216 protein-coding genes, 3 tRNA genes, 1 pseudogene and 1 CRISPR repeat array (2 of these 221 only partly in view) are annotated in these 229,687 nt (G+C 59.9%); of the genes and pseudogenes, 132 read left to right on the forward strand and 88 right to left on the reverse strand.

Annotation, left to right across the window (positions count from 1 at the left end):
- Nucleotides 1-112, forward strand: partial view of a sodium-dependent transporter gene (locus tag DET50_RS00275; protein ID WP_113860910.1) — the 3' portion only. 1,271 nt of this gene lie to the left of the window's left edge; only the last 112 of its 1,383 coding nucleotides appear in the window; the start codon falls outside the window, past its left edge; its stop codon occupies nt 110-112.
- A gap of 46 nt (nt 113-158) precedes the next feature.
- Here the strand turns inward: DET50_RS00275 and paaX are convergent, their stop codons facing one another.
- Nucleotides 159-1,133: a phenylacetic acid degradation operon negative regulatory protein PaaX gene (gene paaX, locus DET50_RS00280; RefSeq protein ID WP_113860911.1), complete on the reverse strand. Its 975-nt coding sequence runs from the start codon at nt 1,131-1,133 to the stop codon at nt 159-161.
- 410 nt (nt 1,134-1,543) lie between these two features.
- Here paaX and DET50_RS00285 point away from each other — a divergent pair, with 410 nt between their 5' ends.
- The 6 genes and pseudogenes from DET50_RS00285 (at nt 1,544) to DET50_RS19550 (ending at nt 6,797) form a co-directional block, all read left to right on the forward strand.
- Nucleotides 1,544-2,698, forward strand: coding sequence for an ABC transporter substrate-binding protein (locus DET50_RS00285; protein ID WP_113860912.1), 1,155 nt, complete (start codon nt 1,544-1,546; stop codon nt 2,696-2,698).
- A 76-nt stretch (nt 2,699-2,774) separates the two neighbouring features.
- Nucleotides 2,775-3,650, forward strand: a complete 876-nt coding sequence (locus DET50_RS00290; RefSeq protein ID WP_113860913.1) for a branched-chain amino acid ABC transporter permease — start codon at nt 2,775-2,777, stop codon at nt 3,648-3,650.
- A gap of 2 nt (nt 3,651-3,652) precedes the next feature.
- Nucleotides 3,653-4,660, forward strand: coding sequence for a branched-chain amino acid ABC transporter permease (locus tag DET50_RS00295; RefSeq protein ID WP_113860914.1), 1,008 nt, complete (start codon nt 3,653-3,655; stop codon nt 4,658-4,660).
- Nucleotides 4,657-5,415 carry an ABC transporter ATP-binding protein gene (locus DET50_RS00300; protein WP_113860915.1) on the forward strand — a complete coding sequence of 253 codons (759 nt, stop codon included), beginning with the start codon at nt 4,657-4,659 and terminating at the stop codon, nt 5,413-5,415. The genes DET50_RS00295 and DET50_RS00300 overlap by 4 nt, the downstream gene beginning before the upstream one ends.
- Before the next feature lie 38 nt (nt 5,416-5,453).
- Nucleotides 5,454-5,882: pseudogene (locus DET50_RS19545) on the forward strand (hemerythrin domain-containing protein); the annotation flags it as partial.
- A gap of 210 nt (nt 5,883-6,092) precedes the next feature.
- Nucleotides 6,093-6,797 carry an ABC transporter ATP-binding protein gene (locus DET50_RS19550; protein WP_258546028.1) on the forward strand — a complete coding sequence of 235 codons (705 nt, stop codon included), beginning with the start codon at nt 6,093-6,095 and terminating at the stop codon, nt 6,795-6,797.
- Nucleotides 6,798-6,912: 115 nt separating this feature from the next.
- Here DET50_RS19550 and paaZ read toward each other — a convergent pair whose 3' ends face one another.
- The 11 genes from paaZ to paaG all read right to left on the reverse strand — a co-directional run bounded on the left by paaZ (nt 6,913) and on the right by paaG (nt 18,436).
- Nucleotides 6,913-8,958: a phenylacetic acid degradation bifunctional protein PaaZ gene (paaZ, locus tag DET50_RS00310; protein ID WP_113860917.1), complete on the reverse strand. Its 2,046-nt coding sequence runs from the start codon at nt 8,956-8,958 to the stop codon at nt 6,913-6,915.
- 87 nt (nt 8,959-9,045) lie between these two features.
- Nucleotides 9,046-10,125: a 1,2-phenylacetyl-CoA epoxidase subunit PaaE gene (gene paaE, locus DET50_RS00315; RefSeq protein ID WP_113860918.1), complete on the reverse strand. Its 1,080-nt coding sequence runs from the start codon at nt 10,123-10,125 to the stop codon at nt 9,046-9,048.
- Between the two features lie 13 nt (nt 10,126-10,138).
- A complete protein-coding gene (gene paaD, locus DET50_RS00320; RefSeq protein WP_113860919.1) occupies nt 10,139-10,708 on the reverse strand; it encodes a 1,2-phenylacetyl-CoA epoxidase subunit PaaD in 570 nt (189 codons plus the stop codon).
- Nucleotides 10,692-11,456, reverse strand: a complete 765-nt coding sequence (gene paaC / locus DET50_RS00325; protein ID WP_113860920.1) for a 1,2-phenylacetyl-CoA epoxidase subunit PaaC — start codon at nt 11,454-11,456, stop codon at nt 10,692-10,694. Before paaC ends, paaD begins: the two co-directional genes overlap by 17 nt.
- Before the next feature lie 11 nt (nt 11,457-11,467).
- Nucleotides 11,468-11,749 (reverse strand): 1,2-phenylacetyl-CoA epoxidase subunit PaaB, encoded by a 282-nt coding sequence (paaB, locus tag DET50_RS00330; protein ID WP_113860921.1) that lies wholly within the window; start codon nt 11,747-11,749, stop codon nt 11,468-11,470.
- Nucleotides 11,750-11,766: 17 nt separating this feature from the next.
- A complete protein-coding gene (gene paaA, locus DET50_RS00335; protein ID WP_092005198.1) occupies nt 11,767-12,759 on the reverse strand; it encodes a 1,2-phenylacetyl-CoA epoxidase subunit PaaA in 993 nt (330 codons plus the stop codon).
- A 294-nt stretch (nt 12,760-13,053) separates the two neighbouring features.
- Complete coding sequence (gene paaK, locus DET50_RS00340) at nt 13,054-14,361, reverse strand: phenylacetate--CoA ligase PaaK (protein ID WP_113860922.1); 1,308 nt, start codon at nt 14,359-14,361, stop codon at nt 13,054-13,056.
- 57 nt (nt 14,362-14,418) lie between these two features.
- Nucleotides 14,419-15,666 (reverse strand): 3-oxoadipyl-CoA thiolase, encoded by a 1,248-nt coding sequence (gene pcaF / locus DET50_RS00345; RefSeq protein ID WP_181799897.1) that lies wholly within the window; start codon nt 15,664-15,666, stop codon nt 14,419-14,421.
- Complete coding sequence (paaI, locus tag DET50_RS00350; RefSeq protein ID WP_113860923.1) at nt 15,663-16,124, reverse strand: hydroxyphenylacetyl-CoA thioesterase PaaI; 462 nt, start codon at nt 16,122-16,124, stop codon at nt 15,663-15,665. The genes pcaF and paaI overlap by 4 nt, the downstream gene beginning before the upstream one ends.
- Nucleotides 16,121-17,641 (reverse strand): 3-hydroxyacyl-CoA dehydrogenase PaaH, encoded by a 1,521-nt coding sequence (paaH, locus tag DET50_RS00355; protein WP_113860924.1) that lies wholly within the window; start codon nt 17,639-17,641, stop codon nt 16,121-16,123. The genes paaI and paaH overlap by 4 nt, the downstream gene beginning before the upstream one ends.
- A gap of 3 nt (nt 17,642-17,644) precedes the next feature.
- Nucleotides 17,645-18,436 (reverse strand): 2-(1,2-epoxy-1,2-dihydrophenyl)acetyl-CoA isomerase PaaG, encoded by a 792-nt coding sequence (paaG, locus tag DET50_RS00360; protein WP_113860925.1) that lies wholly within the window; start codon nt 18,434-18,436, stop codon nt 17,645-17,647.
- 571 nt (nt 18,437-19,007) lie between these two features.
- Between paaG and DET50_RS00365 the strand changes: the two genes are divergently transcribed.
- Entirely contained in the window at nt 19,008-19,601 is a 594-nt protein-coding gene (locus DET50_RS00365) for a phenylacetic acid degradation protein PaaY (protein ID WP_113860926.1), read from the forward strand.
- A gap of 47 nt (nt 19,602-19,648) precedes the next feature.
- Here the strand turns inward: DET50_RS00365 and DET50_RS00370 are convergent, their stop codons facing one another.
- The 3 genes from DET50_RS00370 to DET50_RS00380 form a co-directional block, all read right to left on the reverse strand.
- Nucleotides 19,649-20,548 carry a haloalkane dehalogenase gene (locus tag DET50_RS00370; RefSeq protein ID WP_113860927.1) on the reverse strand — a complete coding sequence of 300 codons (900 nt, stop codon included), beginning with the start codon at nt 20,546-20,548 and terminating at the stop codon, nt 19,649-19,651.
- Between the two features lie 122 nt (nt 20,549-20,670).
- Nucleotides 20,671-20,919: a hypothetical protein gene (locus DET50_RS00375; protein ID WP_113860928.1), complete on the reverse strand. Its 249-nt coding sequence runs from the start codon at nt 20,917-20,919 to the stop codon at nt 20,671-20,673.
- Nucleotides 20,920-20,996: 77 nt separating this feature from the next.
- The gene (locus DET50_RS00380; RefSeq protein WP_181799898.1) at nt 20,997-21,350 is read right to left on the reverse strand and encodes a hypothetical protein; all 354 of its coding nucleotides are present in this window, start codon (nt 21,348-21,350) and stop codon (nt 20,997-20,999) included.
- A gap of 147 nt (nt 21,351-21,497) precedes the next feature.
- Here DET50_RS00380 and DET50_RS00385 point away from each other — a divergent pair, with 147 nt between their 5' ends.
- Together DET50_RS00385 and DET50_RS00390 are read left to right on the forward strand one after the other, a co-directional pair.
- Complete coding sequence (locus DET50_RS00385; protein ID WP_113860930.1) at nt 21,498-22,619, forward strand: AI-2E family transporter; 1,122 nt, start codon at nt 21,498-21,500, stop codon at nt 22,617-22,619.
- Between the two features lie 99 nt (nt 22,620-22,718).
- Complete coding sequence (locus tag DET50_RS00390) at nt 22,719-23,132, forward strand: peptidoglycan-binding domain-containing protein (protein ID WP_113861239.1); 414 nt, start codon at nt 22,719-22,721, stop codon at nt 23,130-23,132.
- A gap of 77 nt (nt 23,133-23,209) precedes the next feature.
- Here the strand turns inward: DET50_RS00390 and ilvD are convergent, their stop codons facing one another.
- Nucleotides 23,210-25,045, reverse strand: coding sequence for a dihydroxy-acid dehydratase (gene ilvD / locus DET50_RS00395; protein WP_113860931.1), 1,836 nt, complete (start codon nt 25,043-25,045; stop codon nt 23,210-23,212).
- A 161-nt stretch (nt 25,046-25,206) separates the two neighbouring features.
- Here ilvD and DET50_RS00400 point away from each other — a divergent pair, with 161 nt between their 5' ends.
- A complete protein-coding gene (locus DET50_RS00400) occupies nt 25,207-26,463 on the forward strand; it encodes an HDOD domain-containing protein (RefSeq protein ID WP_113860932.1) in 1,257 nt (418 codons plus the stop codon).
- An 11-nt stretch (nt 26,464-26,474) separates the two neighbouring features.
- On the forward strand, nt 26,475-27,053 hold the full coding sequence (locus DET50_RS00405) for an LON peptidase substrate-binding domain-containing protein (RefSeq protein ID WP_113861240.1): 579 nt from the start codon (nt 26,475-26,477) through the stop codon (nt 27,051-27,053).
- Here DET50_RS00405 and DET50_RS00410 read toward each other — a convergent pair.
- From DET50_RS00410 to DET50_RS00420, 3 genes are read right to left on the reverse strand one after another with little or no spacing between them, the layout of a single operon-like run.
- Nucleotides 27,010-28,512: a bifunctional DedA family/phosphatase PAP2 family protein gene (locus DET50_RS00410; protein WP_113860933.1), complete on the reverse strand. Its 1,503-nt coding sequence runs from the start codon at nt 28,510-28,512 to the stop codon at nt 27,010-27,012. The genes DET50_RS00405 and DET50_RS00410 overlap by 44 nt on opposite strands.
- Nucleotides 28,509-29,507: a GGDEF domain-containing protein gene (locus tag DET50_RS00415; protein WP_113860934.1), complete on the reverse strand. Its 999-nt coding sequence runs from the start codon at nt 29,505-29,507 to the stop codon at nt 28,509-28,511. Before DET50_RS00415 ends, DET50_RS00410 begins: the two co-directional genes overlap by 4 nt.
- Entirely contained in the window at nt 29,504-30,517 is a 1,014-nt protein-coding gene (locus DET50_RS00420; protein ID WP_113860935.1) for a GGDEF domain-containing protein, read from the reverse strand. Before DET50_RS00420 ends, DET50_RS00415 begins: the two co-directional genes overlap by 4 nt.
- Before the next feature lie 146 nt (nt 30,518-30,663).
- Between DET50_RS00420 and DET50_RS00425 the strand changes: the two genes are divergently transcribed.
- From DET50_RS00425 to lipB, 10 genes are all read left to right on the forward strand, one after another.
- Complete coding sequence (locus DET50_RS00425; RefSeq protein WP_113860936.1) at nt 30,664-31,920, forward strand: glutamate-5-semialdehyde dehydrogenase; 1,257 nt, start codon at nt 30,664-30,666, stop codon at nt 31,918-31,920.
- A gap of 5 nt (nt 31,921-31,925) precedes the next feature.
- Nucleotides 31,926-32,576 (forward strand): nicotinate-nucleotide adenylyltransferase, encoded by a 651-nt coding sequence (nadD, locus tag DET50_RS00430; RefSeq protein WP_113860937.1) that lies wholly within the window; start codon nt 31,926-31,928, stop codon nt 32,574-32,576.
- A gap of 70 nt (nt 32,577-32,646) precedes the next feature.
- On the forward strand, nt 32,647-32,997 hold the full coding sequence (gene rsfS, locus DET50_RS00435; RefSeq protein WP_113860938.1) for a ribosome silencing factor: 351 nt from the start codon (nt 32,647-32,649) through the stop codon (nt 32,995-32,997).
- A 2-nt stretch (nt 32,998-32,999) separates the two neighbouring features.
- Entirely contained in the window at nt 33,000-33,470 is a 471-nt protein-coding gene (gene rlmH, locus DET50_RS00440; protein WP_113860939.1) for a 23S rRNA (pseudouridine(1915)-N(3))-methyltransferase RlmH, read from the forward strand.
- A 9-nt stretch (nt 33,471-33,479) separates the two neighbouring features.
- Nucleotides 33,480-35,372, forward strand: coding sequence for a penicillin-binding protein 2 (gene mrdA, locus DET50_RS00445; protein ID WP_113860940.1), 1,893 nt, complete (start codon nt 33,480-33,482; stop codon nt 35,370-35,372).
- The gene (gene rodA, locus DET50_RS00450) at nt 35,372-36,514 is read left to right on the forward strand and encodes a rod shape-determining protein RodA (protein ID WP_113860941.1); all 1,143 of its coding nucleotides are present in this window, start codon (nt 35,372-35,374) and stop codon (nt 36,512-36,514) included. Before mrdA ends, rodA begins: the two co-directional genes overlap by 1 nt.
- A gap of 153 nt (nt 36,515-36,667) precedes the next feature.
- Nucleotides 36,668-37,516 carry a septal ring lytic transglycosylase RlpA family protein gene (locus DET50_RS00455; protein ID WP_181799899.1) on the forward strand — a complete coding sequence of 283 codons (849 nt, stop codon included), beginning with the start codon at nt 36,668-36,670 and terminating at the stop codon, nt 37,514-37,516.
- A 43-nt stretch (nt 37,517-37,559) separates the two neighbouring features.
- Complete coding sequence (locus DET50_RS00460; RefSeq protein WP_113860943.1) at nt 37,560-38,726, forward strand: D-alanyl-D-alanine carboxypeptidase family protein; 1,167 nt, start codon at nt 37,560-37,562, stop codon at nt 38,724-38,726.
- A gap of 31 nt (nt 38,727-38,757) precedes the next feature.
- Nucleotides 38,758-39,027 carry an HP0495 family protein gene (locus DET50_RS00465; protein ID WP_113860944.1) on the forward strand — a complete coding sequence of 90 codons (270 nt, stop codon included), beginning with the start codon at nt 38,758-38,760 and terminating at the stop codon, nt 39,025-39,027.
- A gap of 5 nt (nt 39,028-39,032) precedes the next feature.
- Nucleotides 39,033-39,671, forward strand: a complete 639-nt coding sequence (gene lipB, locus DET50_RS00470) for a lipoyl(octanoyl) transferase LipB (protein ID WP_113860945.1) — start codon at nt 39,033-39,035, stop codon at nt 39,669-39,671.
- A 6-nt stretch (nt 39,672-39,677) separates the two neighbouring features.
- Here lipB and DET50_RS00475 read toward each other — a convergent pair whose 3' ends face one another.
- Nucleotides 39,678-40,760: a GGDEF domain-containing protein gene (locus DET50_RS00475; RefSeq protein WP_113860946.1), complete on the reverse strand. Its 1,083-nt coding sequence runs from the start codon at nt 40,758-40,760 to the stop codon at nt 39,678-39,680.
- Nucleotides 40,761-41,009: 249 nt separating this feature from the next.
- On the opposite strand from DET50_RS00475, the gene DET50_RS00480 reads away from it, so the two are divergent.
- A complete protein-coding gene (locus DET50_RS00480; RefSeq protein WP_113860947.1) occupies nt 41,010-42,461 on the forward strand; it encodes an ABC1 kinase family protein in 1,452 nt (483 codons plus the stop codon).
- Here DET50_RS00480 and DET50_RS00485 read toward each other — a convergent pair.
- Nucleotides 42,395-42,844, reverse strand: coding sequence for a YqaA family protein (locus DET50_RS00485; RefSeq protein ID WP_113860948.1), 450 nt, complete (start codon nt 42,842-42,844; stop codon nt 42,395-42,397). The genes DET50_RS00480 and DET50_RS00485 overlap by 67 nt on opposite strands.
- Before the next feature lie 168 nt (nt 42,845-43,012).
- Between DET50_RS00485 and DET50_RS00490 the strand changes: the two genes are divergently transcribed.
- Nucleotides 43,013-43,267 (forward strand): GrxA family glutaredoxin, encoded by a 255-nt coding sequence (locus DET50_RS00490; protein WP_113860949.1) that lies wholly within the window; start codon nt 43,013-43,015, stop codon nt 43,265-43,267.
- Nucleotides 43,268-43,334: 67 nt separating this feature from the next.
- Here the strand turns inward: DET50_RS00490 and DET50_RS00495 are convergent, their stop codons facing one another.
- Nucleotides 43,335-44,597: a 6-phosphofructokinase gene (locus DET50_RS00495; RefSeq protein WP_113860950.1), complete on the reverse strand. Its 1,263-nt coding sequence runs from the start codon at nt 44,595-44,597 to the stop codon at nt 43,335-43,337.
- 155 nt (nt 44,598-44,752) lie between these two features.
- Here DET50_RS00495 and mpl point away from each other — a divergent pair, with 155 nt between their 5' ends.
- The 4 genes from mpl (at nt 44,753) to DET50_RS00515 (ending at nt 50,142) form a co-directional block, all read left to right on the forward strand.
- The gene (gene mpl / locus DET50_RS00500) at nt 44,753-46,147 is read left to right on the forward strand and encodes a UDP-N-acetylmuramate:L-alanyl-gamma-D-glutamyl-meso-diaminopimelate ligase (protein WP_113860951.1); all 1,395 of its coding nucleotides are present in this window, start codon (nt 44,753-44,755) and stop codon (nt 46,145-46,147) included.
- A 36-nt stretch (nt 46,148-46,183) separates the two neighbouring features.
- Nucleotides 46,184-46,831 (forward strand): flavin prenyltransferase UbiX, encoded by a 648-nt coding sequence (locus tag DET50_RS00505; protein ID WP_113860952.1) that lies wholly within the window; start codon nt 46,184-46,186, stop codon nt 46,829-46,831.
- 123 nt (nt 46,832-46,954) lie between these two features.
- Complete coding sequence (locus DET50_RS00510; RefSeq protein WP_113860953.1) at nt 46,955-48,094, forward strand: acyl-CoA dehydrogenase family protein; 1,140 nt, start codon at nt 46,955-46,957, stop codon at nt 48,092-48,094.
- 140 nt (nt 48,095-48,234) lie between these two features.
- Nucleotides 48,235-50,142: a hypothetical protein gene (locus DET50_RS00515; RefSeq protein ID WP_113860954.1), complete on the forward strand. Its 1,908-nt coding sequence runs from the start codon at nt 48,235-48,237 to the stop codon at nt 50,140-50,142.
- A gap of 143 nt (nt 50,143-50,285) precedes the next feature.
- Here the strand turns inward: DET50_RS00515 and DET50_RS00520 are convergent.
- Nucleotides 50,286-50,372 (reverse strand) — tRNA-Leu (locus tag DET50_RS00520).
- A 262-nt stretch (nt 50,373-50,634) separates the two neighbouring features.
- Here DET50_RS00520 and rnr point away from each other — a divergent pair.
- From rnr to alr, 8 genes are all read left to right on the forward strand, one after another.
- Nucleotides 50,635-53,151, forward strand: a complete 2,517-nt coding sequence (rnr, locus tag DET50_RS00525; protein WP_113860955.1) for a ribonuclease R — start codon at nt 50,635-50,637, stop codon at nt 53,149-53,151.
- A gap of 36 nt (nt 53,152-53,187) precedes the next feature.
- On the forward strand, nt 53,188-53,925 hold the full coding sequence (gene rlmB / locus DET50_RS00530) for a 23S rRNA (guanosine(2251)-2'-O)-methyltransferase RlmB (protein WP_113860956.1): 738 nt from the start codon (nt 53,188-53,190) through the stop codon (nt 53,923-53,925).
- Nucleotides 53,926-54,171: 246 nt separating this feature from the next.
- Nucleotides 54,172-54,588: a 30S ribosomal protein S6 gene (gene rpsF / locus DET50_RS00535; protein ID WP_092005090.1), complete on the forward strand. Its 417-nt coding sequence runs from the start codon at nt 54,172-54,174 to the stop codon at nt 54,586-54,588.
- A 25-nt stretch (nt 54,589-54,613) separates the two neighbouring features.
- Nucleotides 54,614-54,844 carry a 30S ribosomal protein S18 gene (rpsR, locus tag DET50_RS00540; RefSeq protein WP_008937282.1) on the forward strand — a complete coding sequence of 77 codons (231 nt, stop codon included), beginning with the start codon at nt 54,614-54,616 and terminating at the stop codon, nt 54,842-54,844.
- 25 nt (nt 54,845-54,869) lie between these two features.
- The gene (locus tag DET50_RS00545; protein ID WP_092005087.1) at nt 54,870-55,736 is read left to right on the forward strand and encodes a hypothetical protein; all 867 of its coding nucleotides are present in this window, start codon (nt 54,870-54,872) and stop codon (nt 55,734-55,736) included.
- 20 nt (nt 55,737-55,756) lie between these two features.
- Entirely contained in the window at nt 55,757-56,203 is a 447-nt protein-coding gene (gene rplI, locus DET50_RS00550) for a 50S ribosomal protein L9 (protein WP_092005084.1), read from the forward strand.
- Nucleotides 56,204-56,341: 138 nt separating this feature from the next.
- The gene (gene dnaB / locus DET50_RS00555) at nt 56,342-57,748 is read left to right on the forward strand and encodes a replicative DNA helicase (protein WP_113860957.1); all 1,407 of its coding nucleotides are present in this window, start codon (nt 56,342-56,344) and stop codon (nt 57,746-57,748) included.
- On the forward strand, nt 57,748-58,824 hold the full coding sequence (alr, locus tag DET50_RS00560) for an alanine racemase (RefSeq protein WP_113860958.1): 1,077 nt from the start codon (nt 57,748-57,750) through the stop codon (nt 58,822-58,824). The genes dnaB and alr overlap by 1 nt, the downstream gene beginning before the upstream one ends.
- Nucleotides 58,825-58,838: 14 nt before the next feature.
- On the opposite strand, the gene DET50_RS00565 is transcribed toward alr, so the two are convergent.
- Entirely contained in the window at nt 58,839-59,195 is a 357-nt protein-coding gene (locus tag DET50_RS00565; protein ID WP_113860959.1) for a hypothetical protein, read from the reverse strand.
- 162 nt (nt 59,196-59,357) lie between these two features.
- Between DET50_RS00565 and DET50_RS00570 the strand changes: the two genes are divergently transcribed.
- Complete coding sequence (locus DET50_RS00570; protein WP_113860960.1) at nt 59,358-60,233, forward strand: sugar nucleotide-binding protein; 876 nt, start codon at nt 59,358-59,360, stop codon at nt 60,231-60,233.
- Between the two features lie 86 nt (nt 60,234-60,319).
- Here DET50_RS00570 and fnr read toward each other — a convergent pair whose 3' ends face one another.
- The 3 genes from fnr to ylqF form a co-directional block, all read right to left on the reverse strand.
- Nucleotides 60,320-61,069: a fumarate/nitrate reduction transcriptional regulator Fnr gene (gene fnr, locus DET50_RS00575; protein ID WP_113860961.1), complete on the reverse strand. Its 750-nt coding sequence runs from the start codon at nt 61,067-61,069 to the stop codon at nt 60,320-60,322.
- Between the two features lie 135 nt (nt 61,070-61,204).
- A complete protein-coding gene (fabB, locus tag DET50_RS00580) occupies nt 61,205-62,413 on the reverse strand; it encodes a beta-ketoacyl-ACP synthase I (RefSeq protein ID WP_113860962.1) in 1,209 nt (402 codons plus the stop codon).
- A gap of 119 nt (nt 62,414-62,532) precedes the next feature.
- A complete protein-coding gene (ylqF, locus tag DET50_RS00585; protein ID WP_113860963.1) occupies nt 62,533-63,420 on the reverse strand; it encodes a ribosome biogenesis GTPase YlqF in 888 nt (295 codons plus the stop codon).
- 242 nt (nt 63,421-63,662) lie between these two features.
- Between ylqF and DET50_RS00590 the strand changes: the two genes are divergently transcribed.
- Entirely contained in the window at nt 63,663-64,130 is a 468-nt protein-coding gene (locus tag DET50_RS00590) for a Spy/CpxP family protein refolding chaperone (RefSeq protein WP_181799900.1), read from the forward strand.
- A 105-nt stretch (nt 64,131-64,235) separates the two neighbouring features.
- On the opposite strand, the gene lipA is transcribed toward DET50_RS00590, so the two are convergent.
- Both lipA and DET50_RS00600 read right to left on the reverse strand, forming a co-directional pair.
- The gene (gene lipA, locus DET50_RS00595; RefSeq protein WP_113860964.1) at nt 64,236-65,285 is read right to left on the reverse strand and encodes a lipoyl synthase; all 1,050 of its coding nucleotides are present in this window, start codon (nt 65,283-65,285) and stop codon (nt 64,236-64,238) included.
- 131 nt (nt 65,286-65,416) lie between these two features.
- Complete coding sequence (locus tag DET50_RS00600; RefSeq protein ID WP_113860965.1) at nt 65,417-66,694, reverse strand: O-acetylhomoserine aminocarboxypropyltransferase/cysteine synthase family protein; 1,278 nt, start codon at nt 66,692-66,694, stop codon at nt 65,417-65,419.
- 153 nt (nt 66,695-66,847) lie between these two features.
- On the opposite strand from DET50_RS00600, the gene DET50_RS00605 reads away from it, so the two are divergent.
- Complete coding sequence (locus DET50_RS00605; protein ID WP_113860966.1) at nt 66,848-67,228, forward strand: hypothetical protein; 381 nt, start codon at nt 66,848-66,850, stop codon at nt 67,226-67,228.
- Nucleotides 67,229-67,274: 46 nt separating this feature from the next.
- Here the strand turns inward: DET50_RS00605 and DET50_RS00610 are convergent, their stop codons facing one another.
- The 5 genes from DET50_RS00610 to DET50_RS00630 form a co-directional block, all read right to left on the reverse strand.
- Nucleotides 67,275-68,489, reverse strand: coding sequence for a serine hydrolase domain-containing protein (locus DET50_RS00610; protein WP_113860967.1), 1,215 nt, complete (start codon nt 68,487-68,489; stop codon nt 67,275-67,277).
- Between the two features lie 71 nt (nt 68,490-68,560).
- Nucleotides 68,561-68,743, reverse strand: a complete 183-nt coding sequence (locus DET50_RS00615; RefSeq protein ID WP_113860968.1) for a hypothetical protein — start codon at nt 68,741-68,743, stop codon at nt 68,561-68,563.
- 87 nt (nt 68,744-68,830) lie between these two features.
- The gene (locus DET50_RS00620) at nt 68,831-69,028 is read right to left on the reverse strand and encodes a hypothetical protein (protein ID WP_113860969.1); all 198 of its coding nucleotides are present in this window, start codon (nt 69,026-69,028) and stop codon (nt 68,831-68,833) included.
- A gap of 142 nt (nt 69,029-69,170) precedes the next feature.
- A complete protein-coding gene (locus tag DET50_RS00625; RefSeq protein WP_181799901.1) occupies nt 69,171-69,530 on the reverse strand; it encodes a roadblock/LC7 domain-containing protein in 360 nt (119 codons plus the stop codon).
- Between the two features lie 141 nt (nt 69,531-69,671).
- A tRNA-Met gene (locus DET50_RS00630) sits at nt 69,672-69,748 on the reverse strand.
- Between the two features lie 243 nt (nt 69,749-69,991).
- Here DET50_RS00630 and DET50_RS00635 point away from each other — a divergent pair.
- The gene (locus DET50_RS00635; protein WP_113860971.1) at nt 69,992-71,575 is read left to right on the forward strand and encodes a metallophosphoesterase family protein; all 1,584 of its coding nucleotides are present in this window, start codon (nt 69,992-69,994) and stop codon (nt 71,573-71,575) included.
- A 50-nt stretch (nt 71,576-71,625) separates the two neighbouring features.
- Here the strand turns inward: DET50_RS00635 and DET50_RS00640 are convergent, their stop codons facing one another.
- From DET50_RS00640 to DET50_RS00700, 13 genes are all read right to left on the reverse strand, one after another.
- Nucleotides 71,626-72,033: a hypothetical protein gene (locus DET50_RS00640; protein WP_113860972.1), complete on the reverse strand. Its 408-nt coding sequence runs from the start codon at nt 72,031-72,033 to the stop codon at nt 71,626-71,628.
- A gap of 23 nt (nt 72,034-72,056) precedes the next feature.
- Nucleotides 72,057-72,446 (reverse strand): roadblock/LC7 domain-containing protein, encoded by a 390-nt coding sequence (locus DET50_RS00645; RefSeq protein ID WP_113860973.1) that lies wholly within the window; start codon nt 72,444-72,446, stop codon nt 72,057-72,059.
- Nucleotides 72,447-72,462: 16 nt separating this feature from the next.
- The gene (locus tag DET50_RS00650) at nt 72,463-72,993 is read right to left on the reverse strand and encodes a GTP-binding protein (RefSeq protein WP_113860974.1); all 531 of its coding nucleotides are present in this window, start codon (nt 72,991-72,993) and stop codon (nt 72,463-72,465) included.
- A 10-nt stretch (nt 72,994-73,003) separates the two neighbouring features.
- Entirely contained in the window at nt 73,004-73,969 is a 966-nt protein-coding gene (locus tag DET50_RS00655) for a hypothetical protein (RefSeq protein WP_113860975.1), read from the reverse strand.
- A gap of 158 nt (nt 73,970-74,127) precedes the next feature.
- Nucleotides 74,128-74,487, reverse strand: a complete 360-nt coding sequence (locus DET50_RS00660; protein ID WP_113860976.1) for a roadblock/LC7 domain-containing protein — start codon at nt 74,485-74,487, stop codon at nt 74,128-74,130.
- Between the two features lie 330 nt (nt 74,488-74,817).
- Nucleotides 74,818-75,909: a redox-regulated ATPase YchF gene (gene ychF / locus DET50_RS00665; RefSeq protein ID WP_092005036.1), complete on the reverse strand. Its 1,092-nt coding sequence runs from the start codon at nt 75,907-75,909 to the stop codon at nt 74,818-74,820.
- An 84-nt stretch (nt 75,910-75,993) separates the two neighbouring features.
- On the reverse strand, nt 75,994-76,584 hold the full coding sequence (gene pth, locus DET50_RS00670; RefSeq protein ID WP_113860977.1) for an aminoacyl-tRNA hydrolase: 591 nt from the start codon (nt 76,582-76,584) through the stop codon (nt 75,994-75,996).
- 22 nt (nt 76,585-76,606) lie between these two features.
- On the reverse strand, nt 76,607-77,248 hold the full coding sequence (locus DET50_RS00675) for a 50S ribosomal protein L25/general stress protein Ctc (RefSeq protein WP_113860978.1): 642 nt from the start codon (nt 77,246-77,248) through the stop codon (nt 76,607-76,609).
- 167 nt (nt 77,249-77,415) lie between these two features.
- Nucleotides 77,416-78,366 (reverse strand): ribose-phosphate diphosphokinase, encoded by a 951-nt coding sequence (locus DET50_RS00680; protein WP_113860979.1) that lies wholly within the window; start codon nt 78,364-78,366, stop codon nt 77,416-77,418.
- Nucleotides 78,367-78,418: 52 nt separating this feature from the next.
- Nucleotides 78,419-78,493 (reverse strand) — tRNA-Gln (locus DET50_RS00685).
- 19 nt (nt 78,494-78,512) lie between these two features.
- Nucleotides 78,513-79,376 carry a 4-(cytidine 5'-diphospho)-2-C-methyl-D-erythritol kinase gene (ispE, locus tag DET50_RS00690; protein ID WP_113860980.1) on the reverse strand — a complete coding sequence of 288 codons (864 nt, stop codon included), beginning with the start codon at nt 79,374-79,376 and terminating at the stop codon, nt 78,513-78,515.
- A complete protein-coding gene (lolB, locus tag DET50_RS00695) occupies nt 79,373-80,014 on the reverse strand; it encodes a lipoprotein insertase outer membrane protein LolB (protein WP_113860981.1) in 642 nt (213 codons plus the stop codon). The genes ispE and lolB overlap by 4 nt, the downstream gene beginning before the upstream one ends.
- Complete coding sequence (locus DET50_RS00700; protein ID WP_113860982.1) at nt 80,014-81,765, reverse strand: tetratricopeptide repeat protein; 1,752 nt, start codon at nt 81,763-81,765, stop codon at nt 80,014-80,016. Before DET50_RS00700 ends, lolB begins: the two co-directional genes overlap by 1 nt.
- Before the next feature lie 221 nt (nt 81,766-81,986).
- On the opposite strand from DET50_RS00700, the gene hemA reads away from it, so the two are divergent.
- From hemA to DET50_RS00720, 4 genes are read left to right on the forward strand one after another with little or no spacing between them, the layout of a single operon-like run.
- Nucleotides 81,987-83,276: a glutamyl-tRNA reductase gene (gene hemA / locus DET50_RS00705; RefSeq protein ID WP_113860983.1), complete on the forward strand. Its 1,290-nt coding sequence runs from the start codon at nt 81,987-81,989 to the stop codon at nt 83,274-83,276.
- A complete protein-coding gene (gene prfA, locus DET50_RS00710; protein WP_113860984.1) occupies nt 83,273-84,361 on the forward strand; it encodes a peptide chain release factor 1 in 1,089 nt (362 codons plus the stop codon). The genes hemA and prfA overlap by 4 nt, the downstream gene beginning before the upstream one ends.
- The gene (gene prmC, locus DET50_RS00715; RefSeq protein WP_113860985.1) at nt 84,351-85,214 is read left to right on the forward strand and encodes a peptide chain release factor N(5)-glutamine methyltransferase; all 864 of its coding nucleotides are present in this window, start codon (nt 84,351-84,353) and stop codon (nt 85,212-85,214) included. Before prfA ends, prmC begins: the two co-directional genes overlap by 11 nt.
- A gap of 18 nt (nt 85,215-85,232) precedes the next feature.
- Nucleotides 85,233-85,979: a molybdopterin-synthase adenylyltransferase MoeB gene (locus tag DET50_RS00720; protein WP_113860986.1), complete on the forward strand. Its 747-nt coding sequence runs from the start codon at nt 85,233-85,235 to the stop codon at nt 85,977-85,979.
- Nucleotides 85,980-86,117: 138 nt separating this feature from the next.
- Here DET50_RS00720 and phrB read toward each other — a convergent pair whose 3' ends face one another.
- Entirely contained in the window at nt 86,118-87,521 is a 1,404-nt protein-coding gene (gene phrB / locus DET50_RS00725; protein ID WP_113860987.1) for a deoxyribodipyrimidine photo-lyase, read from the reverse strand.
- Nucleotides 87,522-87,666: 145 nt separating this feature from the next.
- Between phrB and DET50_RS00730 the strand changes: the two genes are divergently transcribed.
- From DET50_RS00730 to DET50_RS00815, 18 genes are all read left to right on the forward strand, one after another.
- Nucleotides 87,667-88,164, forward strand: coding sequence for an ATP-dependent zinc protease family protein (locus DET50_RS00730; RefSeq protein WP_113860988.1), 498 nt, complete (start codon nt 87,667-87,669; stop codon nt 88,162-88,164).
- Entirely contained in the window at nt 88,161-89,066 is a 906-nt protein-coding gene (rimK, locus tag DET50_RS00735) for a 30S ribosomal protein S6--L-glutamate ligase (RefSeq protein ID WP_113860989.1), read from the forward strand. The genes DET50_RS00730 and rimK overlap by 4 nt, the downstream gene beginning before the upstream one ends.
- A 12-nt stretch (nt 89,067-89,078) precedes the next feature.
- Nucleotides 89,079-90,143 (forward strand): succinylglutamate desuccinylase/aspartoacylase family protein, encoded by a 1,065-nt coding sequence (locus DET50_RS00740; RefSeq protein WP_113861242.1) that lies wholly within the window; start codon nt 89,079-89,081, stop codon nt 90,141-90,143.
- 20 nt (nt 90,144-90,163) lie between these two features.
- Nucleotides 90,164-90,589 (forward strand): secondary thiamine-phosphate synthase enzyme YjbQ, encoded by a 426-nt coding sequence (locus DET50_RS00745; protein WP_113860990.1) that lies wholly within the window; start codon nt 90,164-90,166, stop codon nt 90,587-90,589.
- Nucleotides 90,590-90,669: 80 nt separating this feature from the next.
- Nucleotides 90,670-91,629: a helix-turn-helix transcriptional regulator gene (locus DET50_RS00750; protein ID WP_113860991.1), complete on the forward strand. Its 960-nt coding sequence runs from the start codon at nt 90,670-90,672 to the stop codon at nt 91,627-91,629.
- 168 nt (nt 91,630-91,797) lie between these two features.
- A complete protein-coding gene (gene cas3, locus DET50_RS00755) occupies nt 91,798-93,993 on the forward strand; it encodes a CRISPR-associated helicase Cas3' (RefSeq protein WP_258546013.1) in 2,196 nt (731 codons plus the stop codon).
- Between the two features lie 8 nt (nt 93,994-94,001).
- A complete protein-coding gene (cas5c, locus tag DET50_RS00760; RefSeq protein ID WP_113860993.1) occupies nt 94,002-94,661 on the forward strand; it encodes a type I-C CRISPR-associated protein Cas5c in 660 nt (219 codons plus the stop codon).
- Nucleotides 94,658-96,445 (forward strand): type I-C CRISPR-associated protein Cas8c/Csd1, encoded by a 1,788-nt coding sequence (cas8c, locus tag DET50_RS00765; RefSeq protein WP_113860994.1) that lies wholly within the window; start codon nt 94,658-94,660, stop codon nt 96,443-96,445. The genes cas5c and cas8c overlap by 4 nt, the downstream gene beginning before the upstream one ends.
- Nucleotides 96,442-97,314 (forward strand): type I-C CRISPR-associated protein Cas7/Csd2, encoded by an 873-nt coding sequence (gene cas7c, locus DET50_RS00770; protein ID WP_113860995.1) that lies wholly within the window; start codon nt 96,442-96,444, stop codon nt 97,312-97,314. Before cas8c ends, cas7c begins: the two co-directional genes overlap by 4 nt.
- A gap of 52 nt (nt 97,315-97,366) precedes the next feature.
- The gene (locus tag DET50_RS19760) at nt 97,367-97,654 is read left to right on the forward strand and encodes a DUF4258 domain-containing protein (RefSeq protein WP_113860996.1); all 288 of its coding nucleotides are present in this window, start codon (nt 97,367-97,369) and stop codon (nt 97,652-97,654) included.
- Nucleotides 97,655-97,879, forward strand: coding sequence for a type II toxin-antitoxin system MqsA family antitoxin (locus tag DET50_RS00780; protein ID WP_113860997.1), 225 nt, complete (start codon nt 97,655-97,657; stop codon nt 97,877-97,879).
- Between the two features lie 14 nt (nt 97,880-97,893).
- The gene (gene cas4 / locus DET50_RS00785; RefSeq protein WP_113860998.1) at nt 97,894-98,520 is read left to right on the forward strand and encodes a CRISPR-associated protein Cas4; all 627 of its coding nucleotides are present in this window, start codon (nt 97,894-97,896) and stop codon (nt 98,518-98,520) included.
- A complete protein-coding gene (gene cas1c / locus DET50_RS00790; RefSeq protein WP_113860999.1) occupies nt 98,517-99,536 on the forward strand; it encodes a type I-C CRISPR-associated endonuclease Cas1c in 1,020 nt (339 codons plus the stop codon). Before cas4 ends, cas1c begins: the two co-directional genes overlap by 4 nt.
- A gap of 12 nt (nt 99,537-99,548) precedes the next feature.
- Nucleotides 99,549-99,842, forward strand: a complete 294-nt coding sequence (gene cas2, locus DET50_RS00795; protein ID WP_113861000.1) for a CRISPR-associated endonuclease Cas2 — start codon at nt 99,549-99,551, stop codon at nt 99,840-99,842.
- 178 nt (nt 99,843-100,020) lie between these two features.
- A CRISPR array of direct repeats spans nt 100,021-101,176; the repeat unit is 32 nt; unit sequence GTCGCGCCCCTCGCGGGCGCGTGGATTGAAAC.
- A gap of 354 nt (nt 101,177-101,530) precedes the next feature.
- A complete protein-coding gene (locus DET50_RS00800) occupies nt 101,531-102,508 on the forward strand; it encodes a TAXI family TRAP transporter solute-binding subunit (protein ID WP_113861001.1) in 978 nt (325 codons plus the stop codon).
- An 86-nt stretch (nt 102,509-102,594) separates the two neighbouring features.
- A complete protein-coding gene (locus DET50_RS00805; RefSeq protein ID WP_113861002.1) occupies nt 102,595-104,781 on the forward strand; it encodes a TRAP transporter permease in 2,187 nt (728 codons plus the stop codon).
- Nucleotides 104,782-104,874: 93 nt separating this feature from the next.
- Nucleotides 104,875-106,689: a sensor histidine kinase gene (locus DET50_RS00810; RefSeq protein ID WP_113861003.1), complete on the forward strand. Its 1,815-nt coding sequence runs from the start codon at nt 104,875-104,877 to the stop codon at nt 106,687-106,689.
- A complete protein-coding gene (locus DET50_RS00815) occupies nt 106,686-108,038 on the forward strand; it encodes a sigma-54-dependent transcriptional regulator (RefSeq protein ID WP_113861004.1) in 1,353 nt (450 codons plus the stop codon). The genes DET50_RS00810 and DET50_RS00815 overlap by 4 nt, the downstream gene beginning before the upstream one ends.
- Nucleotides 108,039-108,059: 21 nt before the next feature.
- Here the strand turns inward: DET50_RS00815 and DET50_RS00820 are convergent, their stop codons facing one another.
- The 4 genes from DET50_RS00820 to DET50_RS00835 all read right to left on the reverse strand — a co-directional run bounded on the left by DET50_RS00820 (nt 108,060) and on the right by DET50_RS00835 (nt 112,834).
- Nucleotides 108,060-109,991, reverse strand: a complete 1,932-nt coding sequence (locus DET50_RS00820; protein WP_113861005.1) for a CocE/NonD family hydrolase — start codon at nt 109,989-109,991, stop codon at nt 108,060-108,062.
- A gap of 132 nt (nt 109,992-110,123) precedes the next feature.
- Nucleotides 110,124-111,479, reverse strand: coding sequence for a PhoH family protein (locus tag DET50_RS00825; RefSeq protein WP_092004976.1), 1,356 nt, complete (start codon nt 111,477-111,479; stop codon nt 110,124-110,126).
- 54 nt (nt 111,480-111,533) lie between these two features.
- The gene (locus tag DET50_RS00830; RefSeq protein WP_113861006.1) at nt 111,534-112,025 is read right to left on the reverse strand and encodes a CBS domain-containing protein; all 492 of its coding nucleotides are present in this window, start codon (nt 112,023-112,025) and stop codon (nt 111,534-111,536) included.
- A 71-nt stretch (nt 112,026-112,096) separates the two neighbouring features.
- A complete protein-coding gene (locus DET50_RS00835; protein ID WP_113861007.1) occupies nt 112,097-112,834 on the reverse strand; it encodes an START domain-containing protein in 738 nt (245 codons plus the stop codon).
- Nucleotides 112,835-112,972: 138 nt separating this feature from the next.
- Here DET50_RS00835 and DET50_RS00840 point away from each other — a divergent pair, with 138 nt between their 5' ends.
- Nucleotides 112,973-113,980: a DUF2804 domain-containing protein gene (locus DET50_RS00840; RefSeq protein WP_113861243.1), complete on the forward strand. Its 1,008-nt coding sequence runs from the start codon at nt 112,973-112,975 to the stop codon at nt 113,978-113,980.
- Nucleotides 113,981-113,990: 10 nt separating this feature from the next.
- Here the strand turns inward: DET50_RS00840 and minE are convergent, their stop codons facing one another.
- From minE to DET50_RS00865, 5 genes are all read right to left on the reverse strand, one after another.
- Nucleotides 113,991-114,242 (reverse strand): cell division topological specificity factor MinE, encoded by a 252-nt coding sequence (gene minE, locus DET50_RS00845; protein ID WP_092004968.1) that lies wholly within the window; start codon nt 114,240-114,242, stop codon nt 113,991-113,993.
- 3 nt (nt 114,243-114,245) lie between these two features.
- Nucleotides 114,246-115,058 carry a septum site-determining protein MinD gene (gene minD / locus DET50_RS00850; RefSeq protein ID WP_092004965.1) on the reverse strand — a complete coding sequence of 271 codons (813 nt, stop codon included), beginning with the start codon at nt 115,056-115,058 and terminating at the stop codon, nt 114,246-114,248.
- 65 nt (nt 115,059-115,123) lie between these two features.
- Nucleotides 115,124-115,870: a septum site-determining protein MinC gene (minC, locus tag DET50_RS00855; RefSeq protein WP_092004962.1), complete on the reverse strand. Its 747-nt coding sequence runs from the start codon at nt 115,868-115,870 to the stop codon at nt 115,124-115,126.
- Nucleotides 115,867-116,247, reverse strand: a complete 381-nt coding sequence (locus DET50_RS00860; RefSeq protein ID WP_113861008.1) for a HopJ type III effector protein — start codon at nt 116,245-116,247, stop codon at nt 115,867-115,869. The genes minC and DET50_RS00860 overlap by 4 nt, the downstream gene beginning before the upstream one ends.
- Entirely contained in the window at nt 116,247-116,525 is a 279-nt protein-coding gene (locus DET50_RS00865) for a DUF1244 domain-containing protein (protein WP_092004956.1), read from the reverse strand. The genes DET50_RS00860 and DET50_RS00865 overlap by 1 nt, the downstream gene beginning before the upstream one ends.
- A 115-nt stretch (nt 116,526-116,640) precedes the next feature.
- Between DET50_RS00865 and dinB the strand changes: the two genes are divergently transcribed.
- Nucleotides 116,641-117,705: a DNA polymerase IV gene (gene dinB, locus DET50_RS00870; RefSeq protein ID WP_113861009.1), complete on the forward strand. Its 1,065-nt coding sequence runs from the start codon at nt 116,641-116,643 to the stop codon at nt 117,703-117,705.
- On the opposite strand, the gene DET50_RS00875 is transcribed toward dinB, so the two are convergent.
- Nucleotides 117,706-118,278: a phosphatase PAP2 family protein gene (locus tag DET50_RS00875; protein WP_113861010.1), complete on the reverse strand. Its 573-nt coding sequence runs from the start codon at nt 118,276-118,278 to the stop codon at nt 117,706-117,708.
- Complete coding sequence (locus tag DET50_RS00880) at nt 118,244-119,464, reverse strand: glycosyltransferase family 4 protein (RefSeq protein WP_113861011.1); 1,221 nt, start codon at nt 119,462-119,464, stop codon at nt 118,244-118,246. The genes DET50_RS00875 and DET50_RS00880 overlap by 35 nt, the downstream gene beginning before the upstream one ends.
- A 114-nt stretch (nt 119,465-119,578) precedes the next feature.
- Between DET50_RS00880 and DET50_RS00885 the strand changes: the two genes are divergently transcribed.
- From DET50_RS00885 to DET50_RS00900, 4 genes are all read left to right on the forward strand, one after another.
- Nucleotides 119,579-120,616 (forward strand): NADP(H)-dependent aldo-keto reductase, encoded by a 1,038-nt coding sequence (locus DET50_RS00885; RefSeq protein ID WP_113861012.1) that lies wholly within the window; start codon nt 119,579-119,581, stop codon nt 120,614-120,616.
- 228 nt (nt 120,617-120,844) lie between these two features.
- The gene (locus DET50_RS00890; protein ID WP_113861013.1) at nt 120,845-121,171 is read left to right on the forward strand and encodes a hypothetical protein; all 327 of its coding nucleotides are present in this window, start codon (nt 120,845-120,847) and stop codon (nt 121,169-121,171) included.
- A gap of 174 nt (nt 121,172-121,345) precedes the next feature.
- A complete protein-coding gene (locus DET50_RS00895; protein WP_113861014.1) occupies nt 121,346-123,553 on the forward strand; it encodes an acetyl-CoA hydrolase/transferase C-terminal domain-containing protein in 2,208 nt (735 codons plus the stop codon).
- Nucleotides 123,553-124,023: an FKBP-type peptidyl-prolyl cis-trans isomerase gene (locus DET50_RS00900; RefSeq protein ID WP_092004936.1), complete on the forward strand. Its 471-nt coding sequence runs from the start codon at nt 123,553-123,555 to the stop codon at nt 124,021-124,023. The genes DET50_RS00895 and DET50_RS00900 overlap by 1 nt, the downstream gene beginning before the upstream one ends.
- Here DET50_RS00900 and DET50_RS00905 read toward each other — a convergent pair.
- Nucleotides 123,983-124,801, reverse strand: coding sequence for a lysophospholipid acyltransferase family protein (locus DET50_RS00905; protein WP_258546014.1), 819 nt, complete (start codon nt 124,799-124,801; stop codon nt 123,983-123,985). The two genes, DET50_RS00900 and DET50_RS00905, sit on opposite strands and share 41 nt — an antisense overlap.
- 19 nt (nt 124,802-124,820) lie before the next feature.
- Entirely contained in the window at nt 124,821-125,582 is a 762-nt protein-coding gene (locus tag DET50_RS00910; protein WP_113861015.1) for a GNAT family N-acetyltransferase, read from the reverse strand.
- A gap of 237 nt (nt 125,583-125,819) precedes the next feature.
- Here DET50_RS00910 and DET50_RS00915 point away from each other — a divergent pair, with 237 nt between their 5' ends.
- The 3 genes from DET50_RS00915 to glpK all read left to right on the forward strand — a co-directional run bounded on the left by DET50_RS00915 (nt 125,820) and on the right by glpK (nt 129,941).
- Complete coding sequence (locus DET50_RS00915; RefSeq protein WP_113861016.1) at nt 125,820-126,557, forward strand: response regulator; 738 nt, start codon at nt 125,820-125,822, stop codon at nt 126,555-126,557.
- 67 nt (nt 126,558-126,624) lie between these two features.
- Nucleotides 126,625-128,199: an ATP-binding protein gene (locus DET50_RS00920; RefSeq protein ID WP_113861017.1), complete on the forward strand. Its 1,575-nt coding sequence runs from the start codon at nt 126,625-126,627 to the stop codon at nt 128,197-128,199.
- A gap of 260 nt (nt 128,200-128,459) precedes the next feature.
- The gene (gene glpK / locus DET50_RS00925; RefSeq protein ID WP_113861018.1) at nt 128,460-129,941 is read left to right on the forward strand and encodes a glycerol kinase GlpK; all 1,482 of its coding nucleotides are present in this window, start codon (nt 128,460-128,462) and stop codon (nt 129,939-129,941) included.
- 6 nt (nt 129,942-129,947) lie between these two features.
- Here the strand turns inward: glpK and DET50_RS00930 are convergent, their stop codons facing one another.
- Together DET50_RS00930 and argF are read right to left on the reverse strand one after the other, a co-directional pair.
- Nucleotides 129,948-131,021: an ABC transporter ATP-binding protein gene (locus DET50_RS00930; RefSeq protein WP_113861019.1), complete on the reverse strand. Its 1,074-nt coding sequence runs from the start codon at nt 131,019-131,021 to the stop codon at nt 129,948-129,950.
- A gap of 3 nt (nt 131,022-131,024) precedes the next feature.
- The gene (gene argF / locus DET50_RS00935; RefSeq protein WP_113861020.1) at nt 131,025-131,939 is read right to left on the reverse strand and encodes an ornithine carbamoyltransferase; all 915 of its coding nucleotides are present in this window, start codon (nt 131,937-131,939) and stop codon (nt 131,025-131,027) included.
- Between the two features lie 225 nt (nt 131,940-132,164).
- Here argF and grxD point away from each other — a divergent pair, with 225 nt between their 5' ends.
- Complete coding sequence (grxD, locus tag DET50_RS00940; RefSeq protein WP_113861021.1) at nt 132,165-132,491, forward strand: Grx4 family monothiol glutaredoxin; 327 nt, start codon at nt 132,165-132,167, stop codon at nt 132,489-132,491.
- Nucleotides 132,492-132,507: 16 nt separating this feature from the next.
- Here grxD and DET50_RS00945 read toward each other — a convergent pair whose 3' ends face one another.
- The 4 genes from DET50_RS00945 to DET50_RS00960 all read right to left on the reverse strand — a co-directional run bounded on the left by DET50_RS00945 (nt 132,508) and on the right by DET50_RS00960 (nt 137,870).
- Nucleotides 132,508-133,305: a TonB family protein gene (locus tag DET50_RS00945; protein ID WP_113861022.1), complete on the reverse strand. Its 798-nt coding sequence runs from the start codon at nt 133,303-133,305 to the stop codon at nt 132,508-132,510.
- Between the two features lie 11 nt (nt 133,306-133,316).
- Nucleotides 133,317-135,551, reverse strand: a complete 2,235-nt coding sequence (locus DET50_RS00950) for a DUF1631 domain-containing protein (RefSeq protein WP_113861023.1) — start codon at nt 135,549-135,551, stop codon at nt 133,317-133,319.
- A 137-nt stretch (nt 135,552-135,688) separates the two neighbouring features.
- Nucleotides 135,689-136,978, reverse strand: coding sequence for an HlyC/CorC family transporter (locus DET50_RS00955; RefSeq protein WP_113861024.1), 1,290 nt, complete (start codon nt 136,976-136,978; stop codon nt 135,689-135,691).
- Between the two features lie 85 nt (nt 136,979-137,063).
- A complete protein-coding gene (locus DET50_RS00960; RefSeq protein ID WP_113861025.1) occupies nt 137,064-137,870 on the reverse strand; it encodes a cytochrome C assembly family protein in 807 nt (268 codons plus the stop codon).
- A gap of 181 nt (nt 137,871-138,051) precedes the next feature.
- Here DET50_RS00960 and ffh point away from each other — a divergent pair, with 181 nt between their 5' ends.
- The 13 genes from ffh to ung all read left to right on the forward strand — a co-directional run bounded on the left by ffh (nt 138,052) and on the right by ung (nt 151,706).
- Complete coding sequence (gene ffh / locus DET50_RS00965; RefSeq protein WP_092004897.1) at nt 138,052-139,437, forward strand: signal recognition particle protein; 1,386 nt, start codon at nt 138,052-138,054, stop codon at nt 139,435-139,437.
- A 163-nt stretch (nt 139,438-139,600) separates the two neighbouring features.
- Entirely contained in the window at nt 139,601-139,840 is a 240-nt protein-coding gene (rpsP, locus tag DET50_RS00970; protein WP_069184097.1) for a 30S ribosomal protein S16, read from the forward strand.
- Nucleotides 139,841-139,867: 27 nt separating this feature from the next.
- Nucleotides 139,868-140,395 carry a ribosome maturation factor RimM gene (gene rimM, locus DET50_RS00975; protein ID WP_113861026.1) on the forward strand — a complete coding sequence of 176 codons (528 nt, stop codon included), beginning with the start codon at nt 139,868-139,870 and terminating at the stop codon, nt 140,393-140,395.
- Nucleotides 140,396-140,398: 3 nt separating this feature from the next.
- Entirely contained in the window at nt 140,399-141,145 is a 747-nt protein-coding gene (gene trmD, locus DET50_RS00980) for a tRNA (guanosine(37)-N1)-methyltransferase TrmD (RefSeq protein WP_113861027.1), read from the forward strand.
- 37 nt (nt 141,146-141,182) lie between these two features.
- A complete protein-coding gene (rplS, locus tag DET50_RS00985) occupies nt 141,183-141,539 on the forward strand; it encodes a 50S ribosomal protein L19 (RefSeq protein ID WP_092004888.1) in 357 nt (118 codons plus the stop codon).
- A 75-nt stretch (nt 141,540-141,614) separates the two neighbouring features.
- Nucleotides 141,615-142,517 (forward strand): site-specific tyrosine recombinase XerD, encoded by a 903-nt coding sequence (gene xerD / locus DET50_RS00990; protein ID WP_113861028.1) that lies wholly within the window; start codon nt 141,615-141,617, stop codon nt 142,515-142,517.
- A gap of 124 nt (nt 142,518-142,641) precedes the next feature.
- Nucleotides 142,642-143,385 (forward strand): thioredoxin fold domain-containing protein, encoded by a 744-nt coding sequence (locus DET50_RS00995; RefSeq protein WP_113861029.1) that lies wholly within the window; start codon nt 142,642-142,644, stop codon nt 143,383-143,385.
- A 143-nt stretch (nt 143,386-143,528) separates the two neighbouring features.
- On the forward strand, nt 143,529-144,830 hold the full coding sequence (locus DET50_RS01000; protein ID WP_092004879.1) for a homoserine dehydrogenase: 1,302 nt from the start codon (nt 143,529-143,531) through the stop codon (nt 144,828-144,830).
- A gap of 11 nt (nt 144,831-144,841) precedes the next feature.
- On the forward strand, nt 144,842-146,242 hold the full coding sequence (gene thrC, locus DET50_RS01005) for a threonine synthase (protein ID WP_113861030.1): 1,401 nt from the start codon (nt 144,842-144,844) through the stop codon (nt 146,240-146,242).
- A gap of 6 nt (nt 146,243-146,248) precedes the next feature.
- Nucleotides 146,249-147,979, forward strand: coding sequence for a single-stranded-DNA-specific exonuclease RecJ (gene recJ, locus DET50_RS01010; RefSeq protein WP_113861031.1), 1,731 nt, complete (start codon nt 146,249-146,251; stop codon nt 147,977-147,979).
- A gap of 142 nt (nt 147,980-148,121) precedes the next feature.
- Nucleotides 148,122-149,217 (forward strand): peptide chain release factor 2 gene (prfB, locus tag DET50_RS01015; protein ID WP_113861032.1). Its coding sequence is split into 2 segments (ribosomal slippage): nt 148,122-148,193 and nt 148,195-149,217, totalling 1,095 coding nucleotides; the frame shifts between segments, so codons are not numbered across the junction.
- 59 nt (nt 149,218-149,276) lie between these two features.
- Nucleotides 149,277-150,818, forward strand: a complete 1,542-nt coding sequence (gene lysS / locus DET50_RS01020) for a lysine--tRNA ligase (RefSeq protein WP_113861033.1) — start codon at nt 149,277-149,279, stop codon at nt 150,816-150,818.
- A 141-nt stretch (nt 150,819-150,959) separates the two neighbouring features.
- A complete protein-coding gene (gene ung / locus DET50_RS01025) occupies nt 150,960-151,706 on the forward strand; it encodes a uracil-DNA glycosylase (protein ID WP_113861034.1) in 747 nt (248 codons plus the stop codon).
- Here the strand turns inward: ung and ygfZ are convergent.
- The 4 genes from ygfZ to nadB are packed head-to-tail and all read right to left on the reverse strand — an operon-like array spanning nt 151,695 to nt 155,070.
- The gene (ygfZ, locus tag DET50_RS01030) at nt 151,695-152,690 is read right to left on the reverse strand and encodes a CAF17-like 4Fe-4S cluster assembly/insertion protein YgfZ (RefSeq protein ID WP_113861035.1); all 996 of its coding nucleotides are present in this window, start codon (nt 152,688-152,690) and stop codon (nt 151,695-151,697) included. The two genes, ung and ygfZ, sit on opposite strands and share 12 nt — an antisense overlap.
- Before the next feature lie 19 nt (nt 152,691-152,709).
- Complete coding sequence (locus DET50_RS01035; RefSeq protein WP_113861036.1) at nt 152,710-153,171, reverse strand: hypothetical protein; 462 nt, start codon at nt 153,169-153,171, stop codon at nt 152,710-152,712.
- Nucleotides 153,155-153,427: an FAD assembly factor SdhE gene (locus tag DET50_RS01040; protein ID WP_113861037.1), complete on the reverse strand. Its 273-nt coding sequence runs from the start codon at nt 153,425-153,427 to the stop codon at nt 153,155-153,157. The genes DET50_RS01035 and DET50_RS01040 overlap by 17 nt, the downstream gene beginning before the upstream one ends.
- Nucleotides 153,428-153,462: 35 nt before the next feature.
- Nucleotides 153,463-155,070: an L-aspartate oxidase gene (gene nadB, locus DET50_RS01045; protein ID WP_181799902.1), complete on the reverse strand. Its 1,608-nt coding sequence runs from the start codon at nt 155,068-155,070 to the stop codon at nt 153,463-153,465.
- Between the two features lie 133 nt (nt 155,071-155,203).
- Between nadB and rpoE the strand changes: the two genes are divergently transcribed.
- The 13 genes from rpoE (at nt 155,204) to pdxJ (ending at nt 168,596) form a co-directional block, all read left to right on the forward strand.
- Nucleotides 155,204-155,893 (forward strand): RNA polymerase sigma factor RpoE, encoded by a 690-nt coding sequence (rpoE, locus tag DET50_RS01050; RefSeq protein ID WP_113861039.1) that lies wholly within the window; start codon nt 155,204-155,206, stop codon nt 155,891-155,893.
- A gap of 11 nt (nt 155,894-155,904) precedes the next feature.
- Entirely contained in the window at nt 155,905-156,474 is a 570-nt protein-coding gene (locus DET50_RS01055; RefSeq protein WP_113861040.1) for an RseA family anti-sigma factor, read from the forward strand.
- A gap of 21 nt (nt 156,475-156,495) precedes the next feature.
- On the forward strand, nt 156,496-157,524 hold the full coding sequence (locus DET50_RS01060) for a MucB/RseB C-terminal domain-containing protein (RefSeq protein ID WP_113861245.1): 1,029 nt from the start codon (nt 156,496-156,498) through the stop codon (nt 157,522-157,524).
- On the forward strand, nt 157,521-157,967 hold the full coding sequence (locus DET50_RS01065) for a SoxR reducing system RseC family protein (RefSeq protein ID WP_113861041.1): 447 nt from the start codon (nt 157,521-157,523) through the stop codon (nt 157,965-157,967). Before DET50_RS01060 ends, DET50_RS01065 begins: the two co-directional genes overlap by 4 nt.
- Before the next feature lie 80 nt (nt 157,968-158,047).
- The gene (locus tag DET50_RS01070; RefSeq protein ID WP_113861042.1) at nt 158,048-159,526 is read left to right on the forward strand and encodes a DegQ family serine endoprotease; all 1,479 of its coding nucleotides are present in this window, start codon (nt 158,048-158,050) and stop codon (nt 159,524-159,526) included.
- Nucleotides 159,527-159,653: 127 nt separating this feature from the next.
- A complete protein-coding gene (locus DET50_RS01075; protein ID WP_113861043.1) occupies nt 159,654-162,380 on the forward strand; it encodes a bifunctional diguanylate cyclase/phosphodiesterase in 2,727 nt (908 codons plus the stop codon).
- A 106-nt stretch (nt 162,381-162,486) separates the two neighbouring features.
- Nucleotides 162,487-164,289 (forward strand): translation elongation factor 4, encoded by a 1,803-nt coding sequence (gene lepA / locus DET50_RS01080; RefSeq protein WP_113861044.1) that lies wholly within the window; start codon nt 162,487-162,489, stop codon nt 164,287-164,289.
- A gap of 14 nt (nt 164,290-164,303) precedes the next feature.
- Nucleotides 164,304-165,110 carry a signal peptidase I gene (lepB, locus tag DET50_RS01085; RefSeq protein WP_113861045.1) on the forward strand — a complete coding sequence of 269 codons (807 nt, stop codon included), beginning with the start codon at nt 164,304-164,306 and terminating at the stop codon, nt 165,108-165,110.
- Between the two features lie 27 nt (nt 165,111-165,137).
- Nucleotides 165,138-165,527 (forward strand): DUF4845 domain-containing protein, encoded by a 390-nt coding sequence (locus tag DET50_RS01090; RefSeq protein ID WP_113861046.1) that lies wholly within the window; start codon nt 165,138-165,140, stop codon nt 165,525-165,527.
- On the forward strand, nt 165,524-166,213 hold the full coding sequence (rnc, locus tag DET50_RS01095; protein WP_092004827.1) for a ribonuclease III: 690 nt from the start codon (nt 165,524-165,526) through the stop codon (nt 166,211-166,213). The genes DET50_RS01090 and rnc overlap by 4 nt, the downstream gene beginning before the upstream one ends.
- The gene (gene era, locus DET50_RS01100; RefSeq protein WP_113861047.1) at nt 166,213-167,130 is read left to right on the forward strand and encodes a GTPase Era; all 918 of its coding nucleotides are present in this window, start codon (nt 166,213-166,215) and stop codon (nt 167,128-167,130) included. Before rnc ends, era begins: the two co-directional genes overlap by 1 nt.
- Before the next feature lie 7 nt (nt 167,131-167,137).
- Nucleotides 167,138-167,866 (forward strand): DNA repair protein RecO, encoded by a 729-nt coding sequence (gene recO / locus DET50_RS01105; RefSeq protein ID WP_113861048.1) that lies wholly within the window; start codon nt 167,138-167,140, stop codon nt 167,864-167,866.
- Nucleotides 167,856-168,596: a pyridoxine 5'-phosphate synthase gene (gene pdxJ, locus DET50_RS01110; RefSeq protein ID WP_113861049.1), complete on the forward strand. Its 741-nt coding sequence runs from the start codon at nt 167,856-167,858 to the stop codon at nt 168,594-168,596. The genes recO and pdxJ overlap by 11 nt, the downstream gene beginning before the upstream one ends.
- Nucleotides 168,597-168,605: 9 nt before the next feature.
- Here the strand turns inward: pdxJ and DET50_RS01115 are convergent, their stop codons facing one another.
- Nucleotides 168,606-171,479, reverse strand: coding sequence for an ATP-binding protein (locus DET50_RS01115; protein ID WP_113861050.1), 2,874 nt, complete (start codon nt 171,477-171,479; stop codon nt 168,606-168,608).
- 221 nt (nt 171,480-171,700) lie between these two features.
- Here DET50_RS01115 and cysM point away from each other — a divergent pair, with 221 nt between their 5' ends.
- From cysM to DET50_RS01140, 5 genes are all read left to right on the forward strand, one after another.
- Nucleotides 171,701-172,594, forward strand: coding sequence for a cysteine synthase CysM (cysM, locus tag DET50_RS01120; RefSeq protein WP_113861051.1), 894 nt, complete (start codon nt 171,701-171,703; stop codon nt 172,592-172,594).
- A gap of 23 nt (nt 172,595-172,617) precedes the next feature.
- Nucleotides 172,618-173,967 (forward strand): 23S rRNA (uracil(1939)-C(5))-methyltransferase RlmD, encoded by a 1,350-nt coding sequence (gene rlmD, locus DET50_RS01125; RefSeq protein ID WP_113861052.1) that lies wholly within the window; start codon nt 172,618-172,620, stop codon nt 173,965-173,967.
- 58 nt (nt 173,968-174,025) lie between these two features.
- Entirely contained in the window at nt 174,026-176,263 is a 2,238-nt protein-coding gene (relA, locus tag DET50_RS01130; RefSeq protein ID WP_113861053.1) for a GTP diphosphokinase, read from the forward strand.
- Nucleotides 176,260-177,111, forward strand: a complete 852-nt coding sequence (mazG, locus tag DET50_RS01135) for a nucleoside triphosphate pyrophosphohydrolase (RefSeq protein WP_113861054.1) — start codon at nt 176,260-176,262, stop codon at nt 177,109-177,111. The genes relA and mazG overlap by 4 nt, the downstream gene beginning before the upstream one ends.
- Before the next feature lie 136 nt (nt 177,112-177,247).
- The gene (locus tag DET50_RS01140; RefSeq protein ID WP_092004802.1) at nt 177,248-177,592 is read left to right on the forward strand and encodes a pilin assembly protein; all 345 of its coding nucleotides are present in this window, start codon (nt 177,248-177,250) and stop codon (nt 177,590-177,592) included.
- Between the two features lie 77 nt (nt 177,593-177,669).
- On the opposite strand, the gene DET50_RS01145 is transcribed toward DET50_RS01140, so the two are convergent.
- On the reverse strand, nt 177,670-177,903 hold the full coding sequence (locus tag DET50_RS01145; RefSeq protein ID WP_113861055.1) for a hypothetical protein: 234 nt from the start codon (nt 177,901-177,903) through the stop codon (nt 177,670-177,672).
- A 103-nt stretch (nt 177,904-178,006) separates the two neighbouring features.
- On the opposite strand from DET50_RS01145, the gene ppc reads away from it, so the two are divergent.
- The 5 genes from ppc (at nt 178,007) to DET50_RS01170 (ending at nt 184,479) form a co-directional block, all read left to right on the forward strand.
- Entirely contained in the window at nt 178,007-180,652 is a 2,646-nt protein-coding gene (gene ppc, locus DET50_RS01150) for a phosphoenolpyruvate carboxylase (protein ID WP_113861056.1), read from the forward strand.
- Nucleotides 180,653-180,697: 45 nt separating this feature from the next.
- Nucleotides 180,698-182,068 (forward strand): HDOD domain-containing protein, encoded by a 1,371-nt coding sequence (locus DET50_RS01155; RefSeq protein ID WP_113861057.1) that lies wholly within the window; start codon nt 180,698-180,700, stop codon nt 182,066-182,068.
- Between the two features lie 206 nt (nt 182,069-182,274).
- The gene (gene adk, locus DET50_RS01160) at nt 182,275-182,928 is read left to right on the forward strand and encodes an adenylate kinase (RefSeq protein WP_113861058.1); all 654 of its coding nucleotides are present in this window, start codon (nt 182,275-182,277) and stop codon (nt 182,926-182,928) included.
- 30 nt (nt 182,929-182,958) lie between these two features.
- A complete protein-coding gene (gene tsaB / locus DET50_RS01165; RefSeq protein WP_113861059.1) occupies nt 182,959-183,657 on the forward strand; it encodes a tRNA (adenosine(37)-N6)-threonylcarbamoyltransferase complex dimerization subunit type 1 TsaB in 699 nt (232 codons plus the stop codon).
- A 45-nt stretch (nt 183,658-183,702) separates the two neighbouring features.
- Nucleotides 183,703-184,479: a class I SAM-dependent methyltransferase gene (locus DET50_RS01170; RefSeq protein WP_404932709.1), complete on the forward strand. Its 777-nt coding sequence runs from the start codon at nt 183,703-183,705 to the stop codon at nt 184,477-184,479.
- 5 nt (nt 184,480-184,484) lie between these two features.
- Here the strand turns inward: DET50_RS01170 and plsB are convergent, their stop codons facing one another.
- A complete protein-coding gene (gene plsB / locus DET50_RS01175) occupies nt 184,485-186,956 on the reverse strand; it encodes a glycerol-3-phosphate 1-O-acyltransferase PlsB (RefSeq protein ID WP_113861061.1) in 2,472 nt (823 codons plus the stop codon).
- A 140-nt stretch (nt 186,957-187,096) separates the two neighbouring features.
- On the opposite strand from plsB, the gene nudC reads away from it, so the two are divergent.
- Together nudC and murI are read left to right on the forward strand one after the other, a co-directional pair.
- Nucleotides 187,097-187,924 carry an NAD(+) diphosphatase gene (gene nudC / locus DET50_RS01180; RefSeq protein ID WP_113861246.1) on the forward strand — a complete coding sequence of 276 codons (828 nt, stop codon included), beginning with the start codon at nt 187,097-187,099 and terminating at the stop codon, nt 187,922-187,924.
- Complete coding sequence (murI, locus tag DET50_RS01185) at nt 187,917-188,774, forward strand: glutamate racemase (RefSeq protein ID WP_113861062.1); 858 nt, start codon at nt 187,917-187,919, stop codon at nt 188,772-188,774. Before nudC ends, murI begins: the two co-directional genes overlap by 8 nt.
- Here murI and DET50_RS01190 read toward each other — a convergent pair.
- The 4 genes from DET50_RS01190 to DET50_RS01205 all read right to left on the reverse strand — a co-directional run bounded on the left by DET50_RS01190 (nt 188,752) and on the right by DET50_RS01205 (nt 194,864).
- Nucleotides 188,752-189,759 (reverse strand): DUF2156 domain-containing protein, encoded by a 1,008-nt coding sequence (locus tag DET50_RS01190; RefSeq protein WP_113861063.1) that lies wholly within the window; start codon nt 189,757-189,759, stop codon nt 188,752-188,754. The genes murI and DET50_RS01190 overlap by 23 nt on opposite strands.
- 42 nt (nt 189,760-189,801) lie before the next feature.
- The gene (locus tag DET50_RS01195; RefSeq protein ID WP_113861064.1) at nt 189,802-190,455 is read right to left on the reverse strand and encodes a class I SAM-dependent methyltransferase; all 654 of its coding nucleotides are present in this window, start codon (nt 190,453-190,455) and stop codon (nt 189,802-189,804) included.
- 231 nt (nt 190,456-190,686) lie between these two features.
- Complete coding sequence (locus DET50_RS01200; RefSeq protein ID WP_113861065.1) at nt 190,687-192,861, reverse strand: EAL domain-containing response regulator; 2,175 nt, start codon at nt 192,859-192,861, stop codon at nt 190,687-190,689.
- Entirely contained in the window at nt 192,858-194,864 is a 2,007-nt protein-coding gene (locus DET50_RS01205; RefSeq protein ID WP_113861066.1) for an HDOD domain-containing protein, read from the reverse strand. The genes DET50_RS01200 and DET50_RS01205 overlap by 4 nt, the downstream gene beginning before the upstream one ends.
- A gap of 207 nt (nt 194,865-195,071) precedes the next feature.
- Between DET50_RS01205 and DET50_RS01210 the strand changes: the two genes are divergently transcribed.
- From DET50_RS01210 to DET50_RS01225, 4 genes are all read left to right on the forward strand, one after another.
- Nucleotides 195,072-196,385, forward strand: coding sequence for a MinD/ParA family ATP-binding protein (locus DET50_RS01210; protein WP_113861067.1), 1,314 nt, complete (start codon nt 195,072-195,074; stop codon nt 196,383-196,385).
- 234 nt (nt 196,386-196,619) lie between these two features.
- Nucleotides 196,620-198,161: a fatty acyl-CoA reductase gene (locus tag DET50_RS01215; RefSeq protein ID WP_113861068.1), complete on the forward strand. Its 1,542-nt coding sequence runs from the start codon at nt 196,620-196,622 to the stop codon at nt 198,159-198,161.
- Between the two features lie 300 nt (nt 198,162-198,461).
- A complete protein-coding gene (acs, locus tag DET50_RS01220; protein ID WP_113861069.1) occupies nt 198,462-200,411 on the forward strand; it encodes an acetate--CoA ligase in 1,950 nt (649 codons plus the stop codon).
- A 39-nt stretch (nt 200,412-200,450) separates the two neighbouring features.
- Nucleotides 200,451-201,116, forward strand: a complete 666-nt coding sequence (locus DET50_RS01225) for a LuxR C-terminal-related transcriptional regulator (protein ID WP_113861070.1) — start codon at nt 200,451-200,453, stop codon at nt 201,114-201,116.
- A 114-nt stretch (nt 201,117-201,230) separates the two neighbouring features.
- Here the strand turns inward: DET50_RS01225 and DET50_RS01230 are convergent, their stop codons facing one another.
- Nucleotides 201,231-202,214, reverse strand: coding sequence for a D-2-hydroxyacid dehydrogenase (locus DET50_RS01230; protein WP_113861071.1), 984 nt, complete (start codon nt 202,212-202,214; stop codon nt 201,231-201,233).
- A gap of 394 nt (nt 202,215-202,608) precedes the next feature.
- On the opposite strand from DET50_RS01230, the gene DET50_RS01235 reads away from it, so the two are divergent.
- The 3 genes from DET50_RS01235 to DET50_RS01245 all read left to right on the forward strand — a co-directional run bounded on the left by DET50_RS01235 (nt 202,609) and on the right by DET50_RS01245 (nt 204,701).
- Nucleotides 202,609-203,835, forward strand: coding sequence for a pyridoxal phosphate-dependent aminotransferase (locus DET50_RS01235; RefSeq protein WP_113861072.1), 1,227 nt, complete (start codon nt 202,609-202,611; stop codon nt 203,833-203,835).
- 9 nt (nt 203,836-203,844) lie between these two features.
- Nucleotides 203,845-204,036, forward strand: a complete 192-nt coding sequence (locus DET50_RS01240; RefSeq protein WP_092004739.1) for a CPXCG motif-containing cysteine-rich protein — start codon at nt 203,845-203,847, stop codon at nt 204,034-204,036.
- 92 nt (nt 204,037-204,128) lie between these two features.
- Entirely contained in the window at nt 204,129-204,701 is a 573-nt protein-coding gene (locus DET50_RS01245; RefSeq protein ID WP_113861073.1) for a YceB family lipoprotein, read from the forward strand.
- A 191-nt stretch (nt 204,702-204,892) separates the two neighbouring features.
- On the opposite strand, the gene DET50_RS01250 is transcribed toward DET50_RS01245, so the two are convergent.
- Together DET50_RS01250 and DET50_RS01255 are read right to left on the reverse strand one after the other, a co-directional pair.
- Nucleotides 204,893-206,152, reverse strand: a complete 1,260-nt coding sequence (locus tag DET50_RS01250; RefSeq protein WP_113861074.1) for an aspartate aminotransferase family protein — start codon at nt 206,150-206,152, stop codon at nt 204,893-204,895.
- A gap of 44 nt (nt 206,153-206,196) precedes the next feature.
- Nucleotides 206,197-207,351 carry an isocitrate/isopropylmalate dehydrogenase family protein gene (locus tag DET50_RS01255; RefSeq protein WP_113861075.1) on the reverse strand — a complete coding sequence of 385 codons (1,155 nt, stop codon included), beginning with the start codon at nt 207,349-207,351 and terminating at the stop codon, nt 206,197-206,199.
- Between the two features lie 193 nt (nt 207,352-207,544).
- Between DET50_RS01255 and DET50_RS01260 the strand changes: the two genes are divergently transcribed.
- Together DET50_RS01260 and DET50_RS01265 are read left to right on the forward strand one after the other, a co-directional pair.
- Nucleotides 207,545-208,309 (forward strand): EAL domain-containing protein, encoded by a 765-nt coding sequence (locus tag DET50_RS01260; protein ID WP_181799903.1) that lies wholly within the window; start codon nt 207,545-207,547, stop codon nt 208,307-208,309.
- A 34-nt stretch (nt 208,310-208,343) separates the two neighbouring features.
- Nucleotides 208,344-208,700, forward strand: coding sequence for a hypothetical protein (locus tag DET50_RS01265; protein WP_181799904.1), 357 nt, complete (start codon nt 208,344-208,346; stop codon nt 208,698-208,700).
- A gap of 60 nt (nt 208,701-208,760) precedes the next feature.
- Here DET50_RS01265 and DET50_RS01270 read toward each other — a convergent pair whose 3' ends face one another.
- Entirely contained in the window at nt 208,761-209,654 is an 894-nt protein-coding gene (locus DET50_RS01270; RefSeq protein ID WP_113861076.1) for a LysR family transcriptional regulator, read from the reverse strand.
- Between the two features lie 140 nt (nt 209,655-209,794).
- On the opposite strand from DET50_RS01270, the gene DET50_RS01275 reads away from it, so the two are divergent.
- The 5 genes from DET50_RS01275 (at nt 209,795) to DET50_RS01295 (ending at nt 214,742) form a co-directional block, all read left to right on the forward strand.
- The gene (locus tag DET50_RS01275) at nt 209,795-211,015 is read left to right on the forward strand and encodes an acyl-CoA dehydrogenase family protein (RefSeq protein WP_113861077.1); all 1,221 of its coding nucleotides are present in this window, start codon (nt 209,795-209,797) and stop codon (nt 211,013-211,015) included.
- A gap of 333 nt (nt 211,016-211,348) precedes the next feature.
- A complete protein-coding gene (locus tag DET50_RS01280; protein WP_113861078.1) occupies nt 211,349-212,170 on the forward strand; it encodes an SDR family oxidoreductase in 822 nt (273 codons plus the stop codon).
- Nucleotides 212,171-212,200: 30 nt separating this feature from the next.
- Nucleotides 212,201-213,265, forward strand: coding sequence for a phosphotransferase family protein (locus DET50_RS01285; protein WP_113861079.1), 1,065 nt, complete (start codon nt 212,201-212,203; stop codon nt 213,263-213,265).
- Nucleotides 213,265-213,954, forward strand: coding sequence for a histidine phosphatase family protein (locus DET50_RS01290; RefSeq protein ID WP_113861080.1), 690 nt, complete (start codon nt 213,265-213,267; stop codon nt 213,952-213,954). The genes DET50_RS01285 and DET50_RS01290 overlap by 1 nt, the downstream gene beginning before the upstream one ends.
- Nucleotides 213,955-213,971: 17 nt before the next feature.
- Nucleotides 213,972-214,742: an SDR family oxidoreductase gene (locus DET50_RS01295; RefSeq protein WP_113861081.1), complete on the forward strand. Its 771-nt coding sequence runs from the start codon at nt 213,972-213,974 to the stop codon at nt 214,740-214,742.
- A 116-nt stretch (nt 214,743-214,858) separates the two neighbouring features.
- Here DET50_RS01295 and DET50_RS01300 read toward each other — a convergent pair whose 3' ends face one another.
- Nucleotides 214,859-215,734 (reverse strand): DUF6279 family lipoprotein, encoded by an 876-nt coding sequence (locus DET50_RS01300; RefSeq protein WP_258546016.1) that lies wholly within the window; start codon nt 215,732-215,734, stop codon nt 214,859-214,861.
- A gap of 142 nt (nt 215,735-215,876) precedes the next feature.
- Between DET50_RS01300 and DET50_RS01305 the strand changes: the two genes are divergently transcribed.
- A complete protein-coding gene (locus tag DET50_RS01305; RefSeq protein WP_113861082.1) occupies nt 215,877-216,125 on the forward strand; it encodes a DUF2798 domain-containing protein in 249 nt (82 codons plus the stop codon).
- A gap of 152 nt (nt 216,126-216,277) precedes the next feature.
- Nucleotides 216,278-217,744, forward strand: coding sequence for a DUF4397 domain-containing protein (locus DET50_RS01310; RefSeq protein ID WP_113861083.1), 1,467 nt, complete (start codon nt 216,278-216,280; stop codon nt 217,742-217,744).
- Nucleotides 217,745-217,796: 52 nt separating this feature from the next.
- Here DET50_RS01310 and dacB read toward each other — a convergent pair whose 3' ends face one another.
- Nucleotides 217,797-219,275 (reverse strand): D-alanyl-D-alanine carboxypeptidase/D-alanyl-D-alanine endopeptidase, encoded by a 1,479-nt coding sequence (gene dacB, locus DET50_RS01315; protein WP_258546017.1) that lies wholly within the window; start codon nt 219,273-219,275, stop codon nt 217,797-217,799.
- 402 nt (nt 219,276-219,677) lie between these two features.
- Here dacB and DET50_RS01320 point away from each other — a divergent pair, with 402 nt between their 5' ends.
- The 4 genes from DET50_RS01320 to DET50_RS01335 are packed head-to-tail and all read left to right on the forward strand — an operon-like array spanning nt 219,678 to nt 222,634.
- Entirely contained in the window at nt 219,678-220,154 is a 477-nt protein-coding gene (locus DET50_RS01320; protein WP_113861085.1) for a hypothetical protein, read from the forward strand.
- A 35-nt stretch (nt 220,155-220,189) separates the two neighbouring features.
- The gene (locus tag DET50_RS01325) at nt 220,190-220,960 is read left to right on the forward strand and encodes a glutathione S-transferase N-terminal domain-containing protein (RefSeq protein ID WP_113861086.1); all 771 of its coding nucleotides are present in this window, start codon (nt 220,190-220,192) and stop codon (nt 220,958-220,960) included.
- A gap of 37 nt (nt 220,961-220,997) precedes the next feature.
- Complete coding sequence (locus DET50_RS01330; protein ID WP_113861087.1) at nt 220,998-221,930, forward strand: aldo/keto reductase; 933 nt, start codon at nt 220,998-221,000, stop codon at nt 221,928-221,930.
- On the forward strand, nt 221,927-222,634 hold the full coding sequence (locus tag DET50_RS01335) for a hypothetical protein (RefSeq protein ID WP_113861088.1): 708 nt from the start codon (nt 221,927-221,929) through the stop codon (nt 222,632-222,634). Before DET50_RS01330 ends, DET50_RS01335 begins: the two co-directional genes overlap by 4 nt.
- On the opposite strand, the gene dkgB is transcribed toward DET50_RS01335, so the two are convergent.
- Nucleotides 222,564-223,373 (reverse strand): 2,5-didehydrogluconate reductase DkgB, encoded by an 810-nt coding sequence (dkgB, locus tag DET50_RS01340; RefSeq protein WP_113861089.1) that lies wholly within the window; start codon nt 223,371-223,373, stop codon nt 222,564-222,566. The genes DET50_RS01335 and dkgB overlap by 71 nt on opposite strands.
- A gap of 124 nt (nt 223,374-223,497) precedes the next feature.
- Here dkgB and DET50_RS01345 point away from each other — a divergent pair, with 124 nt between their 5' ends.
- Nucleotides 223,498-223,911 (forward strand): GFA family protein, encoded by a 414-nt coding sequence (locus DET50_RS01345; RefSeq protein ID WP_113861090.1) that lies wholly within the window; start codon nt 223,498-223,500, stop codon nt 223,909-223,911.
- Nucleotides 223,912-223,914: 3 nt separating this feature from the next.
- Here DET50_RS01345 and DET50_RS01350 read toward each other — a convergent pair whose 3' ends face one another.
- Nucleotides 223,915-225,036 carry a PQQ-dependent sugar dehydrogenase gene (locus DET50_RS01350; RefSeq protein WP_113861091.1) on the reverse strand — a complete coding sequence of 374 codons (1,122 nt, stop codon included), beginning with the start codon at nt 225,034-225,036 and terminating at the stop codon, nt 223,915-223,917.
- Between the two features lie 223 nt (nt 225,037-225,259).
- Here DET50_RS01350 and DET50_RS01355 point away from each other — a divergent pair, with 223 nt between their 5' ends.
- Nucleotides 225,260-227,440: a TonB-dependent siderophore receptor gene (locus tag DET50_RS01355; protein WP_113861092.1), complete on the forward strand. Its 2,181-nt coding sequence runs from the start codon at nt 225,260-225,262 to the stop codon at nt 227,438-227,440.
- 119 nt (nt 227,441-227,559) lie between these two features.
- On the opposite strand, the gene DET50_RS01360 is transcribed toward DET50_RS01355, so the two are convergent.
- Nucleotides 227,560-228,381, reverse strand: coding sequence for a (2Fe-2S)-binding protein (locus DET50_RS01360; protein ID WP_113861093.1), 822 nt, complete (start codon nt 228,379-228,381; stop codon nt 227,560-227,562).
- Nucleotides 228,368-229,687: the 3' portion of a Fe(3+)-hydroxamate ABC transporter permease FhuB gene (gene fhuB, locus DET50_RS01365; protein ID WP_113861094.1), read on the reverse strand. It continues 711 nt past the right edge of the window; only the last 1,320 of its 2,031 coding nucleotides appear in the window; the start codon falls outside the window, past its right edge; it ends in the stop codon at nt 228,368-228,370. The genes DET50_RS01360 and fhuB overlap by 14 nt, the downstream gene beginning before the upstream one ends.

Consider the following 229,687-nt stretch of genomic DNA (forward strand, 5'->3'; position numbering starts at 1 on the left):
TCTGATGGAAGATATCGGTTTGCGGGGCGGTGTCTACCGGAGCTTCATGATTGTGCTGCGGTACCTGACACCGGCCGGTATTCTGGTGGTGTTCCTCTACAACCTCATTTGATCTGAAAGATGGGGCGCTCTGACGGCGCCCCGACTCGCCGAAAGGCTCACACCGGTTCGCCGACCGCTGTGAGCCTTTCTTCGTTCTCGTCACTGGTATCCTGCAGGCCGCCGAACCGGCGGTAGAACTTGTCGTTCGGTCCGGGCAGCGGACCGGAGGCATTCTCCAGGGTCTCATCCAGCCACTTTTCAGCGCGCGCGTAGATGTGACGGTACAGGTTCCGGCACAGCTGCTTGGCGCTGCGACCTTCCCAGTCTCCTGGCAGCAATTCCTCGGGCAGCAACGGATCCCGCAGCAGGATCTTCCGGTACTCGTGGATTAGCAGGATGCGCAGGGTGAGACACTCGGCAGGGGTCAGGTCATCCTCGCTCTGCAGTTCCCGCCAGACCGGACGGAATTGCGACAGGAAACGCCGGTAGCGCCCGCCCAGCTCGTCCAGGTTCCAGCTTTCACGAACCTGTAACCGCAGGGCCTTGGAGCTCTTCTGCTCCATGGGTACGGTTTCCATGACGATGGTGTCTTCCAGGGCGCCCCATTCCTGGAGCAGCGGCAGCAGTTCGTTGCGGGTGAAGCGCGGGTGCTCCATCACGCCCGGTGCCATGCTGCCGAAGCTCAGCCATTTCAGTTCTTCCCGGACTTTTTGTTTCAGGTCGGGCGCCAGCTGGTTGAGGTAAACCAGGCACCAGCTGCCACTCCATTCCCGGGTCGAGAGGCTGTAGACGTGCTGGAAAGCCTGCTCGAACCGGCGCAGACCGGGGCCGGTCAGGCTGTAGTAGCTGCAGCGTCCGACCTTTTCTGTCTGCAACCAGGATTCCTGCACCAGCCGGTATACCGAGGTGCGGACCAGCCGCTGGCTGATGCCCATGGGTTCCACCAGCTTCATCAGGCTGCCCAGCCACACGGTCCCTCCCCGGGGAACGATGGCGTCACCGTAAATGGTGATGATCAGCGAGCCGGCGCGAAGCGGTCGTTTCTTCTGGAAGTTGAGGACGAGCTGCTCAAGCTGGTTTTTTGCAGACATAGGCTTCTTGTCGGTTATCGGTTATCAAATATCAGGAATTACGAATCTGATACGTATTATGCGGTTCCTGTGTGTCACGTAAAGCATTCAGTACTGTGTCGCCTGACTGGCGCCTTGGACCATGGTCGGCTTTACTGTGAGAACCTGTCAGGTAGTCAACCAAATCGGTTGACACGGATATTATGATACAATAATGTCCATTGATATTCGTCAACGGTATCGAATTTTGCCATTGATGGAGATCAGGGAGCTGATTGATCAGGGATGAGCACACAAATATAAAGCTGACAACGGGTCGAAGGGTGACTGAAATGACACAGAAGTCAGAGCCAGGCTCTCGATCGTTGTTTTACTTCTGAGCAATGGATGGGGGGCAAGCAAGCCCCGCACAATTCGGGAGAACAAAAACAATGCTTAAGACAATTCTGCGTCGCACGGGAAAATTTGCGGCTATCGCAGCCGCCGGTCTGGTCATGAGTGCCCAGGCTGCAGAGCCGATCAAGATCGGATCGTTCCTGTCAGTAACCGGCCCCGCCTCCTTCCTGGGGGATCCGGAACTGAAAACTCTGGAAATGTACGTTGAGAAGATCAACGAAGAAGGTGGCGTTCTGGGACGCCAGCTGGAGCTGATCCACTACGATGACGTGGGTAATGCTTCCAACGCCCGTAACTTTGCCAGCCGCCTGATCCGTTCCGATCGTGTCGACATCATCGTCGGCGGTAGCACCACCGGTGCCACCATGGCGGCCGTGCCCCTGGTAGAGCAGGCCAAGATCCCCTTTATCTCTCTGGCAGGTGCGGTGGTTATCACCACTCCGGTCAAGGAATGGGTTTTCAAGACTCCCCAGTCTGACCGCATGGCGGCCGAGCGTATCCTCGCGGATATGAAGGATCGCGGTATCACCAAGATCGGTCTGATCTCCGGAACCGGCGGTTTTGGTTCTTCCGGCCGTACCCAGACCCTCGAGGTTGCTGAAAAGATGGGTATCGAGGTTCTGGCTGACGAGACCTACAGCGGCTCCGATACCGATATGACCGCCCAGCTCACCAACATCCGTAATACCGATGGTGTCGAGGCGGTGCTTAACTTCGGCTTCGGTCAGGGACCGGCCATCGTCACCCGCAACTATGATCAGCTGGGAATCGAGCTGCCGTTCTATCAGTCCCACGGGGTGGCCTCCGACAGCTTCCTCGAGCTGGCAGGTGATGCCGCCGAAGGTCTCCGTCTGCCTGCGTCCCCCCTGCTGGTACCGGACTCTCTTCCGGAAGACGATCCCCAGAAAGACGTGGTCCAGAGCTACAAGGCCGAGTATGAGGCCCGCTGGGATTCCAAGGTCTCCACTTTCGGTGCCTACGCCTATGACGGCCTGATGCTGGCAGTCCAGGCCATCGAAGCCGCCGGCTCCACCGACAAGGAAGCCGTGCGCGAAGCACTGGAGAACATCCAGGGCTATGTGGGCGTGACCGGTGTCTACAACATGTCCCCAGAAGATCACAATGGCCTTGAAGCCGACTCCTTCCGCATGCTGGAAGTGCAGAACGGCGACTGGAAGCTCGTTAACTGATCGATCCATCAAGCAGTAAACCGTCTTCCCGTCCCGTTTCTGGGCGGGAAGACGCTGTCCGACCGGAACCACGGCTATGTTTGCAGAATTCCTCCAGTATCTCTTTACCGGGATCACTATCGGTGCCACTTATGCCCTGATAGCCCTCGGATTTACCCTCATTTATAACGCCAGCCACGTCATCAACTTTGCCCAGGGCGAGTTCCTGATGATTGGCGGCATGGCGACAGTGTCTCTGACGGCGATGGGCGTGCCCATGGTGCTCGCGATTATCCTGGCCGTGTTGCTTGCCGGTGTTCTCGGTATCCTGCTTCAGCGCTTTGCCATTGCGCCTGCGAAACAGGCGGATGTGGTCACGCTGATCATCATTACCATCGGTGCCTCCATTTTCATTCGTGGTCTTGCCCAGCTGGTCTGGGGCAAGGAATACCACGTCATGCAGAATTTCAGCAGCGACGAACCGATTCGCATCTTTGGCGCTGTGCTCAATAGCCAGAGTCTCTGGGTCCTGGGTATCGGTGCGATCCTTGTGGTCGGGCTGGTTCTGTTCTTTACCCGTACGCTGATAGGTAAGGCCATCCTCGCCACTTCGATGAACAAGGAAGCCGCGCGTCTGGTGGGTATCCGTACCCAGCTGGTGCTGATGCTGGCATTCCTCGTGTCCGCAGTGCTCGGCTCCGTCGCCGGGATAGTGGTGGCACCCATAACCTTCACCTCCTATGACATTGGCATCATGCTTGGCCTCAAAGGCTTTGTCGCTGCCGCCATCGGTGGGCTGGGCAGCGGCATCGGCGCCGTGGTCGGTGGCCTGTTGCTGGGTGTGGTCGAGGCCATGGCTGCCGGCTACATCTCGTCTGATTACAAGGACGCAGTTGCGTTCTCCATGATTCTCGTCGTGCTGTTCTTCATGCCGCGCGGGTTGTTTGGCGCCAAGGTCGTGGAGAGGGTGTAACCATGTTGAACAGATTCATGCAAATGCGGCTGCGGGACCTGGTGATCCTTGCGGTTATCCTGTTTGCCCTGCCGTTGTTCCTGAACAATCCGTTCCATTATGACCTGGCCACCCAGATGGCGATCATCGCCGCTACCGTGGTCGGTTTGAACCTGCTGGTCGGTTTTGCCGGTCAGATCAGCCTTGGGCATGCGGGCTTCTTCGGCCTTGGCGCCTATTTCACCGGCATCATGACCAGTAATTACGGCTGGTCATCGGTGCCCGCGCTGGTGGTCGGCGCAATCCTGGTGGGTATCGTGGCCTGGATTGTGGGCCGGCCGATCCTGCGCCTGAAAGGGCACTACCTGTCCATGGCGACCCTGGCGGTCGGTTTCATCATCGCAATCATCCTCAACAACGAAAGGGCGCTCACTGGTGGCCCGGATGGTATGCCGGTGCCGGCGTTCACCGTATTTGGCTGGGAGCTGAGCCCGTTTGGCAGCTACAACCTGCTCGGAATGGAGCTCAATGGTAGTGAAGCCTGGTACCTGTTTGCTGCGGTGGTATTGCTGGTTGCGGTCTGGCTTGCCCAGAACCTGATTGACTCGCCCATCGGCCGGGCGCTGCGCTCGGTGCACGGGTCGGAAGTGGCCGCCCGGGTGGTGGGTGTCGATACCGCCCGTTACAAGAGCCTGGTATTCGTGGTTTCAGCGATCTATGCCAGTGCCATGGGCAGCCTGTACGCCCATTTCCAGGGCTTCATCACCCCCGCGGTAGCAGGGTTCGATTTCTCCATCCTGTTTATCACCATGGTGGTGCTCGGCGGCATGGGCTCCACCATGGGCGTGATTCTTGGTGCGGTAGTGCTCAAGCTCCTGCCCCAGGTGCTGGCGGATTTCCAGGAGCTGGAAACCGTCATGTTCGGTGCGATCCTGATGCTCACCATGATCTTCATGCCCAAGGGCCTTTTGCCCACTATCCAGACAGCGGTTGGTAAGCGGATGAAGAAAAAGGCGGGAGGTCAGGCATGAGCGCACTGATAGAAGTAAAAGGCCTGGACAAGGCGTTCGGTGGCGTACATGCGGTGGAAGGTGTGTCCTTCTCGGTGGAAGCCGGTCAGGTATATTCGGTGATCGGTCCCAACGGTGCCGGTAAAACCACCCTGTTCAACCTGATTTCCGGTCTCTATACCCCGACCAAAGGCGAAATCCGTCTCAAGGGCGAGAGTACCGCGAAACTCGAGCCGAACGAGCTGGCGGAGCGCGGTATGTGTCGTACCTTCCAGCAGATGCAGATCTGCATGAACATGTCGGCGATCGAGAACGTGATGCTGGGGCGGCACCTGAAGCTCCGCAGTAACCTGTTCACCACGCTCTTCCGGTTGCCCGCCCTGCTTCGGGATGAGAAATCCTGCCGTGAACGGGCCGCGGAACTGATGGAGTTCGTCGGCTGTGGCGAGTACCTCGATACCGATGCCTCGGCGATGTCCTATGGCGCCCTCAAGCGGCTGGAGATTGCCCGTGCCCTGGCGGCAGATCCCAAGGTCATCCTGCTGGATGAGCCGGCCGCCGGCCTCAACGCCGTTGAAACTGCGGCGCTGGAAAAACTGATCCGGAAGATTGCCGACCAGGGCACGACCGTCATGCTGGTCGAGCATGACATGAAGCTGGTCATGGGGATTTCCGACCGACTGCTGGTACTCAACTACGGCCGTGTGTTGGCGGAAGGTACACCTGAAGAAATCCGCAACAATCCGGACGTCATCGCTGCCTACCTGGGCGGCTGAGCAAGGAGACATTTCAAATGAGCGAGCAACAGACCGAAATGACGCCTGCCCAGTCCCGCAGCGAGCAGGCAGTACGCATTATTGTTCACGAGCATCAGGCGCTCTGGCGCATCCTGGACCTGCTGGACCAGCTGCTCAGTGACATGAACATCAATGAACAACGGCCGGATGAGCGCCTGTTCACCAAGATTTTCGATTACATCGAGCACTTTTCCGAACGGGTGCATTCCACGCCGACGGACATCGAGCTGTACAAGCGCCTGGGCGCCAAGCACCCGGAGTCGCTGCCGCTGCTGGAGAAGCTTTCCAAGGGGTATCTGGTCGGTCACGAAAAGCTGATGGAGCTTCGCCAGCTGCTGACCGCCTGCATGGAAAACTGGCCGCAAGGCCGGGAAGAGTTCAGTCACGCCCTGGCCCGGTTCACCGAAGCCCTGCGCAAGCACATCCGCAAGGAAGAAGGGGTGGTGATTCCCCGTGCCCGCAAGGTGCTGTCCGATGAGGACTGGGAGCAGATTATCGAAGCGAGGGATATCGAGAACGATCCCCTGTTCGGCGAACGGGTCCGGGAAGAATTCCGGGAACTGCGCCACGAGATCATCAGCTATACCCCGGAGCGCTTCGGCGGTCTTGGCCTGAAGCATGCCGAGCAGGTCAGCGCGCCCCACGCCAGGGAGGAAATGCTGGCGATCAAGGGCCTGGCCACCTCTTACGGCCAGATCGAGGTGTTGCATGACATCGATATCCGCATCAACAGTGGCGAGATCGTGTCACTGGTCGGCGCCAACGGGGCCGGTAAGTCCACACTGCTGATGAGCATCTCAGGCCTGCAGCCGATGGATCGTGGCAGCATGGTGTACCAGGGCAAGGATCTGGCAAAGGTTCAGGCCGACCAGCGGGTGGCCGAGGGCATAGTCCAGGTTCCGGAAGGGCGTCAGGTGTTCAAGGACCTCTCGGTGCACGACAATCTGCTGCTGGGGGCCTATACCCGTGGCCGCGGCCAGGAAGTGGAAGATGACCTGGAGCGCATGTACACCAAGTTCCCGATCCTGCGCCAGAAGCGCCACAACCTCGCCGGGGAGCTCTCCGGTGGTCAGCAGCAGATGCTGGCCATGGGACGAGCCCTGATGGCGAGGCCGAAGCTCTTGCTGCTGGACGAGCCGAGCATGGGCCTGGCGCCGCTGATCATCGAGGAGATCTTCGATATCATCAAGGAGCTGAAGGAAGAGGGCATTACCATCTTCCTGGTGGAGCAGAACGCATCCCAGGCACTGGCGCTGGCCGACCGTGGTTACGTGCTGGAAACCGGCAAGGTGGTCATCGAAGGTACTGGCCGGGAGCTGCTCAGCAACGAGAAGGTCCGGGAGGCCTACCTGGGCATGTAACACTTCCGCCGGGCGGAAACAGAAAAGGGGACAGGCTTTTGGCCTGTCCCCTTTTTGTTTGCCTCCGGCCTGCCGTTCGGGTCCAACGGGTGGCAGGCCGGATACGCCCCCGGTATTACTGGGGACGTTTGGCAACCAGTGTCAGGATGTCGTAGCTCGCAACCAGTTCGTCGTTCTGGTTGGTAACCTGGACATCCCAGACCACCACACCCTGGGGATGTCCGTCCGGAGAGGTCCGACCCTGATCGATCTTGCGCTTGCAGGTCAGGCGGGCCCGGATGGTGTCGCCAGGAGCGACCGGCTCGATGAAGCGCAGGGTGTCCAGACCGTAGTTAGCCAGTACCGGACCTTCGCCGGGATCGACGAACAGGCCCGCTGCGGCGGACAGCACGAAGTAGCCGTGGGCAATGCGCTTGCCGAACTGCGAGTCCCGAGCGGCAATCTCATCAAAGTGCATGTAGAAGTGATCGCCGGACAGGCAGCCGAAGTTCACGATGTCCGCCTCGGTGACCGTGCGACGGTGAGTCAGCAGTGACTCGTTGATCTGCAGGTCTTCGAAATGGCGACGGAACGGGTGCACTTCGGTTTCGATCACGTCAGCGCCCCGCACGTATTCGCGGGTAACGGCGGCCAGCATGGTCGGGGAGCCCTGGATGGAGGTCCGCTGCAGGTAGTGATGGACCGCGCGGATGCCGCCCAGCTCCTCACCGCCACCGGCACGACCCGGGCCACCATGCTTGAGCATGGGCAGGGGAGAACCGTGGCCGGTGGATTCCTTCGCGGCTTCGGCATCCAGCAGGTGCAGGCGGCCGTGGAAGGCGGCGAGCATCGGGGCGATTCGGCCGGCAATGGCCGGATCGCGGGTGGTCAGGGTAGTGACCAGTGAGCCCCGGCCCTTGGAGCAGAGCTCGACCGCGTCCTCGATGGTGTCGTAGGGAATCACGGTGGCGACCGGACCAAACGCCTCGATATCATGGGCGCCGCAGCCGTTTTCCGGGTTCCGGCACAGCAGCAGATGCGGCTCGATAAAGGCGCCCTTCTCGGTACCTTCACCGGTCGGCTGGAAGCTGCCGTCGCCACCGACAACCAGCTCACTGGTCTTGAGCAGTTCCTGGATGTTGGCCTTGACGTCTTCCAGCTGGTCGAGGGAAGCCAGGGCGCCGATGCGCACGCCTTCCACAGACGGATCACCAACGGTTACTTTCGACAGCCGCTCTTTGAGCTTCTCGCACACCGCGTCGACACGGTCTTTCGGTACCAGGACCCGGCGGATAGCGGTACACTTCTGACCGGCCTTGGCGGTCATTTCACGACCGACCTCCCTCACGAATACATCAAAGTCTTCGTGCTCGGGGGTCACATCCGGAGCCAGGATCGCACTGTTCAGCGAGTCGGCTTCGGCGTTGAACGGAATCGAGCGGTTGATGATGTTCGGATGGTTGCGCAGCTTGCGCGCTGTTGCCGCAGAGCCGGTGAAAGTAACCACATCCTGTTCTTCCAGATGATCGAACAGGTCGCCGGTGCTGCCGATGATCAGCTGCAGGGCGCCGTCAGGCAGAGCCCCGGATTCCTGCATCAGACGAACGGCCAGTTCGGTGACGTAGCAGGTCGAGGTAGCCGGCTTCACGATGCATGGCATACCTGCCAGGAACGTGGGCGCGAACTTTTCCAGCATGCCCCACACCGGGAAGTTGTAGGCGTCAATGTGCAGCGCCACGCCACCGCGGGGCACCAGGATATGGGTGCCGGCGAAGTGGTTGTTCTTGCCCAGGGGCATCACCGGGCCTTCGTGTACGACGTTGCCGGACGGCAGTTCGCGGCGGCCCATGCTGGCGTAGGAGAACAGGGTGCCAAAACCGCCATCGATATCGATGCCGTTATCGCCCTTAGTGGAACCGGTGTGCATGGACAGGGCATACAGCTCTTTCTTGTGCTCCTGCAGGTACAGGGCCATGGCCTTCAGGGCCAGGGCGCGTTCCTGGAAATCCATGGCCATCAGGTTCTTGCCACCGACTTTGCGGCCATATTCTGCGGCTTTCTTGAAGTCGATGGTGTCGTCGTGGGTATGGGCGACGATCTCGCCATTGATGGCACTGGGCAGCGCCTTGGCGGGCTTTTCACCGACCCACTGGCCGGCAATGAAACTTTTCAGGACTGACATGGGAAACTCCATTCGTTTCTGAAACACGAAGGCAAGTCCCGTTTACCCGGGACTTGCCTCGTTCGTAGCTTGGAGGTGGTGCAGCAACTACATCTCGTCGTAGTCGAGAACCACCTTGTCGCTGATCGGATAGCACTGGCAGGAAAGCACGTAGCCGGCTTCGACCTCGTAATCCTCCAGGGCGAAGTTCTGGTCCATTTCCACTTCACCTTCCACGACCTTGGCGCGGCAGGTGGAGCAGACGCCGGCCTTGCACGAGTAGGGCAGGTCTGCGCCTTCTTCGTTACCGGCATCCAGGATGCTCTTGGTGTCGCGAACCAGCGGGAAGGTCAGGGAGCGGCCGTCGGCAATCACGGTCACTTCACTGATGGACTGCGGGTCCACGTGGGACGGATCCCGGTCTTTCCTGGACTGGGGCACACCACCGGCCGGCGTGAACAGCTCATAGTGAACCTTGCTCTTGTCCAGGCCATGGCGAACCAGCGAGTCGCGGACGGTCTCGGTCATCGCCTGGGGACCACAGATGAAGGCTGCGGTGAGTGCCTTGGCATCGATCCAGTGATCGAACAGGGCATCGCACTTGTCGTGGTCGATCCGGCCGTTGTACAGGTCGATATCCTGTTCTTCCCGGGTGAAGATGTACACCAAATTCAGGCGGGACATGTACTCGTTCTTCAGGTCCTGCAGCTCGTCCCGGAACATGGTGTTGCTGGTGGCCTTGTTGCCGTAGAACAGCGTGACCTCGCTCTTGGGCTCGGTTTCCAGGGTGGTCTTCACGATCGACAGGATCGGCGTGATACCACTGCCGGCTGCGACGGCCAGGTAGTTGCCTTCGCGCTTGGGATCCAGGTCGACGGAGAAGTGGCCCTGGGGAGGCATCACTTCCAGGGTCTCGCCGGGCTTGAGCTGTTCGTTGGCAAAGGTGGAGAAACGGCCGCCGGGAATCTTCTTGACCGCAATGCGCAACTCATGGTCGTTGACGCTGTTGCAGATGGAGTAGGAACGCCGTACTTCCTCGCCGTCCAGTTTGGTTCTCACAACCAGGTGCTGGCCCTGCTTGTAGGAGAACTTGTCGGCCAGGTCTTCCGGTACGTCAAAAGACAGGGTTACCGCGTTTCTTGTTTCAGGTCTGACCTCTTTGAGGGCCAGTGAATAGAATTTGTTCATGGTCGTCTTGGCTCTAGATGCATTTGAAATAGTCGAAAGGCTCGAGACAGTCCTTGCAGCGATAGAGCGCTTTGCAGGCGGTGGATCCGAACTCGCTGACCCGCTCTGTGTGGGTGCTGCCGCAATGGGGACAGGTGATCACTTCGGATTCGCCCAGCAGGCTTCGCTTGCTGGCGCTGCCCTGGGGTGGCGCAATTCCGAAAGCCCGAAGCTTCTCTCGGCCTTCGTCTGTAATCCAATCGGTGGTCCAGGCCGGGGTCAGCACCTGTTTGATCCGGGGATTGCGGAAGCCCGCAGCGCGCAGGGCTTCCTCAATCAGTTCCTCGATCAATTCGGTCGCAGGGCAGCCGGAGTAGGTCGGCGTGACATCGACGGAAAGTTCCTTCCCGTCCCAGTGCACGGCCCGGACAATGCCGAGCTCGACGACGCTTACTGCCGGGACTTCGGGATCCTTGACCTCGTCAAGGATGGCCCAGATGTCCGCCTCAGTCAGTTGATCGGTGCGGGCGTCTGCCGGTACCCGATCACTGGCAATCAGCTTGTCTACCGCTGACCGCGGGTCTGTATCACCATGTTGTGGCATCGGGATAGGCCCTCTGCAGAAACTGCATTTCTGCCAGAATGAAACCGAGATGTTCGGTGTGTTCGCCGCGCTTGCCGCCCAGGTACATCCAGGCATCATCAGGCTGCGGCGTCAGGGTGGCTTCCTGGAGCACTTCCTTGACCAGTCCGCGCCAGTCTTCCTTCAGCTGCTCGGGATCCGGACCGATTCCTGCCTCCGCCATCAGGCGATCGGTTTCGTCCGGCGTGATCAGCTCACCGGTGAAGCGCCAGAGGATGTCCACGGCATCCTGCATACGACGGTGGCTTTCCTCGGTACCGTCGCCCAGGCGCTTGACCCACTCGGACGAGCGACGCAGGTGGTAGGTCACCTCTTTCAGTGCCTTGGCGGCGATGCCGGCAACCCGCTCGTCACTGGCATTGACCAGGCTCTTCAGGGTGAAGTAGTGCCAGGCGTCATAAAAGAACTGGCGACCCATGGTGACCGCGTAGTCTTCGTTCGGCTGTTCGGTCAGCAGCAGGTTGCGGTAGTCATGGGCGTCGCGACGGAACGCGAGTTTGTCGGCATCCCGCCCGTCATCGATCAGCTCGGCGGCGTACTCGTACCAGTTCCGGGCCTGACCGACGAGGTCCAGGGCGACGTTCATCAGCGCCATTTCCTCTTCCAGGGCCGGGGCCTTGCCGCACAGCTCACACAGGCGCTGGCCCAGGATCATGTCGGAGTCCGCCAGGCGCAACAGGTATTCCGTGAGTGCTTCTTTCTGAGTCATGAAACCGCTCCTTACATGTGTCCGACTTCGTCGGGCAGCTTGTAGAAAGATGCGTGTCGGTAAACCTTGTCTTCCGACGGGTCGAACAGCACCTCTTTCTCATCGGAGGCAGAGGCCGTGATCGCGTCGGACGGAACCACCCAGATGCTGACGCCTTCGTTGCGGCGTGTGTACAGGTCACGGGCGTTTTCCATGGCCATTTCCGCATCGGCGGCGTGGACGCTACCGACGTGCTTGTGGTTCAGACCGTGCTTGCTGCGTACGAACACTTCGTAAAGGCTCCATTCAGCCATGATTCTTTCCTCCGGTATCAGGCGGCTTCAGCGCGCTGTTTTTGTTTTTTGGCGTAGGCGACAGCGGCTTCACGGACCCAGGCGCCTTCGTCAATTGCATTCTTGCGAGTCTTGATGCGCTCGCGGTTGCAGGGACCGTTGCCCTTGAGAACGTCGTAGAACTCCTGCCAGTTGATTTCACCGAAATCGTAATGGCCGGTTTCTTCATTCCACTTCAGGTCCGGGTCTGGTGCGGTGCAGCCCAGGTACTCGAGCTGAGGTACGGTCTGGTCGATGAACATCTGGCGCAGTTCGTCGTTGCTCTTGCGCTTGATCTTCCAGGCCATGGACTGCTGGGAGTTCGGGGATTCGTCGTCATGCGGGCCGAACATCATCAGCGCCGGCCACCACAGGCGGTTGATGGCGTCCTGCACCATCTGCTTCTGCTCCTCGGTGCCCTCGCGCATCATGTCCAGCAGGATCTGGTAACCCTGGCGCTGGTGGAAGCTCTCTTCCTTACAGATGCGGATCATGGCCCGGGAGTAGGGGCCATAGGAGGTGCGCTGCAGCACCACCTGGTTGACGATGGCAGCGCCATCCACCAGCCAGCCAACGGCACCCATGTCGGCCCAGTTCAGGGTCGGGTAGTTGAAGATACTGGAGTACTTGGCCTTGCCCTGGTGCAGCTTCTCGATTTCCTCATCGCGGTCGGCGCCGAGGGTTTCCATGGCGCTGTACAGGTACAGGCCGTGGCCGGCCTCGTCCTGGATCTTGGCCATCAGCTGCAGTTTGCGCTTGAGGGTCGGGGCGCGGGTCACCCAGTTGCCTTCCGGAAGCATACCAACCACTTCGGAGTGGGCGTGCTGGGAAATCTGGCGGACGAGGGTCTTGCGGTAACCCTCCGGCATCCAGTTCTTCGGTTCGATCTTCACTTCGGCGTCGATCTTTTCCTGGAATGCGCGCTCTTCGGGCGACATTTCATCCAGGCTCTTGACGCGCTTGGCTCCGGTTTCAACGAGCTGGGCGTACATACAATACCTCCGGTTCGGCTTGTTGTTCTGTGAGCAGTGATGCTCGCTTCATGTTTCTCTGATTTTAGTCAATATTAAATGATACTGAATAAAAATCAAGGAACGATTTTGTGTGTCATGTCAGGTTAAAAGGTTACGCAATGGCTTTTTAAGCAGTTGATAGTTAGGCTAAAAAAAGTGATACGTGATGAAAAACTATCGAGATCTATTGTGAGAGAGTTAAATTAAATCCCGATAATCCGGATGGAAAGGGCCCCGGCCGGTCGTCAGGACCGGTCGGGGCGCTACCGGAGTTTACTTCCGGCGGTCGATAACCCGCTTGGCCTTGCCCTCGGAGCGGGCCAGACGGTTGGGTTCGACAACCTCTACACGGGTGCTGATGCCGATGTAGGACTTGATATGGTGCGCGAGCTCCTTGGCGGCCTTGGCACGTACCTCGTCACCCATGCCGGCTTCCGGCTTGAGTTCGGCACGGATGTCCACGCAATCCAGGTTGCCCTCCTTGTAGACTTCGATCTCGTAGTGCGGCGCCAGCGTCTCGCACTTGAGCACTTGCTCCTCGATCTGGCTCGGGAACACGTTCACACCACGGATGATCAGCATGTCATCGCTGCGACCGGTTATCTTGTCGATACGACGCATCGGGCGGGCTGTTCCCGGCAGCAGACGGGTCAGGTCGCGGGTGCGGTAACGCAGGATCGGCAGAGCCACCTTGGTGAGTGAGGTGAAGACCAGTTCGCCATACTCGCCGTCCGGAAGCACCTCACCGGTGTTCGGATCGATGATTTCCGGATAGAAGTGATCTTCCCAGATGGTCGGGCCGTCCTTGGTCTCGATGCATTCCATGCCCACACCCGGCCCCATGACTTCGGACAGGCCGTAGATATCGAGGGCCTGGATGCCCAGGCGCTCTTCCAGCTCTGTGCGCATGCTGTTGGTCCAGGGCTCGGCACCGAAGATGCCCAGACGCAGGGGCAGCTTGCGCGGATCGATGCCCTGGCGGTCCATCTCGTCGGCGATGTTCAGCATGTAGGACGGGGTCACCATGATGATGTCCGGCTGGAAGTCCTTGATCAGCTGGACCTGCTTCTCGGTCTGGCCGCCGGACATGGGGATGACTGTACAACCCAGACGCTCGGCACCGTAATGGGCACCCAGGCCGCCGGTGAACAGGCCGTAACCATAGGAAACGTGAACCTTGTCACCGCGATAGCCGCCGCCGGCGCGGATGCTCCGGGCCACGATGTCAGCCCAGGTGTTGATGTCACTCTGGGTGTAACCGACAACGGTCGGCTGGCCGGTAGTACCACTGGATGCGTGCACCCGGACCACGTCAGACATCGGCGTGGCGAACATGCCGAACGGGTAGTTGTCGCGCAGGTCCGACTTGGTGGTGAACGGAATCTTGGCCAGATCTTCCAGGGAGTTGATGTCCATGGGCTTCAGGCCGATGTCATCAAATGCCTTCCGGTAGAACGGAACATTGGTATAGGCATGGACCACACTCCAGCGCAGGCGCTGGAGCTGTTCATGACGGAGCTCGTCGATGCTGGCGGTTTCCATGCGATCGAGTTTGCCGATTTTCTGCAGAGGTAAGGTCATAATCGAATCCTGCTTGTTCTTGTGCCTTGAGTCAGCGTGTCATTGGTGATGATGGTGTTACTGGGCGCTATCAGTGCGCTCGATGATCAATGCGATACCCTGGCCAACACCGATGCACATGGTGCACAGGGCGTAACGGGCTTTCTTGCCGGCCTTGTGGCGGCGCTCCAGCTCGTTCAGGGCGGTGGTCACCAGGCGTGCCCCACTCATGCCGAGGGGGTGACCCAGCGCGATGGCGCCGCCGTTGGGGTTCACATGCTCGGCGTCGTCCGGCAGGCCGAGATCCCGGGTAACGGCCAGGGCCTGGGCGGCAAAGGCTTCATTCAGTTCGATCACGTCCATGTCGGCCAGTTCCAGGCCGGCGGTCTTGAGGACCTTGCGGGTGGCCGGTGCCGGGCCAAAGCCCATGATCCGCGGCTCAACGCCGGCGGTGGCCATGGCAACGATCCGGGCCCGCGGCTTGAGGCCGTATTCTTTCAGGGCATCCGCGCCGGCCATCAGCAGGGCGCAGGCGCCGTCGTTGACACCGGAGGCGTTGCCAGCGGTGACCGTGCCGTTCTCGCGGAACGGAGTCGGCAGCTTGGCCAGCTTTTCCAGGCTGGTTTCCCGCGGATGCTCGTCGGTATCAACCACCAGCGGATCCTGCTTGCGCCGGGGGATGGTGACCGGCGTGATCTCATCGGCAAAGACGCCAGCGGCCTGGGCGGCAGCGGTGCGCTGCTGGCTGCGCAGGGCGAAGGCGTCCTGGTCTTCCCGGGAGATGTTGAATTGCTCGGCCACGTTCTCGGCGGTCTCCGGCATGGAGTCGATGCCGTACTGTTTTTTCAGCACAGGGTTGACGAAGCGCCAGCCGATGGTGGTGTCGAAGATTTCCGCCTTGCGGCTGAAGGGGCTGTCGGCCTTGCCCATCACGAAGGGTGCACGGGACATGGATTCGACGCCGCCGGCAATCATCAGCCGGGTTTCACCGGTCCGGATGGCGCGGGCGGCGCTGCCCACTGCATCCATGCCGGAACCACACAGACGGTTGATGGTGCTGCCCGGTACGTCCACCGGCAGCCCGGCCAGCAGCAGGGACATGCGGGCGACGTCCCGGTTGTCCTCGCCGGCCTGGTTGGCGCAGCCGTAGAGCACGTCGTCCACTCTGGACCAGTCCAGGTCCGGGTGCCGCTCGACCAGGGCCTTGATCGGAATCGCACCGAGGTCATCAGCCCGGACCGGGGAAAGCGCGCCGCCGTATCGACCGATGGGGGTACGGATGGCGTCGACGATGTAAGCGTCCAGCAGGCGATTGTCAGTGCTCATGAATTGTCCTCCGAATTGCGGACGGTGCCGCGAACTTCATAGGAGCGGCCGCGGAACAGTGCCACGGTACGGCCGTCCTGGTTGGTCAGGGTAATGTCGTAAATGCCGGTACGGCCGCCACGGGAACGCTCTTCCGCGGTGGCGGTCAGCAGGTCGCCCTCTCTGGCGCCGGACATATAGTCAATGCTGCAGCCGGAAGCCACGGTGGCCCGGTCATAGCTGTTGCAGGCAAACGCAAAGGCGGAATCCGCCAGGGTGAACAGGTAACCGCCGTGGCAGGAGCCGTGGCCCTGGATCATGTCGGGGCCGACAGTCATGGTCAGGATGGCCTTGCCGGGGGCTACGGATTCGATTTTCATGCCCAGTTTCTGGCTGGCACGGTCCCTGGCGAACATGGACTCGGCGCATTCTTCGGCCAGTTTTTGTGGATCGGGTTTCTGTTGATCGATAGCGCTCATGCGTAAAACCCCTTGTTGGCAAAACAGTTCTTTCTCAGCAGCAGCGACGGCCGGTAGCGATCCTCGCCGTAGCTGTTCTGGATGTTGGTCAGCACGGTGAAGGTGCGGCCGGCCCCGAGGCGGTCACTCCAGCTCAGGGGACCTTCCGGGTAATTCAGGCCGGCTTTCATGGCCAGATCAATATCGTCCACCGTGGCGACTCCGTGCAGGTGGGCATCGGCACCCTCGTTCGCCAGCATGGCGACGGTGCGCATGATCACCAGGCCCGGACGATCAGCAATGCGGCTGACCTCAAGGCCGGCCTTCTGCAGCAGGGCGCAGGCGTCGTCGATGGCTTGCCCGGAGGCCTGGTCCGCCGTCGCAATCGCCAGGCGGGAGGCCTGGGCGTAGTCGAAGGCAAGGTCGAAGAGTACCAGATTGGCGCAGCCTTCCTCGGCGGCCCGCTCGGTGGCCATACGGCCGTCAGTCAGGGCCAGTACGGCCTGGCCAAAACGCAGCTGGCCGTTGCCGGCCCGCTCAATAATCTTCAGACCCGCATCACGGAGGCGGTCCACCAGGGCCGACGCAGGGCCCAGGCTGCCTTCGACGATAACCACAGATTCATTGCTCTGGCGCGGAGCTTCGGTCTGCGGTTCGGGGCGTTCGGCCCCCTCCTGGTAACTATAGAAGCCCTGGCCACTCTTGCGACCAAGACGGCCCGCGGAGACCAGCTCCTGCTGAACCAGTGACGGCAGGAAGCGGGTGTCCTGGTAGTAGGCGTTGAACACCGAGTTGGTCACCGCGTAGTTGACGTCATGGCCGATCAGGTCGGTGAGCTCGAAGGCGCCCATGCGGAAGTTGCCGGCCTCGCGTATCAGGGCGTCAAGGGTGGCCGGGTCCGCAGCCTGCTCCTGGACCAGACGCAGACTCTCGGCGTAGAACGGCCGGGCGACCCGGTTGACGATGAAGCCGGGGGTGGAGGTTGCATAGACCGGTTTCTTGCCCCAGTTGGCGGCGGTGTCGTACACCGTCTCGGCAACGGCCTTGTCAGTGGCCAGGCCCAGCACCACTTCCACCAGCGCCATCAGCGGAGCAGGGTTGAAGAAGTGCATGCCCACCAGGCGGCCTGGATGCTTCATGCCAGCACCCAGGGAGGTGACGGAAATGGAGGAGGTGTTGGTGGCGAGGATGGCGTCCTCGCGGCACAAGGCCTCGAGGTCTGCCAGCAGGCCACGTTTGATGTCGAGGTTCTCCACGATCGCCTCGATCACCAGCCCGCTCTCGGCCACTTCCGAGAGATCGGCCACCGGCTGGATGCGGTCGAGGAGGGCGTCCAGGTCCTGCTGGTCCATCTTGCCCTTGTCCACACGGCGTTGCAGCACCTTGGCAATGCCAGCGCGTCCGGCCTCGGCGGCCCCTTCGCGCTGGTCATGCAGGAATACATGGTGCCCTGCCTGGGCCGCTACCTGGGCTATGCCGGCGCCCATGGCGCCGGCGCCGATGACTGCAACCTTGGTTTGGGTATCCAGTGCCGGCATGGTTTATTTCCCCTTGAAAGACGGTGTGCGTTTTTCCATGAAAGCGGCCACGCCCTCGCGGTAGTCTTCGGTGCGACCGGCTTCCCGCTGCAGATCCCGTTCGAGGTTGATCTGTTCTTCAAAGGTGTTGTTGACGCTGGCGTGCAGGGCCTGCTTGATGAGTGCCAGGCCCTTGGTGGGTTGGGTGGCGAAGTGGCGGGCCAGTTTCATGGTTTCTTCCATCAGCTGGTCGTCGTCCACGCACTGCCAGATCATGCCCCAGTCTTCCGCCTTCTCGGCGCCGATCTTGCCGCCCAACAGGGCCATGCCCTTGGCGCGCGCCATGCCTGCCACCCGGGGCAGGGTCCAGGTGCCACCGGAGTCCGGCACCAGGCCCAGCTTGCAGAAAGCCTGGACGAAGCTGGCGGAGCGGGCTGCCAGGGTAATGTCGCAGGCCAGGGCGATGTTGGCACCGGCCCCGGCGGCCACGCCGTTCACCGCGCACAGCACGGGCATGGGCAGATCGCGCAGGCTGCGCATCATCGGGTTGTAATAGTTTTCCAGGGAAGCGCCAAGATCCGGCATCTCCTGACCCGGGGATACGCTGCGGTCAGAGAGATCCTGGCCAGCACAGAAACCCCGGCCGGAACCGGTGATCACCAGCACCCGAACGGTCTCGTCCTTGCGAATGGTGTCGATGGCATCCCGCATGCGCTCGTGCATCTCGACATTGAAGCTGTTGAGGTTGTCAGGTCGGTTCAGGGTAAGCAGGGCGACGCCCTGATCGATTTCAAGAAGGATGCTCGGCTGGGTCATGGTGTTGTCCCGTTGTTGGTAGCAAGAAAGGGTTAGAGACGCTCAGCGTCCCGTGACAGGAATGGCGAAGGTCCCCCGGAGCACGCGACGGGTGTCCGGGCGGAGGGTTGCAGCGGCGGTATCGGTCATTTTCGTTACCGCCCCTGCGGGCGCGATGTGCAGGTTGTTTGGCATAAGCAATCCGGTGTGACTTTGTTTTTGTCTCAGGTGCCGGCCTCGCCGGTCAGATTCCGGGCGCTGCATGCCCTGGTTGATCTGGTCTGTCAGGGCCGAATGCGTGAATGAGTATATCTCAGAATTGATACCCGTCAAGGATCCATGGTATCGACTTCTGTATCACTTTGGCATTCTGGGGAGGCGTTGCCTGTTTATCTTGATGAAAATAAAGAAAAATAAATTCCAGTGTTGAGCTTTTTATAGCTGTTCAGAAGGCAATTGATCGTTGTTAAGCCTGCCGGGGGCATGAAATTCCACACAAAAACGGATAATGTGATACGGAAAATGAATCACAACAATCGTTTTGGGTTCCATAAGGCTTCGTGCCGGTCCCCCCTGCCAACAGGAGAAAGTTATGCCCGTATACAGCATTGAAGGTGTTGTCCCGGTTGTCCACCCCACCGCTTATGTTCACCCGAGCGCCGTGCTGATTGGAGACGTCTGGATCGGGCCGGACTGCTACGTCGGGCCGGCTGCCTGTCTGCGGGGTGACTTCGGGCGTGTTGTCCTCAAGGAAGGCTCCAACATCCAGGACACCTGTGTAATGCACGCCTTCCCGGGAATGGACACGGTGATCGAGAAGAACGGCCACGTCGGCCATGGCGCGATCCTGCATGGGTGCATCGTGGGTGAGGATGCCATGGTCGGAATGAATGCGGTGGTGATGGACGAGGCCCATATTGCGCCCCGCTCGATTGTTGGCGCCGGCGCCCTGGTCAAGGCCAAGTTCCAGTGCGAGCCTGCGTCCCTGATTGTCGGTTCGCCCGCCAAGGTACTGCGCACGCTCAGTGACAAGGAAGTGGCGTGGAAGAAGAAGGGTACCGAGGAGTATCAGCGACTGACCCGGCGCTCACTGGCCAGCCTGGTGGAGTGTCAGCCTCTGGAAAAGGGCGAGCCGGATCGTCCCCGGGTTGATGCCGGGCAGTACCAGCCCAAGCACCAGTCCTGAAGGTTTGAGCTCCGGGAGTTCCGGAGCCAGGCAGCGGAAATGGCGGCTCAGGCCGCCATTTCCGATTTCAGGGCATCGGTAATGGTGCGTGCGAAGTCCTCGGGGGAGTCTTCCTGCAGGAAGTGGCCGCCCCGCAGGGTGATGTGGGGTTGGCCGTGGGCGCCGGGAATCCGCCGCTGCATGTAGCGGTCTTCCCCCCGGGTTATGGGGTCGCCGCTGCTGAAGCAGGTAATGAACGGTTTGCGCCATTTCTCCAGTACCTTCCAGGCCTCCCGGTTGGCTTGCCCGGCCGGATCGTGCCGGGATACCGGAACCAGTTTCGGGAAGGCGCGGGCGCCGGCCTTGTATTCCGTTGACGGGAAGGGCGCCTCGTAGGCCGCCTGCTCGGCCCTGCTCAGGGTTCGTTCGGTGCCCAGCTGGACGATGCGTCCCACCGGCAGCCACGGGCTGTGGCTGACAAAGGCTTTCCACAGGGAGAACATTGCCGGTGCCCGGGTTTCGCCGGTGGGCAGCATCCCGTTACCCACGATGATGCACCGGAACCGTTGGGGATGTTCGGCCGCCAGGCGAAGTCCCAGCAGTGATCCCCAGTTCTGGCACACCAGGGTGATGTCCCGCAGATTCAGCTTTTCGATCCAGCTACTCAACCAGGTCATGTGGCGTTCGTAGCTGTAGTCGGCCATTGCTGCCGGTTTGTCCGATTTGCCGAAACCGATCAGATCCGGGGCCAGTGCCCGGTGACCCGCGGCGGCAATGATCGGAATCATGTGCCGGTAAAGGTAGGACCAGGATGGCTCGCCATGCAGCATCAGTACGGGTGAAGCACCGCGGGGGCCTTCATCGACGTAGTGCATCCTCAGATTGGCCTCTACGTCGAGATAATTGGGGGAAAAAGGGTAATCCGGAAGCCCCTGGAAGCGGGTTTCGTCGGTTCTCAGAATACGCATGCCATCGACTGTCCTGACTGATAGGTTGCGCAATTGCCGTTATGACAATCCTCGCAAGTCAGGATAAATCAGATGGCTGTTTCATGTGTTTGAGTTGCGTAACAGTGCGTTGCCCGTTTGCTTCAGCAGGCGAGGTCGAGCAGGCGGTCCGGATTTTCAATTGCTGCCATGGCATCATCACAGCAGTTCACCGCACCGCAATCGTCCGCTGAGCACAGGGCGAGGACGCGGCACTCGATGTCTTGCTGATTTTCGCCTTCGTTTCGGAACATGCGCGCCCGGGAAAGAATGGATCGGCAATGACCGCAAAGCAGGGTTGGTACCGCGCTGCCTTCGGCAAGAATGGCGTTGTAATGGGTATGTTCAGTCATAAATATCCTCCTGATAGTTTCAGACTAGGGCCAGAGTATGACAATACAGAGTCGGCCTTTCGCTGAGATTTCCATCTCTATACGGATCCTTTATCCGGATCGACCACCGGCCGCCGGTTGGAGCGTTTGTCTTCCCAGTCAAGCTCCTTGGGGTCGTACCAGCCAATGGCGTCGAGCACCTTCTGGCGAGTACGCGGGGACAGGGTGGGCCAGAGTTCCTGGAAATCGTCCAGACCCTGTTCCCGTTGCTTCTGTTGTTTGCTCTGCAGCCGATTGATGATTCTGGGGAGCTGCAGAGCCTCCCCGAGCTGGCCGGGTACCAGCACCTCCTGTCCCATCACCTTGCGGCGATGGGTCCTTGCCGCCAGCACGCGCTGAAGTTCCGCCGCGGCGTCAAGTGCGGTTTCGGTGGTAAAGGTTTCCAGTTCCAATAACGTGACTCGTTTGTCGGTTAATCCGTAACCGACCACTATAACCTGAAGCAGGCTACAGTGGCCATGTCATCGTGGTAGGCTATCGGGCCGGAGTGGCTGCACAGACCCGCGGTTACCGTTCACAGCTTGGGGAAGATCTGATCTATGTACGCAAAACTTGAAACACGGACTTTTCTGGCCTTACTGGTCGGGGTTTCCCTGGCGTTCGTATTTCTGATGAAGCCCTTCTTCGGCCCGATTTTCTGGGCAGTGGCGATTGCGCTCATTTTCCATCCGGTCCAGAACCTGCTGGTCCGCTGGCTGGGCGAACGGCCAAATATCAATGCCTTGATTACCCTGGTGATCTGCATGGTAATTGTGGTGATTCCGGTGCTGGTGCTGGTGACGTCCCTGGTGGCCCAGGGGGTGGAGCTCTATCAGCAAATCCAGCGCGGCGAAATCCGTCCGGGCGAGTATATAGACCAGGTCAACCAGTCCTTCCCGGCGATCCAGGCATTCCTGGCGCAGTTTGATATCAGCTTTACCGAGTTGCGGGACCGGGCCGTCAGCCTGTTCGTCGGCGGCAGCCAGTTCCTGGCCAAACAGGCTTTGGGGATTGGCCAGAATACCTTCCAGTTTTTCATGGGGCTGGCCCTCATGGTGTACCTGGCGTTCTTCCTGTTACGGGATGGCCACCAACTGGTAGAACTGATCATCCGGGCGTTGCCCCTGGGCGATGAGCGTGAGCGGCTGCTGTTTGCCAAGTTTGCCGAGGTGACCCGGGCCACGGTCAAGGGCAACCTGTTGATCGCGATCATCCAGGGGGCTCTGGGGGGGCTGATCTTCTGGATTCTGGGAATTACCGGTGCGCTGCTGTGGGGTGTGGTCATGGCCATCGTCTCGTTGTTGCCGGCGGTCGGCGCGGCGCTGGTCTGGGTGCCGGCGGCGATCTACCTGGCGGCGGTCGGGGATGTTGTCCCGGCCCTGGTCCTGACCGTATTCGGTGTGGTGGTGATCGGTCTTGCCGACAACCTGCTGCGGCCGCTCCTGGTGGGCCGTGACACCAAACTGCCGGATTACGTAGTGCTGCTGTCGACCCTCGGTGGCATTGTCATGTTCGGCATCAACGGCTTTGTCATGGGCCCTCTGGTTGCGGCGCTGTTCATGGCGTTCTGGGGAATTTTCATTCGGGAATTCGGGCACGAGGCGCAAACGGTCCGTCACCCGGGTACCGGGCCGGAACCTCAAGATGAGAACCGCGGCAACCGGCATGGCGGCAAACTGTGATAGGGTATTCATTGTTTGCCCCAGCTTGTGGAGATAGGCACCACACAACAAGAAAAGACCGATGCCGGCGAGGCATCAGGAGTAAGGCAGGTGAGTACCATGAAGAAAACGACCCGTTCTTTCGGTCGCCTTCTGGCTGCAGCCGGTGTGGCGGTTACGCTGGGCCTGACGCCCTTGGCCCATGCAGATGACACCGTGGCAGTGAAAAATGCCCTGTACGGTGCCGGTTATGACATCACGAACGTCAGCTCGGGTATGGATGACAAGACCCGTGCCGCGTTGACCCAATTCCAGAAAGATCATGGCCTCGAGGCTACTGGTGCCCTGAACGAGGAAACCCGTAAGGCTCTGGGTATGATCACCGTGCAGGTCGCTGCGGCGCCGGCGCAGAGTAGTGGATCGCAGGGTACGGAAGAATCGGCATCGAGCGCCGCGTCTGCCGAGCCAGCGAAGGAATCCAGGGAAAAGGATGCGATCGAGGAAGACGAGGACGGTGGCTGGTCACTCTGGTAGTGTCGCCGGTTCGCCGCTTACAAAAAAGCCCGCCGGGATGATACCCCGCGGGCTTTTTGCTGGCTGTCCGGAAGAGGTCAGTCGAGTTTCGACAAATCCCGGACCGCACCCTTGTCGGCACTGGTGGCCAGCAGGGCATAGGCCTTGAGGGCCGCCGAGACCTTGCGGTCGCGCGGCAGCTCCGGCTTCCAGCCCTTGGCGTCCCGGGCTTCCCGGCGCCGGTCCAGCTCCTGTTGGTCGAGCTGGACATTGATAGAGCGGTTGGGAATGTCGATCAGGATGGTGTCGCCGTTCTCGATCAGGCCAATTTCACCGCCGGCTGCCGCTTCCGGGGAGGCGTGGCCGATGGAGAGCCCCGAGGTGCCGCCGGAGAAACGGCCATCCGTGAGCAGGGCGCAGTCCTTGCCCAGACCCTTGGACTTCAGGTAGCTGGTGGGGTAGAGCATTTCCTGCATGCCGGGTCCTCCGCGGGGACCTTCGTACCGGATGATCACCACTTCGCCGGGTTTCACTTCGTCACCGAGGATGCCGGCGACGGCCGAGTCCTGGCTCTCGAACACCCGAGCCTTGCCTTCGAACACGTAGATGCTTTCATCGACACCGGCGGTTTTCACCACGCAGCCGTCCCGGGCGATGTTGCCGTAAAGCACCGCCAGGCCGCCTTCAGTGGAGTAGGCGTTGGCCACCGAGCGGATGCAGCCGTTCTCCCGGTCGCCGTCCAGGCTCGGCCAGCGGGTGCTCTGGCTGAAGGCTGTCTGGGTGGGAATGCCCGCCGGCCCGGCCTTGTAGAACTCCACCACTTCCGGGGTCGGGGAGCGCATGATGTCCCAGGTTTCCAGGGCCTCTTTCATGGTCTTGCTGTGAACGGTGGGCAGGTCGGTGTTGATCAGGTTGCCGCGCTCCAGTTCACCCAGGATGCCCATGATGCCGCCGGCACGGTGGACGTCTTCCATGTGGTATTTCGGGGAGTTGGGCGCCACCTTGCACAGCTGGGGAACATGGCGGGAGAGCCGGTCGATATCGGCCATGTCGAAGTTCACCCCGCCTTCCTGGGCCGCGGCCAGCAGGTGCAGGATGGTGTTGGTGGACCCGCCCATGGCGATATCCATGGTCATGGCGTTCTCGAAGGCGGCCTGGGACCCGATGCTACGGGGCAGCACGCTGGCGTCGTTCTCCTCGTAGAAGCGACGGGCATTCTCGACGATCTGGCGCCCGGCGTTGAGGAACAACTGTTCGCGGTCAGCATGAGTGGCCAGCAGTGAGCCGTTGCCAGGCAAAGCAAGGCCGATGGCCTCGGTCAGGCAGTTCATGGAGTTGGCGGTGAACATGCCGGAGCAGGAGCCACAGGTCGGGCAGGCACTGCGCTCATATTCTTCCACCTGCTCGTCGCTGGCGTTCGGATCCGCGGCAATGACCATGGCGTCAACCAGGTCCAGCTTGTGCTCGGACAGCTTGGTCTTACCTGCCTCCATGGGGCCGCCGGAAACAAAGATGGTCGGGATGTTCAGGCGCATGGCGGCCATCAGCATGCCCGGGGTGATCTTGTCGCAGTTGGAAATGCACACCAGGGCGTCGGCACAGTGGGCGTTGACCATGTACTCCACGGAATCGGCAATGATCTCCCGCGACGGCAGGGAATAGAGCATGCCGTCGTGGCCCATGGCGATGCCGTCGTCCACGGCAATGGTGTTGAATTCCTTGGCCACACCGCCGGCAGATTCAATTTCGCGGCACACCAGCTGCCCCAGGTCTTTCAGGTGCACATGGCCGGGTACGAACTGGGTGAACGAGTTGGCAACCGCGATGATTGGTTTGCCGAAATCCTCGTTTTTCATACCGGTAGCGCGCCAGAGGGCGCGGGCACCGGCCATGTTGCGACCGGCTGTGGAGGTCCGCGAACGATACTGAGGCATGTGTTCTGGTCTCTCTCTTGTTTCCTGACAAATTCCGTAAAAAACAGAGGATACCAGATTCGGCCCGGCGCGCATGGTTGTTTTTGCCCCGGCTGGTGACTATAAACAAGACAAGAACCGGAAGATTCCTGCGTTCTGCTGAGCGGAGAAGGAGTTCGTCTATGGCTGGCCGGGAACGCCTGCCTCTGGGTCGCCTGAAAAGTTTCCATCCCCTGAACCGACTGACCGCCGACCAGCTGGTCTTGCTGGTTAACCGGGCTGAGCGTCGTTGCCACAACCCGGGTGAGACCGTGATCGAGCAGGGCGTGCAGGATGGCCTGGATTTTTTTCTCGTCAGCGGCGCCGTGGAACTGCACGCCAAGGATGGTCGCAAATCGGTCATCGAAGCGGAGACGGAGAAAGCGCTCAATCCCATTGCCCGGCTCCAGCCGCGCATGTACGAGGTGGTTGCCATCAGGCCCAGTGAATTCCTGGTGATCGAGCAGGACATACTCAACGACTTCTTGAATTCGGCTCCGGTAAACCAGGTGGAAATGGAATCGTCAGGGGACTGGGTTGCCTCGGGCAGTGCCGAGCATCGGCTGCGGATGGAATTCAATTCGGAGCTCCGGTCGAACCATATCCGTTTGCCCAGCGTGCCGGATATGGCCTGGAAAGTGCGACGCTTTGCAGCCCGGGAAGGGCTTTCGGAAACAAAGCTGGCCATGGCCGTGGCCGCTGATCCGGCCATGGCTGCCAAGCTGGTGCGGGCGTGCAATAGTCCGGTTTATCGGGGCCTGGGCGGTGTCCACAGTGTTTGCGAGGCAGTCGCCAGGCTGGGGATGCGTATCACCCGTCAACTGGTGTCCGAGTTTGCCCTGAGGGACGTTTTCCGAAGCCGGCAGATCAGTCTTCAGAGAGAAATGGTCAGGCTCTGCCGGCAATCCCGGGAAGTGGCTGCATTGTGCTGGCTGCTGGCCGATCGGGTCGAAGGTCTCGATCCGGATGAGGCGGAGCTGGCGGGGCTGCTCCATGATATCGGAACGGTTCCCGTGCTGGTTCTGGCCGAGCACCACCCCGGCCTGTGGTCCAGTGAGGCCAGGTTGAGGTCTGTCATCAGGCAGTTGCGGTCAGAATTCGGCGCCTGTTTGCTGGAAAGCTGGGCCTGTCCGCCGGGGCTGGTGGAGGCGGTGCGCCACGGCGAAGACTGGCAATTTGAGTGTCCCGAGCAGACTCCGCAGTTGGTGGATGTGGTGATCGCTGCCCGGTTGCATTACAGGATCGGCTCAAGCCAGAATGGCGAGCTTCCCGCCCTGGACCAGGTGCCTGCCCTCGGAAGGCTGGCCGGGCCGGAACCCGGTGCCTCCCGTAGCCAGGAGCTTCTTGCCGAAGCCAGGGCGAGGGTAGAGCAAACGCAAACTTTGCTGTCGACTCGATGACCAAACCAATCATGCATGTCCCCCTCTTTCCCCTGAATTCCATTGTCCTGCCCCGGGGACGCATTCCGCTTCAGCTGTTCGAACCGCGCTACATCGATATGCTGAGCCGATGCCTCAAGGAGGATCGGGGCTTTGTCGTGGTGTTACTGAGGGATGGTGAGGAGACCAGTCCGGTTGCGCGCTTCTATGACATCGGGACCTATGTCCGGATCATCGATTTCCAGCAGCTCGAGAGCGGGTTGCTGGGTATCACCGTTGAGGGTGAGAGCAAGGTATCCGTGGTCCGGAGCTGGCAGCAGGATGACGGCCTGAATGTGGGCGATGTGGAGTGCCTGCTGGAGGAGACATGGAGTGAGGTGCCCGAGCGTTATATCGAGCTGCCCTCCGTGTTGCAGGCTTTGTCGAGGCACCCGGTCATCCGCGATCTCGCCATGGAAGTGGACTACGAAGACGCACGGGATGTGGGCTGGCGCCTGACGGAACTCCTGCCCCTGGACAAACAGGAAAAGCAGCGGCTGGTGGAGCTCCAGGACCCCCTGGAACGGCTCAGCCGCCTGCAGGGGTTGCTGGAGGCGCTGGAAGAGGGCTAGCCTGCTCGGTGACCGGCTCCCGGGAATACTCCTCGACAGCTTCGGGCCAGCGGTCGTACAGATAGCCGACAGTAAAAAGCCCCCACAGCAGCAGGGCCGCGAGAGTAGAGCCATCGGTGTGGATGGGTACCCGGTCAAAGCGGCTGTAGCTGGCCCGTACCAGGCCTGTGATTGCCAGCCCCAGCAGGACTCCTCCGATGACATCCGTAAACCAGTGTACTCCGAGGTACAGACGGCTGATGGCCACTGGCAACAGCGGCAGTGAGAGCAACACGTATGCCTGCCAGCGTCTCCGGTGCCGGGTTTCTCCGGCTACAAAGCCGGCGAGCACGGTGACAAACACGGTGATGCCCGCGCTGTGGCCGCTGGGGAAGGCTCCGGAGGATGGTGGCTGGAGCACCTGGTCTGGACGCGGGATGCCCAGGGTCGATTTAAGCAGCCACACCAGAAAAACCGTCATGGCGGCGGCGAGCAGAATGTGTAGGGCGGCGGCGTAGTACCCCCGGAAACCGAGCACCAGGAGCGCCAGTACAGAGGCGGTGACCAGGACCGCCGGGTCACCGATCAGGGTGACAGCAATGGCGGGGCCATCGAGAAGCGGTTGTCGCAGCTGCTGGAACCAGTGGAGGGCCATCTGGTTAAACGGCTCCAATACCCCGTGTATCGTCAGCTGGCCCCAGATCAACAGTAGTCCGAAGGCGGTCACCGCCATCAGAACAGAGGCCAGCGGAAACTCTCCCTCCCGGGCTGGACGATCGTTGGTATAGAGGCGCCAGAACCGGTGCGACAGTTCATACTGCTGCATCCGCTGCTCGAACCAGCGGTAGACCCGGCTGCCTTCACCCAGTCCCATCTGAAACCGGATCATGATCAGGTACACCACGAACAGGGCGGCCAGACTGACCCCCATGACGGCGTAGAAATGGGCGGGAGGTCGCAGTTCACTCTGCAGGGCATTGCCGACGACAAAGCCGGGCAGAATGTAGACGGGAGCCCAGGCAATGGCCGAGGCGATGTTGAACCCCAGGAACCGGCGCCAGGGCATCCACAGCGCACCGGCGATCAGGGGAATGACAGGGCGGATGGGGCCGATAAAGCGGCCGAGCACCACGCTCTTGCCCCCATGCCGATGGAAAAAAGCCTCGCCCTTGTTAATCAGTCCCGGGTACCGACTCAGGGGCCAGATCGAGGTAAGCCGGCCCTGCAACTGTCGCCCCAGGGCAAAGCTCACACTGTCACCGGTGACGGCGCCCAGTCCGGCCCATACCAGGGCTTCGGTCAAGGGCATGCCGGATTTCCCCGCCAGGGCGGCAACCGCAAACAGGATCGCAACCCCGGGCACGATGATGCCCGCGATCGCGAGGGACTCGATGAATGCGGTCAGGAACAGGGCTGCGGCCAACAGCCCGGGATTGGCTGATAGCCATGCCGTCAGCTCTGTCAGCCAGGCGGTGCTCATGCCTCGATGGTCTCTCCCGGGCTGAACCAGGCGGAATCAGCGCCACGTTTGCGGGCCTCTTCAAGCGCCTGTCGGGCGCGTTTGCGCAGCGTATCGGTACGGGTATCGCTGTTGCCCCGGGTCGAGCAGCCTAGGCTGACCGTCGCCTTGCCGACCTCCGGCCACTGGTGCTCGGCAATGTTCCGCCGGATCCGCTCCGCAATCACCCGCACGCCTTCCTCCGGTGTGAATGGCAGCACCAGGAAAAATTCCGCGTTGTCCAGTGTGTACAGGGTGTCGCCAGCGCGGATCACGCCAAACAGATGCTGGGTCATATCGCGGAATACCGACTGGATCGCGTCTTCGCCATGCAGGTCTCTGGCTTCATCCGCATAGTCCAGGCCAAGATGGATAACCGAAAGCGGGTGGCCGGTGGCGATTGCGCGACTGATCTCTTTCTGCAGGGTTTCGTCCAGGAAGCGGGCATTATGGGCCCCGGTGACAGGGTCTGTAATTGCCAGATCCTCAGCGGACTGGGCCATGTGGCCGTAGTGCCAGGTGTAGAGGGCCGCCACGGTGAGCAGGATCAGCAGGCCCGTGGTAATCGCCATGGCATCACTGGCCGGATGCTTGAGGAACAGGATGATTCCGAGCGGTACCAGCAGAAGCACGGACAATCCCAGGCCCTGGCGCAGGGGCAGAATAAGCAGGTTCAGGACCAGCAGGGGCATCGCCCAGTGACTGATACCCGGCCCGTTCATGGTGATCAGCGCGGCCACCAGTCCGCTGTTCAGTCCGGACAGGATGATCAGGTGCCCCGGAGCGGCGAGCTGGTGCCGGCGCTTGATAATGGTGTAGATGAGTCCGGCAGTAGTGAGAATGGCCATGCCGGAAGCCAGGTAGAACAGGTCGTAGAAGCCGTAGCGCAGGTTCTGGCCTGCCAGGCTGGCAATGAACACGGTGGCCAGCACGTAGCCGGCGCTGTGGGTCCAGGTTCTCAGGCGGGTTTCGGTCATGACGCCGGCCGCTCCTGCCCGGCCATGCCGTGGTTCTGCTGTGACCAGACGCTGTACACCTGGGTCCGGTTGCCGCCCTGTTGCTGGGCGCGCCGCAGTGCATGGGCCGCACTCTGCTGCAGGCTGTCGGCGTCATCGCCGATATTGAGCCCGGCAATGCCGGTACTCACGGTCAGGCGCATTCCGTGCGACTCGAGTAGCGTCTGCAGTCCGGCACGGATGGTTTCGGCCCGGTCGAGGGCATTATTGGTGCCGATTCCGGGCAGGATAACCAGGAACTGCAGGTCCGCTACCCGGTAATAGGTGTCGAAATCGCGCAACTGGGAATGCAGATAGCGGCCGATCCGGGGCAGGATCGAGCGAATGTCCTCGTCCCGTTCCTTGTCGCTCAGGTGTGTGTCCAGCCCGATCATGATCACGGACATATCTGTGCCTTCCCGCTCACTGCGCTGGATCTCCTTGTGCAGGTCCGCAGACAGGTACTCCCGGCTGGCGGCCTGGGTCAGCTCATCGGTGCGACGTAACGGCGCAAGCTGGCGGCTCTTGTATTCACGGAGAAACACCAGCAGGCCCGACAGCAGCAGCGTGAGCAGAAAGGCGCTGATCATCTGGTGCCGGTCGGGCAGGCCGGTTGCCCACCAGACGCCGGCCATGGCCAGGATGGTCACCGCCAGGGCCAGGATCATGGCGGTGGCGGGCGGGAACAGCGCGAAGGCGACCAGGGGAACGGCGTAGAGCCAGTGAGTCATGGCCCAGGGGCCCACCACGAATCCGGACAGCAGCAAAAGTGCGAGTACCAGAAAAAACAGCCTTTGTATCAGGGGCCAGGGCCGCTTTGCCCGGGCCGGATGAAAGGTGCGACCGCTGATGACAATGCCGGCACCCGCAGCGGCAATCGCCGCCATCAGGGGCTGGCCGAGCAGGGCACTCAGCAGCGCAATGGCCAGAAATGCCACGAATCCGGCTCGTGACAACCTGGTCAGCAGGAATTTATCGGCCGTCTGGGCCATGGTGTGTCCTTCCTCTCCCGGCGCATCCATTGAGTATGAAGCATAGCGCAGCGGTATAATAATGGTTTGGGATGCGTACTTGAAACGGGAAAGGTAAAGTTAGGCCCTTATTCCTGAATTTGACTGACAAGGTACAAGGACACGGGATGGATATAGCAGCATACATGGCCGAGGTCGGCCAGCAGGCGCGAGCGGCTGCCACACAGGTGGCCCGGTCAACTACGGCCACGCGCAACCAGGCTTTGCTGGCCACGGCGGAGGCCCTTGATGCCGCTCGCAACGAACTGGCGGTTGCCAACAGCAAGGATCTGGAGAAGGGGCGCGAGAATGGCCTCGATGCCGCCATGCTGGACCGCCTGGAACTGACCCCCCAGCGCATTGACGCCATGATCGAGGGGTTGAAGCAGGTTGCCTCGCTGCCGGACCCGATCGGTGAAATTACCGGTATGACCTATCGTCCGTCGGGCATCCAGGTCGGCAAGATGCGGGTGCCCCTGGGGGTAATCGGTATCATCTATGAATCCCGTCCCAACGTGACTGTGGAAGCCGCGAGCCTGTGCCTGAAATCGGGTAATGCCACGATCCTGCGTGGCGGGTCCGAGGCCATTCACTCCAATCAGGCCATCGCCGCCTGTCTCGCCAAGGGCCTTGCCGCGGCGGGGTTGCCCGAGACCGCGGTGCAGGTGGTCAAGACCACGGACCGTGCCGCGGTCGGTGAGTTGATTACCATGCCCCGCTACGTCGATGTCATCGTGCCCCGTGGCGGCAAGGGACTGATTGAGCGGATCAGCCGGGATGCCCGGGTGCCGGTCATCAAACACCTTGATGGCGTGTGTCATGTCTATATCGACAGCCATGCCGATCCCGAGAAGGCGCTGAAAGTGGCGGTCAACGCCAAGACCCAGCGCTATGGCACCTGCAACACCATGGAGACCCTGCTGGTGGACCGGGAAGTAGCGGCGGATATCCTGCCCCTGCTGGCGTCAGCATTCGAGGAAAAGGGTGTGGAGCTGCGGGGCTGTCCGGAAACCCGCGAGATCGTCCCGGCGGCGGGTGAAGCCACTGAGGAGGATTGGGAAGAAGAATACCTGGCGCCGATCCTGGCGGTTCGCGTGGTGGACGGTCTTGATGGCGCTATCGAGCACATCAATCGCTACAGCTCCCAGCATACCGACAGCATCATCACGGAAAACTACACCCGGGCCCGCCGGTTCATCACCGAAGTGGACTCCAGTTCCGTGATGGTCAATGCCTCCACCCGGTTTGCCGACGGTTTCGAGTATGGTCTGGGTGCGGAGATCGGCATCTCCACCGATAAGATCCACGCCCGCGGTCCCGTGGGACTGGAGGGGCTGACCTCCCAGAAATACGTGGTGTTCGGCGACGGTCATATCCGGACCTGATGCCCATGCACGTTATTTACGGTGGCACCTTCGACCCGATCCACCATGGCCACTTGCGGCTGGCGATCGAGCTGTGTGATCGCCTCGAGGTCGATCGCGTCAGTCTGGTGCCGTGTCACATCCCGCCGCACCGGGGTGATACCGGAGCCACCGCGTCCCAGCGGCTGAAACTTCTGGAGCTGGCGGTGCAGGGCGAGTCCCGGTTGCACATTGACGACCGGGAATTGCGCCGCGCGGGTGCCTCCTACACCGCCGATACCCTGCGCCAGTTGCGACGGGAGTTGGGGGCGGATCATCCACTGGTAATGGTGGTCGGCACCGATGCCTTTGCCGGCTTTGATCGCTGGCGGGAGTGGGAGACCATACCGGAACTGGCGCATATCGTGGTGGTGCGCCGCCCCGGCCCGGCGCTGGATCCGGAAGGGGTGCCTGCCAGGCTGCTGGCGAAGAGGAAAGTGGAGGGTATCGAAGGCCTCCGGAGCGCGCCAGCTGGAGGTGTCCTGGAACTGGATCCGCCGCTGCTGGACATCTCGGCAACCGGGATCCGGGAACGGATTGCCGCTGGCCGGTCGCCTCGCTATTTGATCCCGGATTCGGTCTGGCAAGAAATCCTCAACCAGGGGCTTTACGGTGCCTGCCCTGACGGGAACTTTTAGTGCTACAATCGCGTCTGAGTATGACTATTCGGGCGGCCAATCCGGCTAAAGCCCGTACAACAGGGTAATTATGCAGGCTGAAGAACTGAAAGATCTGGTTGTAAAAGCACTTGAAGAGGTAAAAGCGCAGGACATCAGTGTGATTGATGTGCGTGACCGTACCAGCGTCACGGATTTCATGGTGCTGGCGTCCGGTACGTCAAACCGTCATGTGAAGTCCCTTGCTGATTCGGTGGTTGTTGAAGCCAAGGAGCAGGGCGTGCGCGCCAGTAATGTCGAGGGCGCCACTGCCAGTGACTGGATCCTGGTAGACCTCGGCGATGTTGTGGTTCATGTCATGATGCCCGCTACCCGCGAGTTCTATGATCTGGAGCGGTTCTGGCGCGACGCACCGGATCTGGGTGTCGCGGGCAGCGAATAACCATGCGGCTACGTCTGATCTGTGTGGGGCAGAAGATGCCCGACTGGGTCAGTGCCGGGTATAACGATTACGCCCGCCGGATGCCGCCTGAGCTTCCCGTTGAGCTGGTCGAAATCCCCATGGCACACCGGGGCAAGAACCCTGATATTCCCAGGCTGATGCAAAAGGAAAGCGACGCGATTCTCTCGGCAACCGGTCCGCGGGACCGGGTTGTCGCCCTGGAAGTCGACGGTCGCCCCTGGTCCACCGAAAAGCTCGCCAGTCAGCTTGAAAACTGGCAGCAGGACGGCCGTGACGTCAGTTTTCTGGTTGGTGGCCCCGACGGTCTGGCGGACGCCTGTCGGCAGAGGGCAGACCAGCAGTGGTCGCTGTCGCCTCTGACCCTTCCTCACCCGCTGGTTCGAATCCTGCTGGCCGAACAGCTTTACCGGGCCTGGTCGATCACCCGCAATCATCCGTATCACCGGGCCTAGGGGGCCGCTATGCCGTGGGGTGAATTCAAGGATACCGCCGCCGAACGCCGGTTGTTCCAGCGCCGCACCGTGGTCATGCTGGTGTTTGTCATCCTGATGCTCGGTGGCCTGTTGGGCCGCATGTATCAGCTGCAAGTGGTCGAGCACGAGATCTACACCACGATTTCCGACAAGAACCGGGTGCAGGTGCAGTCCGTACCTCCGCCCCGCGGGTTGATCTATGATCGTAACGGTGACCTGTTGGCCGAAAACCGCCCCGTGTTCAGTGTCACCCTCGTGCCCGAGCGCGTGGATGGCATGGATGAGACGCTCAACCGGCTGGGCGGCATCCTGGATATCTCTGAGCAGGATCTCGAGCGTTTCCACCGGCGCCTGCAGGAGCCCCGGCGCCCATTCCAGGAAATTCCCCTCCGATACGATCTGACAGAGCAGGAAATTGCCAGGCTCGCGGTCCATCGCCATGAGCTGCCGGGTGTTGAAGTTGAGGCAGAGCTGGTTCGATATTACCCCCACAGTGAACTCACGGCCCATGTACTGGGCTACGTTGGCCGCATCAACCGGGAAGAATTGCAGCGAATCGATCCGGTCAATTACGCGGGCACCAACTACATCGGCAAATCCGGGGTCGAGCGCTTCTACGAACAAACCCTTCACGGCACTGTCGGTTACCAGCACGTTGAAACCAATGCCCGTGGCCGCACTCTGCGAGTGCTTGAACGCGAAAACCCGGTGCCGGGGGAGGATCTGAAACTGCATCTGGATCTGCGCCTTCAGCAGCGGGCGCACGAGCTTCTGGATGGCCGCCGTGGCGCGGTGATCGCTATTGAGCCCAAGACCGGCGGGATCCTGGCCCTTGCGAGTGTGCCGGGGTTCGATACCAACAAGTTTGTCACCGGCATCAGTGTGGATGATTACCGTGCACTGAGTCAGAGTAAGGAGAAACCCCTGTTCAACCGGGCTCTGCGTGGGCAGTACCCACCGGGTTCCACCCTCAAGCCCATGCTGGCCATTGCTGCACTGGATAGCGGTGCCGTCACCCGTGACCACACCATCTGGGATCCGGGTTATTTCCGCCTGAATGACGGTGGACGGCTGTGGCGAGACTGGAAACGGACCGGACACGGCTGGGTGGATCTCAAGGACGCCGTTGCCGAGTCCTGCGATGTCTATTTCTATGAGGCGGCCATCGAGATGGGAGTGGACACCATGGCGGGCTACCTGTCCAGCTTCGGTTTCGGCGAGGACGCCGCCCTTGATGTGTCCGGTGCACTCAGTGGATTGCTGCCGTCCAGGGAGTGGAAACGGGCCATGCACAACCAGCCCTGGTATCCGGGCGACTCGGTCAACCTGGGGATCGGCCAGGGGTTCATGTTGGCAACGCCGCTGCAGCTGGCCACGGCGACCGCGCTCATTGCCAACCGGGGTACCTGGATTGAGCCGCGCCTGTTGAAAGACGTCATCGGTGATGACGAGGTTGACGATGTCCTTCCCGCCGAAACCCATGAGCCGCTCAAACTGAAAAATCCGGACGATTGGGAGTATGTGGTCGAGAGCATGGCTGAGGTCATGCACGGTGTGAAAGGAACGGCTCGCCGGGCAGGCAGCGACGCGCCCTACCGGATGGCGGGCAAGACCGGTACCGCGCAGGTGTTCAGCCTGGCGGAAGATGAGGAATACGATGCCGAGGAAATCCGGGAGCGTCTGAGGGACCACGCCTTGTTTGTTGGTTTTGCCCCGGTTGAAGATCCGGAAATTGTGGTATCGGTCATCGTCGAGAATGGCGGCAGCGGCAGCGGCACGGCGGCTCCGGTCGCACGGGCGCTGTTCGATGCATGGCTACTGGAATTTTCCGAAGGCAGTGACAGTGGGCTGGTGAGCCAGGCAACAGGGGGCGCACAATAATGGCTTTGAAGGACCTGGTGGACCCGGCCGCATCCAGCCCGTTCGCGCGCTCCCGTGGCATTTGGTCGGCCCTGCATCTGGACCCCATCCTGCTGTTTCTGCTGTTGATCCTGGTCTCCGGTGGCCTGTTTGTTCTCTACAGCGGTGCCGACCGCAACATCGAGGTGGTCAAGGCCCAGGGTATTCGCCTCGGAATCGCGTTTGTGGTGATGCTGGTGTTTGCTCAGCTCGATCCGGCCGTTTTTCGCCGCTGGGCGCCCTGGCTTTATGCCGCCGGTCTCGTCGCTCTGGCTGCGGTTCTCGTGATGGGGGTTGGTGCCAAGGGTGCCCAGCGCTGGCTGGCGCTGCCCGGTTTACCGCGCTTTCAGCCTTCTGAAATCATGAAACTCGTGGTTCCCATGATGGCCGCGTGGTACCTGTCACGGCACTTTTTGCCGCCGCGCCTGTCACAGGTTGCCGTGGGGCTGGCCATCGTACTGGTCCCCATGGTGATGATCATCCAGCAGCCGGATCTGGGCACGTCCCTGCTGGTGGGAATGGCAGGCTTGTTTGTGGTCTTCTTTGCCGGCATGAGCTGGAAGCTGATTGCTGCTTTCGTGGCCATGGTCTCGGTATCCGCGCCACTCATGTGGTTCTTCGTGATGCGGGAATATCAGAAGCAGCGGGTGTTGACCCTGCTGGATCCGCAGAGTGACCCGCTGGGCGCTGGCTGGAACATTATCCAGTCCAAGACCGCCATCGGCTCAGGGGGTCTTGACGGCAAGGGGTGGCTTCAGGGAACCCAGTCCCACCTGGAATTCCTGCCGGAGAGCCACACCGATTTCATCGTCGCCGTGCTGGCCGAGGAGTTCGGCTTTGTCGGCATGCTGGCGTTGCTGCTGGTCTATTTCCTGATCATCCTGCGCTGCCTGTATGTTGCGGCCACTGCCCAGGACTCGTTCAGCCGGTTGTTGGCCGGAGCCTTGACCATGACCTTCTTTATCTACATCTTCGTGAATGTGGGGATGGTCAGTGGATTGTTGCCGGTGGTGGGTGTGCCTCTGCCCCTGGTTAGCTATGGTGGCACTTCGAGCGTGACACTGATGGCAGCCTTTGGGGTACTGATGTCTATCCATACCCACCGCAGGATGATCAGTGCCTGATCAACCATGGCAAGCGGGTAATGGTGATTCGGTAAGAGAACCCGCTACAATGATTGAAAGCCGCCGGGTTTTAACCAGGCGAGAATAGCGAAAGAGGATTTCCGGATTGTGAAGTCGAGGTATACGTTTACAGGGTGTCTAGCCGCGCTCGCTATGCTGGTGCTTACTGGCTGTGCCTCGTCACCCGAAACCGACCATTCCTCCCGCTATACACTGAGCCAGGACCGGGCTCCGGCGGGTGATTTCGATGTCTCCGGCCTGAGCGATGCACGCCCTCGGTATGAGGCTCCCCGCGCAGCCGGTAACAAATCTCCGTACACGGTCTGGGGAAAAAGTTACCGGGTTCTCGAGAGCAATGAGGGTTACGTCGCCACCGGTACCGCCAGCTGGTATGGCGAGAAGTTTCACGGTCACAAGACTTCCAACGGTGAAACCTTCGACATGTACCAAATGTCCGCGGCCCACAAGTCCCTGCGGATCCCGGGCTACGCCCGGATCACCAACCTGGAGAACGGCCGGTCGGTGATTGTCCGGGTTAATGACCGGGGGCCGTTCCACGGTGATCGCCTGATCGACCTGTCCTACGCCGCGGCCAAGAAACTTGGTTATCAATCCAGGGGCACGGCGCGGGTCGAGGTGGCAGCCATTACGGTCAGGGCGGATGGCTCCATGACGCTGGCGGGCGAGCCATTTGTGCCCGGCGACGGGCGCGCACCGGGAGCCTCCGCTACAGTGGCAGATAACGCAGTGGGCACCGGATCCCGCGGCCTCTACGTGCAGCTGGGATCCTTCAGCAGCCGGGACCCTGCAGAGGCCCTGCTGGGACAGGTCCGGTCGGTGCTTGAGAACCCGATGCGGGTTCGTGCCATCGATACCCAATCCGGCCGCTTTCACCGGGTACAGGTTGGACCTTTCGAGGACGAAGAAGCCGCCCGTCGTACCCAGAGCCTTTTGGAGGCACGGGGTTTTTCGCAGTCCATCCTGTTGACTGATTCACACTGATAATTCCGAAAACCAGAAATACACCTGACGAATGAATGGACCCATGGCCTTAACAACCGTTTTACGTTCCCTCTCTGTCATCCTTGTCCTTGCGTTGGCCCTGGCTGGCAAGGTAATGGCGCAATCAGTGCTGATTCCTTCACCTCCGCAGATCGCGGGTAGTTCCTATGTGTTGATGGACCCGAAGAGCGGGAGCATCATCATGGAGGAGAATAGTCACGAGCGGCTGCCTCCTGCCAGTCTGACCAAAATGATGACCGCCTACATCGTAGAGAGGGAACTGGATGAGGGCCGGATTTCCATGAGCGACATGGTCCCCATCAGTGTCAAGGCATGGAAAACGGAAGGCTCCAGAACCTTCGTGAAGGAAGGTACCGAAGTCTCTGTGGAAGATCTGCTCAAGGGTGTCATTATCCAGTCTGGTAACGATGCCTCTGTGGCCCTTGCCGAGTTTGTTGCCGGCAGTGAGGGGGCGTTCGTCGATATCATGAACCAGCAGGCCCAGCTGCTGGGTATGAAGGACACCAGTTTTGCCAACGCCACCGGTTTGCCGTCGGAGAATCATTACTCCACGGCTTACGATCTGGCATTGCTGGCGCGCGCCATCATCAATGACTACCCGGAAAACTATCCGCTGTATGCCGAGAAGCACTTCACCTACAACAACATCCGTCAGCCCAACCGGAACAGCCTGCTGTGGCGGGATGACAGCGTGGATGGCCTGAAAACCGGCCATACCGAAGCGGCCGGTTACTGCCTGGTAGCGTCCGCCAAACGTGAGGACACCCGTTTTATCGCGGTGGTGATGGGAACCAGCAGTAGCCAGGCCCGGGCCCAGGAAGTGCAGAAGATGCTCAATTACGGCTTCCGTTACTACGAGAGCGAACGCCTGTTCCGATCGGGCCAGGAGCTCATGGAGGCCCGCATCTGGGGTGGCCAGGCGGATCAGGTATCGGTGGGGCTGACCGAGGATGTGTTCGTAACCATTCCCCGGGGATCCCGCGACCAGCTGGAATCCACCGTAGACCTTGATTCTGTGATTAAAGCACCCATCAATGTCGGAGACGAGCTGGGTCGGGTCAAGGTAAGCCTGAACGGCACGGTGCTGGTGGATGAGCCGGTACTTGCCCTGACCGAGGTTCCGGAAGGCGGGTTGTTCAAACGCCTCTGGGATGCGATCAAGCTCTTTTTCGTTCAGTTGTTTCAGTAAGGGTGATGTCAGTACCCGGGAGTAATGCGGCATGAGTGAGCCGAAAGCACCAAAAATCGAATTTCCCTGCGATTACGTGATCAAGGTAATCGGTAATGCCGCACCTGATTTCACCGATTTTGTCGTGGAAGTGGTGGAGTGCCACGCGCCCGGGATTACCGAGGCGGACATTTCCGTGACTGACAGCAGCAAGGGGCGCTTCTCCTCGGTCCAGCTGAAAATAGTCGCCACGGGTGAGGAGCAGCTCAAGGCACTGTTCGAAGATCTGAAGGCCAGCGGCCGGGTTCACATGGTGCTCTGACGGCCATGCCAGAACTCATTGTCCGTTCCCTCGGGGAGCAGCCCTACCTGGAGACCTGGGAGGCCATGAAGAAGTTCACGGCGGACCGGGATGGCAACACCGTGGACGAGCTCTGGTGCCTGGAGCACCCCAGGGTGTTCACCCAGGGGCAGGCGGGCAAGGCCGAGCACGTGCTGTTGCCTGGTGATATTCCCGTCATCAAGGTGGACCGGGGTGGTCAGGTGACTTACCACGGACCCGGTCAGCTGGTGATCTATCTGATGATTGACCTGCCGCGCAGGAAAATCGGAGTCCGGGGCCTGGTGGATCAGATCGAGCAGGGCATCGTCCGCACCCTGGCGGACCTGGGGGTCGAAGCGGCACCGCGCCCCGACGCCCCCGGCGTTTACGTGGGCGATGCCAAGATCGCTTCCCTCGGCTTGAGGGTTCGCCGGGGATGCTCCTTCCATGGCCTGGCCTTGAATGTAGATATGGACATGGAGCCCTTCAGCCGCATCAATCCCTGTGGTTATGCTGGCATGCCCATGTGCCAGGTCCGGGATTTTGTGCCCGGAGCCACGGTGGCCGACCTCGAGCAGCGTCTGGTTGACCATCTGGTTGCCGGCCTCGGTTACCAGCAGGTGCAGCACCAAAGAGGCTGGTGACCGGCGTCAGGTGGTAGCGGCACAGGCCTGGTTACGGCCGGCACTCTTTGCCCCATAGAGCGCTTCATCGGCCCTCTGCAGCAGGCGGTCAATGGACTCCGACCCGGCGATGGTGGCCGTGCCGACACTGATGGTGGCTCCAAGCGGGCGGCCATCCACCTCAACCGAGCCCGCCTCGACAGCAGCACGGATACGCTGGGCCGTCTGCAGGGCCTCGTCCGGCCCAGTCTCCGGTAACAGGACCAGGTATTCCTCACCGCCCCACCGGGCTACGGTATCGACTTTCCGGCATTGTTCCCGCAGGGTGCGGGCGACCATCCTGATAAGCACGTCTCCGGCGTGATGGCCGTAATGGTCATTGATGCCCTTGAACAGGTCGATGTCCATCAGCATGACCGAGAACGGCCGTTGGGTGCGCAGGTAGCGCTGGTACTCGGTCTCCAGTTGGTCCAGGCCTTCCCGACGGTTTGCCAGGCCGGTCAGGGCGTCGTGTTTGGCGGCGAATTCAAACTCCGATGCCATTCTGAGCAGGCGCAGCTTGCTGCGTCGCCGGCTCTGGTCAAGGATGTAACAGGTGACCATCTCGAAACCGAGTACGATAACCATCGAGATCCGGAAGCTGGTGCTGTAGGGCGGCTCGAAAACGAGGTCACCGGCAGGACTGAACAGGAACACGAGCGCGGCCAGGCCGCCGGCGCAGGCGATAACACCCACCCGGGTCCGGCTGATATAGAAAATGACTGGCGGATAGGCAAACAGCCAGATAATGGCGGAGCCATCCTCCACCGCCTGGACCACCAGAAAAGTGAACAGGGCCGTGATCAGGCCGATAAATCCGCGGCGGTGAAGGGTCTGGTGCCGGATCCCGAGATAGACCAGGGAATTCAGTGCCAGCAGCGCTGCGAAGGTGACCAGCAGCGGTGCCGTGAACGGACTTTCCGCGGTGCTGGCGGCCCTGCCGGCGAAAAACAGCAGGATGGGCACCGCCGCCGAGGTGAGCCAGTTGATCAGAACCGGGACCGGGATTTCGCCTTTCACGCGAAACTGGGACAGTTCGGTATCCGGTGTTTTGGCAGCCGTTTGCTTCATTTTCAGTCTTGTTTTTGTGTTTTACCGAGCCTGATACTGCCTGACATACTAGACCGGATTGGCTATCAGCACTGTAGTAAAACGTAAACAGGTACAGCAGGGACATTTAAACCGGAATTCGCAGGCCGGCATTGGCCGGCAGGCCCGGAATAACGGGTCGAATCGGTGAGGATAGGTTGCCACCGTATCCGTATAATGGAGTGAACAGCTGGCAGACAGCGCAAATTTTCCGACACCCACAGGTTGTCCATGTCATCCAAGCGTCCAGGAGCAAAAGTTTCTCGCATCAAGACCGGCAGCTTCGAGCGCAGGCTGAGCCTGACCCGGGCCGGGCTGACGGCAGGTACCCGCATGGCCTCCCACATGGCTACCAACTGGTTCAGCAGCAAGGACAAGCGTGATGAGCGGCACCGGGCCATGCTGTCCAATCAGGCCCGGTTTCTGGTGGATGAACTGGGGCGCCTGAAAGGCAGTGTGGTGAAAATCGGTCAGGTGATGGCGCTCTACGGTGAGCACTTCCTGCCCGAAGAAGTCACCGAGGCCCTGCACACCCTGGAGGACCAGACCACCTCCCTGGAGTGGCCGGCGATCGAGCGGGTGCTCAATGAGGAACTGGGCAGCGACCGTTTGGCGGAACTGGACGTGGATCCCGAACCTATCGGTGCCGCTTCGCTGGGTCAGGTGCACCGTGCTGTCCGGCGCAGCGACGGTCTGGAGCTGGTGCTGAAAGTCCAGTATCCGGGCGTTGCCGATGCCGTCGACAGCGACCTGAATGCGGTTGCGCAGCTGCTGAAAGTGGCTCGGCTGGTCAGCTTCGGGCCGGAATTCAATGACTGGCTCGAGGAAGTCAGGGAGATGATGCACCGGGAGGTGGATTATCGCCTGGAAGCCCGCACCACGGAGAAATTCCGGACCATGCTGGCGTCCGATCCCCGGTTTATCGTGCCCAGGGTATTGCAGGAATACTCCACGGCCCACGTGATCGCCTCGACCTATGAGCATGGCCACTCGGTGGGATCCCGGGAGGTTCGTGAGCTGTCGCTGGAGCGGCGTAGCGCCCTTGGCGAGGCGGCCCTGGAGCTGTTTTTCCGGGAGCTGTTCGTCTGGGGGGAGATCCAGACCGATCCCAACTTCGGCAATTATCGCATCCGCATTGCCGGTGAAGAGGGGGAAGATCCGGGCTATGACCGTATCGTCCTGCTGGACTTTGGCGCGGTGCAGTCGTATTCCGACGAATTCCTCGCTCCGGTCATCCAGATGATCCGGGCGTCCTACGAGCAGGACCTCGAAGCGGTGATCGATGGTGGTATCAAGCTCCGTTTCATGAGTCTGGACTGGCCCCGGGAAGTGCTGGAAAAATTCGGCAAGGTCTGTATGTCGGTGCTCGAGCCACTGGCGAAAGACCAGTTCGAATGGCCGGATTACGCGGTCAACAGTCACGGGCAGTATCGGTGGAAACAGAGTGACCTGCCGTCCCGGGTTGCCCGCCAGGCGGCCCGTTCAGCGATTAGTCGGTACTTCCGGGTGCCGCCCAAGGAGTTTGTGTTCCTGAACCGGAAACTGATCGGCGTCTATACGTTCATTGCCGTGCTGCATTCCGAGTTCAATGGCGAACCCCTGTTGCGCAAGTATCTTTATGGAGACGGTGAGGGGGGAGACGCGCCCGATGCCTCGGCCACCAGCCAGAGCACGAAGGCGTAGCGCGCGCCCTTGCCGATGGCCACCAGGACGACAAAGTTCAGCCAGGGGACCCGCATGATGCCGCCCACAAGGGTGAGCGCGTCACCCCCCAGTGGCAGCCACCCCAGCAGCAGCGACCACTGGCCGTAGCGGTTAAACCGGTTCCGGGCCTTGTGCAGCTGAAGTTCGCTGACCGGAAACCAACGTTTGTGCTTGAAGCGGTCCACCTGACGCCCGATGATGCCGTTGACCACCGAGCCCAGGGTGTTGCCTGCGGTGGCCCAGAGCCATAGCCACCACCAGGAATAACCCTGGGTCACCAGGGTGCCCAGCAGCACCTCGGAGTAGGCCGGCAACAGTGTCGCTGCGGCAAAGGCTGTCAGAAAAAGCGTCAGATAAACCAAATCGTCTCCCCGTCTTGATCGAATTCAACGCCGGTTGCCGGTCCTGTCGGTATGGTTACGTACTATGGTTGCCATGCAAACCATCAATTTTTATTCTCTCTTGCCTTGCCAGTATGCTATCGGCAGGTTTTTCTCATTCCGGTTTTTGACACCGTTGCAGGAGGTTCTATGGAGCAGGTCACGATTTATGGCCGTTCGAGTTGTGGGTTTTGTATTCGGGCAAAGGACCTGTGCGAATCCATGCAGGTGCCGTACACCTGGATCGACATGATGGAAAAGGGTATTTCCAAGGCTGACATCGCCGACAAGATCGGCAAGCCGGTACACACTGTGCCACAGATTTTTGTCGGCCAGCAGCATATTGGCGGGTTTGATGAGTTCTACGCCTATGTGCGTGAGCACGAGGCAGCATCGGCACGCTAGTACCGTGCTCCAGGCATAAAAAAACCGCCCGGGTTCAACCCCGGGCGGTTTTTTTGTTCGCTGGTGATCAGATCTTGAACTCGGTCTTGAGTTTCTTCTCGACCAGCTGATTCTTCAGCTTCGCCACTTTCGGCAGACCGTTCTCGAACGGCGGGAAGCTTTCACCGTTAATCAGGGGTTCCAGGTAGTCACGGCAGTCCTGGGTAATGCCGAAGCCGTCATCGGTGATGTAGTGGATCGGCATTTTCTTTTCCTGGTTTGCCACCTCGCTGAGATTGGCTTCGCCGATCTTCCATTGATAGGGCTTGGCCTGCTCGCGAACGATAGTGGGCATCAGTGCCTGCTTGCCGGCAATCGCCATTTCCACCGCGGCCTTGCCAACCGCATAGGCCTGTTCGACATCTGTGGCAGAAGCGATGTGGCGCGCACTGCGCTGGAGGTAATCGGCAACCGCCCAGTGGTACTTGTGACCGAGGGCCTGTTTGACCATATTGGCCAGGGCCGGGGCCACGCCGCCAAGCTGGGTATGGCCAAAGGCATCCTTGGCGCCGGCGTCGGCCAGGAAGCGGCCGTCTTCGTACTGGGCACCCTCTGAGGCGACCACCACGCAATAACCATAGTCCTTCACGCACTGATCCACACGGGCCAGGAAGGCTTCCCGGTCGAACGGGATCTCCGGGAACAGGATGATGTGCGGCGGCTCCCCTTCACCCTGACCGGCCAGGCCTCCGGAAGCAGCGATCCAGCCGGCGTGGCGGCCCATCACTTCAAGGATGAACACCTTGGTAGAGCTTTCGCACATGGACTTGATGTCCAGGCTGGCTTCCAGAGTCGAGGTGGCGATGTATTTGGCAACCGAGCCAAAGCCGGGGCAGCAGTCGGTGAAAGGCAGGTCGTTGTCCACGGTCTTGGGCACGCCGATACAGGTAATGGGGTAGCCCATCTTGTCGGCGATCTGGGAGACCTTGTAGGCGGTGTCCTGGGAGTCGCCGCCACCGTTATAAAAGAAATAGCCGATGTCGTGGGCGCGGAATACCTCGATCAGGCGCTCGTACTCGGCCCGGTTTTCGGAAATGTTCTTGAGCTTGTGGCGACAGGAGCCGAAGGCGCCGCCCGGGGTGTGGATGAGGGCCTGGATCGCCTCGTCGCTCTCGAGGCTGGTATCAATCAGTTCTTCCCTGAGCGCCCCGATAATGCCGTTGCGGCCGGCAAATACCTTGCCGATCTTGTCCGGATGCTTGCGGGCGGTCTGGATGACGCCACAGGCGCTGGCATTAATGACGGCGGTGACGCCGCCGGATTGGGCGTAAAAAGCGTTCTTGATAGCCATCTCGGGCTGAAGCCTCCTGCTGGTTCGACAATGGCGCAGATGATACGCCAAACGCCCGGGATTTTCATGAGCAGGATTGCGGATAGCGCGGACCTTGACGCCTTGCGGTGTATAGGGGAGGCTTTGCAGGTTTCAACGGAGAGGTCGAACGCCGAATGCATATTCATATTCTCGGAATCTGTGGCACCTTCATGGGTAGCCTGGCTGTGCTGGCGCGTGAGCTTGGCCACACGGTCACCGGCTCGGATCAGGGCGTTTACCCGCCCATGAGCACCCAGCTGGAAAGCCAGGGCATCAGCCTGATGGAGGGTTACAGCGCTGATCACCTGAGCCCGAGGCCGGACCTGGTGCTGATCGGCAATGCCATGTCCCGGGGGAATCCCGAGGTCGAGGCGGTACTGAACCTCAACATCGATTACATGTCCGGCCCCGAGTGGCTGGCCCGGGAAGTGCTGCGTCACCGCTGGGTCATGGCAGTCGCCGGTACCCACGGCAAGACCACCACCACGTCAATGCTGCTGTGGATTCTCGAGCAGGCCGGCTTCGAACCCGGATACCTGGTGGGCGGTGTGCCCCTGGATTTTCCGGTCTCTGCCCGGCTGGGAAACAGTGATTTCTTCGTGATCGAGGCCGACGAATACGACAGCGCTTTCTTCGACAAACGCTCGAAGTTCATTCATTACCGGCCGCATACGCTCATCCTCAACAACCTGGAATTCGACCACGCTGATATCTTCGATAACGTCGAGGCCATCGAGCGTCAGTTCCATCACCTGGTGCGCACCGTGCCCTCGAAGGGGCTGATCGTTCGACCGGCGGTGGATCCGCATCTGGACAACGCTCTGGCCATGGGCTGCTGGAGCCCGGTTCAGGATACCGCCATCGGCAGCGAGGTCACCCGAACAGCGGACTGGCGAGCGGAGTTACTGTCGGAGGACGGCAGCCGGTTCATGGTGATTCATCACGAGCAGCCGGTCGCCACCCTGAAATGGGATCAGACCGGCATGCACAATGTCCGCAATGCCCTGGCCGCCATCGCCGCTGCCCGGCACGTGGGCGTCACCCCGGACCATGCCGTTGCCGCATTGTGCCGGTTCTCAGGGGTCAAGCGCCGGATGGAACTGCTGGCGGATGTTGGTGGGGTAAGGGTCTACGACGATTTTGCCCATCATCCCACCGCCATTGCCACCACCCTCGAGGGTTTACGTAACCGGGTGGGTGACGAGCCGATCCTGGCGCTGATCGAGCCCCGTTCCAACACCATGAAACAGGGGGTACACCGGGATAACCTGCTGGCCAGTGCGGAGCTGGCAGACCGGGTCCTGTGGGCTAATCTGAATGACATGGACTGGCTGCAGGAGCTGGTCGGTGCCTGGCAGGCCGATAACGAGGGTAACGGGTTGCATCGGGTTGAGTCCTCGGTTGAGACGCTGATCGGCCGCGTACTGGACGACCTGCCGAGCCCCTGCCACATTGTCATCATGAGTAATGGCGGTTTTGGCGGCATCCACGGCAAACTGGTGGCCGAACTCGAACGTATCCATGGCTGATCTTCCCGACCTGACAACCCCTGGGGAAAAGCACGAATGACCACGTCCACTCCGGCACAGCGAACCGTAAACCTGGCAATTACCGGCGCCTCCGGCGCCCAGTACGCGTTGCGTCTGCTGCAATGCCTGGTGGCGGCCGGGTGCCGTGTGCATGTCATGGTCAGCCGGGCTGCGCAGGTGGTCATCGCCACCGAGACGGACCTGAAGCTGCCGGGGTCGCCTCCGGCCATGCAGGAATGCCTGACGGAATATTCCGGCGCGCAGCCTGGCCAGGTTCTGGTCTTTGGCCGTGAGGACTGGTTTGCGCCGCCGGCCTCCGGCTCCGGCGAGAAGGCACCTTTGGTGATCTGCCCCTGCAGCACCGGAACCCTCTCTGCTCTGGCCACGGGTGCGAGCAATAACCTGATCGAGCGGGCCGGGGATGTCGCCCTCAAGGAACGGCGCAAGCTGATTCTGGTGCCCCGGGAGGCACCCTATTCGGAAGTGCACCTGGAGAACATGCTGCGCCTGACCCGCATGGGCGCGGTGGTCATGCCGGCCAGCCCCGGCTTCTATCATAAGCCCCAATGTATCGAGGATCTGGTGGATTTTGTGGTTGCCCGCCTGCTGGACCACCTGGACCTGCCGCAGGATCTGATGCCCCGATGGGGCGAAGCCCGGGTCGACGCCAAACAGCCCCGCTGAAGCGCCTCCCGGCCGATGGTTTTGGTCAGCGCGATTGATGGTTTTCATCATTGAGCGAAACCGGCCAGCGGCCGAGACTTGGTGAACGACAATCACAACACACGTCATTCACCGAGGTTCACCATGATTCCACGTACCGTTTTCGACGCCGACCTGGAAGGCTTCCGCGACTCCGTTCGCAAGTTCCTGGAGCAGGAGGCTGCGCCCTATCACGATCAGTGGGAGAAGGACGGCCAGGTCAGTCGTGAGCTTTGGCAAAAGGCCGGGGAACTGGGGTTCCTGTGCCCGACCATGCCGGAAGAGTACGGTGGTGTGGGGGCGGATTTCCGTTACAGCGCCGTTGTCATTGAGGAGATCTCCCGTGCCGGCCTGTCCGGTATCGGCTGGGGTCTGCACTCGGACATTGTGGCCCCCTACATCCTGAACTACGGCGCGGAGGAGCAGAAGCAGAAGTATCTGCCCAAACTGGTCTCCGGTGAGATGATCGGCGCCATCGCCATGACCGAGCCCGGTGCCGGTTCCGACCTGCAGGGGGTTAAAACCACCGCCATCAAAAACGGCGATCACTATACCCTGAACGGCTCCAAGACCTTCATCACGAACGGCCAGTTGGCGGACCTGGTGATTGTGGTGGCCAAGACCGATCCGAAGGAGGGGGCCAAGGGCACCAGCCTGTTACTGGTTGAGACTGCCTGGGAAGGTTTCGAGAAGGGGCAGAACCTGAACAAGGTGGGCATGAAGGCGCAGGATACCTCCGAACTGTTCTTTCAGGACGTCAAAGTACCGGCAGAAAACCTGCTGGGTTCCATGGAAGGGCAGGGCTTCTTCCAGCTGATGCAGGAGCTGCCCGCAGAACGCTTGCAGGTGGCCCTGGCCGCGGTGGCGGCAGCGGAAGCGGCCTGGCAGTGGACCCTGGATTACGTCAAGGAGCGCAAGGCCTTCGGCAAGCCGGTGATCGCCTTCCAGAACACCCGCTTCAAGCTGGCGGAGCTGAAGGCCGAGATCACCGCAGCCCGGGTATTTACCGACCGCTGCCTGGAACTACACCTGGAGAAGAAGCTGGATATCCCCACGGCGGCCATGCTCAAGCAGCACACCACGGATCTCCAGTGCAAGGTCATGGACGAATGCGTCCAGCTCCACGGTGGCTACGGTTACATGTGGGAATACCCGATTGCCCGAGCCTGGGCCGATTCCCGCGTGCAGCGCATCTATGCCGGCACCAACGAAATCATGAAGGAAATTGTTGCCCGCTCATTCTGACGGTGCCCGGCCTCGCCGGCTGTTTGCTGGCGAGGCCCTCTGTTACCTATCTTTACAAATTGCCAAGCCTGTCAAGGTCTCCCCCGGCAACATCCCCTAAAGTAGCGGCACACCTCTGATAACAAGAACCGGTTGCCGCGATGACACGCCTGGAATGCTTACCCATTGCACTGCTGACGCTGATTCTGGCCGGATGTGGCCAGGAGTCGGATTCCCCGCCTGTGGATGGTCGGGATTTCGATGGCGTGTCCTATTCCGAGCCGGCTCCCTATTCCGGGAAGGTGATCGACGGTTACCTGACCCATGCCCGGGTATGGCTGGATATGGATGGCGACAGCCAGTACACCCCCGGCCCGCTGGAGATCGAGCTCGAGAACGGCAATATTGCGGTGCTCGAATCCGGTGAGCCCACGACCGTGAGCGGGCAGGGCGGTGAGTTTTCCCTTGATGTGACGGAGCTGGATCTGGAGCCGGAGGTCGGTCCTGACCTGGATCCCGGGGATTACCCGCTTTACGCAGTCGCCTTACCCGGAAAAACCCTGGAGCAGACCTGGCGCGGCGATGTGCCGGTGACCCGGGCATTCATTATGTCCGCGGCACCCGGGGTACGGAATATCACGCCGCTCACCACGCTGGCCCGTTACCGCAGCCTGTTTGGCCTGGGTTCCTACCTGCAGACCCCCGAAGACCTCGCCGGCAGTCTGGCCGGTCTCAACCTGGTGGCGGATTATGTGCTATCGGGTGACGAGCGTGCCCATGCCTATGCCCGCGCGCTGGCGAGGTTCATGGCCAGCCAGATTCCGGATGAGTACAACGCGGCCTTGGCAAAGGCCGGCAGTGATGGCACAGAGCGCTACCTGAGCAAGCAGGCGGCCTACCTGCTGGGAATCTCTCTGGTGCAGAACGCCCCATCGGTGATTGCCGTGGTAAATGAGGCCGCCGGAGGTGATTACGCTAATGTCGATGTGAGTTCTCTGTCCTTGCCGGAGGTGCCGCTGGAGTACAGTGACCCCGTCCTGCTGACCCACCAACGTATTCTGGCCCAGCCCGAAAATGACCAGAACCTGCCGGTCAGTACCTCGAGTTTGATGGTGTCCTCCGAGCTTTTCTTCGATTATTCCGAGGCGGGGCAGTTGTTGTCGGTATCGGCTGAGGGATGCCTGGAGCCGTCCATGCCGGAGCTTGCCCGGCTGATCGAGGTGAATGGTCGCATGTACCAGCTGGGCAGCCAGTGGCGGCCCTCGGTGTCACTCTCGCCCCAGAGCCGGATTGCCTATGAAGCGGAAGGTATTGACGAGCGCCTGATCTTCGATTGGGAAAACCGGCGGATCTATTTCGAGACGTCGACCACCTGCCATGAACATGAAGGTATATCGGCGGGCTCCACGGAGCTTGCCGGTAACCCGGAGGTGGCCTATCACTGGCAGCAGACTGAGGGGGCCGTCGGGGAGCTGGTGGCGGAGATTCCCCGGTCGGATGGCTCGATTCTGGTGCGCAGGCTCGAGCCGCAGCCTGAGCCTGAGTTGGCTCCCGATGATTTCGGTGGTTTCACTTTGGTCGAGAATGGTTCACGGATTGCATCACTGGAGCTTGGCGGAACCGAGGCTGCATGCGCCGACCTGCCGGCCACTGATACGGAGGTCATTGCCCTGGATCATGTTGTTACCGATCAAATTGGCTATGCGTTTACCGGCTACGAGCCGCAGCCCGCGAATTTTGTGAATCTGGCGCTGGAATACGATACTCGGGACCTGGATGGCGAGGGAGCGGGGGCTCCGGTCAGCCGATTGCTGCGTTATGGATTCCTTGATCCGGATCTCTCTGGTCTAGCCAATGTGGATGCAGGGTCGGGTTTCCAGTGGGCCATGTATTACCAGACGACCTTTGATCCAGCCAATCCCGACCTGATCCGGGAGGCCTACCTCGCCAGCTATAACGGTGCTCGGGAATGCAAAAGGGAATTCGAGGAGACGCCTTCTTCCGCATACGCCAAAGTGGAGTACAGCTATCAGGCGCTGTCGGAATACTTGCTGGGGCTGCTTGATTGAAAAGGATGGATGTCGGGCTTGTGAGCCGGAGCGCAGACAGGTCCGTGCGCAAAACACAAAAAATCCAGGCGCAACAAAGTTGTGCTGGCTGGCTTTAATTACTGAGTCTCGGGAATTTCTATGCCATTTCCTGGGGAAGGAAATGGTGCCGAGGAGAGGACTTGAACCTCCACGGGGTTGCCCCCACTAGCACCTGAAGCTAGCGTGTCTACCAATTTCACCACCTCGGCAGGTGACTACAACTCTTGGCTATTGTACTGAATTCTGTTTTGAATTCAAGCCGTTGGTTGCTGGTTTCGGCTTGTCGCCTCAACCGATGGCGCGTACTTTAATGATTCCCCCTGAGGCTGTCAAACATTTTTTCCAAAAAAGTTTCGGTGGTATTTATGCCTATCAAATGCCCCCTTGTTAGGCAGCATCGCCGCACCAACGTTATACTGCAACGAAATACTAATTCCGCCGCGCCTGTGCGGCTTTAAAACAAGGATCCGAATGGTTTCCAGGAAGAAAGACAAAGGTGATCCTCACGCCGACCGTGAGGCCCAGAAATACGATAACCCTATCCAGAGCCGGGAATTCATCCTCAAGCATTTGAAGGACCGGGGGGCGCCGGCCACCCACGAGACCCTGTGTGAGGAGTTGGGGCAAACCTCGCCGGAAGGCATCGAGGCCTTACGCCGCCGGCTGATTGCCATGTGTCGCGACGGCCAGATGATCTGTAACCGTCGTGGTGCCTATCTGCCCATCGAAGAGGCGGATCTGGTCACCGGCAAGGTGACCGGCCATAAGGACGGCTTCGGTTTCCTGATTCCCGATGATGGTGGCTCCGACCTGTTCCTCACCGCCCGGCAGATGCGTCAGGTGTTCCATGGCGACCGGGTTGCCGCCCGTGTGGACCGTGTCGATGACCGCGGCCGCCGTGAGGGCAAGATTGTCGAGGTGCTAGAGCGTAACACCAGCCAGATTGTCGGCCGGTTTTTCCGGGAGAGCGGCATCAGTTTCGTGGTGCCGGAGAATGCCCGCATCAATCATGAGATCCTGGTGCCGGAGGAGCACGTTGGTGAGGCCTATCAAGGCCAGTACGTCGTAGTGGAGATCCTGCGTCATCCGACCGTCCGTACCCAGCCATTAGGCAAGGTGATTGAAATTCTCGGCGAACACATGGCGCCGGGCATGGAAATCGACGTGGCCATCCGCTCCTACGAGATTCCCCACAGCTGGCCGCCCGCCGTTGGTGAGCAGGCTGCTGCAATTCCTGCGGAAGTGGAAGAGAAGGACAAGCAGAACCGGGTGGATATCCGGCATCTGCCGCTGGTGACCATTGATGGCGAGGACGCCCGGGACTTTGATGATGCCATCTATTGTGAGCCGCGCCCCCGCGGAGGCTTCCGCCTGCTGGTGGCGATCGCCGACGTATCCCATTACGTCCGTCCGGGTACGCCGCTGGATGAAGAGGCGCTGAACCGGGGTAACTCCGTGTATTTTCCGGATCACGTGGTTCCCATGCTTCCGGAGAAGTTGTCCAACGGCCTGTGTTCCCTGAATCCGGGCGTGGATCGCTTGTGCATGGTTGCGGACATGACGCTCAGTGCCAACGGTCGCATCAGTGGTTACAGTTTTTATCAGGCGGTGATGCACAGTCACGCCCGGCTGACCTACAACAAGGTCAGTGACATTCTGGAGCGTCCGGATTCCGAGCCCGGCTACCGGTTGAGCCAGCAATACTCCGAAGTGTTGCCGCAGCTCTATGACCTCTACGAGCTCTATAAGCTGCTGCGCTGGGCTCGTACCGAGCGGGGTGCGATCGACTTCGAGACTACCGAAACCCGGATTATCTTCGATGCCAATCGCAAGATCGAGGAAATCGTTCCGGTCCACCGCAACGATGCCCACAAGATTGTTGAAGAGTGCATGCTGTGTGCCAACGTGGCGACAGCGCGCTTTCTCAAGAAGCACAGTACTCCGGCCCTGTACCGGGTGCATGAAGGTCCGTCGGAAGAACGACTGGCTGCACTCCGGCTGTTCCTGGGCGAGCTCGGGTTACAGCTGCGCGGTGGCGACAAGCCGACATCCTCGGACTATCAGGAACTGTTGTCCCAGATTGCCGATCGCCCGGATGCCGATGTGATCCAGACCGTGATGCTGCGCTCCCTCAGCCAGGCGGTATACAGCCCGGAGGAAAGCGGTCACTTCGGTCTGGGCTTTGCCAGCTACGCCCACTTCACCTCACCGATCCGGCGTTACCCGGACCTGATTGTGCACAGGGCCATCAAGTCCCGGATCCACAATCCCGAGGTCAAGAAGGATGTGGTCACGCCTCCGGTCACCGATCCGGAACTGGCGGAATATCCCTACGATTATGCCCGTCTGGAACAGCTGGGCGAGCATACCTCCATGACCGAGCGGCGCGCTGATGATGCCACCCGGGATGTCATGGCCTGGCTCAAGTGCGAGTTCCTCAAGGATCACGTGGGCGAGGAGTACAACGGCGTGATTTCCGCGGTGGTGCCCTTCGGCTTCTTTGTGGCCCTGGAAGACATCTACATCGAGGGGCTGGTGCATGTCTCCACCCTCAGTGGCGACTACTTCCATCACGATTCCGCCAAGCATCGCCTGATCGGTGAACGCACGGCAGTGAGCTTCCGTCTGGGCGATGATGTCCGGGTGCGCGTGACGCGGGTGGATCTGGAGGATCGCAAGATCGATCTGGAGCTGGTTAGTCAGCCCCGGCGCCGCAAGGCGGACCGGGAAGCGCTGGATATCTCCCGTCGCGAGGAACGCGGTAAAGGGAAAGGCAGGGGCAAGGGTAAGGACCGTGGTGCCGGAGGCAGAAAAGCCTCCCGGGGCCGGAGTAAGGGCAAGCCCGAGTCGGCCGCGACTGCCAAGGGCAAGCCAGGCAGCGCCAAGCAGAAGCTGGTTGCCGAAGCGGCGCGCGAAGCCGGGAAGAAATCCGGCAAGTCCGGAGCGGCCGGATCCGGCAAGAAACCCCGGCGCAGAACCCGGAAGTGAGTTCTGAACAGTAACCCGTAAACAGGATCAGAATCAGTGTCCCAGGAATTTGTCTTCGGGTGGCACGCGGTTGAGGCTGTCCTCAAGCGCGAGCCGGAAAGATTGCAGCAGGTCTGGATCCAGACCGGGCGCCAGGACAAGCGTGTCAGGTCCATCACCGATGCGCTCGATAGTCTCGGCGTGCGCTGGCAGGTGGTGCATCGCCGTGAGCTCGATGAACGGGTCTCCGGTGTTCACCAGGGTGTGGTCGCAGCCGTGTCGGAAAGCCGGGAATGGACCGAGGGCGACCTGCTGGCCCAGCTGGAAAAAAGCGACAAGCCGCCGTTTCTGCTCGTGCTCGACGGCGTGACCGATCCCCATAACCTGGGGGCCTGCATGCGGACCGCGGATGCGGTGGGCATTCAGGCGGTCATTGTCCCCAAGGATAAGTCCGCGTCCCTGACCCCGGTTGCCCGCAAGGTTGCCTGTGGCGCGGCTGAAACCGTGCCGTTCGTGCGCGTGACCAATCTGGCGCGTTTTCTGCGATCCCTGCAGGAGCAGGGCGTCTGGCTGATCGGCACTGCTGGCGAGGCCAAAGCCACGCTCTACCAGGCGGATTTCAAGGGGCCGGTGGCCCTGGTGATGGGTGCCGAAGGCAAGGGTATGCGGCGCCTGACCAAAGAACACTGTGACCAGTTGATCAACATTCCCATGCTGGGGCATGTGGACAGCCTGAATGTTTCTGTCGCCACCGGCGTGTGTCTGTACGAGGCGCTGCGCCAGCGCCTTGGTTAACCCTTGCACAGAAGGCGCTGGGCGCCTAGAATACGTGACCCCTTTTTTAAGGGGTGGTTTTTTATTGCCTGAACAAACGGGCGGTAAGGCCACGCTTTTGATCAAGCCTTTCGTTGCAAAGCCTTATTGATAAAGCAAAAAGAAACCGGCAGCCCGAGGCTGTCACCTCCTTGCTTTCATGCTCAACAGGGCGGCAATACGCCGCGCGGTTGAAAAAGGAAGCTGTTTAAACCGTAGGGAGAACTCATGCGTCACTACGAAATCGTATTCATGGTACATCCGGATCAGAGCGAGCAGGTGCCCGCGATGATCGAGCGTTATACCGGCGTCATCACCGAAGATGGCGGCAAGGTACATCGCCTGGAAGATTGGGGCCGTCGTCACCTGGCTTACCCGATCAACAAGATCCACAAGGCTCACTACGTCCTGATGAACGTCGAGTGTTCCCAGGCCGCTATGGACGAGCTGACTCACAACTTCCGGTTCAACGATGCCATCATCCGTGACCTGATCCTGCGTCGCGATGAAGCCGTGACCGATATGTCTCCGATGAAAGCCGCCGAGTCCCGTGAGGACCGTCGTTCAGGTGGCGAAGACCGTCCGCGTCGTTCGGCCGATTCTGACAGCCGTCAGAAGTCCGAGTCCCAGGACGAAGAAGAGTAATTAACCGGAGTTGAGGAGTTAAGTTATGGCTCGTTTTTTCAGACGTCGTAAGTTCTGCCGCTTCACGGCAGAAGGTGTTAAAGAGATCGATTACAAAGATCTGGACACCCTGAAAGGCTACATCACTGAAACCGGCAAGATCGTGCCCAGCCGCATCACCGGCACCAAAGCACGTTATCAGCGTCAGCTGGCTACCGCTATCAAGCGTGCCCGCTACCTGGCACTGCTGCCGTATACGGACAGCCACGACCACTAAGAACAGATAGACAGGATTTGGGGCCATGCGTGCACTAGCACAGTTTGTAATGCGCGGTCCCCTGCAGGCCGGCGGGGTTGCAGCAGTTACCACTGCGATACCTCTGCTGTTCTGGATAGGCGCAGCGGTAGTCGGCCTGGTGATTCTCAGGCTGGGTATCGGGCAGGGGCTGAGTATCGGTCTCTGGGCATTGCTTCCGGCGCTTGGCTGGAGCTGGTTCGGGCAGGACCCGACGGCTCTGGCGGTATTGCTCCAGACAATGCTGATGGCGTACATCCTCAGAACCACGCTGTCCTGGGAAAGAGCCCTCCTTGGAGGGAGCTTTCTGGCGATTGTCACGGGCCTGATGTTGCCCGTGCTCTATCCCGGCTTGCTGGACGACCTCGTTCAGGCCGGGGTGGAATTTTACGAACAGTACAACGCCGAAGTGGCCCGCACCCTCGGGAGCGATCTCGAGAAGGTGATCCGGGACACGATGAACGCCAGCATGGCGGGTACCTATCTGGCAACTGCCGTAGGTATGACGATGCTGGCGAGGGCATGGCAGGCCGGGCTTTATAACCCCGGTGGTTTCCGGAAGGAATTCCATGCCCTTCGGCTGTCGCCAGTGGTGGCAGTGTTGTGTGCGGTGACCATGCTGATTGGTCCCCTCCTGGGCCTGAACTCGATGTTGCTGGCCTGGGCTGCGGGCACACCCCTGTTCCTGGCGAGTATCGCCCTGGTTCATGGCGTTGTTGGTCGTAAACAGCTGAGCGGGAACTGGCTGGCGATGTTTTACATCGCGCTGTTGCTGCTGGGCCCAAGTCTGATGATTCTGTTAGTGGTTATGGCTTTTGTGGATAGCTGGCTGGATATCCGGGGGCGTATCAAACCTGCCGGGCCGGCTGAATAAAGCACGAAGAGGTTAACGAGATGGAAGTTATTCTGCTCGAGAAAGTTGCAAACCTTGGCTCCCTGGGTGACAAGGTAAAGGTAAAGGCCGGTTACGGTCGTAATTTCCTGCTTCCTTATGGCAAGGCTGTACCTGCCACTGAAGCAAACCTGAAGGCATTCGAAGAGCGTCGTGCCGAGCTTGAGAAGGCCGCTGCCGAGAAGCTGGCTGCTGCCCAGGCGCGTGCCGAGGCACTGGAGGGTGCTTCTTTCACCATCAGCTCCAAAGCCGGTGAAGAAGGCAAGCTGTTCGGTTCTATCGGTGTGCGCGACATTGCTGACGCGATCACTGCCGGTGGCACCGAAGTAGAGAAGAGCGAAGTGCGTCTGCCGGAAGGTCCGATCCGCGTGACCGGCGAGTACGACATCGAGCTTCAGCTGCACTCTGACGTTGAAGTCACCGTCAAGCTGGCGGTAGTTGCGGACTGATCCGCAGCAGGTCAATGTAAGGTCGGGGCAACCCGGCCGAGCTTGATTGAACGGGCCCGAACCGGAGACGGTTTCGGGCCCGTTTGTTTCTGGTATTCTTATCAGTTCCTGAGCTTACCCCAATCCTGAAGCGTTCTTATGGCCAAGCCCAATCTGAAACCTGCCAGTACCGACCTGGAAACCAGCCGCATCAAGGTGCCACCGCATTCGGTGGAAGCCGAGCAGGCCGTCCTCGGTGGCCTGATGCTCGATAACCGCCGGTTCGACGAAATCGCCGAGGTCATTTCGGCCGCGGATTTCTATCGTCAGGATCATCGTCTGATCTTCGGCGCTGTCGAGCGCCTGGCCAGTGAAAGCGAACCGCTGGATGTGGTGACCCTGGCCGAGTTTCTGGAGCGAGCCGGCGACATTGAGGACGCCGGCGGTTTGTCCTACCTGGCCGAGCTGGCGGAAAAGACCCCCGGCGCTGCCAACATTCGGGCCTATGCCGAGATCGTTCGCGAGCGCTCGATCCTGCGACAGCTGGTGGAAGTGTCCGGCCAGATCTCCGATTCCGCCTTCAATCCCCTGGGACGCACCAGTAACGAGATCCTGGACGAGGCCGAGCGGAATGTCTTCCGGATTGCCGAATCCCGTAACAAGGAAGGCTCCGGCCCCAAAGCCATCAACCCGATCCTGACCCAGACCCTGAGCCGGATCGAGGAGCTGTTCGAGTCCGGTGAACAGACCACCGGCCTGACCACCGGTTTCCGGGACCTGGACGAAAAGACCTCGGGTATGCAGCCGGCAGACCTGATCATCGTGGCGGGCCGCCCCTCCATGGGTAAGACCACCTTCGCCATGAACATTGTCGAGAACGCCCTGATCAGCACCGGCACGCCGGTCCTGGTATTCAGTATGGAGATGCCGGCGGACGCTCTGGCCATGCGTATGATCTCTTCCCTCGGCCGGATCGACCAGACCAAGGTCCGGGGCGGCAAGCTCGAGGAAGACGACTGGCCCCGGCTGACCTCCGCCGTGAGCCTGCTCAAGGACAAGCCCCTGTATATTGATGACACCCCCGGTCTGAGCCCCACGGAAATGCGTTCTCGTGCCCGCCGTATCGCGCGTGAGAATGACGGCAAGCTGGGCCTGATCATGGTGGATTACCTTCAGCTGATGCGGGTGCCGGGAAATACCGAGGGGCGGACGGCAGAGATCTCGGAGATCTCCCGGTCCCTGAAAGGGATCGCCAAGGAGCTGAGCTGCCCGGTGGTGGCCCTTTCGCAGCTGAACCGGAGCCTGGAACAACGGCCCAACAAGCGGCCGGTGAACTCGGACCTGCGGGAATCCGGTGCGATCGAGCAGGATGCCGACGTCATCATGTTCGTGTATCGGGACGAGGTCTACAACGAGGATACGCCGGACAAGGGGATCGCCGAAATCATCATTGGTAAGCAGCGGAACGGTCCCATCGGCACCGTGCGCCTGGCCTTTATCGGCAAGTACACCAAGTTCGAGGACCTCGCCCACGGCGATTACAGCGATTACGGTGACGACTACTGATGCCCCGCAGCACCATCGCCCGAATCGATTTACAGGCGCTCCGGGACAATTTTGCCCTGGCGCAGAAACTGGCCGGAAGCGCCCGGGCCATGGCCGTGGTCAAGGCCGATGGCTACGGCCACGGTATCCGGCCGGTGGCGCTGGCGCTGGCGGAAATGGCGTCCAAGTACGCCGTGGCCTGCCTGGAAGAGGCGCTGGCCATCCGTGATGCGGGCCTCCGGCAACCGGTGGTCCTGCTGCAGGGTGTGCACGAAGAAGACGATCTCTCAGGTTGCCTCGCGCACGGGTTCGAGCCGGTATTGCACAGCCAGGCCCAGTTGAAGTGGCTGGAGTGTTGCGGTGACCGCCCGGACTTCTGGCTCAAGGTGAACAGTGGCATGAATCGCCTGGGCTTCAGGCCGGCGGAGCTACCCGATGTGATGGCGGCGATCGATGCCATGGGAGCCCGCCCCCGACTGCTGGGGTTTGTCACCCATTTCGCCTGCGCCGACGACCCCTCAAGCACCCGGACGGCCGAGCAGACCGAGTGTTTCGTTGAGGGCACGGCAGCCTGGCCGGAGCTGATGCGCAGCGTGGGCAACTCCGCGGCGCACTTTCTTCCTGGCCAGCCTCTGTTTGACTGGAGCCGGCCCGGCATCATGCTTTACGGCGGCTCTCCGTCTGTCGGCAAGATCGGTCCGGAGCTGGGTCTGAAGCCGGTGATGACCCTGGAAGCACCCCTGATCAGTACGCGGATCGTGAAGGCAGGTGAGGCCGTGGGCTATGGCTCCGCCTGGGTGGCCGAACAGGACACGACCATGGGCATGGTGGCCATCGGCTATGGCGACGGTTATCCGCGACATGCCGGCACCGACACCCCCGCAGCGGTGGGTGGCCAGCGCATCCGGCTGATTGGCAGGGTCTCGATGGATATGCTGGCGGTGGATCTCACCAACGCGCCGGATGCCCGGCCCGGCGACAGGGTGGAGTTGTGGGGCGAGACGGTGGGCGTGGATGAGGTTGCAACCTGCGCCGGCACCATCTCCTATGAGCTGATGACAGGAATTACCGCCCGGGTACCGCGGGAATACCGGTAACGCCCGGCCGCAGCTCAGCCTGCTTCCGGTTCGTGAATGATTTCCTCGATGAAATCGAGGATGGCAGCAAGGCTGCGGTCGTCGAGCTTTTTCAGCACCTTGTGGACCACCATCTTGCTGCCCTTGAGCATACTGCTGATGCCCATTTTCGCCATGCCCAGCATCACGCTGCTGGCCTTGAGGCGGCGTAGGGGTTCCAGGAAGAAAAAGTCCAGGCCTTCCTCGGTCAGTTCGACGATCAGCTCGTAGAGCTTGTCGATTGCTTCTTTATCGGCCTTGCCGCGCTCGCGGAGTTCACCCACGGTGTACAATGCACGGGTCCGGAGTTCGTCCGGTATCGGCGCGACAATATGGCTCTGTTGTTTCAGCATGTGGCTTCCCGTTGTTGTATGCTCTTGAAAGAGATAGCAAAGATATTAGACGCTGGCGTGTCAGGCCGAGTGTTATTCTAAGAGGCCCGGCCAACAAACCATTGGCCTTATCGTTTCGGGCCGTCCGTCACCCAAGTGAAAACCTGGAGGCATTGATTCCTCGTGCACGTACTTGTTGTCCATGACTACGGCCCCCTCGGGAAGGTTCTGCTGGAGCGCCTGCGGGAAACCCACCTGCAGATCAGTCCGTTGCTGGTCAGTGACGCCGCCAGTGCCGATCTCAATGCCCTGGATAACTGGATTCCCGAAGACACCGACCTGATCGTCAACGCCCTGTGGCTGGCCGACCCGGAGGTGGCGCAGAAGGACCCTGAGGACACTCACAAGGCAGCGTTCTCGTTGCCGGTGGCTATGGCCGAGTATGCCCGGGAGCACGGTATGGCCCTTTTCCAGCTGTCATCCTGCTATGTCTTCGACGGCCGCAAGCAGAGTGGGTACATCACCTCCAATCCGGGCCAGCCCATGAACGAGCTGGGCAACTGGCAGTGGGAGTGCGAGCAGGCGTTACGGTCACTGCTTCCAAGGCACATCATTCTCCGCACCGGCTGGAGCCTGGCCCGCTTCATCCGGAAGGTTCAGGCGAGTACGGCCGCGGGCGAGACCCTCTCGCTGCCGGGACGGTGTCGGGGGCAGCCGGTTGCCGTCAAGGACCTGGCGCGGGTCATGACTGCGGTCATCCTGCAGCTGGACTGTGGTGCCGAGGTATGGGGCACCTACCAGTACGCCGGTGCCGAGGAAATCAATCTCTATGAGCTCGGGCTGGCGATTGCCGGTCTGCCCGGCATTCCCGAAGGGATACGGGTGGTCGATGAGGTTCCGGACTGGGGCCACCTGGAGCCGGTGAACACCACGATGATCTGTACCAAGATCCGCAATACCTTTGGCGTCAAGCAGCAACCCTGGCGATCCGGGCTGGTGGAGGAGCTGGCGATGCTGAAGAAGCGGGAAGGGAAGGAGACGACGGAGGCAGCCGGGTAGGTTGAAGATAGCGTCGATGAAAATGGGGTCAGAAGAAAGCTTTCTTCTGACCCCGTCTTAGGTCTTCGGACCCTTAGTTAACCGTCTTACTGGCAACCCTGGCGGGAAAACTCCCGGGTGACAGTCTGCAGGGCTTCCACGTCCAGTAGCTCCACTTCCCGGCCACGGGCGCGGATCAGGCCCTGGTTCTGGAAGCGGGTAAATACACGGCTGACAGTCTCTACCGCCAGGCCCAGGAAGTTGGCAATGTCGTTCCTGGCCATCGGCAGGCTGAAATTGGTCGGTGACAGCCGGCGGCGTTGGAAGCGGCTGGAAAGGGACAGCAGCAGGGCGGCAATGCGCTCCTCCGCGGTGTTCTTGCTCAGCAGCATGGCCAGCTGATGGCTGTTCTGGATCTCCTGGCTCATCAGGTGGTACATGTGGTGCTGCAGCTCCGGCATCTTGCCGGTCAGCTCTTCCAGCTTCTCGATCGGGAACTCGCAGACACTGGTTCGCTCCAGGGCCTTGGCCGTGCAGGCGTAGGTTTCGCCGCTCATGCTGTCCAGCCCCACCAGCTCACCGGGCATGAAGAAGCCTGTGACCTGTTCCTCGCCACCTTCGGTAATGATGGAGGTCTTGATGGAGCCGCTCTTTACTGCAAAGCAGGAGCGGAACGGAGTGCTCTGATCAAAGATGTGCTCACCGCGATTGAAGATCCGTCCCTGCTGGACGATGTCTTCCAGGCGCTCGAGGTCGTTTTCTTCAATAGCCAGGGGCAGGCAAAGGTTGCTCAGACTGCACTGGTGACACGAGGCTTTGAGGGGCGAGTTCTTACGAATGGGGATTGCTTGCGCCATAGCGGATGAACCGTCCAAATTGATCCATATCAATCTCGTACCTTAATACGTATAGCGCCTTTTGCCAATGATCAATCGCATTGCGGGCCAGAAATTTACCAGCGGTGGCGGCTCTTGACCGCCACCGCTGGTGGGTCAGATCTTCTCGAAAATCAGGGAAGCGTTGGTGCCGCCGAAGCCGAAACTGTTCGACATCACGCAATCCAGCGCCATATCGCGGGCCTCGGGGCCCACAATAGGCAGATCCCGGACTTTTTCATCGGCATCGAGCAGGTTCTTGGTGCCGGCTGCAAAACCGTGCTGCAGCATCAGCAGGGAGTAGATGGCTTCCTGGACGCCGGCAGCACCGAGTGAGTGCCCGGACAGGGATTTGGTGGAGGAGATGGCCGGGATATCGCTGCCAAAGGTGTTTTTCACCGCGCCCATCTCGGCCACGTCGCCCACCGGGGTGCTGGTGCCGTGGGCATTGATGTACTGGACCTTGCCGCGGATGGTGGCCATGGCCTGCTCCATGCAGCGTTTGGCGCCCTCGCCAGAGGGGGCTACCATGTCGTAACCGTCGGAGGTGGCACCGTATCCGGTCAGCTCGGCGATGATGTTGGCTCCGCGTTTCTTCGCATGCTCGTATTCCTCGAGCACCACCATGCCGCCGCCACCGGCGATGACGAAGCCGTCACGTCCGCTGTCGAACGGGCGCGAAGCGGTTTCCGGTGCGTCGTTATACTTGGTGGAGAGTGCACCCATGGCGTCAAACATCATGGTGAGGCTCCAGTCTTCCTCTTCACCGCCACCGGCGAAGACGATGTCCTGTTTGCCGGACTGGATCTGTTCCATGCCATGGCCAATGCAATGGGCGCTGGTGGCGCAGGCCGAGGACATTGAGTAGTTCACGCCTCGGATCTTGTAAGCGGTGGCCAGGCATGCAGAGACGGTGCTGGTCATGATCCGGGGCACCATGTAGGGCCCGATCCGCTTCACTCCGCGCTCACGCATGGTGTCCGTGGCTTCCACCTGGCTGGAGCAGGAAGCCCCACCGGACCCGGCGATCAGGCCGGTGCGGTCATTGGAGATATGTTCTTCGCTCAGGCCGGCCTGGGCAATGGCCTGTTCCATCGCCAGGTAGCTGTACATGGCAGCAGGGCCCATGAACCGGCGTACCTTGCGATCGATCACGGAGGTGTCTACATCAATAGAGCCGGAAACCTGGCTGCGGAACCCCTTGTCCTTGTAGGTTTCATTGAAACGAATGCCGGACTTGCCGTTTTGCAGGCTGTCCAGGACTTCTTCCAGGGAGTTTCCCAGACAGGAAACGATACCCATACCAGTGACGACGACGCGTCTCATGCTCTTCCTCCTTCAGTGGCTGCCGAACAGCGAGCCCGCAAAACATTGACAATATTTGACAGTGTAGGCGGTTTGCAGCCCGGGTCATATTTGACCTTGGTAAGGGGGCGCCCAACTTTTCATTTTCTAGCTGCCTTGCGAGCCTCCTCCTCGGCAGCAGCCCGGGCTTCCTGTTCAACCATTTCCGGCGTTTCCAGGGAGATCCGGCCCAGGGTGCCGGAGCGGAACTCGTTCAGCAGCACCTCGGCCACCTTGTGCAGGTCCGGTATGCCACCACGGGCGAAGAACCGTCGTTTCCCGGCAATGGCGTCCATCAGGCCGAGTCCGTCCGCCGGTAATTCGGCAAGACCATAGCGGGCACGGACGAGTTCCGGATAGGCCTCAAGCAGGTAATCGGCCTCGAACAGGGCAACATCCTCAAAATCCAGTACGGCACTGCGAATGGCGCCGGTGATGGCCAGACGGTAGCCGCAGGCTTCCGGTGACAGCTTGGGCCAGAGAAAGCCCGGAGTGTCATAGAGCAGGATGTTCCCCGGTAGTTTGATGGCCTGCTGGGCCCGGGTGACCGCTGGCTCGTTGCCGGTTTTCGCCACCGGCCGGCCGGCCAGGGTATTGATGATGGTGGATTTGCCGACATTGGGTATCCCCAGGATCATCAGCCTCAGTGCGCTTTTCTGGCGGTCGTGGTCCGGGGTCATTTCCTGGGCAAGTTTGAGGATGTCCAGTGCCTCACCGCGCTGGTTGTGGGTCAGGGTAATGGCCCGGACGCCACGCTCTTTTTCCAGCCAGCCCTGCCACCGCCTGGTGATCTCCGGGTCCGCCAGGTCCCGTTTGTTCAGGACCTTGATCAGCGGTGTATCGCCACGCAGGGACGGGACCAGCGGATTTTCGCTGCTGAAAGGAATGCGCGCATCAAGGACCTCGATGATCAGGTCCATCTGGGGCATTACCTTCTTGATCTCCTTGCGGGCTTTATGCATGTGCCCGGGAAACCAGTTAATCGCCATCTTATGTACTCCGGCAGTGTTCAGTGGGCGCCATTATGAAGGGGAATGGATAAAGTTTCACATTTCATTGAATTCCCGTGTGTGGCGGGCTGACGGGCCATGGGGGCCGGTGTGTGTATAAAAAGAGGGGATATCGGGATGAAATCTCCGGTCCGGATGTTTTAGGGTGTATCACCTGAATCGTGAAATTACTGACTTTTGGTGGCTTTCTGCTAGTGGCCACCCTCATTAAGGAGATGTTTATGAAGCTCGCAAAAATGCTGGGAACCGCCCTTGTTGCACTGACTCTCTCTGCCCCCTCCTTCGCACAGCAGGCGGCCGGTGGTCAGCCAGACCAGGTTGACCAGCTGGCGCAGATGGTCGGCCTGTCCGATGACCAGCAGACAGAAATTCGTGCCATTCTCGAAGAGATGCAGGGCAAGATCGGCAAGTTGCGCCAGGAAGCCCAGCAAATCCAGCAGCAGATGCAGGCGGAGATCAAGGCGGACTATGACGAATCAGCGATCCGTGACAATGCCGAGAAGCTGGGCGACCTGACCGGTGAGATCGCCGCACTCTCTACCCTGATGCAGGCCAAGGTGGACAGTGTGTTCACCCAGGAGCAGCGTGACGAGCTGGACAAGCGCATGCAGCAGATGCAACAGCAGATGCAGCAGCGGCGCCAGATGATGCAGCAACAGCAGAAGCAACAGCAACAGCAGGGTCAGTAAGCCCTGACTGGAAACCCGGATTCCGGAAATCCCGGAACCGGGTTCTGATCATAAAAAAATCCCCCGCCGGTCTTTGCCGTGCGGGGGATTTTTTTGCTGGGGCTTTTAGTCGACTGCCTTCACCGGGATCTGCATGGCGTTGTCCTGCTTGGGGACCTCCGGCACGGCCAGGCCCAGGTTGTTCTTGTCGAACACCTTGTCGGCGCGGTAGCTGGAGCGCACCATCGGGCCGGAAGGCACTTCCATGAAGCCTTTCTCCAGGCCGATTTCACGGTAGCGGTTGAACTCCTCGGGAGTGACGTAACGCTCCACCGGCAGATGGTTCGGGGTCGGGCGCAGGTACTGGCCCAGGGTTAGGATGTCGACCCCGATTGCACGCAGGTCGTCCATGGTCTCGAGAATTTCTTCTTCGGTCTCGCCCAGGCCCAGCATCAGGCTGGTCTTGGTGAGAACATCGGGCCGGTGCTTCTTGGCATGGGCCAGCACGCTCAGGGTTTTCTCATAGCCGGCCCGCGGATCGCGCACCCGGCTGGTCAGACGCTTGACCGTTTCCACGTTCTGGGCGAACACGTCCAGCCCCGAATCCACGACCTTTTCCACGTCGCTCATCACCGCGTCAAAATCCGGGGTAAGGGCTTCCACGGCCACTTCCGGGGTGCGCTTCTTGATGGCGGCCACGCAGGCCGCGTAGTGGGCGGCGCCGCCATCGTCCAGGTCGTCCCGGTCGACGGAGGTCAGCACGATATAGCGCAGGCCCATCAGTTCCACCGACTTGGCAGTGTTCTCGGGTTCGTCCGGGTCCAGCCAGCCTTTGGGGTTGCCGGTATCCACCGCGCAGAACTTGCAGGCACGGGTGCACACCGAGCCCATCACCATGATGGTGGCGGTGCCATTGGTCCAGCACTCGCCGATGTTCGGGCAATGGGATTCCTGGCACACGGTACTCAGCCGATGCTCGCTGACATTGCGGCGCACCGAATCATAGCGCTCGCCGCCGGGCATGCGTGCCCGCAACCACTTGGGCTTGCGCTCCACCGGCTTTTCTTCCGTGCTTGCGGAGGCGGTGCGTTTGACGCCGTCCTTGATGGCTGAGAATCCATGCTCGCTGCGGAATTTGGTACCACTGGTGACGCGGGGCTTTGCGCTTTCGCTCATTGACCGGAAACTCTCATATGAAAGGTATGGAGAACTCTAAAGGTTAAAGCGAGGAAGGCGTAGTTACAAGGCGGGTACGGGCAATCACGGGGTGTTCGGGCACGACATTGGTCGTACCCGGATGAGATAAATCAAGCCTGTGATTTTTCCAGGGCCTGAGTGATGTCGGCAATGATGTCATCGGCGTGTTCAATGCCAATGGACAGGCGCACCAGGTCCTCGCTGACACCCGCGCTCTTAAGTTCCTCGGGGTTCAGCTGGCGGTGCGTGGTGGTGGCCGGGTGACAGGCCAGGGACTTGGCATCGCCGATGTTCACCAGGCGCAGGATCATGTCCAGGGCGTCGATGAATTTCGCGCCGGCGTCACGGCCACCCTTGATGCCGAAGCTAAGGATGCCGGAAGCCTTGCCGTCGCAGATCTTGTCGCAGGTGGCCTTGTAGGGGCTGTTGGCCAGGCCGGCATAGTTCACCCATTCCACGGAGGGATGATCCTGCAGGAACTGTGCGACTTTCTCGGCATTCTCGCAGTGGCGTTCCATGCGCAGCGCCAGGGTTTCCAGGCCCTGCATGATCAGGAAGGCATTGAAAGGCGACAGCGCCGATCCGGTATTGCGCAGCGGTACCACCCGGCAGCGACCGATAAAGGCCGCTTCGCCGAGTGCTTCGGTGTAGACCACGCCGTGGTAGGAAGGATCCGGCTCGTTCATCATGGGGAACTTGGCGGCACTGGCTTTCCAGTCAAACTTCCCGGAATCCACCACCACACCGGCAACCGTAGTGCCGTGGCCGCCAATGTACTTGGTCAGGGAGTGGATCACGATGTCGGCGCCGTGCTCGAACGGACGGCACAGGAACGGGGTCGCTACGGTGTTATCCACGATCAGCGGAATACCGTGCTTGTGGGCAATCTCGGCCCACTTCTGGATATCCACCACGTTGCCCGCCGGGTTGCCGATGGATTCGCAGAACAGGGCGCGGGTCTGGTCGTCGATGGCATTTTCGACGGCCGCGAAATCGTCGTGGGCTACCATCTTGCACTCGATGCCCTGGTTGGGCAGGGAGTGGGCGAACAGGTTGTAGGTGCCGCCATAGAGCTGGCTGGTGCTGACGATGTTGTTGCCTACCTTGCAGATAGTTTGCAGGGCGTAGGTGATTGCCGCCATGCCGGATGCCACGGCGAGGGCGCCAATACCGCCTTCGAGGGCTGCCATCCGCTCTTCGAGCACCGCATTGGTGGGGTTCATGATGCGGGTGTAGATGTTGCCCTGTACCTTCAGGTCAAATAGGTCGGCACCGTGTTGGGTATCATCGAAGGTGTAGGAGGTGGTCTGGTAGATCGGCGTGGTGGCCGCCTTGGTGGTCGGGTCGCTCTTGAAGCCTGCGTGAAGGGCGAGAGTTTCCGGTTTCATCGCAACATTCCTTGCTGGTGAGTTTTTGTTGATCGGATCAGGACACTGAGTATGCCACAGGGAATGGAACCGGAGCACAGTCCCAAACGTCATATTGTTATAAGAAGCATGTGTTTTGATGCATAACTCACCTACCTGGATAAGGAAGATTCCATGAAACTGACACTGATTCGCTCCACCGTTGTGGCCTCCGGTCTCCTGCTGGGCGGCAGCCTGGTTTCGCCATCGGTTCTGGCGCAATCCGAAGCGGCTGACAATGGCCAGCAGGCGGAAGAGATGCTCAAGAAGGGCAAGGGTAAATCGGACGAGGCCAAGGGCAAGGGCCAGGAAAAGGCCGACGAGATGCGAGAGCGTTCCGAGGAGGAGATGGAGGAGCGTGAGCGCGCTGAAGAGGGCGCTGAGCGGGCCCAGGGCGAAGGCGGTAACCGTGACAACGAAAACCGCCAGGCAGATCCCGCCTCCAAGGGCAGCGAGCAGGGCCAGGCCAAGAAACAGGAGAAGTCAAAGGCCTGGTGGAACTTCTGGAGTGACTGAGTTACCGATTACCGTATGAATCAAGCCCGCACATCCGCGGGCTTTTCTATACCAGTGCCCCGTTCACCATGGCCCGGAGTTCCTGGCGAACCGGATAGGATGAGGACGGTATGAGCTGGGTCATGAAGATCACTACCATATCCTCCTTCGGGTCCACGAAGAAGTTGGTGCTGGCCAGTCCGCCCCAGCCGAATTCTCCCTCCGAGCCGTTGGTCAGGGACTTCGCCACATCTGTCTTCACCGAGAATCCGAGCCCGAACCCGCTGCCCTCATAGGGTGTTTCGCTGAACGCACCAATGGACAGTGCCGGCAGGTCCCGTTTACCCGGCAGGTGGTTCCGGCGCATGAATTCCAGGGTCTTGCGGCCAATGATCCTCTGGCCACGGTACTCGCCACCCTGGCAAAGTGCCTGGGCAAAACTGTGATAGTCATCGATGGTAGAGACCAGTCCGCCACCTCCGGAAAGAAATCTGGGCGGCTTACTGAATCTGGAGCGATCCGGGTCGTCCTGGAGTTTCATGGTGTCACCGGGCTGGTGCAGGTAGCAGGCGGCAAAGCGGTCAAGCTGATCCGGCCGGACCTGGAAGCCGGTGTCCGTCATGCCCAGTGGCGCGAAAATATGTTCGCGGAAGTAGTCGTCCAGGGGTTTGTCTGCCAGCAGCTGGACCAGGTAACCCACCACATCGGTTGAAACCGAGTAATTCCATGCGGTGCCGGGCGAAAACTCCAGCGGCAGCTCGGCCAGCCGGTCCACCAGTTTGTCCAGGGTCAGAATCGAACTTCCGTCCAGCTTGAGCTGACGGTAGGCAGCATCGACATTCGTCCGTTCGAGGAAACCATAGGTCAGGCCGGACATGTGCGTCAGCAGATCCCGGATGGTCATGGCGGTCGCCGCAGGCTCGGTTTCGAACTCCGGATAGGTTCCACCTTTATAGACGCGCAGATTGCGCCAGGAGGGGATGTACTTGTGCACCGGGTCATCCAGGAGGAACCGGCCCTGTTCGTACAGCTGCATCATCGCAATGGAGGTGACCGGCTTGGTCATGGAATAGATCCGGAACAGGGTATCCCGTCGGGCCGGCCTGTTGCGCTCGACATCCATCAGACCCTGGGCGTTCACCCAGACAATCTGGCCATGTCGCGCCACCAGGGTCACGGCGCATGGCAGTTTTCCCGGACGAATGTATTGGTCCTCAAGGTGACGGCTGATTCGCTCCAGACGCTCGAGCGACAGCCCGGCGACGACATCAGATTCCCGCATGGACAGATCCTGTGGCTAAAAGCGAAAGCTTAATTTATTCCCGGGGACGGGAGAAGGGCAGGGTAAGAGGGTCAGGTGCGCCAGCGGCGGTCCTGGCGGCGGCTACCCAGGTTCATGGACAGGAAGATGATCGTGTATGCCACCAGGATCGAGGCGCAAATAAACAGCGCCTGAGCCGGCCTTTCGGCAATGATCATCACAGCCGGGAAGGTAATGGCCAGAACCACAGCAAGTTCCAGGAAGATCTTTTTCATGTCGCTACAGGGATACACTGGTGAAAAGGCAGGCGATTGTACCCTGAGGACCGCCATAGACCATTGAGACTTTGGAATGAGAAGGAATCAGTCCTCTTCCTCGCTCCTTTGTCTGTCCTGGTCCCGAAAGTAATCCTGGATGGACCCGGAGAAGAAGATGGCCACATACACAAGGAAGAGTCCGACGGAGATCGCCAGCATCTTCAGGTCAAAGCCGGAAAACACCAGGGCGGAGACGAGGATCAGGATTGTGAGAAAGGCCACCTCTGCGGGAGATGTCTTCATGCGGGCCAGGTGCTCCCATCGGCATGTTGGACTTGCTCTGCCGATGATAGGGCAATTGGGCGCAGGAGATTGTCAAAGGTTGTTTAAGGGATGTGCAATTATGCAAAAATCGCCAGACGGCGAAACCGGATTCCCGGGCCTGTCAAAGAAGGTCGTAGATTTTTCTGACGTATTTCCAGGTCAAAATCTGTACTGTCCCGGCATTCAGGTTAACCGACGACAGGCAGGCAAGATACCCTTTGTCAAAGATTGGAAAAACTGTCACCCCGCCGGACTTTGAGCGGATATAGACTTCCTCGACACCTTCGTAATCGAGCTGAGTTATGATCTTTTCACAAATAACTTTAAGTTCAAGGAAAAGAGCTCCAAACAGTTCTGGATCCTTGGCATCTCCATGATGGGCGATAACCAATCCGTCGGAAGAAACCATCATGCTGAATTTGATCTCTTTCGAGGCTTCGCAGAGGCTTGTTAACTGTTTTTGGATCTCAGCGACAGACACTTTTGGGGTTCCTGTGAGAGTAATTTGGCGGGAGGGCTAATTCCAGAAAGTCTTACATTACTCTGTGCTTATTGTCTAACTGCTTTGGGTGGGCAAATAAAAAAGGGTTGCGAGTGTGATCGCAACCCTTTTTGGGAATACTGGTAGCAAGGGGCGGAGTCGAACCGCCGACCCCAGCATTATGAGTGCTGTGCTCTAACCAACTGAGCTACCTTGCCATTGCTTCATCGATGGAAGCGGCGCGTATGATATGGGCGAGGGGCTAAGCTGTCAAGCGTGAGTCATCCGATTCTGTCAGATGATTTCAGGTACGTGACTCATGAAATGCCAAAAGCGCTGTAAAAACATGATGATAGGTGTTATGAGGTGGTCAGCAGCGGACTTTTTCATTGGCTTTACAACTCGACATAGTAGAGTCCTGGAGGGCATGATGAAAACCCGTAACCGATGCCTCTCTGATTATGCTTGAAGAGCTGAAACTCGCCGACATTGCAGTTATTGGAAGGTCCGACGACTCGGAGCCTGACTGCTCTGCCGAGATGATCAAGGACATTATCCAATCGGGGTTTCAGGCCCTGGGACACGGGGAAAGGTTTACCGGAAAGCCGGGCACGCTGATCTTCGAACGGAACAACAGAATCGTAAAGATTCACGCCGGGGTGAATCTGGCGGAGCCTCAAGCCAGACAAAGGGGAGACTTCAGCCGCAAAAACGAGCGGAAGTTAGGGATATATCATCCGTCCAAAACTTGGTTTGTCGCCAAATACAGGAATCGGTGCTGGATAGGGAATATCACGAAAACGCTCCACCCTCTGCATATGTCACTGTTGCAGGCTGATTCATCAAGTGCGCTGAAGTTGCTGGATCAGTACTTCTCGATCTACATCCGGTTTATGAAGGAGCACGAGCGTGTGCTGGACCCGGGGCTTTCGAACTTCGGTGCTGATGAAAATGGCCACGTTTTTTACCTTGATGACGATATCTATGGTTGGGATGGATTCTCGGGGCTGTCGCAGGCGATCGGTGTCTGGTTTCGACAGTTCGTTGGTTTTCCGGAAACTTTCTTTTCGGCACTGGGAGCAAGCCTGGGCAAGTGGCTCCGCTCTTACTATCCGGACTCCGAATGGCTCGACATTATTGCCGAGCAGGTCCGGGGCGTCTTTACGGCTAACGAGGAGCAGTCAACGCGGCGCATTCATTTTCTGGCGGGGTTTGCCCAGGCAACAAGAGCTCAGCCCGCTGGTGAGCAAGAGACACACCCGGTATACGTCATCCCGGCAGAAGCTCCGCACCTGCTGGACAAGGGGAAAGGCCTCGTTGGGATCATTGCGGATATCCACGCCAATCTTCCGGCCTTGGAGAAAACACTGGAAGAGCTGCAGCGAAGGTCCGTTTCCAGCGTACTCGTTTTGGGTGATCTCGTCGGATATGGTCCACACCCATCCGAGTGCATCGAGCTCCTCCGTACAGGTGACTTCCACATCATCCGGGGTAATCACGATCACGCGACTGCCATAGGCAAAGCCGGCCAGGGCTTTTCATCGGTTTCCAGTTGGGTGATTGACTGGACTGTAAGCCGGCTGTCACAGGCGGAGCGCCAATGGCTTGGCGGTCTGCCTCTCTATCTTGACGGAGAGGGCTGGCTCGCTGTTCATGGCGCGCCTCAGGACCCGACGTTCATGAATGGCTATGTCTATCGTATGACCTATGAGGACAATATTAAGAATATGAGGGAGCGCGGCATTCGGTACTGCTTTCACGGACATACCCACATTGCCGGTGTTTACTATGCCAGGAAGACGTTGACAGGGCATTCGGTGTCCAGCCGTTATTCCCTGGCGTCGGTTGATCAGGGCTTGGTGTGTCCAGGCTCTGTGGGCCAACCGAGGGGCGGGCAGACCGGTCTGGAGTTTGCGATTCTCGATACTGAAACGTTCGGGATCGAATTTATCAACCTTGACTATGATGTTTCAAAGGTGATTGAGGACATGAACCGGGAAGGGTTTCCTGCCCAGCTGGGCAGCCGGTTGCTCCAGGGCAGGTAGCAGACACTCCTGGCCCGGGCACAGCCCGGGCCAGGAGTAGACAGCTTTGTTCAGGGGCAAAGAGGCGATACCTTCGGCAGGGCGCCTCGGAGTGCCGCCCAACCCATGCCAAGGTTTGCCTTCTTGCCGGTGATCAATACCATCAGTGCGTTGGGCTTGCCAGGCACAATTGACATGAAATGGTAGGTCTTTTCTGTTGTCATCTGGACTTCCTGCACCAACCGGTGAACCTCGGTCCCACGTTGTGACGCGATCAGTTTTTCGACCGTGTTAACGGTTTTACCCCTGAACATATCCACGGCTGCTGCGGCTACGGCATCCAGATAACTCTGGGTGAAGTAGGGGACATTATGTGCCACGGTCAGAAGCAATCCGGATTCCAGATCCACAATTGCGGCGCCCAGTGCATCACCCACTTCATTGACCATGTTTTGGCAGATTTCGTTGAGGTTTGACATTAGTACCTTCTCTTTTTACTTGGTTACCGTATATGCGCAGCCAGTTTTTCGGCTGCATTTCTGCTGACGCTGTGCAACATCCCAAGATTGACTCTGGTTGTTGCGATGACACTCAGGACGAGCCTGTCCTTCAGCTTCAGAGTGAGTATGTAGCCGTCGCTGTTTTCGACGATGACATACCGGCATTGCTGCTGTTGTGCTTCCGCAGCAATGGTTTCTCCGAGGGCCAGGATAGAGCTCATCATGGCTGAGAGCTTGGAGGCGGGCATGTCTTTCCTGAAGTTCTTCGCCACGTCATGGCCATCTACAGTGGAAATCAAAATCCCGTATATGGCATCGCTACTGCTCAACATCTGGGCGAATATTTCCTGGCAGAATGCTTCACTTTTTTCTGAAAACTTGTACTGGGTCATGGTGTTGAATCTTTTCCTAGTGGGAAAACTCGAGCGTTGAGATCAGAGCGTCGATCAGGAGTGCAACGTCTTCCCGTTCTCTGATGTCGACCTCAAACATCGGAAAGGTGCGGCCAGTGGACTCCAGGCACTCATAGAAAGCGCCCATTTCCGGCGGGTTAGCCCCACCCGTCCTGGTGATGCCCACCACAACGCCTGTCTTTTCAATGAAATCTGAAAAGTTTTCCAGATACATATTCAGATCGTCGAGAGGTTCTGGTCGGGAACAGTCCAGGAGGATGATCAGGCCGAGACCGCCCTCAACCAGGATTTTCCACATGAACTCAAAGCGTTTCTGTCCAGGGGTTCCGTAAAGAAAGACCTTTTGACCGTCACCGAGTGTGATTTCGCCGAAATCCATGGCGACGGTCGTTTCCTCTTTGACAGAGGAAAGATCATCGGTCGTCCGCGTATCCGTGCGAACAGGCGGCGTTTCACTGATGGCCGCAATCGCTGTTGTTTTGCCTGCTCCCGGGGGGCCGGTAATTATCAGTTTGACTTCAGACACAGGTTAAACCTCATTTCGGCTTTCTTTTCAGGCGGTCGCGTATCTTGTCGAACAGGCCTTTGGTGTGTTCTGTTTTAATCGGCTGTTGGCCATGGTTATCCAGGTTGAAGGCCCGAACTGACAGTACCCCGGAGAGGTAGGCGCCATTCACAAACCCAATCGCTTCTTCAGATGAAACATTGGTTTCTGACAGCGCTTCCTCGATAGTCGCGCCAGACTTACGGCTCAACAAGGCGCTCAGGGCCATGGCAGTCGGCATGGTGCGTGGGATATCAGAGGGAGGCCAGCGCAGCAGCTTGAATCGGCTCTTGCTATGAAGGGTTTTGATCAGTTCGCCCTCTGACAGGAAAATTCCCAGCTTCCACTTGAGCGAGGGAGCGTCCTGCCACGATGGCTCGAAGCTCTCCTGGAAGCCGGATGTAGCGCTCAGGGTAATGCTTTTCTCGGAACTGCGAAGTAGCTCGTCCAAGGCGGCATCGCCAGTGACCTTATATCGATCGTTGGCAAGGTCGATAATGCACTCGCAATTATTGGCAGTGACTCTCAGAAAACGAGACTCCGGCCCGTTCAGTAGATCCAGTGTTCCGGAATCCCGGCTGGACGAAATCCCGGCTTGTGCCGGAGTTTCGTTGTTGGCGGCTGACGGCTTTGCATCGTTTTTGGGGGCGAGTCCAGCCTCTACGGAATTGAAAACAGCGATGAGGTCCGCCGCGCGCAGTGGTTTTTTTATCCTGAAGCGAGTCTTTCCGGCGCTTGCGCCAGCCGAATACTCAATGGCAACCGCATGCTGCGCTTCGATCTCGTCAATAATAGCCGCCGAGTTTTTAAGGTTATCGGTATCGATGATGATAGCGTCGCAGTTGTCGCTCTCAGCGTACTCCCACGTGTCGCTTGTCCTGGACATCATCAGATCCACCAAGGACTTCAGGACCAACAGGTCTTTTTCTGTCAATCCTTTGCTGGAGAGTGTCTTCAAGGTATTCCTCCAGAAGTGCAGAGTCGGGCGAGAGCGGTCGGGTCAGAGTACATACCGGCTCGCCGGGTTGCGCTCAAAGCCTTTGAAAGGCGGGCTTTGAACGCTCACGCTGAAGTCGCCTCGCGGGCTGTTCGTGCTTGGGATCTGGCTTTCTGGCTCTAGAGTGAGGAGAGATCCAGAGATTTCTCCACGTTCTTGGTAAGCATCCGGGCCATGCCGAGATTTCCGCTTGCCTTATCCAGGACGACATACAGGAAAACGGCATCGTTGCTTTTGAGGAGTCGTATAAGGTGATACTGGTCATCAAGCGTTATCAGGATATCTTCAATGCTCCCGGAGATGCCCAGTGCAGACATGGTCTTACGCTTGGCCCTGACAACTTCCGTGTTGCCTGCTGCTGCGGTATCGAGGTCAAAATTGTTGCCTCCCTCTGTGCCAAGTACCAGGCCGGATTGACTATCCACCAGGCAGCCACCGACAAAACCTTCGATCTCTCTAAGTCCTGAAATATCTGCCATTTTTTTCTCCCTATTTTAGGTAATAACGATATGTCGTAATTGACTTAGAGGTTAGGGCGGAAGTTGATCTGCATCAATGCTCCAGTCGTAAGAAAGTGTTGGGAAGCTGTAACTATAGGTTTTATTGGAATTGAGACGTAGGTCACAAGTTAGTGGGGCCAAGGGCGTCGCTAGTTCGGCAGCGCAGACGGGACGGGCTGAGGTAATTTTCTGATTTATTGAAGGTTTCGCAGACCTTTCGGGCAGGTGCTGTCAGGGGATGGGATAGAAAGAAGGGGAAAGGGTGTCGGGGCCTGTCGCTGGGTGACAAGGCCCGACTATCGCAAGAAGTTACACGTTGAAACGGAAGTGGATAACATCACCGTCCTGCACGATGTAGTCCTTGCCTTCCAGACGCCATTTGCCGGCATCCTTCGCACCCTGTTCGCCATTGTACTGCACGAAATCGTCGTAGCTCACCACTTCGGCACGGATGAAGCCACGTTCGAAGTCGGTGTGGATGACAGCGGCGGCCTGGGGAGCGGTGGCACCGATCTTGACCGTCCAGGCGCGGACTTCCTTCACCCCGGCGGTGAAGTAGGTTTGCAAGCCCAGAAGCGAGTAGCCGGCGCGGATCACCCGATCTAGGCCGGGTTCTTCCATACCCATTTCCTCCAGGAACATCGCTTTCTCGTCATCCTCCAGCTCGGAGATTTCCGCTTCCAGCTTGTTGCAGATCGGCACCACGACCGCATTCTCGGCAGCGGCGATTTCCCTGACGGTGTCCAGGTGCGGATTGTTCTCGAAGCCGTCCTCGTTGACGTTGGCGATGTACATGGTTGGCTTGACGGTCAGCAGGCACAGCTCGCGGATCAGGGCCATCTGGTCCTTATCCAGGTTCATGCTGCGCACCGGCTTGCCCTCATTCAGCACCGGCAGGAGCTTTTCGAACATCTCGAGCTGGGCCTTGGCCTCTTTATCGCCGCTCTTGGCCACACGCTGTACCCGTTTGATGGCTTTCTCCACGGTATCCAGATCGGCCAGTGCCAGTTCGGTATTGATGACTTCGATATCGGACGCGGGATCGACCTTGTTGGCCACGTGGATGACGTTGCCGTCCTCGAAGCAGCGGACCACGTGGGCGATGGCGTCGGTCTGGCGGATGTTGGCCAGGAACTGGTTGCCCAGGCCCTCACCCTTGGAAGCGCCTTCGACCAGGCCGGCGATGTCCACGAACTCCATGGCCGTGGGCACAACACGCTCGGGCTTCACAATCTCGGCCAGCTTGTTCAGGCGCGGGTCCGGCATGGGGACCACGCCGGCATTCGGCTCAATGGTGCAGAACGGGAAGTTTTCGGCGCCGATACCGGATTTGGTCAACGCGTTGAACAGGGTGGATTTGCCGACGTTGGGAAGGCCGACGATGCCGCAGTTAAATCCCATGGAATGCCTCTGCTGGTACTGAAAAATTTGTGGCGGATTATACCGGTGTATCGGTATGGGTGCGAGTAAGGGGTTGTGCCTTGATCAGGGGCCGGGTTTGAAGCTGTGCAGCCGGTTCATGGCTGCTGCCAGTTTGCCGTTGGCGGCATCCGGGAGTACGCGCATGATCTCATCAAACACGGCGTTGAGCTGTTCGGTTTCCTGCTTGCCCAGCCGGCCGAGCACATAGCCGGTCACCTTGCGGCTGTCGCCGGGGTGGCCGATGCCGAGACGAAGGCGCTGAAAGCTGTTGGTGCCCAGGTGGGCAATGGTGTCGCGCAGGCCGTTGTGACCACCGTGGCCGCCACCTTTCTTGAGTTTGGCGGTACCGGGGGGCAGGTCGAGCTCATCGTGGGCGACCAGGATCTTTTCGGGGGGAATCTTGAAGAAGTCCGCCAATGCCTTTATCGCAAGGCCGCTGCGGTTCATGAACGTGGAGGGGTTCAGCAAATGCAGGTCAAGTCCCTGCCACTGAATGCGGGCGTAGAGCCCGTGGTATTTTCTTTCGGGGCGGAGCGTCTGGCCCGCATCGCGGGCCAGCGCTTCGACGAACAGGGCGCCGGCGTTGTGGCGGGTATTCTCGTAGTCGGGACCAGGATTACCCAGTCCGACCACCATGACAATATCCTGTGCCATTCGCCGTTGCCCCCCGGAGTGATTACTCCTCGCCGCCTTCTTCGCCTTCTTCACCTTCCTCGGCTTCGTCAACCTTGGCGCCGCGCGGCTTGTGGATAGCCACAACCGGCAGGTCGTGATCTTCGCCCTGCAACAGAGCGGCGATCTTGACACCTTCCGGCAGTTTCAGGTCGCTCAGGTGAACTACCTGGTCCATCTCGACAGTAGTCATGTCGACTTCGATGAACTCGGGCAGGTTCTGCGGCAGACAGATCACTTCCACTTCGTTGATCTGGTGGTTAGCAACGCCGCCATGCAGTTTGATTGCCGGAGCGGTTTCTTCGTTAACGAAGTGCAGCGGCACGTTAACGTGGATCTCGTGGTCCTTGTCGACGCGCAGGAAGTCGGCGTGGGTCAGGATAGGCTTGTACGGATGACGCTGCAGGTCCTTCAGGATCACGCTCTCTTTCTTGCCGTTCAGTTCAACGGTCAGAACGTGAGAGAAGAACGCTTCGTTTTCCAGGGCCTTTTTCAGCTCGTTGTGCCAGATGGCAACCGGAGTAGCGTCTTTTCCGCCACCGTAGATGATGGCCGGGATTTTACGCTCCTCGCGACGCAGGCGGCGGCTCGCACCTTTCCCCTGGTCGTCACGAGGAAATGCTTCAATTACGAATTCCTGAGACATGGTTCTTACCTCAATCGTCACCTGAACGGCCCGCGACCAGGCTCGGAACAGATGATGTTTCTGATGAAGCCGGGGTTTTCCCCGACTGACGAAAAGAGTCGGGAGCCCGTTGGGGCTCCCGACCCGAAAACTGCCTTTTTAGCCTGAGCTTATGGCACCTGGCCGGCTCAGACGTTCTCGAACATGGCGCTGATGGACTCTTCGTTGCTCACGCGTCGAATGGACTCGGCGAGCAGCCCTGCCATGGGGAGGACGCGGATTCTATCACAATTCTGGACTTTGTCATCCACCGGAATGGTGTCGCATACCACCAGTTCATCCAGCTGGGAGGCATTGATGTTGTCAATGGCCGGTCCGGACAGAACGGGGTGGGTGATGTAGGCAATAACCTTGGCTGCACCATGTTCTTTCAGGGCGTTGGCCGCCTTGCACAGGGTGCCGGCAGTGTCGATGATGTCGTCAACGAGGATGCAGGTCTTGTCTTTCACATCACCGATGATGTGCATGACCTGGGAGACGTTCGCCTTCGGACGACGCTTGTCGATGATTGCCAGATCTGCATCATCCAGGCGCTTGGCCACGGCACGGGCGCGAACCACGCCGCCCACGTCCGGGGACACCACGACAAAATTTTCGAAACGTTGCTTCTCGATGTCCTCGAGCATCACCGGGGTGGCGTAAATGTTGTCCACCGGGATGTCGAAGAACCCCTGAATCTGGTCTGCGTGCAGGTCCACGGTCAGAACACGATCCACGCCGATGCTGGAGATCATGTCGGCAACGACCTTGGCGCTGATGGCTACCCGGCTGGAGCGGACACGGCGATCCTGGCGAGCGTAGCCGTAATACGGGATAACCGCGGTGATACGTGTGGCAGAGGCGCGACGCAGGGCGTCAGCCATCACGATCAGTTCCATCAGATTATCGTTGGTGGGGTAGCAGGTGGGCTGGATGATGAAAACATCATGGCCCCGGACATTCTCATTGATCTCGACGGTGGTTTCCCCGTCGCTGAAACGGCCTACAGTGGCCTGACCCATGGGAATGTGAAGTTTCTTGGCAATATCCTGGGCAAGAGCCGGATTGGCATTGCCAGCGAAGATCATCAGTTTGGACACGACAGCATCCTTCTCAGTATCGGCGTTTGATTCAGAAGAAGCGGGAGAAAGGTGGCTGGGGTGGCAGGATTCGAACCTGCGCATGACGGGATCAAAACCCGTTGCCTTACCACTTGGCGACACCCCAGTATCGTGCTTTTTTGGCATCATTTTAGCTCTGTCAGCTTTTGGTGAAGAGGCGATATGTTCACCCCTTTAGCTACGAACCCCGTGATGCCGGAGGGTTTGCTTTCCCAGATAATCCGGGCTGCGGATTCTGTCGGGAAACGTCCAAAAATGCAAGCCCCGGTTCCGGTTAATCTTGCAGGTCCGAATTGTGAAAGCCATTCCAGGCTCTGGTTAACCTCCGGATACAGTTTACGAACTACATCCTCACAGTCGTTTCGGTACCTCGAGGCGTCTCCCTCAAAAGCGGGCGCTATTTTGATTTTTGGGGTGTCCCTTGTCAACCCTTCTTCGGAAAAAATCTTTCCGGTGTTGATGTCGCAAGCCGGCTTGAGCACAACGAACCAGTCCTCCGGCGGACTCACCGGTGTGAGCTTTTCACCCACACCTTCGCCAAAGGCGGCATGGCCCCGGACGAATACCGGTACATCGGCTCCAAGGTCCAGGCCGATCTCTGCCAGTTCATCCAGGCTGAGATTCATCTGCCACAGATAATTGAGCCCCAGCAGGGTGGTGGCGGCGTTCGAACTGCCGCCGCCGAGCCCGCCGCCCATGGGCAGGCGCTTGACCAGACTGATGGTGACTCCGGGCAGGGTGGTCCTGGCGCGGGCCGCCAGGGCCCGGGCGGCCCGGATAATGAGGTTGTCCTCATCCGCGACCCCTGGCACCGGTTCTGCCAGGCGAGCGCCAGGCTGGTCGGGCGTCAGGGTGAAGGTGATGTCATCACCGTAGTCCAGGAACTGAAACAGGGTCTGGAGCTCGTGGTAGCCGTCAGGCCGGCGACCGACAATATGCAGGAAAAGGTTGAGCTTGGCCGGCGAGGGCAGGGTAATCGAAGTGTTCATTGCTCTTTCCCGAGATCGCGCCATTGGCCGATCACCATCCGGACCCGCTTCTCGCCTTTGAGTGCGGTAATCCGGGCGGGCAGTTCGGGATAGCCGGCCAGGAAGTCCTGCCAGCGATCGTAACGGATTTCCCAGCCGGCCTGGTGGATGATGGCCAGCTGGTTCTGTTCGTCGAACAGGAGCCGGAAATCGCCGCCCGGTGCAGGCAGGCCGCGGATCCACCACACCAGGTTGTCGATGGGGAGCTGCCAGCCGGTGGCGGCCTCGACCAGTTCCTCCGGTTCACTGGAGCGGTAACTGTCGCCGTTGGGCAGGGTGAGCTCGATGAATCCGGGAACCCCTTTCAGCGAGGTGCTGCCCATGCCCAGGAAGGAGGAAGAGAGAGCCAGGTCGTAGGCTTCGCCATCCTGGATCCAGCGGTTGATCAGGGCCGTGCCGCTGTCCGCGGGTTGGCGAACTGCCAGTTTGCCGGAAAGTTCCCATTGGTCGAACTGGCTCAGCTGGCGGGTTCTTTCGGCCCAGCCGGGGGGGGGCTGGTCGGTCATGCCCTCCGGTAAGGGTTCCAGTTGAATGGTGGTGCAGGCTTGCAGCAGGGCGAGCAGGATCAGGGCCGTGACAAGTCTGGCTCCAGCGGCCATTACTGGTCTCCGTTACCGGTCAGCCGCTGGATGGTTTCGCGCAGGATCTCGTGGTCCGGATCCTGGTCCAGCCCTTCCTTCCAGACGATCCGGGCCTGTTCTTCCTCTCCGGCCATCCACAGGGCCTCGCCATAGTGGGCGGCCACTTCCGGGTCCGGGTAGGCTTGCCACGCCTTTTTCAGGTATTCCAGGGCGGGTTGGAGCTGTCCCTCCCGGAACAGGACCCAGCCCATGCTGTCGAGGATGGCAGGATTTTCCGGGTCCAGGCGCAGGGCCCGCTCAATGTAGGTGCGGGCCTCCTGCAGGCGATCCGTGCGGGTTGTCAGGATGTAACCCAGTGCATTCAGCGCAACTGCGTTGTCCGGCTCCGCTTCGATGATCTGGCGCAGATCGGTCTCGGCTTTGTCCGGCTGGTCCAGGGTATCGTAGAGCATGGCCCGGGCGTACCGCACCTCGACATTGTCGGGGAACTGATCCAGAGCCTCGGTGGCGGTTTCGAGTGCCCGTTGTTGCCGGTTCTCATCCAGCAACAGATTTACCTCCAGCAGCCAGAAGTTTTCGGCTTGCTTGGGGTGCGCTTCCCGCATGCTACGGATATGCTCGAGGGCTTCCGTTAACTGTCCTTCCTGCGCCAGAAGCGCGCTCGAGCGCGCCAGGGCCGGGAAGTAATAATTGCCCTGTTCCACGCTCTGATAGTAACCGATCGCCTGCTCGGTATTGCCGGCCTGGTCCTCGATGCGGCCCAGGTAGTAATTGGCTTCGTTGGTATGGTGGCCTTGCTCGACCAGGCGAGTCAGTTCCCTGCGCGCCAGATCAGGCTGGTCATTTTCCAGGGCGACCAGGGCATGGGAAAGCCGCAGGCCGGGAACCTCGGGGTAGCGCTTGACCAGCCGGTTGAACTCATCCTGCGCGGCTTGCAGTTCGCCTTCATTGATCAGCATTCGTCCGTACAGCGTGCCCATCTGCCGATTCGCGGGAAACCGGCGTGTGTTCACCATCATGTAGTCCAGGGCCTGGCGTTTTTCGCCGGTCTCGTACAGCAGGTCGCCCTTCAGCACGATTGCCGGCTGGAAGTTTTCGTGTTTTTCCAGCAAAGGCTCCAGGCGGGCAAGGGCATCACGGGGCTGGCCGGACACTTTCATCAGCAGGGCGATGCTGTATTCCAGTTCGGGCGTGTCCGGATGGCGCTCGGCCAGTTGTTGATAAAGAGCCAGCAGTTCCTGTTGTTGCTCCGGCGGCATGTTGCCGGCGATGACTGCCAGGCTGTCGAAGTCTGCGTCACCGCCCTGGTCCATGATGGTTTCCATGTGGCCGAGGGCGGTTTTCAGGTCATTGCGTTTTACCGCCTGAATGGCGGAAACCCGGTGCGCCTGCGTACTGTCCGGGTTTACTTCGAGCCAGAGTTCGGCCAGTTGGGTCTGTGCATTATCACCGTTCAGGGACTGGGCTATGCGCATGGCCCGCTCAATAACGCCCTCGTCACGGGATAGCTTTGCCGCCTTGAGATAATGAACCAGGGTAACGTCGTAACGGCCTCGTTGGGCGGCTATTTCGCCGCTTAGCAGGAGGTAGAGTACCTCGGGTTCGAAATCCGAGTACTCGATCTGCTGTTCTGCCGGCTCGGCTCGGGGCGTTTCGGGCTGCTGCGAGGCGGCCTGCTCCTCTGATCCGGACAGGCTGGCGCAGCCAGAAAGAGCAGTGAGGGTGGCGCCCATCAGACAGGTGGCCAAAAACGGTGCGGATTTGTGCATGCAACTTCCCGTTACTTGTCAACGACACATCAGAATGACCTGAACTTGAGGCAGATCGGGTCCCGGCCTTTACCGAGCCCCTATAATGGCATAAGCATCTGATCTTGCCCAACCTGTCCGCACTTGCCGAAGATTGGCGGCTTTCGGGTGGCAGGTCAGGGCGGTGACAGTTAAAATGTCGGCAATATATCCTTTATAGGCATGGGGTTTTTTCGCTCGAAATGGCACTGGTAACGCTGGGAATCAATCATCGCACTGCGCCCGTGGAGCTCCGGGAGCGGATAGCGTTCACTCCTGAGCGCATGGAAGAGGCGTTTGCCGAGCTCCGTGTTGCCTCCGGGGCCAGCGAGGCGGCGATCCTCTCCACCTGTAACCGGACGGAACTGTATCTTGCCGGGGATGATGACTGCGCGCCTCTGGTGCTGCGCTGGCTGGCCGGGTTTCACAACCTGGATGCGGGTGAGCTGGAGGAGGCGGTCTATGTCCATCGGGATGCGGATGCGGTTCGCCATGTCATGCGGGTTGCTGCCGGCCTCGATTCCATGGTGCTGGGCGAGCCCCAGATCTTCGGCCAGCTGAAAGATGCCTACGCCCTGGCCCGCAAGCACGGCGCCAGCGGCTCGTTTCTCTCGCGCATGTTCGAGCAGACTTTCTCGGTGGCCAAGCGGGTGCGTACCCAGACCGCGATTGGCGAGAACCCGGTATCCGTGGCCTATGCCGCGGTGAGCATGGCACACCACATCTTCTCCGACCTGTCCCGCAATCGTGCGTTGCTGATCGGTGCAGGCAAGACCATCGAGCTGGTGGCCCAGCACCTCTCCGAGGCGGGCGTGAAGGACTTTGTGGTTGCCAATCGTACCCTGGAACGCGCCCAGTCTCTGGCGGAAGCCCATGGCGGCAAGGGCATTGTCTTGTCCGAGATTCCCGACTATCTCCCTGATGTCGATATCATCATTTCCTCCACGGCCAGCCCGTTGCCCATCCTGGGGAAAGGTGCCGTGGAGCGGGCGCTGAAGAAGCGCAAGCACCGCCCATATTTCATGGTGGATATTGCAGTACCCCGGGATATCGAACCGGAAGTGGCCTCCCTGGCGGATGTCTACCTGTACACGGTGGACGACCTGCGGCAGGTGATTGAGGAGAATATCCGTTCCCGCGAGGGTGCCGCCCGAGAAGCGGAGAACCTGGTCACCGACGGGGTTCAGGCATTCCTGAATCAGCTCAGGGCGCTGGATGCGGTCTCCACCCTCAAACAGTTCCGTCAGCGTGCCGAGACCCTGAGGGATGTGGAGACAGAAAAAGCCCTGCGCGCCCTGCGCAACGGCAGCGATCCGGAAACAGTGCTTCGCAGCCTGGCCCGGGGCCTCACCAACAAACTTTTGCATGAACCGTCCGTACAGGTTCGCAGGGCCACCACCGAGGGCCGTACGGAGGTTACCGAGTGGCTGCGAGAGCTGCACCAGCTCGATGCCCTGGAAGCGGACGCCGCCACCACACCGGAAAAACTATGAAGCCATCCATTCAGTCCCGCCTCGAACAGCTGGTTGACCGCTTCGAGGAGGTCAGCGCGTTGTTGAGCGACTCTTCCGTCATTGGCAATCAGGACAAGTTCCGGGACCTGTCCCGGGAATTTGCCGAGATCGAACCAGTGGTTCATTGCTTCCAGGCCTGGCAGCAGTCCCTGGAAGACATTGAAGCCGCCGAGGAGCTGGCGAACGATGGCGATGCCGACATGCGCGAGATGGCGGAAGAGGAGCTAAAGAGCGCCCGCCAGAAAAGCGAGGAGCTGGACGAGGAGCTCCAGCACCTGATGCTGCCGAAAGACCCGAACGATCGGAAGAGCGCTTTTCTTGAGATCCGTGCCGGCACCGGTGGCGATGAAGCGGCGATCTTTGCCGGGGACCTGTTCCGCATGTACTCCCGCTACGCTGAGCGCCGCCGCTGGCAGGTGGAGATGCTGAGCGAGAGTGAAGGGGAGCATGGCGGATTCAAGGAGGTGGTTGCCCGGGTCAGTGGCGATGGTGTCTACGGTGCGCTGAAGTTTGAATCCGGGGCCCATCGGGTGCAGCGGGTTCCCGAGACCGAATCCCAGGGTCGAATCCACACCTCCGCCTGCACCGTGGCGGTCATGCCTGAGGCCGACGAGGCCGAGGCTGTTGAGATCAACAAGGGTGACCTGCGGGTGGATACCTTCCGTGCCTCCGGAGCCGGCGGACAGCACGTCAACAAGACGGATTCGGCGATCCGGATTACCCATCTACCCACTGGGATCGTGGTGGAGTGCCAGGAAGAGCGTTCCCAGCACAAGAACCGGGCCAAGGCCATGAGTCTGCTTGCGTCCCGGCTGCAGAACGCGGAAATCGAGCGCCAGCAGAAAGCCCGGGCAGAGACCCGCAAAAGTCTGGTGGGCAGCGGCGACCGTTCCGAGCGCATCCGCACTTATAACTTCCCCCAGGGGCGGGTGACCGACCACCGCATCAACCTCACTCTCTATAAGCTGGACGAGGTGATTGCCGGTGACCTGGACGCAGTGATCGTTCCCCTCCAGCAGGAACACCAGGCCGAGTTGCTGGCCGCACTTGCCGATGACCAGTAACCCCTCACTGACCTGCGAAACCCTGATTCGTGACGCCTCACGCCGGATTGCCAGTGACACTCCGCGTCTCGATGCCGAACTTCTACTCAGCCATGTTACCGGTCTGGGCCGGACCAGCTTCCGGGCCTGGCCGGAGCGGGTGGTTGAACCGGCACAGCTGGAGGCATTCGAGGCCCTGGTGACCGAGCGGGTTGCCGGCAAACCGATCGCCTACCTGCTGGGGCACCAGGAGTTCTGGTCCCTGCCACTGAAAGTCAGCCCTTCCACGCTGATCCCCCGGCCGGATACCGAGTGCCTGGTGGAGGTTGCGCTTTCGTTACCATTACCTGCCAAGGCACGGGTGCTGGATCTGGGCACCGGAACCGGCGCCATTGCCCTGGCACTGGCCTCGGAGCACTCAGGTTGGCAGGTCAGCGCCTGTGACACCGTGGAAGAAGCCGTCGCACTGGCGAGCGAGAATGCCCGGGCGCTCGGGCTTGCCGTTTCGGTGGTTAGAAGCCACTGGTTTGACGATCTGCCCCCGGGCAGCTTTGATCTGATTGTGTCCAACCCTCCCTATATAAAGGAAGGCGACCACCACCTGGGCGAGGGGGACGTGCGTTTTGAGCCGGGCTCGGCCCTGGTATCGGGTGTTGATGGTCTGGACGATATTCGCGAAATTGTGACCCGGGCGCCGGACTGGCTCGCTGGCAAAGGCTGGCTGCTGGTGGAGCACGGTTATGATCAGGCCGCGGCCGTGCAGGCATTATTCCGGGCCCGGGGTTTCGAGTCAGTGGAAAGCCGGCAGGATTACGGCCAACGTGACCGTATGACGCTCGGCCGCTGGCCGGGCAATCCTGATAACAAGTCATGACAAGAAGGGGAGGCGGGTATGCTCAGTGACGAGGAGCTGCTGCGCTACAGTCGACAGATTCTGATGCCCAGGTTTGATATTGCCGGGCAGGAGAAACTCAAATCCGCGCGGGTGCTGGTGATTGGCGCCGGCGGTCTCGGCTGCCCGGTGGCCCTTTACCTCGGGGCTGCGGGGGTTGGCCACCTGACACTGGTGGATGATGACGATATCGAGCTGGCCAATCTCCAGCGCCAGATTGGCTTTGACCAGAGCCAGCTGGGGGATTCCAAGGCGGAGAGCCTGGCGGATCGGATTCGGAGGATCAATCCGCTGGTGTCGGTGACCGCCCTGAAGGCCCGGCTGGATGGCGAGGAGCTGGCCCGATGGGTGGAGGAAGCGAGCCTGGTGGTGGATTGCAGTGACAATTTCCATACCCGCTTTACCCTGAACCGGGCCTGTGTGGCAGCGAGAGTGCCGCTGGTTTCCGGTGCGGCGATTCGTGGCGAGGGGCAGTTGTCGGTGTATGACCGGCGGGTTGAGAGTAGCCCCTGTTATCACTGTCTCTATCCGGAGCAGGGTAATGAGGATCTGACCTGTTCCCAGGCCGGGGTGATTGCGCCGCTGGTGGGCATGATTGGTTCGGCCCAGGCCATGGAGGCGATCAAGGTGATCACGGGCGTAGGCAAGCCATTGGTTGGCCGGTTGCTGTTGCTTGATGCCTGGGAGATGCAGTGGCGCGAGATGAAACTGGCTCGGGATCCGGATTGTCCGGTCTGTTCTGTCTAGTCCCGGGTGGGCAGGGTTGGGAAAGGTCTCTCCAAAACACGCTCCTGGCGGCACATCCCTGTGGCGCTTGAGCTCCGCCATCCCTGGCTCCGCACAGTTTTGGACAGACTTTCCCCAACCCTGCCTCTGGCCTGTGAGTTAGTTCTTCAGTGCCTGAAACTTTGCGATCGCCTCTTTTCTGCTTTCCTTGAGGTCAACAATCGGCCTTGGATACCCTTTCGGAATAACGCCCCCCTTTGCACAGGGATCGTGGATGCGTTTTCCATCCAGTTTTGCCAGTTCCGGCACCCATTGCCGGATAAAGTCGCCGTCCGGATCGAAGCGTTCGCTTTGGGTCACCGGGTTGAAAACCCGGAAGTAGGGAGCCGCGTCGGTGCCGGTGGAGGCGCTCCATTGCCAGCCGCCGTTGTTGGAGGCCAGGAAGCCGTCCACCAGTTTTGACATGAAGTAAGCCTCGCCCAGGCGCCAATCGATGAACAGGTTCTTGGTTAGGAACATGGCGGTGACCATGCGCAGTCGGTTGTGCATCCAGCCGGTTTCGTTAAGTTGTCGCATGGCGGCGTCGACGATGGGGATGCCGGTACGCCCTTCCTTCCAGGCCTCGAACTTGTCTCCGGGCGTGTTCCATTCGAGAGCTTCGGTTTCCGGCTTGAATGCCCGGTGCATGCTGACCCGTGGGTAGTGGTAGAGGATGTGGATGTAGAAGTCCCGCCAGGCGATTTCGTTGGTCCAGGTAGCCAGTCCTTCCTGGTTGCCGCCATCTCCCTGGGCTTGTCGTGCGGCCAGCAGGCACTGGCGGCCCGAGAGGACGCCGTTGGCCAGGTAGGGTGACAGCTGGCTGGTACCGTCGACGGCGGGAAAATCGCGCTGGTCCTTGTACGCGCCGACCCGTTCCTGCAGGAAATTTTCGAGCTGGTCATGGGCGGCGTCCTCGCCGGTTTTCACCAGGGCTGGCGGCGCGTCGCCGAATCCTTCCGGTACGCCTTCAATCCGATCTGGTTTGAGCGCATCGCCCCGGGCGGCGGGAATCGGGAACAGTTGGGGTGAGTTTTCCTCGATCCAGCTGCGCCAGCGGCGGGCGAAGGGGGTGAAAACCGAGTAGGGGTCACCTTGTCCGGTGCGGATGTCGCCCACGGGGGCGACGGTCTGGTCACGGTATTTACACAGTTCAACCGGCTGGTCGGCGAGGCGCTGTTTCAGGGCCTTGTCCCGGCGGCGCTCGTTGATGCCGTATTCTTCGTTAATGTGGATTCGTGTGACGTTGTGTTCATGGCAGTGGGCGAGCAGGAGGTCGAGGCTGTCGTCGAACCGGTTCCCGTACAGGAAGGTCATCGGGATGCCGAGGCGTGCCAGGGTTTGGGCCAGATCGTTGGCGTGTTCTATCACGAACCGGACCCGGGCCGGCGACCAGTCGTGTTCGCGCCATTGATCCGGTGTCAGGATGTAGCAGGCGCGGACGGTGTCGTCTGTTTTGCAGGCGGCGGTAAGTGCCGGATTGTCGGCGGTGCGGAGGTCGTTTTTGAACCAGATCAGTTGTGCCATTGGGTATTCTGTCCTTCGGGAACGCTCCTGTAAGGGTAATCACGGTCCCTGTTGCAATGAAATCACCGAGTTGGATATTCGCCGGGGTGGCAGGTTTGGATTATAGTTAAGTCTGATTTGCCTAAAGAAAAAAGGGACTTACCGGATGCCGAAAAAACCAAATGATGTGCGCCATGCGATTCAGCCAACACCGGTGGATAACAGGGTCAGCCTCGGTTGGCGGGAGTGGGTCGCACTGCCGGATCTGGATATCTCCCGCATCAAGGCCAAGGTGGACACGGGTGCACGCACCTCCTGCCTGCATACGTTCAGGACCGAGCCCTATACCGAGAACGGCGAGCGACGGGTCCGGTTCTGGGTGCATCCGGTCCAGAACGACCTGCACCATGTAGTGGAGTGCGATGCCCGCGTACTGGATGAGCGCGACGTATCCGATTCCGGAGGCCACCGTGAATTGCGTTTGGTGATTGAAACCACAGTGGTGGTGGGTGATCAGAGTTGGCCCATTGAAATGACACTCACCAACCGGGATTCCATGAGATTTCGCATGTTACTGGGGCGCACAGCCATGGCCGGTCGTTCGGTGGTGTTTCCTGAAGCTTCCTATCTTGCCGGTGAGCCGGTTATAAGGACCGAGAAATGAGAATAGCTGTACTGTCGCGGAACAAGAACCTCTACTCCACCAGGCGCCTGGTGGAGGAGGGCATCAATCGCGGCCATGAAGTGCGGGTTATCGACTGCCTGCACTGTTCCATGAACATCACCTCCGCCAAGCCCCAGATCAGTTACCACGAGGAAATCCTTGAGGGTTTCGATGTGGTTATCCCGCGTATCGGGGCGTCGGTAACCTTCTATGGTACGGCGGTGTTGCGCCAGTTCGAGATGATGGGCGTGTTTCCGGTGAATGAGTCGGTGGCAATCACCCGCAGCCGGGACAAGTTGCGCTCGCTGCAACTGCTCGCCCGCAAGGGTGTCGGTATGCCGGTCACCGGTTTTGCCAACAAGCCCGATAACGTGCCTGAGCTGTTGAAAATGGTGGGTGGCGCGCCGGTGGTGATCAAGCTGTTGCAGGGTACCCAGGGTATCGGGGTGGTGCTGGCGGAAACCCGTAAGGCTGCAGAGAGTGTCATCGAGGCGTTTATGGGCCTGAAGGCCGACATTCTGGTTCAGGAGTTCATCAAGGAAGCCGGCGGTGCCGACATTCGCTGCTTTGTTATTGGTGACAAGGTGATTGCCGCCATGAAGCGCCAGGGCGCGGAAGGGGAATTCCGTTCCAACTTGCACCGCGGTGGCACCGCCTCTCTGGTGCGCATCACGCCGGAAGAACGCCGCACGGCGATCATGGCGGCCAAGTCCATGGGCCTGAACGTGGCCGGCGTCGATCTGTTGCGCTCCAGTCGTGGTCCGCTGGTCATGGAGGTGAATTCATCGCCGGGTCTGGAAGGTATCGAGAATGCTACCGGCAAGAATGTGGCGGGCATGATCATCAACTGGACCGAAAAGAACCAGAAGCCCTGGAAAACCAGAACCAAGGGAAGGGGCTGAAGCATGGCGCGGATGGCGCGGGCACCGTTCGAGATTGCGGGCACCCAGATCAAGGCGGGTACACGGGAAACCGTCGAGGTTCCGGTCGCCAAGCTTTACACCCACACGCCGCTCCATATTCCGGTGGAAGTGGTGCATGGCCGGCGAGAGGGGCCGGTGCTGATGGTGTGTGGCGCCATCCATGGTGACGAGATCAATGGGGTGGAGATTGTTCGTCGCGTACTGACCAATTCGGCGCTGCGGCACCTGCGCGGTACGCTGGTGGCAGTGCCGATCGTTAATATCTTTGGCTTTGTCCAGCGCACCCGATACCTGCCGGATCGAAGGGATCTGAACCGGTGTTTCCCCGGAAGTGAGAGCGGTTCGCTGGGCGGCAGGATTGCCTACCTGCTGCGCACCCAGATCATGGAGCGGGTTACGCACATCATTGACCTGCACACCGGCGCCATCCACCGGTTCAACCTCCCCCAGATCCGCGCAGAGCTGAAGAACCCGGAAACCGTGCGCATGGCCGAAGCCTTCGGTGCGCCGATCATCATCAACGCCAGTCTCCGCGAGGGCAGCTTGCGGGCCTATGCCGATTCCCAGGATATTCCGGTCATCACCTTCGAGGGCGGAGAAGCCCTGCGCTTTGATGACGTGGTTATCACCAGCGGGGTCAAGGGCGTGATCCGGGTCATGCGGGAGCTGGAAATGGTGCCGGCGAAGAAGGGGCCCAAGGCTCCGAGAAAGCGCTCGGAAACCGCTGCCAACTCCCAGTGGGTGAGGGCGGACATTGACGGCATCATGCGCCCGGTGGCCCGTCTCGGGCAGAAGGTGCGCAAGGGCCAGAAGCTCGCCATGGTGGCCGATCCCTTCGGCGAGACCGAGGAGGCGGTGACCTCTCCCTGCTCCGGCATTGTGATCTGTGTGAACAACCTGCCGCTGGTGAACGAGGGCGAGGCCATTTACCACATTGCCCGCTTCGACGAACTCAGCGAAGCCGAGAAGGCGATGGACTATTTCCGCAGCTCCTTCGAAGCCGAGGTCAGTGAGGCGGTGGTGCCGGTCCATCCCTGGGACGAACTGCAGAAATAAGCCGGAACTCGGGAGTTACCATGATCTGGGATCAAACCATCATTGAACTGGCCCCGCTTCAGCGGGGGTTCCATCTGGTCACCAACGAGGTGCTGGCGCAGGCTCCGAGCCTGGCTAACTGCGAGATGGGTTTGCTGCACCTGTTTATCCAGCACACCTCGGCCTCCCTGGCGGTCAACGAGAACGCCGACCCGGATGTGCGCGGGGATCTGGAGCGCCACTTCAATGTCATAGTGCCGGAGAATGCGCCCCACTATGAGCATGTAATGGAGGGGCCGGACGATATGCCGGCCCACATCAAGAGCATTTTGATCGGCCCATCGCTCACTCTGCCGGTATCCCGGGGCCATCTTGCCCTCGGCACCTGGCAGGGCATCTATCTCTGCGAACACCGGGACCGGGCCGGCAGTCGCCGGATTGTTGCCACGCTTCAGGGGCGGTGGTGACTCTTATAGGGCGGGTAGCAATCGCATAAATACTTAGCTAACGTTGAGGGGTTGATAACGAAAAACTGCAAGGATTGCGAGTGAGCCGTTTTGACCGCATCTACAAAATCCACGATATCCTCCGCAATGCCCGCCGTCCGGTGCCAATGCGCGTCTTTATGGAAGCGCTTGAAGCCAGTCGAAACACGGTTACCCGGGATTTTGAGTTTCTGAGAGACTCTCTCGGCGCGCCCATTGAATACTGTCGGGAACATAACGGCCATCAATATGCGCCTGATTCCCCTGAATTCGAACTGCCAGGGTTCTGGATGAACCCGGCTGAACTCTATGCGCTGCTGGCGTGTGAACAGTTGCTGGAAAACGTGCAGCCCGGAATGATCACCAGTCGGCTGGCGCCACTGAAGGACAAGATTCGTCACCTGCTGGGCGAATCGGGACACGACGCTGAACGCATCAGCGAGCGCATCCATATCCAGCCGATCCAATCACGCATGGCCGCGCCTCAGATCTTTGATCCGGTGGCCGAAGCCACACTCGCCGGCAAACGACTGAGTTTCTCTTACAGGGCACGTAGCAGCGGGGACATCAGTCATCGCCAGGCAGACCCTCAGCGGTTACTGCATTATCGCTCGAATTGGTATTTGCTGGCGGAATGCCGCACAGCCGACGCCCTTCGCCTGTTTTCCCTGGACCGTATTTCCGAACCCCGAGTGGAGGATACCCCATCAGTGCAACGAGTGACCGAAGAGCTGGACGGGTTTGCCTACGCCAGCTTCGGAATTTTCGGCGGCGGTCCGAAGGGCACCGCACACCTCAGGTTCTCACGCCATGCGGCGGAATGGGTTGCGGATGAAATCTGGCACCCCGATCAGATTGGAGAACACTGGGATGATGGCTACCACTTGAAAGTGCCGTACTCCGATGAACGGGAACTGGTGATGGAGGTTTTGCGTTACGGGCCGGATGTAAAAGTGATCGGGCCGCCAGAGCTCCGAAGTGAAATTGTGCGGAGGATACAGAAGATGGCGGATAAGTACTGATAATTTCGACAGTGGTGCGTTCTTTGGGGCAGTAAGCCCTTTAGGCTGCCAGGAAATGTCCAAGGAAAGCCCCGAAGGAGTGAAATGCATAATCGCGATTATGTGGCCCACGTCAAGCTGGATGACCGTTCCGGAAATTGGCTGGAGCCGCACAGCCTGGAAGAGCACTTGCAGAAAGTGGCCAAGCTCAGTGGCACAAGGGCTGATGAGTTTCAGTCTGCTGGCTGGGGGGTAGCAGCCGGACTTTGGCATGACCTCGGAAAGTATCGTGGGGCCTTTCAGGAATACATTCGTGACGCATCCGGGTTTGAGCGTGAGAACGCTCACGTGGAAAACCCGCAAAGGGTTACACACTCGACGGCAGGTGCGGTCCATGCGATCAACCAGTGGCCCTCGGTGCCCGGTTACATCATTGCTTATTTGATTGCAGGGCACCATGCAGGATTGCCGGACTGGTCGGGCAACCGTGGCTCGCTGCAATTTCGCTTGCAGGAGGCAGGACCGGAGTATTCCGAAGCCATGGCGGCGCGGATACCTGAATATCTGCTCAGAGCGGACCAGCCGGAAGTTCCCTATCAGGCAAGGAGCACTGACTCAATCAGCCTCTGGATGCGACTGTTGTTTTCCTGCCTGGTGGATGCCGATTTTCTCGATACCGAGAGTTACATGGCGCCGGAGCGGGTGAACCAGCGAGGTCGATTGCCGAAACTGTCTGAACTTCATCCAGTGTTTTTTGAACGGATGAGTCGGTTGCAGAAGGCGTCAGACGATACCTCTTTGAATTGTACTCGTAAGGCGATCTTCGATGCTTGCCAACGGAGTGCTCCCGAGCCATCGGGAATATTCGGCCTGACGGTTCCCACCGGTGGTGGAAAGACACTCGCCAGTCTGGGATTTGCGCTGGAACATGCCAGAAAGCACGGTAAGTTGCGAGTTATCTATGCCATCCCGTTCACTAGCATCATTGAACAGAACGCTGCCGTATTTCGGGAATTTCTGGGCGAGGAAGCTGTACTGGAACACCATAGCAGTCTGGATGTTGACCCCGGTTCCGAGAGAGCCGGATCCAGGTTGGCGGCGGAGAACTGGGATGCGCCGCTAATTGTCACCACGAACGTCCAGTTGTTCGAATCCCTGTTTGCCAGCAGAACCAGCCGTTGCAGGAAACTGCATAACTTGGTGAACAGCATTGTGATTCTGGATGAGGCCCAGCAAATTCCTCGTGATTTTCACGAACCCATAACCCGGGTAATGCAGCAGATGAGCGATCATTTTGGGGTGACCTGGGTGCTGTGTACGGCTACGCAACCGGATCTTGGGAAGCAGCTTGATGCGTTTGGTGGAGTGCTCCACACCGGTCTCGATAATATCCGTGAAATCATCCCGGATCCGGCAGAACTCGCTGGGCAGCTAAAGCGGGTGGATATTGAGATGCCGCCCAATCCGGATGAGACGACTTCCTGGGAATCGCTGGCCGAACAGTTATCACAAGAGGACTGTGTCCTGGTGGTCGTGAACAAGCGTCAGGACGCGAGAACGCTCTATGATCTGCTGCCCGAAGGGAGCGATACCTACCACCTGTCCGCCAATATGTGCGCGGAGCATCGATCCCGGATCCTGGCGGAGATTCGGCACAAACTGTCCGAGCGGAGGGGCGGATCTGAAATGCCTCTGCGAGTAGTCAGCACTCAGCTGATTGAGGCCGGTGTGGATGTCGATTTCCCGGTGGTTTACCGGGCCATGGCGGGCCTGGATTCCATCGCTCAGGCGGCCGGGCGCTGCAACCGTGAAGGGCGGATGGCTGATCGGGGTCGTGTCGTGGTGTTCCAGCCAGAGCAATTACCGCCTCCCGGTTTCCTGAGACAAGCCGCACAGGTAACCCTCAAGCTACTCAGGAGTGGTCAGTTGAATGAACCGCTTAGTCCGCAGGCAATACAAGCATTTTTTACCGACCTCAATACTCAAGGTGACCGCGACAAACACGGAATCTGTAAGCTTCTGAAAGCCGAGAGTTCCCCGGACGCACCCTTGGGCATTCAGTTCCGGGAAGCCGCAGAGAAGTTCCGCCTGATTGATGATAGGGGTGTTGGTGTTGTGGTTCCTTTCTGCCCGGAAGAGTATGAGGAAACACCTGTCGACCAGTGGCTGGCGATGCTGGAGCAGGATGGTTCCCAGAAATGGGTTCACCGGAAATTACAGAGATACAGCGTCACATTGCCGGAGTCGCTCGCCAAGCAGTTGCATGTTTTGGGGGCGATCTATGAACGTGCCGGGAAGTTTGTTGTTGAATACAGCCATTACCACCCGATTTGGGGCGTTCAGGCACCGGACAGCCTGATTCCCGCCGAATCAACCGTTATATAGGAGGGCTCATGGGCTTTTGCCTGGAAGTTAGCGGAGAGTTTGCGTGTTTCACCAGACCAGAGATGAAGGTAGAGCGGGTGAGCTATGACGTGATTACCCCGTCTGCAGCCAGAGCCATTTTTGAGGCCATTCTCTGGAAGCCGGCAATTCAATGGCAGGTCACGCAGATCGAGGTATTAAATCCGATCAAATGGATGAACCTGAGACGCAACGAAGTGGAATCCATCGTATCCACGCGCACGGCCAAGTCGGCAATGAACAGTGGTGAAGGGCATCTGGGAATCTACGTTGACGAACAGCGCCAACAGCGCGCCAGTCTTTTGCTGAAAGATGTTCGGTACCGGCTTCATGCCGAGTTTCAAATGACGGATAAGGCCGGCCCGCAGGATTCAGCAGCCAAGTTCGCTGATATGTTCCGTCGCCGTGCTGAAAAGGGGCAGTGTTTCAATCAGCCCTATCTGGGATGCCGTGAGTTCAGTTGTGATTTTGCTTTAGTCGATGCCAGCGATGGCCCTGAGCCGATTCAGGATTCACCTGATCTCGGGTTTATGCTGTATGACTTGGATTACTCTGATCCGGCCTCACCTCGTCCACTGTTTTTTAGAGCAAAAATGGAGAGCGGAGTAGTAACTGTACCTGACCGCAACAGCCTGGAGGTGAGGGGATGATTCTTCAGGCTTTGTGTGATTACTACGACCGGAAAAGATCAGCAGGAAGCCCGCTGCCCCCCGTGGGTTTTGAAGAGAAAGAAATTCCATTTGTCATAGTCCTCAGTCCTGAAGGGAGGTTTATTCAATTAAAGGATGCCCGTGAGTTTCAGGAGAAAGGTAAGCCCGTAGCCAAGGCATTCACTGTGCCACAAGGTGCAAAACGCAGTGGTGCCAAATCTTACGAAACAGCCTACTGCCTCTGGGATCATTTCGGCTATGTGCTGGAACAGCCAAAGGTTTCCAAGCCAGGTGCGGAGCCCAGTTCTAAAGAAGTCGACATGGCCGGTAAGCAGCACGAGGCGTTCGTTCATCTGGTAGACCGTCTTCGAACAGAGATACCGGATGATCAGGGCGTGCAGGCCGTTCACGCATTTCTTCATGACGAAGCCGAGAAAGAGAAAGCCCGACAGGCACCGGAATTTCAGGAATGCCTGAAGATCTCGGGGTGCAATCTCACCTTTCAGTTGAGTTCTGACAATAACCTCGTCTGCCAGTCACCCGCTGTTCGCCAATGGATTGCAGAGCAACCCCTGGACAATGAGAACCAGGATGGCATTTGCCTGGTTACTGGCGAAAAAACCAAGATTGCTCGGCTGCACCCGGCTGTAAAAGGTGTGTGGGGAGCCCAGATGGCCGGCGCGAACATTGTTTCTTTCAATATCGACTCGTTCAATTCCTGGGGCAAGGATAAGGGCAACAATGCGCCAGTGGGTGAGGAAGCCGCCTTCAAGTACACCACCGCTCTTAATCAACTGCTGCGTACTAGCAGTCCCCAGCGGTTGCAGTTGAATGAGACATCGGTGGTCTGGTGGTCGACCGGGGAGAATTTTCTCGAAAGCAACTTGCAGTCATTCTTCAACGATACGCCCAAGGATGACCCGGATAGTGGCACCAGAGCGGTCAGGCAGCTTTTTGAAAGTCTTCATTCAGGCGCTTTTTTGGCGGGTGCCGGTACCGAGCGCTTCTATCTGCTCGGGCTTTCTCCCAACGCAGCCCGAATTGCTGTTCGATTCTGGCAGGTGGGCACAGTGGCGGAATTCAGCACACAGCTGGCCCAGTGGTGCCGGGACACCGCAATTGCCAGCAGAAACGCGGACTACCCACCGTTGAAACCTCTGCTTCGCTCAACGGCATTGCTGGGAAAAGATGAAAACCTGCCACCCCATCTGGTTGGAGAAACAGTGCGCGCAATTCTCATGGGATTGCCGTTACCGGCGAGTCTTATGCAGGGCGTCATCAAACGCATCAAAGCCGAACAGGGCGAGGTGACACCCTATCGGGCGCGATTGATCAAAGCCTTCCTGAACCGCTCTTATCGTTATCACAATCTCACCAATGAGGAAGTGACCATGGCTTATAACCCTGAGGAAAAGCGTATTGGCTATCGCCTGGGATGCCTGTTTGCCGTGCTGGAAAAGCTACAATCGGATGCCAATCCGGGACTGAACGCGGGTATCCGGGATCGTTACTACAGTAGCGCCAGCTGTAATCCTAAATCTGTTTTCGGAACCTTGATGCGATTACACGCCCACCACCTCAAAAAGCTGCCCTATCAGGGGCAACGAGTCGTTGCCGAGAAGCGTATTGCGAAGATCATCGCGGATATCAACGAATTCCCCGCCCACCTCAGCCTGGAAGAACAGGGGTTATTCGCCATTGGCTACTACCACCAGCGCCAGGAACTTTTTACCAAGCATTCAAAAGAACAAGCACATGATGAGTCAGAAGGAGTCGAAGTATGAGCCTGAACAACCGTTATGAATTTGTGTACCTTTTTGATGTAAAAGACGGCAACCCCAATGGGGATCCCGATGCTGGCAACCTGCCGCGGGTGGATGCCGAGACCGGACAGGGATTAGTGACCGATGTGTGCCTTAAGCGCAAGGTGCGGAACTACGTCGGCATGGTGAAGGAGGAAACTCCTCCGTTTGAGATCTACATCAAAGAAAAGGCGGTGCTTAACAAGAACAACCTGCGGGCGTACGAGGCGCTGGAGTTAAAGCACGAGTCAAAGAAACTGCCCAAAAAAGAAGAGGATGCCAGGAAGGTGACCCAGTGGATGTGTCAGAACTTCTTTGATATCCGGACTTTCGGTGCCGTCATGTCTACAGATGTGAATACCGGTCAGGTTCGGGGCCCTGTTCAGATGAATTTTGCTCGGAGTATCGAGCCCGTTGTCAGCGCCGAACACAGTATTACCAGAATGGCAGTAACGACTGAGAAAGAAGCTGAGGCACAGAGCGGTGACAACCGAACGATGGGGCGGAAGTTTACAATCCCCTATGGCCTGTATCGTTGCCATGGATTCATCTCGGCGAATCTGGCGAAGCAGACCGGATTCGGTGAAGAGGATCTGGAGCTGTTCTGGGATTCTTTGGTGAACATGCTTGACCATGACCGCTCTGCCAGCAGGGGCGAAATGTCACCTTGTGCATTGCTGGTATTCAAACACGATTCGGCTCTTGGTAACGCGCCGGCCAGGAAGCTGTTTGAGCTTGTTGACGTTAGGAGGAAGTCTGAAGGGCCTGCCAGAGATTTCAGCGACTACAAAGTAACAGTCAACGAGGATCAGTTGCCCAAGGGTGTAGAGCTGATCAAGTATCTGGACTAGCGGGGAGCCGCTTGCCTCATTCAGTATAGATATCAAGGAGAGTGTTTCAGGGATGAAACAATGTACGTCAGTTAAGTTCAGCGGTCATGCGCTCAGGCGTATGTTCGAAAGATCGCTGTCTACGGATGAAGTCATATTCACTATCCAGACCGGAGAAGCGATAACAGGCTATCCTGACGATAAACCCTACCCCAGTGAGTTGCGGTTGGGGTGGATAAACGACAGGCCCGTTCATGTTGTCTTCGCACAAAATCAGGAGAACAGTGAGTGTTACGTGATTACCGCTTATGTGCCATCGCCGGAAATCTGGAATGATGACTTTAAAACCAGGAGAAACTGAATGAAATGCGCAATTTGTAAAAATGGGGAAACCCATCCTGGCACTACCACCGTGACCATGACGCGTGGGGAGGCCACCATTGTTATCAAGAATGTGCCCGCGGAAGTGTGTGATAACTGTGGTGAGTATTACCTCGATGACGCCATTTCAGGAAAGATTCTGAACATGGCAGAGGAAGCGATAAAGCAGAACCACGAGGTAGAAGTGATTCAGTTCGCTGCCTGAGGGGCCAGCCGTACATGCAGGATGAAAAGCTCATTCCTCTATCCGCGTTGCAGCATTACGCCTTTTGCCCCCGGCAATGTGCCCTGATACACAATGAACAGGTATGGGCCGAAAACTGGCTCACTGCGCAGGGTAAGGTGTTGCATCAGCGCGTAGACCGGGGCGAGCCGGAGACTCGTAAAGGTATTCGCTATGAGCGTGGTGTATTGGTAAGCGCAGAATGGCTTGGAATCACCGGAAAGCTAGATCTTGTGGAGATCGAGCTATCCACCGGCAATATGAAGCCGGTCGAGTACAAAAGAGGTAAGCCCAAGCGGGATAGTTGGGACCGGATTCAGCTTTGTGCCCAGGGACTTTGTCTCGAGGAGATGCAGGGCCGGCCTGTTCGTTCGGGCGCCCTCTGGTACTGGCAAGTCCGCCACCGGGATGACGTGGAATTTACAGAACAGCTAAGGGATGAGACGCGTTCTGTAATTGCTGGAGTGCGGGACTTGCTCACCAGTGGACATACTCCCAAAGCGGCTTATGAAAAGAAATGTGATTCCTGCTCGTTATACGACCTTTGTAATCCGAAATTATCTGGGAACGACCTGAGCGCTGGGTACGTTGACGCGCTATTCGATGAAGAGAACAGGCAATGAAAAAGCTCCAGAACAGTCTGTATATAACCCGTCAGGGTTCTTATGTGCATAAGGAGCGGGAAACGGTCGTTATAGAGCATGAACATAAAAAGCTGATGCAGGTGCCAATTCACTCGGTCTCTGGTCTTTTCTGCTTCGGCAACGTATTGGTGTCTCCGGCCTTAATGGGGTTTTGTGGTGAGAAGGGCGTGAACCTGGCGTTCTTTACCGAATATGGTCGCTTCTATGGCCGGCTTCAGGGAAAAAAATCGGGAAACGTTTTACTGAGACGCGCCCAATATAACGCCGATGAATCAGCGAGCCTTGAAATTGCCCGTTCTGCGGTCGCCGCAAAGCTGGTCGGATGCCGGAATGTTCTCCTTAGGCATCAGCGTAATCATGGTGCAACAGAGTCACTGGGGATGGCAGTTAAGCATTTGGCGGCATCCATCCGGTTGGCAAAGTATGTTGATAATCTCGAGTCATTGAGAGGCATCGAAGGGGATGCGGCCGCAAAATACTTTGCCGTGTTTGGAGAGCTCATAAACGAGAACTTTCGTGAAGAATTCATGTTCTCGGGAAGAAACCGAAGGCCGCCCCGAGACCCGGTTAATGCATTGTTGTCATTTGTCTACTCGATTCTGGGCCAGGATATCAGCGCAGCACTCAACGGCGTAGGCCTGGATCCTCAAGTGGGTTATTTGCATGCCGATCGCCCGGGCAGGGACAGCTTGGCTCAGGATCTGCTTGAGGAATTCAGGCCGTGGCTGGCGGATAGACTTGTACTGAGTCTTATAAACCGGAAACAACTGAGAGCAACTGATTTCGTTACTGAATCCTCCGGCGCCGTCAGGATGTCCGATGATGCTCGAAAAACGGTACTGGTCAGTTACCAGGAACGGAAGCAGCAGGAAGTGATGCATCCCTTCCTCAAAGAGAAAGTGCCCATAGGAATAATCCCCCATATCCAGGCAATGTTGCTTGCCCGCCACCTCAGAAAGGATCTGGAAAGGTACCCGCCCTGTGTCGTGCGATAGGAGAGCTTTGCAATGATGGTATTGGTTACCTATGACATCTCGATGGAAGACCCGCAAGGTCCGGGCCGCTTGAGGCGAGTAGCAAAAGTTTGTCTTGATTACGGGGTGCGTGTTCAGTATTCAGTCTTTGAATGCGAGGTTGATCCGGCCCAGTGGACCTTTTTCAGGGATGAACTACTGAACATTTATGAAGAAGATAAAGACAGCCTTCGATTCTATAAATTAGGCAAAAACTGGAAGAACCGGATTGAACATCATGGAGCTAAGCCCGCTCCTGATATTTTCCGGGATGCGATGATTCTGTGATCGCTAACCGGCAGTGCTCATTAACAACTGGGAAAGTTAGCGAAAGGCCAGGACCTGTGTGGTGCCTGGCTTTTCTGTATTTGCTCATCCGATGAGCAGCAACGAAATGATATTACCCGTTTACGTCAGCGAAACCTGAGAGATGGCTGGCTTGATTTCAGTAGGTTAGGATAGGGCGGTCGCGCCCCTCGCGGGCGCGTGGATTGAAACAGCATGGGGGTAATATGATATACTCCCGCTATGCGTCGCGCCCCTCGCGGGCGCGTGGATTGAAACTCCCTTATGTAAGTTTCCCCCCTGAAACTATTGGTCGCGCCCCTCGCGGGCGCGTGGATTGAAACTACCAGTTCACCGACCCGGTATGGGGCGTGCGGGGTCGCGCCCCTCGCGGGCGCGTGGATTGAAACAGCCCAGTCGGCTGCCCAGTCGGCTTCGGCGGCAGGTCGCGCCCCTCGCGGGCGCGTGGATTGAAACATACCGACCAGCCATTCCCAAACATTGCCCACCATGTCGCGCCCCTCGCGGGCGCGTGGATTGAAACAGGCAATGCCGGATGCTGTGCTTAGATGCGTAAGTCGCGCCCCTCGCGGGCGCGTGGATTGAAACTGATAATCGTGCATCTGCTTTCGGTACAGCATGGGTCGCGCCCCTCGCGGGCGCGTGGATTGAAACATGCGAGCCGTCATCTACTACACGGTGGTTGTGCGTCGCGCCCCTCGCGGGCGCGTGGATTGAAACAGGCGGCAACATGACTGTGTTTTACACAGCAAAAGGGTCGCGCCCCTCGCGGGCGCGTGGATTGAAACCCAGACGTTGCCCACCATGTCGGCGATGCCCGCCGTCGCGCCCCTCGCGGGCGCGTGGATTGAAACAGCCAGCAACTCTGCTTCGCCCGCAATGACAAGGTCGCGCCCCTCGCGGGCGCGTGGATTGAAACTATGAAAGTGATTCAAGGCTAGTAACTCACCTGGTCGCGCCCCTCGCGGGCGCGTGGATTGAAACTATTCGGGCGTGAACAGCGTTGGCGAAGCCGTGAGTCGCGCCCCTCGCGGGCGCGTGGATTGAAACAATCAGTTTGAGATCAACAACACCGACCCGGCCAAGTCGCGCCCCTCGCGGGCGCGTGGATTGAAACCGGATGCCGCTGTAGATGTCCTTCTCGGCATAGATGTCGCGCCCCTCGCGGGCGCGTGGATTGAAACTCGCTCAGGGTGATGCACTGGCGCGGGAGCCATGTCGCGCCCCTCGCGGGCGCGTGGATTGAAACCCGGAAGGCATCGGGGCGTTTGGGGTGGAGCTCAAGTCGCGCCCCTCGCGGGCGCGTGGATTGAAACATGCAAGACGACGCGCTTACCGCTTCCGCACCGTCGCGCCCCTCGCTAGGGGGCGCGCCTCGGCAGTGAGTATCCGGCAATCAAGTTGCAATAAGCGCAGTCTGTTTACGTAAACCTCCCTCCAGTTCCCACTCAATGTCTACACTCAGGTGTGGACATCTACCCATTGCCTCCCGGTAATGGGTGGGTATCCACACATTCTTGAGTCGCTCAGTTCTGCGCCGGATCAATAACACCTTGTTTTATAGGTGTTTTCCGAAACTGGTCCGGTCCTTGCTGATACAGAAGCTCACCGTGGCCGTTGACGGTCGCGTCAAGCACCCGACAACCAAAATGATATGGGGAGCATCCTCTATGAAGATTCAAGCCATTCTGGCAGCAGCCGTTGCCTCCGCCGCCATCGCCAGCCCGGCCATGGCCCAGGACAAATCCGACTGGCCCGAGAGCTTTACCATCGGTACAGCGAGCCAGGGCGGTACTTACTTCGCCTACGGTTCCGGATGGGCCAACTACATGGCCGAGACCCTGGGTATTTCCGGTGGTGCCGAGATTACCGGTGGTCCGATGCAGAACATGGCGCTGGTACACACCGGCGACCTGAACTTCGGCCTGACCACCATGGGGCCGGCCCGTGAATCGCTGGAGGGCAATAGCCCGCTGGCGCCGGGTATGGCCATGGACAACGTCTGTGCCATGTTCCCGATGTACGAAACTCCGTTCTCGGTAACCACCCTGAGCAGTTCCGGCATCACCTCCATCGACGACATTCCGGACGGTGCCACCATCGGTTTCGGTCCGGCCGGTTCCACCTCCGACACCTACTTCCCGCGGATGATGGAAACCCTGGGCGTGGATTTCGAGCGTCGTAACGGCAGCTGGTCCGATCTGGGTACCCAGCTCCAGGATGGCCTGATCGACGTGGTGGCTTTTGCCGCCGGCATCCCGATCCCGGCCGTGAGCCAGCTGGAAGTGCAGACCGACGTGAACATCATCGGTATGACCGACGCGGAGATCAAGAAGATCACCGAAGCGTTCCCGGTGTCCGAGTTCACCATTCCGGCCAGCACTTATCAGTCCCTGGAAAAGCCGTCCCAGGTGGTCTCCATGTGGAACTTCGCTATCGCCAACTGCGACGTGCCGGATAGCCTGGTCTATGAAATGGTCAAGACCACCATGGAGAACAACGACAAGATGGTCTCCATCCACAAGGCTGCGAAAACCACTGTTCCCCAGAACTACACCAAGAACAACGTTCTGCCCTGGCACCCGGGTGCAGCACGCTGGTTCACTGAAAACGGCTACGAGATCCCGGAAAACAAGATCCACGAGTAACCGTTGTGTATGAGGAGGCTGCTTCGGCAGCCTCCCGGTTTTCCGGTCCTGAACCGATCCGGTGTTCCCGCTAGCAGGTTTGTATCATGTCCACTGAACACGAAATCCAACATTCGCCCCGGGTGACCGAGGACGAAGACCACATTCTTGCCCACAACGTCGACGAGGAGCCGGTTGAACCGAACCGTCGAATGTTTGAGGGTGGGCTTCTGAAGTTTGTTACGCTGCTGACCATTGCCTACTCATCGTTCCACCTTTACACCCTGAACATTGCTCCCCTGGAAACCTGGTCGTTCCGGATTGTCCACGTTGCCGGCGCCCTGTTGCTCGGCTTCATGCTGTATGCCGGCGCCCGGTTCGTTACTGCCGAGGAGGGTGAGGCCCGCCATCGCTGGACCAGCTGGATTGCCGGTGTTGCGCTGTTGCCGGCACTGTATTCTCTTTATCAGGGCTTCGTGTTCTATCAGACTCTGCAAGGCGGCGCGATGCGCATTGCGCCCGAGCTCGAGACCTGGCACTTCGGCTGGCCGCTGATCGCTGCCACTGCAGTTGGTATTATCGTCAGCTGGTTCCACCAGCGCGGCCGCTCCCGCTTCAGTGTGCCGGATCTGGTGCTGATGGTCTGCTCCGTGTCAGTCGCCACCTATCTGCTGGTTGTCTATAACACCAATATCCGCATGTCTACGGGCACACCTTTCTCGCCTGTGGGAATTTCCTTTGCGGCCGTCGCCGGTACTGCGCTGATCATGGAAATGACACGCCGTGTGGCTGGTATGGCGCTGGTCATTATTGGCCTGGTTTTCCTGGCTTATGTCTTTGTCGGCCCTTACCTGCCCGGATTCCTGGGTTATCCGGGCCTTTCCGTCAAACGTTTCTTCAGCCAGGTCTACACCGATGCGGGTATTCTCGGGCCGACCACCGCTGTGTCCTCTACCTACATCATTCTTTTCATTATTTTTGCCGCCTTCCTGCAGGCTTCCAAGGTGGGTGACTATTTCGTCAACTTTGCCTTCGCGGCGGCCGGTCGGTCCCGGGGCGGGCCGGCGAAGGTGGCGATTTTTGCGTCCGGCCTGATGGGCATGATCAACGGCACCAGTGCCGGTAACGTGGTTTCAACCGGCTCACTGACCATCCCGTTGATGAAGAAGATGGGCTACAAGAAAACGTCCGCTGGCGCAGTGGAGGCAGCCGCTTCCACCGGTGGCCAGATCATGCCGCCGATTATGGGGGCCGGCGCCTTCATCATGGCGGAGATTACCGGTATTCCGTATACCGAGATTGCGATCGCGGCGATCATTCCGGCCATTCTGTACTTTGCCTCGGTCTATTTCATGGTGGATTTCGAAGCTGCGAAGACCGGCATGCGCGGTATGCGCGAGGATGAGCTGCCAAAGCTCCGGCGCCTGATCAAGCAGGTGTATCTGTTCATTCCGATCATTATCCTGATCTACGCGCTGTTCCAAGGCTATTCGGTGATTCGTGCGGGCACGCTGGCCACCGCCGCGGCAGCAGTTGTCAGCTGGCTGTCTCCCAACAAAATGGGCCTTCGGGCGATTCTTCGTGCCCTGGATCTGGCCTCAATCATGTCGATCCAGATCATCGTGGTTTGCGCCGCTGCCGGTGTGATCGTGGGTGTGATCTCGCTGACCGGTGTCGGGGCACGATTCTCGGTCCTGTTGCTGGATGTGGCAGAAGCCAGCCAGTTATTGGCCCTGATTTTCGCCATGTTCATTTCCATCCTGTTGGGCATGGGGATGCCGACAACGGCGGCCTACGCGGTGGCAGCCTCGGTGGTGGCGCCGGGCCTGGTGCAGCTGGGTATTGAACCGTTGACCGCGCACTTCTTTGTGTTCTACTTCGCGGTGGTGTCGGCGATCACGCCGCCTGTAGCCCTGGCCTCCTATGCCGCTGCCGGCATCTCCGGCGCCAATGCCATGGCCACGTCGGTTGCCTCGTTCCGGATCGGTATCGCTGCGTTCATCGTGCCGTTCATGTTCTTCTACAATGGCGCGCTGTTGATGGATGCGGGCTGGTTCGAGATCGCCCGGGCACTGGTAACCGCCACGTTTGGTGTCTACCTGCTGTCTGGTGGGGTGCTTGGCTGGTTCGGCAAGGTGTCTGCACCCTGGGTGACCCGTCTGCTGCTGATCGGTGCTGCCTTGCTGATGATCGAAGGGGGCATCTGGACGGATCTTGGCGGTATCGCCATGGCCGTGCTTGCCTTCGTAATGCAGCGTCAGCGTCGGGCCCGCCTGGCACCGGCGGTATCCTGATGGCGTAACCGTATTCCGGACGGGCGGGCACAGCTCTGGTTGTGCCCGCCCGTCCGGGGCGCTAGGCTAGCGCTTTTTTCGGGACTGACTGTCATGCCTTTCCGCATTGTTGCTTCCCTGCTGTTGTTGATCACCCTGGGTTTGTCCTGGGTGCTGGGCGGCTGGGCCGGTTATCGGCAGGTGGAACAGGAAAGTCTCGAGGAATCCTTCCGCTACCGTCAGTTGGTTGCCAACGAACTGAACCGTTACCTTCCCATCCCGGAATTGATGGCCGAGCATCCGCTCATGGAGCGGGCACTGCTGAACCCCGATGACCCGTTCGTCATTCTCCAGGCCAATCGGGAAATGCAGAGAATGGCGACCATTGTCGGTAGTTCCGATGTTTACCTCATGGACACCTCCGGCCTGACCATCGCTGCCAACAACTATCTTCAGGAGGACAGTTTTGTTGGCAGCAACTATTCCTTCCGCCCCTATTTTTCCGAGGCCATGGCGACCGGTGATTCTGTGATCTATTTTGCCCTGGGCCTGATGTCCGGTGTCCGGGGTCTGTACTTTTCGCACCCGATACGAAGCGACCGGGGCAGGATCCTGGGGGTGATCGCCGTGAAAGTGCTGGTGCATGAACTGGAATCCCAGTGGCACCGGCCGGCGTCGCTCAGTGAGGCGGAAATGGTGGTGCTGGATGATTCCGGTATCAGTTTCCTGGCCAGTCGCCCAGCCTGGCTCTATCGGGATTTCTCCGCCGACCGTCGGGGAGAACTGTCGTTGGAGACCCGGCAACGTTACCCGGAGCGTCAGCTGCAGCCCATGGAGATCGAACGTATGGGCCTGCCCTGGGGCTTGTCCGAAAGGTCCGCCAAGATCCGGATCCGCTCTAAGGAAGGGCGGCAGGACTACCTGGCAGTCCGGACGCCGCTGCCCCGCCTGGACTGGACACTCCAGGTGATGGTTTCCACCGCGCCCGTGCTCTGGACCCGGCTGGCTTTCCTGGTTGGCGGCCTGGCAATTTACCTGGGGGTCTTGCTGGCGTGGTTGTATCTGAGGGAGCGCTACCGCCGGGAAGCGGAGCTGGCGCTGCGGGGAGAACAGCTGGAACGCAGGGTGGCGGAGCGTACCCGGGATCTGGAGCATTCCAACCAGCAGTTGCTGGAGGAAATCCGTGAGCGTGAACGGGCCCAGAGCGAGCTTCGGGAAACCCAGCAGGAGCTGATCCAGGCCGCCAAGCTGGCGGTGCTGGGGCAGATGTCGGCGGGGTTGAATCACGAGATGAACCAGCCGCTGACGGCCATCCAGACCTATGCCCGCAACAGCCGCCGTTTTCTGGAAAAAGGCGCCACCGATATGGTGGACGCCAACCTCTCGGAAATCATTACCCTGTGCGACAAGATGGCGGAGCTGACCCGGCAGTTCAAGGTGTTTGCCCGCAAGTCCGAAGGTCCACCGTCGGTGGTGGATCTGCGACTGTCGGTGGATGCGGCCCTGAAGATCATCAAGGCCCAGAAGAACAGTGCCGGTATCGATATCCGGTGGAACCGTCCGGAACAGCCGATAATGTGCCACGGCGACCTGATCCGGATCGAGCAGGTGATGGTGAATCTGCTGGCCAATGCGGCACAGGCGGTGGAAGAACGCGAGGCGCCGGTCATTACCATCGATGTGGAAGCGGACGACGGTCACTGGTGCTGCATCGTCCGGGATAACGGTTACGGGCTGCCGGGTAACACCGAGCAGATTTTTGAACCCTTCTTTACCACCAAGTCGGTCAAACAGGGACTGGGGCTTGGCCTGTCCATTTCTCGGCAGATCGTCGATGCCCTGGGTGGCACCCTTACCGGGCGTAACCGCCCGGACGGCCCCGGCGCGGAATTTGTACTGACCTTGCAACAGCGGGAGGCAACGGAATGACACAACCCTCGGTAATCTTTGTGGATGATGACCCGCACATTCTCCAGGCCATGGCCCAGACCCTGACCCTTGAGGATTTGCCGGTGGCCTGTTTCGAAGGCGCGGCGGAGGCCCTGAAAACCATCACGGCAGACTTCGAGGGCATTGTCCTGTGCGACTACAACATGCCCGGCATGGATGGCCTGCAAATGCTGGAGCAGGTCCGGGCGGTGGATGACAGCATTCCGGTCATCATCCTCACCGGTCAGGGCGACATCAGTACCGCGGTCACCGCCATGCAGCAGGGGGCCTACGACTTCATCGAGAAGCCCTTTGATCATGAGGAGTTGATCGAGCTGCTGCGCCACGCCCTGGAGAAACGACACCTGGCGCTGGAAAACCGGCGGCTGAAAGCCCAGCTGCGGCAGATGGCCAAACCGGGGCCGCGGATCCTCGGGGATTCACCGTCCATGCAGAGGGTGATGGCAACCATCGATCCCATCCTGGATATCTCTGCCAACATCCTGCTGCACGGCGAAACCGGTTCCGGCAAGGATGCCCTGGCCCGTTACATCCACGAAAACAGCCCGCGCAGCGCCCACAATTTCGTCGCCATCAATTGCGGCGCGGTGCCGGAGAACCTGATCGAGAGCGAGCTGTTCGGCCATGAAGCCGGCGCCTTCACCGGGGCGGACAAACGGAGGATCGGCAAGATCGAGCATGCCCACAAGGGCACCCTGTTCCTGGACGAGGTGGAAAGCATGCCCATGCCCCTGCAGATCAAGTTGCTGCGGGTGCTGGAGGAGCAGAAGGTCGAGCGCCTGGGCAGCAACCAGGTGCAGGATGTGGATGTTCGCATCATTGCCGCCACCAAGGCGGACCTGAAAAAACTCAGCGATGACGGGGAATTCAGGGCCGACCTGTATTACCGACTGAACGTGGTGAAGGTGGACATCCCGCCACTGCGGGAGCGCAAGGAAGATATCCCCCTGTTGTTCCACCACTTTGTGCTGATTGCCGCCGCCCGCTACGACCGGGAGAGCATACCCCTGGATGCCGGCCAGGCGGCCCGCCTGATGCAGCGGTCCTGGCCGGGGAATGTCAGGGAGCTGCGGAACCTGGCCGAACGTTACGTGCTGCTGGGCCCGGCCGCCCTGGATGAGAACGAACCGGGCGGTGAGGGCAACATCTCGGGTCGGCAGACTCTGGCCGAAATGATGGACAGCTTCGAGCGCACGGCGGTTGTCAGTGCCCTTAACGCCTGTCACGGGAGCATCAAGGACACCATGGTCCAGCTCGGCATTGCCCGCAAGACCCTCTACGACAAGATGAAAAAGCACGGCCTGGACAAGGCCCAGTTCAAGGACTGAGCCCTGTCCGGGGTCGTGACCTCAGTCGTTTTTCGCTTCCGCCAGGGGTGACTGGCCATCCGCGCTGAGTAGCGGCAGCGCCACCTCGCCGGTCACCTGCACCGCCGGCACCACCGGATCCCGGGAGAACGCGCCGGCAAAGGTCGGGTGCTGGCCATACAGCATCAATACCAGCTGGTCACCGGCGTCGAGCCGCTCGGCGATGCCGGTCAGTTCCACGGTATGCTCGCCCAGTCCGCGCAGGGGATGCACCTGTTCATCGATCAGCTCCGGCGCTACCTGGTTCTGGCGAATCACGCCGATACCGGCAAAGACAATGCTGTCGCAGGTGCCCGCGTGCAGGATCGGATCGGAACTTTCCAGACACTGGGCATCCAGCTCCGGCAGTCCAGTGCTTACATTCAGATTGGCCGTGGGAATACCGGCAACAACCGCTTCCGATTCCAGGGTTTCCAGGGGAACCACGGTGGGTGCGATCCCGGCAGCACCAATCAGTACAGACGAAGGCAGCGGGTTACCCAGAGCATCGAAGCCCACCGGGAAGGTAGCGCCGCCGGTGGTAATCTCCGGCGCCGAGATGGCATCGCCCGGGGCCAGGGTGTAGCAGATCTGGTCACCGGTGGTGATGACGTTGTCGGCGTTGCCGCGGCCGAGCAGTTTCTCATTGAACCAGGCCACCGTGGCCTGGTTGGCGCTGATGTCACCGCACCGGGCAAGGGCATTGAGGTCGCCGCTGGCCAGGCTTGGCAACTCACCACCGTAGAAGGTGAGATTGGCCAGGGTTTCCTGGATCAGGCCGACGTTGGGGGCCAGGTAGTGGTGGCTGAACGGGTAGGTCAGCAAACGGACATCGCCCCCGGCGGCCTTGAGGATCCGGTAGTTCTCCGCCGCCTCGTTGAACGGGAACAGGCTGTCGCGCATGCCCTGGAACATCAGCACGTCCACCGGGTAGGGCGCACGGGGCGGTGTCTTGACAATATAGCGGCCATCGCTGGTCAACGGGAGCTGTCCGGTGACCGGCTCCAGCAGGTAGTCGTCGGTGTTGCCGTTATCCAGTAAGGCAAGTTCGCGCTCGTTCTGCCAGAAATAGCTCGGGCTGTGATAATGGAAGAAATCCAGGGCGCTGTCCGGGAAAACGCCTGTGGTAATGCCGTCGATCAGGGAGCTGCGCAGGTATGGATCCATGGATAGTCCGGTCTGGGTATCACCCATCACTGACAGGAAGGCCAGCCAGTAGTTCTTGGTGACGTCGCCCGGGTTCAGACTATAGGTCAGGTCATGCCACGTGATGTGGGGCACCATGGCATCCATGCGCTGGTCCGGATCGACGTTGTAGAGCAGGTATTGGAAACCTCCGCCGTAACTGCCACCGATACCGCCCAGCAACAGGTTGTCCTGGCGGTATTTCAGGTAATCTAGGTTGGCTTCGGCCCAGTCCACGATCTGGACCAGGTCCTGGCCCTCCAGATCCGGATCCATGACCCGGATCGTACCGCCGCTTTCGCCATGCCCACGCTGGTCGATACTGATCACCGCATAGCCGGCATCAATCAGGGGTTCGATGGGGGCCAGTGGGTCGCTGCCCGCCTCGGTCGAGCGCGAACCGCTGAAGCCGTGTCCCTGCAGGATCAGGGGGTGACGGATCCTGCAGTCAAACTGGGTGGGTTCGAATACCTGGAACACAATGGCGGCGCCATCGACCCGGGAGGGCATCTGCACCCGGTAGCTGCGCCCGCCGGTCAGGTCGGTGCCTTCGGAGCAGGAGGCCGCCGTGAGTTCCGCCTCGCTGTCCGGCAGTGGGCGCTTGTAGCGGCTGGGGCTGGTACTGCTGACAACCGGCTCTTTCTGTTGGCTCTGGACGTCGGAGGTGGCATTCCCGGAAGAATCGCCACCGCAGCCGCTCAGGGCTGCCGCCGACAGCCCGGCAAGGGTGAACAGGATTAGGTTTCGCATGGTATCGCCTTTGTCGTTTGTTATTACGATGTGTCACGTTTGGGATAGGGATCACATTAGTTCTATAACAAACGGCCGGCGATGGCAGGATCGACCCTGGCGCATGTCGCCAGGGTCAACAGGTCTGGGAGATCAGAGGTTGGCTTCGGCGTACTCCGCCAGAACCGAGCGGGGAACGCCCTGCAGGTGCACGTGGGCGCCATGGCGGAAGCCCTTGAAGCGTTCGGTCATGTAGGTGAGGCCGGAACTGAGGGCGCTCAGGTACGGCGTATCGATCTGCGCCAGGTTGCCCAGGCAGATCACCTTGGAGCCGTTGCCCGCCCGGGTGATGATGGTCTTGATCTGGTGCGGCGTCAGGTTCTGGCACTCGTCGATGATGATCAGGCTGTGCTGGAAGCTGCGGCCGCGGATGTAGTTCATGGACTTGAAGTGCAACGGGACCTTGCTGAGGATGTAGTCCACCGAGGCGGTCATGTTCTCGTCGTCCTCGTGCAGCGCCTCCAGGTTGTCCACGATGGCTCCCAGCCAGGGCTCCATTTTCTCCGCTTCGGTGCCGGGCAGGAAGCCGATGTCCTCGTCCAGCCCCTGGGTCGAACGGGTGGCAATGATGCGTTTGTAAAGCTTGCTGGCAACGGTCATCTCGATGCATGCGGCCAGGGCCAGGATGGTTTTGCCCGAACCGGCGGAGCCGGTCAGGTTGACCATGTGGACATCCGGGTCCAGCAGCAGGTTCAGGGCAATCGCCTGGTAGATGTCCCGGGGAACCAGACCCCAGACCTCCTCGTTCATCAGGTCATGCTGGTGCAGGTCCCGGATGATGATGCGTTCCTCGTCCAGATCCACCGCCTTGCCGACAAAGCCCTGCTCGTCGAGGACAAACTCGTTGATGTTGATTTTGGCCAGAGGCCCTTCCCGGCGCAGGATGTGCTCGGTGACCCCTTCCCGTTGCACGGTTTCCACCTTCTCGATGTTGTCCCAGAAGGAATTGCTGAACTCGTGGTAGCCCTTGGGCAACAGGTCGATGTCATCAAGCAGCTGGTCGTTGTGGTAATCCTGCGCTTCGACCCCGAATCCGCGCGCCTTCAGGCGCATGTTGATGTCCTTGCTCACCAGGATGATGTCCCGGGACTTGTGACGGTTCTGCAGTGCGGCCAGGGTGTTGATGATCTTGTTGTCGTTCAGGTGCTCGGGCAGTGAGTGGGAGTCCAGGTGCTCAGTGCTCATCAGGATCAGCAGCTTGCCCAGGGGCGCGGCTTTCTTGCCCCGCACGATCGGCACACCTTTCTCGATTTCTTTCGGGCTGGCATCGCCCAGGACCTTGTCGATGTTCCGGATGGCCTGGCGGCAATCGGCGGCGACCGTCTGCTTGCCGGACTTGAGGCTGTCCAGCTCTTCCAGGACGGTCATCGGGATAATGACATCGTGTTCTTCGAAGTTGAGGAGGGCGTTGGGGTCGTGGATCAGGACATTGGTGTCGAGGACGTACATCTTTTTCCGAGCTTGCGGTGCTCTTGGCATAGGGGAGGCTACCTCTCTGGTGGCTCAGTCGTTCTCGGCGCAGCGCTGCGTCAGTTCCTTGTCCGATATCAGCTTGAGCATGTCGTAGGTCGTGATGATACCGGTAATTCTTGAATCGCTGGTGACAAAAATCCGGTGCAGGTGCTCACGCATCATGATATTGGCAATGTCTCGCACCGGCGTCTGCTCGTCAACGGATAAAACGATCGGGGTCATGATATCGCGAACTTCCACCGGGACCTTGCCCATCTCCTCGAAAATGGCCATGCGCAGGCGCCGTGCCTCGATCTCCTCCTCCGGGGTCAGTCGGGAGCCGGTGTCCGAGCGGCTTGCATTCCAGCGGAATTCGGTGATGTCCTTGAGGGTGGCGATGCCGACGATTTCCCCGTTGTCGTCGGTAACGGGGCTGCCGGTGATTTCGTTATCGGTGAGGAAGCGGGCCAGACGGTCCATCGTCCAGTTCTGGGGTACGGCTTTGATGCTGGGGGTCATGATCTCGTGGGCGAGAACGGTCATCGGGTGAGGCCTGCCTCTTGTTGCTGTCCTTTTCCGTAAAGCTTAGCGCGTGTTGCGGGGGGCGTCATCCCTCACGAATCCGAAAGCACCACATCCAACAGCTTGCCTTGTTCGTCCCAGACCAGCTCGAATCCCTGGTAGCGCGGTGCGCGGGCGACGTCCTCCAGGGCCTGAATGGAACGCACCGGAATGTCTACCAACAGGGAATTGACCAGCCATCCGGGCAGGGCACCATTGGGATCCGTGTGTTGTACCCAGATCATCCGGGTGCTGTCGCCCTCGGGGATGAACCGGTACAGGGTGTCCGAGCGGTCTACCCGGATCCGGTTGCTGCTTTCGGCCCGCAGGTCGGGGGTGGCATTCAGGTCCATGGTGACCTCGCCGCTGGCACGGTCGCCCCGGGTGCGGATCCGCAGTACGTAATCACGGTCCGCCACCGGCCAGGGCATGTCGTTCACCGAGTAGGCGTAGCGTTCATGGAAGTCACCCTCTCCGAAGGCATAGGATTCGCTGCAATTGTGGACCCACTCGGTGCAGGAGGCCGGATTGATCATGACCGCCATCAGATTTTCGATCGGGACATCGAGCGTCGCAACTGCCTTGAAAGCCTTGAATTTGGAACCGGGCTGACCGGTGGTGTAGATGCGGATGTTGTCGGTTTCCGTGCGCAGTTCCCAGTCGGCGGTCTGCTCATCCGGCAGTTCTGCCGTCATTGCGGTGCCGCTCAGGGCTGCGAGCATCCAGGTGCAGACCATCCCTGCAAAGACAATGCCCCGGCCTGCAAACCCATGGGCTCTTGGACTTCTCATAGAGTACACTTCCTTGAAGACGATGCCGCCGAGTCTAGCATGGGGTAAAGGCCGGCAAAGGCACGAACACAGGGGATTGTGAACCAGGTAACTCCACTGGCTGATGGTTCCGCGAATTGGCCCGATCTGACGACCGCTATGACCATGACGAAGCTGATTGACGACAAGGGACGAGTTCCTGCCGGAGTGCTCAGTGAACCGGTAGATACCATCAACTACCTGGACTATGACCTGCGTTCGGTCATGGATCGGCCCCGCTCGCGACTGGCGCGCCGGTGGCGGTTCAACCAGTTCCAGTTCGTCAGTGCCATGGGCCCTGGCTGGGTGTTCGGTATGGCCCTGGTGGATCTGAAGCTGCTTGGAAATGGCTTCTTCTATCTGTACGACTTCGAATCCGGAACCATGATGGAGCGGTCATTCCTGCAGCCGCTGGCGATGGGGACACATCTGGAGCCCTACCCCGAGCATGGCCTGGCCCGTTTCCAAAAGGGGGAGGTTGACCTGCACATTGTGCCGGCGACCGGCGGGCGTAATGTTTCGGTGTCCGCGCCCGGCGGAATCCGGGTTGATCTGGAACTTCGGGAAGATCACGATCCGCTGCGCCTGGTATGCCCGGCGGGATACAATGGCTGGGTGTTCACCCGCAAGTCCGCCGGACTGAAAGTGGAGGGTGAAGTCCGCTGGGATCACCAGATCTGGCGTTGCGATGACAATGTCCGGGGTTCCATCGACTGGAGCTGTGGCTTCATGCGCCGGGAAACCGCCTGGAACTGGGCCGCCATCGCAGGCGTGCTGGAAGGTGGCCGGTCGTTCGGGCTGAACCTGGCCGCCGGTGTCAACGAAACCGGAATGACGGAAAACGCTCTCTGGCTGGACGGTGTCTGCTCGAAACTGGCCGCGGCCAGTTTCTCCTTCGACCGTTACCGGCCCGGCAGCGACTGGCATGTGATCACGACCGATGGCCGGGTGGATCTGCATTTCGTGCCAGCGGGAGTGCGCAAGGAGAAGCTGAATGCGGGCATTCTGGCCTCGAATTTCCGCCAGTATGTGGGCACCTTCAGCGGCACGGTGATTGACGAGGCAGGAACAAAAATCCCCGTAGCAGGACTACGGGGATTGATGGAGGATCACTTTGCCCGCTGGTAGCGGGGCAGGACTATTTTTCCGGTAGTGTGACGTTCAGTTCAAGTACCGAACACCGTTCATTGCGGTCCACTTCGACCTGCACCATGTCATCGGAAATCTGCACATACTTGCGGATGACTTCCAGCAGCTCCTGCTGGAGCTGGGGCAGGTAGTCCGGCTGCTCCCGCTGGCCACGTTCATGGGCCACGATAATCTGCAGACGCTCCTTGGCGACACTGGCGCTTGCGTTTTTCTTGCTCCTGAAATAATCGAGGAAACTCATCCCTTAGCCTCCCTTGAACATCCGCGTGAAGAACCCTTTCTTCTGGGCGGTCATGAAGCGGTGCTCCCGCTCCTCCCCCAACAGGCGGGCGACCGCATCCTCATAGGCCTGGCCGGCATCGCTGCCTTCCTCAAGAATGACCGGCAAACCCTGGTTGGAGGCATTGAGCACCACCTGGCTTTCGGGAATCACGCCCAGCAAAGGGATGGCGAGGATCTCTTCCACATCACCCACGGACAGCATTTCACCCTTGGAAACCCGGTCCGGGTTGTATCGGGTCAGCAGCAGGTGTTCTTTCACCGGGTCCAGGCCCATTTCCGCCCGCCGGGACTTGCTCTGCAGAATGCCCAGGATGCGGTCGGAATCACGCACCGAGGAGACTTCCGGGTTGGTGACCACGATGGCTTCGTCGGCATGGTACAGGGCCATGAGGGCGCCGTGCTCGATACCCGCCGGAGAGTCGCAGACGATGTAGTCGAACGTTTCCGACAGCTCGTTGATGACCCGCTCCACGCCTTCGCGGGTGAGCGCTTCTTTTTCCCGGGTCTGGGAGGCGGGGAGGATGTAGAGCGTATCCACCCGCTTGTCCCGGATGAGGGCCTGGTTCAGTGAGGCTTCGCCCTGGATGACGTTGACGAAGTCATAGACGACCCGGCGCTCGCAATTCATGATCAGATCCAGATTGCGCAGTCCCACGTCGAAATCGATAACGACGGTCTTGTGACCGCGCTTGGCAAGGCCGGTGCTGATTGAGGCGCTGGTGGTGGTCTTGCCAACGCCGCCTTTTCCTGAGGTTACGACAATGATTCTAGCCAAGGTTCAGTTCCTGTTTCGCGGTGGATTCGTCGTGTCTTCTTGGTCGTTATTGTTGGTTGTAAACATCAGGCCTTGTCCAGTGGCGTTACCACCAGCAGGTCGTCCCTGAGCTGGATCTGCACAGCGTTCTTCCAGCCGTTGTCCTGAAGATCTTCGGAGATTTTATAGTGTCCGGCGATGGACACAAGCTCTGCTTCCAGTGACTGGCAGAAAATCCGGGCGGATTCGCCGCCGTGGATTCCGGCCAGTGCCCGGCCCCGCAGCGGGCCGTAGACATGGATGTTGCCAGCCGCCAGGATTTCCGCCCCGGCCTGCACTGGCCCAAGCACGATCACGTCGCCTTCCGGGGCATGGATCTGTTGGCCCGAACGGACCGGATGGTTGATGATCCGGGCCGGTGCCGGGCCGGTAGGCTGCCCGGTCTGCGGTTCGCTCTCCGGTTCTGCGGTCGCCTCCGGTTCCTGGGGCTTTTCCCGCTGGCCGGAGCCCGGCAGCAGTGCCAGTGACGCGCCCCGGGCAAGCCGGCGCTGGTCTTCATTACCGCCACGCACGCCGATCACCTGGATGTTGTGCCGGCGGCAGGTACCGATGATCTTGAAGAAGTCCAGTTCACTGTCCAGCCCCTCGTACTTCTCCAGACTGATGATCAGCGGGATGTCCTTGAAGAACCCCGGCGCCTGGTTGATCTTTTCCCGGAGGTTGGTCTCGAACTCGTCGTTATCGAAGTAATAGAGCTCAAGGGCTGTCAGCGAGACGTTCGCGCTCTTGAACTGGAAACTCTGTTGTACCCCGGTGCTGGCGGTATCGGTCATGAAGGTGTCTCTTCCTTGGTATCGGGCGCAGTGAGAGGTCGCAAGGGTTCGCCGTCAAAGCGGATGCCGGACCAGCCGGTGCTGATGAACTGGCGGATATTGCCGTGGCTGTCACCGGCGGGCTCGTCCAGTACCTGCTGATAATGCTGGGCAAACAGGCGGAGGGTTTCGGACTCACTGAGATTGCAGTGGCGCCCGAGCCCGAATACCCGACAGGAAGCGGCGTTCTCTCCGGCGGCGTTGAACAGCGGGCCGTTGTGAAAACCGGTCGGCTGGTACTCGAAGTAGCGTTCGACCAACGCCAGGGTGTCATCGAAATCGCTGCGGCCGGCCTCCAGGGCCGCCAGATGGATGCGCACCGCCTCGTTCACGTTCATTACTTGTGATCCTGCTTGGGGCCGACCTGGTAGCGCTCTTTCCATTCTTCGTAGGGCATGCCGTAGATTTCTTCCCGGGCGTCGGGATCGGAAATCTCGAAACCGCGTTCCTCGGCCTCCGCCCGGTACCATTTTGACAGGCAGTTGCGGCAGAACCCGGCCAGGTTCATCAGATCGATATTCTGCACCTCGGTGTTGTCCCGCAGGTGCTTGACCAGACGGCGGAAGGCCGCCGCTTCAATTTCAGTGCGTTCGGATTCGGGGATCGGGTTGCTCATGGGGCCCTCGCGGTAGTCCTGGTAGTGTTGTTGGAGTTCCCTGACATTCTCGGCATGTTAGCGTAATATACAAGGCTGTATATATGTACAGAGTGTGGACGCGAGCCCCCTGACCATGCCCCAGCGCAAGATCATCCATGTGGATTGTGATTGCTTCTACGCCGCCGTGGAAATGCGAGACGACCCCAGCCTGCGGGATGTTCCCCTGGCCGTGGGTGGTGAGGGTGGCCGGGGCGTGGTAACCACCTGCAATTACCGGGCCCGCGCCTTCGGCGTCCGTTCGGCCATGCCCGGTAGTGAAGCCCGGCGCCTGTGCCCGGGTCTGGTGACGGTGCCGCCGGACATGGGCAAGTACCGGGCGGTCTCCCGCCAGGTGATGGATATCCTGCGGGAGCTGACCGACCTGGTGGAGCCCCTGTCCCTGGATGAGGCCTTCCTGGATGTGTCTGATGTTTCCGACCACAAGGGCAGCGGCACCCTCATGGCCCGTTATCTCAGGGAGCGCATTCACCGGGAAGTGGGCATCACGGTTTCCGCCGGGGTAGCGCCCAACAAGTTCCTCGCCAAGATTGCCAGCGACTGGCAGAAACCCGACGGCCTCTTTGTCATCACCCCGGACCGGGTGCAGGAGTTTGTCCGTGACCTGCCGGTGGAGAAGCTCTTCGGGGTGGGGCAGGTGACCGCCGCCAAACTCCATGCCCTGGGGGTAAAGACCTGCGGTGACATGCAGGCGTTGGGGGCGGATGTCCTGCTGGACCGGTTTGGCAAGCAGGGCTATCGCCTGCACGAGATGGCCCATGGTCGGGACGAACGGCCGGTGGTGGTGTCCCGCATCGCCAAGTCGGTGAGTGTCGAGCGCACCTTTTCCCAGGATTTGCCGGACAAGAGCGCTTGCGAGTCGGTCATGCCCGCCCTGGTGGCAGATCTCAACCTCCGGCTCAGCCGGAAAGGGCGAAGCAAACCGATCCACAAGCTGTTTATAAAGATCCGTTACAGTGATTTTTCCACCCACACCCTGGAGCGGGTCCGTGACTATTTGGCCGAGCCCGAGGTGGCCGATTATCAGCCCCTGCTAGACGAGCTGGTCACCAACACCGAGCGGCCGGTCCGGTTGCTCGGAGTGGGTGTGCGGTTCCGCAATGATGATGCGCCGGTGACCCAGTTGAGGCTGTTCGACTGATCAGCCGGCGATCATCGCCGTGGCTGCCCCCAATAGCTGGTGGAAGGACAGGTAACCGATAGCACCGCCGATCAGCGCCCCGGCAATCACGTCGGTCGGGTAATGCAGACCCAGAACCACCCGCGAGGCGGCAACGCTCAGGGTGAAGGGCAGGATGTACAGCGCCAGCCCGGGCAGGGCGGCCATCAACATGACCTGGAAGCAGGCAGCATAGAGTGTGTGGCCGGAAGGGAAGCTGTAGCGGTCCAGGGGCGGCGTGCCGCAGTTGATGGACGGGAAGGATATGAACGGCCGCTCCCGGATCAGCCACCGTTTCAGCAGCTTGTAGGTGACCGTCGAGGTCAGGCCCGTTATGGCCATCAGCAGGGCCAGGCCGGGTCCTGCAGCCGGTTCAATCAGTGGCAGTGACAGGATCAGCGCGTACCAGAACCAGCCATCGCCCAGCCGGCTGACTGTGCGGAAGTAACCCAGCACCGGCCGGAACCGGACCGAGCGGTTGATGGCCTGGCACAGCAGGTATTCCCGCTGGTCGGCCCGCTCAAAGAATCGAGATGCTTTGCTTGTTGAGGACATGGTACCCCGCCTTGTTATCCGGGTTGAGGACCAGCTGTTCGAACTGTTCGATCTGGGCTGACCAGTTGAGTTCCAGGGCATCGAGTCGGGCCTGGTTGCGCAGGCGGCCAAGCAGTGTCGGCTGGTCGGCCAGTCTCAGGGCGCAGTCGACAAAGCCCTCGTCATCCTCGAGGTGGACTTTCATCCCGTTCTCTTCGTTCCGGATGTGTTCGCTGGCTGCACCATCGTCAAACGCCACCACCGCCAGGCCGCTGGCCATGGCTTCCAGTACCACGTTGCCGAAAGTGTCGGTCTTGCTCGGGAACAGGAACAGATCCCCGGATGCATAGAATTTCGCCAGCTCCTCTCCCCGACGGATACCGCAGAACAGGTATTCGGGATGGCGCTCGCTCAGTTCACGACGCAAAGGCCCGTCGCCAACGAGGATGAACCGGGAGTTGGGGTGAAGCCCCCGGATCCTTTCATAGCAGGCCACCGCCAGGCGAAGGTTTTTCTCCGGGGCCAGGCGACCGACATAGATTATCGCCCGGTCGTTCGGCGCGAGCCCCCATTGCCTGCGAAGCTCGTTATCCCGCTTGTGGGGGGAGAACCGGTTGCAGTCTATGCCCCGGCTCCACAGGCCGGTGGCAGGGATCCCCATGGCACGGGTTACCTGCTGCATCTTGCGGGTGGGAACGAGGGTTACGTCCGTGCGGTTGTGGAACCAGCGGCCGTAGGCGCAAAGCACCCGTTCCAGGGCTCCGATGCCGTAGTAGCGGCTGTACTGGTGGAAATTGGTGTGGAAGCCGGAGCTGACCGGGATGCCGATCCGTCTTGCCGCGCTCACCGCCGCCACACCCAGTGGCCCCTGGGTAGCAACATAGACCGCGTCCGGGCGTTGATCCCGCCACAGGCGCGCCAAGCGACGAGTGCTGGTAAAGCCAAAGCGGAGGTCGGCATAGCCGGGCAGTGGCAGGCCCGGAACTACAAGCTCCTCATTGAACAGGGCGTCACCAGCACTGGCCACGGAGCCAGTCAGTTCGTGACGCTGCCGGGGCCTGACCACAGTTACCCGGTGGCCCCGCTGCATCAGCCCCTGGCACAGGTGTCGCAACGTATTGGCCACGCCATTGATTTCCGGCGGAAAAGTCTCGGAAACAATGGTAATGTGTTGCTGGCGCCGGTTGGGCTGGGTGGTCTGGGTCACGGTGTTTCCTGTGGTTCCTCTTACATGCCTTCACTATGGGAAGCGCACATGACAGTTATGCGACACTCCCGTGACATTCCTTTTACCCGTGCAATGAACTGAAGCGGAGACGATATGCAGACGCGAAAGTTAGGTAATACCAACATTGATGTGAGCCTGATCTGCCTGGGCACCATGACCTGGGGCGAGCAGAACACCGAGCAGGAAGCCTTCGAACAGCTGGACTATGCGACGGGTGAGGGCATCAACTTCATCGACGCCGCGGAAATGTACCCGGTGCCGCCGAAACCGGACACCCAGGGGCGGACGGAAACCTACCTGGGCAACTGGCTGGCCCGGCGTGGCCGCCGGGACGATCTGGTGATCGCCTCGAAGGTGGCGGGGCCGGGCAATGGCCTGAGTTACCTGCGCAATGGTCCCAGGCTGACCCGGGATCATATCCGTCAGGCCTGCGAGGACAGCCTCAAGCGTCTGCAGACGGATTACATCGATCTGTACCAGGTGCACTGGCCGGACCGGAACGCCAACTTCTTTGGCAAACTGGGTTATGTGCACAAGCCGGATGAGGACGCCACGCCGATCGAGGAAACCCTCTCAGCACTGGACGAACTGGTCCGGGAAGGGAAGGTCCGCCACATCGGCCTGTCAAACGAGACGCCCTGGGGGACCTCCGAGTACCTGCGGCTGTCCCGGGAAAAAGGCTGGCCCCGGGTGGTCAGTATCCAGAATCCCTATAACCTGCTTAACCGCACGTTCGAGTTGGGGCTGGCGGAGTTCGCCCATCGTGAGCAGACCGGTCTGCTGGCCTACTCGCCCCTGGCCTTTGGCATGTTGTCGGGCAAGTATCTTGGTGGCAAGTGGCCAGAGAAGGGGCGGCTCACCCTCTATGAACGCTTCAGCCGGTACACATCCGACCGTGGCATGGATGCAACCCGCGCCTATGCCGAGCTGGCCGGTCAGCACGGCCTGACGCCGACCCAGCTGGCCCTTGCCTACGTGAACAGCCGGAGCTTCGTCACCAGCAACATCATTGGCGCGACCACGATGGATCAGCTCCGGGAGAACATCGGCTCTGCCAATATCACGCTGGCTGAGCCTGTGCTGGAGGCGATCGAGGAAATCCACCGGGAGTTTACCTATCCCTGTCCCTGATGCTCCGGGTCGGCAAACGGCAGTTTTGGGCCCTGCTGAGGCCGGGCTCGAAGCTGCTGTTACGTTCTGAAAAAATGGGGATTATTTTTTGACAAAAAAGTGGCTAAAAATTGACAAAAAGTCGGCGTGATTGTGTGCAAATTCACATCTTTTCCGGGATCATTCATTAGACTTTAGCCTAGGTCATCGAGCATTATCTATCCCGGTTTACAGGTCTTTGTCAGTGTCATGATTATTCGTATTTTTGTCGCCCTGCTTGCTCTCAATCTCGTCGCCTTTGTTGTCCGCGCCGATGCAGCGGAGCGGCCTTTTAGTGAGGATCCGGAGCCGGTGAATACCGTTCAGGAGCTCTACCAGATTCAGGAGCGGATAGTGGGAAACTTTGAGGATGACAGTTCCGAGGCCATCACCGAAATCGGTTCCCGGCTGCTCAGCCTCTCGCTCACTCGATCCCGTTCGGACGATAAGCATTACGCGTCCGATCCTGCGCAGGCCGACCATGGCATCGCCCTGCTGAATGAAGGCGCCTGTCTCAATCTGAAGTGGAACTTCTGAATCTGAAGCGCTCCTGACTTCCCGCTTGTCCCGTTTGTACCGTCCCTGCCTGTCCCACCTTTTTAATTCCAACTAGTCTGGTTACTGATCTGGCGCATTGTCTGGGCGGCCCTCCCGTGTGATTATCTGCCCATAACCCTGTTGTGGTCCGGAAAAACAAGAAGGAGCTTGGTGATGTCGGAAAGCAGTCAACGCCTGCAAGACGTGGATGCCTGTGTGGATGAGGTGATTCGCCGGGTCGGCAAGGAGATAACCCTCGGACTGCCCCTGGGGCTGGGCAAGCCGATTCGCTTCGTAAACGCCTTATATGAGCGGGCAAAACAGGACCCGGATATCCAGCTGCACATTTTCACCGCGCTGTCCCTGCTGGCGCCGCGGGGGAGCTCTTCCCTGGAACAGCGGTTCATGGGCCCCTTCGCCGAGCGTCTTTACGGCAGTATTCCGGACCTTGCCTTTGCCCGGGATGTCTCGCGCAACTGCCTGCCCGCCAATGTCACCGTCTCCGAATTCTATTTCAAGGCCGGCGCCCAACTGAATAATCAGGCCCAGCAACGGAATTACGTCTGTACCAATTACACCCATGCCATCCGGGATCTGATGGCGCTCGGGGTGAACGTACTGGGACAGATGGTGTCGCCGGGCGACAACCACGGTGCGCCGGGCAAGGTGAGCCTGAGCTGCAATCCGGATCTGACCCTGGATCTCATTCCCCTCATGCGGGAAAGGGAATCCGCCGGCATGCCGGTGGCGCTGGTGGCCGAACTGAACGCCAATCTGCCTTTCATGGGTCATCACGCGGCCATTGCTGAGAACAGTTTCGACGTGGTTCTGGATCAGCCCTCGACCGACTATCCCCTGTTCTCGGCGCCACAGATGGCGATCAGTCCGGAAGATCACATGATTGGATTCTATGCCAGTTGCCTGCTGAAGGATGGCGGAACCCTGCAGGTGGGGATCGGCTCACTGGGTGCCGCGTTTGTCTACAGTGCCATTCTGCGCCATAAGCATAACGATGACTGGCGAGCCCTCTTCGACCACCTCAGGGTCGGCGACAAGTTTCCGGTGGTGAACGAGTATGGCGGCACCGGCCGCTTCGACGAGGGAATCTACGGCTGCAGTGAGATGATGGTGGATGGCTTCCTGTACCTTCTGGAAGCCGGCATCCTGTCCCGCGAGGTGTTTGATCATGCCGGTCTGCAGGAGCTGATTAACCAGGGCGACATCGGCACCATTCCGAGCCTCGCCATGCTGGACACACTCCGGGAGGCGGAGCTGATTGACTCCCCGCTTCGGGCCAGGGATGTAAACTGGCTGGTCCGCTGGGGAATTTTCGCGCCGGAAGTCGAGTTCAAAGGCGGGCGCCTGCTGGCCTCCGGACAATCCGTGGACGGTGACCTCGACAATCCCGATACCCGCCGGCTGATCGAATCGCTGATGCTGGGTGACGCTCTGAAAGGCGGCATCAGCATGCATGGTGGTTTCTACGTGGGGCCGGAAAGCTTCTATCGGTCCTTGCGGGAGATGCCGGATCACCAGCGCGACCGCATCTGCATGACCAGTGTCAATTACATCAATCATCTCTACGATCACCCGTTCGGCAGGCAGCGGCTGAAGGCGGCGCAGCGTCGGCATGGCCGGTTTGTGAACTCGGCCATGATGTACACGCTCAGCGGGGCGGCGGTGTCTGACGGCCTGGATGATGGTCGCGTGGTCAGTGGCGTTGGTGGCCAGTACAACTTTGTCGCCATGGCCCATGAGCTGCCCGGAGCCCGTTCCATCCTGACCATGCGAGCGACCCGTACTTCCAAGGGGAAGACCGTCTCCAATATTGTCTTCAACTATGCCCACTGCACCATACCCCGCCATCTGCGGGACATCGTGGTAACCGAGTACGGCATAGCCGATCTCCGGGGGCAGTCCGACGAGCAGGTGTACCTGCGTCTGATCCGCATCGCCGACTCCAGGTTCCAGCAGGAGCTGCTCAAGCAGGCCCAGAAGGCGCGCAAGGTGGATCCCTCATTCAGTCTGCCAGCCTCGTGGTGTAATAACACACCGCAGGCCATACGGGCGGCTCTGGCTGCAGCGGGCAACGGCGACCGGTTCTCCGCCTTCCCGTTCGGCCGGGATTTCACGGATGAGGAATTGAAGTTAGGGAAAGCCCTTAAAGGGCTCAAGGCCGCAACGGCCACCCGTCGTGGTAAACTGTCGACCCTTTGGCATGCTGCCCGGGCCAGTGATGAGGAGGGGCGCTACCAGCCGCTGCTTGAGCGAATGGGGTTGCGAAATCCCCGTGGCCTGCGGGAAAAGCTGGACCAGCGGCTGGTCATTCACGGCCTGCAGCAGCTTGAAACACCACCGGATACAGGAAGCTCGAAAACCTGATGCAAGAACCCGATACCAAACCCGATGTCTTTACCGTTCACTATGTCCTGAAAAACAAGGCCGGAGAACTGGTCGATACCTCCGAGGGCAGCGAGCCCCTGCATTTTGTCTATGGCAGCCCCGAGATCATCAAGGGCATCCAGGAAGCCGTGAAGGACAGGAATGTGGGAGATTGCCTCGAGGTCACCATTCCACCCTCCATGGCCTACGGCGAACATCGGGAAGAACTGGTGCGCAAGGTGCCGCGCTCGCTGTTTGAGGGCGTGGAAAATCTCCAGGTCGGCATGAAGTTCCAGACCAACACCGGGGATGAGGCACAGGTGGTGCAGGTGGTTGGTATCGACGGCAATCTGGTGAAGGTGGATGCCAACCATCCCCTGGCCGGTTTTACCCTGTATTTCGATCTGGAAATTGTCGGCCGCCGCGAGGCTACCGAAGACGAGATAGCCCAGGGGAGGCCCCTGTTCTGACTGGCGCCGCAGCCAGGTCCGCTTCACCGGCCTGCAATCGGCGCAGGCCGTCCAGAACCGTCTCCTGAAGCTGGCGAGCCAGTTCCGACGATTTGAGTGCTCCGGTGGTTGCCACCGGCTCATGGAAAAGGACATCAACCCGGGATGCCGGGTTTTTCAGCAACTGGACCAGATGGCTGTGGAAGGCATCGTCACCGATGAACGGAGCCACATGGTCCGGACGGCCGTCCCGCCGGTAGCAGATGGTCGCCGGCTGGATCGTAACGTTGGCCTCCCGGGCGGCACTCAGTAGCAGGCCGTGAAACGGAAGTACGGTCAGGCCGGCACTGGTAGTGCCCTCAGGGAAGATCAGTACCGATTCCCCGGAAGCCAGAGCAGACCGGATGGCGGATTTCACCTGCCGTGCCTGACCCCCTCCACGCTGAATGAACAGGGTGCCGGCCTGTCTGGCCAGCCAGCCAATCAGCGGCCAATCCGCCACCTCCGCCTTGGACAGGAACCGGACCGGCGCCAGCCCGCCCAGGATGGGAATATCGCACCAGCTGATGTGGTTGCTGACCACCAGGGCATTGGCCTGTGGAGCGGGGCCATGCCAACGTATGTGCAGACCCAGGCAACGGCAGGCACCCCGGAAACAGCGGCCGGCCCAAGGTGTGCGATCCAGTTTCTTCCCGGTAACGACATCCCCGATCCTGAGTGCCAGGGCTAGCACGGTTATGGCCGCCAGAAACAGGGTGAAGGTGGCCAGACGAATGGCCAGTCGCAGTGAGCCGATCATCGGGTTGACCTGGCCGGGCTCACGACGCCCGGCCCATGAAATGGCGGCTGTACCGGGCGGCCAGATTGTCCACTTCCAGCAGTACCAGCAAATCAGCACACCGGAATTCCGGATCCCAGCAAGGCGCACCGCACACCCTCGCGCCCAGACGCATGTACGCGCGGATCAGTGGTGGAACATCGACCGGGCGGTCGGTGGCCGGGGCGTTCGTCAGGTGCGGCAATTTCCGTAACGGCGTGACCCGGAACGACTCGTCGGCCAGGTAAGTGGCCTGCAGGTGATTGGCAATCCGCCAGGCCTTGTGGCCGCCGTCGGACATGCCAATGCTGGCGCAACCAATCAGGTAGTCGATACCGTGTTTGATCAGGTATTCCGCCAGGGTGGCCCAGAGCAGGCTGATGGTGGCGCCGTTACGGTAGTCGGGGTGGACGCAGGTACGTCCCAGTTCAGCCACGCTTCCGGACAGCGAGGCCAGGGCGGAGAGATCGAATTCCCCCGCCGAATAGAACTCGCTGACCTCCCTGATCCGGCTTTGAGGCAGTACCCGGGTGGTGGCAATCAGGTTGCCGGTCCGGCTGTCGGTCACGATCAGATGATCGCAGAGTGTGTCGTAGGCGTCGGCGTCAATGCCGGGTGTGGTGGCGCCGAGGTCACTGCCGTATTCTGCGGAGAAAACCTCGTAGCGAAGGCGCTGGGCCTGCTCGATAGTGGCCGGGTCACGGGTGATGTCGGTACGGAGCTGTCGTGAGCTTTGCCTGGCTTTCGCGGTTTGTGCGGTCATGGCTTGGTCTCTTTGTGTCCATTTACCGACAAGGCTATGAACCGGCTGTGACACTGGGGTGACTGTCCAATGACCGCTGTATGACAGGTGTTGTCAGTGCAGGCCGGTTTGTCACGGGGTGTAACGGCGAGGCGCTTCCATGTATATTTCTGAATTGCATGTATAATTGCTGTTACATCGGGTTGCCTGTATTGTCAGGAGCTGTAAGCAACCGAAACCGGAATAACAAAACCAGAGATGGATGGCGTGGAACAGACGAACGAAAGTTGGCGAATTCTCATTGTTGAGGACGACGAACGGCTCGCAGAGCTGACCCGTGAATATCTGGAAAGCAACGGACTGATCGTAAGCCTGGAGGCAAATGGTTCGGCTGCTGTCGAGCGGATCCGCAGTGAACAGCCGGATCTGGTGGTTCTGGACCTGATGTTGCCCGGTGAAGATGGCCTGTCGGTCTGCCGCAAGGTGCGTCCCTTCTACAACGGCCCGATCATCATGCTCACCGCCCGTACCGATGATCTGGATCAGGTGCTCGGGTTGGAGATGGGCGCCGACGACTACATCAGCAAGCCGGTCAAGCCGAGGGTCCTGCTGGCTCGTATCCGTGCCATGCTGAGAAGGGTGACGGAGTCCGGCCAGGGTGGTGGTGAAGAGGCTTCCGGTGAGGAGCCGGTTCGACTCCAGTTCAATGACCTGATCGTGGACCGCTCCATGCGCGAAGCCTGGCTCAGTGACCAGAGCATTGACCTCACCAGCGCTGAATTCGACCTGCTCTGGCTGCTGGCCAGTAACGCCGGTCGCGTGCTGAGCCGTGAAGAAATTTTTACCGCCCTCCGGGGTATTGAATACGATGGTCAGGACCGTTCCATTGACGTCCGGGTGTCGCGGATCCGCCCGAAAATCGGTGATGATCCTATCCATCCGCGCCGGATCAAGACCGTTCGCAGCAAAGGCTACCTGTTTGTGAAGGAAGCCTGACGTTCCTGTTGCCGGCTCCGAACCCCGGGCAGTATGGGGGCGGGGCGGGCCTGCCAGGACTCCTGACATGTCCCTGAAGCTTTTCCTCAAACTGTACGCCCGTCTCGCCGGTGTGGCCGCACTGGTGGTTCTCCTGTGTATTGTCCTGTTCAATGGTCTCAATTCGGTCCGGCACCAGTTCTGGCTGGAGCGCTTCCCTGAGCCACTGATGCGCTGGCTGGCCGCGACACCGTCGCCGGAGCAGCAATATCACTGGCTGGCGGCCTGGTATGACCTGAAAAACCTTCCCCCCGAAGAAATGGAATTGTCGCCGGTGATCCGTGAGCGCCTGGGCTATGGGCAGGTCGTGGCGGAAGAAGCACCGATCGGTTACCGGCTGATGGTCGAGACCCCTGCCGGAACCATCCTGCAGATCCGCTTTGAAGAGCCATACCTGGGCGTTTCCAGGGCCCTGGCCCTGGTTGTGCGTTGGCACCTGGAGTCGGTGAACAGGGCGGGCCGGGAAGACATGGCAGTACGCCTGGCCAGTCATCTGGGAGTGTCCATCGCCTGGTTGGATGAGGCCGGCATGTTGCCCCCGGGTCCGGTGTTGCAGCAGATTACCGAGCAGGATGTGGTGTTGTACGGCCCGGACCACGGAGACCGGCGCGACGCCCTGTTGAGACTGAGTGACGGCGCCCTGGTGAACGTGGGGCTGTCCGGGCCGTTCTCCCCCTATGGATGGCCGGTGATCACTCTCCTGGTATTACTCGTTGGCGGCGTCCTGGCCCTGGCTTTGTGGCTGGCGATCAAGGCCGTGGACAACAATCTTCGACAGGTGGAATCGGTGGCCGTCCGTATTGCCCGGGGTGAGATGGGAGCGCGTGTGGACGCAGGTTCCAGCACCCTGGTGAGCCGTCTCGCGGCCGCTTTCAACGGCATGGCAGAGCATATCCAGCGCCTGGTGCAGGTTCAGCGGGAGATGATTCATGCCGTCTCCCACGAGCTGCGCACGCCGGTGGCCCGGATCCGTTTCGGGGTCCAGATGATCGAGGATTGCCAGGACCAGGGCATGCTGCAGAAGCAACTGGAGGGGATTGATGGCGACATCCAGGAGCTGGATGAGCTGATCGACGAGATTCTTACCTATGCCCGCCTGGAGCAGGGCGGCCCGGTATTCTCGTTGCGGGAGTACTCGGTAACGGAGGTAGTGCGCCAAGTGGTGTCCGAGCAGCGGTTGATTCGCCCGAACCTCACCATCGAGAGTGATATTGACGAAGACACCGAGCGTTGCTCATTGTCGGATATCGAACCAAGGTACATCCACAGGGCGATCCAGAACCTGGTGGGTAATGCCGGGCGTTATGCCAACGGCCGCGTGGCGGTTCGTTGCCGGATTGATGAGGACAACTGCCGGGTGGATGTGGAGGATGACGGGCCGGGGGTCCCCGAAGAAGATTGGGAGAAGGTCTTTACCGCGTTTGCCCGGCTCGATGACAGCCGGACGCGGACCTCGGGCGGCTATGGTCTGGGTTTGTCCATAGTTCGCCGAATCCTCTATTGGCACGGTGGCCAGGCCTTCGTCAGTCGGAGCGAGGAGCTAGGCGGCGCACGCTTCAGCCTGGTCTGGCCGAGGCGGAAGCCGACGGATTCTGTTTTGTGAACCAGGCCTCACTGCCTCACCTGATGTAACAAAGCCGCTACATAACGCCAACTGACGCTTTTCCCCCGGATGCCCATAATCAAAAGCGTAAGGGATGACTTTTGAGGTTGTAGTTCTTACGAACTTTCCTTGTTTCATTCGTCATTTAAGGGCCGGTTTTTCCGGCCCTTTTTTTATGTGCTTCCTCCCGTTTCCGGCCACTGCGCCTCTCCTTCAATGGTTTCTGCTGGTAGACTTGCGGAAAACAAAGGAGGCTTGCCATGACCCGCTACCTGCTTGCGATTGACCAGGGAACCACCAGCTCGCGCGCGATCGTCTTCGACCCAGCCGGCACCATCGTGGGCGTGGCCCAGCAGGAATTCCACCAGTACTTTCCCCGCGACGGCTGGGTCGAGCACGACGCGCTCGAGATCTGGGACAGCACCCTGACGGTCTGTCGAGCCGCACTGGAAAAGGCGGGAATCGACGCGGCGGATGTCGCAGGTATCGGGATCACCAACCAGCGCGAGACCACGGTGATCTGGGAACGGGCGACCGGCAAACCCATCCACCACGCCATTGTCTGGCAGGATCGCCGGACCGCTTCCTGGTGCACCAAGCTCAAGGAAGATGGCTTTGAGAATGTGGTGGTGGACCGCACGGGCCTGCTAATTGATCCCTACTTTTCTGCCACCAAGATCTCCTGGATTCTTGATAATGTTGAGGGCGCGCGGGCCCGGGCAGAAGCCGGCGAGCTTGCTTTCGGGACGGTGGACAGCTGGCTGCTCTGGAACCTGACCGGCGGCCGCTCCCATTACACCGACGCCACCAATGCCTCCCGTACCGCCCTGTTCAATATCCACAGCCAGAGCTGGGACGACACCCTGCTGGACCTGTTCCGTGTTCCCCGTCAATTGCTGCCCGAGGTGCTGGACTGCGCCGCGGACTTCGGCACCACCGATAGGGAATGGCTGGGTGCCGAGCTTCAGGTAGCGGGCATCGCCGGCGACCAGCATGCCGCCCTGATCGGCCAGGCCTGTTTCGAGCCCGGCATGGCCAAGAGCACCTACGGCACGGGTTGCTTCCTGATGCTCAATACGGGCGACACGGCCCTGCGGTCCGAGAACCGGTTGTTGACGACCATGTCGTACCGGCTCGACGGCAAGCCGACCTATGCGGTGGAGGGCAGTATTTTTGTGGCGGGGGCGGCCATGCAGTGGTTGCGGGACGGTCTGGGTCTGATTGCCCATGCCGACGAGTCCCTGGCCCACGCCGAGCGTGTGGGAGTGGAGAACGCGGTATACCTGGTTCCGGCCTTCACGGGGCTGGGCGCCCCCCATTGGGATCCCCACGCCCGCGGGGCGATCATGGGGCTGACCCGGGATACCGGTATCGGGGAGATCGTGACGGCCGGCCTGCAGTCCGTGTGCTACCAGACCAAGGATCTGGTGCGGGCCATCCAGAACGACGGTGCCCGCCTGGCATCGCTGCGGGTGGATGGCGGCATGGCGGTGAACGACTGGGTCATGCAGTTCCTGGCGGACATTCTCAATGTCACCGTGGATCGGCCCAGGATCACCGAAACCACTGCTCTGGGCGCCGCCTACCTGGCCGGTTTGCAGACTGGCGTCTACAGCAGTCTGGAGGAGATTTCCAGCCTCTGGGAGTGCGAGCGCCAGTTCCGTCCGGACATGAGGCCGTCATTGCGGGAGTCTCTGTACGCCGGCTGGTTGGATGCGGTTGACCGGGTGTGTAACCGCTGAAGAATCTCAGCCGGTGCGCTCGAAGGCAATCAGGTGGTCGGCCTCGACCCGGACCGGTACCTGTTCGCCCAGGTGGAAGTCCAGATGGCTCCGGAACAGGGCTTCGAACTCGGTCTCTTCTGAGCAGCGGAAACGGTAAAGGGTTGATGTACCGGCAAAGGTCTTTTCCACCACTTTCGGGCGCAGGTCCGAGTTCTCGTCGTAGACGATGTCGTCCGGTCGGATGAGCACGTCCACAAGGGTGCCCGGTTCCCACTTATAGGCCCGGTTGCCGTGGATGATGCCCAGTTCCGAGTCGATGGTGTCGGGCCCCAGAGCCTTGCCCGGGATGAACCCGCCCTGGCCGACGAAGCTGGCCACAAACCGGTTCGCCGGCTCATGGTAGAGGTTGTAGGGCACATCCCACTGGAGTAGCTCGCCCCCTTTGAGTACCGCAACCTGATCACACATGGCAAAGGCTTCCTGCTGGTCATGGGTCACCAGGATGGCGCTGATACCGAGGGTCTTCAGGATCTCCCGTACATCCAGGCTCAGACGACGCCGCAGGTCCGCGTCCAGATTGGAGAAGGGCTCATCCAGCAGGATCAGGGTCGGCTCGGGCGCCAGTGCCCTGGCCAGGGCAACCCGTTGCTGCTGACCGCCCGAGAGTTCGTGGGGGTAGCTGTTTGCCAGGTCCTGCAGGTGTACCACTTCCAGAAGTTCCATGACTTTCTGGCGTCGTTCCGCCTTGCTCACACCCTTCAGGCCAAAACCGACGTTATCGGCGATGCTCAGGTGAGGAAACAGGGCGTAGTCCTGGAATACCATGCCGATCCGGCGTTTCTCCGGTGCCAGGGTCCGACCGGGCAGGCTGATTGTCTGTGATTCCAGGCAGATCTCGCCGCTGTTCAGGGGCAGGAAGCCGGCCAGTGCCCTCAGGATGGTGCTCTTGCCGCAGCCGCTGGGGCCAAGCAGACAGCCGATATCGCCATGGCTGAGCGCGAAATTGACTCCCTTGACCACGGAGTCGGCGCCATAGCCGCAGGACAGGTTGTTGACTTCCAGTAACCAGTCCCCGACGGGGGAAGCGGGTACACCCATAGATCAGTCCAATCGGTTGAGAATAAGGAACTCGAGCAGGGCTTTCTGGGCATGCAGGCGGTTTTCCGCCTCGTCCCAGACCACGGAGCCCGGGTGCTCCATCATGTCGGCGGAAATCTCCTCGCCGCGATGGGCGGGCAGGCAGTGCATGAAAAGCGCGTCCTTGTCTGCCACGGCCATCAGATCCGGGTTGATCTGGTAGTCCCGGAAGGCCTTCTCCCGGGCTTTCTGCTCATCTTCCTGGCCCATGGAGGCCCAGACGTCGGTGACCAGCAGGTTGGCACCCCTGGCCGCTTGGGCCGGATCCCGGACGATGGTGACACGGTCGCCGTGCTCCTTCATCAGGGCTTCGCTGGGTTCATAGCCCTCCGGGCAGGCCACGTTCAGGTGAAAGTCAAAGCGGGTAGCGGCGTTGATGTAGGAATGGCACATGTTGTTGCCATCGCCAATCCAGGCCACCGTTGCGCCGCGAATGCTGCCCCGGTGCTCCCGGTAGGTCTGCATGTCTGCCAGCAGTTGGCACGGATGGAAATCATCGGTCAGGGCATTGATCACCGGCACGCGGGATGCCGCCGCAAAGCGTTCGACCGTCTCATGGGCAAAGGTGCGGATCATAACCGCGTCGACCATGCTGGAGATGACAATTGCAGAGTCCTCGATGGGCTCGCCGCGCCCGAGCTGGGTGTCCCGGGGAGACAGGAACAGGGCGGAACCACCGAGCTGGGTCATGCCGGCTTCAAACGACACTCGGGTGCGGGTGGAGGACTTTTCGAAGATCATGGCCAGCACGCGGTTTTTCAGGGAATCACGTACCTTGCCCTGCCGCCACTCGTTACGAAGCTTGCTTGCATGGTCCAGCAGCTGCTCGAGCTCGCCGGTGGACATGTCATTCAGTGTCAGAAAATGTCGTGCCGCCATGAAATGGCCCTTACCTCAATGAAACCGCGACTTGCGGGGTTCCTGATGTCTGGTTGATGGAAAGCTGTGCCGGGAAAAACGGGGGATCAAGTCTAGCCCGTCGGGGGAGGGATGACAACGCTGCCTACCCCATCCGGGTGTTTGGTGGCCGGTCCCGTACACGTGTACAATAGGCTCAGCAGATTGCCCGAGGGCGATTCCGTTTTCAATCAGAGGTGAATGTTCATGGACATCAATGAAACCATCAAGAGCCAGCTCGAAGAGAACCCGATCATTCTGTATATGAAGGGCACCCCGCAGGCTCCGCAATGCGGTTTCTCCGCCAAGACTGTGCAGGCGCTGATGGCCTGTGGTGAGCGTTTCGCATTCGTCAATATCCTGGACAACCAGGAACTGCGTGAAGGCCTTAAGGTCTACTCCAGCTGGCCGACCTATCCGCAGCTCTACATCAATGGCGAGCTGGTGGGCGGTTGTGACATCGTTCTGGAAATGTCCGAAAGCGGTGAGCTGGCCAAGATGGTCAAGGAAGCGGCCAAGCAAGCCGAGGCCTGATCTCCGCCCGGGGGGCTCAGAGACGCTTCGGGGAGAACACCAGTTCCACCTCGAAGCGGTCCCCGGTTTCACTGTCACCCGGAGGCTCCGGGTAGGGGCTTGCCGCAAGGGCCGCGCGATAAGCGGCTTCGTCCACTGTTTGAATCCCCGTCGATTTCACCACTCTGGCCCGTGTCAGGGCACCATTCTTCATCAGCTGAAGTTCGATCTCCATCCTCGCGCTGTCTGTCAGCTGGCTAATGGCTGGCACCCGCAGTTGCTCAAGTTCCTTCGCCAGATGTACCGCGAGCCGGATCAGGTAGGGGTCCTGCTGGCTTGGTGACCGGGTGATCCGGGTCACCTCTGCATTTTCGGCCTCATCCTGCATCTCCTCAGGCTCGCCCGCCTCGCTGGCAACACTGGCAGGCTTCGATGAGCTGGCCTGCTGCTCTGCCGGTTTCGGTCTGGCCTTGTCGGGCGCGGGTGGGGTTTTCCTCTGTGCAGGTTCGGCGACAGTCCGGGACGATGATGTCGATGTCACCGGGGTGGGCGCTGGTTGTGTTTTTTCGGCAGATTCTGGTGTTTCGAACCGGGGATTCCGCTCGGCAGGTTGCTCCCGGGGCTGAGTATCGGCAGGTGCCGCCGGCTGGCTGGACGTGGCCGGGGTAGACCCGGGAGTGAACAGCTCAAGCGTCAGGCGGTGATGGTGTTCCCGGGTAGCCGGTTGCGGGAACGGGAGTCCGGAAAGGAACAATGTGTGCAGAAGGATGGCAACGGACAGCGCCAGGGCTATCCGGTAGCTGGCCGGTAGCCCTTTTACTGAAGGGTGGGGCACTGATATTGGTGTCAGGCGGTCTTGCTCCGCAGTGAGCCGACAACGGCGTCGAGTGCCCGGTCAATCAGGGCACCCTGTTCAAGCAGGGTGAGTCGGCCGCGACGCATCTCGTGGGCCAGTTCCAGGCGGGTCTTCTCGATCACCTTGAGCCCCATGCGGTTTACGAAGACAAACGAATCCGCCTCTTCGATAATGGCCGAGAGCTTGCACCGGAAGCTGGCGCCGTTGACCAGGCGGAATTCCACCCAATCACCAATTTCGATGCTGTCGATCTGGGTGACGAATTCGGCGATGGCGGCGTCCTCCAGCTCCTGCTGGCGTTCCACCGCGCTTTTCTGGGCGCCGGGGAGGTCGTCTTCTTCGTCGGTGTCGGTCGCTGCTTCAGGCGATTCCTGCAGGGTCTCCGCGACCGCGTTGGTGCGGAAGGCTTCTGCCAATTCGTGTTTCAGTTGTGCCATGGTCTCGTCAAGTCGCGACGAGTTGTAGGACACTTCCTCAAGGCCGGCACGCAGGGTCTTGAGCAGACCGGGAACGACCCGGACCCACTGGTCGCGCTCGTCATCCCCGTTATGGGGGTGCAGGCACCAGATCAGGTCGTCGACCACCTTGACCGATTCCTGCCAGCGATGCTCCACATCATCCCGCAGGTAAGCCAGGAACATGAAGCGGCTCCAGCCGTTCACCAGGAGGTCGCGCACGACATCTGGCAGTCTGTGCCTGGCGAGCTTCTTGCGCAGGATGGTGTCGACGGTCTGTTGAGCCTGTTGGGACTTGATCCGTCCGCGCTCGGATTCCCGGGTGCGCTGCTCGACCAGGGTTGCCTTGCGGTTCTCCCGTTCGAGGAACTGTTCAAACTCCCGATTGAGGGTGTCGAACAGGCTGATATCACCGTCAAACTCGTTGAGAATTCTCTGGACCGTTTCGTGGATCTGGCTGTAGAGCTTGTCCTTGGCCTTTTCGTCGCTCTTGCTCCAGCCGATACCGGCCCTTGCCAGTGAGTTGAGCAGTTTCCTGGCCGGGTGTGAGGCCTGGCTGAAGAACGTTTTGTCCCGGATAACCACTTTCAGGATCGGGATCTGAAGACGACTGATCAGCACCTGGACCGGTGCCGACAGGTTGTAGTCGTCCAGGATGAATTCGAACAGCATCGACACGAGGTTGATGAGATCCTCGTCTACTTCGTTAAGGGCGGGCTTGCGGCCGTCTTCCGATTCTGTCCGTGCCAGCAGTTGCTCGACGATGGCGTGGAGATCCACGGTCACCGGTTCGCCCTCACTCAGGTCGCCATCCGGTGAATAGGAGTCGGCCAGCGGTATGGCGCTCAGAAGGCCGGCCAGCTCAGCATGGCCTACAACCCGGACCTGGGTATTGGAGGATCGGGCGGGAATGCCGGCATTGGCCCGCTGCATGGCCAGCATCTGCCGGATCTGCTCGAAAACGGGGCTGGTTTCCTCGCCACCGGCCGCTCCGCCGGTGCCGGGCCTTTCTGACGCCGACTGCGAGGTCGCGGCCGATGCCTCGGAGCGTTTCTTCTCCGCCTGTTGACCGGACTTTCCGTGGTACCGGAAATTGGGAATGATGCCCGCCTGGATCAGAATACGATTGGCTTCGTCCAGGAGCATACCCAGGTTCGATACCACGTAGCGGTCGAACTGCTTGAGCAGGATGAGCCGTTCCCGGATCTGGATTTCCAATGCGTGAATGGCCTCGATAAAGGCACCGCAGAGATGATCAGGGGCCATGGGGTTGACCGGGGCCTCATCACTGGCGTCCGGATAGACCTGGCTGAAGCGGGCCTGAAGCTGAAGCAGTGGCCCCTGGAAGTGAGCCCTGGCCTTGCCGATCATGGCGTTGAGGGCAACCTGCTCTTCGAGGTCTTCGTCACCGACCAGCGACAGCGTATCGGCGCTGGTGCTGTAGGCGGGAGTTTCCCCCTGGGTCTGGCCGGTGCGAGGGGGGTCGGCAAACAATCCGGCGACAGAAGTCTGGAACTGGCGCTCCACGCCCTTGCGCTTGATGCGGATTTCCCGCATCGCCTCGAAGTAGCGATTCTGCTCGTTGTTACTGCGGGCATTGTTAGCCAGTTCGAACAGGGAGTCGTCGACAGCGTCAAAGGCTCCCTGCAGCAGATCGCCCAGTCCGGCGACCACCGTGTCACGAATACGCGTAACCTCTGCAGGAACCGGTTTGCTGCTGGCTGCTTGCTTGGGGTCGCGGAGGTAATGTATGCCGGACTGCTTATTCATGGCCTTCTCCTGTCTACGCCTTAACCGGATACATGACCGAGCTGGAACTCCATGTGTTCTCGTTGTTGGTTAAATTTACCGCAATTTGCCGTACATTAACATGAATAAACGCCATCCTGAGAGCCTTGTCAAAAAAATCAGCGGCTGCCGAGGTGCAGAGACCGCTTTTTCCGCTTGCGGGGGTGCACTATAGCGGCCTTGACCACGTTGTCCTTGATCTGGAGCACTTCCACCCGGTGACCATCCACTTTCAGGCACACGTTTGTGTCGGGGATGTTCTCCAGGGTTTCGGTGATCAGGCCGTTGAGGGTTTTCGGCCCGTCAATTGGCAGTTTCCAGCCCAGAGTCTTGTTGATGGTACGAACGGCGGTCGTACCATCGATAATGAAGGTGCCGTCGTCCTGGGGGATGATGTCCGGGCTGGTGGCAGCATAATCGGTGGTGAACTCCCCGACGATCTCCTCGAGGATGTCTTCCAGTGTTGCCAGGCCGAGCACGTCCCCGTATTCGTCCACGACGATACCGAAGCGGCGCTTGCCTTTCTGGAAGTTGATCAGCTGGGTATTGAGCGGAGTGCTCTCCGGGATGAAGTAGGGCTCCTGGCACAGCTGCATGATCATTGCCTTGTTGACTTCTTCCTGCTGGACGAGCTTGGAAACACTGCGAAGGTGCAGGATGCCTTGAATGTTGTTGATATCGCCCTTGAACACTGGCAGCCGGGTATGCTGACTGCTCCTGAGCTGCCTTAGAATGGTGTCGGTGTCGTCGTCCAGGTCGACACCCACCACTTCGTTTCGGGGCACCATGATGTCGTTCACGGTCACCTTTTCCAGATCGAGGATGCTGACCAGCATATCCTTGTGTTTGGCGGGAATCAGGGCTCCGGCCTCGTTGACGAGGGTTCTGAGTTCTTCCCGGCTGAGGTGTTCCGAGGCGGCGTCCTCAGGAGACACCTTGAGCAGTTTTAGGATCAGCCCGGTGAAGAGATTGACCGCCCAGACGATGGGGTAGAGCACCTTGAGGAGCGGGCCAAGGATGTAGCTGGCCGGGAAAGCGATCTTCTCGGGGAACAGAGCCGCCAGGGTTTTCGGGGTTACCTCGGCGAAAATCAGGATGACGATGGTCAGCAGCAGGGTGGCGATGGCAATACCAGCATCACCCCAGATCCGGATCGCGATAACGGTGGCAATGGATGAAGCCAGGATGTTGACGAAGTTGTTGCCGATGAGGATGACGCCGATCAGCTGGTCAGTTCTCTGGAGCAGTCCCTGGGCCCGCCTGGCACCCTTGTGGCCGGTCTTGGCCATATGCTTCAGCCGGTACCGGTTCAGTGACATCATGCCGGTCTCGGAGCTCGAGAAGAAGGCCGACAGGCAGATGAGGGCAACGAGGAGGATAAACAGCGCGGAAAGCGATGTTTCGTTCAAAGGAAAAGGTCCTTATTTTACTGACAAGTTGGGAAAATAGGTTTTGTTCTGGTCAGGTGTCAAGCCGGTGGATCCGGTTGGCCTTTCAGCCCCCGCGGTGGAACACCAGTTCAAGGACAAACTTGCTGCCATAAAAGGCCAGCATCAGGAGAATGCAGCCGGCCAGGGTCCAGCGGCTGGCGGTCATGCCCCGCCACCCCTGGGTGTAGCGGCCGATCAGCAGAGCCACGAAGACCAGCAGTGACAGCAGAGAAAACACCGTCTTGTGGGCCAGGTCCTGGGCGAAGAGATCCTCGATGAACAGGGCCCCGGTGACAATCGCCAGCACCAGCAGCACCACCCCGGCCCAGACCATCTCGAACAGCAGTGACTCCATGGTTTGCAGCGGCGGCAGGTTGCGGACCAGAAGGCTGTTGTAATTGTGCTTGAGCTGGCGGTTCTGGAAGTACAGCAGAATGGCCTGGATGGCGGCGAGGCTAAACAGGCTGTAGGCTGTCACGGATAACGCGATATGGGACAGCATGCCATAGCTTTGTCCCGAAACCAGTCGCGACGGCGAATGGGTGATCAGCGCCAGGATGATGGTCAGTGCCGCGAGCGGGTAAACACCAAGAAACAGACTCTGGACTGGTTTTCTGAGATTGAGGCCCAATAAAAGGAAAGCGATCAGCCACGAGATCAGGAGTGAGCTTTTGAAAAAGCTGAAGTCAAAGCCGTCATCGTGGTAGACCGTCTGGGCGATCAGCAGGCCGTGACTGGTCAGGGCCAGAATCCCGATCAGGGTGGTGATGGCCAGGTTGCTTTGCACCCGTCCACGGAAATGAAGCGCCTGCAGCGCGGTACCAACGCTGTATAAAAAGAGAGAGGTGACCGCGAGAATCAGCGTTCCCATGACTTCCTTATGACTACTCTACTGGCTGGGTAAGCGGCTGTTTGTCAGCCGATTTGACCGGGTTGGTCGTTTCAGGGCGATAGTCTGGTTATAATGTCGCGATTATGCAACAGGAATCAAGGCGGCCCGTCTGGCTCTTTGATTCGGTATACATTTTATTTCCGGGGTACGGAAGAGACGCATGTTTGAAAATCTCCAGGACCGGCTTTCCGGCAGTTTGCGCAAGATTACCGGTCAGGCGCGACTGACCGATGACAACATCAAGGATACCCTGCGCGAAGTGCGCATGGCCTTGCTCGAGGCGGACGTTGCCCTCCCAGTGGTCAAGGACTTCGTGGAGGGGGTTCGCAAGCGTGCAGTTGGCCAGGAAGTCCAGCGCAGCCTGACCCCGGGTCAGGTCTTCGTCAAAGTTGTCCAGCAGGAACTCGAACGGGTGATGGGCGAGGGCAACGAGTCCCTCAACCTCTCGGTTCAGCCGCCTGCCGTGATCATGATGGCGGGTTTGCAGGGTGCGGGTAAGACCACCACGGTGGCCAAGCTTTCCCGCTTCCTTAAAGAGCGCCAGAAAAAATCGGTGATGGTGGTCAGTGCCGACGTCTATCGTCCGGCCGCGATCAAGCAGCTGGAGACCCTGGCCGGCGAGGTGGGTGTCGAGTTCTTCCCGAGCACGGCGGACCAGGACCCGGTGGATATCGCCGAGGGTGCGATCGGCGCGGCGCGCAAGAAGCATATAGATGTGGTGATTCTCGATACCGCCGGTCGTCTGCACGTCGATGAACAGATGATGGGCGAGATTGGTCGCCTGCATCAGGCGGTCAAGCCGGTCGAGACCCTGTTCGTGGTCGACTCCATGACCGGTCAGGATGCGGCCAATACCGCCAAGGCCTTCAATGATGCCCTGCCGCTCACCGGTGTGGTGCTCACCAAGACCGATGGCGATGCCCGGGGCGGTGCCGCCCTGTCGGTTCGTCATATCACCGGCAAGCCGATCAAGTTCCTTGGTGTCGGTGAGAAATCTGATGCCCTGGAGCCGTTCTATCCGGATCGGGTGGCTTCCCGGATTCTGGGTATGGGCGATGTGCTGTCTCTCATTGAAGAGGCCGAGCGCAAGCTGGACCAGAAGAAGGCCCAGAAGCTCACCAAGAAGATCAAGAAGGGCAAGGGGTTCGATCTCGAGGATTTCAGGGATCAGCTGCAGCAGATGAAGAACATGGGCGGCATCGGTGGTCTGCTCGACAAGCTGCCGGGAATGGGGCAGATGGCCCAGATGGCGCAGCAGCAGGTCAATGACAAGTCCCTGGGTCAGATGGAAGCCATCATCTGCTCGATGACGCCGAAGGAGCGCCGCTACCCGGATGTTATCAACAACTCCCGCAAGCGTCGTATTGCGGCGGGCTCCGGTACGCAGATCCAGGACGTGAACCGCCTGCTCAAGCAACACAAGCAGATGTCGAAGATGATGAAAAAGTTTGGCAAGAAAGGTGGAATGGCCAACATGATGCGCGGCATGGGTGGTATGATGCCGCCCGGCGGCGGTGGCGGAATGCCCCCGTTTGGCCGTATGTAAAAAGCCTTATGCCGAAAACGGGGAAACAGCTGGTTTCCCTGTTTTCTTTGGCGCTTTTTTAGCATAGAATAGCGCCCCTTTCGAGTATGGGTCTTCGCGTCAGCCGTCTCCGGCGGGCGTGAATCGTACAAAGTTCGTACAACAGAACAGGATATTGGTCGAAATGGTAACAATCCGTTTGGCTCGTGGCGGCTCCAAGAAGCGCCCGTTCTACCATCTGACAGTCACCGACAGCCGCAAATCCCGCGACGGTCGTTTTATTGAGCGCGTTGGTTTCTTCAACCCGGTCGCACGCGGCCAGGAAGAGCGTCTGCGTGTTGATCGTGATCGTGTCGAATTCTGGCTCGGTCAGGGCGCACAGACCAGCGAGCGCGTTGCTCAGCTGCTGAAGGCTGCTGAGTAAGACAGTACTGAAGCCGGGGTTTATGGCATGACACAGAATTCGCAGGAAACTGTGATCGGCCGGATTACCTCGGTGTTTGGGGTCAAGGGATGGCTCAAGGTCTTTTCCTACACTGACCCCAAGGAAGGAATTCTTAACTACCGGGACTGGACACTGGTCCAGGACGGTAAGAGGATTTCGGCCAGGCTTGAGGAGGGTCGCCGCCAGGGGCAGGGGATCGTCGTCAGGCTTAAAGGTATTGATGATCGTGAAGTTGCGCGCACGTACAGTGGCGCAGAAATCCTGGTTCCGACGGCAGAGTTGCCGGAGCTGCCCCGTGGTGAATACTACTGGTATCAGCTGGAAGGCCTGGAGGTGTTCACGATCGAGGGGCTGAACCTGGGTAAGGTTCATCACCTGATGGAAACAGGGTCCAACGATGTCCTCGTGGTGCGTTCCACCCGGGACTCGGCAGACCAGCGCGAGCGGCTGATTCCCTATCTGCCGGATCAGGTCGTCCGGGAAGTGGATCTGGCTGGCAACCGGCTGGTTGTTGACTGGGATCCGGAGTTCTGACGGGTGTGGATTGGCGCTGTCAGTCTGTTCCCGGAAATGTTTCGTGCGGTTACTGATTGCGGGATAACCGGAAGGGCGGTTCGGGAAGGTCTGCTGACCTTCGAGAGCTGGAACCCCCGGGAATTTACCCATGATCGTCACCGCACGGTAGACGACCGGCCATACGGTGGCGGTCCCGGTATGCTGATGAAAATACAGCCCCTGCGGGATGCCATTCATGCGGCTCGGGAGGCGGCACCTGGTAAAGCCTGTGTGGTTTACCTGTCGCCCCAGGGAGAAACCCTGACTCAGTCTGTTGTTGAATCCCTTGCGGAGGAGCAGCAACTGATCCTGGTTTCGGGGCGCTACGAGGGTGTTGATGAACGCCTGATCTCGACGGAAGTCGATCGGGAAGTGTCACTGGGTGATTTTGTTCTTTCCGGTGGCGAACTGGCGGCCATGGTCGTTGTTGATGCGGTGACACGCCTCATCCCCGGAGCGCTGGGTCATGCGCAGTCGGCAGAGCAGGATTCCTTTGCCGATGGATTGCTGGATTGTCCGCACTACACCCGGCCCGAAGTTTACGAAGGTCAGGCGGTGCCGGAAGTTCTTTTGGGCGGTCACCACGAGCAGATCCGGCGTTGGCGGCTCAAAGAGTCGTTAAGGCGAACCCGGGAGCGACGCCCCGACCTGCTGGAAAAGCGGGTGCTTACGGACGAAGAGCGTGAGCTGCTGGAAGAAATTTTGAATGAACCGGGTGTCTCTGAGTGATCAGGGCATTGAGAGATTGGGTATCAGGAGCATTACGATGAGCGGCAAGAACAACATCATCAGTCAAATTGAAGCAGAACAGATGACCAAGGAAATCCCTGCGTTCGCGCCGGGTGATACCGTGGTCGTTCAGGTTCGCGTAACCGAGGGTAACCGTGAGCGTCTGCAGGCGTTCGAAGGCGTGGTTATCGGCAAGCGCAACCGTGGCATGAACTCCTCCTTCACCGTGCGCAAGATTTCCTACGGTGTTGGTGTAGAGCGTACTTTCCAGACCTACTCCAAGCTGATCGACAGCATCAGCGTGAAGCGTCGTGGTGACGTACGTCAGGCCAAGCTGTACTACCTGCGTGACCTGTCTGGTAAGGCAGCTCGCATCAAGGAAAAGCTGGGCTGATTGACGAATCGTCAAAGGACCAGTTAAAAAGGCAGCCTCGAGGGGCTGCCTTTTTTGTGCCCGGGAACCGGTACCGTGAGACCTGACGACGACGCTATCATACGTCGGTTTACCGACGCCCTCTGGCTGGAAGATGGCCTGGGAGAGAAAACCCGTGAAGCCTATCGGGGGGACCTTGCGCGCCTGGCGCAATGGCTGGAGCAGCAGCCGGGCACCCCGATGCTCACCGCCGCCAGGCGCACGGATCTGCTGGCCTGGATGGCCCGGGGCCTGGCCGAGGGGGTCAAGACCTCCACTGCAGCGCGTCGCCTGTCCGGGGTGCGACGCTTCTACCGTTTCCTGATGCGGGAGGGGGTTATCGCCGAGGATCCGACCTTGCGGATCGACAGCCCCAGGCTTCCGCGCCGGCTGCCTGACTCTCTGACCGAAGAAGAGGTCGAGGCCCTGCTGTCGGCGCCGGATATTTCCATTCCGCTGGAGCTCCGTGACAAGGCTATGCTCGAGATCCTGTACGGGTGCGGCCTGCGGGTGTCGGAGCTGACCGGATTGCGGGTCGACCAGGTCAATGTCCGTCAGGGCGTGATCCGGATCACCGGCAAGGGCGACAAGGAACGGCTCGTGCCCCTGGGGGAAGAGGCGGTGGACTGGCTGCTCCGGTACATGAGGGAAGGTCGTGCCGAACTGCTCAAGGGGCGGCCCTGTGACGCCCTGTTTCCGGGTAACCGGGCGGCGGCCATGACCCGGCAGACCTTCTGGCACCGGGTCCGTCACTATGCAATCCGGGCCGGTATCCACAAGCACCTGTCACCCCACACCCTGCGCCATGCCTTTGCGACGCATCTGCTGAACCATGGAGCGGATCTCCGGGTGGTGCAGATGCTGCTGGGGCATTCGGACCTGTCCACGACCCAGATCTACACCCATGTTGCGCGTCAGCGTCTGCACGCCATGCACCGGGAACATCATCCCCGGGGCTGAGCCTTGGCGATTACCCGCTATGTGTTATCCTCGCTGAACTTTTGCGCCGGTCCTTTGTCGCAATGAGGGTCAACCCGGTCCGTCCATGCCGTGCGGGCCCAACGCTATCAGACTGGAATCATTTATGTTCGTCACCAAGAATGTCAAGCCACTGGGAGTTGCGGCCGGGCTGGTCGTGAGTCTGTTCGTTGCAACCGCAGCAGCGGGTGAGGTCGAGGACCGCATTGCTGAGCGCCTGGCCACAGCCGTACCCGGCCTGAAGGTTTCCTCGGTTCGCGAATCCGAGGCCGAAGGCCTGTACGAAGTGCAGAGCAACAACGGCGAGACCATCTACACTACTGCGGATGGTCAGTACCTGCTGACCGGCGATCTGCTCAAGATCACCAATAACGGTATTGCCAATGTGACCGAACAGGGCAGGGCCGGGCAACGCCTGACGGCGATGGAGGAATACGGCTCGGAGGGGCTGATCACGTTCCCGGCAAGCGGTGAGGAGAAGGCGGTGATCAATGTGTTCACCGACATCGATTGCCCGTACTGCCGCAAGCTGCACGACGAGGTGCCCCAGCTCAACGATTACGGCATTACCGTCAATTACTATGCCTTCCCGCGCTCTGGCCCGGGCACACCGTCCTTCAAAAAGTACGTTTCAGTGTGGTGCGCCGACGACCAGCAGGCGGCCATGGACGCCGCCAAGTCCGGCAAGTCGGTAGAATCTGCCAGCTGTGACAACCCTGTGCTGGAGCAATACCGCCTTGGTGGCCGTGTCGGGGTGACCGGTACGCCGGCCATTCTGCTGGAAGACGGCAATATGGTTCGCGGCTACGTGCCGGCGGACAACCTGGCCAAGGGTCTCGGCCTCCTGTAAGTTATCGGGCCGGGCATCAGGTCCGGCCCTGTTTTTTGCATACCACCTGACCGATTCAGGGCTTATTCAGCCGCCCCTGAATCGGTATACTATGCCACTTCATTGCAATCCATCAGCACCCCTTCGGGATCAGAGGTGAGAGTTTGAAAGACGTCAGTGTCGGAATCTGCGGACTGGGAACCGTTGGCGGCGGTACATTCAATGTTTTGACCCGTAACGCCGCGCTTATTGCGGGTCGTGCCGGTTGCAACATCCGAATTACCCGGGTGGCCAGCCGTCGAAGTCGCGACGACCTGGCTCTGGGGGATGTACCCTTCACCACCGACATTTTCGACGTCGTGAATGACCCGGCGGTGGATATCGTGGTCGAGTTGATCGGTGGCTATGACACCGCCAAGGAGCTGGTGCTCGCAGCCATCCGTAACGGCAAGCATGTGGTGACGGCCAACAAGGCCCTGATTGCCGTACACGGTAACGAAATCTTCGAAGCGGCGGAAAAGGCCGGTGTCGTGGTTGCCTACGAAGCCGGTGTGGCTGGCGGTATTCCGGTGATCAAGGCGGTCCGGGAAGGTATGGCCGCGAACAGGATCGACTGGATCGCAGGCATCATCAACGGAACCGGTAACTATATCCTGACCGAGATGCGTGCCGGCCGGGAATTCGGGGAGGTGCTCAAGGAAGCCCAGGACCTGGGCTATGCCGAAGCCGATCCGACCTTTGACGTCGAGGGCATCGATGCCGCCCACAAGCTGACGATCCTGGCCTCCTCCGGGTTTGGCGTACCCCTGCAGTTCGAAAAAGCCTACACCGAGGGGATCTCCTCCATCACCCCTTACGATATTGCCCACGCCGAGTTGCTGGGATACCGGGTCAAGCACCTGGGTATTGCCCGTCGCCGGGAGGATGGAATCGAGCTGCGGGTCCATCCCACCCTGGTTCCCCGCAGTCACCTGATTGCCCAGGTTGATGGTGTTCTCAATGCGGTTCTGGTGGATGGCGATGCCGTCGGCCAGACCATGTACTACGGCCCGGGCGCCGGTGATGAGGCAACCGCGTCCGCCGTGATCGCCGATATTGTCGATGTGGCTCGTGCCGTATCCATCGAGAGTGCCCTCCGGGTGCCGTACCTCGGCTTCCATCCGGAGGCTATGGAGGACCTGGGTGTCCTGCCGATGGAGGACATCCAGTCCGCCTATTACCTGCGCATCCAGGCCTTCGACCATCCGGGCGTGCTGGCCAAGATTGCCTCCATCCTGAGTGAGCATGGCATTAACATCGAGTCCATCATGCAGAAGGAGTCGGAGTTCAAGGACGGCCGGATTCCGGTGATCATTCTGACCCACACCGTCCAGGAGCGCCAGATGAACCTGGCGATCGAGGAGATGGAAGCGCTGTCGGATATCGATGGCAAAGTGGTCCGCATCCGCGCCGAAAACTTCAACTGACAGGTACGAAAGTGAGATACATCAGTACACGGGGCGAAGCTCCCGCCCTGGGCTTTGAAGACGTCCTTCTGACCGGCCTGGCCAGCGATGGCGGCCTCTACGTTCCGGAATCGCTTCCGCATTTCAGCCTGGAAGAGATCCGCAGCTGGCGTGGGCTGTCCTACAGCGAGCTGGCGTTCAACGTCATGCACCCGTTCGTGGACGATGCCATCCCGGCGGATGATTTCCGCAAGATGCTGGACGAAACCTACGCCGGTTTTACCCATCAGGCGGTGGCGCCGCTGGTCCAGCTGGATACCAACGAATGGGTGCTGGAACTGTTCCGGGGGCCGACCCTGGCGTTCAAGGATTTCGCCCTGCAACTGCTGGGCCGCCTGCTCGACTATGTGCTCGAGAAGCGCAACCAGCACGTGGTCATCATGGGGGCCACGTCCGGTGATACCGGTTCAGCCGCCATCGAAGGCTGCCGCCGTTGCGAACACGTGGATATCTTCATCCTGCATCCGCACCAGCGGGTTTCCGAGGTGCAGCGCCGGCAGATGACCACGGTGCAAGGTGACAACATCCACAACATCGCGGTGAAGGGTAATTTCGACGATTGCCAGCGCATGGTGAAGGAGAGTTTCGGCGACCAGTCTTTCCTGGGTGGCAAGACCCAGCTGGCGGCGGTGAACTCCATCAACTGGGCGCGGATCATGGCCCAGATCGTGTATTACTTCCAGGCGTCCCTGGCCCTGGGTGGCCCGGATCGCAGCATGGCGTTCTCGGTGCCCACCGGCAATTTCGGCGATATCTTCGCCGGTTACCTGGCGAAGAAGATGGGCCTGCCCATCTCCCAGCTGGTGATTGCCACCAACCGCAACGACATCCTGCATCGCTTCATGAGCGGCAACAAGTATGAACAGCACAAGCTCGAACATACCCTGTCACCGAGCATGGACATCATGGTGTCCAGCAACTTCGAGCGCCTGCTGTTTGATCTGCATGGTCGCGATGGTGCGGCGGTTAAGGAGCTGCTGGAGAATGCCGCCAAGGGTCCGGTCAGCATTGAAGACTACCGCTGGCGTCACGCCCGCAAGCTGTTCGACAGCGACGCGGTGGACGACAAGACCACCTGTGACACCATCCGCGAGATCTATGAGCGCAATGAATACCTGCTCGATCCGCACACGGCCATCGGTGTCCGTGCCGCACGCACCTGCCGCCGTGATCCCGCCGTGCCGATGATTACCCTCGGTACCGCGCATCCGGCCAAGTTCCCGGATGCGATTGCCGAATCCGGTCTCAGCGTGAAGCCCGAGCTGCCGGCCCACATGGCTGACCTGTTCGAGCGGGAAGAGCGCTACACGGTACTCGACAACGATGTGGCCGGTGTCCAGGCATTCATTGCCCAGCACTGGAAAAACGCCTGATCCGGTATGACACCGAAAAAGATTCTGCGTCGCCCCCGGCCGGATAATGTGCCGGCCTGGGGGCAAAACCTGCCTCCCCTGCTGCGCCGCCTCTATGCGGCCCGTGGCGTCACCTCCGATGAGCAGCTCAGTTATACCCTGAAGCACCTGGCGTCACCGCTGCAGTTGCGTGGCATCGACCGTGCCGTGGAGCTGCTGGCCGAGGCCATCGACCGGCAGCAGAGGGTGCTGGTACTGGGGGATTTCGATGCGGATGGTGCCACCAGTACTGCCGTGGCCATGCTCGGTTTGTCCATGTTGGGGCTGGGAAATATCGATTTCCGGGTGCCCAGCCGGTTCGCGGATGGTTACGGCCTGACCCCCGGCATCATTGAGCGTCTGAAAGAAGAGGGCGAATTGCCGGATCTGCTGGTGACCGTCGACAACGGTATCTCGGCTATCGAGGGCGTCAGGGTGGCAAGGGATATGGGTATCCGGGTCGTGGTCACCGATCACCACCTGGCCGGCGAGGTGCTGCCGGATGCCGATGCCATCGTCAATCCCAATCAGCCGGGCTGCCCGTTCCTGAGCAAGAACGCCGCCGGGGTAGGTGTGATGTTCTACGTGCTCACCGCCCTGCGTAAGCACCTGCGGGAGATTGGCAGGCTGCCTCAGCCGGAGCCGAACCTCGGCTGTCTGCTCGATCTGGTAGCCCTGGGCACGGTGGCGGACGTGGTGCCGCTGGATCACAACAATCGCATTTTCGTGGAGCAGGGGCTGCGCCGGATCCGGCAGGGTGAGGCGAGGCCGGGCATACTGGCACTGCTGGAAGTGGCCGGTCGCGACCATGCCCACATCAGTTCCACCGATCTCGGTTTTGTCGTCGGGCCGCGTCTCAATGCCGCCGGTCGCCTGGACGATATGAGCGTGGGTATTGCCTGTCTGCTGGCGGACAATCCGGATGAAGCCCGGCGCCTGGCCCGGGAGCTGGATACCTTCAACCGGGAGCGCCGCACCATCGAGCGGGACATGAAGAGCCAGGCCCAGGAGCTGCTGGCGTCCATGTCCCTGGATACCGATGGTCTGCCCTGGGGGTTGGCCCTGTTCGATCCCGACTGGCACCAGGGCGTGATCGGTATCCTCGCTGCGCGAATCCGTGAGCAGACCCATCGGCCCACCATTGCCTTTGCACCGGATGACGATGGCGAGCACATCAAGGGGTCGGCTCGCTCGATTCCGGGCCTGCACATCCGTGATGCCCTGGCCGTGGTGGACGCCCGCCATCCCGGGCTGCTGAAAAAATACGGGGGCCACGCCATGGCCGCCGGCATGACCATCGCCAAAGAAGACCTGGATGCCTTCAGCGACGCGTTCGACACGGCGGTGCGGGATGCGCTTACTCCGGAGGACCTGGAGGCGGCCATTATCACCGATGGCCCGCTGGGCGCCGATGAGCTGAACCTGGATACCGCTTACTTGCTGAAGCGGGCCGGCCCCTGGGGGCAGCATTTCCCGGAGCCGGTGTTTGATGGTGAATTCCAGGTGGTAAGCCAGCGCATTGTCGGGGAAAACCATCTGAAACTGGTGCTGCAACCGGCGGACGGCGGCGGAATCATCGACGGCATTGCCTTCAATACCGGGCCGGAAGTGCCGGATTACACCCGCTCGGGGGCAAGACTGGTGTACAAGCCGGATGCCAATACCTTTCGGGGGAGGACGAATCTGCAGTTGCTGGTGGATTACATCGAAGCCTTATAGGTGAAAATGGGGTCTGACCCCATGCGGGGTCAGACCCCGGATTTACCATCGCAATTCCGTGGTACGGCTGATTTAAGCGCGGAATTCCGGTAGAATTCCGCCTCTGTTTTACACCCCATTTGCCAAAGCGAGAAAGGGTTTCATGGAAATCAATCCCATAGTGACGAAGATCAAAGAGCTTCGCGAGCGCACTGAAGCGCTGAGGGGGTATCTTTGACTATGATCAGCGTAGTGAACGTCTGGTCGAAGTAGAGCGGGAACTCGAACAACCCAGCGTCTGGGACGACCCTGAGCGGGCCCAGGGTCTGGGTAAGGAACGGTCGGACCTGGAGCTGATCGTCCACACCATCGACAACCTCTCCACCGGCCTCAGCGATGCTGAAAGCCTGCTGGAGATGGCGGTCGAGGAAGACGACGAAGGCACTGTTGACGAGATCCAGTCTGATCTGGACGCGCTTGATGGTGAACTGCAGAAGCTGGAATTCCGCCGCATGTTCTCCGGCGAGATGGACGCCAACAACGCCTACCTGGACATCCAGGCCGGCTCCGGTGGTACCGAAGCCCAGGACTGGGCCAACATGCTGTTGCGCATGTATCTGCGCTGGGCCGAGCGCCGTGGTTTCAAGGCGGAGATTGTCGAACTGCAGGAAGGGGACGTGGCCGGCATCAAAAGTGCCACCGTCCACATCCAGGGCGACTATGCCTACGGCTGGCTGCGCACCGAAACCGGCGTGCACCGCCTGGTGCGCAAGTCCCCGTTCGATTCCGGTAACCGTCGCCACACCTCGTTCTCTTCCGTGTTTGTCTCGCCGGAAGTGGATGACAGTTTCGAGATCGAGATCAACCCGGCCGATCTGCGGGTGGACGTCTACCGTGCCTCCGGTGCCGGTGGTCAGCACGTCAACCGAACCGAGTCCGCCGTGCGACTTACCCACAACCCGACCGGTATCGTGGTGGCCTGTCAGGCTGGCCGAAGCCAGCACCAGAACAAAGACCAGGCCATGAAGCAGTTGAAGGCCAAGCTCTTCGAGCGTGAGATGCAGCTACGCAACGCCGAGAAGCAGAAGGCGGAGGATGCCAAGGCCGATATCGGCTGGGGCAGCCAGATCCGCTCCTATGTCCTCGATGACAGCCGGATCAAGGACCTGCGCACCAAAGTGGAAACCAGCAACACCCAGGCGGTTCTGGACGGCGATATCGACAAGTTCATTGAAGCCAGCCTGAAGATGGCGCTGTAACCGGCGCCATTCTCGTCCAACCCGACTAAACCGGACAATCCGAATCCTAGTGAGCCAACATGACTGAACACACCCAACACGCCGCACAGCACGAGGACAACAAGCTGATTGCCGAGCGCCGCGCCAAACTGGCTGACATGCGCCGCCACGGCCATCCGTTCCCCAATGACTTCCGTCGCGATGCCACCGCTGCCGAACTGCAGGAGAAATATGGTGACAGGAGCAAGGAGGAGCTGGAGCAGCTTGATATCAAGGTGGCCATCGCTGGCCGCATGATGCTGGACCGCAAGGCGTTCAAGGTGGTGCAGGACATGACCGGTCGCATCCAGGTCTACGCCACCAAGGATGTCCAGAAGGAGACCAAGCACTGGGATCTGGGGGATATCATTGGCGTCCGGGGCACCCTCTCGAAGTCTGGCAAAGGTGATCTTTACGTCACCATGGACGAATACGTGCTGCTGACCAAATCCCTGCGGCCGCTGCCAGAGAAGCACAAGGGCCTGACCGACATGGAGGCCCGCTACCGGCATCGCTATGTGGACCTGATGGTCAACGAGGAAACTCGCAAGACCTTCCAGATCCGCACGCGGTTGATCAACAGCATGCGCAACTACTTCAATGCCCGTGGTTTCATGGAAGTGGAAACCCCGATGCTGCAGGTGATTCCCGGTGGCGCCACGGCCCGTCCGTTCGTGACGCATCACAATGCCCTGGGCATCGACATGTACATGCGCATCGCGCCGGAACTCTTCCTCAAGCGGCTGGTGGTTGGCGGCTTCGAACGGGTGTTCGAGATCAACCGCAACTTCCGTAACGAAGGACTCTCCACCCGGCACAACCCCGAGTTCACCATGGTGGAGTTCTACCAGGCGTATGCGGATTACAACGATCTGATGGATCTGACCGAGGACATGCTCCGGCAGATTACCAGGGAAGTGCTGGGCACCACCACGGTGGTCAACACCCGCGAGCTGGCCAACGGCGAAACCGAGACCGTGGAGTACGATTTCGGCATGCCGTTCAAGCGTATGACCGTGGTCGAGGCGATTCTGGAGCACAACCCGGACATTCAGGCGGGTCAGCTGGGCGATGAAGCCAGTGCCCGCCGGGTGGCGGATGGGCTGGGTATCCAGCTCAAGGATACCTGGGGCCTCGGCAAGGTGCTGGTGGAGATCTTCGAGGCAACCGCCGAGCACCTGCTGGTGCAGCCGACGTTCATCACCGACTACCCGAAGGAAGTCTCGCCGCTGGCCCGTTGCAAGGACAGTGATCCGTTCGTCACCGAGCGTTTCGAGTTCTTCGTGGGTGGTCGCGAGCTGGCTAACGGCTTCTCGGAGCTTAATGACGCGGAAGACCAGGCCGAACGTTTCCACGCCCAGGTGGCGGAAAAGGACGCCGGGGATGACGAGGCCATGTTCTATGACGAGGACTACGTCATGGCCCTGGAGTACGGCCTGCCCCCCACTGCCGGTGAGGGTATCGGTATCGACCGTCTGGCCATGCTGCTGACCGATTCGCCGTCCATCCGCGACGTCATCCTGTTCCCGCACATGCGCCCGGAGCACAAGGTCGAGCACCATCAGGCGGAAGACGAGGAATAACCGGTCAAACCCGGGGAAGGTCCCGAAGACGGGGTCAGATGAAAGCTTTCATCTGACCCCATTTTCACAACTCCGGGGTCTGATGAACGTTTTCATCTGACCCCAACTTTAACCAACCCAGCGATCACCCAGGAGTCGGCCATGCACCCCGCCCAAACCCTGGCCAGCCAGCTCAAACCCGGACGTGGCTGGGACCACCACCTCGCCGGCGAATTCAGCCAGCCCTACATGCAGCAGCTGGCGGAGTTTCTGGCGGCGGAAGAGCAGGCCGGCAAGGTGATCTACCCACCCAGCTCCCATTGCTTCAATGCCCTCAACAGCACGCCGCTCGACAAAGTGGAAGTAGTGATCCTCGGACAGGACCCTTACCACGGCCCCGGTCAGGCCCATGGCCTGTGTTTCTCGGTGCGTCCGGAGGTTCCGGTTCCACCCTCCCTGGTCAATATCTTCAAGGAAATCCGGGATGATCTGGGGATCGAGCCGCCGGATCATGGCTGCCTCCAGCCGTGGGCCGAGCGCAGGGTGTTGTTGCTGAACAGCGTTCTGACGGTATTGCAGGGACAGGCCGGCGCCCATCAGGGCAAGGGTTGGGAAACCTTTACCGACAAAGTGATTGAAACCGTCAACCGGGAACGCGACGGCGTGGTATTCCTGCTCTGGGGCAGTTACGCCCGGAAAAAGGGCCAGCATATCGATCGTAACCGGCACCTGGTGCTGGAGGGCCCGCATCCGTCGCCCCTCAGTGCCTACCGGGGCTTTTTCGGCTGCAAACACTTCTCCCGAGCCAACGAATGGCTCGAGGGCAACGGGCAGCCGCCCATCGACTGGTCGCTGCCCGCCAAAGAGGAGCTGATTGCCCGCTATCGGAAACCGGTATCAGCCTGCTGAAGGCTCCTGATCATCCCCTTGCTCACGCTCCGGCACGGCATAGGGCAGGGGCAGGACAGTCAGGTTGTTGCCCTCTGCCGTCAGCGGCTGATCCGCGGCATCGTGGCGAACCACCGCCAGCAATTCCACCGAGCCATCGTTGAACCGCACACGGTTCACCACCGTCCCGACGCTTCGGCCGTCCATTTTTATATCCGCGCCGGGTGTGACATCGCCGGCACTGCGGAACCGGAACAGGCTTTTCTTCAGCTGCCCGAGGAAGTGCATGCGCGCAATAACCTCCTGACCGGTATAGCAGCCCTTCTTGAAATGGATGCCGCCCAGGTGCTGTAGGTTGAGCATCTGCGGCACAAACGCTTCCCGGCTTGCCTCATCGAGGGCGGGAACACCGGCGGCGATCTCGGTTGCGTGCCAGTCGGCCAGTGACAGCTCCGGGGCGCCCGCGAAATCCGGGGATTCACCGGAGGTCTGCCAGAGTTCGTAGCGTTCGAGACCACGTTCGTCGGATTCAACGCGGATCAGGAGTCCCGACTTGATCCCGAGAACGTCACCCGCAGCCTGGAGCCCGGAAACATCCCCGCCAGCGGCTGCACGTGCCGTGTCCTGCCCGAGGATGCCCCAGATTACACCCTGATCCAGGGTCTCCATGGTCGTGCCCCGAAACAGCATCAGGTATTTCCGTAGCTGGGTCAGCGTCTGGTCCGCCAGTGCCTTCGGGAGATCCAGAACAACGCTGTCCCCGTCCCGCGCCAGTCGCGTCAGACAGTAGGCCCTGCCCTTCGGGCTGCTGGCGGCTGCGCGAAGGGCGCGATCACCGGTGACTTCCTCGAGGTGCTGGCTGAACTGGCCCTGGAGAAACTTGTCGGTTCCGGGGCCGGAAACCCCCACCAGGATCCGGTCGGAGAGCCTGGCATAGCCCCGGTCGGGTAGCGGCAGGCTGGCGGTTTCTGGTTGCGTGGGGGCAGCAGTATCCGTGTCGGTCATGGAAACTCCGGGTGGTGAATCAGTTGGACGACTGCGACTGGCCCAGGCGCAGCCACTGGCGCAACCTGCGGAACTGGTCCGGGCAGACGTTGCCACCAGGCAATGGCTCAGGGGCCAGGAGAATCAGATAGTACGCCTCTAATCTGGAGCCTGTCGGGCGAAGTTTCAAGAGCGTCAGCATCGGGCCGAGCCGACTGCTGCGACAGGGCTGGACCGGAATGGCCTCCCGCCCGGTAACTCTTGCCTGCAGCTGACCGTCTTCCAGCGCCAGCCCGGTAACCGAGCGTTTGCCGCGTAGCAGGCCAAAGCGGCGAAAGTGCAGGAGCGCACCGGCGCCGGCCACGGGGATGAAGAATAGCATCCAGGGCCGGCTTTCGGTGGCTGCGGTCAGCACGAAGGCCAGCAGTGCCAGCCAGGGCAGGGTCGCAATCAGGCCGGCACTGACAGAGGGGGTCAGCCGGAGATCAATCCGGCTGGACACGGTTCAGGATCATGTCGACGATGCGCTGGAGATCCGGGTCTTCGGGCCGGCTGCGCTGCATGAACCACTCGAACATATCGGTGTCCTCGCAGCTCAGCAGTTTCTGGTAGCGGGCCTGGTCCTCGGGCTCAAGGTTGCGGTAAACCTCTTCCACGAAGGGCACCAGGAGTACATCAAGCTCCAGCATACCGCGGCGGCTGTGCCACCAGAGGCGCTTGAACTCGGGGTTGTCGGGCACGTTGGGGGTATTGGACATAATGATATCGCCAGTTTTCCAGAGAAGTTGAAGGATCAGGGGGCCTGGGTCCGGTAGGTAGTCGGAACCAGTACCGTATCGCGGGCTTCGTTGAGCAGTCCCGGGTAGTCAAGGGTGTAGTGCAGCCCCCTGCTTTCCCGGCGCTGCAGTGCCGAACAGATGATCAGGTCCGCCACCGTGACCAGGTTGCGCAGCTCCAGCAGGTCATTGGAAACCCGGTAGTTGCTGTAGAACTCGCTGATTTCCCGGTCCAGAAGATCGACCCGGTGCTTGGCACGCTGGAGTCGCTTGGTGGTTCTCACAATGCCGACATAGTCCCACATGAAGTGGCGCAGTTCGTCCCAGTTGTGGGAAATGACAACGTCCTCGTCGGAGTCCCGGACCTGGCTCTCATCCCACTCCGGGGCTTCCGGGGGCGCCGGGATATCCGATTCCCGGCGGGCAATGTCGGCGGCTGCGGCCCGGCCATAGACCAGGCACTCCAGCAGGGAATTGCTGGCCATACGGTTGGCACCATGCAGGCCGGTAAAGGCGGCTTCACCGACCGCGTACAGCTGGTTGATGTCGGTGCGGGCCCGTTCGTCACTGATGATGCCGCCGCAGGTGTAGTGGGCGGCAGGAACCACCGGTATCGGTTCTTTGGTGATGTCGATGCCAAAGCCCACGCACTTCTCGTAGATGGTCGGGAAGTGGTGTTTGATGAAGTCCGCCGGCTTGTGGCTGATGTCCAGGTACACGTGGTCCACACCCAGGCGCTTCATCTCGTGGTCGATGGCCCGGGCAACAATGTCCCGGGGCGCCAGTTCGGCCCGTTCGTCAAACCGGTCCATGAAGCGGGTGCCATCCGGCAGCTTCAGCAATCCACCCTCGCCGCGAACCGCCTCGGTGATCAGGAACGATTTGGCGTGCGGATGGTAAAGGCAGGTTGGGTGGAACTGGTTGAATTCCATGTTGGCGACGCGGCACCCCGCCCGCCAGGCCATGGCAATACCATCCCCCGAGGCGCCATCGGGATTGGTGGTGTAGCGGTATGCCTTGGAAGCACCCCCGGTGGCGATGACGGTGAACCGGGCGCGGAAGAGTTCCACATGATTGTCTTCCAGGTTGAGGATGTAGGCCCCCACGCAGCGATTGCCCGGTAGCGACAGTTTCCGGTTGGTGATCAGGTCCACCGCCACCCGGTTCGACATCAGATGAATGTTGGGTCGCGCCTGCGCCTGGGAGGTCAGAGTGGTGGACACGGCGTGGCCGGTGGCATCGGCGGCATGGATGATTCGCCGGTGACTGTGCCCGCCCTCGCGGGTCAGGTGGTAGTGCTCGCTGTCATCCTCCCGGGTAAAATCCACCCCGGATTCAATCAGCCAGTCGATGCTGTCCTTGCTGTTCTCCACAGTGAAGCGCACAGCGTCCTCGTGGCAGAGACCGCCGCCCGCCGCCAGGGTGTCCTGGATATGGTTCTCTACCGAATCCTTGTCATCAAGCACCGCTGCAATGCCGCCCTGGGCCCACAGTGTGGCGCCACTGCTGATGTCAGCCTTGCTGATGACTCCGATGCTGAGGTGCTCCGGCAGGTTCAGGGCGACAGTAAGACCGGCAGCTCCACTGCCGATTATGAGAACATCGTATTCGTAGGACTGTGGCATTGGATCGATATCGCGGGCCATAATGTGGACGTGTATTGAACTAAACTTTACGCCTGCTGTCTATTTGGCCTGACGGCGCGCCCCTGTGGAGCGTGCGCCCAAAATGGACAAAAACGGACGCCGGACAGCAGTAATGACTCAAACAAATCTCGCAACGGCCGAACAGCTGGCCGCAACATCAGGGAAAACCGGCAAACCGTCCATGACGCCTGAACAGAATCAGACACAGGGTGAGCATTCCGACAGCCAGACGGACCTCCAGCTCGTGCGCAAGGTCCGCAACGGCGATCGGGCGGCTTTCGACCTGCTGGTGGTCAAATACCAGACGCGCGTGGCCTCAATCATCAGCCGTTATGTCTACGATTCCCAGGAAGTGATGGACCTGACCCAGGAAACCTTCGTCAAGGCCTATCGCGCCATCGACCGGTTTCGCGGGGACAGCGCGTTTTACACCTGGCTCTACCGGATCGCGGTCAACACCGCCAAGAACTTTCTGGAGTCCCGGGGCCGGCGCCCGCAGGCCAGTGCCGATGTCTCCGATGCCGAAAATTTTGATGACGGTATCCGGCTCAGGGATCCCGCTTCTCCGGAACGGTTGTTGCAGCGGGAGCAGTTGCAGGAGGAGTTGTCCCGGGCTATCGCTGAACTGCCGGAAGAGCTGCGCTCGGCTTTCTTGTTGCGCGAGTACGATGGTCTCAGTTACGAAGACATCGCCAAAATTCTGGAGTGCCCGATTGGAACCGTGCGTTCCCGTATTTTCCGGGCCCGGGATGCCGTGGATCGGCACCTTGGTCCCTTGCTCAATCATACAGAGACAACTTGAGGTAGCATCCAATGGATGATCGTCTCAGAGAAACCCTGTCGGCCATGATGGATGACGAAGCGGATGAGCTCTCGGTGCGCCGGCTGTTGTCCCATCATGACCAGGTCCGGGTACGCGACCAGTGGCAGCGCTGGCAGCAGGTCCGGGATCTGATGCACGGTGGCCATACGCCGGCGGAGGGCGTGGATGTCAGTGCCCATGTTCGGGCGGCACTCGATGGCCGCTCGGGGAGCGCCAGTCAGCGGACGTCGGCAAAAGGTATTTCTCCGGCTGCACGCTGGCGCTGGCCGGCAGTCGCAATGGTTGCGGTAGCCCTGGTTGTGGGTTTTGGCGCCGGTGCTGGCTGGGATTCGAGGGGAGGTTCTGCGGCAGCCGGTGCACCGGAAGTGGCTGCACAATCAGTCCCTGATCAGGATGCCGTCACTGCCCCGGTTCGCGAAGTGGCGCTGCAAGGTCTTGATGAAGAACAGTGGGAACAAATGAGTCAGTACCTGCTGGAGCACGCCCAGCACAACAGTGTCGGGGCGGGTCGCGGTGCGGTCGGTTACGCCCGGGTGGTCAGTGCCGGCAATGGATACTGATATCTTGGAGTGCGAATGCCCATGAACAGGCTGTCCTCACGTTTGAGAACGTCTGCCGTTCAGGCTCTGCTGCTGGCGGTGCTTGCCCTGGCAGTTCCGGGTCTGGCGGCGGCCGACGGTGACAGGGGTGAGGTGAACCAATGGCTGGAGCGGCTGGCGCCGGCCCTAAATATGACGTCCTACCGTGGCGTTTTCGTATACGCCCGTGGCGATCAGGTGCATTCCATGCAGATCGCTCACCGCTACCGCGACGGAATGGTCGAGGAGCGTCTGGTGATGCAGGACGGAGGCAGTGGTGAAATCGTCCGGCGCGGTGTCAATGTCGTCTGTGTACTGCCGGATCGGGGCCGGATCCGGCTGGATCAGGTGATTCCGTCCGGTCCCTTCGCGGAGGCGTTTACCAGCCAGTTGATGCCGATCAGCCGTTGGTACCGTGCCGAGATGGTGGGGGAGGACCGGGTTGCCGGTTATGAAGCGGTCGAAATTGCCCTTAAAGCAAGGGACGAATACCGGTACAGTCACCGGCTCTGGCTGGAACGAACAACCGGCCTGCTGGTGAAAAGTCATGTCCGCGCATCGTCCGGAGAGGTGATGGAGCAGTTCCAGTTCACCAGTCTGGAGATTACCGACAATATTCCCGACGAGGCGTTCGAAATCCGGACCGAGGGCCGGGAAATTTCCCGGAGTCTCGCGGCCGATCAGGCAGCGGCAGAGGCATCGCCGGTTTCCAGGATGAATGGCTGGGAGCTCGGTTGGCGCCCGGATGGATTTGCGCCCGCGGCAGCTCCGCGGACCGGTCGTGGGCAGGTTGTGGCATTTTCTGATGGTCTGGCGGCGTTCTCGGTGTTTGTCGAGCCGACCGGTCGCCTGAACATGCCCAAGGGCGCTTCCCGTATCGGCGCCACCACCATTTACATGCATAAGCTCGAGACCGGAGACCGCGAGTTTCTGGTGACGGTGGTGGGTGAAGTCCCGCCGGAAACGGCGCGAAGAGTTGCCGAGTCGGTGCAGGTGCAGGATGCCCTGGCACTTGAAGGGAGCGGCTCGTGATTACCGAAACCGGCAAAGTCATCGCGATCAAGGGAGATCATGCCTGGGTGCAAACCATTCGGGCGAGCGCTTGCCAGAGCTGTTCTGCCCGCAGTGGCTGTGGTCAGAGAGCGCTGGCGTCGGTGACCGGCGGTAGGGCCAACCAGGTCCTGGTCGCCAATACCATCGATGCCCGAGTTGGCGATGACGTGACCATTGGTATCGAAGAGCAGGCCCTGTTGGGGGCGTCCATGGTGGTCTACGCCGTTCCGCTCGCTGCCATGGTGCTGGCGACCATTGCCGGCCACAATCTGTCAGGGGGCAGTGATGGGGGCGCCATCCTGGGTGCCGCTGCCGGCCTTGCCAGCGGCTTTCTCCTGGCCAGATTCTTGCCAGGCCGTCGTGGAGGCTACGAGCCGAAGCTTCTGCGGCGCAATCAGGTTACGGTCCGAACCTGTCCATAAATCCTACCGATTTGTAAGTTGAAAACACTTTTCCGGGCCTCAAAACTAATCTTATGAGTTGTTAATACAGGGGGTTCAACATGCCGAGAGAAATAACAGTGGCCACCCGTGCCTTGCCCGCATTCCGGATCGACAAGGTGCTGAGTGCCCTGCTGATGATGTCCGTCATGGTGATGGCATTGTGGAGTCAGGGTATTGCTGCCCAGAATCTGCCGGATTTCACCGAGCTGGTGGAGGAAAACTCCGGTGCGGTGGTCAATATCAGTACCACCACCGAGCCCAAGGCTGGCAACACCGGTTTCGGGGGCATGCCCTTCGATGAGCGCCAGCTGGAACAGATGCCGGAATTTTTCCAGCACTTTTTCCGTGGTCCGCAGTCTCCGTTCGGCGGTGCGCCGGGTGGGGCCCAGCCCCGCCGCTCCATGGGGTCGGGCTTTATCGTCTCCAGTGACGGCTACGTGCTCACCAACAACCATGTGGTTGAGGGTGCCGACGAGATCATTGTGCGCCTGAATGACCGCCGCGAGTTGCCGGCCAAGCTGGTGGGCACCGATCCGCGCTCGGATATGGCCGTGCTGAAGATCGAGGGCGGTGAGGATCTGCCCGTGGTCGAAATTGGTGAATCCCGGGAGCTGAAAGTCGGTGAGTGGGTGTTTGCCATCGGCTCACCGTTCGGGTTTGACTACACCGTGACGGCCGGCATTGTCAGCGCGCTGGGCCGGTCCCTGCCCAGTGAAAACTATGTGCCGTTCATCCAGACAGACGTTGCCATCAACCCGGGTAACTCCGGCGGGCCGCTGTTCAACATGGACGGCGAAGTCGTTGGTATCAACTCCCAGATCTACACCCGCTCCGGTGGCTTCATGGGCGTCTCCTTTGCCATCCCCATTGATGATGCCATGAATGTTTTCCGGCAGATCCGCGACAAGGGAACGGTTTCCCGCGGCTGGCTTGGTGTCCTGATCCAGGAGGTCAATCGTGACCTGGCCGAATCCTTTGGCCTGAAGCGGCCCCGTGGCGCGCTGATTGCTGAGGTCATGGAAGGTTCTCCGGCCGAGCAGGCAGGCCTGCAAGCGGGTGATATCGTATTGGAATACGACGGTCAGGAAATTCAGTTCTCCTCCGATCTGCCGCCAATGGTCGGGCGGACCCCGGTCGGTGAGACTGCCAGTCTCACTGTCCTGCGCGGGGGCGAGGAAATCATGCTGGATGTGGAGATCGGACAGCTGCCGAGCGATCGCCAGGCCCAGAGCCAGGCGCCGGCCGGCAAGAGCAGTGGTTCCTCCTCAGCACCGCTGGGCATGACCATTGAACCGCTGCCCGCCGAACTGGCCGATTCGCTCGGGGTTCCGGGTGGCGTGGTTGTCACAGACATCAGTCGCGGGCCTGCCTTCGAAGCCGGGATTCGGCCCAAGGATGTGATCACCGAGATCAACCGTCGGGAGATACGTTCGGTTTCCGATTTCCGGGAAGTGGTGTCGTCCCTGCCGGAAGGTCGGGCCGTATCGGTGCGGATCGTACGTCAGGGCCGGGCACTGTATCTGGTGATGAAGCCCTGATCCGGCCATTCTGAAGTCGTAATACGCAGTCACAAAGCCCCCGGGCCGGTCGAAGCGACAGGCCCGGGGGCTTTTGCTATACTCGCGCGAATCGATAATAAAGAGGCCATGGAACGGACCCGGACCGATGATGAACAAGAAGGAACTTCCCCTCCGCAGACTGCTGGAATTCCGCAATGCCTGGGTTGCCTGGCTCGTCTTTGCAGTTGGCGTCGCCGTAACGATAGTCCTTTGGCAGGTGTCCATCCGTCTGGTCGAGGATCGAACCGAGGCACGGTTTCGGACCCAGTCGCTCCAGCTCAAAACCGCAATCGAAGAACGTCTGCTGAATTACGAGCAGGTCCTGGCGGGCAGTGCCGGGCTGTTTGCCGTAGCTGGTGACGTCTCCCGGGACCAGTGGCGAGAATACGTCGACAAGGTCGATATCAATCGTTATTACCCGGGCATCCAGGGCATCGGTTATGTCCGTCGCATCGGTGTCCGGCAGATGGCGGACCATATTGCCTCGGTCAGGGCGCAGGGTGTTCACGACTACCTGGTGACCCCCCTCGGCACCGGTCCCTACTACTATCCCATGGTTTATCTGGAGCCGGGTACGGAACAGAACCTGAGTGCGCTCGGTTATGACGCCTTCAGCGACCCCAGCCATCGGCAGGCCATGGAACGGGCGCGGGACGAGGCCCAGCCCACCGTCACGCCAAAGGTGGTCCTGGTGCAGGAGGAGGTGGCCGAAGACCAGGCCAGCTTCCTGATGTACTACCCGGTCTTCCAGGGCGGTACCATCCCAGACAATCGCGCCGAGCGGCGCATGATGCTCGCGGGGTATGTCTTCAGCGCTTTTCGCATGAACAACCTGCTCGATGGCATTGTCGGGCTGATTGCCCCCTTCCTCGACGTCAGGATCTATGACAACGGCATCATCAGCCGGGACGCGGTGATGTACGGCTCGAATCTGGGTTCATTGGATGACGAGTTCAGTTTCGAGATGAGCCAGACCATCACCCATGGTGGTCGTGACTGGCTGCTGCAGACCCGTTCCACTCCCGCATTTGACTACCTGGCCTCCGACCCGCGCCCGCCCATCGTCCTGGGCAGCGGTGTGGTCATCAGCGTGTTGCTGTTCCTGTTTGTGCTGGCCCTGGTCCGGTCCCGCCTGATGGCCCAGATCACGGCTGGCCGCTACCGGGCCATTACCGAGGGTGCCGCCAATGTCACCCTGGTGATGGATCGCAATGGCCAGCCCCTGTATGCCAGCCCCTCCAGTCTCGATATCCTCGGATTTGAGCCGGAGAAAGTGCCTGAACTGGGGTTCGAAGATCTGGTTCACAGCGACGACTGGCCACAGCTTCAGCGGGGATTTGACGAATCGGTGAAGTCTCCGGGCAAGCAAATGCCGGTCATCCGTGCCCGAATCCGGGATGCCCGCGGCCAATGGCGGGACATGGAAGGCACCTACACCGCCATGCTGTCGGTGCCCGGCGTCAACGGGGTGGTGCTCAGCCTGCGCGACCTGACCCAGCTCAAGGCGGCGCAATCGGAACTGCACCGGCTGGCGTTTTACGATCCGCTCACCGGCCTGGCCAATCGCCAGCTGTTCCGGGATCGTCTCAACCATGTGGTGCGTCGGTGTCGCCGCAGCGGAGATTCGGCCGCCCTGATGTTCCTGGATCTCGACGGCTTCAAGCGCATCAACGATACCCTGGGTCACGACGCCGGCGACGAGCTGCTGCGCCAGGTTGCCTATTGGCTGGAAGGGTGTGTCCGGGAGGAAGATTCGGTCGCCCGGCTGGGCGGTGACGAGTTCGTGGTGCTGCTGTCCAGGATCAGTGGCCCGGATGCCGCCGGCAAGGTGGCGGATACCATTCTGCGCCGGTTGTGCCAGCGGGTCCGGCTCAATGACCACGAAGTGGGTGTGACCGTCAGTATCGGTATCACCATGATGCCCCAGGACAGCGAGGATTCCGGCACGCTGATGAAGTACGCGGACCTGGCGATGTACCGGGCCAAGGAAGTCGGCCGGAACACCTACCAGTTCTTCACGCCGGCAATGAATATCCAGGCCGCGCGGCGGCTATTGCAGCAGGAAGAATTGGCGACCGCGCTGGATGAAGATCGTTTTGTCCTGCATTACCAGCCCAAGGTGGACCTGACCACCGAGCGGGTTATCGGGGTTGAAGCCTTCCTGAGATGGCATCATCCCGAGAAAGGCCTGGTCTCGGCCCAGCAGTTTATCGGCCTTGCCGAGGAAACCGGGCTGATAGTGCGCCTGGGCGAGCAGGCGCTGCGCCAGGCCTGTATCGAGGTGCAGGCCCTTGAGCGGGCCGGCTTCGAGTCCCTGAAAATGGCGGTGAACCTCTCGGTGCGGCAGTTGACCGACAGCGGTTTCCTGGACATGGTTCGCCAGGTGATCACCGAAACCGGGGTCTCGCCGGAGCGCCTGGAACTGGAAATGCCGGCGGAATTGCTGAATGAGGATCCGCGCATGCTCCGTGAGCTGCTGGTGGCCCTCAATGACCTGGGGGTCTGCCTGATTCTCGACGATTTCGGTACCGGTTCCTGCTCACTGGTCGCGTTGCAGCAGTTGCCGCTGGATGTCATCAAGATTGACCATCGCTTCATTCGCGACATTCCCTACAACGTCAGCGCCACCGATGTTGCTTCCGCCGTGATCGCGCTGGCCCGCAAGCTGCACCTGACAGTGGTGGCCGAGGGCGTGGAAACACTCCAACAACTGAGTTTCCTGAGAACCGCCGGTTGTGCCCAGTGTCAGGGCAACCTGTTCAGTTATCCCCTGGATGAGGATGCCCTGATTGGCTTCCTGATTCGCCAGTATGAGAAACCGCTGATTTCCTGATCATGGCAATGGCCGGCGGTAACCGGTAAAATCACGCCGTTCCCGGATCCCGGTAGCGGCCCCTCCGGGCTCAATCCTTCGTCTTAATTATGAGTATTCATTTTCTGTGACTGAACTGAGCCGAATCCGTAACTTTTCCATCATCGCCCACATCGACCACGGTAAATCCACCCTCGCTGATCGTTTCATCCAGATCTGTGGCGGCCTGACGGACCGTGAGATGGCCGAGCAGGTCCTGGATTCCATGGACCTGGAACGGGAGCGCGGGATCACCATCAAGGCCCAGAGTGTCACGCTCAACTACAAGGCCCGGGATGGTGAGACCTACAAACTGAATTTCATCGACACCCCGGGCCACGTGGATTTCTCCTACGAGGTGTCCCGCTCCCTGTACGCCTGTGAAGGTGCGCTGCTGGTGGTGGACGCCGGGCAGGGTGTTGAAGCCCAGTCTGTGGCCAACTGTTATACCGCCATCGAGCAGGGGCTCGAGGTGGTGCCGGTCCTGAACAAGATGGACCTGCCCCAGGCCGAGCCGGACCGGGTGGCCGCCGAGATCGAGGACATTATCGGCATCGAGGCATCCGATGCCGTGCGCTGCAGTGCCAAGAGTGGCGTGGGCGTGGAGGATGTGCTGGAAGATTTGATCCGCAAGATCCCGCCGCCCAAGGGCGACCGTAGCGCGCCCCTGCAGGCCCTGATCATCGATTCCTGGTTTGATAACTATCTGGGCGTGGTATCCCTGGTACGCGTCACCGAGGGTACTTTGCGTAAGGGCGACAAGATTGTGATCAAGTCCACCGGCAAGGCATGGAATGCCGACAAGGTGGGTATTTTCAATCCCAAGCCGAAGGATACCGATATCCTCGAGGCGGGTGACGTAGGTTTCGTGGTCGCCGGCATCAAGGACATCCATGGTGCGCCGGTGGGCGATACCATCGTGCACCAGAAGTTCGCGGCAGAAACCCCCATGCTGCCTGGCTTCAAGAAGGTCAAGCCGCAGGTCTACGCCGGCCTGTTCCCGGTCAGTGCAGACGACTACGACGACTTCCGTGACGCCCTGGAAAAGCTGACCCTGAACGATGCCTCCCTGTTCTTCGAACCGGAGAATTCCGACGCCCTTGGTTTCGGTTTCCGCTGTGGCTTCCTGGGCATGCTGCACATGGAGATCATCCAGGAGCGGCTCGAGCGCGAGTATGACCTGGATCTGATCACCACCGCGCCGACGGTAATCTATGAAGTGGTGACCAAGCAGGGTGAGACCCTGTCGGTGGACAATCCCTCGAGGCTTCCGGATATTGGCTCCATCGAGGAAATGCGTGAACCCATTGTGGAGGCCAATATCCTGGTGCCACAGGAGCATTTAGGTAACGTAATCGCCCTGTGCGAGGAGAAACGCGGCATCCAGAAGAACATGCACTTCATGTCCACCCAGGTGCAGCTCACCTACGAGTTGCCCATGGCGGAAGTGGTGATGGACTTCTTCGACCGGATCAAGTCGGCCAGCCGTGGTTTTGCCTCCCTGGATTATCATTTTGTGCGCTTCCAGCCGGCGAACCTCGTACGCCTGGATGTGCTGATCAACGGCGAGCGTGTGGATGCCCTCGCGCTGATCGTTCACAAGGAGCAGGCGCACTACAAGGGCCGGCAGCTGATCGACAAGATGAAAGAGCTGATTCCCCGGCAGATGTTTGATATTGCCATCCAGGCTGCTATCGGCACCCATGTGGTGGCCCGGGTGACCGTCAAGGCTCTGCGCAAGAACGTGACCGCCAAGTGTTACGGTGGTGACGTCAGCCGTAAGAAGAAACTGCTGCAGAAGCAGAAAGAAGGTAAAAAGCGTATGAAGCAACTGGGTAATGTCGAGGTGCCTCAGGAAGCGTTTCTTGCCGTGTTGAAAGTCGACAAATAACAGAAGGCACCCGGATGGATATCGATTTTCCCCTGGTTCTGGTAGTACTGACCTTTGCGACGGGTCTGATCTGGCTGGCGGACAAGCTTTTCCTGCGTGAACGGCGGCTTGCGGCGGCCCGGGCCAGCAGTCCGGGCACGGGCCGGGAACCTGAGCCGGTATCCGCTGAGGAAGAACCGAAAGAGCCTTACCTGGTTGACCTGAGCCGTTCGTTCTTCCCGGTTCTGGCCATCGTTCTGGTACTGCGGTCGTTCCTCGTTGAACCTTTCCAGATCCCGTCGGGCTCGATGTTGCCGACACTGGAAGTCGGTGACTTCATCCTGGTCAACAAATACGCCTACGGCATCCGCCTGCCGGTGGCCGGCACCAAGATCCTGGAAGTCGGCGACCCCGAGCGGGGCGATGTTATGGTGTTCAAATACCCTGAAGATGGCGAGACCAACTACATCAAACGGGTCATCGGACTGCCGGGAGACCGAATCCGGTACGAGGACAAGCAGCTGTTCATCAACGGCGAACTGGTCGATACCCGGTTTGTTGCGCGGCTGCCACCGATGGAGCTGCGGCGGGAAGACCTCGGTGAGGTGGAACACGATATCTTCCTGACCCTCGGACGGGCCGGCAACTCCGGTGAAGGGGAGTGGGTGGTTCCCGAGGGTCATTATTTCGTCATGGGCGACAACCGGGACAACAGTAACGACAGTCGCTACTGGGGCACGGTGCCGGACGAGCTGGTTGTGGGCAAGGCCTTTGCGATCTGGATGCACTGGAAATCGATCACCAGTCTGCCATCCTTTGATCGTGTCGGTGGTATCGAATAACACAGACTAATCTGGAGTGCAGTTATAATGAAGAAAAACAATCTCTCCACGATGGGGCGTCAGGGCGGCGCATCCGTCCTGACCATTCTGATCATGGTGCTGTTTTTCGGCAGCCTGCTGACACTGGTAGTCAAGCTGGGACCGGTCTACATCGATGACATCACCATTCAGGAGGCCCTGGAGAGCCTGGATGGCACGGAGGGTCTCTCGAATATGGGGCCGGCGCAGGTGCTGACCCTGATCAACAAGCGCCTGAGCGTCAACAATGTGCGGGGTTTCGATCCCAAGCACATTTCCGTCGAGAAGAATGGCGAATTCGTCGTGATCAAGGTGGATTACGAGGTTCGCAACAACCTTTTCAGTAATGTGGATACAGTTATCCACTTCAAGCATGAGTATGAGTTGAAGGGCAAGTGAGTTCACAACCGGATCTGGATCAGCTTCAGCGGCGCATCGGCTATCAGTTCAAGTCTCCCGAGCGGCTGCTGCTGGCGCTCACGCACCGCAGTTACGGCAACCAGAACAACGAGCGACTGGAGTTCCTGGGGGATTCCATCGTCAATATGGTCATTGCCGAGTACCTGTTCCTGAACTTCGACAAGGCCCGGGAAGGGCAGTTGAGCCGGCTGCGTGCGCGCATGGTCAAGGGCGTGACCCTGGCGGAGATCGGCCGCGAGTTCGAGCTGGGGAAATACCTGCGCCTGGGATCCGGTGAACTCAAGAGCGGCGGATTCCGCCGGGAGTCCATCCTCGCCGATGCCGTCGAATCCATCATCGGCGCCATCTATCTGGACAGCGATTTCCACACCTGCCGTTCCCAGGTGCTGCGGTGGTTCGAGCAGCGCCTGCGAAACCTGGATCTGCAGGATACCCAGAAAGATCCCAAGACCCGGCTGCAGGAGTATCTGCAGTCGCGACAGTTCCCGCTGCCCCGTTATGACGTCATCTCCGTCGACGGTGAGGCACACAACCAGACCTTCCATGTTTCCTGCGCCCTGCCATCGCTCGATCGCAAGACCACCGGCACCGGCAGCAGTCGTCGTGTGGCCGAGCAGCAGGCAGCCCGTAACGCCCTGAAAGAGCTGGGTGTGGAGAATTCCTGATGAATGATATTACCCGTCCCGAGAATCCCGACAGCCGTTGCGGATTCGTGGCCATTGTCGGCCGCCCGAATGTCGGCAAGTCCACTCTGCTGAACCATATCCTGGGACAGAAACTGAGCATTACCTCCCGCAAGCCCCAGACCACCCGACACCAGGTGCTGGGCATCAAGACCGATGGTCCGGTCCAGGCCATTTATGTGGACACACCGGGCATGCATGAAGACGAGCCCCGGGCCCTGAACCGTTACATGAACAAGGCGGCCTCGTCGGCCCTGATTGATGTTGACGTAGTGGTGTTCGTGGTGGACCAGCTGGCCTGGACCACCGCAGATGAAATGGTGCTGGAGAAGCTTTCCAGGGTGAAGTGCCCGGTGATCCTGGCCGTGAACAAGGTCGACAAGGTGGAAAACCGGGACGCCCTGTTGCCGCATCTGGAAATGCTGTCGAAAAAGCGGGAGTTCGCGGAAATCATTCCGCTGTCGGCACTGCGGGAAACCAACCTTGAACCCCTGGAAGAGGCGGTTGGCCGCTACCTGCCGGAGAGTGTGCATTTCTACCCGGATGACCAGATCACCGATCGCAGCGAGCGGTTCATGGCAGCGGAAATTGTCCGGGAGAAAATCACCCGGCAGCTGGGCGCCGAGTTGCCCTATTCGGTGGCGGTGGAGATTGAAGAGTTCAAGCATCAGGGCAAGACCCTGCACATTTCCGCCCTGATCCTGGTGGAGCGTGAAGGCCAGAAGAAGATCATCATCGGCGACAAGGGCGAGCGCATGCGTCGCATCGGCCAGGAAGCCCGCACCGACATGGAGCGGATGTTCGGAAGCAAGATCATGCTCCGGCTTTGGGTCAAGGTGAAGCGCGGCTGGGCGGACAGTGACCGGGCACTCAAAAGCCTGGGCATGAACGACTTCTGAGGCGTCTATGAGGGGGCCGGAGCAGCAGGAGCCCGCCTATGTCATCCACCGCCGCCCGTGGCGGGAAACCAGCCTCATGGTGGATGTCTTCACCCTGAACCGAGGCCGGATGACAGTCATCGCGCGTGGGGCGAACAGTGCCAGAAGCCCGCTGAAGGCCCAGCTTCAACCTTTCCAGCCGCTGCTGCTGGATTGGACCGGGCGCGGTGACCTCAAAACCCTGACTCAGGTTGAGGTGCGTCCCGGGCCGGAGCTCAGGCGCACCGCGTCGCTTTACAGCGGACTGTACCTGAATGAATTGCTGCAACGCATTCTGCCTGCGGCCGATCCTCATCCCACTCTGTTTGCCGCCTACATCGATGCCATCAGCGAACTCTCAGCCACCTCCGACATAGAACCGGTGCTGCGCGGGTTCGAGCGGACCTTCGCCGGCGCCCTTGGCTACGACTTTGCCTGGGACCAAACCACCGATACCGGTGAAGCGGTCGAGGCCGGCCAGCGCTACTGCTATGATCCGGAACAGGGCATTGTCTCGAAACCTTTTCAGGGCGTACGTTTGCAGGATTTACCGGGTGAGGTTCTGCTGGCGGTCGCCGCCGGCGACCTGGAATCTGCCGCCAGCCGCCGGATTGCCAAACGGGTCATGCGGGTGCTGGTCGATTACCTGCTGCAGGGCCGCCCATTGAACAGTCGAAGCCTTTTCAGTCACCTTCGGGGAGAACACCATGAATCCTAGAGTATTGCTTGGCGTCAACATCGATCACGTGGCCACCCTGCGCCAGGCTCGAGGCACCCGTTACCCGGATCCGGTACAGGCGGCGATCCTTGCCGAGGAAGCGGGGGCCGACGGTATCACCATTCACCCCAGAGAAGACCGGCGCCACATCCAGGATCGGGATGTTCTGTTGCTAAGGGAAGTCCTGCAGACCAAGATGAATCTCGAAATGGCCGTCACCGACGCCATGCTCGCGTTTGCGGAGCAGGTGCGTCCTGAGTGTGTCTGCCTGGTGCCGGAGAAGCGGGAGGAGCTGACCACCGAGGGTGGACTCGACGTTGATGGCCAGGAAACGCGGGTCGCCAAGGCGTGCGAGCGGCTGGGCCGGATCGGTGCCGAGGTTTCACTGTTCATTGATCCGGACCCGGTCCAGATCGATGCCGCGGTTCGCTGTGGTGCGCCAGTGGTAGAGTTGCATACCGGCGAATATGCCGAGGCAAAAACCGCCGAAGAGGAAGACAAGGCTTTTCAGATCATTGCCAATGCTGTGGCCTATGCCCGCAAGAAGGGGCTGATCGTGAACGCCGGCCACGGTCTTCACTATCACAACACCGAGCGGGTGGCGGCCATCTCCGGTATCAACGAGCTCAATATCGGCCACGCCATCATCGCCCGGGCCGTGTTCACCGGTCTCAAGGAAGCCGTAGCCGACATGAAGGCCATTATTGACCGGGCGTGCGGTCGCGCCTGAAGTCCGGGTTCAGGGCGCGGTGCCGGTCTGGTACTGGTCCTGCCGGAACAGCTGTTGCCAGTCGGTCTGCTCGCTCCAGGCGTGCAGCCGCTCCATGGCCTCCAACAATTGGTCCTTGTGAGCCCCGGTATCCGGGGCCGAGCGCTTGAGGGCGGTTTCCAGCTGGTTGGCGGCGGCTCTCAACTCCGGCACACCGCAATAGCGGGTCGCGCCGTGCAGTTTGTGGACACAGTCCAGCAGATTGTCCATATCGCCCTCTGCCCAGAAATCCCGGACTTTCTGCATATCCGGCCGCAGTTGTTCAATCAGCATGCTGAACAGCTCCTCTGCCAGGTCAGCCTTGCCCGCGGCCAGCTGGATACTCTCTGACACACTGACACAATCCTGCTGCACCCTGCGCGAGGAAGGCCGGAGAGGCTTCCTGGTATCCCGGACTTCGGAAAAATTGGGTGGGGTGCTGCGATTGCCGCAATCATACCCTGTGTAATCCCGGATAATCGCGGTCAGCTCACTACTGCTGATCGGCTTGGCCATGTAACCGTCAAAGCCCTGTTTCGCCAGCGCTTCCTGTTCATTGGCGAGGGCATGGGCGGTCAGGGCGATGATGGGGGTCCGGTGGGTGTTGGTGTCCAGTTCGCGGATCCGGGCCGTGGTTTCGACGCCATCCATGCCGGGCATCTGCAGGTCCATGAACACCAGGTCGAAGGGCTTTTTCCGGGCTTTACTCAGGGCTTCGAAGCCGTTGCAGGCCGACTCGGCCTCCAGCTGGCAGTCATCGAGCAGGGTCATGACCAGCTTCAGGTTGGCCTCGTTGTCGTCCACCGCGAGTACCCTGGGGACATTGTTCCGGGCTCGCCGTCCGGCGCCCAGGGAGTAACTGTCGATTGCCCGCCCGCCGGCGTTGATGCCGTGCACCAGAAGCAGCAGTTCATCATAGAGTGCGTTGCGGCACACCGGCTTGGTCAGATGACCACTGACGAGCCCGGAAAGGCCGGGATCATGAGTTTCCAGGGTAGGCGTGAGCAGCAATGTCCGGCAATCACGCTCGACTTCCAGATTATGCAGCAGGTTGCGGTACTGATTGGAGTTGAGCAGGTTCCGGGTGATGCCGACAATAGCAACGGCATAGCCGGCCTGGCTTTTCTGGGCTTCCTCGATTTGTTCCTGCATGGCGCCGGAGGAGGCAACGCGATCCACCACCATGCCCCATTCCCTGAGCATATGCTCGACGGCCAGCCCCGTGGTTTTCTGATGTTCCAGGTAGAGAATCTTCTCGCCCTTGAGGGCGTCCCTGGGATTGACGGCCTCGCCGGTAGCCGACAGTTCGGTGTTCAGGGTAAACCAGAAGGTGGAACCCTTACCCAGCTCACTCTCCAGCCCGATCTGGCCGCCCATTTCCTCCACCAGTCGTTTGGAGATGGCCAGTCCGAGGCCGGTCCCGCCATATTGCCGGGCAGTGGAGGCATCGGCCTGGCTGAAGGCATTGAACAGGGATTGCTGCTGGGCCCGGGAAAGCCCGACGCCGGAATCGGTAATGCTGATCTTCACGCTCACCCGGTTGTTCTCCTGGTCTTCGTCCTCCAGGCTGGCCCGCAGCACCACTTCCCCGGTCTGGGTGAACTTGATGGCGTTGTTCACCAGGTTGGTGATGATCTGCTTGACCCTCAGCGGATCTCCCATGACGTTGTCCGGCACATCGTTATAGACCAGCGGGGCCAGATCCAGGTTCTTGCTGTGGGCCGCCGGCGCCAGCATTACCATGACTTCCTCGATGATGTCCCGGAGCTGGAAGGGTACCCGGTCCAGGATCAGCTTGCCGGCCTCGATCTTCGAGAAATCGAGGATGTCGTTGATGATCGTCAGCAGGATCTCCGAGGATTTCCGGATGGTGTTGAGATGATCCCGTTGTTGCCGGGGCAGGGGGCTCTTCAGCAGCAGTTCGGTGAAGCCGATGATGCCGTTGAGCGGGGTCCGGATCTCGTGGGACATGTTGGCCAGGAACTCCGATTTGATCCGGCTGGCTTCCAGTGCCTCCTTGCGGGCAAAGTCCAGTTCGATGTTCTGGATCTCAATGGTTTCCAGGGTCTCGCGCAGGTCGCCGGTGGCCTGATCAATATTCTGCTGCATCTCGGCCTGGGCCTTGCTCAGCTCCTCGGCCATGTCATTGAGGCCGGATTCCAGCTGCTCGAATTCCGGGCCGGCACCGGTATGGACCCGGGTATCCAGTTTGCCTTCCTTGAGCTTCGCCACCGCCTCGTTCAGCTCGAACACCGGGTCGGTGAAGGCCCGGCTGAGGCGCATGGCAATGGCCAGGCTCATGAGTACTCCACCGAGTACCAGTAGCAGGGATATGAGCATGGCCTTGTAGGTCTCTTTCTCGGTACGGACGTGGGACATCTCCACCGACACCCAGCCGAGTGGCTCTTTAAGCTCGCTCATGGACTGGCGGGCGTCCGGATCGAGCATGGTCTCGATCATCAGGTCCTGAAGGTGCACGGGGGTCACGAACCGCGTGCTGTCCTCTCCCGCCATACGGATGGCATGGTCGGGGGGAAGCGTTCTGGAGGCAGGCGCCTGGGAGCTGCCCGGCCCGGTGTGCAGCAGCCGACGGCCGTCGCTGCCATAGAAGGTAATGGAGCGGACATCCTGTTCTTCCAGCAGGGCGTTGGAAAGGCTGCTCAGCAGGCTGCGATTGGCGGTAAACAGGCCATATTCGGAGCCTGCGGCCAGCTGCCGGGACAGTGATTCGCCGCGATCGCTGAGCAGGCTTTCGATGTTGTTTACCCAGCTGTAGGTGAAGAACAGCCCGAGAATCAGGGTGGTCAGCAGGGTGGGGACCAGAGTCACCACCAGCACTTTCTTGCGAATGCCCCAGCGCCGCATACGATTTTCCTGAAAATTGCCCTGCCACGGGAATGAACCCGCAGTCACTTCCCTGTCAGAATAGATGATCCGGCCGGGACTGACTGTGGTATCTGTCCCGGACCGGACAGAAAAAGTACAGGTTATAGCCGCCGGTCATGGATATAGCGAGAAGCTGTATTGGGATGCCGGGGCCATAACGCGTATGATTCGGAGCCAAAAGTGTACCACAGGGTTTTATTATGAATTTCCCCACCATTGAAGATTATGTTGGCCATACCCCGCTGGTCCGCCTGCAGCGCCTGCCGGGCGATACCAGCAATGTCATCCTGGCCAAGCTTGAGGGCAATAACCCGGCCGGTTCGGTGAAGGACCGCCCGGCACTGAGCATGATCCAGGAGGCCGAGCGCCGTGGCGAGATTAAACCCGGGGATACCCTGATCGAAGCCACCAGTGGCAACACCGGAATCGCGCTGGCCATGGCGGCGGCGATCAAGGGCTATCGCATGGTGCTGATCATGCCCGCCAACATGAGCGAGGAGCGTCGGGCTTCGATGCGCGCCTATGGTGCCGAAATCATTACCGTCAGTAAGGAAGAGGGCATGGAGGCAGCCCGCGACCTGGCCCTGGCGATGGAAGCCGAAGGTCAGGGCAAGGTGCTGGACCAGTTCAGCAATCCCGATAACCCGCTGGCCCATTACCGGACTACCGGCCCGGAGATCTGGGAGCAGACTGAAGGGCGTGTGACCCATTTTGTCAGCTCCATGGGCACCACCGGGACCATCATGGGTGTCTCCCGTTACCTGAAGGAGCGTAATCCCGATATCCGCATTATCGGACTGCAGCCGAAGGAAGGCGCTTCCATTCCGGGCATCCGCCGTTGGCCCGAGGAATACCTGCCGAAGATCTACGATGCCACTCGCGTGGACCAGGTACTCGATATCGGCCAGGACGAGGCCGAGAACACCATGCGGGCCCTGGCCGCCCGTGAGGGCATCTTCTGTGGGGTGTCCTCCGGCGGTTCGATCGCCGCTGCCCTGAAGTTGTCAGAGCAGGTTGAAAACGCCGTGATCGTGGCCATTATCTGTGATCGCGGTGACCGGTACCTGTCCACAGGTGTCTTTCCCGGCGCCTGAACCAGCCAGCAAGAGATTTCAGTATGAGTAGAAGACGCAGGAAGGTTCTGCCCAAGGAGCCTGTGCGCTGTGTAATTGAAACCCTGAGCCATGACGGCCGGGGTATCGCCCGCAATGACGGCAAGACCCAGTTCGTGGACGGCGCATTGCCCGGCGAGACGGTGATGGCGAAAGTGGTCTCCACCCGCAGCAAGTTCGACGAACTGCGCACCCTGGAGGTGCTCGAAGCTTCGTCCGAGCGCCAGGAGACCCCCTGTGAGTTTGCCGATCTTTGCGGCGGCTGTAGCTTGCAGCACATGAGCGGCGATGCCCAGATCCGGTTCAAGGAAGACACCCTGCGCCAGCATTTTGCCCATTTCGGGGGCATCGAGCCGGAGGAATGGGTGGCGCCCATGCGTTCCGAGGCCAGCCTCGGCTATCGGCGTAAGGCGCGCCTGGGTGTCCGTTTCGTCAAGGCCCGGGAATCCGTGCTGGTGGGGTTCCGGGAGAAGCGCAACAGCTTCCTGACCGATATCGATCGCTGCGTGGTCATGGATCCGCGCATCGGTGAGCGCATCCTGCCGCTGCGCGAATTGCTGCACAGCATGGATGCCTTCGACCGCATTCCCCAGGTCGAGGTGGCCTGCGGTGATGATCTGGCGGCCATGGTGTTCCGCAACATGGATGAGCTCAGCCCCGGCGATCGGGAAAAGCTCATCGCCTTCGGACAGGCCCATGACTTGCATATATACCTGCAGCCCAAGGGGCCGGATACCGTACACCGGATCTGGCCGGAATCGGCTGGTCGCGACGATGAGCGGTTGAGCTATCGTCTGGACGAGTTCGATCTGACCATGCAGTTTCATCCCATGGACTTTACCCAGGTCAATGCGGGCATCAACCGGTCCATGGTACGCCGTGCGGTCGAGTGGCTGGATGTCCAGCCGGGGGAGCGGGTGCTGGACCTGTTCTGCGGGCTGGGTAACTTCACCCTGCCGCTGGCCCGGCGGGGCGGTCAGGTAGTCGGTGTCGAGGGTGACGAGGCCATGGTGGTGCGCGGACGGGAGAATGCCGAACGCAATGGTCTGGACAATGTGGCTTTTCACGGTGCGGACCTGCACGGTGATTTTACCGGTCAGTCCTGGGCGAAAGAGGGCTTTGACAAGATCCTGATTGATCCGCCCCGCTCCGGTGCCGAGGAGATCTGCAAATACCTGACGGCCTTCGGTGCCGGTCGTATTGTTTATGTTTCCTGCAACCCGGCAACTCTGGCCCGGGATGCGGGCGTGATGGTGCGAAATGGCTACCGCCTGGTGCGCGCCGGTGTGATGGACATGTTCCCGCACACCACCCATGTAGAGTCTATCGCCCTGTTCGAGCGGACCGATCGCTGAACAGGATTGAGCGCGGGCAGGGATGTCCGCGACAACGAACAGGAACAACAAGACCGATATGGTAAAAGTTCGCGAAGATTATGCCGTAACAGGTGATGGCGAAGTCGACATCGAACGGTGCGTCAGCCACATCGCCTCGCAAACCCATCTCGAAGACGTTGACCAGTTCCGCCGGGCCTGTGAGAAATCGGCTGAGATCGATCTGCAGGCCTTCCGGGAAGACCGGCTGTGGGCGCCGGGCTCCAGCAGTTTCCGGATCGGATTGGAGATGGCCCAGGTGCTGGCGGAGCTGCACCTGGACCAGGCCAGTCTGGTCGCCGCCATCCTCTATCGGGCGGTGCGCGAGGAGCGGGTCCCGCTGGAGGAGATCCGCAAGGAGTTCGGCGATGAAGTCGCGGGGCTGATCAACGGTGTCCAGCAGATGGCGGCAATCTCCTCCATCCATCACCCGCTCAAGGGCAATGTGCTGGGCCAGAGCGAGGGTCAGCTGGATAACGTGCGCAAGATGCTGGTCACCATGATCGACGACGTGCGCGTTGCCCTGATCAAGCTGGCTGAGCGGACCTGTGCCATCCGGGCGGTCAAGAATGCGCCGGAAGAGAAGCGCATGCGGGTCGCCCGCGAAGTTTTCGACATCTACGCGCCCCTGGCCCACCGGCTGGGTATCGGTCACATCAAGTGGGAGCTGGAGGATCTGTCCTTCCGTTACCTGCACGAATCCGCCTACAAGAAGATTGCAAAGCTCCTGGACGAGAAACGTCTCGACCGGGAGGGCTACATCCGCCGGGTGATCGAAACCCTGCAGGCGGAGTTGCGTGCCTCGGGCATCGAGGGCGAACTCTCCGGCCGGGCCAAGCATATCTACAGCATCTGGCGGAAAATGCGCCGCAAGGGCATCGATTTTTCCCAGGTCTACGACGTGCGCGCCGTGCGGATCCTGGTGCCCGAGGTACGGGACTGCTATGCCGCGCTGGGGATTGTGCATTCGCTCTGGCGCCACATTCCCAACGAGTTTGACGACTACATCGCCAACCCCAAGGAAAACGGCTACCAGTCGCTGCATACAGCGGTGATCGGGCCCGAGGGTAAGGTTATGGAAGTGCAGATCCGGACCCACAAGATGCACCAGGAAGCGGAGCTGGGCGTCTGTGCCCACTGGCTGTACAAGGGTACCGACAAGCACAACAAGTCCACGGGCTATGATGCCAAGATCAACTGGCTGCGCCAGGTTCTGGAGTGGCAGGAAGAGCTCGGCGATCTGTCCGGTCTGGCCGATCAACTGAAGTCCGATGTGGCGTCAGACCGGGTGTATGTGTTCACCCCGGAAGGCCACGTGGTGGACCTGCCACAGGGCGCGACGCCGGTGGATTTTGCCTATCGGGTGCACACCGAGATCGGCCATGCCTGCCGCGGAGCCAGGGTCAACAGCCGGATAGTTCCGTTGACCTATCCGCTGAAGACCGGGGACCAGGTATTCATCCTCACCTCCAACAACCCGGCGCCGAGCCGTGACTGGCTGAACCCGAGCCTGGGCTATATCCAGACCTCCAGGGCGCGGGCCAAGGTGACCCACTGGTTCAAGCAGCAGGATAGAGACCGCAACATTATCGACGGTCGCGCCATCCTGGAGGACGAGTTCAAGCGCCTGTCCCTGTATGACGTGGATCTCGAAGAGTTGGCCCGTAAAGTGAACTGCCACAGCTCCGCCGACATGTTCGCGGCTGTCGGGGCCGGGGATCTGCGCCCCACCCACGTGGCGAACGTGGCCCAGCAGATGATCGAGCCCCGTTCCGAACAGCTGGACCTGAAGCTGACCACCCAGCGCAAGAAGCCCTATGACACCGAATCGGATATCCAGATTCTCGGGGTGGGCAAGCTCAAGACCCAGGTGGCGAAATGCTGCAAGCCGCTGCCCGGGGATGCCATTGGTGGTTATATCACCGTGGGTCGTGGGGTAACCGTGCATCGCCAGGATTGCCTGACCTTTCTCAACCTCCGGGAGTTCGAGCCAAACCGGATCATCGAGGTGAACTGGGGCGGCAAACCGGCGGCGGTCTATCCGGTGGATATCGAGATCGAGGCTTACGACCGTTCCGGACTGTTGCGGGACATCACCCAGGTGCTCTCTGCCTCCAAGAGTGATGTGCTTGCATTGAATACGCTGACCAACAAGGACGAGAACACCGCGACCATGACGGTCACCGTGGAAATCTCCAGCCTTGAACAGCTGGCACGGCTGCTGGCGCAGATCCGTAACCTGCCAAATATCATCGACGTGAGGCGAAAGCGCGGATGAGTTACACCATTGATGATCTCAAGACCCTCATGGCCCGGCTGCGGGACCCGGAAACCGGTTGCCCGTGGGATACAAAGCAGACCTACGGCTCCATCGTGCCGCACACCATCGAAGAGGCCTACGAGGTGGCGGATGCCATCGAGCGTGGTGATTATCCCCATCTGAAGGACGAGCTGGGTGACCTGCTGTTCCAGGTCATCTTCTATGCCCAGATCGGCCGGGAAGACGGCCACTTCGATTTCGACGCCGTTGTCGACCACCTGGTGCGCAAACTGGTGCGGCGTCATCCCCATGTCTTCCCCGAGGGCACCCTGGAGAGCCGCATCGACCCCGACAACCGGCCCAGTGAAGCCTGGATCAAGGAGAGTTGGGAGCGCATCAAGGCCGAAGAGCGTGCTGACAAGCCGCAGACCACGGAGCCGGCCAGTCGCCTGGAAGGCATTGCCCGCACCCTGCCGGCCATGGCCAGGGCCGAGAAACTCCAGCGTCGGGCGGCCCGCCATGGTTTTGACTGGCCCGACATCGAGCCGGTGTTCGACAAGCTCCACGAGGAAATCGACGAGCTCAAGGAAGCCTGGCAGGGCGCGGAGACCGGTACCGGTGATCGCGATGCCGTCGAGGATGAGCTCGGGGATCTGATGTTCGTCTGCGTTAACCTGGCACGGTTCATGAAAGTAAATCCGGAGCAGGCCCTCAAGCGCACCAATCATAAATTCGAGGCCCGGTTCCGGGCCATCGAGCAGGTGCTGGCGCAAGAGGGCCGCGACATGGACGAGGAGTCCCTGGAGGCGCTGGATGCCATCTGGCAGGCGGTAAAAGGCGTCGAGAAGGACCACTCCGGGCACTGAGGACCTGTCTCCGGTAAGTACAATCCGTTACCAATCCGGTGGTTCCCAAACCCGAGGCTTCGTCTACACTTCCGGTAACGGACGCACAACTTCAGTGCGCCGGATGCTATCAATAAGATGCAGGAGTGCAGGCACCATGAAAATCAAAGATCTGGTCAACTACTGGGACAAGCACGCACGGGGACGGCTGACCCGAGACGCCTACTTCATGGCGCTGTCTGACCAGCATCACAAGCGACTTGAGAAACTCGCGGCACTTTATCCGATGAAGTCGCCACAGGATCTGATGCGGGACCTGATTTCCGCAGCCCTGGACGAGCTGGAAACCAGTTTTCCGTATGTTCAGGGGACCCGGGTTGTGGCTTATGATGAGGATGGGTTCGAGATCTACGAGGATCAGGGTCTGACCCCGAAGTTTGTCAGCCTGAGCCAGAAGCACATCCAGCGCCTCAAGGCCCGCCAGCTGGAATCCGTGGCCTGACCACGGCAAGAAATCCAGCCTGAATTGCTTTTCCGGAGTGGTGATGTCACCACTCCGGCACAACTGCCTGCCTCTGTTTACTTATCCTTGCTTTCCAGCTTGTCCTTGATCGGGCTCTGACGCACCAGGTCGTCCAGGGCGGCAGCGATCATGTCATTCAGAATGTCGGCCTCGGTACGGTCCGGATACAGCTCTGCCAGGGCAGCGATCCTGGCGGCATCCTCCAGCGGCAAGCGGAGGTTGTAATCGTGGGTACGTTCCACGGGCTCTTTTTCGTTCTCCCAGTGTTTGGGAAGGTCAGTCACTTTCATGAATACTCCTTGCGACCACAAGCGGTTACGCCAATAGACTTTCTCGGCTGATTCTTAGTATCGTAAGTTTACTTCGCCTCCGTCAATTCAAAAGGACGTCAATGTGACTGAGCTACATCCGGATCTGCGCGAAAACGTACGAATGCTGGGCGAACTGCTGGGGCAGAGTATCCAGCGTTTCCCCGGCCAGGACTGCTATGACCTGATCGAGGAAATCCGGGCGGCGGCGAAAGCCGATCGCCGGCAGGAAAGCGGCTCTGGCCAGCGGCTGGTGAGCCTGCTGAGAAAACTTGGCGACGATGAGCTGCTGCCGGTCACAAGAGCATTCAACCAATTTCTCAACCTGGCCAACCTGGCCGAGCAGTACCATGGCATCCGCCGTAAACGCGGGCATCAGTCCGATTTGATGGTGGAATCCCTGGGGGAAGTGTTCGACCGGCTTAAATCCGGCGGTGTGCCCGCGGAGGAGCTGCATCGCCGGGTTGCTGACCTGCGCATCGAATTCGTGCTCACCGCCCATCCCACCGAGGTGGCACGGCGCACCCTGATCATGAAATACGACGAGATGTCCGATTGCCTGTCCCAGCTGGACCATGACGATCTCATGCCGGCGGAGCGGGACGAGATCGTCGCCCGACTGTCCCGGTTGATTGCCGAGGCCTGGCATACCGATGAGATCCGCCATGAGCGGCCGACTGCGGTGGATGAGGCCAAATGGGGATTTGCCGTTATCGAGAACAGCCTCTGGCAGGCCCTGCCGGATTTTCTGCGCAGTCTTGATGTCTCCCTGTCCGATGCCACGGGCAAGGGCTTGCCACTCCAGGTGTCGCCCATCCGCATTGCCTCCTGGATGGGCGGTGACCGGGATGGTAACCCGAACGTGACCCACGAGGTGACCCGCACGGTTTTCCTGCTCGGTCGCTGGATGGCGGCGGACCTGTTCCTGCGGGATATCCAGTCGCTACGGGCAGAGCTGTCCATGTGGCAGGCCAGTGATGAACTGAAAGCCGTGGTCGGCGATTCCCGGGAACCCTATCGCCAGGTGCTGGCGGAACTCCGGGAACGGCTGGTGAAAACCAGGGACTGGGCCGAGGCCAGGGTGCACGGGCAATCGGCCGATGCCGAGGGCATCCTGTTCGAGAATGAAGATCTCACCGGACCGCTGGAACTCTGCTACCGTTCCCTGATGGAGTGCGGCCTGGAAACTATTGCCAACGGGCCGCTGCTGGACACCATCCGGCGTGCCCACACCTTTGGCTTGCCGCTGATCCGCCTGGATATCCGCCAGGAGGCCTCCCGCCACGCCGAGGCGGTGGCTGAAATGGTCGACTACCTCGGCCTAGGCGACTACAGCAGCTGGACCGAGGACGAACGCCAGGCCTTTCTGGTCAAGGAACTCCAGGGCCGACGGCCACTGGTGCCGCGGAACTGGGAGCCCTCGGACAACGTTCGGGAGGTGCTGGCCACCTGCGAAGTGGTAGCCGCACAGACACCGGAAGCCCTCGGTTCCTATGTCATCTCCATGGCCAGCAAGCCCTCGGACGTGCTGAGCGTGATCCTGCTGTTGCGGGAAGCGGGCATGAAGTTTCCCATGCGGGTGGTGCCCCTGTTCGAAACCCTGGATGATCTCCGGGGCGCGCCCGATGCCATGGCGGCCCTGTACGAAGTGGAGTGGTACCGGGAGTACTGCCAGGGTCGTCAGGAAGTGATGATCGGCTATTCCGATTCGTCCAAGGACGCCGGCCAGCTGATGGCCGCCTGGGCCCAGTACCAGGCCCAGGAAAAGCTGACCCATGTGGCCAGCCAGTACGGTGTCCATCTGACCCTGTTCCATGGTCGTGGTGGCACGGTCGGTCGGGGTGGTGGCCCAGCCAACCGCGCTATCCTGTCCCAGCCGCCGGGATCGGTGAACGGCAGTTTCCGGATCACCGAGCAGGGCGAGATGATCCGTTTCAAGTTCGGCCTGCCACGCCTGGCCGTGCAGAGTCTGACCCTGTACAGCACGGCGGTGATCGAGGCGACCCTGGCGCCGCCACCCGAGCCCGAGGACAGTTGGCGCAGGACCATGGATTGGCTGACGGAGCGATCGCTGAAGGCTTATCGGGATGTGGTTCGGGAGAATCCCGACTTTGTACCCTACTTCCGCCAGGTGACGCCGGAACAGGCGCTGGGCAAACTGGCCCTGGGCAGCCGGCCGGCCAGGCGCAAGCCCTCCGGTGGTGTTGAGAGTCTGCGGGCCATTCCCTGGATCTTCGCCTGGACCCAGATGCGACTGATGCTGCCAAGCTGGTTGGGGAGCGATGTGGCTCTGGAGGAAGCCGCCCGGGAGAACCGGCTGCCGGAACTCCGGGCCATGATGCAGGGCTGGCCATTCTTCCGGACCTACGTGGATATGCTGGAAATGGTCCTGGCCAAAGCCGATTTGCGGATTGCCAGCTATTATGAACAGACCCTGATCGAGGACAGCAAATTGCTGAGCCTGGGTGAGGGGCTCCGTGAACGTCTCGCCGGCTGCATCCGACGGGTGCTGGAGCTGAAGGAGCAGCAGGAGTTGCTGGAGCAGGAGCCGGTCTTCGCCCATTCCATGAGAGTGCGCAATCCCTACACCGACCCCCTGCATTACCTCCAGGCCGAGCTTCTGAGGCGTGACCGGGAAAGTGAAGGCAAGGGCGAGGTGCCGGAAATGGTGGAGCGGGCCCTGAAAGTGACAATGGCTGGCATTTCGGCCGGTATGCGGAACACCGGCTGACCGGTTGTTCACCATCTGCCAGACACAGACATAGGAGTATCGGGTGTGGCGCTTGCTGCCAGGCTGGAGCAGTATTTAAGTGAACAGGGCCTGTCCTTCCGGGAGCTGGCCATCGAGCCCGCCCCGAACCTGGACGCGGCGGTGATAGCCTCTGGCCGGTCCCAGCATGATTTTGTTCAGGCCACGCTGTTGCTCGACATCGACGGGGTGGTCATGGCGGTTCACCGGTTCGACAGCGCGCTGGATATTCCGGCGGTACAGCAGCTGACCGGGCGCCGGCTCCAGCCTCTGACTGCCCGTCAGAGCAAACGGCTGTTCGAGGACTGCGAACCGGGATTTGTGCCGCCGGTCGGCGGCGCCTACCGGGTGCCGGTGCTTGTCGATGAAGATGTTGTCGATGGCGAGTCGGTGCTGTTTTCGGGGGGGCGTAACGATTCCCTGATCGAAATTGATGGGGAGACCCTGAAAATCCTGTTGGCGGATGCCTTCCGGGCCCGGCTGGTGATTCACGGTCAGGGTGGCACTGACCGCGGGGCGCTGACTCTGGACGAAGTGGCCGGCAAGTTGCGGAATATCTACCGGCTTCCGCCGATGCCGGCACTGGCGCCCCAGATTCTTTCCATGGCAACCGGTGAAAAGGCGGTTGCTGAAGACCTGGCCGACGTCATCGAGCTGGACCCCAGCCTGACAGCGCAGGTGCTGCGTTACGCCCGGTCCGGGCTGTTCGAAACCTCCGGCGAGATCAAAACCGTGCGCCATGCCGTTACCCGGGTTCTGGGTGTCGACCGGGTGGCCCACATTATCCAGGGCAGTGCCCTGGTTGGTGGCTTCGGCATTCCCCGGGATGGCATCCTGGGCATGCAGGCATTCTGGTCCCACGCCCTGTACTGCGGATTCCTGTGCCAGCGGATTGCACCTCGATGCGGCGTCGACCGGGACATGGCTTACCTGTGCGGGTTGCTTCACAACTTCGGTCTGCTCTTGCTGGGGTATCTGTTCCCGGCGGAATTCGAGGAACTCAATCGGCTGCGGGAGGGCAATCCCGAAGCCAGCATGAAGGCACTCGAACAGCAGGTGTTCGGGCATGGTGACGAGCAAGCTGAGCTGGTGGTGGGCCATGGTGCCATTGGCGGCCTTTTCCACCGTTTCTGGCAGTTGCCCGAGCCGGTCATCAAGGCCGCCGGCATGCACCAGTACCAGGGCTACACCGGTGAGCATGAAACCTATGTACTGATCGTGCAGCTGGCAAACGGACTGCTGAAAACCCGGGGAATCGGGGATGAGTTCAACGAGGATAATGTCCCGGTGCTGCTCGCTTCCCTGGGCTTGAGACAGGACGCGGTATACGACTTCGAAAAGGACATCGACAGCCTGTCCCCAGACCTTGACGCACTGACCTCTTCCCGACCATCCTGATCGCCTTCCGGTGCTTGCGACAGTCTGACGCTGCTGCTTTTCGGTGCATGATACTGAGGTCGACTTTCTATGGGCAGGCTGACTTCGTATAATGCGCGTTCGCCGTTCCGGGCTTACATCTGTACCGCTCAGAGAGGTTGTCGCAAAGGCAGGGGTTTTTGCCGCAGCTTTTCAAACGATAATGACTAAAACGGGAGCACGACGTTATGCGAATCATCATGTTAGGCGCGCCAGGCGCAGGTAAGGGGACCCAGGCACAGTTCATCACTGAGCGTTTCGACATTCCCCAGATTTCCACTGGCGACATGCTGCGGGCCGCGGTCAAGTCCGGTTCCGAGCTGGGCAACCAGGTCAAGGAAGTCATGGCTTCCGGTGGTCTGGTATCCGACGACATCATCATCGCCCTGATCGAAGAGCGTATCCAGCAGCCGGACTGCAAGAACGGTTTCCTGCTGGACGGGTTCCCGCGCACCATTCCCCAGGCGGAAGCGCTCAAGGACCAGGGTATTGCCATTGACTACGTGGTAGAGATCGCCGTCGATGACGAGGAAATCGTCAGCCGCCTCTCCGGCCGTCGCGTTCACGAGGGCAGTGGCCGTATCTATCACGTGAAATACGATCCGCCCAAGGTGGAAGGCAAGGACGACGAAACCGGCGAGCCGCTGGTCCAGCGCGAGGACGACCAGGAAGAAACGGTTCGCAAGCGCCTGAAGATCTACCATGAGCAGACTGCTCCACTGATCGGTTTCTACCAGGACTGGGCCGAGAAGGATTCCTCCGCTGCACCCAAGTATGTGCGCGTGGAAGGCGTTGGCAGCCTCGACAGCATCCGCGACCAGATCCTGTCCAAGCTCCAGTAATCCATCATTGACGCTGAGGCATTCACTGCCGTGAAACTGCTGGCTCTGGATACGTCATCAGAGGGCTGCTCCGCAGCCCTTCTTGTTGAAGGCGAGATAACCGAGCGATTCGAGATCGCTCCCCGTGGCCATACCCGCCTGCTCATGCCCATGGTGCGGGAATTGCTGGCGGAGAAAGGGCTGGTCCCCGCGGATCTGGATGCCCTCGCATTTGCCTGCGGGCCGGGGTCGTTTACCGGTTTGCGGATTGCCACCGGCGTGGTCCAGGGCCTGGCCTGGGGCCTCAATCTTCCGGTGGTTCCGGTCTCCTCCCTTGCTGCCGTGGCCTATGGCGCCATGGAGTCCCTCGATATCGCCGAGGGCGACGCCGTGGCCGTGGCTTTCGATGCCCGCATGGGCGAGGTCTACTGGGGCTGTTACCGGCGAAGTGACGGCCTGCCCGAACTGCTTGGCGAGGAACGGGTCTGCCCGCCGGCATCGGTCAGCCTGACCGGCGAGGCCAGCCGTTGGTATGGTGCGGGTCCCGGCTGGCAGTTCCGGGACCAGATGCCGGCAGAAGTGTCCGGCCCGATGGTATCTGTGGCACCGGAGCTGCTGTTGCGTGCAAGCTGGGTTGCGCGTCTGGCCGAGAAGCGTGCGGCAGAGGGGCAAACGGTAACCGCTGAACAGGCGCAACCGGTCTATATCCGTGATGAGGTGGCCTGGAAAAAGCTGCCCGGTCGCGAGTAGCCCGTGGCCAGTCCCCGTCCTGACCTTTCATCTTTCTCCCTCGCTATTGCCCGCAGCCCCCTGGGTGATCACACCCGGGCGGCGGAGCTCAGCGAACGCCTGGGATTTCCCTATCTCGGGGTGGTCCGCCCCCGCGATGTCTCCGATGTACCGGTACTGCTGTTCCTGGATGAGCAGGGGCTTTGCCTGCAGCTGACCGGGAAAGGCGCCCCCGGTCCGGTTCGGGTCGAGTTTGTGTCCGGCAAGATGGGATACCGGCGTGAGCATGGCGGCGGTGCCGGCCAGCTGGTTGCCCGGGCCGTGGGCTTGCAGAAGACCAAGGCCAGGCTTCATGTGCTGGATGCGACCGCGGGCCTGGGCCAGGATGCCTTTGTGCTCGCCAGCCTCGGGTGCGAGGTGACCCTGTTTGAACGCAACCCCGTTATCCATGCGTTGCTGGAGGATGGCCTGGCCCGCGCCGCACTCAATGTCGAGTGCGCGCCGATCGTCGCCAGGATGACCCTGGCCGCCGGCAGCAGCATCCACTGGCTGCGGCAGGCGGACAGTGGGGCAGCGGATGTGGTCTACCTGGACCCCATGTTCCCGCACCGGGACAAATCCGCCCGGGTGAAGAAGGAAATGGAGGTGTTCCGGAAGATCGTGGGCGATGACGAGGATGCCTCCGCGTTGCTCGAGGCAGCGCTGAAAGTCGCCACTTACCGGGTGGTGGTCAAGCGCCCCCGCAAGGCTCCCGCCATCGACGGTCCTGAGCCCAGCACCCGGGTCGAAGGCAAGAGCAGCCGCTACGATATCTACGCCATCAAGGCGCTGCCGGCGGCCTGAGCGGGTCAGGCGCCGAGCATGGTGACCTGCTGTATGGCCTGACGCTTCTCCACACTCAGCACCAGGCGGGCGTCGTCTGCCACTTCCTCCAGTCCCGCGCCGTAGTTGATCAGGCCGTTGTCATCGGTGGTGATGACGCCGTTCTCCTGCATGTTGGCAATAAAGTTCCGGAACAGGGTTTTATCGAAGAATTCCGGCGCATTCAGGCCGAACAGGATCGACATGCGCTCCGCCAGCAGGGTGCTCTGTTCTTCCAGCTCCGCAGCGCTGATCTTGCCCGAGCCATACTTGCGCAGGATGCCCAGCGCGATGTGGTAGCGTTCAAGGGTCTGGATGATGAACCGGGAAAGAACCCGCAAACGCAGCATGGCCTCGGTGCCTTCCTCGGGGCGGGCAATGCGGTCGTCCTCCAGGGCTTCCAGCAGCCCCTGGTCCACCAGGATGTCAATCCAGTGATTGATGACGCCCTCGACCTCGTCGGCGGAATACTTAAGGAACAGCTCGGACTGCAGGTAGGGGTAGGCCACGGTCGCCAGGAACACGATCTTGTCCCGGCGCAGGGAGTCCTTGTTCTCGAACAGGCTGGCAACCAGCGAGGGCAGGGCGAACAGGTGCTGGATGTTGTTGCGGTAATAGGTCATCAGGATGGCATTGCTGCCTTCGAGCGCAATGATGTCGCCCAGCTTCTGGGGCTGGCGGGTAACCAGTCCCATGTCCTCACAGTAAGCGACCCAATCCTTGCCCGAGCCCTCGGGCAGGGTGACGGTATCGGCGTAAGGGAAGGCTTTCAGCAGGCCGGCGTACTGGTCCATCAGGCGGATGAGCTGACCCTCGTCCATGGCCAGACGATCGGTCCCGAGCAATACGGTGGCGGTCATGCCGATGGGATTGACGGCGACCGAGGCATTGATGTTGGAAGCCACCCGGAGCGAGAGCTGGTCAACGGCCCGGGTCAGCCACGCCGGCCGGTATTCGGCGTCGTAGGCTTCCTGGCGCCAGCTCTCGTGGACAGCGTCGAGGACGTCGGCCAGCGGAATCGCTTCACCGAAGTTCACCGCAACCCGCCCGAAGGAATTGGTTAGCTTGCGGGCGGTCTTGGCCAGCCCGAACACGCTCTCTTTCTGTTTCTTCTTGCCACGCAGCTCGCCCAGGTAGGAGCGGCCTTCCATGACTTTCTCATAGCCGATGTAGACCGGCACGAAGACGATGGGTTTGCGGTGATCCCTCAGGAAGCTGCGAACGGTCATGGAGAGCATGCCCGGACGCGGTGGCAGCATGCGCCCGGTCCGGCTGCGGCCGCCTTCAACGAAATACTCCACCGAGTAGCCCCGGGAAAACATCACGTGCATGTATTCGTTGAACACGGTGGCGTACAGCGGGTTGTCCCGGAACGAGCGACGCATGAAAAAGGCGCCGCCCCGGCGCAGGATCGGCCCGACGACCGGCATGTTCAGGTTGATGCCGGCAGCGATATGCGGGGGCATCAGGCCGTTTTTGTAGAGGACGTAGGACAAAAGCAGGTAATCGATGTGGGAGCGGTGGCAGGGCACGTAAACCACGGCGTTGTCCTGGGCCACTTCCTTGGCAACCTTGATGTTGTTCACCGCGATGCCGTTGTAGATGCGGTTCCAGAGCCAGGACAGCACCACCTCCAGAAACCGTATGGTTACGACGGACATGCTGGCGGCGATTTCGTCCGCGTACTTGTAGGCCTTGGCTCGTACTTTCTCCGGAGGAATATCGTCCCTGGCGGCGGTTTCGCGGATTGCTTCCTTCACCGCCTGGGTACGTACCAGTCCCTCCACCAGGGTGCGGCGATGGGACAGATCCGGCCCGAGTACGGCCTGACGCACCCGACGGAAATGGGTACGCAGCAGCCGGGCAAGCTTGCGGTTGGCCCGTTCCTCGCTGTGCCGGTACTCATCGATCACCTGCTTGAGGGACAGCGGCTGATTGAACTGCACGTAGGTGTTGCGCCCGTGCACCATGATGATGAGGAACTTCTGCAGGCGCCCGGCTACCGACCAGGTGTCGGACAACAGCAGTTTGACCAGGGATTTCTCCTTGTCCGGAGACCGGCCCCAGAACATGGACACCGGTACGATCTGCACGTCCTGGTCCGGATGCTCCAGGCCGTAGCGGACCAGTGACTTGAATTCATTGGTGGGTACCGGGGTCTGGCGACCGCCGCTGAACAGGCCGCCGATGCGACGGTAAAGGAAGAAAAACGAATGGGAGGGCCCGTTCTTCACCGGCAAAGACTCGGTTGCACCGGGCAGCCCCGCACGGATGACCTCCTGTTCCAGCACCAGCCGGCTCGACAGGGAACTGTACTGGAGCACATAGCATACCGGCTTGTCCGGATCGAGACCCAGGGATTCGGCATCGTTTCCGCTGACGTCTGTCCGCACCCACAAGAACAGGATCTTGCGGAGAATGGTCAGAATCAGGCTGCGAATGCCCTGGTAAAGTCGCATAAATTGATGCTCCGGTGACTGAAAACAGGCGCTAAGTTTACTTGGTTGCGTACGGTGCGGAAAGTCGGCCCGCGATTCTTGGCACTTGCCGCAATGTGGTACATTTCTCCATCACCGTTTTCTGTAAAGCGACCATTTGGATGAACTATTCAGACACAGACTGGAAATCCGGCTGGACTATCGCCGGGCCGGAGCCGCGGGACCTGGTGCTGCTGGTTTCCGGAGCCCATATCCTCAAGCCCGAAGAAGGCTGGCTGGTAAGTCGGGATGACCCCCGGCTCGTCGGTATCGATGCCGATGCGGTAGCCCTGGGTTCCATCCGTGAGCGGGCAGTCTATGTTACCGAGGTGCCGGAAGATACCGCGGGCTTCGAGCTGGTCAACCTCCGGGAGGCGATCCTGATGCGGGAGGATGTGCCCACGGCCCTGGTAAGCACAGGGTTCCAGGTATGGCAGTGGTGGCGGGATCATCGTTTCTGCGGTCGCTGCGGCGGGGAAACGGGGTTCCATCCCCGCGAGCGGGCGAAGTGGTGCGACACCTGCCATATTCCCTGGTATCCACGGCTTGCGCCCTGTGTGATCGTTGTCATTCGCCGGAATGATCGTTTCCTGCTGGCGAAGAATGCCCGGGTCAAACGTCATTTCTACAGCCTGATCGCCGGTTTCGTGGAACCCGGTGAGAGCCTCGAGGAAGCGGTGGCCAGGGAGGTCATGGAGGAAACCGGTCTGGCCGTCACCAACGTGCGCTATTGCGAATCCCAGCCCTGGCCGTTCCCGCACCAGCTCATGGTGGGATTTTTCGCCGACTACGCCGGTGGTGAACTGGTACTCCAGGAGGACGAGCTGTCCGATGCCGGCTGGTACCGCCCGGGTGATACACCGCCGGTGCCACCGCAGACGACCATTGCCGGCCGGCTGATCCGGCTCATGGAGCGGGAGATAGCCGAGGCAGGAGGCACCCGTGGCTGACGCTCCGGCGCCACGTATCCTGGTTTTCGATTCCGGCGTGGGTGGCCTCAGCGTTGCCCGGTGCATCCACCAGACCCTGCCGGGTGCCGAGCTGGTCTACCTGGCGGACAATGCCGGCTTCCCCTACGGCGATCAGCCGGAACCGGTGGTGATCGAACGCTGTACGACTCTGATTCGCCGGGCGCTTGGGGAAATACCCTGTGATGTGGTGGTGGTGGCCTGTAACACCGCCAGTACCGTGGTTCTGCCGCGACTGCGGGCGTTGATTGATGTGCCGGTGGTGGGGGTGGTTCCGGCGATCAAACCCGCAGCCGGCCAAACCGCCAATCGCCGGATCGGTGTGCTGGCCACCCCGGCCACCGTCCGCCGGCCCTACCTGGATCGGCTGATTGATGAGTTTGCCGGTGATTGCCAGGTGGTGCGGGTCGGGCACCCGGCCCTGGTGCGCTGGGCCGAGCAGCTGGTGCGGGGGATTCCGGTGCCGGAGGCTGAACTGCAGGAGGTGCTCGCTCCCCTGAAGCGGTCAGGGGTGGATACCGTGGTGCTTGGCTGCACCCATTACCCGCTGCTGCTGGATGCGTTGAAAACCACGTTGCCGGAGGTCCGGCACTGGGTGGATTCCGGCGATGCCATCGCCCGGAGAGTGCGGTTCCTGCTCGGTGAGGCCGGCCGGGATCTGGAGGCCATCGCTGGGGGCGAGTATCCTGAGCCGGTCCGTGCGGCGTTGCTGTCCGGGGAGGTGCCCCACGGATTGGCGGAGTTCATGGCGTCATTGGGCCTCGCGGTGCGGCAAATCGAGGCGCGCTGGGGTGGGCTGGCGGACCCGGTCAGAGCAACCGGGTCAGTTTGAACATGGCCAGGAACTCCATGGCCGGGATGGCCCGGCGGTGGCAGCAGTAGGTCTTGAAGACCTCGCCCCGGAACCGCGACTTTGTGAATTCCAGCCCCTTGAAGTTGTATAGGAAATTGCCTTTCTCGTACACCAGGTGCAGCAGGCGTTTGAGCAGACGGCTTTCCTGGTGTTCCATGGTGCTGTCCAGCGACAGCGGAATCAGCCCCAGGTCCAGGTAGGGCACACCCTCGGCCCTGAATATCTCCATGGCATGGGCCATCAGCGTGTAGAAGATGCCCTGGCGGAAATCCGCATTGGCCCGGGAGATGTTGGGTACGTAGCTGATGATCTCGTTGTTCCGGTAGATCGGGTCGAAGTAGATGAACCCCACCGCCTTGCCATCCTGGTAGGCATAGAAGTGCCGTTCATTCTCCCGGTATGACATCTCCATCGGCCGGATCAGGAAGCGGATTTCGTTACTTTTGCATTTCCGGGTGCGGATCCATGCTTCGGAGATCTCCCGGGTGTGGTCGTCGCTGAAACGTTCCTTCACGGTAATCCCGTTCTTCTGTGCCTGGTTCAGGGCCGTGCGCAGAATCTGCTTTTTCTTCCCGCTCAGACTCCAGCGGGACAGATCGATGCGGGATTCGCTGCCGAACTGGGTTCCGAACAGGCCAAAGCGCTGGTGCAGGAAATCCACGACTGGTTGTGACACCTGGATATAGCTGGCATTGGGGTGGCGCCCGTGAAACTGCTCCAGAATCTCGGCAAAGTTCTCGGGGGCACAGACCGGATCGGACAGAACAAAGGTGCCACCCCATTTACGCATGAACGCGATGTAGCCGATGCCCGGCAGGTCAAAGAAACGCATGCCCGGCTGCAGGGTTGAAAAGGACTGGGAGTGGGTGCCGTACTTCTTCAGGTAACTCACCCGTTCGGCAAAACTGAAGTTCCCGCTGTCCAGTTCGCGGGCGCTGTCCAGTGCAAGAATCTGATCCGTCATGTCTCTGCTCCGGGGTTATTGTTTTTGGGCAATGTTGTGGAGTCAGGCCTGCTTGCGCCCGAGGATGGACCAGTAGCAGTCCATGTTCAGGAGCTTGAAGTGTTTCTTGTCCGTGACCTCGAGGCCGAGCCGTTGCATGTGTTCCGGGTAGTTGTAGATCTTGTGGAAAGCGTTGTTGGCAAACAGCCAGAACACGAACACGGCCATGTACCAGTAAAGCTTCTTGAACAGGCGGGAGAACAGGTTACCCGTGGGGTAGCAGAAGTCGCCGACCACCACCCGGGCGTCGGCTTTGCCCAGACGGATCAGGTGCTCAAGAACCTTCACCATCATGTCCTCGTCAAAGACGTTGAGGAAAAAGTTGGCGACGACCATGTCGTACTGCTCGAACTCCTCGACCTTCATGATGTCACTGTGAATCCGGCGGATACTCAGGTGCGGTGCCTCTTCCTGTAGGGCTTCGGCAAACTTGCGCAGCATGGTTTCGGACAGGTCGACCACGGTGACGTCGGCGCCGAGTTCGGCAGCACGGATGGCGTCCCGGCCATGGCCAACACCGGCAAACAGGATGCGGTCACCCGGACGGACGGTTTCCACATCCAGCATGGCGGTCTTGCAGCGATGGATGCTCTTGCCGCTGTAGAGGTTGCTCAGGAAATCGTAGACGGGGCCAATGTATTTGTACTTGTCACGCATGATCACTGCTACCTGTACCTGTTCGGGGGATGCTGAAACGTTATTGTCTTTGTTAACCCTGATTTCGTAACAGGGAGTTCTGTTTCAGCGCCTTGAGCTTCGAGAGTAGAGAACAGGTGGGGGGAATTATGTGCAGTACTGCGCATTTCCAGATACACAAAGTAACGCAACGCAACACTTTGCAAACCCGGTCAAGAATCGTGCTCGGAGTGTCAGACAATCTTCTGGGTGTCAGAAGGAGGCGGCTTTGACAGACCTCTCTTCCAGGGCCTTGAAAACCTCCTCGGCTGGCCGGGCGGGCCCGTAGAAGAAGCCCTGAACCTGGTGGCAGCCCAGGTTGCGCAAATACGAAAGCTGCTCGTCCGTTTCCACGCCTTCGGCGACGATTTCCAGCTTAAGGCCATGGGCCATGGCCACGATGGCGTTGACGATGCAGGCCCCGTCCTCGCCGCTGCGAATGGCACGGACAAAGGACTGATCGACCTTGAGGGTATGGATGGGCAGCCGGTGCAGGTAGTTGAGCGAGGAATAGCCCGTGCCGAAATCATCGATGGCGATGCGCACACCAACGGTCGCCAGTTCTCGCAACTTGTGACTGATCTGGTCCAGGTCGCTCATGATCACGTTTTCGGTGATCTCGATCTCCAGGTTGTCGGGCGGGAAGTCCTGTTTGGTCATCCGCCTGACAAGATTGTCCACGAAGCGGGGATGCTCCACCTGGATCGGGGAAAGGTTCACCGCCAGGCGCAGATCCGGATGGCCGTTCCGGATCCAGTCACCGACATCCCGGAAAGCCCGGTCCATGACCCATTCGCTGAGTTGGACGATGAGCTTGGTCTCCTCGGCCAGGGCCAGGAAATCCCCGGGATACAGCAGGCCGCGTTCCGGGTGCTGCCATCGCACCAGTGCTTCCAGACCGACGATGCGGTTGCTTCTGGAGCAGACCTGGGGCTGGTAGAAAACCCGGAGTTCATCCCGCTCCAGGGCCAGGCGAAGATCCCGCTCAAGGCTCAGCCGGTTGGCGGTATCCACGCTCATGGTCTGGGAGTAGAACCGGTAACCATCCTTGCCACGCCCTTTGACGTGGTACATGGCAATATCGGCGCTCTGGATCAGCTGATCCAGGTTCTCGCCGGCCTCGGGGTATACCGCGATTCCGATACTGACACCGACAAACACCTCGTGCTCGCCCAGCTGGAACGGAGCCTGAAGTGCCCGGATCAGCTTTCTGGCGATCTGTCGGGCGTCGTCACTGTCATGGATCGCCGGTAGTAGCAGGGTGAATTCATCCCCGCCGAAGCGGGACAGGGTGTCTCCCTTGCGCAGGCACTTCTCCAGCCGCTGGGTGACCGCCTGGAGCAGGCGGTCACCCATGGCATGGCCGAGGGTGTCGTTGATGATCTTGAAGCGATCAAGATCCAGAAACATGACTGCCAGTTTTTCGTTACCCCGTCGGGCCTGGGCGATCGCCAGTTCCAGGCGGTCCTTGAACAGGGCGCGGTTGGGCAGGCGCGTCAGCAGGTCGTGATAGGCCTGGAAATTGATGAACGCCTCGGCCTCCTTGCGCTCGGTCACATCCCTGGCCGTGCCATAGTAGCGGGCGGATTTCGGGGTTGCGCCGATCTGGCTGTCACCGGTGTGTGGCCAGGTCTGGGGGTCGATCGGAAAGGCCGTGATCTCAAAATGACGGGTTGCCTGCTGGCTGCCGCGGGTTTTGAGCCGTACTTCCAGCGTGCGCGGGTTGTCTGCGGTGATGTTGGCCCCTTTAAGGGCGTAAGTTCCCTTGGACACGTCCCGGTCGTCGAGAATCTGCCGGAAGTGCTGGCCGCAGAGTTCCTCCGGTTGGTAGCCAAGCAGGGACTCGACCTTGCTGTTGATAAAGCAGATATAGCCTTCCTCATCGAGCATGAACACGATGTCCGGTGATGTGTTGACGATATAGCGGTGAAGGGCTTCGGATTTTTCCAGCCGCACCTGGATATGTTCGTGTGCCCGCATGAGGGATTGCTTGTTGATGACACTCTCGACGGTTGCCAGCAGTTCCTCAGGGTCGAAGGGTTTGCGGATATAATCCAGCGCCCCCCGGCGCAGCGCGCGGCTGACGGCGGCAAACGAGCTCTCGCCGCTGACGACAATGGTGCCGCAGTCCGGCTGCTTATCGGTGAGTTCCGCCATGACGTCAAAGCCGTCCACGCCGGGCATTCGAAGGTCCAGCAGTGCGAGGTCAAACGACTGTTGATCAATCAGTTCACAGGCTCGCTCGCCCCCTTCGGCTTCGGTTACCTCGTAGCCCTGGCTGCGCAGCAGGGAGGCAAGCGAGCTCAGAAGCCGGGGCTCATCGTCCACTACCAGGAGCCTGGCCGGCAACCCCTGGCTCGGGGTCTGATCAGCGTGTTCAGGTTTCATTGGTCGGTACCCGTCGGTTTGTCATCAGGCGTTTTCTTTTTCTGGAACGTTGCCGGGAGCAGGATGCGGAATGTGGTTCCGTCCGGCCCCGTACGGCAAGCGATGATGCCGTCCATGTCATCAACGAGTTGCTTCACAATGCTCAGGCCCAGACCGCTGTGGCCGTCTCCCTTTGTGGTTTTCACCGGCGCGAACAGTTTGTCCCTGACTGCTTCCGGGATCCCCATGCCGGTATCGGTTATTTCAAGTTCCACCCAGGTTCTCTGGTTTTGCCAGACCGGGGCCGAGGTTCTCAAGGTGACCGTACCGCCGCTCTCCGGCAGTGCCTCGGAGGCGTTGCGCAACAGGTTGATAATGACCTGGCGCAGAGCCGAGGCGGGACCGCTGACCAGGGCGGGGTTGTCGGTCAGATCCAGCCTGAGCCGGCGTTTGCCATCATCGAACAGGCTGTCCTCGACAATGCGGCTGAGACTGTCGAGCTCGTCATTGAGCGAGATGCCGCCGGCGTGTTCCGTCCCTGTCCCCGTCTGGCCCATCTGTTGCAGAAGGTCGCCCGCCCGGTCCAGTTCCTCGCGGATGATGTCCAGCTCCTGGTGCACATCAGGATCATCGAGCCGGTTTCGTAACTGGTAAATGTATTGGCGGATGATGGTTAGCGGATTATTGACCTCGTGAACCTGTTTGCGCAGGTGCTGGCGGTCCAGCTCCTGCTGCAGGTGTTCGGCGGAATCGGTGATCTGCCCGGTGGATTGGCGGTTGGCAACGATCTGGCCGAGGCGATGACTGAAAAGACTCGCCAGCTCCAGAGTGCTGTTCTGCCTGCTCTCATCGGAGCCCAGTGCAAAAACGCCGGCGCATCCGCTGCCGGCGTTGACCGGTATGGCTATCATTGAGGGCGTTTGAAGCAGGGACAGCAACTGGCGGTCAAGTACTGTGCGGTTTCGACCGGTGAGCTTGACCGGTCTGCCGGTATTGAAGGCCTCGGTCAGGGTACTGCCGCCCGGATTCGGTGAAATCGTGAGCTCGGGAGCGTCGGTTCCTGTCCCCGCGATTAATGCGAGGAATTTATCCCTGGGTGCAAAGCCAAGGACGGGAGAGCCGGTGATCAGGGCCAGGCTGTTCGCCGCCTCAGCAATCAGGCTGTCGGTGGTTTGTCCCGGTTCGGCGAAGTCCAGGGCCTGGTTGACGACGGCCTGCTGGAGGATGACCTCTTGCAGTTCCCGGGTTGCCCGCTCGCCGTCATAGTTGTCATCGAGGGCAATCCCGAGAGAACTGGCGATGCCGGCCACTTCGTGGGCGATGCGCCGGTTGATCTCCCGGGTCAGCTCTTCGCTGAGACCGAAAACGGTGTCGGCAGCGGCAATGCCTGCCGCATCGGAAAGGGCGAGTCGGGTGGCCAGGCTGATCAGTTTGACCAGGTGACCGGCGTCCCTGGACTCCTCCGGCGCGGCCTGTTGATAGCGCATGGCGTCCGCGGCCATTGGTCCCAATCCCCAGGCGCTGACCAGGTCAGCGGCAACGTCGGACTGGTTGTTCAGGTAATGCTGGCGGGCATCCGGAGTGGTGGCTTTAATGGCAACCAGTTCGCCGATGTTATGGAGCACGCCGAGCATGAAGGCTTCTTCGGGGTAGGGATAGCCGGTAAGTGTGGCCAGGGCCCGGGCGGTCAGCGCGGTGGTCAGGGAGTGGCGCCAGAAATCCCGGATTTGCCGCCAGTCATCGTTGCCAAGCCCGAATTGCAGCTGGTTCAGCGCTGCGGTCAGTACCAGGCTGCGCAACCGTTGCGGTCCAAGGCGAACCAGGGCCTGCTCGATGGATCGAATGGGGCCCTCGTGGGATTCTGTAGTCAGGTTGGCGAGGGAGAGAACGCGGCCAACGAGTGCGGTATCGGCAGAGATGATGCCGCTGATGGTCTGGAAACTGGCGTCGTCATGACAAGCCTCGAGCGCCCGCAGCGTTACCTCCGGGAGACTCGGTAGCTGTAGATCTGGCGCTAGTTCCATAGGCATGCCTTGCCGAACCCTGATCAGACGTCGTTTCCTGACGCCGGTTTCATTCTTGTTATCCGAAAATCCTAAACAATCGCTTTCGGTAATTAAAAGCTCTTTGTTGTTTTAATGAGCAATATATTATCTCATCTGTGATATGTGTAGACTTTTTACAGGTTAGTTTGTTATTCGCTGTTTTCCCAGGGATGAGAACACATTCAGATGGCCCTTCAACCGGATACCGACAAGCGCAATTTGAACCACCCTCACACGGTTGCCATTGCCGGAGGTGTGGGCGGGGTAGGAAAGACCTCCGTGGCGTTGAACCTGGGCCTGACCCTGGCGAAGCAGGGTAAACGGGTGTTGTTGCTGGACGGTGACACCGGGCCCTCTAGTGTCACAGCACGGCTGGGACTGGAGGCAGGCAGAGATCTTTCCGGGGTGCTTGAAGCAAAATATGCTCTGGAAGAGGCCCTGCTGACCGCGGACTATGATCTCGATATCCTGCCCGGAGTGGCCGCCTTGCACCGATGCCCGGACATGGATCAGCGTGATGCCATGACTGCGCTGGAGGCACTGGATGAACTGGAGCGCGGCTATGACTATGTGATTCTGGATACCGGCAGCGGCACCGATCTTCCGGGGCTGCACATGGTGGCCAGCGCGGCACTGGCCTGTATGGTGGTTACACCGGATCCCGATTCCCTGAAACAGGTGTTTTCTCTGGTCCGGAATCTGAGAAAACGTGGTTACCGGCGGGTGCCAAGCGTAGTGGTCAACATGGCATCCGGAGCCAGTCAGGCACAGTCGATTTTTCAGCGGCTGGATGGTGCCGTCGGGCGTCATCTGGGGGATTCTCTGCATTATCTCGGCGCGCTCTGGCGTGACGAAACTCTGCGCCAGTCCGTGACGACCGGGGTCCCGGTGGCGACCTTGCCGGTATCCGATCCTTCCTGTCGCCAGTTCCATACCCTTGCCGACATGCTCGACGTCCGCCTTTCCCGCCTGCCACCGGAAAAATCGGGAGTGGCGGGGTACTGGAAGTCGGTTCTTCGACGCCGGCACAAAACGGAACTGCATCATCAGGAAGAGATTGGCGGGCGGCCCAGGAGTGAGGAAGAACGTCTCTCGGCCGCCATGGATGAGCTGGACTCGGTACTCGGTGAGGGTGTCGACCCCATGCTGCGTTATGAGGCATTCAACCGTTTTTTTGCACTGCTGGGGCGCAACCTGGATGCCGATAGCATCGAGTTTATCCAGACCGGTCTGGCGGCTATGCCCTGGGAGCAAATACCGTCCGATGACCGACAACACATGGCCGCCCATTTGAGGCATCTGGCAGACCAGATTGCGCCTGTAGAGAAGGAAAAGCCTGAGACCGCCGCTGTGTCTGTGCCTATACCAGAGCCACTGTTTGACCGCATCAGCCTTGGTGAGCAGGAGCGTCTGGTGCGGGCTCTGAGGGAGCAGCCGGCGGATGTTTCTATTGATCAGTTGCTTCGTGCCCTTGCCAGTCACGGTACAGGCCACTTCTGAACCACTCTTCGAATGTGCCTCTTATTTTGTCATTTCATTTGTACTTTTTTTGTGTCGTAATTTTGCGGTTTGTCACCATGTTGTCACGGAGATTGTGCAAACATTGATCGCAGAAATGGGCATGGTGGCCCGTAATATGCAACCCATCCGGTGAAAGGTTGGATGTGATCCGGGGCCACCGCCCCGGCAGGTATCGATCCGGCCAACCAGCTCAGTCAGAGAAGGAGTTCGTTCATGGCAACACAGCAAATCACCCCCGAAGCATCTTCATCGAAGGTACTCGATGCACTTCGCGGCAAGCAGGTTCTGGTTACCGGTACCACCGGTTTTCTGGGTAAGGTTGTCCTGGAGAAGCTGATTCGGACCGTGCCGGATATTGGCGGCATACACCTGCTCATTCGGGGAAACAAACGCCACCCGGATGCCCGTAGCCGGTTCCTGAACGAAATTGCCACCTCATCCGTGTTCGAACGCCTGCGAGCGGAGGATTCCGAGGGTTTCGAAGCCTTTGTCGAGGACAAGATCCATTGCGTCACCGGCGAAGTGACCGAGCCCCGCTTCGGCCTGCCCCCCAGGGATTTCAATGCTCTGGCCTCCGGCCTGGATGCGGTGATCAACTCTGCCGCGAGCGTGAATTTCCGCGAGGAGCTCGACAAGGCCCTGGCGATCAACACCCTGTGCCTGGACAACATCGCCGGACTGGCGCTCAGCAACCCGGAGCTGGCAGTGATTCAGGTCTCCACCTGTTACGTGAACGGAATGAATGCAGGGCAGGTGACCGAGTCCATCATCAAGCCTGCCGGTGAAGCGATCCCCCGAAGTGAAAGCGGTTATTTCGAAATCGAGGAGCTGGTCAACCTGCTCGAAGACAAGATTGCAGACGTGCGTTCACGCTATTCCGGCAAGTTGCTGGAAAAGAAGCTGGTGGAGCTGGGTATCCGGGAAGCCAACCGCTATGGCTGGAGTGACACTTACACCTTCACCAAATGGCTGGGAGAGCAGCGGCTGATGAAAGCGCTGGCGGGCGGCCCGTTGACGATTGTTCGCCCGTCCATCATCGAGAGTGCACTGGAAGAGCCGGCGCCGGGCTGGATTGAAGGTGTGAAGGTGGCGGATGCCATTATCCTGGCCTACGCCCGCGAGAAGGTGACCCTGTTCCCGGGCAAGCGTTCCGGTGTCATCGATGTCATTCCGGTGGACCTTGTCGCCAATGCCATCATCCTGGGGCTGGCCGAGGCGTTGTCCGAGCAGGCAGCTCACCGCATCTACCAATGCTGCAGCGGCAGTGCCAATCCGATCTCTCTGGGCGAGTTTATCGACCACCTGATGGCGGAGTCCAAGAGCAACTATGCCGAGTACGACCAGCTGTTCTATCGCCAGCCCAGTAAGCCTTTCGTGGCGGTGAACCGCAAGCTGTTCGATACCGTGGTTGGCGGGATCCGCATCCCGTTGAAGCTGACCGATCGGGTGCTCAAGCTGCTGGGCCACACCCGGGAACTGAAAATGCTCCGGAACCTGGACACCACCCGTTCGCTGGCGACCATCTTCGGCTTCTACACCGCTCCGGATTATATTTTCCGGAACGATGAACTGATGGCCCTGTCAGCGCGGATGGGTAGGCTGGATCAGGCGCTGTTCCCGGTGGATGCCCGGCAGATTGACTGGTCGATGTACCTGCGCAAGATCCATCTCGCCGGCCTCAACCGTTATGCGCTTAAGGAACGAAAGCTATACAGCCTGCGCGCGTCCCGTGATCGTAAAAAGAAAGCGGCCTGACCCGATCGGGCATCCGGGTCCGGTCGCAATGACCGGATCTGGCCATTTTTACTGGCGATTTCCTCGTCTCGGACTATCCTCAAGATAGCTTCTCAGTTTGTGTTTTTTCCATCCGTTTCTTGCAGTTTGCCGTCAGTTTGGGACTAAAAGTGCAGGCACATTAGGACGTTAGTCTAATTCATTGTGTGGTGGCACACATGTTGAACTACGACTATCCGTCTTCTGGGCCGGAGAGGCCCGATCGCTCTGTTTTTAAAAAACCGACAATGACAACAGACTCTAACTCAAAGGGGGAGCACAATGACTGATAAACAGCTATATCCGGTAAGCCCGGAAGTGGCCGAACGGGCCCTGGTAACCCGGGAACAGTACGAAGAAATGTATCGTCAGTCAGTCGAAGACCCGGATACCTTCTGGGGCGAACACGGTAAGCGGATTGACTGGATCAAGCCTTACACCAAGGTCAAGCACACCTCTTACGACTACAACAACCTGTCTATCAAGTGGTTTGAGGACGGTGTCCTGAACGCCTCCGCCAACTGCCTGGACCGTCACCTGGCGGATCGCGGTGACCAGACTGCGATCATTTTCGAGGGTGATGATCCCTCCGAGTCCCGCAACGTCACCTACCGTGAGCTGTACGAAGAGACCTGCAAGTTCGCCAACGTCCTGAAAGATCAGGGCGTCAAGAAAGGCGATGTGGTTACCATCTACATGCCGATGATCGTGGAAACCGCGGTTGCCATGCTGGCTTGTGCCCGTATCGGCGCGATCCACTCCGTGGTCTTCGGTGGCTTCTCACCGGAAGCACTGGCGGCGCGGGTCGTCAACGGTAAATCCCGCTTCGTTATTACCGCTGACGAAGGCCTGCGTGGTGGCCGTGCGATCCCCCTGAAGAAGAACGTGGATTCCGCACTCAAGCATGAAGAAAACGCCAACGTCGACAAGGTGATCGTTGTCACCCGCACCGGCAACAAGGAAGTACCCTGGACCGAAGGCCGTGACCTGCGTTACGAGGACCTGATGAAGTCCGCCTCCACCGAGTGCGAGCCCGAGCCGATGAATGCGGAAGATCCGCTGTTCATGCTGTACACCTCCGGCTCTACCGGCGCTCCGAAGGGCGTTCTGCACACCACCGGTGGTTACATGGTTTACACTTCCATGACCCACCAGTACGTGTTCGACTACCATGACGGTGACGTCTACTGGTGTACCGCCGACTTCGGTTGGGTGACCGGCCACAGCTACATCCTGTACGGCCCGCTGGCCAACGGTGCCATCACCCTGCTGTTCGAGGGTGTGCCCAACTACCCGGACAGCTCCCGTATGGGTCAGGTGGTCGACAAGCACAAGGTCAACATCCTGTATACTGCCCCGACCGCCATCCGTGCACTGATGGCCCAAGGCGAGTCCTGCATGGACGGTACTACCCGCGAAAGCCTGAAATTGCTGGGGTCTGTGGGCGAGCCGATCAACCCGGAAGCTTGGGAGTGGTACCACCGCGTTATCGGCAACAGCAAGTGCCCGATCGTGGACACCTGGTGGCAGACCGAGACCGGCGGCATCCTGATTTCTCCGCTGCCCGGTGCGGTGGACCTGAAGCCGGGTTCCGCAACCCTGCCGTTCTTTGGTGTCCAGCCGGCGCTGGTGGATAACGAAGGCAACATCCTGGAAGGCAAGACCGAGGGTAACCTGGTTATCCTGGACAGCTGGCCTGGCCAGATGCGTACCATCTACGGTGACCACGAGCGTTTCGTTCAGACCTACTTCAGCACCTACAAGGGCATGTACTTCACCGGTGACGGTGCCCGTCGTGATGAGGACGGTTACTACTGGATCACCGGCCGTGTGGACGACGTGCTGAACGTGTCGGGTCACCGCCTGGGTACCGCTGAGGTCGAAAGTGCGCTGGTTGCCCACGACAAGGTGGCGGAAGCTGCCGTGGTTGGTTATCCGCACGACATCAAGGGTCAGGGCATCTATGTCTATGTCACCCTGGTGCAGGGTGAGGAGCCCAGCGAAGAGCTGAAGAAAGAACTGGTCCAGTGGGTACGCAAGGAGATCGGTCCGATCGCTTCTCCGGACGTGATCCAGTGGGCGCCTGGACTGCCGAAGACTCGTTCTGGCAAGATTATGCGTCGGATTTTGCGTAAGATTGCCGCTAACGAGCATGATCAGCTGGGCGATACCTCTACTCTGGCAGACCCGGGTGTAGTGGACGAGCTGATCAGCAGCCGGGCGTTCAAGTAACGCCGGCTGTCAGCCAATAACCTGTGAGGAATCTGTTGAATGACACAAACAATTATCGTCGCTGATGATCACCCGCTGTTCCGAGCAGCATTGAAGCAGGCGGTCAGTCAGGCGGTGCCGGATGCCAAGACGGTTGAAGTCGACAGCATCAAGTCACTGCAGGCGGCGGTAGAGTCGCACCCGGACGCGGATCTGGTTCTGCTGGACCTGAACATGCCGGGTGCCCACGGCTTCTCCGGGCTCGTGTTCATGCGCGGGCAGTACCCGGGCTTGCCGGTGGTGGTTGTGTCAGGATCTGAGGAGCTGCAGGTGATGCGCCGTTCGATCGACTACGGAGCGTCCGGCTTCATTCCGAAGTCGGCGCCGCTGCCGACCATTACCGAGGCGATTCAGGCGGTCCTGGAAGGGGATGTCTGGCTGCCGGAGGGTGTGGCAGAGAAGATCGAACGGATGCAGTCCGAATCGACGGATTTCTCCGAGCGTCTGGCGTCCCTGACGCCGCAGCAGTTCCGGGTGCTGGGTATGCTGGCCGAGGGGCTTCTGAACAAACAGATCGCCTACGATCTGGATGTGTCGGAGGCCACTATCAAGGCCCATATCACGGCGGTATTCCGGAAGCTGGGGGTTCGTAACCGGACCCAGGCAGTGATCGCGATCCAGCAGATGGAGATCGATCCTTCAGACCAGTCGCTTTCGGGTGGTTGATTGAAGTTGGGGTCAGATAAAAGCTTTCATCTGACCCCGGATTTGACCTGAAAAACGGGAGCCCTCGGGCTCCCGTTTTTGTTTCTACGGCCTGCAATCCCGCAGCTGCCGGCGTTATTTGCTGCCGGCGTACCCGAGCCTTTTGTCCACCAGGTTGAACAGGTCACGGCCCTTGTGCCACAGGTCGAAGTTCTCCAGGAACTGGTCGGTCAGGGCCCGCTTCCAGCCGATGAAATCGCCGGCCATGTGGGCGGTCATGATGACGTTTTCCATATCCCAGAGTGGATGGCCCTTGGGCAGAGGCTCCTCTTCGAAGACATCAAGGCCAGCGCCGGCGATTTCTCCTTCTTCCAGGGCAACGATCAGATCATCGGTTTTCACGATGGGGCCGCGGCCGATGTTGATGAGCCGGGCGCTGTTGCGCATGGCCTTGAATGCCTTGTGGTCGAACAGGCCTTCGGTCTGGGGAGTGAGGGGAGCGGCAATGACCACAAAATCATAGTGGGGCAGCTGGTTGAACAGGTCATCGTTGCCATGTACCGCCACGAAATCCGGATCGTCGTGGCGTGGGGTACGGGCGATGCCATGAGGCTGGAGCCCCGCCGCGCGGACCAGCCGGCCGATCTGGCGGCCGATGGAGCCGGCACCAACCACCAGCACCTGTTTGCCCTCGGCCCGCTCGGTATCCCGGTGTTTCCATTCATGCCGGTGCTGGAGGCGGATGGAATTCGGGAAGTCCTTGGCGAACATCAGGATGGTGCAAAGCACATACTCGGCAATGGTCCGGTCGAAGATGCCCCGGGCGTTGGTGACGACCACGTCGCTTTCGATCAGGCCGGGAAACATCAGGGCATCGACGCCGGCACTGGTGGCGTGAATCCACTGGAGTTTGTCGGCACAGGGCCAGGCGGCTTCAAGGGCCTCGGTCCTGAAATCAGTCACCATCATCACATCGGTACCGGGCAGGGTATCTCTCAGCGTCTGTTCATCACAGGCAAACCGGACCTCGGCCCGGGCTTTTAGCGCATCCATTCCCGGTGGCTGCTGTTCGCCAGGGGCTGTCAAAACGGTTACAACCGGTTTGCTTTGCTGAGTCATTGGGCCTCCGCCTCGTTATCGGTGAACAATGAAATTGCCGCGGTGGGTTGGGTGTACCGCTTCCTACAGTCTGATTTGAGCTTGCAGTGGGGTCAACCTTGGGGTGTTCGTCAAGATGGGGTCAGATGAAAGTGTTCATCAGACCCCTGGGGGTTGCATCAGACCCCTGGGGGATGGCCGGAAGCGACAAGTCAGGGGTCTGAAGAAAGCCTTCTTCTGACCCCGGAATTCCCTACCTGGAGTTAGTCGCCAAGAAGGGGGCAGATGAAGGCGTTCATCTGACCCCGGGGCCGTATTTTTACTTATCCCATCTTTGTTGGTTTTTGTCTTGTACCGCCTGTTTTTACTGACTAACCTGCAGAGGTAGGTCTTTTCCCGTCCCGAGGAGGTATTTATGGCAGAAGCTCCCAACCGCGAAACCGGCCAGGCCAAGCCGCGCAAGATCAAGTATCGTAAGGCGAAGGCCAGTTGGAACCCTGCCATGCAGGCGATTCCGGTATCCGGTATTCGTCGTCTGGTGAATATGGCTTCGAGCATGAAGGACGTGATCCACCTGTCCATCGGCCAGCCGGATCTGCCAACGCCCAAGCACATCATCGATGCCTATGTTGACGCCCTCAATGCGGGCCAGACCGGCTATACCATGGATGCGGGCCTGCCGGAGCTGTTGGTGGCACTGCGAGACTATTACGGTCGCCGTTACAACCGGAAACTCACCCGGGACAATATCCTGATTACCAGTGGCGCCACCGAGGCCATGTACCTGGCGTTGTCCGCCACCTCGGCTCCGGGCCGCCAGTTCATTGTCACGGACCCGTCGTTCCTGCTGTACGCTCCGCTTATCCGCATGAACGGTGGTGAGGTGAAGTATGTGCCCACCCGGGCCGAGAACAATCACCAGCTGGATCCGGATGACGTGATCCGGGCCATGGGTTCGCGGACTTTTGCGCTGGTTCTGAACAATCCGAACAACCCGACCGGGGCGGTTTATCCGCGCAGCACCGTGGAAACTATCCTGGAGGAGTGCGCCTACCGGGGCATCCAGGTCTACGCCGATGAGGTGTATGACCACCTGATCTTCGATGACGACGATTTTGCCAGTGTCCTCAACTGCTCCATGGACCTGGACAACATCATGTGCATCAGCAGTTTCTCCAAGACCTACAGCATGGCCGGACTGCGGGTTGGCTGGGTGATCTCCAGTCAGGCGGCGATCAAGTCGCTGCGCCGGTATCACATGTTCACCACCTCGGTGGCCAATACCCCGGCCCAGTTCGCCGGTGTGGCGGCCCTGACCGGCGACCAGCAGTGCGTGAAGGACATGGTGGATATCTACCGTGAGCGTCGGGACAAGGTGGTGGAACTGATCGATCAGACGCCCTACATGACCGGTTACAAGCCAGGGGGCGCATTCTTTGCCTTCCCGGACCTGCCACCCCATGTGGATGGCTCGGATCTGGCGCTTCGGATGCTCAAGGAAACGGGAGTCTGCGTGGTCCCGGGGGATGCCTTCGGGGAGGAGTGTACGAACGCGCTGCGCATCAGTTTCTCCACCACCTGCGAACGGCTCGAAGAAGCCTTTGACCGGATCATCCCCTGGATGGCGAAGCAGCAACTGTAAGGAGCCTGCGTGTCTGCCCTGGAGTCTGTGCTCATCCAATGTCCCTACTGCTGGGAGACGCTGGACATCAGCGTCGACCCGTCAGTGGCGGAGCAGGAGTATGTGGAGGACTGCCAGGTTTGCTGCCAGCCAATCCTGCTGCATGTGACCATTGACGAAAACCTCACGCCGCACGTTGAAGCTCGGGCCGAAAATGAGTAAGTCCGGGTTATCCTGACCAATCTGTAACATCCCGCAGTTGCCCGATCCTGCCCCGTGGCGCAGGATAAGAGCATCTTTCGGAGGAACCATTGATGAAAACATTACCCAACCGCGCCCTGTGGGCCATTCTGGCCGTTGTAGCGCTGCTTTCCAGTGGCTGTGCCAGCATCTCCCCCTACGCTATTTCCGAGGGGGAGCTGGAGAGTCATCTGAAAGACGTGGTGGCGGAGTATGACCGCAAGCAGCTTCAGAGTGGCTCCCCGCTCAGTCTGAGCCTCGATGACGCTGACATCACCCTGGGCCCGGATGGGCGGGATGTGGCGGTGATTGACGTGCGCGGTCAGGTGGCCCTGAATGCCCTGATGGCAAAACTGCCTGTGGACATCGCCCTGAAAGTGGAAGGGGCACCTTACTATGACAGTCAGGAAAAAGCCGTTTATATCCGGCGCCTGCAACTGCTGGAAAGCAGTATCGACTCCCCCTTCTTCAAGGGTGACCTGGCGCCGGTGACCGACACCGTGATGCGCGTGGTAGCCCAGATGCTGGAAACCATGCCGGTTTATCGCCTGGATGAGGCCGACTTTGCCCAGCGGATGTTCGGAATGGTGCCGATGGATGTGCGGGTGGCGCCAGGGCGCCTGGAATTCGTGATGGATAACGAATGAAAGTAGGGGCACTAACATGGGGTCAGATGAAAGCCTTCATCTGACCCCGTCTTGGGTCTATCTATAAAGTTGAAAAAGGGGTCAGAAGAAAGCGTTCTTCTGACCCCGGGGTTCATACTCAGGCTTCGGAAATAAAAATGGGGTCAGATGAAAGCTTTCATCTGACCCCGTCTTAGGTCTGGCTTCAAATTTCAGGCCGTCGCCTTTAACGCCTCGTCGAAAATCCCCGTCGCCTCGTCGATCTGCTGCTGATTGACAATCAGCGGCGGCAGCCAGCGCACGATCTCGTGGTAGGGCCCGCAGCGCAGCATCAGCAGTCCGCGTTTCTCGCATTCCTTGAGCAGGTTGCCGGCGCGCGCGCCATCCGGGCAGTCGCCACGACGCATCTCCACGCCCACCATCAGGCCCTTGCCCCGGATGTCCGCCATCTCGGGATAGTCCTTCTTCAGAGCGTGCAGGTTGTCCCAGAGGCGCTGACCCATCTTCGCCGCATTCTCGACCAGGCCTTCTTCCTTGATCACATCGATGGTGGCGATCGCCGCAGCCGCAGATACGGCATTACCGCCATAGGTGCCACCCTGGGATCCGGGCCAGCCCTTGGCCATGGTTTCCTCGGAAGCGGCGAGGGCCGAGATCGGGAAGCCGCTGGCCAGGCCCTTGGCGATCATGATCGCATCCGGTGTGACACCAAAATGTTCATGGGCCCAGAACTTGCCGCTGCGGCCGAAGCCGGCCTGGACCTCATCAAACACCAGCATGATGCCATGCTTGTCGCAGCGCTCCCGCAGGCCCTGCATGAAGCGGGCATTGGCGGGCACGTAGCCGCCTTCCCCCTGAACCGGCTCGATCAGCATGGCGGCGGTTTCCTTCGGGGCTGAATAGGTCACAAAGATCCGGTCCAGTTCCTTCAGGCAGAAATCCGTGGCCTCTTCGATGCTCCAGCCATAGTGGAAAGCATGGGGGAAGGGGGCGACCACCACGCCACCCATCATCGGACTCACGCCGGCCCTCAGGCCGACACTGGAGGTGGTCAGGGAAAGCGACCCCATTGTCCGGCCGTGGAAGCCACCATGGAACACGATGATGTTCGGACGCCCCGTAACCTGTCGCACCAGCCGGATGGCACCCTCGGCCACTTCTGTCCCGGCATTGGAAAAGAAGAAGGCGTTCAGGGGATCCGGCGTCAGTTCACCGAGCTTCTCGGCCAGTTCCGGCAGCCTGGGGTTCATCACCGTGGTGGCCTGGGCATGGATCATGGTCGCTACCTGTTTCTGGGCTGCCTCCACAACCTTCGGGTGGCAGTGACCGGTACTGGTTACCCCGATTCCGGACGTGAAATCCAGGTAGCGCTTGCCATCCGGATCAATAATGTAGGCGCCTTCGCCCTTGGCGGCAGTGATGCCGGTGGCCTGCTTGAGCAGGGGGGATAACTTGCCTTTGTGCTCGGTCACAGTGCACCTCCAGAAGTGAGTGGAATACCTCTTTTGCAGACTAGTCAGGCCTCCAGACGTTTACAAATGGCCTGGCCTATTTCGTGGGTGCCGCGCTGGGGCCCAGCATTCTGGGCCAGATCGGCGGCAACGGCATCGAACAGTTCCTTGCCGGCTGCAGCCAGGGTCGGGTCCTTCCGGCCCAGCCATTCCAGCATGCGGGCCGTGGTGAACAGCATGGCGGTGGGATCCGCCAGGCCCTGTCCTGCGATGTCCGGAGCGCTGCCGTGGGTCGGCTCGAACATGGACGGCATGTTGCTGTCGGTGGGATTCAGGTTGCAGGACGGCGCCACCCCCATACCCCCGGACAGAACCGCAGCCAGGTCGGTGAGGATGTCGCCCTGGAGGTTGCTGGCAACGACGACATCGAATGCCCAGGGGGCCTGGACAAACTTCATGCAGGCGGCGTCCACCAGTTCGTGATGGGTGGCAACATCCGGGTATTCCTTGCTGATCGCCTCGAAGGCTTCGGTGTACATATCCCCCCAGTAACGCAGCGCATTGCGCTTGGTCACCAGGCACACCTGGCTCTCGCAGGTGCGGCCATCGAGGGTCCGGAAGCTGCGGGTACGGCCATCCCTGACCCGATCTTCCGCCCGTCTCCGGGCCTGCTCGAAACCGTAACGGATGATCCGGTCGGTGGCCTTGCGGGTGAAAACCTCCATCTGGGTGGCCACTTCATCCGGCGTGCCCTGACGCAGGCGGCCACCCTGGCTGACATACTCGCCCTCACTGTTCTCCCGAATCACTAGCATGTCGATATCCTTGGCCCGCTCGTCAGCCAGGTACTGTCGAGCGCCATCGAGGAGGCGGGCAGGGCGTTCACATACCCACTGATCGAAGCCTTTGCGCATATCCAGAAGGGGGGCCAGGGAAATGCTGTCCGGCAGCAGGTAGCGGTCAGGATCATCCACCGGGCCCGGATCACCCAGGGCGCCAAGCAGGATGGCGTCGTACTGTTTCAGTTGCTCCAGTGCATCCGAAGGCCATGATTCTCCGTTCTCCTCATGCCAGGCATGGGATGGCCAGGGGAAGCGGGTCCACTCCAGCGCCAGACCATGCTTGGCGCGCAGGGTTTCAAGGCAACGTACTGCCTCCGCTACCACTTCCGGACCGATGCCGTCGCCCGGTGTAACGGCAATACGTGTAGATTGGACCATTCTGGAGACTCCTTTTGATAAAAGACGCGTATAAGTACAAAAGTCAGTGTAGTCACCCGTTCCGGGGATGCCACCGGATGTCCCCGGCGAATGCGTACGTGGTTTTACCAACGGAAAGCCAACAACTATAGTTTGGAGAAGTATGTTCAACAGACATGCGGCCGTCGCCTGTACTGAGAAACCAGGAGTAGATGTGGAGCGACCTGAAGTTCTCTTTGACGCGTCCCATTGCGGTCAATGCGCCTGCGGAGAAGGTCTGGACTTTTCGTTCAGCTTTGCCTTCCAGCCAATCGTCGATGTCGTCAACCGCTCGGTTTTCGCCCACGAAGCCCTGGTCCGGGGAACCGAAGGCCAGGGGGCGCACCATGTGCTTTCCAGGGTCAACGACCAGAATCGGTATGCCTTTGACCAGGTATGCCGTGTCAAGGCGGTCAAACTTGCCTCCCGTCTGGGCATGGACTCGATGCTCAGCATCAATTTCATGCCCAATGCGGTTTACCAGGCGGAATATTGCATCCGGACAACGCTGGCGGCGGCCAAGACCTACAATTTCGACACCAGCAAGATCATCTTCGAGCTGACCGAAAACGAAAACCTGTCCTCCGTCCAGCACCTGGTGTCGATCATCGAGGCCTACCAGGAAATGGGATTCAGTACCGCGATCGACGATTTCGGGGCTGGCTACTCCCGGTATAACATCATGATGGCAAGCCCCCCGGACCTGCTGAAGCTGGACATGGGGCTGGTCCGCAACATCAACGCCGAGCCGAACAAGCAGGCGGTCATTGCAGGAATCATTGCCATGATGGAGCGCCTGGGTGGTCGAATCATCGCCGAAGGGGTGGAAACCAAGGAAGAGTACTTCTGGCTGCGTTCCCAGGGCATCACTCTGTTCCAGGGGTTCCTGTTCGCCAAACCGGGTTTTGAGTGCCTGCCGGAACCCGAGTATCCTGCCTGAGCCGAGACTTCACCGAACCTGAAAGGACACGAAATTGCTCTATCGCATCATCACCATCATCGGCGCGCTGGTCTTTGTCGCCGCCCTGTTCGGGCTCATCTGGTTCTTCTGCAAGAAGTTCCTGGAGCATCATGGCGTGACCGACCAGGTTTCCGACCGCGCCACCGTCCTGGCCACCTGGACCTTTGCCGGTATCAGCGTCGGGCTGGTGTTCGCCGTGGCCGGCGCATTCGTGCTTGGCCCCTGGGCCTTTTACCGCACCTTGCGCGGGCATGGGGTAAATATCTCCGATGCGGCAGCCGTCTGGTGGGGACTGGGGATTGTGGTGGCGTCCCTGGGGATCACTGCTGCCGGCTTTTTCGGGTTCCTGACGGCGGTGGGGGCTTATTGAGTTTTTGAAGAAGGGGTCAGATGAAAGCCTTCATCTGACCCCTCCTTAACTCACCCTGGCTTAGCTTACGCTCCGAAGTTGCTCCTTCAACCAAACTAAAGCCGGTTCCTTCTCATAAGCCTTGTGCCAATAAAGATGCACATCAAGAGAGGGTAGGTCAGCTGGTGGATCCATGAGAACGAGAGACGAGTTCTCCGCAATAATGCGGGCATAGGTTTCCGGCATGGTCAGCAGCAGGTCGGTACCTTCAACCACCCGGCAGGCGGCGAAGTAATGCTGACACCGCAGGCGTATGTTCCGGTGCACTCCCAGGCGCGAAAGCTCAAAATCCTCGATGCCCGGTCCCTCCGTGCGGGACGAAACGAGCACGTGCCGGGCCGCGAGATAGCCTTCCATGGTCAGTCTGTCGCCGGCAATGGGGTGGTCCTTGCGAGCGAGAACTACCAGTCGATCCCTGCGCATCAGTTCGTGGCCGGTCTGACTGCTAACTGGCAAGAGTACATCCACCGCAAAATCCAGTTTGCCGGCGGCCAGCTGTGTTTCCATCTCGCGCCGGGCAATGCGGCGGGAAACGATCTCCAGCTCGGGGTAGGCATCCAGCCGCTGCATCAACTGGGGGAGAAACGTGGACTCAAGTACGTCCCTCAATCCCAGGGAGTAGGTCTTGCGCTGGTTGGCCGGGTCGAAGGCATGGAACTGGTTCACCGCACTCTGGATCTGGGTGAGCCCCGGTCGCATCGATTCCAGGAACCGGCGGGCCAGGGGCGTGGGGATCATCTGGTTGCCTTGGCGGGTGAACAGCGGATCGTCGAAGTGATCCCGCAATCGGGACAGGGAATGACTCACCGCGGGCTGGGTAAGATGCAGGGCCTTGGCGGCCCGGGTCAGGCTACCTTCCCGGTAAATGGTGTCGAATACATGCAGCAGGTTCAGGTCCAGGCGATTCAGGGCCATGATCTAGATCCGTTGTTCTGAATAAGTCGGGATAATGATAAAGGATTAGAATAATTCAGTCGCCTAATACCTTGGTCCTGCCTAGACTGGGCTCAATAAGCGCTACGAGCGCCGGCTTTCAGAATCAGTGAGGACAGGCAATGGACTTCAACATCTCCGAAAAAGGTCAGGATTATCTCAACCGCGTGAAGCAGTTCATGAAGGATGAGATCTTTCCGATCGAAGAACAGTACCACCGGGAACTGATGTCTCGGGAAAACCGCTGGGTGGTGCTACCGATCATCAAGGAGTTGAAGGAGAAGGCGAAGGCCCAGGGTCTGTGGAACATGTTCTTCCCGGACGACAAATACGGCTGCGGCCTGCTCAACTCCGACTATGCCCTGATTGCCGAGGAAACCGGGCGGAGTTTCATCGCCCCGGAAATCTTCAACTGCAACGCGCCGGATACCGGCAACATGGAAGTGCTGATTCACTACGGCTCCGAAGACCAGAAAGCCGAGTGGTTGCCCAGGTTGCTGAGTGGTGAGATCCGCTCCGCCTTCTGTATGACCGAGCCGGCCGTGGCGTCCTCCGATGCCACCAATATGGAAGCCACTGCCATCGTCGAGGGCGACGAAGTGGTGTTGAACGGCCGCAAGTGGTGGAGTACCGGCATTGGTCATCCGGACTGCAAGGTGGGCATCTTCATGGGGCTGACGGATCCTGATGCCCACAAGCATCGCCAGCACTCCATGGTGCTGGTGCCGCTGGATACTCCGGGGGTCAAGATCGAGCGTATGCTGCCAGTCTTCGGCGCCTACGATGAGCCCTACGGCCACGGTGAGGTCCTGTTCGATAATGTGCGCCTGCCCAAGAGTGTGATCATCGCCGGCCCGGGTCGCGGGTTCGAGATCGCCCAGGGCCGTCTGGGGCCGGGGCGCGTACACCATTGCATGCGGGCCATCGGTGCGGCCGAGCGTACGCTGGAATTGCTGATCAAGCGGGCAACCACGAGGGAAGCTTTCGGGCGGCCTATAGCCAAGCTGGGCGGTAACCCGGACATCATTGCCAATGCCCGTATGTCCATCGAGCAGGCGCGTCTGTTGACCCTGAAGTGTGCCTGGGCACTGGATACCAAGGGCATCATGGGGGCGCTGCAGGAGGTTTCCATGATCAAGGCGGTGGTGCCGCAGATGTTGCAGACCATTGTCGATCAGGCCATTCAGATTCATGGTGGTGCGGGTGTCAGTGATGATGACTTCCCGTTGACCCAGTTGTTTGCCTATGCTCGGGTATTGCGGTTGGCGGATGGGCCGGATGAAGTCCACCGGGCTATGGTGGCTCGGCTTGAGCTTCGGAAGTATAAGCAGCAGGCCTCCTGACCTTGGGGCTGGAGCCAGCGGGATGGGGCGTCTGAAACCCGCTCCTTCGGCACGTCCATGTGACGCTTGAGCTCCGCCATCCATGGCTCCGCACAGTTTCAGACGCCCCATCCCGCTGACTCCGACGTACATTGGAGTTGCCTTTGTGGTGATTCCCCCGAAAGACTGGGAGCTGGTGCCGGATAGGCCTTTCCAAAACCTTGCGGAGCCATGGATGGCGGAGCAGAGCATACAGGGACGTATTCACAGCGTGTTTTGGAAAGGCCTATCCGGCACCAGCTCTTGCACTAACGTTTGGGACAATTCACTAGGACAAAAAATGGTAAAACCACGATGACACAGAGAGTATTCATTACCGGCGGGGCCTCGGGCCTCGGCCGCGCCATTGCGCTGCGTTACGCCAAAGAAGGCGCCAAAGTCTGTATCGGTGACATCAACCCGGAGCAGGGTTTGGCCGTCGAGCAGGAGATCAACAAGGACGGCGGCGAAGGCTATTTTGTCGAATGCGATGTGCGCCGGCTGACGGATTTCGAGAAAGTTCGGGATGACCTGGAGAAAAAGTGGGGCGGTGTGGATGTTGTCGTGAACAACGCTGGCGTGGCCTCGGCAGGGTCTATTGAAGACACCACCATGGCGGACTGGGAGTGGATCCTGGATATCAACGTACTGGGCGTGGTGCGTGGTTGTAAGGCCTTCACGCCGTTGTTCAAAAAGCAGGGCTCCGGTGCTTTTGTTAACGTCGCTTCCATGGCAGGGCTTATGCTTGCGCCGTTGATGGACAGCTACAATGTTTCCAAGGCCGGGGTGATTGCCCTGTCCGAGACTCTCAGCCAGGAGCTGCGGGACGCTGGCATCCACGTCAGCTGTGTGTGCCCGGCGTTCTTCCAGACCAATCTGGCCAGTACCATGCGCTCGGACATTCCCGGCATCCAGCAGAACGTTAACAAGCTGATGAAGCGTTCCAGCATCACCGCCGAGGATGTGGCCGAGGATATTGTCCGGAGCGTGAAGGACAAGAGTTTCTGGGTGCTGCCTCATGCGAAAGAGCGCCGGATGTGGGTATTGAAGCGCCACGCGCCCTGGGCTTTTGACTGGCTGATGCACCAGGAGAGCAAGCGCTGGATGAACAAGATGGGCGGCAAGGCCAACGCCTGAGTGGCCGGAACAGACCACAGGAGAAATTGAATGACTCAGATCGATCAGGCGGTGGATATCCGTGAGGGTGAGGAGCTGGATATCGGCGCCGTCGACCGGTTCATGAAGCAGGCGATTCCCGGGCTGAAGGGCCAGCCCTCGATCAGGCAATACCCCGGAGGTGCCTCCAACCTGACCTATCAGGTGGATTACGGTGATCAATCATATGTGCTGCGCCGGCCGCCGTTTGGCAAGATCGCCAAGTCCGCCCATGACATGCTCCGGGAAGCGCGGGTCATGAAGGCTTTAAAGCCAGTTTATCCGTACGTGCCGAATATTGTGGCCATCTGCGACGATCATGACGTTCTGGGATGTGATTTCTACGTTATGGAGCGCCTGAAGGGCATTATTCTGCGCCAGGATTTCCCGAAGGATTTCGAGCTGAGCGAGGCCGATACCCGCAAGCTGTGCCTGAACGTGATCGACAAACTGGTGGATCTGCACCGGGTGGACGCCCAGGCTGCTGGCCTGGACAAGTTGGGCAAGGGCGCCGGTTACGTGCAGCGCCAGATTGGCGGCTGGAGTGATCGCTTCCGCAAGACCCGCACCGAGGATGTGGGAGATTTCGAGGTGGTGATGAGCTGGCTCAACGACAAGATGCCGGAAGATATTGCCCAGGTGGTCATTCACAACGACTACCGCTTCGACAACGTGGTACTGAATCCGGACAACCCCTTTGAAGTCATCGGTGTGCTGGACTGGGAGATGGCCACTATCGGCGACCCGCTGATGGATCTGGGCAACAGCCTGGCTTACTGGATCGAGGCGGATGATGAAGGCCCGTTCCAGATGCTTCGGCGTCAGCCGACGCACCGGCCTGGCATGCTGATCCGCAAGGAAGTTGTCGATTACTACATGGAGAAATCGGGCTTTCGTGCCGATAACTTCGACTTCTACGAAATCTACGGCCTGTTCCGGCTGGCGGTGATCATCCAGCAGATCTACTACCGCTTCTATCACGGCCAGACCAAGGACAAACGTTTCGCCGCCTTCGGCCACGCCGCCAATTACCTGGAGAAGCGCTGCCAACGGCTGATCAGCGAGAGCACCCTGTAATGGCGACCATTTATCTGATCCGACACGGCCAAGCCAGTTTCGGCAAGGACAACTACGACCAGCTGTCGCCCAGGGGTTGGGAGCAGGGGCAGGTACTTGGCCGCTGGCTGGCGGGCAAAGTCACGCCCAACGCGGTGTTCGGCGGCAACATGGAGCGCCACCGGGAGACCGTTGAAGCCATCGCCTCCGGGTTCGGCCAGGCGCTGCCGGATATGCAGGCGGTTGAAGGGCTGAACGAATTCGACCATATGCAGGTGGTCGAGCGACTTAAGCCGGAATGGGCGGATCGTCATGTAATGGCCCGCGATATGGCCGCCTTTCCCAAGCCTGCGCGGTTGTTCCAGCAGGTGTTCGAGGAGGCCATGGCGCGCTGGATCAGCGGCGAGTATGACCATGAATACGCCGAGAGCTGGGGTGCGTTTCAGGCGCGAGTCATTGCTGCGCTGGACGAACTGATCGGCTATGCCGACGGTGGCGATGTGCTGGTGTCCACTTCTGGCGGCCCGATTGCCGTCATTGCCCAGCATTTGCTGGCGCTCTCCGATGAGAAAGCGCTGGCGGTGAATAACGTCATCGCCAATACCAGCGTCTCCCGCATTCTCTATTCCGGCCCGCGCCGCAGCCTGGCCGTCTTTAACAACTACAGCCACCTGGAGGCGGAAGATCCCGCCCTGGTGACATTCCGATAACGCATTAGGGGAAATCCATGAGTACCAAGAACCTGTTCGATCTGGCCGGTAAGGTGGCCCTGGTCACCGGCGCCAGCCGCGGTATTGGCGAAAGCGTTGCCCGGACCCTGGCCCATTACGGAGCACACGTCATTGTCAGCAGCCGCAAGATTGATGGCTGTGAGAAAGTGGCCAGCAGTATTCGTGATGAAGGCGGCAGTGCCGAGGCGGTTGCCTGCCACATCGGCGAGATGGATCAGATCGAGGCCATCTGGGAGCATATCGACAAGGCACACGGCAAGCTGGACATCCTGGTCAACAATGCCGCTGCCAACCCTTATTTCGGTCCGGTGGAAGACACCGATCTCGGCGCCTTCCAGAAAACCGTCGATGTGAACATCCGCGGCTACTTCTTCATGTGCGCCCGCGGTGCCCAGATGATGAAGAAACACGGTGGTGGCGCGATCGTCAACGTGGCGTCCGTCAACGGCGTGAACCCCGGCCATTTCCAGGGCATCTATTCGGTTACCAAAGCGGCGGTGATTTCCATGACCAAGTCTTTCGCCATGGAGCTGGGTCAGCAGAACGTTCGCGTCAACGCACTGCTGCCGGGCCTGACCGACACCAAGTTTGCCAGCGCTTTGACCACCAACGAGGCGATCAAGAAACAGGCCATGGCGCATATCCCGATGAAGCGGGTAGCGGATCCGGATGAGATGGCGGGGACGGTGCTGTATCTGGTGTCCGGGGCTTCAAGTTATACCACCGGGGCGTGTATTAACGCCGATGGGGGTTACCTGACCATTTGATGCGGGGGCAGTCGGGGTCAGATGAACAAGTTCATCAGACCCCGGTGCCACGGGCTTAACCTCGAAATTTGGTCCTGGAAACGGGGTCTGATGAAAACCTTCATCTGACCCCAACTTCACGCCGACTCACAAGTCAGCGCCCTGAAATCCCCCCGAAGCTCCACCGCTCTCTCTTCCAAATGCGCCAGGTGCGAAGGCGCGCCAGCCTCGATCAGCTCATACATCAGATCCGCCATCGCCACCCGGCTATCGGTCATCATCTCCTTGTAGGCCTCTCCGCGCACTTCTTCCGAGTTCATCAGCAGATAGCGGATTTGCTCCCCAAATTCCGGTGAATCTCGCTCCTCCAGGGCTTCCAGCAGCGCCAGCTGCCAATTCCGGCGGCCCTCCAGCCAGATTTCGGTCTGCCGGCCCCGGCTTTCCGACCACTCGCGGGCAATTTGCTGTTGCCGATTGTTCAGGGGGCCAAGCCAGTTTTCGATACGCTCAATGGTCCGCTCAGCCCGGGCTTCGGCTCGTGCCTCGGGCGAATCCAGCAGGAATTTCTCCTCCATCTCCCCATGGTTCCTGGCCATGTTCCTGGCAAGTTCGGCGACCTGCTCGTCGCTGAGCGAGGCGAGCAGGTCGGTGGCGGCCGGCGCGGCCTGCTCAAGCAATCCGGGCAGGAAGTCGAACAGGCGCTGCTGGTGGTAGCTGACCTTTGCACGACCCAGATCGCCAGACCGGGTATCCCGGACCAATTCATGCAGCCATTGGCGATAGCGGGGCAGTTCTGCCGTGCAGTGCCACTGACGGAGATTGTCGAGGTCCCTCGCCAGTTGCTGTTCCTGCTCGCTGGTCAGGGTTACGTAGTCGTCGACCCACCAGGTGACGCCCCAATCCGCGTACCGGTAAGCCGTGCGCGTTGAGCTGCAGGCCGAGAGTAACGCCATGGTCAGGAGTACCACGGTTGCCCTGATCATGGCGCCCGGCCGGTAGGCAAGAGAACTCATCACGGTGCCTCAGCGTAAAGCCCTATGGAAAAACATTGCATGCTCATTAACATGCAGTCCCTGTTACAGATATTACGAATCAGGGGCTGGAACGGATGGAGCTGGGAGAAGCTCGCCAGGGCCCCTGGGTTATGGAGATTCCATGTCCAAGCAAAAGTTCAACCGTATTCGCCAGTTTGTCTTCGCGTTCTACATGTCCGGCATCATGTCCCTGATGATGTCAGGAATCATCACGTTTATTAACACCGGGCTCACCGAGGGCTTTCTGGAGCGCTGGGGCCCCGCCTTCCTCGTGGCCTGGGGCTCGGCATTCCCGCTCGTTATTTTCGTCGCTCCGCTTGCCGGGCGGCTGACTGCTCGAACACTTCGCATGCTGGCGGATGAGCGTTAGCTTCCAGTCCTGCAAGTCCGGTTGTCAAAAATTGTAAATCTGTTTGTTGCTCCCATCCGTAGATTGTTTTGCGTACAGTTCACGGAATGAATTTGTGCAGGTTCGAACCATCAAACCCTGATCTGCAACCTCGCAATTGAGGATGAGTGACAATGAATACAAAATTTGCTTTGCCTTTGGTGGCGGCCAGTAGTGTGTTGTTGGCCGGGTGTTTCGATGGTGACGACGATCCGGCGAAAACCAGCGTCCGGGTCATTCATGCTTCTTCTGATGCGCCAGCAGTCAATGTGCGTGTGAACGATCAAACGGTGGTTTCGGGTGCTGACTACAAGCAGGCCGCTGTGCTGACCCCGAATGCCGGTACAGCCTCAATAGCGGTTGATGGCATCTTGCCGGGTGGTGAGACCGCCACCGTGATTGATGCGGATGCTTCCCTGCGATTCGATACCAAATATGATGTGATTGCCGTGGGCAAGGTGGGGAACGGGTCGATAGAGCCCTTGATCCTGACCGACGATGGCAGTCGTGACAGCCCAGACAGCGTACGTTTGCGCGTTGCACATCTCTCTCCCGATGCCCAGAGCGCAGTGGGCGGGCCCGTTGCGGTGTATCTGACTGCAGCTGGCGATCCGCTTCCTGAGGAGGCGTCTTTCAGCTTTTCCTTCAAGCAGAGTGTTGGACCAATTGAAGTACCTGCCGGTGATTATCAGGTGCGGGTCGCCATTCCCGGAAACTCGCCCACGGTTGTGTATGACAGTGGCACCTTATCGTTAGCTGCTGGCAGTGACTTGCTTGTGGGAGCTGTCGATAACACCAGTCCCAATACAACACCGTCTGGGGGCGATCCCGCGCTGACAGGTGATAACAGCCTGATTAGCCTCATTGCAGTGACTGGTACTGGGGATGTTCTGGAATTCTTCGACCAAGCTCAGAAGGCGGGTGTACGGGCGGTCCATAATTCTGCCGATGCGCCGGCAGTTCAGGTGCTGGTTGACGACGCTGTAGCAGAGGACAATCTGGCCTACGGTGAGGTTTCCCCGAGTGCGGCAACTAACGGTTACGCCAGTATTGATGTCGGCGCACGCAACATCAAGGTGGCTCCGGCAGAGAGCACGAATCCTGTCAATGCCGCAGTGATTGATGCGAATGTTGATTTTGCACAGGCCTCCGCCACTACGATTGTCGCGGTTAATACCTTGGCTGAGATTGAGCCGCTGGTGCTGAATGACAATGTCAGGAGTATCGCCACTCAGGCCTCTCTGAGAGTGGTCCATGGCGCGGTGGAGGCTGGGACAGTTGATGTCTACCTCTTGCCGACTGCTGAGGGTGGAGCGACCGCCACCGTATTGAATACTGAGGTGAATAGTCCGACCCTGGATGATTTCGAGTTCAAGACAAACACGGGTTATCTGCCTGTTCCTGCGGGGGACTACGTGTTATTCATTACCGATCAGAGTGGCAACCAGTTGCTGAAAACAGGTAGCGTTCCTCTTTCTGCTGGTGGCGTTTACACTGCCATTGCGCGGGTAGCAGTGGATGGCGAATTGACTCCCGAAGGGGATCAAAACGTTGCATGTGTGACTCTCATGGACGATTTCGTTTCAAGTGAGCCGCAGTAACAGTGTTTGCTCGATAGGAAAAGAAATGCCCCGGCTTCGACCGGGGCATTTTTTATTGAATGGTTGTATCCGATGGCTCTGCGCCAGCCCGAGAAATCGCCGTCCCCGTAGGCGGCCGGTAATGCAGCGAATAAAGCACCCGATCCAGCACCGATTTGCCATTCCACGCCGGGTCGTTGTTCACGATACCCACCACCGCCCAGGTGGTGTTGTTCTCGTCACGGGTAAAGCCGGCGATGGAACGCACGTTCTCCAGATATCCGGTCTTGATCCGCCCTTCACCAGCCATGCCGACCTCCCGTAGTCGGCGGGCCATGGTACCGTCCATGGCGATGATGGGCATGGAGGCCATCAGATCGGAGGCGAACGGGCTGTTCCAGGCGTGTTGTAGGATCTGCACGCCCTGGCGGGCGGAAATGCGGCCATGACGGGTCAGGCCGGCGCCGTTATCGATCACCATGCCAGCGGTATTGATGCTTTTGCCCTCAAGCCACTCGTAGATCACACGGATACCGGCAACGCGGTCATCCTGTTCGTCCTCTTTCCGGTTTTCGGCACCGATGGTGAGCAACATCTGGCGAGCCATGACATTGCTGCTCCACTTGTTGATGTCCCGAACCATGGTGACCAGGTCGGGAGAAGTGGTTCTCATCACCAGGCGGGCATCGTCGGGGGTCTTACCGGTCATGCTGGCCCCGCTGATGGTCACGCCGGTTTCCTTGAGTACCGAACGAATCAGGGACGCGGTGTACTGCTCGTGGGGCAGCAGGGACATGTAGGTGGTGGTTCGGCAGCCTTGTGGCAGTTCGCCGGTCACACGCACGGTGACTTGCATGTTGTCGTCAAACACCGGCTCCCAGCTGAAGTCACGGCGGCCGGGGCAGGGGCCCTCGGGTATGGCTGTGACCCGATTGTCGATCCGGACTTCGCTCAGATCCGGGGTCGTCCAGGCCTGAGTCCCGCGCTCGTCAGCCCGGACCTGGAAGTGCAGCAGGTTGAGGTTGGTAAGGTAAGCGGAGGGCTCCACCAGGAACGGCCGGTAGGGATTGTCGCCATTGTCCTCGAATTTCGGTAAGCCGCCATCCACGCGGAAATAGCTGCCATCCAGAACCAGGTGGCCATCAATGCTGGTCACACCCATTTGCCGGAGTTCACGCAGGGTGGACCACAGGCGCTCAAGGGTCAGTTTCGGGTCGCCGCCGAACCGGACGTACAGATTGCCCTTGAGCGTATCGCCGATCATCTGCCCATCGGTCAGGAAATCGGTATTCCAGTGGTGGGTCGGGCCGAGAACTTCCAGGGCCGCGTAGGTGGTAACCAGCTTCATGATGGAGCCGGGACTCATCAGTTCGTCAGCGTTTACATACTGTTCGATCCCCGGACCGTTCAGGGGGACCGCCGCAACGCTCAGGCCTTCCTTGTTGTTCAAGGCCTTGAAGGCGTAGTCCCGGACTTCCGTGCTCCAGAGCCGGGTGGGGGGGTCTTCACTACCCGGTTGCGCAGCTGCAGCCAGCGGGAAGCCCGCAGCCATGACCGCGGCAATTCCTGCAGACAACATGAACCGACGGCTGGACCTCCTCAGTCCTGCCTGCCTGACGCTGCGTCGCATGACCCTGATCTTCATGATTTCCATCCGTTGAGTTCTTATGACTAAACAATAGCCGATCTTGGCGCGATGTACTATGCAGAAAAGCTCTACATGACGTTAAAAATTGCCAGTAGAGACATTGTTTATATTGAGTTTTTGTGACGCTCTGTAAGGGCCCTTTGGAATCAGTGAGTTAGCTGTACAAAAATTAATCTTGTGGCTGTCAATGACTTTGTGTGCGTTTTTTACCGTGGGTTTCACGGCATTTCAGTCATGGAATTTCAGGTTCAATCAGCGTTTCCTTGTTTGGTGACACAACGACCACAACAAGAACAGGAGGGCGCCATGATTGGCATACCGATCGGGTTGATCACAGCCAATGCCGTTGAGTGGGTATTCCACAAGCACGTTCTGCACAATCGGGGGCGTGACCGGAACAGTTTCTGGGCGTTCCATTGGCATGATCATCACCGGAATGTCCGCAGGAATGGTTTCCTGGATGAGGACTACCGGCACCCGCCTCTGACCTGGAATGCCCAGACCAAGGAAGTCGCGGCCCTGGTCGCGGGAGCCGCGGCGGTGACACCCCTGCTGCCGGTGGCTCCGTTCTTTGTTGGCACGCTCTATTACAGTGCCTGGAACTATTACCGGGTTCACAAGAGATCCCACCTGGAGCCGGAGTGGGCCCGGGAGCATCTGCCGTGGCACTATGACCACCACATGGGGCCCAACCCCAACGCCAACTGGTGTGTGACCAAACCCTGGTTTGACCACATCATGGGGACACGGGAGCCAATGGCAAACCGGGAGGCGCCCGCATAATGGCTACTCCAACATCCCGAAACCAAGGACAAACCATGCTGAACGCTTTAAAGCACAACGTGAATGTGCTCGAATCCGTGGCAACCTCTTCCTTTACCGCCTGGCGCGGATGCCTGGTGGTGAAGGCGGCGGAGCAGCCGGAAAAACCGATCATTCTCTATGACATGGAAGGCTGCCCCTATTGCCGGCGGGTGCGGGAGGCGCTTACGGCCCTGAACCTGGACGTTGAGATTCGACCGTGCCCCAAGGGCGGCCGAATTTACCGGGCTGAAGCGGAAGCGATCGGTGGCAAGCAGCTGTTTCCGCTTCTGGTGGACGAGAATACCGGCCAGGTCATCTATGAATCCGAAGATATCGTTGAGTACCTGTTCCGCCAGTATGGTGGCCGCCCGGTTCCGGGGTATTACAAGGCCAAGGCCTGGCAGCCGGTATTTGGCTCTCTGGGCTCGGTTGCCAGCGAAATGCGGGGGCTGCGGGCAGCACCGGGCAAGCGTCCCGATCTGGGGCTGCATCTATGGAGCTTCGAGGGCAGTCCATTCTCCCGACTGGTGCGGGAAAAGTTGTGTGAACTGGAGATTCCATACACGCTCCACAATCTTGGCAAGGAACACTGGACCGAAATCGGGCCCGCGAAGCAGCGCATCAAACCGGGGAAATACCAGCCTTTACCCGGAGGTAAGCGGGATGCCTTCTTCCAGCAGCACGGGCGGGTTCAGGTCCCTTACCTGGAAGATCCCAACACCGGGACGTCCATGTTCGAATCGGCGCGTATATTGAAGTATCTGGAGGAACAATACGGCGGTTGAGGCTGTCACTTAAGGCAGATTTCAAGGGAGGGCCACCATGCTGGAGCTATCAAGGCGACGATTCCTGATCGGTGTCGGGCTGAGCGGCCTGGCTGTGGCTTCCCCTCGACTGATGGCTGCCGGCTCGACCCCTGGAGAGCAGGCCTTTCACTCCCGGCCCATTCCCTCCACCGGGGAATCCGTCCCCGCCATCGGCATGGGAACCTGGATAACGTTCAACGTCGGGGGTGACCAGTACCTCATTGATCAGCGCACCCGGGTACTCGAGACCTTTCTTGAGCGCAATGGCACTGTGATCGACTGTTCACCCATGTATGGCAGTGCAGCCGACGTCATCGGCGCCGGGCTGGATAAACTCGGTGCCCATGACCGCATCTTTGCGGCGACCAAGATCTGGACCAGCGATGGCTCGGAGACCCGGGAGCAGGCCGCCACGTCCGAGCGGCGATGGGGCATCGATCGCTTCGACCTGCTGCAGGTCCACAACCTGCTGGCCTGGCAGGAACACTTGGCGACCTTGAAAGAGATGAAGGCCGAAGGCCGGGTCCGTTACATCGGTATTAGCACCTCCCATGGCCGCCGGCATCGCGAGCTGGCGCGCGTCATGGAAACCGAACCCCTGGATTTCGTTCAGCTCACCTACAACGTATTGGACCGGGAATCCGAAGAACGGCTGCTGCCCCTGGCGCGGGAACGGGACATTGCAGTTATCGTCAATCGGCCGTTCCAGGGCGGATCGCTGTTCCGCCGGTTCCAGTCGGAGCCCTTGCCGTCATGGGCAGGGGAGGCCGGCGTGGGCAACTGGGCCGAGTTTTTCCTCAAGTTCATCATTTCCCATCCCGCCGTCACATGCGCCATTCCGGCCACGACCAGCGTGGAGCACATGCAGGAGAACATGGGAGCCATGTACGGTCAGCTGCCTGACGCCAGCCAGCGAAGAATGATGGCCGAGTACGTGAGGCAGCTGTGAACGGGGCGGCCTGGCTGAGCTATTCCTTGCAGGACTTCGTGATGTTCGGCCCGGAGGTATTCCTCAGACTGTTTGCGCGGATCAATCAGGATCTCTGGCCCTGGCTGTTGTTGTGGCCACTGGCTGGCCTGGTGCTGCCGTGGTTCGGCCGGCAAGCCGCCGAGTTGCCGAGGCGGCTGGCGATGGCTCTGGCCGGGCTGGCGTGGATCGGCTGCGGCTACCTGTTCCTGGTGCGCTATTACGGCCCGGTAAACTGGCCGGCCACCGGGTTCGGCTGGGCTTTTGTGGTTCAGGGACTGCTATTGTTGCTGCTGAAGGGCAGGGCACTGCCCGCACCGATGACGCGGCCGGTGGCGGTCAGCTGGTGGCTGGCGATACTCCTGTTGCCCTGGCTTTCAGTACTGGAAATGCCCGATGTGTGGGCCCTCGCCCTGTTCGGACTTGCGCCCGGGGTGACGGTTGCCGCCACCGTGCTGTTGTTTGCCCGCCAACCGTCGCCACTCAGGTGGTTGCTGTTGGTGTTACCGCTGGCCTGGACGCTGTTCAGTGCGGCCACCTACTGGGCCCTGGGTACCTTCTGGTTGCTGGGCTTTCCGGTGGCCACACTGGCGCTGCTGGTTGTCGCGTTCAGGGTTAATCCCAGTCCGGAGCAAACCCCGGATTCGCAATCCGTTCGCCCCGGTCCAGGGCGTCAATCTCCCTGATTTCATCCTCGGTCAGTTGAATTTTCAGGGCCTCCAGGTTGGCCTTCTGATGGGATGGCCGGGTAGAGGAGGGGATCGGTACTACGCCCCTTGAGGCCACCCAGGCGATGGCGATCTGCGCCGGTGTGGCGTTCCGTTCGCTGGCAATGCGCTGCAAAGTCTCATCCTCCATGACCTTGCCCACCGCCAGGGGCATGTAACCGGTCACCGTAATGCCGAGTTTCTGCGCGTGCTCCACCACCTTGCGGTTGGCCAGGAACGGGTGGACTTCCACCTGGTTGGTCAGGATCGGCGTATCACCCAGGATTTCTTTTGCCTGATCCATCTGGGCACAGGTGAAATTGGAGATCCCGATATGCTCGGTGAGGCCCTCGCGCCGGGCATCCCGGAGAGCACCCAGGTACTCCTCCATCGGCACCTCATCGCCGGGGGACGGCCAGTGGATGAGGGTCAGGTCCACGTGGTCGGTTTTCAGGCGGGCCAGGCTGTCGTGGAGGCTGTTGATCAGGTCGCTGGTATGCAGTTTGTCGTGCCAGATCTTGGTCGTCAGGAAGATGTCGCGGCGCGGGATACCGCTCGAGGTAATGCCGTCGCCCACTTCCGCCTCGTTTTCATACATCTGTGCGGTGTCGATGTGGCGATAGCCCAGCGACAGGGCGCTCTTCACCGCCTCGCGGGCATCGTTGCCCTTCAGGCGAAAAGTACCCATACCGATCTTCGGAAGTGTGGTAAACGACATGATAGCTGTCCTCCTGTTCCGTTTCTGTACCAACCGAGATGATGTCGCCAGGGTGGTTCTTCAAGTGGCCCGCCGGTATCATCCCGCCGGAGATTCCAACAAGTCCGAAGCGCGAGATTGACCCATGTATACCGGCCAGTGCCTGTGTGGCGACATCACCTTTGAATATGACGGCCCCCTGGGACCGATTTCCCTGTGCCATTGCAGCCAGTGTCGGCGCGCCCATGGCAGTGCCTTCTCGGCCAGCGCGCCGGTGCAGGCGGTAAGGTTCCGGATTCTCTCCGGTGATAACCGGGTGACCGGATTCGAGTCCAGTCCCGGCAAGTACCGCGCCTTCTGCAGCCGTTGTGGCAGCCAGCTATACAGCCGGGTGGACGCCATCCCCGGTATCTTGCGCCTGCGGGTGGGCGTGATCAACGAACCCCTGGGCAAAGGCCCGTCGCAGCATGTCTATGTCGGTTCGAAATCGGACTGGTTTCCGATCACCGACGATATTCCCCGGTACGAAAAGACCGAGAGGACCAACGACCCCCACTGAGGGTCAGTTTAGAGGAGCCGTCCGGTAAACCTTGCCCCTGGGTGAGTCGGTCAGCAGCCATAGCGCTCCGTCCGGGCCCATGCGCACATCCCGGATGCGCTCGCCCAGATCCGTCAGCAGATCTTCCTCCTCGGTAACGTCCCCGTCCCCGATCTCCAGGCGCACCAGCTTGCGCATTTTCAGAGCCCCAACGAACAGGTCCCCCTGCCACTCAGGGAACAGGTCGCCGGTATAGAACGCCATGCCCGAGGGGGCTATTGATGGATCCCAGTAATGCAGGGGCTGTGCCATGCCTTCCTTCTTGGTATGCATGGTGATCGGCAGGCCCGAGTAATCGATGCCATAGGTGATCTCGGGCCAGCCATAGTTGGTTCCGGCAGACAGGATGTTGATCTCGTCACCGCCGCGAGGGCCATGTTCGTGGGTCCAGATCTCGCCGGTTTCCGGATGAATGGTCATGCCCTGGATGTTGCGGTTGCCGTAAGTGAAAAACGTGTCTTCGGCACCAGCCTGGTCCACGAACGGATTGCCCGGAACCGGCTCGCCATTGATCGTGACACGGTGCACGCCACCGGCGTCATCGCCGAGATCCTGGGCCCGGTCCATTTCGCCCCGGTCGCCGACGGAAATGTAGAGGTTGCCGTCCCGATCAAACTCCATGCGCCCGGCGAAGTGGCGGGAGGTATTTGAGCGGGGCAGGGCCTCAAAAATAACCTCTGCATTCTTCAGTTTGTCGCCTTCAAGCCGTGCCCGGGCAACCCGTGTAGTCATGCCTTCCCGGGTGCGGTGGGCATAGCTCAGGAACAGTGTCTGATTGCTTTCGAAATCAGGATGTAAGAGCACATCCAGCAGGCCGCCCTGGCCGGAAACCACCAGGTCCGGAACGCCTGAGATCGGTTCGGGAACGAGTTTGCCGTCGCGGATAAGGCGCAGACGGCCAGCCCGCTCGGTCACCAGTTTATCGCCGTTGGGCAGGAACGCGAGACTCCAGGGGTGCTCAAGGTTCTCGGCGACGACCTCCAGCCGGAAATCCGCCTCATCCGATGAGAACGTCAGGTCAGCGAGTGTTGATACCGACAACAACATCAACCCGCTGGCCAAAGCCAGTTGTTTGCTGGTGAACATGGGAACCTCCGGCCTGTAGGGCATTCGGTCTGGAAACTCGGAAGCAACTGCCTAATCAGCATAGCAGTTGACCCGCTCCACTGCGCTGAACGGGTGTTCTGGAATATAGGGTGCGAAGCCTGCGATGGATTACTGTGATTTGAGGTTTTAAATTAGAATGATTCGCATTAAGATATGCGTCGAATAACGACCAAAAAGCTAAAACCCACTTACGGAGAAAAAGATGTTCCGACTTCCCGAGCCGGCTTTCCGCCGCAAGGCCCTGGTTTCCGCCATGATGTGCGCCACTGTCCCCGCGCTGGCAGTAGCCCAGGAGAACAATCCAGCCACCCTGCAGGTGCTGGAAGTATCCGCAGAACGGGGCCAGACCCCCTCGGAGTTCACCGAAAGCTATGCCCCCGAAGCGACCACCACTTCTCTGAAAATGGAACTGTCCCACCGCGAGACGCCACAGGCGGTCACCGTGGTGACCCGGGAGCAGATGGACGATTTCGCCCAGAACGACATCAATGATGTTCTGGAGGGCACCACCGGTGTCACCGTTGAGTCCGTTGAAACCGACAGGACCTACTACACCTCCCGCGGCTTCGACATCAACAACTTCCAGTACGATGGCGTCGGCCTTCCGGCAGTCTATGACAACGTACAGGGTGAGCTGGATACCGCCTTCTTCGATCGGGTTGAAGTGCTGCGCGGCGCCAACGGCCTGATGACGGGCTCTGGCAATCCGGCCGCCACCGTAAACTTTATCCGCAAGCGTCCCACCGCGGACACCAATGCCTCGGTGGCCGTGACTGCCGGTTCCTGGGACAAGAAGCGCATCGTGGGTGACGTCTCCGGCTCGGTTTCCGAATCCGGCAAGGTTCGTGGCCGGGTTGTGGCGGGCTACGAAGACAAGGATTCCTACCTCGACCGCTACAGCAACGAGAAACAGATGTTCTACGGCGTGGTGGAAGCGGATCTGACCGATACCACGCTGCTTACCCTCGGCCATGCTATCCAGAGCTCCGACACCGATAGCCCGCTGTGGGGCGCGCTGCCGTTGTTCTACACCGACGGCACCGCCACCGACTTCGCCCGTTCCACCAGCACTGCTTCCGACTGGTCCTACTGGGATAACACCCAGCACAACAGTTTCGTGGAGCTGCAGCAGGAGCTGGCTGGCGGCTGGCGGGCCAAGGGCACGGTGTTCCGGTTGGAAAATGACAGTGAATCCGAGCTGTTCTACCAGTATGGAACCCCGGACCCGGACACCGGTGAGGGGCTCCTGGCGTACCCGAGCCAGTATGATCTGAATTCCGAGCAGTGGGTGGTGGATGCCTATGCCACCGGTCCGTTCGACCTGGCCAGCCGGACCCACGAATTGGTGGTTGGCGCAAGCTGGTCCCGCTCCGAGACTGTGGACGAGTCCCGCTATGGCCGGGGCATCGGTGATCCATTGCCGCCGTTGAATGAATGGGATGGTAACTATCCGCGCCCGACTTTCGATAACGGCGTGGCAGGCTCCGACTGGACCGACCGCGAAACCGCCACCTATGCCGCCGCTCGTTGGACCCTGACTGACAGCCTGACTGCCATCACCGGGTTGCGTCTGACCTGGCTGGATAACAAAGGCACCAGCTACGGTGTTTCCAAGGACACCAGCTACGATGCGGTGGAAACGCCCTATGCCGGCCTGATTTACGACATCAATGACAATCACTCGGTCTACGCAAGCTACACGGAGATCTTCTCCCCGCAAACCGAGCTGGACATCAACCGTGACCGCCTGGATCCGATCGATGGTGTGAATTACGAGCTGGGCCTGAAGAGCGAGTTCCGGGAGGATCGTATCAACACTACGATGGCGCTGTTCCAGGTCGAGCAGAAGAACGTGGCCGAGGCCGCAGGCACCTATGACGACGGCACCCAGGACGTCTACTACCGTGCGGTGGATGGCCTCGAGAGCCAGGGTGTCGAACTGGAAATTGTCGGTGACGTGACCGACCGCATCCAGCTCTTCGCCGGCTACACCTTTGTGGATATCGAGGATGCCGACGGTAACGACGCCAAATCCTTCGTGCCGGAGCATCTGGCCCAGCTCCGTGGCACCTGGAAGGTGCCGGGTGTTGACGGCCTGGAACTCGGCAGTCAGATCCGCTGGCAGTCCGAGATCAGCCAAGAGCAGGGCGTAGCCACCACCGGCCCCAACGCCGGCACCACCATCGTCACCGAGCAGGATGCCTATGCCGTGCTGGATCTGATGGCCAGTTACGACTTTGCCCGCAACTGGAATGCCACCCTGAACGTGAATAATGTCACCGACGAGAAGTACATCGAGAGCCTGAAGAAATTCGGCACCTCGGCCCAGGGCTTCTACGGCGAGCCGGCGAATGCCAGCCTGACCGTTTCCTGGGTCTACTGATCCATCTTGAAGGGCGGGGGTCATCCCCGCTCTTCAATGTCAGGTTAAAGGAGGAAATGGAATGACACCTGAACAGGAAATGATTGAAGGACTAAAACTCGCTGCCGGGGCTGGCCTTTTTATCGGGCTGGTTGCCATTGGCCTGGCGCTTGGCAATGGCCTGGTTGGCTGAGCGTGGCCATCCGCTCTTTTCTATATACCCCGCAGGTACCGCAGTAGCCGCCTCCCGGTAACAGGTACCTCAGGCAACAGCCCCTACGCTGGGGGATTGCCGTTCTCTGTCCTGCGAATACCGCCGGAATCCAGTCGATGAACCTATTGGCGTCATTCCGAAATGCGTCCAGCCATTGTTGCGCCAGATCACACACCGAGGTAGGGTCGGCCAGGTTCCACACTGCCGAGAAAGGCGCGCCCAGACCCAGGCCGACACTGCTCCAGTAGGCGCCGGGACTCACTCCCAATTGTTTTCTGAACACCGGATACCAGGCTTCGGTTTGCTCTGCCATACCGTGCCGGAATCCCTGTTCGCTTGCCATGGGCTGGCCCGGAACCTGGAACCACCGAGAGGCAGTCTGACCTGCCTCCTCAACCGGCGTCAGAACAATGCGGGCTGGGTCGGCCAAAGGCGCCTGGCCATCCCGGAATAGACTTAAGGTGAGGGGGGCAAGCACACTGAGCGCCAGATCCTGTTGCAGTACCGACGCATAGGCCCGGACGGCTTTATTATGCGTGGCATCAGGGTAATCGTGACGAATCTGCTGCACGAGCAACTCGGGCTGATCGAGGCATTGGGCCAGGGAAAACAGGCCCCGGCGTTCCTGTGCCGGAGCTTGTAGAGACTGGGCGAGAATAGCCTCACGGTCGAGACCGGAGGCTTGCAGGAGCCGATGAAAACGATCGACCCAGCGCTCGTCATTTGTTGCAGATTCAGGCGCGACCATGGCGGCTGAGCCCCCAGAGGAAATAGATCCCGCCCACCAGAGCTGCAAGCAGACCGGCGGGCAATTGGTTGGGGTACACGACAATGCGGGACAGGTAATCCGCCACACCTAGGAGCACGCCACCCACCAGCGCGGCGGCGATCAGCTGCCGGCCTACGGTTTGTTGGCCCAGCACCCGCGCCAGGTGCGGGGCGATCAGGCCGACAAAGCTGAGTGGGCCGATCACTACCGTGGCGGCAGCGGTCAGCAGCGCCGCCAGAAGCAGCAGTAACAGGCGAACCCGGGCCACCGGAAGACCCAGTGATGAGGCAGACTGCTCGCCCAGTGGCAAGATAGTCAGGGGCCGTACAACCGAGGCCAGAGCTCCGGAAATCATCAGGATGAACACCAGCAAGCTGATGGCCTCCCCCTCGGAGACCAGCCAGGTAGAGCCATACATCCAGTTCAGCAACTTGGAGGCCTCGGTCCCGCCGGAGGCCATCACCAGGCGAAGTCCGGCATCCATGAACACGTACAGGGCGAGGCCGCCAAGCAGTAACTGGTTACCGGCAAAGCGGTGTCGCCGTGCCAGCAGAATCAGCAGGCCCAGGGCCGCGGCCGCGCCGGCAGTGGCGGCAACCAGCTGCCCCATGCGGCCGGCCTCAAGGCCGGAGAGCACAATGACCACCATCACCAGGGCGGCCCCGCCGCTGATGCCCAGCATTTCCGGGCTGCCCATGGGGTTGCCGGTCATACGCTGAATCAGTGTGCCGGCCAGGCCGAGGGCGATGCCGGCGAGGACCGCAGCCAGCATCCGTGGACCGCGCCAGACCCATGCCTCGTCCCATTGAGAAACGCCGGTCCAGCGCCAGCCGTCGAGCCCGGGGGACCAGCCCATGGAAACCACCACTGTAATCAGTAGAAGCCCGGTTAGCACAGCTGAAACCAAAAGGATCGGACGGCGTTTGGGCTGGAACCCGGCCGGGCTGGAGGTCTGCCCCGGCATGTGATGGGTATTCCGGAAGCCCTGCAGGGCCAGCAGGATGATCGGCCCGCCAATGAGCGCCGTGGTGGTGCCTGTGGGAATCAGGGAGCCGTCGCCCCAGGTGGACGCCCAATGGGCCAGGGTGTCTGCCAGTAACAGCAGGCCACCGCCAAGCAGGGTGCTCCAAAGTATGCGCCCGCCGAGAGTGCGGGCGCCCAGCAGCCGGGCCAGTACCGGCGCGGCAAGGCCGACAAAGGCAATTACGCCAACCCGGCTCACTACCGTCGCGCTCAGCAGAACCACAAGGAACAAAGCCAACGCCCGTACCCATGCCACTTTTGC

The organism is Marinobacter pelagius (genome assembly GCF_003315345.1).
In the GTDB taxonomy this organism is placed as follows: domain Bacteria; phylum Pseudomonadota; class Gammaproteobacteria; order Pseudomonadales; family Oleiphilaceae; genus Marinobacter; species Marinobacter pelagius_A.

Coding starts and splice junctions, on each gene's coding strand:
- DET50_RS00565 (WP_113860959.1), bottom strand. CDS start 59,195: ATGCTGAAACAACAGAGCCATATTGTCGCGCCGATACCGGACGAACTC.
- hemA (WP_113860983.1), top strand. CDS start 81,987: ATGGCACTGGTAACGCTGGGAATCAATCATCGCACTGCGCCCGTGGAG.
- DET50_RS01325 (WP_113861086.1), top strand. CDS start 220,190: ATGCTGAACGCTTTAAAGCACAACGTGAATGTGCTCGAATCCGTGGCA.
- era (WP_113861047.1), top strand. CDS start 166,213: ATGAATGATATTACCCGTCCCGAGAATCCCGACAGCCGTTGCGGATTC.
- DET50_RS01290 (WP_113861080.1), top strand. CDS start 213,265: ATGGCGACCATTTATCTGATCCGACACGGCCAAGCCAGTTTCGGCAAG.
- nadD (WP_113860937.1), top strand. CDS start 31,926: ATGCACGTTATTTACGGTGGCACCTTCGACCCGATCCACCATGGCCAC.
- ychF (WP_092005036.1), bottom strand. CDS start 75,909: ATGGGATTTAACTGCGGCATCGTCGGCCTTCCCAACGTCGGCAAATCC.
- DET50_RS00805 (WP_113861002.1), top strand. CDS start 102,595: ATGTCCACTGAACACGAAATCCAACATTCGCCCCGGGTGACCGAGGAC.
- lysS (WP_113861033.1), top strand. CDS start 149,277: ATGACTGAACACACCCAACACGCCGCACAGCACGAGGACAACAAGCTG.
- DET50_RS00820 (WP_113861005.1), bottom strand. CDS start 109,991: ATGCGAAACCTAATCCTGTTCACCCTTGCCGGGCTGTCGGCGGCAGCC.
- DET50_RS00390 (WP_113861239.1), top strand. CDS start 22,719: ATGAAGAAAACGACCCGTTCTTTCGGTCGCCTTCTGGCTGCAGCCGGT.
- prmC (WP_113860985.1), top strand. CDS start 84,351: ATGACCAGTAACCCCTCACTGACCTGCGAAACCCTGATTCGTGACGCC.
- DET50_RS00365 (WP_113860926.1), top strand. CDS start 19,008: ATGCCCGTATACAGCATTGAAGGTGTTGTCCCGGTTGTCCACCCCACC.
- acs (WP_113861069.1), top strand. CDS start 198,462: ATGACTGATAAACAGCTATATCCGGTAAGCCCGGAAGTGGCCGAACGG.
- DET50_RS00800 (WP_113861001.1), top strand. CDS start 101,531: ATGAAGATTCAAGCCATTCTGGCAGCAGCCGTTGCCTCCGCCGCCATC.
- DET50_RS00905 (WP_258546014.1), bottom strand. CDS start 124,801: ATGATCGGCTCACTGCGACTGGCCATTCGTCTGGCCACCTTCACCCTG.
- DET50_RS01300 (WP_258546016.1), bottom strand. CDS start 215,734: ATGAGTTCTCTTGCCTACCGGCCGGGCGCCATGATCAGGGCAACCGTG.
- paaA (WP_092005198.1), bottom strand. CDS start 12,759: ATGTACGCCCAGCTCGTTGAAACCGGAGCCAAGCGCGTCAAGAGCCTG.
- glpK (WP_113861018.1), top strand. CDS start 128,460: ATGACCCGCTACCTGCTTGCGATTGACCAGGGAACCACCAGCTCGCGC.
- DET50_RS00425 (WP_113860936.1), top strand. CDS start 30,664: ATGGATATAGCAGCATACATGGCCGAGGTCGGCCAGCAGGCGCGAGCG.
- lolB (WP_113860981.1), bottom strand. CDS start 80,014: ATGGCCGCTGGAGCCAGACTTGTCACGGCCCTGATCCTGCTCGCCCTG.
- DET50_RS01205 (WP_113861066.1), bottom strand. CDS start 194,864: ATGGAACTAGCGCCAGATCTACAGCTACCGAGTCTCCCGGAGGTAACG.
- DET50_RS00700 (WP_113860982.1), bottom strand. CDS start 81,765: ATGCACAAATCCGCACCGTTTTTGGCCACCTGTCTGATGGGCGCCACC.
- rimK (WP_113860989.1), top strand. CDS start 88,161: ATGAGAATAGCTGTACTGTCGCGGAACAAGAACCTCTACTCCACCAGG.
- DET50_RS00515 (WP_113860954.1), top strand. CDS start 48,235: ATGACACGCCTGGAATGCTTACCCATTGCACTGCTGACGCTGATTCTG.
- DET50_RS01310 (WP_113861083.1), top strand. CDS start 216,278: ATGAATACAAAATTTGCTTTGCCTTTGGTGGCGGCCAGTAGTGTGTTG.
- DET50_RS00730 (WP_113860988.1), top strand. CDS start 87,667: ATGCCGAAAAAACCAAATGATGTGCGCCATGCGATTCAGCCAACACCG.
- DET50_RS00810 (WP_113861003.1), top strand. CDS start 104,875: ATGCCTTTCCGCATTGTTGCTTCCCTGCTGTTGTTGATCACCCTGGGT.
- DET50_RS00610 (WP_113860967.1), bottom strand. CDS start 68,489: ATGCGGGAATCTGATGTCGTCGCCGGGCTGTCGCTCGAGCGTCTGGAG.
- rodA (WP_113860941.1), top strand. CDS start 35,372: ATGGCTTTGAAGGACCTGGTGGACCCGGCCGCATCCAGCCCGTTCGCG.
- DET50_RS00495 (WP_113860950.1), bottom strand. CDS start 44,597: ATGGCTATCAAGAACGCTTTTTACGCCCAATCCGGCGGCGTCACCGCC.
- DET50_RS00815 (WP_113861004.1), top strand. CDS start 106,686: ATGACACAACCCTCGGTAATCTTTGTGGATGATGACCCGCACATTCTC.
- DET50_RS01350 (WP_113861091.1), bottom strand. CDS start 225,036: ATGTTCACCAGCAAACAACTGGCTTTGGCCAGCGGGTTGATGTTGTTG.
- argF (WP_113861020.1), bottom strand. CDS start 131,939: ATGGCGGCACGACATTTTCTGACACTGAATGACATGTCCACCGGCGAG.
- fnr (WP_113860961.1), bottom strand. CDS start 61,069: ATGGCGCAAGCAATCCCCATTCGTAAGAACTCGCCCCTCAAAGCCTCG.
- DET50_RS01245 (WP_113861073.1), top strand. CDS start 204,129: ATGAAAACATTACCCAACCGCGCCCTGTGGGCCATTCTGGCCGTTGTA.
- minE (WP_092004968.1), bottom strand. CDS start 114,242: ATGAGTTTCCTCGATTATTTCAGGAGCAAGAAAAACGCAAGCGCCAGT.
- rplI (WP_092005084.1), top strand. CDS start 55,757: ATGGAAGTTATTCTGCTCGAGAAAGTTGCAAACCTTGGCTCCCTGGGT.
- prfA (WP_113860984.1), top strand. CDS start 83,273: ATGAAGCCATCCATTCAGTCCCGCCTCGAACAGCTGGTTGACCGCTTC.
- DET50_RS00420 (WP_113860935.1), bottom strand. CDS start 30,517: ATGGCCCAGACGGCCGATAAATTCCTGCTGACCAGGTTGTCACGAGCC.
- pth (WP_113860977.1), bottom strand. CDS start 76,584: ATGGCACAGGATATTGTCATGGTGGTCGGACTGGGTAATCCTGGTCCC.
- DET50_RS00950 (WP_113861023.1), bottom strand. CDS start 135,551: ATGAATAAGCAGTCCGGCATACATTACCTCCGCGACCCCAAGCAAGCA.
- DET50_RS00415 (WP_113860934.1), bottom strand. CDS start 29,507: ATGACCGAAACCCGCCTGAGAACCTGGACCCACAGCGCCGGCTACGTG.
- DET50_RS00890 (WP_113861013.1), top strand. CDS start 120,845: ATGATTATTCGTATTTTTGTCGCCCTGCTTGCTCTCAATCTCGTCGCC.
- DET50_RS00385 (WP_113860930.1), top strand. CDS start 21,498: ATGTACGCAAAACTTGAAACACGGACTTTTCTGGCCTTACTGGTCGGG.
- ung (WP_113861034.1), top strand. CDS start 150,960: ATGCACCCCGCCCAAACCCTGGCCAGCCAGCTCAAACCCGGACGTGGC.
- DET50_RS00660 (WP_113860976.1), bottom strand. CDS start 74,487: ATGGCAGATATTTCAGGACTTAGAGAGATCGAAGGTTTTGTCGGTGGC.
- DET50_RS01070 (WP_113861042.1), top strand. CDS start 158,048: ATGCCGAGAGAAATAACAGTGGCCACCCGTGCCTTGCCCGCATTCCGG.
- dacB (WP_258546017.1), bottom strand. CDS start 219,275: ATGGCTGCGGGCTTCCCGCTGGCTGCAGCTGCGCAACCGGGTAGTGAA.
- rpsF (WP_092005090.1), top strand. CDS start 54,172: ATGCGTCACTACGAAATCGTATTCATGGTACATCCGGATCAGAGCGAG.
- DET50_RS00290 (WP_113860913.1), top strand. CDS start 2,775: ATGTTTGCAGAATTCCTCCAGTATCTCTTTACCGGGATCACTATCGGT.
- DET50_RS00505 (WP_113860952.1), top strand. CDS start 46,184: ATGACCACGTCCACTCCGGCACAGCGAACCGTAAACCTGGCAATTACC.
- rpsP (WP_069184097.1), top strand. CDS start 139,601: ATGGTAACAATCCGTTTGGCTCGTGGCGGCTCCAAGAAGCGCCCGTTC.
- lepB (WP_113861045.1), top strand. CDS start 164,304: ATGGATATCGATTTTCCCCTGGTTCTGGTAGTACTGACCTTTGCGACG.
- DET50_RS01230 (WP_113861071.1), bottom strand. CDS start 202,214: ATGACTCAGCAAAGCAAACCGGTTGTAACCGTTTTGACAGCCCCTGGC.
- recO (WP_113861048.1), top strand. CDS start 167,138: ATGAGGGGGCCGGAGCAGCAGGAGCCCGCCTATGTCATCCACCGCCGC.
- DET50_RS00455 (WP_181799899.1), top strand. CDS start 36,668: ATGCTGGTGCTTACTGGCTGTGCCTCGTCACCCGAAACCGACCATTCC.
- cas7c (WP_113860995.1), top strand. CDS start 96,442: ATGAGCCTGAACAACCGTTATGAATTTGTGTACCTTTTTGATGTAAAA.
- ylqF (WP_113860963.1), bottom strand. CDS start 63,420: ATGGCGATTAACTGGTTTCCCGGGCACATGCATAAAGCCCGCAAGGAG.
- DET50_RS00780 (WP_113860997.1), top strand. CDS start 97,655: ATGAAATGCGCAATTTGTAAAAATGGGGAAACCCATCCTGGCACTACC.
- rlmD (WP_113861052.1), top strand. CDS start 172,618: ATGAGTAGAAGACGCAGGAAGGTTCTGCCCAAGGAGCCTGTGCGCTGT.
- mrdA (WP_113860940.1), top strand. CDS start 33,480: ATGCCGTGGGGTGAATTCAAGGATACCGCCGCCGAACGCCGGTTGTTC.
- DET50_RS01200 (WP_113861065.1), bottom strand. CDS start 192,861: ATGAAACCTGAACACGCTGATCAGACCCCGAGCCAGGGGTTGCCGGCC.
- DET50_RS01090 (WP_113861046.1), top strand. CDS start 165,138: ATGAAGAAAAACAATCTCTCCACGATGGGGCGTCAGGGCGGCGCATCC.
- DET50_RS01215 (WP_113861068.1), top strand. CDS start 196,620: ATGGCAACACAGCAAATCACCCCCGAAGCATCTTCATCGAAGGTACTC.
- DET50_RS01060 (WP_113861245.1), top strand. CDS start 156,496: ATGAACAGGCTGTCCTCACGTTTGAGAACGTCTGCCGTTCAGGCTCTG.
- paaE (WP_113860918.1), bottom strand. CDS start 10,125: ATGAACAAATTCTATTCACTGGCCCTCAAAGAGGTCAGACCTGAAACA.
- DET50_RS00930 (WP_113861019.1), bottom strand. CDS start 131,021: ATGGGTGTACCCGCTTCCCCCGTCGGGGACTGGTTACTGGAAGTCAAC.
- DET50_RS01320 (WP_113861085.1), top strand. CDS start 219,678: ATGATTGGCATACCGATCGGGTTGATCACAGCCAATGCCGTTGAGTGG.
- DET50_RS01115 (WP_113861050.1), bottom strand. CDS start 171,479: ATGCGGCGCTGGGGCATTCGCAAGAAAGTGCTGGTGGTGACTCTGGTC.
- rpoE (WP_113861039.1), top strand. CDS start 155,204: ATGACTCAAACAAATCTCGCAACGGCCGAACAGCTGGCCGCAACATCA.
- cas4 (WP_113860998.1), top strand. CDS start 97,894: ATGCAGGATGAAAAGCTCATTCCTCTATCCGCGTTGCAGCATTACGCC.
- dinB (WP_113861009.1), top strand. CDS start 116,641: ATGCCCCAGCGCAAGATCATCCATGTGGATTGTGATTGCTTCTACGCC.
- DET50_RS00745 (WP_113860990.1), top strand. CDS start 90,164: ATGATCTGGGATCAAACCATCATTGAACTGGCCCCGCTTCAGCGGGGG.
- DET50_RS00285 (WP_113860912.1), top strand. CDS start 1,544: ATGCTTAAGACAATTCTGCGTCGCACGGGAAAATTTGCGGCTATCGCA.
- pcaF (WP_181799897.1), bottom strand. CDS start 15,666: ATGAGCACTGACAATCGCCTGCTGGACGCTTACATCGTCGACGCCATC.
- DET50_RS01225 (WP_113861070.1), top strand. CDS start 200,451: ATGACACAAACAATTATCGTCGCTGATGATCACCCGCTGTTCCGAGCA.
- fabB (WP_113860962.1), bottom strand. CDS start 62,413: ATGAGACGCGTCGTCGTCACTGGTATGGGTATCGTTTCCTGTCTGGGA.
- DET50_RS00835 (WP_113861007.1), bottom strand. CDS start 112,834: ATGAGAAGTCCAAGAGCCCATGGGTTTGCAGGCCGGGGCATTGTCTTT.
- cas1c (WP_113860999.1), top strand. CDS start 98,517: ATGAAAAAGCTCCAGAACAGTCTGTATATAACCCGTCAGGGTTCTTAT.
- DET50_RS00590 (WP_181799900.1), top strand. CDS start 63,663: ATGAAGCTCGCAAAAATGCTGGGAACCGCCCTTGTTGCACTGACTCTC.
- DET50_RS00300 (WP_113860915.1), top strand. CDS start 4,657: ATGAGCGCACTGATAGAAGTAAAAGGCCTGGACAAGGCGTTCGGTGGC.
- dnaB (WP_113860957.1), top strand. CDS start 56,342: ATGGCCAAGCCCAATCTGAAACCTGCCAGTACCGACCTGGAAACCAGC.
- ygfZ (WP_113861035.1), bottom strand. CDS start 152,690: ATGACCGACACGGATACTGCTGCCCCCACGCAACCAGAAACCGCCAGC.
- DET50_RS01355 (WP_113861092.1), top strand. CDS start 225,260: ATGTTCCGACTTCCCGAGCCGGCTTTCCGCCGCAAGGCCCTGGTTTCC.
- paaB (WP_113860921.1), bottom strand. CDS start 11,749: ATGGCTGAATGGAGCCTTTACGAAGTGTTCGTACGCAGCAAGCACGGT.
- DET50_RS01235 (WP_113861072.1), top strand. CDS start 202,609: ATGGCAGAAGCTCCCAACCGCGAAACCGGCCAGGCCAAGCCGCGCAAG.
- DET50_RS00645 (WP_113860973.1), bottom strand. CDS start 72,446: ATGACCCAGTACAAGTTTTCAGAAAAAAGTGAAGCATTCTGCCAGGAA.
- DET50_RS00475 (WP_113860946.1), bottom strand. CDS start 40,760: ATGAAGCAAACGGCTGCCAAAACACCGGATACCGAACTGTCCCAGTTT.
- DET50_RS00830 (WP_113861006.1), bottom strand. CDS start 112,025: ATGACCGTTCTCGCCCACGAGATCATGACCCCCAGCATCAAAGCCGTA.
- paaD (WP_113860919.1), bottom strand. CDS start 10,708: ATGCCACAACATGGTGATACAGACCCGCGGTCAGCGGTAGACAAGCTG.
- DET50_RS00675 (WP_113860978.1), bottom strand. CDS start 77,248: ATGTCTCAGGAATTCGTAATTGAAGCATTTCCTCGTGACGACCAGGGG.
- recJ (WP_113861031.1), top strand. CDS start 146,249: ATGACACCGAAAAAGATTCTGCGTCGCCCCCGGCCGGATAATGTGCCG.
- DET50_RS01285 (WP_113861079.1), top strand. CDS start 212,201: ATGACTCAGATCGATCAGGCGGTGGATATCCGTGAGGGTGAGGAGCTG.
- DET50_RS01295 (WP_113861081.1), top strand. CDS start 213,972: ATGAGTACCAAGAACCTGTTCGATCTGGCCGGTAAGGTGGCCCTGGTC.
- paaZ (WP_113860917.1), bottom strand. CDS start 8,958: ATGTCAGTCCTGAAAAGTTTCATTGCCGGCCAGTGGGTCGGTGAAAAG.
- mazG (WP_113861054.1), top strand. CDS start 176,260: ATGAGTTACACCATTGATGATCTCAAGACCCTCATGGCCCGGCTGCGG.
- DET50_RS00900 (WP_092004936.1), top strand. CDS start 123,553: ATGCAAGAACCCGATACCAAACCCGATGTCTTTACCGTTCACTATGTC.
- alr (WP_113860958.1), top strand. CDS start 57,748: ATGCCCCGCAGCACCATCGCCCGAATCGATTTACAGGCGCTCCGGGAC.
- DET50_RS00600 (WP_113860965.1), bottom strand. CDS start 66,694: ATGAAACCGGAAACTCTCGCCCTTCACGCAGGCTTCAAGAGCGACCCG.
- ilvD (WP_113860931.1), bottom strand. CDS start 25,045: ATGCCTCAGTATCGTTCGCGGACCTCCACAGCCGGTCGCAACATGGCC.
- DET50_RS00840 (WP_113861243.1), top strand. CDS start 112,973: ATGACCATGACGAAGCTGATTGACGACAAGGGACGAGTTCCTGCCGGA.
- DET50_RS01210 (WP_113861067.1), top strand. CDS start 195,072: ATGGCCCTTCAACCGGATACCGACAAGCGCAATTTGAACCACCCTCAC.
- cysM (WP_113861051.1), top strand. CDS start 171,701: ATGAATTTCCCCACCATTGAAGATTATGTTGGCCATACCCCGCTGGTC.
- DET50_RS00460 (WP_113860943.1), top strand. CDS start 37,560: ATGGCCTTAACAACCGTTTTACGTTCCCTCTCTGTCATCCTTGTCCTT.
- rlmH (WP_113860939.1), top strand. CDS start 33,000: ATGCGGCTACGTCTGATCTGTGTGGGGCAGAAGATGCCCGACTGGGTC.
- DET50_RS00920 (WP_113861017.1), top strand. CDS start 126,625: ATGTCCCTGAAGCTTTTCCTCAAACTGTACGCCCGTCTCGCCGGTGTG.
- DET50_RS01040 (WP_113861037.1), bottom strand. CDS start 153,427: ATGTCCAATACCCCCAACGTGCCCGACAACCCCGAGTTCAAGCGCCTC.
- DET50_RS00295 (WP_113860914.1), top strand. CDS start 3,653: ATGTTGAACAGATTCATGCAAATGCGGCTGCGGGACCTGGTGATCCTT.
- DET50_RS00465 (WP_113860944.1), top strand. CDS start 38,758: ATGAGTGAGCCGAAAGCACCAAAAATCGAATTTCCCTGCGATTACGTG.
- paaC (WP_113860920.1), bottom strand. CDS start 11,456: ATGACTCAGAAAGAAGCACTCACGGAATACCTGTTGCGCCTGGCGGAC.
- relA (WP_113861053.1), top strand. CDS start 174,026: ATGGTAAAAGTTCGCGAAGATTATGCCGTAACAGGTGATGGCGAAGTC.
- DET50_RS01360 (WP_113861093.1), bottom strand. CDS start 228,381: ATGGTCGCGCCTGAATCTGCAACAAATGACGAGCGCTGGGTCGATCGT.
- DET50_RS00960 (WP_113861025.1), bottom strand. CDS start 137,870: ATGGGAACGCTGATTCTCGCGGTCACCTCTCTCTTTTTATACAGCGTT.
- DET50_RS01330 (WP_113861087.1), top strand. CDS start 220,998: ATGCTGGAGCTATCAAGGCGACGATTCCTGATCGGTGTCGGGCTGAGC.
- DET50_RS01345 (WP_113861090.1), top strand. CDS start 223,498: ATGTATACCGGCCAGTGCCTGTGTGGCGACATCACCTTTGAATATGAC.
- DET50_RS00825 (WP_092004976.1), bottom strand. CDS start 111,479: ATGTACGTCCTCGACACCAATGTCCTGATCCACGACCCCAACGCCCTC.
- DET50_RS01140 (WP_092004802.1), top strand. CDS start 177,248: ATGAAAATCAAAGATCTGGTCAACTACTGGGACAAGCACGCACGGGGA.
- rsfS (WP_113860938.1), top strand. CDS start 32,647: ATGCAGGCTGAAGAACTGAAAGATCTGGTTGTAAAAGCACTTGAAGAG.
- DET50_RS01280 (WP_113861078.1), top strand. CDS start 211,349: ATGACACAGAGAGTATTCATTACCGGCGGGGCCTCGGGCCTCGGCCGC.
- paaH (WP_113860924.1), bottom strand. CDS start 17,641: ATGCCGGCACTGGATACCCAAACCAAGGTTGCAGTCATCGGCGCCGGC.
- DET50_RS00480 (WP_113860947.1), top strand. CDS start 41,010: ATGTCATCCAAGCGTCCAGGAGCAAAAGTTTCTCGCATCAAGACCGGC.
- DET50_RS00865 (WP_092004956.1), bottom strand. CDS start 116,525: ATGAGCAACCCGATCCCCGAATCCGAACGCACTGAAATTGAAGCGGCG.
- DET50_RS01190 (WP_113861063.1), bottom strand. CDS start 189,759: ATGACGGATCAGATTCTTGCACTGGACAGCGCCCGCGAACTGGACAGC.
- DET50_RS00875 (WP_113861010.1), bottom strand. CDS start 118,278: ATGTCCTCAACAAGCAAAGCATCTCGATTCTTTGAGCGGGCCGACCAG.
- pdxJ (WP_113861049.1), top strand. CDS start 167,856: ATGAATCCTAGAGTATTGCTTGGCGTCAACATCGATCACGTGGCCACC.
- dkgB (WP_113861089.1), bottom strand. CDS start 223,373: ATGTCGTTTACCACACTTCCGAAGATCGGTATGGGTACTTTTCGCCTG.
- DET50_RS00400 (WP_113860932.1), top strand. CDS start 25,207: ATGGCTGGCCGGGAACGCCTGCCTCTGGGTCGCCTGAAAAGTTTCCAT.
- DET50_RS00740 (WP_113861242.1), top strand. CDS start 89,079: ATGGCGCGGGCACCGTTCGAGATTGCGGGCACCCAGATCAAGGCGGGT.
- ispE (WP_113860980.1), bottom strand. CDS start 79,376: ATGAACACTTCGATTACCCTGCCCTCGCCGGCCAAGCTCAACCTTTTC.
- paaX (WP_113860911.1), bottom strand. CDS start 1,133: ATGTCTGCAAAAAACCAGCTTGAGCAGCTCGTCCTCAACTTCCAGAAG.
- DET50_RS01305 (WP_113861082.1), top strand. CDS start 215,877: ATGTCCAAGCAAAAGTTCAACCGTATTCGCCAGTTTGTCTTCGCGTTC.
- mpl (WP_113860951.1), top strand. CDS start 44,753: ATGCATATTCATATTCTCGGAATCTGTGGCACCTTCATGGGTAGCCTG.
- rplS (WP_092004888.1), top strand. CDS start 141,183: ATGAGCGGCAAGAACAACATCATCAGTCAAATTGAAGCAGAACAGATG.
- cas8c (WP_113860994.1), top strand. CDS start 94,658: ATGATTCTTCAGGCTTTGTGTGATTACTACGACCGGAAAAGATCAGCA.
- DET50_RS01195 (WP_113861064.1), bottom strand. CDS start 190,455: ATGCGTGACAAGTACAAATACATTGGCCCCGTCTACGATTTCCTGAGC.
- DET50_RS00375 (WP_113860928.1), bottom strand. CDS start 20,919: ATGACTGAACATACCCATTACAACGCCATTCTTGCCGAAGGCAGCGCG.
- DET50_RS00605 (WP_113860966.1), top strand. CDS start 66,848: ATGAAACTGACACTGATTCGCTCCACCGTTGTGGCCTCCGGTCTCCTG.
- DET50_RS01145 (WP_113861055.1), bottom strand. CDS start 177,903: ATGAAAGTGACTGACCTTCCCAAACACTGGGAGAACGAAAAAGAGCCC.
- DET50_RS00915 (WP_113861016.1), top strand. CDS start 125,820: ATGGATGGCGTGGAACAGACGAACGAAAGTTGGCGAATTCTCATTGTT.
- cas5c (WP_113860993.1), top strand. CDS start 94,002: ATGGGCTTTTGCCTGGAAGTTAGCGGAGAGTTTGCGTGTTTCACCAGA.
- DET50_RS00860 (WP_113861008.1), bottom strand. CDS start 116,247: ATGAACGTGAACGAGGCGGTGCGCATCCATCTGGCGGCCCTGGAGGCC.
- DET50_RS19760 (WP_113860996.1), top strand. CDS start 97,367: ATGAAACAATGTACGTCAGTTAAGTTCAGCGGTCATGCGCTCAGGCGT.
- minC (WP_092004962.1), bottom strand. CDS start 115,870: ATGACCGATACCGCCAGCACCGGGGTACAACAGAGTTTCCAGTTCAAG.
- DET50_RS00620 (WP_113860969.1), bottom strand. CDS start 69,028: ATGAAGACATCTCCCGCAGAGGTGGCCTTTCTCACAATCCTGATCCTC.
- DET50_RS00405 (WP_113861240.1), top strand. CDS start 26,475: ATGCATGTCCCCCTCTTTCCCCTGAATTCCATTGTCCTGCCCCGGGGA.
- DET50_RS00910 (WP_113861015.1), bottom strand. CDS start 125,582: ATGACCGCACAAACCGCGAAAGCCAGGCAAAGCTCACGACAGCTCCGT.
- DET50_RS01270 (WP_113861076.1), bottom strand. CDS start 209,654: ATGGCCCTGAATCGCCTGGACCTGAACCTGCTGCATGTATTCGACACC.
- paaG (WP_113860925.1), bottom strand. CDS start 18,436: ATGACCCAGCCGAGCATCCTTCTTGAAATCGATCAGGGCGTCGCCCTG.
- rpsR (WP_008937282.1), top strand. CDS start 54,614: ATGGCTCGTTTTTTCAGACGTCGTAAGTTCTGCCGCTTCACGGCAGAA.
- adk (WP_113861058.1), top strand. CDS start 182,275: ATGCGAATCATCATGTTAGGCGCGCCAGGCGCAGGTAAGGGGACCCAG.
- DET50_RS00545 (WP_092005087.1), top strand. CDS start 54,870: ATGCGTGCACTAGCACAGTTTGTAATGCGCGGTCCCCTGCAGGCCGGC.
- rimM (WP_113861026.1), top strand. CDS start 139,868: ATGACACAGAATTCGCAGGAAACTGTGATCGGCCGGATTACCTCGGTG.
- nudC (WP_113861246.1), top strand. CDS start 187,097: ATGAACTATTCAGACACAGACTGGAAATCCGGCTGGACTATCGCCGGG.
- DET50_RS00640 (WP_113860972.1), bottom strand. CDS start 72,033: ATGTCAAACCTCAACGAAATCTGCCAAAACATGGTCAATGAAGTGGGT.
- lipA (WP_113860964.1), bottom strand. CDS start 65,285: ATGAGCGAAAGCGCAAAGCCCCGCGTCACCAGTGGTACCAAATTCCGC.
- DET50_RS00720 (WP_113860986.1), top strand. CDS start 85,233: ATGCTCAGTGACGAGGAGCTGCTGCGCTACAGTCGACAGATTCTGATG.
- DET50_RS01255 (WP_113861075.1), bottom strand. CDS start 207,351: ATGGTCCAATCTACACGTATTGCCGTTACACCGGGCGACGGCATCGGT.
- DET50_RS00885 (WP_113861012.1), top strand. CDS start 119,579: ATGCAGACGCGAAAGTTAGGTAATACCAACATTGATGTGAGCCTGATC.
- phrB (WP_113860987.1), bottom strand. CDS start 87,521: ATGGCACAACTGATCTGGTTCAAAAACGACCTCCGCACCGCCGACAAT.
- DET50_RS19550 (WP_258546028.1), top strand. CDS start 6,093: ATGCTGGCGATCAAGGGCCTGGCCACCTCTTACGGCCAGATCGAGGTG.
- paaI (WP_113860923.1), bottom strand. CDS start 16,124: ATGAGCGCTATCGATCAACAGAAACCCGATCCACAAAAACTGGCCGAA.
- DET50_RS00490 (WP_113860949.1), top strand. CDS start 43,013: ATGGAGCAGGTCACGATTTATGGCCGTTCGAGTTGTGGGTTTTGTATT.
- paaK (WP_113860922.1), bottom strand. CDS start 14,361: ATGACCTTACCTCTGCAGAAAATCGGCAAACTCGATCGCATGGAAACC.
- cas2 (WP_113861000.1), top strand. CDS start 99,549: ATGATGGTATTGGTTACCTATGACATCTCGATGGAAGACCCGCAAGGT.
- DET50_RS01275 (WP_113861077.1), top strand. CDS start 209,795: ATGGACTTCAACATCTCCGAAAAAGGTCAGGATTATCTCAACCGCGTG.
- ffh (WP_092004897.1), top strand. CDS start 138,052: ATGTTTGAAAATCTCCAGGACCGGCTTTCCGGCAGTTTGCGCAAGATT.
- DET50_RS01055 (WP_113861040.1), top strand. CDS start 155,905: ATGGATGATCGTCTCAGAGAAACCCTGTCGGCCATGATGGATGACGAA.
- plsB (WP_113861061.1), bottom strand. CDS start 186,956: ATGCGACTTTACCAGGGCATTCGCAGCCTGATTCTGACCATTCTCCGC.
- nadB (WP_181799902.1), bottom strand. CDS start 155,070: ATGCCACAGTCCTACGAATACGATGTTCTCATAATCGGCAGTGGAGCT.
- DET50_RS00635 (WP_113860971.1), top strand. CDS start 69,992: ATGCTTGAAGAGCTGAAACTCGCCGACATTGCAGTTATTGGAAGGTCC.
- lipB (WP_113860945.1), top strand. CDS start 39,033: ATGCCAGAACTCATTGTCCGTTCCCTCGGGGAGCAGCCCTACCTGGAG.
- DET50_RS01075 (WP_113861043.1), top strand. CDS start 159,654: ATGATGAACAAGAAGGAACTTCCCCTCCGCAGACTGCTGGAATTCCGC.
- DET50_RS00510 (WP_113860953.1), top strand. CDS start 46,955: ATGATTCCACGTACCGTTTTCGACGCCGACCTGGAAGGCTTCCGCGAC.
- DET50_RS00370 (WP_113860927.1), bottom strand. CDS start 20,548: ATGCGTATTCTGAGAACCGACGAAACCCGCTTCCAGGGGCTTCCGGAT.
- DET50_RS00615 (WP_113860968.1), bottom strand. CDS start 68,743: ATGAAAAAGATCTTCCTGGAACTTGCTGTGGTTCTGGCCATTACCTTC.
- DET50_RS00410 (WP_113860933.1), bottom strand. CDS start 28,512: ATGAGCACCGCCTGGCTGACAGAGCTGACGGCATGGCTATCAGCCAAT.
- DET50_RS00995 (WP_113861029.1), top strand. CDS start 142,642: ATGTTCGTCACCAAGAATGTCAAGCCACTGGGAGTTGCGGCCGGGCTG.
- grxD (WP_113861021.1), top strand. CDS start 132,165: ATGGACATCAATGAAACCATCAAGAGCCAGCTCGAAGAGAACCCGATC.
- DET50_RS00895 (WP_113861014.1), top strand. CDS start 121,346: ATGTCGGAAAGCAGTCAACGCCTGCAAGACGTGGATGCCTGTGTGGAT.
- rnr (WP_113860955.1), top strand. CDS start 50,635: ATGGTTTCCAGGAAGAAAGACAAAGGTGATCCTCACGCCGACCGTGAG.